The organism is Deltaproteobacteria bacterium, assembly GCA_016709225.1.
Classification (GTDB): Bacteria; Myxococcota_A; Polyangia; order Nannocystales; family Nannocystaceae; genus Xiheibacterium; species Xiheibacterium phototrophicum.
This window is the reverse complement of record JADJEE010000001.1, coordinates 1,557,131-1,787,816: the sequence shown is the minus strand read 5'-3', so window position 1 is coordinate 1,787,816 and position 230,686 is coordinate 1,557,131. Positions and strand designations below refer to the sequence as shown.

Genomic DNA, 230,686 nt, shown 5'->3' with positions numbered 1-230,686 from the left:
CACCTTCACGTGGAGATGGATGCGACCGTCCTCGCCGCGGCTCCATCGCGGGTACGAGCCGACGTCGATCTCGGGGAACTCCGCGACCACCGCGTCGAGATGGGCGGCGAGCTTGCTCTCGTCGAGATCGGTGTAGACCACCGCGAGGTACCAACCATCACCCGAGGGGAGCTCGCCCGCGAGTGCCTCGAGGTGCTCCAGCTTCGCGCGCAGCAGGCTGGGGACGCCCGGCAGGATGTACGCGCGTGCGCCCTCGACATCGAGGCGCATCACCGGCCAGCCGGTCGGCGCCCGCAGCAGCGTGCCGGCGGGCAGGTCGGCCATGCGCAGCGCGGCGTCGGTGATGCGCTCACCGTAGTGCGCGCGCAGCTGGGCCTCCATCGCGGCGTTGCGGACCAGCGGCCGGCCGGTCGCCGCCGCGATCGAGGCCAGCGTGCGGTCGTCGTGGGTCGGACCGACGCCGCCCGAGGTGAACACCAGCTGCGCCCGCGCGACGAGCCGCAGGAATGCGGCGCCGATCTCCTCCGCGGTGTCACCGACGGTGCAGATCTCGAGGAGTCGGATGCCGCGGCGTCGCATGACGCACGCCAACGCGTGGCCGTTCTCGTCGCGGATCTTCCCGCTCAGCAGCTCGTCGCCGATGAGCAACACGGCAGCGGTCGGGGCTTCGCGGTGGGTCATTGCCGGGCGCGATGGGGCGAGGCGGTCGAGAGCGGGCGTGGGCGAAGGTGGCCCACGGGGGTCGAAGCCACCCGCGCCGCGCATCGTAGCAGCATCGCGCCCATGGCGGCGCCCCGACGGCCACCCGAGGCCGCGGGCGCTGCCTTGACGCCGGCTCACCACGTGCGCGACAAACCCGACCGTGCTCGACGCGCGAGGTCACGACGCCACCGCCCCCGACGCCGTGCTCGTGCTCGCCGATGGCCGCGTCTTCCGTGGCGTGGGCTTCGGCGCGCGTGGCCACGTGGTCGGCGAGGTGGTCTTCAACACCGCGATGACGGGCTACCAGGAGATCGTCAGCGATCCCTCGTATCGCGGGCAGCTGGTGTGCCTGACCGTACCCGAGGTCGGCAACGTCGGCTGCAACGACGACGATCTCGAGTCGGCGCACGCCGGCGCCGGCGGTCTCATCGTGCGCTCGTTGTCGCCGACGGTGTCGAACTGGCGCGCGCGCTCGGATCTCGCGGGCACGCTCGCGAGCCGCGGCGTGATCGGCATCGCCGAGGTCGACACGCGGGCGTTGACCCGGCACCTGCGGCGCTTCGGCGCGACCATGGGCGCGCTCGCCAACGACGGCACCGCGCTCGAGGTGTTGCAGCAGGCCGCACGGGCGGCCGGCACGATGCAGGGCCGCGGCCTCGCCCACGAGGTCTCGACGCGCGACAGCTACACCTGGCGCGAGCCGACGCTGTGGCACGCACCGGGCGACGGCCTCCGCGGGCACGTGGTGGTGATCGACTTCGGCGTGAAGCGCAACATCCTGCGCAACCTCGTCGATCGCGGGCTCGCGGTCACGGTGATGCCGTCGACCACCACCGCGCAGGAGCTGCTCGCGGCGGCGCCCGACGGTGTGCTGCTGTCGAACGGCCCCGGCGACCCCGACGCGCTGCCCGACGTGGTCGCGCAGGTGCGTGCGCTCATCGAGCGCGCGCCCACGCTGCCGGTGTTCGGCATCTGCCTCGGGCACCAGCTGCTGAGCCTGGCGCTGGGCGGCCGCACCTACAAGCTGCCGTTCGGCCACCACGGCGGCAACCACCCCGTGCGGGTCGACGCCGCGGCGATGGTCGACGTCGACGACGGTGGCGCGCGGCCGTTCGCGGTGCAGATCACCTCGCAGAACCACGGCTTCGCGGTCGACGCCGGATCGCTCGCGGCCGCCGGTGACGTCGCGGTCACCCACGTGAACCTCTTCGACGACACCGTCGCGGGCCTGCGGCTGAAGGGCCGCCCGCTGCTGGGCGTGCAGTACCACCCCGAGGCCGCGCCCGGCCCCCACGACGCGTCGCCATGGTTCGATGGCTTCGCGACGATGGTCGCGCACCACCGCGACGACGCGCGCGCGCACGCACGGTGACGCGATGCTGCGCGCGGTGAGCCCGTGATCGACCGACGGCTCGAGCACGCCCTCGACGCGTGGGCAGCGGCCGCGTTCGGCGACGACGACGGCGCCGCACGCCTGCAACCATGGCTCTCGCGCTGGGCCGAGGAGGTCGGGGCGCCGCGCGGCGACGACGACGACGCGGAGGCATGGGTGCGCACGCGCTGCGACTGGGCGTTGGTCGAGATGGGCGCCGGCCAGGGCTGCCCGCGCGACGACCACGACGACGCGCTTCGGCGCCGACTCGGCGGCTCGCACGTGGGGCTGTTCGAGGTGTGGCCCACCGAGCAAGGCAAGGCGTGGCTGCGCGACCGCGTGGCTGGCATCGCGATGCAGCTCGACGCCGTCGTCGATCTGCGACCCGAGGCCCGCGGTCCCGCGGCGCTGTGGGAGCTCCGGGTCGTGGTCGAGGGCGCACGGCTGCTCGCCGTGCGGCCACCGCTGTCGTACCCGCTCGAGCTGGTCGCCGTGCTCGACGAGCTGCGTCCGCCAGCCGAGACGCCGCCACCGGCCGACGGTGGCGCCGCGCTGCTGCAGGCGCTACGTCACGCACGGCTGTGGCACGGCCGCGCGGGCCGCATCGATCCGCGACCGGGCTTCGCCGCGGCGATTCGACGCGTCGCGCCCTGACGTCAAACGCACGCGCCGGCGCATTGCGGGGCTTCGCAGGCGGCTGCTAGTGTGGCCGCCGCTTTCGCCATGATCACCGCCAACAAAGTCGTCACGATCCACTACACCTTGCGCAACGATGCCGGCGAGGTGCTCGACAGCTCCGACGGCGGCGATCCGCTGGCGTACCTGCACGGCGCCGACAACATCGTGCCGGGCCTCGAGCGTCAGCTCGAGGGCCGCAAGGTCGGCGACAAGCTGCAGGCCAAGGTCGCGCCCGCCGATGGCTACGGCGAGAAGACCCCCGGTGGCCCCAAGGCGATCCCCAAGAGCGCGTTCGCGGGCATGGAAGTCGCGCCCGGCATGACCTTCATGGTCGAGGACGACGACGGTGATCACATGCCGCTGCGCGTGGTCGGCGTCGCCGGCGACGAGGTCCTGGTCGACATGGATCACCCGCTGGCCGGCGAGACGCTGCACTTCGACGTCGAGGTCCTCGAGGTCCGCGACGCCACCGCGGAGGAGCTGACCCACGGGCACGTGCACGATGGTTCGCACCACCACGGGCACGATCACGACCACGACCACTGAGCACTCCGGCGGCGCACCCGGCCACCTGCGACGACGCGCGACGGCGAGGTTGACCGCCGCCGCGTCCGTGGCCCAAGCTCTTGCTGTTGTGATGTCCGCCGTCCGCTCGCCCCGATCGCTGCAGCTGCTCGCGCCGCTGTGCCTGTGGACCGCGTGCGCGCAGGGCAGCCTCGACAACGGCGGCTTCGGCTTCTCCGCCAGCGGACCCGGTCCGGTCTCGACCACCGCGACCGCGACCGCCGGTGACAGCGACGGCGGCTCGAGCTCGAGTGGCGCCGCCGAGGCCAGCGGTGACGAGGCCTCGACGGCGGCGGCCACCACCACCGGCGATGCGACGGCGTCGAGCTCTGGCGGCGCGGCCGATACCAGCAGCGGCGGCGCGGCCAGCAGTAGCGACGCGAGCGCATCGATGACCGACGCGTCGATGACCGGCGCATCGATGACCGGTGGCGATCCGCCGCCCGAGGTCGGCGAGTACGAGGACTGCGCGGCCGCGACCTGCGTCGATGGCAGCGACTGCATCGAGCTGACCGACCTGCCGGCCAACGACGCCTTCTGTTCGCCGCAGTGTACCGTCGACGCCGATTGTCCCGCGGGCCCCGGCGGCGACGCGTTGCCGGTGTGCGCGCTGTCGGACGCGATGGCGGTCGATCCGACCAACTGCGTGCTGCTGTGCGAGTACGACGGCCTCGACTACGGCACCTGCCCGGGCGGCATGTCGTGCACGTCGATCCCCGGACAGACGACCTCGATCTCCGTCTGCATGTGGTAGCGGACGCGTCGCGACGCCGCTCTCCGACCCGCCGTGCGCTCGCGCCCATCCGCCGCTGTCGCCGCCCGCTGCGCGACGGCGAGTGACGGCGTCGAGGGGAAATCCGCCGTGACGCGGTGGCAAGTTTGGCGACCTGCTTCAAACACTCCGCGTTCGGTTCTTTCCAGGCCGGACGGGAAGCATGAACCATGAAGGACACTCGACTGCATCTGCTGATCTCGTTGACCCTGCTCGCGCCCGCCTGTGGCGGTGACGACGGCGACGGCGCCACGGTCGCCGACGACTCCTCGAGTACGGGCGGCTCGTCGGAGACCAACAGCACCACCGCGAGCACGACGACCGCCTCGACCACGGCGACGGACACGACGACCGCGACCGACACGGCGACGACCGACACCGGCACGACCGACGACACCATGTCGACGACGATGGCCGACTCGAGCACCGGCGGCGAGCCGGCGGCGGTCCGCGTCATGCACCTGGGCGTCGGCGCGCCTGCGGTCGACGTGTTCGCGAACGGCGAAGGCCCGGTCTTCGAGGGGCTGGAGTTCCGCAACAGCACCGACTACGCCAGCGTGCCGGGCGGCGACTACACCTTCGAGGTCTCGGTGTCGGGCAGCCCCGCGTCGGAGGCGGTGCTGATGCCCGCGCTCACGCTCGACGCCGGCGTCTCGTACACGGCGGTCGCGATCGGTGACCTCGCGATGACCGATGGCGCGCCGGGACTGCAGGCGATCGCGCTGGTCGACGACGCCGAGGGCATCGACGCCGCCAACGTCCGCATCACGGTCATCCACGCTGCACCCGCGGTCGGCCAGGTCGACATCTGGGAAATCACCGGAACCCCGGTCGCGCTGCTCGAGAACGTCGACTTCGGCGTCTCGGCGACGCTGCCCGACGTCCCGGCCGGTCCGCTCGAGATCGGCGTCGACGTCGACGACGACGCGACCCCCGACGTCACGTTCACGGTCGACACCACGCCGCTGGCGGGTGGCCAGGTCAACGTGTACGCGAACAACGACGCCGACGGCAACGTCGCGCTGGTGGCCCAGCTCGCCGACGGCACGGTGCTGACCATCCCCGCCAACGGCTGACGGCCCGCGGTGTGCTCGTCGTCCGCCGCACGCTCGCGACGGACGACGACGCCCCGCCGGCAGCGCCTCGCGATCGCGCGCGAGCACGGGGCCGCCGCTCGTTCATGGCCGGCGATCAGCCGCCGTCGGGCTCGCCCTCGATGACCCGGGCATCGAGGCGCAGCACCGCCGATTGCAGCAGCGCGGGCGGGGCCTTGCTGTTGAGCAACGAGTCGCGCAGCATCGCCTTGCCGCGGAACAGCCGGCTCTTCACGGTCCCGAGCGCCACGCCGAGCTCGTCGGCGATCTCGGCGATCGGCCGGTCCTCCCAGTAGAAGCGCTCGAGCACCGCTCGGAACTCCGCGGGCAGCACCTCGAGCGCCTTGAGGAACAGCTTCTGCTCGTCGAGTCGCGCGACCGCCACCGACGGTGAAGTCCGCACGTCGCGGATGTCGGCGACCGACGGCGAGACCACGTCGCCGACGCCCTTGCGGCGCTTCCACTCGAGGTAGAGCAGGCGCCGCGCAACCCCGAAGACGTACGCGCGGAAGTCGGTCTGCACCGCGTCGCGGCGCGTGATGCAGGCCTCGAAGGTGCGCTGCGTCAGATCCTCGGGGTCGACGTCGCGTCCGGCCTGCGAGAGGTTGGCCGAGAAGAAGCGGTACACCGCCACGAAGTGCCGTCGCAGCAGCTCGTTGCCGGCGTGGGCATCGCCCTCGCGCCAGGCCGAGAGCAGTGTGCTGTCGTCACGGCTGTCGGCGGCCACGTTCGCCCGACACGGTATCACCTTCTGCGTGGCCCGTGCGATCGGACGCACGCTCGCGGGCGGGCGGCGGCGGGTTGCCGGGCAAGGCCCGCTCGAAGCCCGCGGGGCCGCTCGAAGCCCGCGGGGCCGCTCGAAGCCCGCGGGGGCGGGGCGGGCCCGCGCGCGTTTCGGTTGGGGGTGGCCGCGGTGGCCGCGGCCGTCCAAGCGGGTGGCGGGTCGACGGCGATCAGGCTGGGACGCCGCAGTACCCGACGCCTTGAAGGTTCGGCGGCGGGTCGTCGAGCGCCTGGATGCAGTCCTCGGCGGGATCGGTGCATTGGTCGTCGGCGAGGTCGCACACCGGCGTGCAACAGCCGCTGTCGCTCACGCAGCCGTTGGTGCCGGTGCGACAGATGAGGCCGGGGCTGCAGCCCTGGATCGTCGCGCAGGGATCGCCATCGCCGCCCATGCCGTCGGGTGCACCGGGTACCGCGCACACGAAGTTGTTGAACGCCGCGTAGCAGCCCTGGCCCGGCGTGCAGTCCTGCACGAGCGGATCGCAGGTGACCTCGCACAACGGCAGCGCGCCGTCGTTGAACGGGAAACACTCGCCGCCGTTCTCGCAGGGCTGGTTCACCACGCAGAACTCGAGGCAGATGCCCATGCCGGTGTGGCCGCTGACGTCGGTCATGCAGAAGAAGCCTGCCGCGCAGTCGTCGTCACCCTCGACGCGGGTGCACTCCTCGCCGAAGACGTGGTCACCCGAGACATCGACGCAGTGCGTCGAGTCGACCGTGCGACCGCCCGGTGTCGACACGAACGAGGTGCACTTCTGGCCCTTGGGGCAGTCCTGCAGGCCCGGATCGCACATCGCCTCGACGTTGCCGTCGTCGGGCTGGCCGATGAAGCTCATCGTGTCCGCGGCGGTGTCGTCGGTGGTCGACATCGAGGTGCCCGCGCTCGTCCCCACCGTGGTCGACGCACTGCTGCCGGTGCCCGAGTTGCTCGCGCTGCCGCCTCCACCGCTGCTGCCGCTCGAGCTGCCGCCGTCGCCGTCGCCGTCGCCGTACTCGGCGTTGGTCTCGCCCGCATCGACCTTCGAGCCGCAGCCGCCGACGGCGACCATCGCCGACCACGCCCACAGGGCTGGCGCGAGGAGGGAGGGGTGGAACGCGGCAGGTCGAGGCAGGGGGAATCTGCGCATGGCGCGATCACCCTACGGTGAATTCCGGCGTGCGCGCAACTGGCGGACCTCGGAAAGCCGCCATTCCTGCCCTCGGCCGGCGACCCCCGGGCCGGTGGGTCCCCGGCGCGGCGGTCGGCCCGCGGAGGCTGCGGACGCGGGGCCCGGTGCCGTTGTAAAAACGCGCCCACGATGGCGGCGGCAGGCGACGCGGGCGGGCAGGGGTCGAAGGGGCGCGTGGCCGTGCTCGGCGCGGGCAGCTGGGGCACTGCGCTGGCGATCCACCTCGCGCGTCGCGGCTACGACACGCAGCTGTGGGCGCGCTCGGCCGAGCACGTCGAGCAGATGCAGGACCAACGCAGGAACACGCGCTACCTGCCCGATGCTCCGTTCCCCGCGTCGCTGCACGCGACCGCGTCGATGCGCGACGCCGTCGCGGGCGCCGAGCTGGTGGTGTGCGCGATCCCTTCCCATGCGATGCGCGACGCGATCCGAGCGCTCGCGACGGTGGTCGGTGATCCGCCGCCCTACTATTTGATCGCCGCCAAGGGCATCGAGGTCGACTCGCTCGCGAGCATGCACGAGGTGCTGCATGACGAGCTCCCGCCGGTGCATCGCGAGCGCGTCGCGGCACTGGGCGGGCCCAGCTTCGCGGCCGAGGTCGCTGCCGGGCTGCCGACCACGGTGGTGGTCGCGGCCCACTCCGAGGACGTGCGCCTGGCCGTGCAGCGCATGCTCTCGGGTGACGGCATCCGGGCCTACGTCACCGACGATGTCGTCGGCGTCGAGCTCGGTGGCGTGCTCAAGAACGTCATCGCGTTGGCCGCGGGCATCGGCGACGGTGCGGGTCTCGGACAGAACGCGCGCGCGGGCCTCATCACCCGCGGGCTCGCGGAGATCAGCCGCCTGGCGACCAAGCTCGGTGCCCACCCGGCCACGTTGTCGGGCCTCGCAGGCATGGGAGATCTGGTGTTGACCTGCACCGGCGGACTCTCTCGCAACCGCCGTGTCGGCATCGCGCTGGGGCAGGGTCGCACGCTCGACGAGATCCTCACCGAGATGGGCATGGTCGCCGAGGGCGTGAAGAACACGCTGTCGGCCCACCGACTGGCCGCGCGCGAGCAGGTCGAGATGCCGCTCGTCGCGACCATGCACGCCATCCTCTACGGCGGACTCGCAGTGCGCGATGCGGTCGATGCCCTCATGGGCCGGGCGCTCCGCGCGGAGCGAGAGTGGTGAGCACCCCGTTCGCGAGGATGGCCTCGCGTCGGCCGATCCGATAGGCTAAGGATGCGACGTTGAGCAACATCGAGCCCACGCCCTTCGGTGACAAGTACGTCCTGGTCGAGCACATCGCGACCGGCGGCATGGCCGAGATCTATCGCGCGCAGTATGCCGGCATCGAGGGCTTCGCGAAGGAGCTCGTGGTCAAGACGCTGCGGCAGGAGTTCGCGGCGCGGCCCGAGGTCGTGGGCATGTTCCTCGACGAGGCCCGGGTCGCGGCGACGCTGACCCACAACAACGTCGTCCACACCTACGACCTCGGCGAGCTCGGCGGCGAGTACTTCATCGCGATGGAGCTGCTCAAGGGCGAGGAGCTCGTCAACGTGATGCGCCGCGCGGCGGCGGCCGGGCGCGGCATCCCGCTGGAGCTGTCGATCGGCATCATCATGCAGTCGTGCGAGGGGCTGCACTACGTGCACAGCCGCACCACCGAGGACGGCACGCCGCTCGGCCTGGTCCACCGCGACATCAACCCCACCAACATCCACGTCGGCTACGACGGCGTGTGCAAGATCCTCGACTTCGGCATCGCTGCCACCCGCGCGTCGGCGGTCGCCAAGAAGGGACAGGTCGCCGGCAAGCTGTCGTACATGGCGCCCGAGCAGCTGCTCGGCCACCCCATCGATCAGCGCGCCGACATCTTCCCGCTCGGGGTCGTGCTCTACGAGCTATGCCTCGGCCGTCGACTCTTCCGCGGCGCCCGCGAAGAGGTCACGCGCCGCGTGCTCGAGGGCGACATCCCGGCACCGACCTTCGTCGATCCGAAGTTCCCGCCCGCGCTCGAGGCGATCATCATGCGGGCGCTCGAGGTCGATCCCGCCGATCGCTACCAGAACTGCGATCACTTCTTCCGCGACCTCGAGGCCTTCCTCACCGAGGCGGGGCTGTCGTGGACACCGCGGCGATTGAGCGCCGTGATGTCGGAGCTGTTCGGCGAGGGCGCACCCGCCAACGTCGACTACGACGACGAGTACAGCGACCTCGATCAGGCACTCGACTTCGCCGCCTTCGATGCCGTGCCGGAGGCCGGCGACGACGACGTGCCCGAGTGGGCCCGCACGGTCGAGGCCGGCAATCCCCAGCCACGCAAGCGGCCGATGACGATCGGCAACATCGAGGCACTGGTCAGCCAGGCCCGCTTCGACGAATCGGCACCGCACCCGGTGGCGCGCGACGTGCCGCCGCCGACCGCATCGCCGCCGGCGCGTCCGCCCAAGCCCACGGGCGCGAGCGAGGACGCGCGCGAGGGCGCTGACCCGACCCGGTCGGGGGTCCACCGCGCGGTGCAGGCACCGGAGGGCGATCGTTCGCGCCGACGCCCGGGCACCGGCTCGCGGCCCGTGGTCCGGCCCGCGCGCAACCCGACCCCGGGCTCGGGACGGCACCCGGTGGCGACCACCGGACCGTTGGCCGCAATCGCACCCGATGCCGCCAGTGGGCGCACCTTCGGACACTCGGTGGTGAGTGACGAGTCCAAGCGCGGCGGCAGCTGGGTGTGGATCCTCGGCCTCCTGGCCGTGTCGGGACTGGGCTACGTCGCCTATGCCCTGTTCACCACCAAGTGACGCGCGAGTAGTGGTACAAGGGTCGGCGCAGTTCGAATGAAGAACGGCAGCCACAACCCCGGCGCGTGGAGTCTACCCGCGTGGTCACGGATCGGCGCCTTCCAGGTCTTCGGCGACTACGCCGCGATGCCCGGCTTTCGCGTCGTCGTGGCGCTGGGTCCGAGCTCGCAGGCGCTGACCGAGTTGCTCGAGGCGCGCGCGACCGCGTCGGCGTGGCTCGACCCCGAGCTGGCGCGGGCGAACCTGCGGGCGGGCCTCGGCCTGATGCGCGGTGGCGTCGGTGACTTCGTCTACGCCAACGCCGAGCAGACCATGGTGCTGGTGCGGCGCGAGCTGTCGGCGCGGGCCGGCGCCGCGGTCGCGCTGCAGTCGCAGCTGGTGAGCCAGTACGCGGCGCGGCTGTCGTTGCTGTGCGGTCGCGAGCTGTCGGTCCAGGCCCGCATCTTCGAGTTCCCCGATCTCACCGTCGTGCGCCGCGCGATGGCGACGGTCGTGGAGGAGACCGAGGAAACCACGCCGCTGCGCAGCTCGATCTGGCTCGGGGCGCAGCTGCGCGGCCGCGGCCAGCCGTTCCACCCCTCGATGGTCGAGACCATCGAGGAGCAGACCAGCCTGCTGCGCGGGCACGGCATCGACATGGACTCGTTGCCGGCGTGGTGGTGGCGCGGGGTGGCGGCGCAGCGCGTCGAGGGCGGCGCGCCGCGGCTGTTCGACGATCTGCCCCACGGCGAAGCCTTCGGCGAGCTCGTCCCGGAATGACCGCCGCGCCGGCGGACGGCGACGCGCGGCGCGAACCGAGCCTCGACGAGGACCGAGGCTGGGGCCTGTACGTGCACGTGCCGTTCTGCGCGCGGCACTGCCCGTACTGCGACTTCGACTTCGTGGTCGGACGGCGCCCCGACTGGCGCTCGTTCGTCGATGGCCTCCAGCGCGAGCTCGATGCGCGCGCCGACCGGCTGCCGACCACGCCGCCGCGCACGGTCTACCTCGGCGGTGGCACACCGAGCCTGGTGGGGCGCGAGGGGCTCGCGGCCGTCGTGGGCCGCGTGCGCGCCGCGACGCCGTGGCGTGCACTCGACGAGTTCACCGTCGAGCTCAACCCCGAGCACGTCGACGACGCGCTCGTCGACGGCCTGCGTTCGCTCGGCGTCGATCGGGTCTCGCTCGGCGTGCAGAGCTTCGAGCCCGGGGCGCTCGCACAGCTCGGTCGCGTCCACGATGCCGCGGCAGCGCGGCACGCCGTGGCGGCGGCGATCGCTGCCGACCTGCGCGTGAGCATCGATCTGATCGTCGGCTACCCCGGGCAGTCGGCCGACGCGTTGGCCCGCGACCTCGAGACCACGGTCGCGCTCGGGGTCGGCCACGTGTCGATCTACGCGCTCGACATCCCGGCCGAGGTGCCGTGGACCAAGCTCGTGCGCCGCGGTCTGCGGGTGCTGCCCGACGACGACGCGCAGGCCGACGCGCTGCTGGCCTGCGAGGCCGCGCTGGTCGGGGCCGGGCTACGGCACTACGAGGTCGCCAGCTACGCACGGCCCGGGCAGCACGCGCAGCACAACGCCAGCTACTGGCGCGCGATCGACTACGTCGGCCTCGGTCCCTCGGCGGCGTCGGCCCGCTACGATCGCGACGGTGCGGTCCATCGCCGCACCAATGCGCGCACGCTGGCGGCGTGGTCGAGCGGTGCGCCGCCGAGCTGCGAGTCGCTGTCGCCGGCCGCGACCGCCCGCGAGGCGCTGTGGCTGGGGCTGCGCCGACTCGACGGCTTCGACGAGGCCGCCTGGCGCCGGCGCTGGCCCGACGCCGCCGCCTGCGACGGCGCGATCGAGCTCGCGCTCGCGCGGGGCGATCTCGTGCGCGATGGCAGGGGCCTGCGGGTCGCGGCGGCGCGATGGCTGCAGCACGACCGCATCGCCGTCGATCTGTTGTGACGTGCGGCGGCGGCCCCGACCCAGACGGCTCGGATCACGTCGGGGTCGCGGTCACCACGTGCGCGCCGCAGACCGGGCAGATCGGCTTCTCCCGCACCAGCGTGAGCACGGGCCCGATGCCCAACATGTACGCCATCATCAGCGGCAGCATCACGACGTAGTCCGAGCCGATGATGGGGAACAGCGGCACGAACGGGATCGGGATCAACAGGTAGTACCGCGCGAGCCGCCGCAGGCGCGGGTGCTCGTACTGCGCGTCGACGTCGGTGCGGCAGCGTTCGCAGTGCATGGCGGGGCGACGCAACAGCATAGCGCCCCGGTTACGCGGGTGGCGGCAGCCGTGAGTTTTGCGCCCGCTGGCGTCCGCCCCGCGGGCCGTGGCCCGCGCGGACCGGCCCGCCCCCAAACCGCCGCGGACCCGAGCGTCGCTCGATCCACGGGCCCGACGGGCTGGGGCTTGCCTGCTATCATCGCGGACGTGGACGGCGAACGTCTCACGCCGCGACAGACCGAGCTGCTGCGCGCGGTATGCCGCGAGTACCTGCTCGGGGGCGAAGACGTCGGCAGTCAGGCGCTGTCGCGGGACTGCGGGTGGTCGTCGGCGACGATCCGCAACGAGCTCGCCGCGCTCGAGCGCATCGGTCTGGTCGAGCGCATGCATCGCTCGGCCGGCTGTCGGCCGACCCGTGGCGGCCTCGAGTACTACGTGCTGTCGATGCCGCGCGAGGCCGAGCCCCGCTCGAGCCATGCCCGCGTGGTCGATCGATCGCTGCGCCCGGCCGGCAGCGTCGAGCAGGGCGTGCGCGCAGCGGTTCGGGTGCTGGCCGAGCTCGGCGGCTGCGTCGCGATCACATTCATCGCCGACCCGGGCTCGCGCCGCGTGAGCGCGCTCGAGCTGGTGCCGCTGTCGAGCGCCCGCGCGCTCGCGGTGGTCGGCTTCGACGACGGTGCCAGCATCGTGCAGCCGGTCGGGCTCGACGGCCACGCCACCGTCGAGTCGCTCGCCGACGAGGCGCTCGAGCTGCAGACGCGCCTGCGCGCGCTGTGCATCGGTCGCGCGCTCGAGCAGGCCCACGACGAACTCACGCGGCTGCAACACGAGCTGCGCTCCCATGTCGACCGACGCCTCGCGGAGGTCGTGCGCGTGGGCCTGTCGGTGTGCGCGGGTGCCGGGCTGGATCCGCTGTGGCTGTCGGTTGCCGGTCACGCGAACCTCGCGATCGATTTCGCGATCGCCGGCAGTGGGGGCGGGGTGCCGCCGGGCGCGGCCGCCATGCGCGAGCGGCTCGCCGAGGTGCTCGCGCGGCTCGAGGACGAGCGTCGGCTGGCCGACATCCTGTGGCAGCTGTTGCCGGCCTCGGCGTCCCCGGGGCAGCCCCACGCCGCGGTGCGGCTCGGTGGCGCGACGCTGTTCGATCCGAGCGCCGATCCCGATCGCGACGATTCGGGCCTGCGACTGGCGCTGGTGGGGGCACGACTCGCCACGCCGCATGGCCACGAGGTCGACGTCGAGTCGTCCGCGCCACCGACCGGCCGCTTGGGTGCGGTCGCGGTGATCGGGCCCGACCGGATGGACTACGCCGCGGTGATTCCTCTGATAGAATACGCCGCCAGAGCGCTGGCGGTTCGGCCCTGACGCATCGCGTCCTCGGCGACTTCTCCTGGCGGTGGCGCGAGGGCTTCGTTTGGGCCCCGCACGAGGAAGCGATGACGAACCCTAAGGACCCATCCTCTCCGGACGACCTCAACGACGAGATCAACCGCGCCATGGCCGAGGCCGAGGCAGCGGTGACCGCGATGGAGGGCGATGCCGACAACGACGACCCCGCGGCCGACACCGCGACCGGGCTCGCGGCCGCGGTGGTCGAGCTCGAGACCGAGCTGCAGGCGACCAAGGACCGCTGGCTGCGCGCGGTCGCCGACCTCGAGAACTACAAGAAGCGTGTGCGCCGCGAGGTCGACGACGCGCAGGTGCAGGCGGTGCAGAAGCTGCTGCCGTCGTTCCTGCCGACGATGGACAACCTCGAGCGCGCGCTCGAGGCCGCCGGCCCCGGCGCCAGCATCGACCAGCTCGTGCGTGGGATCCAGATGGTCCGCGACGAGTTCATGGGCGCGCTGCGCAAGCACAACATCGAGCCGGTGATCTCGGTCGGGGTCGCGTTCGATCCCGCGGTCCACGACGCGCTGCAGCAGGTCGACTCGCCCGATCACGCACCGGGCGTGGTCGTGCGGGAGTTCGAGCGCGGCTATCGCATGGGCGAGCGGCTGCTGCGACCCGCACGGGTGGTGATCGCCGGCCCGGGCTCGACCGGCGCACCGCCGGCGGGGACGACGGACTCGGAGGCCTGACGCAGATGGGCGGCAAGTCGCGGATCGTCGGCATCGACCTCGGCACCACCAACTCCTGCGTGGCCGTCATGGACGGCGATGAGGTCAAGATCATCCCCAATGCCGAGGGCAGCCGCACGACCCCCAGCGTGGTCGCGTTCACCGAGGACGGCGAGCGCATGGTCGGTCAGATCGCCAAGCGTCAGGCGATCACCAACCCGACCAACACGGTGTTCGCGGCCAAGCGTCTGATCGGGCGCAAGTTCGCCGAGCCCGCGCTGCAGGAGCTCATCAAACTCATCCCGTACAAGATCGTCGCGTCCGCCAACGACGACGCGTGGGTCAACGTGTGGGGCCGCGATCACTCGCCCGCCGAGGTCGGCGCCGCCGTGCTCGCGAAGATGAAGGAATCGGCCGAGGCGTTCCTCGGCGAGCCGGTCACGCGGGCCATCGTCACGGTGCCGGCGTACTTCAACGACGCGCAGCGGCAGGCCACCAAGGACGCCGGTCGCATCGCCGGGCTCGAGGTCGAGCGCATCATCAACGAGCCCACCGCGGCGACGCTCGCCTACGGCCTGCATCGCCGCAGCGACAATCGCATCGTCGCGGTCTACGACCTCGGCGGCGGCACCTTCGACATCTCGCTGCTCGAGCTGCGCGGCGGCGTGTTCGAGGTGCTGGCCACCGCCGGCGACACCTTCCTGGGCGGCGAGGACTTCGACAACGTCATCGTCAACTGGTGCGCGCAGCAGTTCCTGGCCGCCAACGGCATCGACCTGCGCACCGAGAAGCTCGCGACCCAGCGGCTCAAGGAAGCCGCGGAGAAGGCCAAGCAGGAGCTCAGCTTCTCGCTCGAGACCGAGATCAATCTGCCGTTCCTCGCCGCCAAGGGCGGCGCGCCGCTGCACCTGCAGTGCACGCTCTCGCGGCGAGCGCTCGAGGAGCTGACCAAGACCCTGGTCGAGCGCACGCTCGAGCCGTGCCGGCAGGTGCTGGCCGACGCCGGCCTCGCGGTCGGCGAAATCGACGACGTGCTGCTGGTCGGTGGCCAGACCCGCATGCCCATGGTGCAGGCGCGGGTGAAGGAGTTCTTCGGGCGCGACCCCAACAAGGGCGTCAACCCCGACGAGGTGGTCGCGGCCGGGGCCGCGATCCAGGGCGCGGTGCTCGAGGGCTCGGTCGAGGGCGTGCTGCTGCTCGACGTCGTGCCGCTCAACATCGGCGTCGAGACCCAGGGCGGGGTGTTCTCGGTGCTGATCCCGAAGAACACCACCATCCCGACCCGCAAGTCCGAGGTCTTCAGCACCACGGTCGACAACCAGCCCATCGTCAACGTGCACGTGCTGCAGGGCCTGCGCGAGATGGCCGACGACAACCAGAGCCTGGCGCGCTTCCAGCTGGCCGACATCCCGCCGGCGCCGCGCGGCGTGCCGCAGATCCAAGTGACCTTCGACATCGACGCCGACGGCATCCTCGGCGTGTCGGCCAAGGACCTCGGCACCAACCGCGAGTCCAAGGTCCGCGTGACGCCATCGTCGGGCCTCACCGAGGAGCAGCTGCTGAACATCGCGCGCGAGGCCGAGGTCAAGCGCGCCGACGACGTTGCCAAGCGCGACCTCGCCGACCTGCGCAATCGGGCCGAGACCCTCATCTACACCTGCAAGCGCTCGCTCGAGGCCTACGGCCACGCGCTGCGCGACGTCGATCGGCACGACATCGAGAACGACACCGCGCGCCTCGAGGCACTGCTGGCCGGGAGCGCCTCGGCGGTGGCGCTACGCGACGCACTGGCCGCGCTCGAGAACTCGTCGCACATGATCTACGAGGCGATGCTGGCGGGCTCCGGCTCCGGCTCGGAGTGATCCGCGAGGGACTGCGTGGCCGAACCCGATTACTACGCAGTGCTCGGAGTCGATGCGACGGCCAACGCCGACGACATCAAGAAGGCGTTTCGTCGCCTCACGCTGGAGTTCCACCCCGATCGCCACGCCGGTGATCCGCTCGCGGAGGATCGCTACCGGCAGATCAACGCCGCCTACGACACCCTGTCGGACCCGGCGCTGCGCGCCAAGTACGACGCACAGCGCCGCTTCGGTCAGCTCGATCTCAGCAAGGGCTTCGACGGCCAGAGCGCACGCGACCTGCTCGGCAACGTGTTCGGCGATGTGTTCGGCAACCGTCGCGCGCAGCGACGCAAGGGTCGCGACCTCCGCTACACCCTGAGCGTGGACCTCGCGGAGGCGGTGCTCGGCACCACGCAGGCGATCGGCTTCGAGGCCCCGGGCGTGTGCACGACCTGCAGCGGCAGCGGCACCAAGGCCGGCGGTCGGCCTGCGCAGACCTGTCCGAACTGCGGCGGCCGCGGCGAGGTGAAGGGTGAGGGCTTGTTTGCGCGGCGCACCCGCTGTGGCCGCTGTGATGGCACCGGAATGGTCCAGATCGATCCCTGCAGCGACTGTCGCGGCAGCGGCTCGCGCCGACAGGCCCGCGCGTTCGACGTGAAGCTGCCACCGGGCACCGCGGCTGGCACCGAGCGCGTGCTCACCGGGCTCGGCGAGCCGGGCCGCTTCGGCGGCGAGCCCGGCGACCTGCGCATCACCGTCAACGTGCGTCCGCACCCGCGGCTGGTCCGCGATGGTGACGACCTTCGCTGCGATGCCACCATCAGCATCGCCGAGGCCGCTCTGGGCACGCGGCTGTCGGTGCCGACGGTCGACGGCGACGCGTGGCTCGAGGTCCCCGCGGGCATCAAGAGCGGCACCAAGCTGCGGCTGCGGGGCAAGGGCGTGCCCACGGCCGCCGGCGGCAAGAGCTCGCGGCGGGGCGATCAGCTGGTGTTGGTGACCGTCGAGACGCCGGCGGTGCCCTCGGGTGCAGCGGGCGAGCGAGTCCGCGCTGCGCTGGCGGCCCTCGAGGAGGCCTGCAATGACACTGGCGCGCTGCCGCGACGCAGCGCCGAGCGTGCGACCCCGACGCGCGAGCGCAGCTGAAGACGCGCCCCTGGGCGCGGTCCTGCTAGACTCGCACGGGCGAAGCACGTTCGATGGTCTTCATCGACATCCAGCACCGCGAGGTGACGCTCAAGCTCGTCTACTACGGGCCTGCGCTCAGCGGCAAGACCACGAACCTTCAGCAGCTGCACGCGATGATGGGCGATCACACCGGCACCGGTTTGATGACGCTCAACACCCGCGACGACCGCACGCTGTTCTTCGACCTCTTGCCGCTGACGATGGCGACCGCCGCCGGCATGTCGATCAAGCTCAAGCTGTTCACCGTGCCGGGGCAGGTGTTCCACGCCGCGACCCGTCGCATCGTGCTGCAGGGCGCCGACGGCGTGGTCTTCGTGGCCGACAGTCGCATCAGCGAGACCCGCGCGAACAACGAGAGTTTCGCCGACCTGCGCAACAACCTCGCCGACAACGGCATCGGCTTCGACGACGTCGCGGTCGTGATCCAGTTCAACAAGCGTGATCTGCCGGGCATCCGCAGCGACGAGGATGTGCGGCGCATCGCCGCCAAGGGCAGCGAACCCGTCTACAGCGCGATCGCGATCGAGGGGCAGGGGGTCGCCGAGACCTTCACCGGCCTCGCGGCCTCGACGTGGCAGAAGCTCGAGCGCCGCTTCGAGCTCGAGCGCCGCTTCGGCGTGACATGTGACGAGTTCATGGCCCAGGTCGCGGGCCTGCTGCGACCAGGTGGCACATGAGCGAGTCGCCGGTGGCCGCCACCGATCGTGCGCCGCCGCTGGGCGAGCTGATCGATGCCGCCCTGCTGGCCCGCTGCCTGGCGCCGTGGCGCATCCACGGCGTCGAGGCGCTGGCGGTGTTCGACGCCGCCGGCCAGGTCCACGCCAAGGTCGGCGACGAAGCAGGCGTCGCGGCGAGCTGGGAGCAGCTGCCGCCCGAGGCTGCGGCCGCGCTGCGTCGCGCCGGTCCGCCGCGCTTCGGCGTCGGTGACCACGTGTGCGAGGTGAGCCCGCTGTTCGCCGGCAGCGACCGCGTGGGCGCGCTGGTGCTCGTGCGTCGCGCCCACGCCCAGCACGACGACGGCCTGCAGCCGGCGATCCTCACCGCGGTGGGGCAGATCCTGCAGTCGGCGTACGCGGCGTGGGTGACCTCCGAGCTCCACCTGCAGACCAGCGCGAGCGCGTGGCGGGCGATGGCGCAGCAGAACGCGGAGCTGCAGCGGGCCGTCGAGCACCTGCGCCAGCTCGACGAGCTCAAGGGCAATTTCCTCGCCACGGTCTCCCACGAGCTGCGCACGCCGTTGACGTCGGTGATCAGCTTCTCCAAGATGCTGCTCGAGGGCATCGCGGGCGAGCTCAATGCCGAGCAGACCGACTACGTCCGCACGATCCTGAGCCGCGGCGAGGAGCTGCTCGCGCTCATCACCCACGTGCTCGAGATGTCGCAGCTCGAGGCCGGCGCCGTGCGCCTGGCGCTGCGGCCCCACGCCGTCGCCGAGCTGGTCGGCAAGGCCATCGAAGCGGTCACGCTGCCGGCCTCCGCCGCCGAGGTGCAGGTGCGCGCCGAGCTGCCGCCGCTGCCCGCGGTGCTGGTCGATGCCGAGAAGCTCCATCGCGTGCTGGTGAACCTGCTGGGCAACGCCATCAAGTTCTCGCCGCGCGGCACCACGGTGGTCGTGCGGGCCGCGACCGCGCCGATTCGGCGCCCGTTCGAGGAGGAGACGCTCTTCGGCGAGGAGGCCCACGACGCGGTGCGACTGAGCGTGGTGGACCGCGGCGTCGGGATCGCCCCGGATCAGCTCTCGCGGGTGTTCGAGGCCTTCTACCAGGTCGACTCGGGGCCCACGCGTCGCCATGGCGGTGCCGGGCTCGGGTTGTCGATCGTGCGCAACCTCGTCCGCGCCCACGGCGGCGAGGCGTGGGCCTGCAGCGGCGAGGGTGGCGGCACGATCATGCACTTCACGGTGCCGCTCGCGTCGCCACAGGCTGCGCCCGGCGAGTGAACGATCGCGATCCCGGGATCTGCGGGGTGCGATCTTCGAACCTCGCTCCGCGGCGCTGAATTCGTGCCGCGAGCCCACCATTGGCCCTCGCTTCGAACTTGCGCGGTGCGGTCGGCATGGGACACATTGCGCAGGCGTCGAAGCGACGCGGTGGATGAGCGCGGAGCAACAGCTGCAGGAATTGGAACGCGTCGCGGAACAGCTGCGCGTGAAGGTCTGCTACGAACCGATGGCGGGCCTCGTGCAAGGCACCGGCGGCCTCGTGAAGCTGCGCGGTGAGTACCGCATCATCGTCGACCGCCGGCTCCGCGCGCCCGAGCGGGTCAACATCCTGGCCGACGCGCTGCGCCGCTTCGATCTCGCGGGGGTCGATCTCGGCGCCGCGCTGCGTCGGCTGCTCGAGCCCAAGGCGAAGCGGCGCGACGCGATGCCGGCCGCCGAGCCGTCCTGACGCGACGCGCGGACAAACGCGCCCCGACGGCGCTCGCCGGGGCCCGCGGCTAGGCGCGAAGCAGGCTCGCGAGCGTGGGATCCTCGGCCACCAGCGCCGCCACCTCGGCGCGGATCTCTGCGGCGAGCGCTGGATCGGCGCCCGGCCCCAGCGCCGTGGTGACCGCGTCTGCGACCAGCATCGAGGTCGCCGCGTCGACATCCAGGGCGCCCGCGGCCAGCCCCGCCGTCACCTGCTCCACCGCGGTGGCCTGGGCGGCTTCGACCGATCCCGCCGCGAGCGTGGCTTCGACCGCCTCTGCGCCCTCGGCCGCGCCCGTGGGCTCGGCGCGCGCGACACTGGGAATGCGCAGGGGATCGTCTTCGTTGGTCGGCATCGTCCCGGTCTCCTCGCGCCCCCGGTTCGGCGACGGGGCGGCTTGAAGCCTAGCATCGGCCGCACGTGGCCTGTGCTTGCATGCGGCCCGCGCTCGCACGTGACCCGGCGCAAAGGCGCTCGTGGGGGCGCCCGTCGGCGCAGCACCCGGCCGAGGTGGCCCCGCAGGGCGCGGGCTCGCCCGCGGCCGCGCGACGCGACCGCGCGTGCGCTCGAGACCGTGCGACCGGCCTCGCGCGTCGACGTCATTCGAGCCATCGGCGGGCAAATCCCGCTATACTGTCGCCCGACTCACGCGGGGTGCGCGCTCCGTGGGGTCATCGCGCGCAAGCCCCTTGGAGTCCGGCGTTGAACGTCCCCACGCAGTTCGGTCCGTACCTGCTGCTCGAACGCATCAGCGTCGGCGGCATGGCGGAGGTCTACAAGGCCAAGGAGTACGGCGTCGAAGGCTTCGAACGCACCGTGGCCGTGAAGCGCATCCTCCCGCACGTCGCGGAGGATGACGAGTTCATCGCGATGTTCAAGGACGAGGCGAAGATCGCCGTCCAGCTGAACCACGGCAACATCGCGCAGATCTACAACCTCGGTAACGAGCAAGACAGCTTTTACATCGCGCTCGAATACATCAACGGGCGAGACCTCCGCGCCATCTTCCAGAAGTGCCAGCAGCAAGCGCGACCCATGCCGGTCGCGCAGGCCTGCTACGTCATCATGAAGATCTGCGAGGGCCTCGACTACGCGCACAACAAGAAGGACAAGTACAACCGCGAGCTCAACATCGTGCACCGCGATGTGAGCCCGCCGAACATCCTGGTCTCGTTCGAGGGCGAGGTGAAGCTCATCGACTTCGGCGTGGCCAAGGCCGCCGGTCGGGCCTCGCGGACGCAGGCGGGCATCCTCAAGGGCAAGTTCGGCTACATGTCGCCCGAGCAGGTGCGCGGCATGCCGCTCGATCGCCGCAGCGACGTGTTCTCGGTCGGCGTGGTGTTGTTCGAGGTGCTCACGGGCAACCGGCTGTTCCAGGCCGAGACCGACTTCGCGACCCTCGAGAAGGTTCGCGCGGTCGATGTGCCGCGACCGAGCTCGCTCAACCCCGAGATCCCCAAGCCGCTCGAGAACATCATCTACAAGGCGCTCGCGCGCGAGCCGGAGCAGCGCTACCAGTCGGCGATCGAGCTGCACGACGAGCTCCAGGCCTTCATGTTCGCGCAGGGCCTCTTCTACAGCCGCAAGGACCTCGCGGCGTGGATGCGCCAGCAGTACGCCCGCGAGATCGAGCTCGAGAAGGAGAAGGCGGCTGCGCCCACGCCTCCGCCGGTCGAGTCGGGTGGCCGCCGCAAGACGATGATGATGGGCCCGAGCGCCGGCGCGACCCCGCCGCCGCCGCCGCCCGCCGGTGGCCGCAAAGGGCCGCCGCCGCCGCCCGGCGCGACCCCGTCGCCGCCACCACCACCGCGTGGTGGCACCCCGGCAGCGCCCCCACGTCCGCCCGGCGCCACCGGCCCCACGCCGACGGTCGAGGCCGCCGACGAGGACGGTCGTCCGCGCAAGGCGGTCAAGCGCAAGACGATGGTCATGACCACCGCGCGGCCGAACCTCCCGCCGCCGCCCGGTGGTGGTGGGCCGCCGAAGCCGAGGCCACGCCCGGCACCCGCCGCGGTCGCAGCCCCCGGCGGTGCCGCGCCGGCCCCCGCCGTGCCGCCGCCGCAGGCTGCCCGTGACGGTGGCGATCCGCCGACGGTGCCGATGACGCCGCCCAAGCCGCGGCCCAACGGCGCACCGCGGCCGAACAAGGCCACGCAGAGCTACGCCGCGACCGCGGCGGCCCCCTCGGGCGACTTCGACTGGGACGACGAGGAGCTCGAGACCCGGCTGTTCGGCGACAACGATCCGGCCGCACCACCGCTGCCCGACGGCATGCCGATGCCGCCGCGCGAGAACGATCGACCGGGCCAGGTCGGTGGTGAGCTCGATGCGGCGATCGACATCGATCTGTCGGAGCCGCCGACGCTGGCCAGCCCGAGCGTCACGGTGGTGCCTTCGGCCGCGCCAATCGGGCCGATGCCGGGGCGCACCATGGCCCCGATGCCGGTGTCGGCACCGACGATGCCGATGGGCGCGGCGCCGCAGATGGTCCCGCCGCCGACCCACAATCCGTTCCCGCAGGCGCCGGGTCAGCCGATGGCGTTCGCGCCATCGACCGCGACCATGCCGATGCCGGCGATGCAGATGCCACCGCCGATGCAGCAGCAGGGCATGGGTCCGACCGGCACCCAGCACATGCCGCAGTTCGCTCCGCCGCCCACGGCGATGCGGCCGATGCCGCCGCAAGGCTTCGACGACGACATGCCGCGCAAGAGCAGCGCGGGCCTGTTCGTCGGCATCGCCCTCGGTGCGGTGGCGTTGATCGGCGCCGGCTTCGGCGGCGTGTACCTCTACTCCAAGTACCGCACGTCGAGCTCCGCCGCCGCCGGGGCGAGCACCGCCACCGCCGGCACCAGCCCGGATGCACCGGTGACGACCATCGCCGCGGCCCGCTCGGGCATGACGATCCAGACCACGCCGTCGGACGCCAAGCTCGAGGTCGACGGCAAGGTCATCGACGGCACCTCGCCGTTCGTGGTGTCGGACCTGACCGCGGGCGCCCACACCGTGAAGGTCAGCCGCGACGGCTTCCTCCCATTCGAGCGCCAGGTGGACCTCGGCGCGGGTGGGCTCAGCCTGCCGGTCTCGCTGCAGCACCGCGACGTGACGCTGCTGCTCGAGGTCGACCCGCCGGGCGCCACGATGAGCCTCATCGTCGGCGGCAAGGCCTACGTGATGGGGCAGAGCGGCGCGCAGTACAAGATCCTGCGCGACGGCGCCGCGACCTACCAGATCGAGGCGATCGCGAAGGGCTACCTCAGCGAGCGACGTGACCTCGAGTTCACGGGCGAGCCTTCGCAGAAGATCAAGGTCGCGCTCGCGCGCGACACCGCGGTCGCCGTGGTCACGCCGCCGCCGGTCGCCGACCCGGGTACGCCGGTCGCGGACCCCGGCAGTGGGACGCCGGTGCCGGCGACGCCGAGCAAGCCACCGACCGCGCGGCCCAAGCCGCCGACCTCGAAGCCGCCCAAGCCCCGCGAGACGCCGACCGCACCGACGGCGGCGAAGACCTCGACGTTGGTCATCGGTACCAACGCCGGCGTGGTCTCGGCGCAGGTGTTCGTCGACGGCAAGCTGGTCGGCAACACGCCGGTCGGCGGCCTCAAGGTCACGCCGGGCGTCCACAAGGTGAAGTGGAAGTGGCCCGACCGCGAGTACTCCGAGAGCGTGCAGGCGGTCGACGGGCAGACCCACCGCGTGCGCGGCGGCTGACCGCGGGCACCGCCGTCGCGCCGCGTCGGTGGCGTGGGGACGCCGGTCAGGGCTCGGCGATGTGGCGTTGCTCGTCGCGCACGACCGCCCACAGCCCGTCGTCGAGGTAGGGCGCGCGCTCGCGGTGCTCTTGCACGAACGCGCGGCGCACCGCCAGCACGCGCTCTGCCGCCTGCGCGCCGCCGAGCTGCGAGAGCTTGCTACGCAGCATCCGGCGGTGATCCTCGTCTTCGGCCTGGGCGAGCTGCCGCTCGAGGAACGCGACCGCGAGGTCGCGCTCGCCGTGCTCGGACACCAGCGAGGCCGCGTACTGTCGCACCAGCGGGTCGGCACCGAACGCCGCCGCACGGCGGATGCAGTCGATGCCCTCGGCCCGCAGTGCCGCGCGCTCGTTGGGGTCGTAGCCCGGTGTCGACGGCACCTGCGTCAGCAGCAACATGCCGAGGGGATACAGGAGCTCGTGGCTCTCGGGGAACTGCGCCAGCCCCCGCCGATAGATCGCGATGGCGCCGTCGACCATCGCGCGGTCGATCTCGGACTGACCGGAGTAGACCGCCGTGATGCCGCCCCACACGTACGGCCGGCGAAAGCGCGGGGCGAGCCCGCTGATGGCGTCGACGTAGCGGAAGGTCGCGTCGACCTGCGAGCGGCCGAGGTTCTCGCCGGAGTAGATGAGCGCGCGCACCCAGATCAGATCGGCCAGGGCTTCACGGTAGCCGACCGCCATCGGCACCAGCTGGGCGGCCGGCGGCACGTACAGCACGTCGAGCTCGGGCGGCGCGGCCTGCTGACGGGCGAGCACGCGCTCGTGGGCAAAGTGGCTCGCACTCCCAGCCACGGCGACGACGAGCGCTGCGATCCAGTTCCGCAAGGGGGCCTGCGGCGGTCATGGTATCGCGGCCGCGGGACAACCAACGAAAAACGGCGGCCCCCTTCGCGAGGGGACCGCCGCCGTCATGCGCAACCGGGTGAGCCACCAGGTGAGCGACCAGGGCGGCGCGACGGTGCCGAGGGCACCGTCACCGCCGTTGGATCACTCGACCTCTTGGTCGATGTAGAGGCCGGCCGCGCCGTTGACACCCTGCTGGTCGGCGGCGCCGGAGCGCTCGTAGGTCGAGTACACCGCGACGTCGCCGTCGAGGTCACCGAAGGCCTGCGCGGTGAACTGACAGGTGCCGAAGCCGGTGTTGTCGTTGACCGCGATGAAGTTGTAGTGGAAGTAGTGCGCCTGCTCCATCTGGAAGTTCAGGCCGTTCCACACCGCGTTGTTGTTCCAGTCCGACATTTCGTAGTAGCCGGTGCCGGGGCTGCCGACCGACGGCACGCAGCGGCCGCCGGGGCCGGTGTTGCAGTCGAGCGTGATGGCCGGCGTGATGGTCGCTTCGCCACCGACCGGCGAGTCCTGCGGGTGGGGGCAGCGGTGGGGCGCCATGTCCGAGATGGCTCCGCCGGCGCCGATGACCTGCACCTGGCCACGCTCGACGTGCTCTTCGTTGAAGAACGCCGAGGCCGCGTCGAACATCTTCGACAGCTGCACGCGCGCCTCGCTGGTCTTGCTGCGGCGCATGTACTTGGTGAGTGCCGGAATCGCGATGGCGGCGAGGATGCCGAGGATCGCGACGACGATCATGATCTCGATGAGGGTGAAGCCCCTCTGCTTCTTCAGGCGCTGGATGTCGAGGAACATGGTGGGTAGGTCCTTTCTTGGATGCTTCGAGGCGGGTGCAGCGGGCACGCTGCGGTTGCGGATGACTGCATGACGCCGGGCCGTGGCCGCGGCTACTCGTTCTCTTGGTAGACGCCGGTGGCGTCCGTGGACATGTTGATGGCGGCGTTGCGGTGGGTGGTCGTGAAGGCCCAGTACACGCCGTCGAAGTCGAAGTCGCACAGGGCGTAGCTGAAGAACCAATCGCGGGCCGCGAACTGATCGGCGGTCGCGGCCGGGAACTCTTGGGTGATGAGCGCGCTGCCGAGGTCGGTCGGGGTGTCGGCGTCGCCACCCGCGGTCGATCCCCAGCCGGAGATCGTCGCGTAGCCGCACCACGAGTCGCCGCCCTCGGGCATGAACTGCAGCGCATCGAAGCCGTGCACGTCACCGCCGCCGCCGCGGAAGAAGGCACCGTCGGCGGCGCCCGCCGAGGTGTAGCCGGCGTCGGTGGTGTTCCAGCGGATCGGGGCCCGCTGCACCGCGATCGCCGTCGCCAGCGGGTAGGTGCAGCCGTCGCCCTCGCAGTCGGTCGAGCTGGCGTAGTGCCCGTTCTTGGCGAAGAGCGTCTTCTGGCGCAGCGTCAGGTTCGACAGATCCGCGACGACCTCGGTCTTGTGTGCGTTGCGGATGTAGCGGGAGTAGGCCCCGATCGCGACCACCGCGAGCACGCCGAGCACGACCACCACCATCATCAGCTCGATGAGGGTGAAGCCGGCCTGACGCGGCGACGGGGCTCTGACGGTTCGGGGCAAGCGGGCGGACCTGAGAGCACGCACCGTGCCAATGCGCTCGGGCGCTCGAATGCCCTGGCGTGGGCCCTGGCCGGGTCCCGCGATCACCGCGACGTCCCAGAAGGGGGCGGCCGCGTGGACAATTCTCGGCGCGCCCGAGGCCGAAAAATGTCACCGCGCCGCCGGCATCCTGACGCCGATGCGGCCGCGAACGGGCTCACTCGTCGTCGCCGCGACCGACTTCGATGCCGAGCTTCTCGAGCCGGTAGCGTAGCGAACGAAAGGTGATGCCGAGCAGCTTCGCGGCCTCCTTGCGCACACCGCCGGTGCGGCGCAGCGCGGCGCCGATGAGGCGACGCTCGAGATCGGCGACCTCCTGCTCGAGGTCGATGGTGCCCTCGAAGTCGGCCGCCGGCGCAGCGTCGCCGCTGATGCCCCGCTCGCGCCGGACCGGGAGGTGGTGCGCGGTGAGCAAGTCACCGGTCTCGAGCGCGACCGCGCGCTCGACCAGGTTCTCCAGCTCGCGCACGTTGCCGGGGTAGTCGTAGCCGAGGAACCAGTCCATCGCGTCGGGGGCGATGCCCCGCAGTGGCCGCTCGAGCTCCCGGGTGATGCGCTCGAAGAAGCGCTCGACCAGCAGCGGGATGTCCTCGGCACGGTGACGCAGGGGCGGCAGCACCACCTGCACCACGTCGAGCCGGAAGTAGAGGTCGTTGCGGAACTCGCCCGCCGCGATCGCAGCCTCGAGATCGCGGTTGGTCGCAGCCACCACGCGAACGTCGACCTCGACCTCGCGATCGCCACCGATCGGTCGCACTCGGCGCTCCTGCAGCGCGCGCAGCAGCTTGACCTGCATCGCCAGCGAGAGCTCGCCGATCTCGTCGAGGAAGAGCGTGCCGCCGTGCGCGGCCAGGAACACGCCCTCGCGCCCCGCGGTGGCGCCGGTGAACGAGCCCTTCACGTGCCCGAACAGCTCCGACTCCATCAGCGTCTCGGGGATCGCACCGCAGTTGACCGCCACGAACGCCTTGGTCGCGCGATCGGAGAGGTTGTGCAGCGCGCGGGCGACCAGCTCCTTGCCGGTGCCCGACTCGCCGCGGATGAGCACGTTGGTCCGCGTGGGCGCGACCTTGCGCACCAGCTCGAAGACCCGCTGCATGGCGCTGCTGCGGCCGATCATGCGGTCGAGCGAGCCAACCCCGCGCAGCTGGTCGCGCAGCCGCCGGTTGTCGGCCGCCAGGCGCGCGCGCTCGAGCGCCCGCGTCACGACGACCTGGATCTCGTCGACCTTGAAGGGCTTGTTCAGGTAGTCGTAGGCGCCGAGCTTGAGCGCCTCGATGGCGGTCTCCGCGGTGGCGAACGCGGTGATCATGAGCACCAACGGCGCAGGGTCGCGACGCTGTGCGTGACGCAGCACCTCCATGCCGCCGATGCCCGGCATCGTGAGGTCGGTGATCACCAGGTCGAATCCGCCGCGGTCGATCGCCGCGATGGCCTCCGCGCCGCTTGCCACCGCGACGACCTCGTGGCCGGCGCGGCCCAGGCAGATCGTCAGGAACTCGCGCATGCTGCGTTCGTCGTCGACGACCAGGATGCGCGCGCGCTGGGGCTCGGATTCCACGTGGGCGGGCTCGTCCGGCAGTGTCGCGCACGCGCATGGGCGAGGCAAACCCAGGTCGCCCCGAGGTGTCAGCGCGCGCGCTGCAGCACCAGCAGCAGGTGGGCACCGAAGCTGCGCAGCGGCGCGCGGTCGCGCGCGAACCACTCGAGCCGCGCGACGACGCGACCGACGATGGGCAGCTGCAGCACCCGCGGCGCTGCGGCGAACACCCGCAGGCCGTGGACGTCGGTCAGCACCAGCGATGGCGGCAGTGCCCGGACCACGCCGGGCACGGTGTCGAAGCGCGTCACGCCGCGCTCCGATTCGACCACCAACGGCCCGCGCTCGATCATCTTCGCGGCGCGACGGATGCCGTGATAGGCGCCCCACAGGCTGCGTGGGTTGTCGATCTGGCACAGCGCGGTGCCGCCGGGCACGAGCACCCGCGCAATCTCGGCCAGCATCGCCCCCAGCGCCTGCTCGGAGCTCGCGGCGTCGTGGCCGAGGTGGGGGAGGGTTCGCAGGCTGTACACCAACTCGTAGCTGGCATCGCGCAGCCCCAGCTTGGGCGTGGCGCCGCGGCCCAGGTCGATCGCGTCGACCACCGCGAGGCTGGCCGCCCGGGGCCGGACCCACTGCGTGACGTCGGGTGCACCGTGGCCCAGATCGAGCACACAGCGGCCGACCGCGTGACGCAGCACGATCTCGCCGGCCAGTCGATCACACAGCTCGAACATTCGCGCGACCCCGGCGCTGTGGTGGCGCAGTGCCGGCTCGGCGATGCGGGTGGCCCACTTGCCGCCATCGGGCGCTTCGGCGACACCGGCGGGTTCGGTGCGCGGCGAACTCTCGGCCGCCGGCTTCGTTGACCCGCTCACACGCCCCATGGTACGCCTTTGACCTGCCTGGAGCGCGCGATGCCGACCAAGATCCTCGCGATCGACGATAGCAAGACCATGCGGCTGGCCATCAAGATCACCTTTGCGGCCGAGGACGCAGAGGTGACCGCGGTGAGCAAGGGCAGCGAAGCCATTGCCCGCGCCAAGCAGCTCGGTGCCGACATCGTGCTCGTCGACGCGGCGCTCGCCGCCGGCGAGCCAAGCGGCTACGACGTCTGCCAGCAGCTGAAGGCCGACGGTGAGACCGCGAAGATTCCGGTGATCGTGTTGGTGTCGAACCAAGGCGGCGTGGACGCGGCGCGGCTCAAGACCTGCGGCGCCGACGGCTTCCTCGCCAAGCCCTTCGAGACGCAGGAGCTGATCGACAAGGTGTCGGAGCTGACCGGCAAGGGCATGTCGAAGGCGGTCCCGCCGACCACCGGGGTGACGGTGCCCGCGGCCGCAGTGGCGTCACCCGTCGCGGCGGCGCCTGCCCCCGCGCCGGCGCCCGCTCCCGCACCGGTCGCGGCCCGTGCACCTGCACCGTCGGCGGCACCCGTGGCAGCGCCGCGAGCCGCCGCACCGGCGGCCGCGTCGCCCGTCGCCGCTGCGCCGCCGGTCGCTCGACCCGGCCCGGCCTCGGCGCCCGCGCCCGCCGTGCGTCTGCAGCCCGCCGCGCCAGCGCCGGCCGCCGCGCGTCCGACCGCGGACACGCCGATCCCGATCGCGGTTCCGATTCCGTTCACCGCCGCCGCCGAGGCCACGCCCGGCATGCTCGCGCGCCTCAAGGCCGCGCAGGGTGGGGGTGCCACCGCCGGGCTCGATCCCAAGGTCGCCGCGGCGATCGTCGCGCTCAGCCGCGAGGTGCTCGAGGCGGTCGCGTGGGAGGTCGTGCCCGAGCTGGCCGAGCAGATCGTCCGCGCGCGCGCCGAGGCCAAGACCGCCTGACGTGCACGAGCCGCCCGCCGGCGGGCTGCTCGAGCACACGAAACCACGGTCGTCGCCACCGGGTCCTGGGAGCGCTCCAGGTGACGGTGATGAACGACGACGTGCGCGTGCTCATGATGAACTCCCTGCGCGGTGCGCCGCGCGTCGATGCCGCGCTGTGGCAGCCTGGTCGCGCCATGCGTCGATCGGTCGTTGCGCTCGCCCTCGTGTCCCTGGTCGCCTGTGAGAAGCGCGGCACCACCGTGCCGCCCACGACCGCGAGCCCCGAGACCTCGGCCGAGGTGCTGGGCAGCCTCGACCGTCAGACCGACCCCTGCAACGACTTCTATCGCTTCGCGTGCGGTGGCTGGATCGACGCCACGCCGCTGCCGGCCGACCAGCCCCGCTACGGCCGCTTCCACGTGCTGCGCGACCGCAACGCCGAGGCCATGCGCGCCATCCTCGAGCGCGCGGCGAGCAAGCCCGGCGACAAGGCGGGCGCGTTCTGGACCGCGTGCATGGACGAGGCCGCCATCGAGCAGGCCGGCACGCAGCCGCTTGCGCCGCTGCTGGCGGCGATCGATCGCGTCGACGATCCGACCTCGCTGATGACCGCGATCGGCACCCTGCACCGCGCGGGGGTGCCGGTGTTGTTCGACGTCGGCATCGATGCCGACTACAAGCAGCCCACCGTCAATCTCGCGTTCCTCGGCCAGGCCGGGCTCGGTCTGCCCGACCGCGAGTTCTACCGCAGCACCGACGCGCGCATGCTGCAGCTGCGCGAGGGCTACGTCGCCCACGTCGCCACGATGCTCGAGCTCGGCGGCGTCGCCGAGCCAGCCGCGCGCGCGGCCGACATCGTCACCTTCGAGACCGCGCTGGCCGAGATCTCGGTGCCGCGCGAGGCCCTGCGCGAGCCCGAGGCGCGCTACGCCCGGGTCGAGCGCGCCGCGCTCGAGCGCGAGGCGCCGCTGCCGTGGGCGGCCTACTTCGCCGCGGTCGGGCGCGATGACCTCGTCGCGGTCAGCCTGGCGCCGCCGACCTACTTCGCGGCGCTGCCGGGGTTGGTCGGTCGCACCTCGATGCCGACGCTGCAGGCCTATCTGCGCTGGCACGTGCTGCACAGCTTCGCCGACCACCTGCCGAGCAGCTTCGTCGACGCCTCGTTCGCGTTCTACGGCAAGAGCGTGCGCGGCCAGCAGCAGCTCGAGCCCCGCTGGAAGCGCTGTGTCGACACCACCGACCATGCGATGGGTGAGCTGGTCGGACGCGACTTCGTCGCCGAGCGCTTCTCGCCCCGCAGCCGCGAGGTCGCGCTCGAGATGATCCGCGAGATCGAAGATGCCTTCGAGGCCGGGCTGCCCAAGCTGGCGTGGATGGACGCGGCGACCCGCAAGGCTGCGGTCGGCAAGATGGAGGCGATCGTCAACAAGATCGGCTACCCGTCGAAGTGGCGCAGCTACGACGCGCTCGCGGTCACGCCCGCCCACGCCGGCAACGTCGTCGCCGCCGCCAGCTTCGAGTTCGACCGTCGGTTGCGCGAGGCCGATCGTCCGGTCGATCGCGAGCGCTGGGAGATGACGCCGTCGACGGTGAACGCGTACTACAACGCGACCGGCAATGAGATGGTGTTCCCGGCCGGGATCCTGCAGCCGCCGTTTTTCCACCACGAGTGGCCGATGGCGATGAACTTCGGCGGCATCGGCACGGTGATGGGCCACGAGCTCACCCACGGCTTCGACGACCAGGGCCGCAAGTTCGACGGTGCCGGCACGCTGCGGCAGTGGTGGGCGCCCGAGGCCGGTGAGCGCTTCGAGGAGCGCGCCGCATGCGTCGAGCAGCTGTACTCCGGCTACGAGGTGCAGCCCGGCGTGCACCTGTCCGGCAAGCTGACGCTGGGCGAGAACATCGCCGACTTCGGCGGTATCAAGGACGCCCACCGCGCCTACCTGCAGTGGGCCAGCGAGCACGGCGTCGACCCGCACAGCGAGGCGATGGACGGGCTCACCCACGAGCAGCTGTTCTTCGTGTCGTTCGGCCAGATCTGGTGCAGCAAGAGCACGCCGGAGACCGATCAGGTCATGGCCCTGACCGATCCCCACAGCCACCCGCGCTATCGCGTGAACGGGCCGCTCGCCAACCTGCCCGAGTTCTCGCAGGCGTTCGCCTGCGAGCCGGGCGAGCCGATGCGCCCGCAGAACACCTGCGAGGTCTGGTGACTCACTCGTCGACCAGCAGCAGGCGGAACTCCTGCTGGTCGGCGTGGATGTCCTCGTCGCGGTAGAGGATCGGGCGCCACTGCTTCTCGGAGAAGCGCTTGGTCTGGTCGCTGTAGTGCTCGGAGTCGGGGTTGCTCGACTCGGAGTAGGTCAGGAAAGCGGTGCCCTCGGGTCCGTCATCGGTGAACTTCATCGTCATGATGAAGCTGGTGCCGTAGTTGACGACGTAGCCCTCGCTGGTGAGGCCGGTGAGGTCGTTGATGACCTCGCCGCGTGACATCGGCGCCTCGCGCAGCGTCATGAGGACGTCGTAGTCGATGAGGTTGGTGATGCCCTCCGGCCGACCGCCGCCATGGATCGGGATGCGGGTGTCACCCTTCTTGGTGTACTGGGCGTCGCGCAGGGTCGCGCGAGGTGACAGGCCCGCCTTGCGCAGGCGCAGCGCGCCGCCGGCGAGGGCCGTGAGCGCGAAGTCGACCTCGCCCTCGGCCGCGCTCGCGAGCGTGTTCGGGGTCTCGATCGGGTCGTCGGCATCGAACGGTGTCGCGAACGTGAGGCCGGCGTCGAACAGCGAGCTGTAGGGGTACTCGCCGACGAACTCGCGGAATGCGACCGCGCCGACGCTGTCGAGGTCGAGCCGCAGGTCCCAGCCGGCGATGGCGTCGCACATGGGCCCGATCGCGACGTGCTCGACGGCGCCGGTGTCGGGGTTGTCGTAGGCGACGGTTTCGACGCCCTGGCAGCGCGCGACGACGTCGTCGCGCAGCAGCTCGGCGATCATGCCGCGGTTGGACAGCGCGGCGTTCTGCAGCTCGGTGAGATCGAAGCGGCCGTCGCCGCCCGAGGCGGTGCCGTCGCCCATCTCGGTCAGCACCCGCATGTTCATGCGCGTGCGCGGGGTCCTGGGCGTGCGCTCGAAGCCGTGCATCGGCGAGTAGCCGACCAGCGGCGCCGACGGGTTCGACAGCCAGTGGCTGTCGTTCGAGTTGAACACGAAGTCGTCGCGCTCGATCTGCGGCACGTTGGCGAATGCGACCAGGCCAGGGCTGCGGGCGTCCGGGTCGTCGACCCACTCGTAGGTCGAGTCGCCGCCGTCGAGCAGCACCACGTCGTTGTCGGCCAGCGCACCGGTGAGGAAGTCGCTCTCCCGGGCCGCGAGCCAGCCGTCGATCGCGGTCTGCGAGAGGTTGGGGGTCGGCGTGGTGTCGGCGTACCACGCGATGCCCTCGGCGCTGGTCGAGATGGTGTTGACCCACGGGATGCCCTGCTCGCGCGCGTGGACCTCCTGGAATTCGGCCATGCTCTGCGCGGCGTTCATGCCTTGGAACTGCGCGATGAGCTTGATGTTGTCGATGTTCGCGTCGCGGTAGCTGATCACCAGCTCGTTGGTCCAGCCGAAGGGCGCCACGTTCAGGATCGGCCCGTAGTGGCTGTGCCACATCGTGCGCGAGGCCGTGCCCGTGGTGCCGTCATCCTGCAGCACGTCGATCGTGAACGGCTTGGCGATCATGTCGCGGTAGCCGCCGTCGTACTGGTAGCGGGTGGGGTTGGTCGGGTCGAGCGTGAGCTTGTAGAACGTGAAGCGATGGCCGTCGGAGACGGTGTGGGTCCACGCGACGTGCTCGTTGAAGCCGATGAGCACGCCGACCACGCCCATCAGGCCCACGCCGTAGACGTCGAGCTTGCCGGGAACCTTGAGGTGGCTCTCCCACAGCTTGAGCTCGCCCTGCCACGGGAAGTGGGGGTTGGCCAGCAGCATGCCGTTGGCGCCGTCGCTGCGGGTGGGGCCCAGCGCCCAGCCGTTGCTGCCGGGCTTCGCACGGCCGATCGACGACAGCGGCGGGGGCTCCTCGCCGACCACCGCCATGCTCCCCGGGGGCTGTGCGCCGGCGATGTAGCCGGACAGCGCGCGGGCGCTCGCGAGCGTGCCGAGCTCGACGTAGTGCGCGAAGAGATCGATCTCGTCGATCGGGCGCAGCCACGGCTCGGCGCCGCAGGGGAGGCGCTCGCGGTGCTCGGCGATCGAGGCGTTGTAGCCGGCGACGTAGGCGACGATGAGGTCCTTGATCTCCTGCGGCTGGGCTTCGAAGCCGGCCCGCGCGCGCTCGTAGATGTCGAGCGTGAGCATCGTGAAGTCGCTGTCGAGGTTCTCACCCGAATCGCCGGGCCCGAAGAACGCCGAGCGCTCGCTGCGAACCTTGACGATCTGATCGGCGAGGATGCAGCCGGCATCGCGGGCGAACGCGAAGCCCTGCCCGTAGGCGACGCTCGGCACGTCCTTGCCCTCGATGTGCGGGATCCCGAACGAGGTCCAGCGGATGCGCGCCTCGTACAGCGAGTCGTCGGCGCTGCAGCCCAGCGCGAGCAGCAGCAACGAGGGGAGGAGGTGAGTCGGACGCGGCAGCATGGGCACGGATGGCCCCAAGCCTAGCGCACCCGCACAGCCCCCCACCATCGATGGCGGGTGGCATCGCTCACGGCCGCGACGTGATCGATCGTGCGCGACGCGAAGCACTCACGAGCGGACGAGTGCGCGGTCGTCGAACGCTGCCGGCAGCAGCTCCGCCATGCGCAGCTCTTGCCGCGCGCCGTCGCGGGCCACCATCACGATCACGGCGTCGCGGGCAAACTCCCACAGGATCTGCCGGCACGCGCCACACGGCGAGGTCGGCGTCGCCGTGTCGGTCGCGACCACGACGTGGGTGAATGCCCGCGCCCCATGGGTGAGTGCGTGGAAGATCGCCACACGCTCCGCGCACAGGCCCAGGGTGTAGCTGGCGTTCTCGACGTTGGCGCCGGTCCACACCTTGCCGTCGGTGTCGCGCAGCGCGGCGCCGACCTGGAACCCCGAGTAGGGGCAGTGCGCGTGGGGCAACATGGACCACGCGGCCTGCTCGAGGGCCGCCACGCCGTCGTCGCGGCCGTCGTCGTCGGTGCTCATGGGGCGAACGGATCCTCGTGAGGGGGCTCGTCGGGCTCGAACTCGGGCGCCCGCGCGTGGGTGAGCTCGGCGGTGGTGGTCCGCAGGCGCTCGGCCAGCACGCGCACGAAGCTCCACAGCAGCTTGACCGCGAGCGCCGGCTCCTTGCGGAGGATCTCGAAGAAGTCGTGGCGCGCGATGCCCAGCACCTTGCTGGGCTCGCTGGCGGTCGCGGTCACGGTGTGTGGGCTGGCGTCGATCAGCGCCATCTCGCCCAGGTGGGTGCCGGCGGGCAGCTCGGCGATGCGCACGCCGCCGCGCGAGAGCTCGACCTTGCCCCGCAGCAGCACGTGCAGCTCCGAGCCATCGTCGCCCTCGCGGAAGATGGCCTGCCCGACGTCGAGCGTGCGCGAGCGCGCGATGTTCATGATGCGCACCAGCTGCTGATAGCTGAGCTGCCGGAACAGCGGCACGCCCTTGAGGCGATCGAGGGTGAAGTTGACCTCGCTGGCGCGGTCCTTGTCGCTGGCCTCGCCGGCGATCTGCACCGCGACCGCGGTGATGTTGTCCTTGCCGCCGCGGGTGTTGGCGAGCTCGATGAGCCGCCCCGGCACCTCGCGGATCTCCGGCAGCGACAGCGCGCGCACGAGGTCGTTGTCGTCGAGGTACTCGTACAGCCCGTCGCTGCACAGCACGAACGCGTCGCCGGGGATGACGTCGAAGTCCAGCGTGTCGACCTCGACCATGGGGTAGACCCCGACCGCACGGGTCATCGCGTTCTTGAGGCCGGCGTAGGGGCTCTCCTCGAACTCGTCGGCGCGGATCTTCCCCAGGCGGATCAGCTCGTTCTTGAGGCTGTGGTCCTCGGTGAGCTGGTAGATGATGCCGCCGCGCGCGAGGTAGATGCGGCTGTCGCCGACGTAGGCGATGAAGCCGCGGGCGCCGATCAGCAGCAGCACCACGATGGTGGTGCCCATGCCGCGCTTCTCGGGCTCCTTCTGCGCGCGCTCGTGGATGCGCTCGCCGGCGCAGTGCACCGCGTACTCGAGCAGCGTGCACACCTCGACGTGGCTGCGGGGGTCCTCGTCGTCGTACTCGCCCAGCAGCACGCGCTCGCGGAACACGACGTCGCGCACCGCGTGCACCGCGATGGCGCTGGCGATCTCGCCCGAGGCGTGGCCGCCCATGCCGTCGGCGACGACGAACAGGCGCAGATCGTGGTCGACGAGGAAGTTGTCCTCGTTGGCGGCACGTTTGCGACCGATGTCGGTCGCGGCGAAGTAGCGCACCTCCATGGTCGCTCGGGGCGGCGCGATGATAACAGCTTACGCGTGGGCACCAGTGCCGGCGTTGCCCCGCGCGACGGTCGATCGCCCGCGTCGCGTCATCACGCGGTCAGGGGGCTTCGCCGGCGGGGATCGCCGTCCACAGCGACAGCGGACGACGCGCGCGCTGCCCCTGACGCACCAGGCTCGCGAGGTCGTCGAGCTCGGCGGCGGAGCGCGGGATCCCATCGAGCCACGCCCCCTCGGCGAGGCCGGTGGCGGGCGGCTCGTCGGCGTCGTCGCAGTCCTGGTCGGCGATGGCGTCGAGCGCCCGTAGCAGCTCGACCAGCGCCTCATCGGGCTCGCGACGAACGTCGGGGGCGGCCGCCAGCGCGCGCAGGTAGTCGAGCTCGCGCCCGCCCAGCCGCGCGGCACACAGCCGCTGCCGCAGCTGGGTCGCCACGAACGAGCGACCGAGGGCCCGCACGTGCACGGACAGGACGCCGGGGTGGGCGGCGCGGAACTGCAGCGCGCGCGGCAGCGTCAGGAACAGGTTGGGGTCGTCCTCGCCCTGGGCGACCACCACGAGCCGGTGCGGCAGGCCGACGCCGCCGAGGTCGGCCCCGCCCGGGGGCGGCACCCGCATCGTCTCGGACGTGCCGCGGATCGGTGGCGCGATGGCGGGCTCGGCCTCGATGCGCCACCGCAGCGCGCTGCGGACCGGCTCTCGGGCGAGCTCGGCCCGCACGCGGTCGAGGCCGGGGCCGTCGTCGAACACGAACGTGCCGACCACGAACGCGGGCAGTCGCAGCGCGCCAAGGGTGGAGCGGCGCGCGAGCTCGGCGGCCATCGCCGATGCATCGTCGACGCGCGCGGCGTCGCAGCGACCGGCGAGCGCGTCGTCGAGGGCGCGGCGCTCCACCGCCAGCGCGCGCGCGAGGCCGTCGTGGCGGGACTCGTCGGCCAGCGCGACCGCCACGAACTCGGGTCCGCGGCGTGCGACCAGCGCGAGCGCCTCACGGACGCGTCCGAGGCGGACCGCCGCGAGCGCGAGTCGGCGCACCCGCTCGATGCGCGGGTCGTAGGCCTGCGGCGGTCGCACGAACCACACCGCGATGGTGAGGCCGTCGCCGTGCTCGGCCACGATCCGCGTGAGCTCCGTCCAGGTCGTGGCCGCCGAGGTGCTCGCCGGATCGACGTACGCCGACAGTCGCAGCGGCGCGTCGGCATTGCCCAGCTCGACCGCGGCGGCCTCGTGGGTGGGGCAGCGGACCGGCGACGGCGCGGCGGCAAGCGCCGCCCAGAGCAAGGAGGTCAGCAGCACCGCCACCGATGATAGCCGAGCGCACGGGTGCGGGTGCCCTCGGGTTGCGAAGCGCCGGGCCGGGCTGCTAGCGTGCGGCCCCGGACGGCCCAGGTTTGTCGATGCGCGCCCAGTTCGCTCCGATCGCGATCCTCGTCGCCGCGAGCCTCGTCGGCGCGCCGCGATCGGCCGATGCCGCGCCACGCACCTACGAGGGACCGCAGCGCCCGCCGAGCCCGCCGGTCGACGGCACTGGGGTCACGCAGCCGCGCGCGGGCTTGGACGAGCTCGAGCCCGCGGGCCCCGAGCCCACGCCGCCGCCGTCCTTGGCCGCCGACGATCCCGACGTGCCCGAGGGCGCGTCGCCGGCGGCCGGCGATGACCTCGCGTCCGACGACGACGCGCTCGAGGCCGACTACGATCCGCGCCGCGACAGCCCCGAGGGGCAGCTGGCCGGTCGCCGGATCCGCGGCGGCATCATCTTCCTCGCGGTGGGCACGGTGATGGGCGTGGGTTCGTTGGCGCTGGCCGCCAGCGATCCCTGCCGACCGGCGGGGGGCAACGGCTGCCAGGTCAGCGCGCGCCGCCGCGGTGCGCTGACCCTCGGCATCCCGGCCCTCGCGGTGCTGGCCGCTGGTGCGGCGCTGCTCGGCATCGGCGTGCGGGCGCGTCGACGCATCGGCGCCGACCTGGCGCTCTCGCGCGAGGGCGCCTTGCTGACGCTCGGCGGCCGCTTCTAGCAGCCCCGGTTTCACCACCGGCGGCGAGCCCACAGCGGGCGCCACCCGACCGCGGGCGCGCTACGGTTCGGTCGGTGCGTCGCCGCAGTGCAAGACCGCGGGGGCCGCGGGATTGCGCGTGTCGTGGGCGAGGCGCACGGCGGCGGCGATCACCGCAACCGCACCACCGACCGCGGCCGCGCCCGCGAGCCCCTGCGCGACCGGACGCTCGGCGAGCACGGCTCCCGCGATGCCACCGCCGACCGCCACCACGCCGCCGCCGATCGTGAGTCCGGCCCACGCGCGTCGCCGATCCCGACGCGTCCGCGGTGCGCTGGCGTCGACGTGCACGCGCTGTCCCGCCGCGAGCGCGAGGTTGTCGTCGCTGCGCATCGTCGTCACGCGATGCACCCCGGGCGCGAGCACGCGGCGGCGTTGATCCTCGACGATGACGAGCGCGACGCCGTCGATGCATGCCCGCGAGCCCACCGGACCGCCCAGCTCGACGGTCGCGAGCAACGGCAACAAGGCGTCGCGCTCGCGGGCGGCCTCGGTGCGCTCGCCGTCGGTGGTGGCCGCGTGGCTGAGCGCGTCGAAGCTGTGGAACGCCGCCAACGCATCGCCGCTGCGCGACTGCGAGAGTGCGAGGTTGTAGAGCGTCCAGGGGTGCGGCGAGAGGGCCTGCGCCCGGGCGAAGCGCACCGACGCGGTGGCGTAGTCCCCCCGCTCGAACGCCGCCTCGCCATCGGCGAAGGCGGCCTCGGCCTCCCGTCGCACCGCGAGGTCGGTGTCGTCGCGCTCCGGTGCGCTCGGCCGCAGGCTCGGGGCGGCGCGCTCCGCCAGCGGCCCGCGCACCGACCATGGGGAGGCTGCGCTGATGCGCGGTGCGGCCAGCGACGCGAGCACCAGCGCGATGGTCCACGCTCGCCGTCGCCGTCGCGCGCTCACTCGGGATCGGATCACGCCGGCGGGGATCCTACGATCGATCAGGGTGCGTACGGGTTGGGCTTGAGCGCGCGGGCGCGTCGTCGGGCGCGCCGCTGGCCCGCGCCGCTGGGCTCGGGGGCGGCCACCGCCGCGGGCACGATCGCGGAGGTCGTGGGCATCGGCACCGGCACCGTGAGCGTGGCCGGTGCGGGGGCGGCCGGCGGTGGGGGCGGGCTGGCCGGCACCACGCGATCGCTGCCGCGGCTCGGCGCCGCGTCGGCGGCCAGCGCCGGCGGTTCGCGCTCGGCGGCCTCCATCGTGGCGTCGCGCTGCATCGTGCGCCAGCCGTACGCGGCGGTCGTCAGCAACGCGGCGACGCCGGCGGCCGCCAACCACCGCGTCGCGCGGCCGCGGGGGTTGCCGCTCGCGCCCGCCGGCAGCACCGCGGGCGGCAGCGCCGACACGCCACCGGCGCTGGCGGCCGCGACCTCGGCCAGCTCGCGCTGCAGCGCCACCACGTCGACGCCGGACATCGCCAGCTGCTGCTCGATCGCGTCGGCGAGCGTGGCCGCCGAGCCGAAGCGATCGCTCGGCTCGCGCTGCAGGCACGTCAAGACGATCTCCGCCAGACCCTTGCCGAGCGTGTCGGAGGGGTTGTTGCCGGCGAAGCGTTGGTGGAGCAGCGTCGCGATCGCGGCGGTGTCGCAGGCCAACAGGCGCTCGTGGGTCTGTCGCGAGTCATCGTCGCCGAAGGGCAGGCGACCGGTCAGCAGCTCGAACAGCACCGAGCCCAGCGAGAACACGTCGCTGCGGGCGTCGAGCGCCTGCAGCTGGGCCTGCTCCGGGCTCATGTACTGCAGGCGTCCGCACAGCACGCCGACCTCGGTGTGCTCGCTGCGCGCGTGCAGCTTGGCGAGCCCGAAGTCGATCAGCACCACGCGACCGTTGCGGTCGATCATCAGGTTGTGCGGCGAGAGATCGCGGTGCACTGCCTGCATCGGTTGGCCGTGCTCGTCGACGGCCGTGTGCAGCGCATGCAGCCCGCGCGCGACCGTGGCGACCAACAGCGCCGCCTGGCTCGGACGTAGCGGTACGCTGCGCGAGAGCATGAGGCGACGCAGATCGACGCCGTCGACGTACTCGAGCACCAGGTAGTCGAGCCCGCGATCGACCCCGAGCTCGATGACGTTGACGATGTTGGGGTGGCGTACCCGCGAGGTCAGACGCGCCTCGTCGAGGAAGCGACTGCGCAGCGACGGGTCGAGGTGCGGATGCAGCACCTTGACCGCGAACTCCCGTGCGAACCCGCCTTCGCCGAGCGCCCGCGCGAGATAGACGGTGGAGGTGGCGCCGCTGGCCAGCCGCCCCACGAGCAGGTAGCGGCCCAGCTGGACCGCTCGTGCGCCGCGCGTGATGATGGCTGGGGGGGCCATGGGAGTGATGGCGCGGAGGCGAGGCCCCGCATAGGATGGCGCCCGCGAACGGATGCCAGGCTCCACCATACCGCACGATCGGGCCGCCGAGGAACAGCTTTTGTTTGCGGTGTGTGCCAAAACACTTCGTCGTCTCGGAGCGGAAGTTCGGATCCACGCGGGGGCCGAGAACTCGGTGCGCGCACTGGCGCCGACGGATCCGTTCGCCGACCCGGTGCGGGGTGATCCCGCCGGCTGGACCACACCAGCGGCCTGGTTTCGGCCGCCGGAGCCCGCGCTCGCGGGCGATCCCCCGCGGGTCCGCATCGAGGTCGAGGGCCTGCCCAACCTGCTGCACGAGCTGGTCCACGTGGCCCTCGCGGGGCGCCTCGCCGACGACCATGGCTTCGACTACGGCGCGATCCCCTACGACACCGACACCATCGACGGACGTGCCGTGTTGTGGGACGAACTGTCCGCCGCCGTGATCAGCTGCGCCTACCTCATGCCCGAGCGCGAGCCCACGGCCGATGCGTGGACCCGCGCGTCGGCGTGGTTCGACGAGCAGCTCGGGATCCAGCCGGTGTTCTATGGCCTCGAGCACGAGCCTGCGAGGTTCTGGGATCGCGTCCCCACGCTCGCACGCACCCACGCGTCCGAGCTCGCAGCGATGACCGCATGTGGCTACGCCCGCGTCGATGCACTGCTGCGCTGGGGCGGCGGCGAGCCGTGCCCGCGACCGGCGGCGCTCGATTTCTGGCAGCTGTGGCAGCGCCGGGGCGGGCAGGGGGAGCGCGCGTGAGCGCGACGCAACCGTGGCCGCGGCGCATCGCGGCGTGGCTCGTGCGCGAGCGCTGGACGCTCGCGATCTTCGTTGCCGCGCTGGTCGTGCGCGTGCACTGGAACCTCTTCGTTCACCCGCCGGCCGACTACGTGTACTCGGACATGAACGGCTACGTCGGCCGCGCCGAGGGGCTGTTCGTGCAGCCGTGGTCGAAGCGCGAGTACGCGGCGTTCTACCCGTGGGGCACGCACGTGCTCATGTTCGCGGTCGAGCGCGTGTTCGGGAAGGGCCAGCTCGGCCCCGTCGGTGTGGCGTTCGCGGTGATCGGGGCCGCGAACGCGATGTTCGGGTATCTGCTCGCCCGTCGCGCCAGTCGCTTCGCCTGGGTTGCGCCCGTGGTCGGCACGTTCTTGGTGCTCGACTATCCGATGATCTCGCTGTCGGGCTACTTCCTCAGCGAGACCCCGTTCGCGCTCGGCATGCTCGCCGGCACGTGGTTGCTGCTGCGCGTGGTCGACCACGGGCGGCGACGCGACGCGTGGTTGGCCGGCTTCGCGCTGGCCTTCGCGACCGTCATGCGGCCGCAGATCCTGGTCGCGGTCGCGTTGCTCGGGCCGCTGTGGTTCTTCGGCCGGCGGCTGTGGCCGCGGCTGACCCTGCGGCTGTTGCTGCACGCGGCCGCACCGCTGCTGCTGGTGCTGGCGTTCTCCGCCTGGCGGCTCCACTACCACACCGGTCGCTACGGCTTGATCTCCGAGAACGGCAGCTTCAACCAGGTCTTCGGTCGCTGCCACGTCACCAAGATCATCGCGCTGCCGGATCAGCCGTCGCGCTCGCGCACCGTGTTCGGGCCGCCGCCGCTGCTGCAGCTGGCCAAGCGTGCCAGCCTCGCGCCCGGCGAGTGGCCGCAGCTCGATCCCGTGATCGACAAGTACTTCTACTACTACGGCTACATCGGCGACGCCGAGAAGCACGGCGAGTACATGCGCCAGTGCGTGGCGCAGGGCGGCCTCGCCAAGCAGGCCGAGTTCGCGCTGGTCCACGTGCTGATGCTGTGGCGGTACAACGTGCTCTGGCCCGACTCCGGCAAGGGCAAGTGGGCCGCGGTCGCGACCACCTGGGGCGTGGTGCACGCCAGCGTGTTCGCGATTCCGGCCGTGCTCGCCGCGCTGCTGGTGTTCTGGCCGGCACGGCATCCCAAGCTCGCGCTGGTCGCGGTCCACCTGTGGTCTGCCTTCATCGTCGCCGCCATCTACTTCGGCGACGTGCGCCTGCGCACGCCCTATGACCCCATCATCGTGCTCCTGGCGGTGGAGCTGTGCGCGATGCTGGGGACCGCGGCATGGCGACGTTGGACGCGAAACCGGGGGCGGCAGGGCGGGGTCGAAGCGGTTGGCAGCGATCCTGCGCGATGACCCGACGTACGCCCTCCACGCCCGTTGAGATCTCGCGCCGGGTCGCGCCGGTTCTGCCGGCGGTCGGCGTGCTGGTGGGCGCGCTGGTGTTCGGGGTCGCGACCGATGCCCACGCCGCCGAGCCGACCATGGCAATGGACGTGTGGCAGCGGGCCTTCGACGTCGTCGACTTCGGCATCGGCTGCGCCGAGCAGGTCCACGCCGCGGGCGCCTGGCTCGAGCTGCAGGTCGGCGTCGACGGGCCGAGCGCGAGTCCGCTGCGTGGCTTCGGTGTGGTGTTCCTCGCGCTGGCGGCGTTGGTCGTCATCGCGCTGGGGCGCATGCGGCTGTCGGCCGAGCACAAGCGCCTCGAGCTGGCCCGGCGGCTGGTCGAGCAAGGCCATGAGCCGCCGCCGGGTCTGCTGTCGGCGCCCGCGCGCAACGACCTGCGCCGCGGCATCGTGTTGGGCTTCGCTGGATTGGGTTTGGTCGTGGCGGGGTTGCTGACCGGCGATCGCGGGTTGTGTGCCGGGGGCCTGGTGCCCGCCTTCATCGGTGCCGGCTATCTGTTGAGCTTTCGGCTCGCGATGCGGAACTGAGGATCTTCGATGGCCATCGCGATCACGAACCTACGCGCACCCGAGCTGGTCGGCACCGTCGACGCGAGCACGACCGGCCCCCGCGAGGACGCGGCGCTCGTCCGCGCGGCGGCCGAGGGTGACCGTCCCGCCTTCGCCGAGCTCGTGCGCCGGCACCAGGGCAAGGTCCGCGGGCTGTTGTTGCGGCTGTGCGGCGATCGGACGCTCGCCGACGATCTCGCGCAAGAGGTGTTCCTGCGGGCCTATCGCGGGCTGTGCGGGTTCGAGGGCCGCGCCAGCTTCGGCACCTGGCTGTACCGCATCAGCTACAACGCGTACCTCAACCACGCGACCCGGGCGAAGACGTTCGCCGTGCTGCCGCTCGGCTACGACAGCGCTGCGGTCGCGCCCGAGGACGCCCACAGCGCTCCGCGTGCGGACCTGCGTCGCGATCTCGCGGCCGCGGTGGCCGAGCTCCCGCAGCGCTACCGCGGCGTGGTGGTGCTCTACTACCTGCAGGATCTCTCGTACCCCGAGATCGCCGAGATCCTCGAGCTCCCGCTGGGCACCGTGAAGACCCACCTGCACCGCGCCAAGCGATTGCTGCGCGGCAAGCTGCACGGCTGGGACGCGCGACTGGACGACGGCGACGACGACGTCGGTGAGGACGAGCCATGAGCACGCACGTCCGTGCCCACCTCGAGGCGAGCGACGATGCGGTGGGGGAGGACCTCGGCATCGATCCGTTCTTCACGGCGCGGGTGCTGTCCTCGCTGCCGTCGGCGCCACTGGGCGCGGGCCTGTCGCCGCGACGGCGTCTGAGCGTACTGGTCGGCGCTTACCTGCTGGCGACCGCGGTCGGCTATGGCGCGCTGCGCGGGCTCGACTCCGCCGTGGTCGACACCGTCACGACCACCGCGGGCGCGTGGTTCGAGCCGCTCGATCCCGCGATGCCGTGGCTGGTTGCGGTCGCGCTGCCGCTGGCGCTGCTCGCGATCGCAATCGCGGCGCGCAACGGCCATACTGAAACCGCATGATCGACGATCGCGTCGGCGACTCGCCGCGTCACCCGGCGTGGGCCGATGTGCCCGCAGCATCGTGGAACGACTGGCGCTGGCAGCTGCGCAACCGTGTCACCACGCTCGCACAGCTCGAGACCCGACTGGCGCTGACCCCGTCGGAGCGGCGCGGCATCTCCGAACGGCGCGACTTCTCGTTCGCCGTGACGCCGTACTACCTCTCGCTGTGTGGCGGCCCCGAGTGCCCGGTGCGTCGCCAAGCCATCCCGTGCGAGGACGAGCTGCGCATCACGCCGTCGGAGCTCCGCGATCCGCTGGGCGAGGACGCCCACAGCCCGGTCGAGCACCTCACGCACCGGTATCCCGATCGCGCGCTGCTGTACGTCACGCACAACTGTCCGGTGTACTGCCGGCACTGCACGCGCTCGCGCAAGGTCGGTGACGAGACGAGTGCACCGCGACGCGAGGAGCTCGCGGAGGCGTTCGCGTACCTGCGACGCACGCCCGAGGTGCGCGACGTGCTCGTGTCCGGCGGCGATCCGCTGAGCCTGTCGGATGCTCGGCTCGCTGCCATCGTCGCCGAGCTGCGGACCATCGACAGCGTCGAGGTCGTACGGCTGTGCACGCGCAACCCCGTCACGCTGCCGCAGCGCATCACCCCCGAGCTGGTCGCGGCCCTGCGCCCCTTCGGGCCGCTGTTCGTGCACACCCACTTCAACCATCCGCGCGAGTGCACGCCGGAGGCCGCCCGCGCGCTGGCGATCCTCGCCGACGCCGGCTTCGTGCTCGGCAACCAGATGGTGCTGCTGCGCGGCATCAACGACGACGCGGCGTGCGTCGAGCAGCTCAATCGCTGGCTCCTGCGGCAGCGCTGCCGGCCGTACTACATGTTCCAGTGCGATCCCGCCCCGGGCACCGCGCACCTGCGGACCCCGATCGAGACTGGCATCGAGATCCTCGACCGCTTGCGGGGGCGCGTGAGCGGGTTGGCGATCCCGCAGTTCGCCGTCGACCTGCCCGGCGGCGGCGGCAAGATCACCCTCGTTCCGGAGCGCGAGGTCGCCCGCGGCGCCGGCCACCGGCGCTTCCGGGACGCCTTCGGCCGCGAGTTCACCTATGTGGAAGAGGACTGAGCATCGATCCAGGTGTGACCTGTGTCCGACCCGGTCCGACCCTCGTGCATACTCTCGGCGACCCTGCCGTCTCACGCAGGCTCAGCGCCCCATGACGATTGCACGAACGTTCGCGGCCGCCACCCTCGCTCTGACCCTCGCAGCCCCGGCCGCGGCCGCACAGGGGGACGTCCACTTCCTGGTCCTGCGCGAGAACGGGGCCGGCTCCCCCGCCACCGCGCAGACCTACCTCGACAGCCTGATGGTCCACGTCGCGAAGGCCAACGGCTGGACCGCGGCGAGCGGGAGCTACCAGACCAAGCGGGCCGCGGCGAAGACGTACGTCGAGGCCAACAAGCCGGAGTTCGGGATCCTCTCGCTGGGCGCCTATCTCGCGCTGCGCGACACGTACAAGCTCGCGGTCGTCGGTCAGGCCGAGATCGAGGGCGGTGGCGGGGCGCAGTACTACGTCATCAGCAAGCACCACACCGACCTGGCCGGCTGCAAGGGCAAGACCCTCGCGAGCAACCACGCCGGTGATGTGCCGTTCATCGAGAAGGTGGTCGCGGCGGGCGCGTTCTCCCTGTCGGACTTCACGATCGTGACGACGACGCGACCGGTGCAGACGCTCAAGAAGGTGCTCAAGGACGAGGCCGAGTGCGCGCTGGTCGACGACGCGCAGATGGCCGAGCTGCGCAACCTCGTGGGTGAGGCCGAGGTGCATCCAGTGTGGTTCTCGGCCGCGTTGCCGCCCATGCCGGTGGTGGCGTTCGGCGTGGCGTCGGCCGACGCCGTGACCACGTTCAAGGGCTCGTTGGGCTCGATCTGCGCGGGTGAAGGCGAGAAGGCCTGTGCCGCGGCGGGGCTCAAGTCGCTGCGCGCCGTCGAGGCGTCGGCCTACGAATCGGTGACCAGCGCGTACGCGAAGAAGAAGTAGGCCGGCAAGGCTCGGCGACGCCGCACGGACGGCAATCGTGGTAAGCCTGTCGCCGTGCGCTGGTTCGCGACGATCCTGCTGTGCATCGCCTGTACTCCCAAGCCGAGCGCCGATCTCGACCACCCCGGCGACGCCCCCACCGACCCGGTGGCGGTCTACGAGGCGCTCGAGCGCGACATCGGTGACGGCCGCGACGGCGAGCAGGCGCGCGTGGACGCACTCGCCCGCGTCGAGCGGAGCCCCGACGACGGCACCGCGGCCTACGCCTTCGTGCGAGCGGCCCTGCTGGGACGCGTCGCAGAGCTGCGCGGCGCCGACGCGGGCAAGCTCGTGACCTCGGCCGAGCAGTGGGCGCGCACGAGCCTCGAGCGCGATCCGGCCTACCGCGATCAGGCAGCGACCGCGATGCTCGGCTCGCTCTACGTGATGGCGCCGGGGCGCCTGCTCGAGCACGGCGACTCCGAGCGCGGGCTCGAGATGCTCGAACAGTTGGTCGCGGCCGCACCCGGCCGCATCGATCTCCACCTGCGCCTGGCCCAGGCGTACCTGCACCTCGGTGACGACGACGGTGCGCGGCCGGAGCTGTGCGCGAGCCTGGCTGGACGCGAGCAGCTGCGAGGCGACGAGCGCAAGCTACTCGACGCGCTGGTCGGCGACGCTGGCGGTGCGGCAGCGCTCGCCTGCGCGGCGTCGTAGCGGAACCGGAGGGCACGCCCTTGTCGCGTCGCATCGCACTGGGACTCTCGCTCTGGCTGCTGGGCTGCAACGCGAAGCTGGTGCGGCTCGAGCATCGCGGCGACCACGACGCGGTGATCGACGCCGCCGATCACATGCGCTGGCGCCCCGCGAGGGCGGGCGCCCGCGCCTATGCCCGTGCGCTCGAGGCCGAGGGGCAGCACCAGCACGCGCGCGCGGTGCTGCTCGGCGACTTCCGTCGACATGCACAGCTCGGCTCGTTGCTCGAGCTCGCGGCGCTCGAGCAACGCATGGGACGCGACGGCATGGCTGCCGCCCACTACACGCGCGTGGCGACCATCGATCGCACGTTGCTGCGGGGGCGTGACGATGTGTGCGCGCTGCTGCGCGCCCGTGCAGATGGGTGGATCCGCATCGGGGAGGGCGACGCAGCCCTCGACGATCTCGACCGCGTCCGCGCGGCCTGTGGGGAGCAGGAGTCGCGCCCGCGCCGGGCGGCGACTGCGATCGCAGCGGCGCAGGTCGATGCGCGGGTGCAGGCGTCGTTGCCATGTCGCGATTGCGACGTGGCCACCGACCGCGATCTCGAGCGCGACGACGCGGCCGCGATGGCGCGCGCGACCGAGCAGGGTCCGCTTGCGTTGCGTCGACTCGCGGCCGAGCACGGGCGCGAGCTGCCGGCCGCGACGATCGTCGAGCTGCTGCTGGCGGACATCCGTGGCGAGCTCGGCTTCGCGCTGGTCGACGACGACGAGCTACGCGGGTGGATCGGCGAGCTACCCGACGACGCGTTCGTGCCGCTGTTGACGACGCGCAGCGCCCCCGAGGCGGCGTGGCTGCGCCTGCAGCTCGAGCGCGTCTTGGGACGCAGCCCCGACGGTGGCGCCGTGTCGAGCGCGCAGCGCATGCTGTGGGCCGATCGCGCGGCGATGATCGACGGCATCGTCGACTGGCGACGACTGGCGTACGTGGACGATGGCACCGGCGTCGAGCAGGACCTGGTCGCGCGCTGGCGACCACAGGCGCGCCGGGACGCGCCGAGCGGACCCGTCGATCGCGACGTCATTGCGCCGACCTCCGGCCACTGGTCGCAGCGGGTCGAGCCGACCGCGCGCAGCGTGCCCGAGCTGCTGCTCTACGCGCGGCTGCGCGACGCCGCCGGTGACCGCGAGCTGTCGCTCGCCACCGCGATCGCGGTGCTGCGGGGCGCCATCGCAGCGGGGCTGCCCGATGCGACGACGTGGCTGCAGGACGAGGTCGCGCGCGCGCTGGCGTGGGGGCGACCCTGGCGGGCGCTCGCGCTGGCCAGCGCCAGCGAGCAGGCCGACCTCGAGCCGCTGCGCGCCGCCGCGGCGACGGCCGTGCTCGTCGAAGAGCTGCTCTGCGAGGGCCCGTGCGCGGATGGGGCCGCCGATCGCACCGCGATCGAGGTCGTGCTGGGCGGTGAGTGGCTTGGCGCGACGCGATCGAAGCTGCGTGAGCTGGCGTTTGCGCGGGCCCACGCCCGCGCAGCGGCCGGTGCGTGCCCGGGACTCGATGAGGCGCTGGTGCCGGGCGCCCGCTCGCCGCTCGGTGACGCGTTGGCGGCGGCGCGCGAGCCTGCCGCGGTCGATGCGGCCGAGCGGATCGCGGCCGGCATCGAGGCGGACCCCACGTTGGTGTGCAACGCCCGGCTGCTGCTGCCGCTGCTCGCGGCCCGCGGTGCCGGTCCGACCGCTGCGCGGCTGTCGGAGCTGCTCTCGCACGCGCCCGAGCTGCGGGTTGCACCGCTGCTGCTGGTCGGCGCCGAGCTGGCGCTACAGAGCGGTGACGGCATGCGTGCCGCCCAGCTCGGCACCGCGGCGGCGGCCGCCGCCCGTGACGCAGCCGCCGCGTGGCGCGAGCTGGCGCGCATGGCCGCCGGCCACGATGCACGCGACGTGCTCCGACTCGCGCTGCGCGAGCTGGTACTGCACGCGCGCGGCGCGGAGGCCGAGGCGGCACGGCACGCGATGTTGATCGGCGCGGTCGAGGACGGCTGGCTGGCGTGGGGGCCCCGCGACACGCCGGCGGGGCGCGAGGCGGTGCGTCGCCACGTCGTCGAGGCCGCCGCCGGGCTGCCGCAGGCTCGACGCGCCGCGTGGCGCGAGCGCCTGGTGGCCTCGCTCGCGCCACGCATCCACGACGACACCGCGATCGAGGTGACGATCGCGGCGGTGCTGCCCGGCGAGCTGCTCGCGAGGCATCCGGTCGCAGCCACGCGACTCGGCCGCCGCGAGCTACCGCGCGCGCCCGCGTTCGCGAGCGACCAGCTGCTCGCGCTCCAGGTTGCGGCCCGACGGGTGCCCGAGCTGCCGTCGTGGGTGTCGAGCTTCGGCGCGCCGAACTCGTGGACACACACACGCTTGGCGCTGGCAACCCACGCGCGCGAGTGGACCGTGCGTCGTCGGCTCGCGATTGGTGCGTTGGTGCTCGGCGACGCGCGCACGCGCGCGAGTGCGGCGGCGCAGGTGGTCACGATGGCACCGCCCGGCTCGCGGGTCGCGCTCGAGCGCGTGCTGCTCGAGCGACCGGCGGCGCTGCGGCCCGATCGCGACGGTGGCTGGCGCCCGACGGCGGTCGTCGACGACGACGTGTGGCTGCTGCGGGTGCTGTTCGCCCTGCCGCTCGCGCCTGCACTGTGGCTGCCGGAGCCGGAGACGCCGTGAGCGGGGCGCCCTCGACGTCGGGCGCCGGCCGTGCGCGTGCGCGGATCGGGCTCATGACCGCCTGGGCGCTGCTGGGCTTCGCGCTGGCGAGCATCGATCGTGAGCAGGTCGCCGCGGCGTTGCTGCCGACGATGGCCGACGACGAGCTGCGCGCGCTCGAGCAGACCGCGGGCCTGGTGCGCGGCGACGCCACGCAGGGTGGGACGCCGGCGAAGGTGCCGGTCTTGCTCGGCATCGATGGTCCGGCGTGGGTCGATGCGCCGCTGCGCGCCGCGATCGAGCGCCGCGGGATCTTCGAGCTCGATCGTGGGCCCCATGGGCTGCGCGCCGAGATGATCGTGCAGGACGACGCGGCGGTGCTGTCGCTCCGACTCGAGCGGCGCGGGTGGGCGGTGCGGGCCCCGACGCCGACCCGCCGGCGACTCGCGCCGGCACTCGCGATCGGCCCAGCACTGCTGGCGGGCGCGGTGTGGCTCCGCACCCGCCGGGGCGCGCCGTCGCTGGTGTTGGCGGGGCTGCTGGCGCAGCTGCTCGCGTGCATGTGGCCGTGGCCGGCGGCGCTGCCGAGCCTGGCGCTGGCCGACGAGCTGGCTGCATCGCCGCTGCTGCGCCCGGTGGTCGCGCTCGCGCAGGGCCTGGGCGACGGCGCGGTCGTGCTCGGTGCCGGTGTGATCGCGGCGTGCCTCGTGCTGGCCTGGTTCGATCATCGGCGCAGCCGCGAACGACCGTGGGCGCCGCAGCTGCTGGGCATCGCGGCGGTGATCGGCGCGTGCGCGTGGATCGAGGCCGCGGTGCGCGTCGGCGTGCTGGGCTGGTGGTCCGCGCCATTGCCCGCGATCGCCACCGTCATCGCGACCACGGCGCACGTGGTCGTGCGTCGACAGGACCGCACGACATGACGCGCCGAACCACGCGGTGGGGGGCATGGATGTGGCTGGCGCTGCTGGGTTGCCCCGAGCCGCACGCGCGCGAGGACCCGTCGGCGTCGCTGCCGGAGATCGGCCGGGTCTCGGAGCCCGCACCCGCGGCTCCGACCCCGCGGCTCGAGAGCAAGGACGGCTGGCTCGATCTGCTGGCGCAGCGGCCCAACGCGGTGCTGCTCCGCGACGGCGCGATGGTGGTCGACCTCGGCCTGCAGTCGTCGACCAAGCACCTCGCGCTCACGCGGCAGTCGGCGTGGCGGGTCGCCGAGTCCGTCGATGGTCGGCGCGCGGGGCTGGTCGTGGGCAAGACCGCGGCGCTGGATCTGCCGATCGACGGCGAGCTCTCGCCCGCGCTGCACCCCGAGACCGACGGCCACCCCGGTCTCGCGATGGCGATCACGTTGCGGGCGCTGGCGCCGGAGCAGGCCGTGACGGTGCTGTGGAACGACCGCCCGCTGGCGAACCTGATGGTGTCGAGCGCGTGGGAGCGTCGGACCTTCTCGCTGCCGCCGGATCTCACCCACCACGGCGACAATCGCCTGCGGCTGCACTTCCGCCGCACTCTGGGCGAGCACGGTGCCGAGCTCGCGGCCGCGGTCGCGAGCGTCGAGATCGGTACGCACGAGCGCATCACGGCCGTGCCCCACGGCGAGCCGCCGCCACCGTTTCGCGTCGATCACGACGACGCCGGTCGGCCGTCGCTGACGCTCGCGGCCGGCACTGCGCTGGCGTACTACGTGCGACCGCCCCGGCGGGCGCGACTGGAGCTCGACGTCCACGGCAAGGGCGTGTTCGAGGTGCTGGTGTCGAGCAGTGACGATCATCGGCAGGGGCACGCACCGACCATGGCCGCGCAGGATCCGTTGCGCGAGACCGGCAACCACCGCGTGATCGATCTGAGCGCGTGGGGTGACACGCCGATCCGCATCGAGCTGCGCACGCGCAGCGATCGCGACGCCGAAGCCGGCGCCCGCATCACCGCGGCGCGGGTGGTCGCCAAACGCGACACGCCGCTCGACCGGCGCACCCGCAAGCTCCGCGACCTGATCGTGCTCGCGGTGGAGGGCGCCCGTGCGGACGAGCTCGAGCTGGGCCGACGCCCGCCGCTTCCGGAGCTCGAGGCGTTGATGAACGAGGCGCTGGTGTTCGACCGCGCCTACGCCAACTCGCCGCTGGCGATCCCGAGCCACGCCAGCTGGCTCAGCTCGGTGCCGCCGCCGGTGCACATGACCGTGCGCGGCACCTACGTCGCCGATGGACAGACGATGCTGCCCGAGGTGCTCGCGCGCGCGGGCCACTACCGCGAGCTGGTCGCGGCCAACGAAGACATCACCGCCGACCGCGGGCTCACCCAGGGGCTCGACGAGCTGCGCATCGTCGGCGGCGGGCACGGTCAGGACGACCACGGTACCGCGGTGGTGAACGAGGCCGTGAGCCGCACGCAGGCCCGCATGGGGCGGTTGTTCCTGATGCTCGACCTCGCCGATCCGCTGGCGCCCTACGAGCCCACGCGCGACAAGCTCGACGACGCCGTGATGCCGCCGCGCGGCCCCATGGCCCACCTCACACACGTGTGGGTCGGCCGTGTGAAGCTCGGCAAGGTCGTGCCCGACGAGAAGGAGCTGGCGTGGGTGCGTCGGCTGTACCGCGGCGAGCTGCAGATGGTGTCGCAGGCCACCGGCGAGCTGCTCGCGTTCCTGCGCGAGAGCCATCGCCTCGACGACGCGATCGTGGTGTTCATGGGCGTGCACGGCGAGGAGTTCCTCGAGCACGGCAGCGCCGGTCACGGCCTCACGCTCTACGAGGAGAGCCTGCGGGTGCCGCTGGCGATCCGCGCGCCCGAGCTCGTGGCGTCGGGGCGCATCGACGCGCCGGTCGATCTGCTCGACCTGGCGCCGACCTTGGTCGACCTGCTGGGCCTACCGCCGGCCCAGGCCTGGCAGGGCGAGAGCCTGGTGCGGATCATCGACGACCCGGTGCCGCCGCCACGACTGCTCGTGGCGTACCTCGGCGACGGCAGCAAGGCCGGCATCGTCGACCAGGCCAAGCTGTGGCTCGGGCCCGGTCTGAGCGAGCGCTTCTACGATCTGTCGCGTGACCCCGGCGAGACCCAGGATCTGCTCGCGGATGGCGGCGTGGCGCTGCGGATCGTGCGCGCGGCGATGGCCTGGCAGCTGGCGTACGCGGACCGCTGGCGGCGTGCTCGCTGGGGCACTGGGGCCGAGCTGCGGCCGGCGTTTGCGCAGGATCTGGGGATGTAGTAAGCCCGGCGCCCGATGACCGAAGCGGCTGCGCTCATCCAGTCGATCCCGAACCTCCTCGCCGCGCGCGACGCTGCGCGCCTGGATGCCCTGCGCGACCATCCCGACAAGGACGTCCGCAAGGCCGCTCGCAAGGCACTGCACACGCTCAAGAGCAAGGGCGTCGATGTGCCCGATGGCGAGCGCAAGAGCTGGTCGCTGGGCCAGGGGCTGCAGTCCATGCGCGGCAACCTGCACCCGCAGGCGACCCTCGACGCGCGCTCGATGCCGGGTGCGCTGCGGTTCGTGATCAGCATCCCGGACACCGAGGGCGCGCGGCTGTTCGCCGGCACCATCGGCCCCGACGATCGCGTGCTCGACTTCAACGCCTATCACCAGACCGATGGCCAGCGCGCACGCATGCTGCGGGACTGGGAGAAGAACCACGGCGATCGCGAGCTGCCGGTGTCGTGGCTGGGCGCGCGGGTCCGTTGGGCCCGCGACAACACCATCGCCGCCGGCTTCAGCGTGCCGCGGGCGCTCGACGAGGCGCTCGCGCTGCTCGGCGATGCGCCGTCCGAGCGCCCGGCGGCGTTCGTGCACGAGCGCGTGGCCGAGGCGCCTGCCTTCGAGCCGAGTGAAGTCGAGGCCGTCATGGCGGGCGCCCGCGTCGACCTGTGGCCGCCGTTGGTCAACCTCGACGGCATGCTGCAGAAGGCCGCCGAGTTGCACGGCGACGCGCCGCAGCCGACCGACGACGACGCTCGCGTGGCGCTGATCGCCAAGGCCGCGGCGGGTGACGAGGAAATCCGCAAGGGCCTGAAGGGGCCGATCGCCAACGCGCTCGAGGACGCGGCGAGCCACGCATGGCTGATGGGCTCGCCAGTGCCGGCGCGCGCGCTGTCGGACATGGCGAAGGCGCTGCGCGACAGCGACGAGCCCGAGTCGATGGTGTGGGCGCACCGTGTGCTCGGCTACCAGGTCGCGAGCCTGCTTCGCGTGGTCACCCGTGGCGGTCGTGTGCCGGTACCCGGTGCGCCCGCGGTCCAGAGCCACGATCACGATCACGCTCACCACGATCACGACCACCACGATCACGATCACGATCACGATCACGATCACGATCACGATCACGATCACGATCACGGCTAGAGCCGCACGCGGTCGTGGCCGGCGCCGCCGCTCGCGAGCGTCACAGCACGCCGAGACGGGTCGCGACCGCGAGCATCTCGTCGGTCATGAGCTGCGTGAGCAGCTCCTGGGCGGTGCGCGAGCGATTGATCCGCTGCTTGAGGCTGCCGCCGATGACGCCATCGAGCGCACACGCAGCCGCGATGACGGCCGCCGGATCGGCGCTGATGAGGGTCGCGAAGCGCAGGTCACTCGCCCGCGTCGCGCGGGCGGTCGCGCCGGGGTCGAACGCGTAGCCGGCCAGCGCGCGGCAGGTGTCCTCGACGGTCTTGAGATGGCGTCGCGGCAGCAGGTTGCGCAGCTGCGTGACCAGCTCGCCGAGCGCACGGGGATCGGGGTCGGCGGTCAGCGGGTTGAACACGCCGGCGATCTCGAACGACGCCGCCAGCAGCAGATCGATGCTGGCCGGCGGCAGCGCGCGCACCCGTGGCGCCCCGAAGGCCATCCGCGCAAACGCGACCGCGACCAGGCCCCGCAGCGCGAGCTCGTCGCCGAGGTTCCACAGGTTGATGCCCAGGCGCACCGTGGCCAGAGGGTCCTGCAGGAACACCACGGTGTTGTGGGTGGCCGAGGCCTGCAGTCGCGGAGGGCGGGCGCCGAGCAGATCGGCGAGCCGGCGCCCGAGGTCCTGCATGCCGGTCGGCGTCTCGCTGCGCGGCATCGCGGCGATGTCGGCGGCACCGACGATGGGGAAGTCGTGCGACAGCCGGCCGGTGGCGCCGTCGAGTGCGGTCAGCAGCGTGTGCAGGGGCTGGGGCTCGTTCTCGGCCAGCACCTCGTGACGTTGATCGCCGGCGTCGAGGAAGCTGCGCAGCGCGGTCGGGCTCGGGGGCTTGAGCGTCGCCGGGCTGTCGCCGCCGGGCTCGATCGCGGCCGCGAGCGCGTCGGCCATGCGTGACAGCTCGGCGTTGGCCCGGCGCGCGACCTTCCCGAGCAGCGCGAAGTCCCGCAGGCTCACCGCGCCGCGGGCGATGTTGGCGGTCACGGCGTTGCGGATCGGGCCGAGGAAGCTCGCGATGCGCTCGGTCTGGCCGGTGCGCTCGAGCTGATCGACGAACATCGCCACGGTCTCGCGGTTGCCGGGGTTGAGCGTGGCTGCACGCTCGATGGCATCGAGCGCGGCGTCGTCCTGACCGGGCTGCGCAGCCAGCAGCTTGGCGCGGCGCAGCAGGATGTCGTGCAGCTTGTCGCGGTTGCGCTCACGCGAGGCCAGGCGATCGAGCATGTCGGCGGCCGCCAGCGGCTGCGCGGCCCGCTCGAGCAGGTCGGCCATGAGCTGCAGCGCGCGCGGATCGTCGGGGCGGGCGTCGAGCACGATGCGGGCGTGGTCGAGCGCGCGCGGCAGGGTCTCGGCGGCGGTCGAGAGGAACGTCGCGATGCCCATGCGCAGGTCGATCGCCGACGGCTCGGTGGGATCGAACTGCTCGAGCAGACGCTCGGTGGCCGCGGCGGCGCGGCGATCGTCGCCCATCTGGCGGTACGCGTGGACCAGACCCCGCAGCGCGCGACGACCGGTGGGCTTCGCTGCGGTCGCGGCCTCGTAGTAGTGCACCGCGCGCTCGAGCGCGAGCGCGTGCTCGGCGAGGAACAGCGCCAGCTCGTAGCGCAGTGCCGGCTCGTCGACGCGTTGCCACGCGTGCTCGAGCAGCTCGACCACCGGAGCGGGCTCGGCGAGCTGCCCGGCGAGTGTGCGGGCGAGCGCGATGGCGTCGCGGTGCTTCGGATCGCGGCCGAGGATCTCGCCGATCAGCGCCAGCGCTCGCGCCCGCGCCGGCACGTCGCCGCGGGTCGCTCGCACCGCGGCGTCGCGGGCCTCGGCGACCAGCACGTGGATCGACTGTCGCCCTTGCGCCGCCGTGACGGTGCGCCGCGAGTCGTTGGCCAGGCGCGCGAGGCCGAGATCGGCGGGCGCGAGCTGGGGCAGGGCGCCCTTGGCCGCGAGGTAGGCCCGGCGCGCCTGCCCCCACGCGCCGACCTTCTCGAGCAGCTCGGCGCTCTCGACGTAGAAGATTGCCCGCTCGGCGTCGGACTGCGCCCGCACGGCACGGGCACTCACGGCGTCCTTGATCACGAACGGCGAGTCGGGCTCGGTGAGCAGGCGCTCGAGGTGGCGCACCGCGTAGGGGTTGCCGGGGTCGACGCGCAGCGCGTCGAGGATCGCGTTGCCGGCGAGGTCGTGATCCTCCTGCTCGCCGGTCGACAGCAGCAGCTCCGCGGCCTCGACCAGCAGCGTGGCCTGCAGGTGCTTGTCGGAGGTGTCCCGCGCGGCCCGCAGGCACAGCGCCGGCAGCGAGCGACGATCGCCCTGCAAGCGCAGCAGCACCTCGAGCTCGTGCCGCACGATTGGATCCTCCGGCGCGGCCTCGAAGGCCTGCTCGTAGGCCCGACGCGCGGTCTCGAGGCTGCCGGTGTCGGCCAGGTGCAGCCGCGCCAGCGCAACCCAGGCCAGCGCGCGCGCCGGCCCCGAGGCCGCCTGTGCGGTGGCCTCGAACATGCGCACGAGGTTGGGCAGATCGTTGTGCGCCACCAGCAGCCTGCGCGAGCGCTCGAACGCCAGACCGTGATCGGACTGGTGCACCAGCGCGGCGCGGTAGTGCTGCAGCGCCGCGTCCTCGCGGCGCAGCTTGGCGACGGCATCGAGGTCGCCCTGGCGCGCGCAGGCCTCGGCGAGCAGGCCCAGGCGATAGTGATGATCGGCCGCGGCTGCCGGGCTGCGGGGCGGGTCCTGGGCGCGCAGCAGATCGTAGGCGGCGATCAGCTTGCCGCCGGCGGTCAGCAGCTGCAGGAGCAGCTCGCGCGCCGATGCGAGATCGGGGTTGCTGGCGTAGGCCGCCTCGAGCCGCGCGACCGCGCTGTCGAGGTCGCCGATCTCGTCCATGAACACGCGCGCGGCCTTGAGCGCGAGCACGGCGGGGTCGGTGATCGGATCGACGTCGGGCGAGAGCAGGCCGACGACGTCGTGCAGGTCGCCCTCGTCGCGGTAGAGCCGACCGAGGGCCCGCAGCGCGGGCGTGTAGCCGGGCGACAGCGCCAGCGCGCGCTCGTAGCAGGTGCGGGCGACCGCGCGCTGCTTGAGGTGCAGCTCCTGGACCTCGCCGAGCTCGACCAGCAGGCCGGTGCGGGCGATGTCGTCGTCGATGCGCTCGGCGAGCTGCTCGAGTGCGGACACCAGCACCGTCGGGCGGCGGGCGTTGCGGCTGGTGCGGGCCAGCTCGTACATCGCCAGCAGCTCGCCGGGCGCGAGGCGGATGATGTCCTGCAGCGCCGCGATCGCGAGGTCGGTGTCGGCGAGCTCGTGCTCGGCCATCGCCGCCAGTCGCCGCAGCCCCGTGAGCTTGTCCTGCTCGTCCTGGCCGTTGTCGATCTGCCGGCGCAGGCACTGCGCGGCCTGGGCCCACCTGCGCATGCGCTCGTAGACCGAGCCGAGCGCGCGTTGGGCGTTGGGGTTGTCGGGATCCTCGGCGGCGGCGAGCTCGTAGACCTCGGCGGCGCGCGGCAGATCGCGGCGCTGCTGCTCGTGCAGCTGACCCAGCCGCAGCAGGATCGCGGCGCGATCGGGGCCGTCGGCCTGCGTGCGCGCCCACTCCTGCAGGTGCAGCACCAGGCCCGGCAGGTTGCCCTGCAGGCGCAGCACCTCGGCGAGCGCCTCGCGGACCCAGCGGTGCTCCGGCAGGTGGACCAGGCAGAAGCGCAGGTCGGCCGCGATCGCGTCGGCCAGGGCGGCGCGGGCGGGGTCGGCCCGCAGCGCGTCGGCGCTGGCGTGCTCGCCGAGCATGCGTCGCAGCTCGGCCAGTCGCAGTCGTGCGAGCTGCTCCCGCACCAGCGCCTGCTCGCGGGGATCGTCGAGGCATCGCCACAGCCGTGCGAGCACGTCGAGGTTGTGCGGCAGGTCGCGGCCGTCGTCGCCGGCGGCGATGCGCTGCTCGACGTAGAGCGCGACCTCGGAGAGCGGCGCGAGGATGTCGGTGGCGTCGGCGCGCTCCGGATCGCGGGCCGCGAGCTCGAGCACGAGGTCCTGCACGGGCTGGCCGGCCTCGGTCAGCGCGAGGAAGGCGAGGTGCAGGGCGGTGCTGGCGGAGATGGGATCCTGCGCGACCTGGGCGAGCTCGCGGTACAGCCCGCCCAGGCGATCGCCGGCGCCGATCGAAGGGATCGCGCGGATGTAGCGACGCAGCACGCTCTCGTCGCCGGGATCGGCGACGTGGGCCGCCTGCAGGTGGGTGAGCCGGCCGCTGTCGTCGTCGGGCAACGACTCGGCGAGGTCGACCAGGGTCGCGGCCCGCTGCCGCGGCGAGCCCAGGTGCGGCAGCATCGCGGCGAAGTGGTTGGCCGCGGCTGCGTCGTCGCCGAGCTGCGCGGCCGCCTCTGCGGCGAGCATGAGCGCGGTGACGTCGGTGGGGCGCAGCTCGAGCGCGCGCCCGTAGGCCTCGTAGGCGCGGCGACGGCTGGGGGTTCGCTCTTCGCACGCGAGCCCGAACTCGATCCACGCGGCCGCGCGCGCGTCCTCGTCGAGGTGCTCGTCGCGGGCGGTGGCCTCGAGCGCCGCCAGCTCGGCGGCGAGGCCCCGGGTGTTGTTGCGGTTGCCCTCGCGCAGGCGCTCGGCCAGCGGGCTGGCGCTGCGCCGCAGCAGCAGCTCGCCCTCCTCCTGGCGGCCGAGCCGCTCGATGAGGATGCGCCCGGCCTCGCACAGCATCGCCGCGCGCAGCTCGGGATCGTCCGACAAGCGGCTCTCCTCCGCGAGCTCCTCGACCAACGCCTGCCACGACTCGGCGGTCCCGGTCTGGGTCGAGACCGACACCAAGCTGGCGTGGATGCCCGAGCTCGCCGGCCACAGCAGCGACGGGTCCTCGACCAGCTCGGGGGGCTTGCTGCGATCGACGACCTCCTCGAGCACGAGCTCGTCGAGCTCGATCGGGCCGGTACCGTCGTCGTAGGCGATGCTGCTGGGCGCGCCGGGCCGGAACATCGCGCCGGTGAGCTCGAGCTCCTCGCTCATCGCGAGACCTCCTGCGCGCGACGACGCGGCACGTTGAGCTCGAGCACGTAGCCGAGCGTACGGCGCAGCCCGATGTGATCGTCGGACAGCAGGTAGCCCACCAGCATCGCACCGCGGGTCTGCACCAGCTCGCCGGTGCGACGCAGGTGCTCGAGCGCGGGCCGGGGATCGGCCGAGGCCAGCACGCCGGCACGATCCTCCGCCATCGCGAGCGTCGCCCGCAGCACCAGCGGGTCGAGCCCTTCGCTGGCGTCGCGGAACGCGAGCGCGGTCTCTTGCAGGTGGGTCATCGCGTCCCGAGTCGGCAGCTGCTCGGCGACCTGCTGTGCAAAGGCGCGATCATAGGGATGGGTGACGTCGAGCGTCACGCCGCAGGCCTGGCACAGCGCCACGCACAGCGCCAGGATGCGCGTCGGCTCGGTGTGGCGGTGCAGGCCGTCGCCGCCGGTCGACAGCCGTAGCAGCGCGCGCCCGATGCGGTCGCGGGCGGCGGCGCCGAACGGCGCGGCCGCGAGTCGACGACCGACCACCAGCGCCGGCGCGCCACCGAGCCGCGCCTCGATCTCGTGCTCCTGCGCGGCATCGACGAACACCAGCGGCTGCGGCACGCCCATCGCGTTGGCGATCGCCCGCACCGCGATCACCACGGGTGCGTTGGCTGGCATGCTGCGGCTGGGCGTGAGATCGACGGTGGGCTGCGGGGTCTCGGGCAGCTCGCCGAGGTAGAACACGCCCTCGCGCAGCAGGTCGAACGCACTGGCGTGGGGGAGGTCGCCGACGAAGGCGTCGAACGGTCGGCCCTCCTGCGGCTTGGGCAGCGGCCACGGCTCGGTCGCGAGCTCGTCGCAGCTGCGGCCGGCGGGGATGAGCTGCGGCGCGAGCACCTCGAGCGCGGCGGCGCAGAGGTACACGCCGTCGTTCTCGATCGCGGCGTCGAACAGCCGCAGCAGCCCCAGCACCGGCTGTGCGGTGGTCTCCGGGCGGTGCTCGCGGGTGGTCGCGGCCGCCCGCAGCCACGCGCGCTGGTGGGCCACGGCCGCCAGCGCGGCGGCGGCGGCCTCTTCGTGGCGACCGAGCCGCAGCAGCAGCCGTCGCAGCTCGAGCGCGACGTCGACGTCGGTCGGGCGCAGCAGCAGCAGCTCGCGCATGAGATCGACGGCGACCTCGGGCTGGCCGAGCTGTGCGCGGTGGACCTCGGCGAGCGCGTGCAGGCTGTGCGCACGCTCGGAGCCGTCGGCGATGTTGACCAGCCCCTGCAGTGCCGAGACCCGCCGCTGCACGTCGCCGTGCACGGCGGCGATGCGCTCGGCGTTGCGGTAGGCGTGCTTGGGGTAGTACCCGCCCTCGGCCGCGGCGAGGAAGTGCTCGACCGCGGCGGCGGCCGCACCGGCGCGCTCGCGGGCATCGGCGGCGAAGTAGTGCAGCGCCGCGCGACGCTCCGGCGAGTGCTCGCGGGCCAGCGCGAGGTCGAGCTCACCGACCGCGTCGGCCCAGCGATCGCGACGCGCGTGGGCGTGGGCGAGGTCGACGTGCAGCCCCGCGTCGTCCTCGACGTGGGGTAGCCCGGTCTGCAGCATGCTCGCGGCCAGCTCTGGCCCCGCGATCGCCAGCGCCGTGCGGGCCAGCTCGCGCAGGCTCGCGGCCCGCAGCGAACCGTCGGCGATCGACGCCATCATGCGCGCCTGCAGGGCCTGACCGAGCGCGGGGTCCTCGAGGGGCGGTCCGCTGGTGCGCAGTCGCGCGCGCCGCAGGCCCACGAACGCGCGATCGCAGCCGGGGTCGACGGTGAGCGCCTCGGCGAACAGCGTCCACGCCCGCGAGCCGACCACGTCGTCCTCGGCGGTGCGCAGCGCGAGCGCGCCTGCGCGGCACAGCGTGCGTGCGCGGTGGCTGCGATCCTTCTGCATGGTCGCGAGTCGCTCGAGCGTGGCGATGGCCTCGTCGCGCGACGGTGCGTCGCCCATGCGCTCGAGGATCCGCGCGCGGGCGTGCCACGCCGGCTGGTAGCCCTCGCAGGCTTCGATCGCCATGTCGATGGCGGCCAGCGCCGCGCGGAGATCGATGCGGTGTTCGTGCTGCTCGGCCGCGATCGTGAGCAGTGCGGCGCGCTGGGCCGGCGCGGCCGCGGCGGTCGCGGCGGCCTGCAGCTCGCTGGTCGAGCGTGCGACCGAGGCCTCGCGGCGACGCTCCTTGAGTCGCAGACGACCGCGCCGCGCGAGCGTGTGGGCCGGCGCGACGTCGTGGATCGCGGCGTAGCCGGCGTCGGCGGCGTCGAGGTTGCCGGCGCCCTCCTGCGCGCGCGCGGCCCGGTAGCGCAGCGCCAGCAAGCCCGCGTCACCGGGCTCGACACCGCCCTCGAAGCGCGACAGCGCGGCGGTCAACGCCCCTGCCTGTCGCGACGGCCGGCCGGCCTGTCCGCACGCCCGCGCCAGTCGCAGCTGGGTGACGTAGTCGTCGGGGCGCGCCTCGGCGACCGCACCGAGGTACTGGATCGCGACCACCGGCTTGGGCGTGAGCTCGGCCAGCTGCAGCGCCATCGCGCGTCGATCGTCGGCGCCGCGCTCGGCGGTGAGGCCGGCCTCGGCGAAGGCCTGTAGCTCCCGGCTGTTGCCGAGCTTCTCGTACAGTCGCAGCAGTCGCGCGCGCGCGACCCCCAGCTGTGGCCACAGCTCGAGCGCGCGCACCAGATCGCGGACCGCTCCGTCGTCGTCGCCGCCGGCGCTGCGCAGCGAGGCGGCACGGTGCAGCAGCAACGCGCGCGTGCGCGGACCGCTGACGGCGGCGATGTGCTGCTCGAGCAGCGACAACAACACGTCGGCGCGACCGAGCCGCGCGGCCAGCCCCTCGGCGGCGTGCAGCGCCGGCAGGTGCCGGGGCCAGCGCGCCAGCAAGGCCTCGAGCTCGGTGAGCGCCTCGTCGGCGCGATCGAGTCGACCCGCGAGCACCGCGGCGATCTCGAGCTGCAGCGCGGCCTGCCGACCGCGGTCGTTGGCGTACAACGACTCCTTGCGCAGCAGCGCGACCAGGGCCTCCCAGTCGCCGTCCTCGCGCAGCAGTCGACCGAGCGCCTCCATCGCGGGCTTGTGATCGTCGACGGCTTCGAGCGCGCGCGTGAACTCGGCCCGCGCGCGTCCGCGATCGCCGAGCGTCAACGCCAGCTCACCGCAGCGATGGAGCAGCTTGGCTGCGCGCGGGGGGCTGCGGGTCAGCGTGATCTCGCGTTCGGTGACCTCGAGCAGCTCGGCGTGTCGTTGACCGCGGGCCAACAGCCGCGCCTGCAGCTGCAGCGCGCCGAGCGAGTCGGGGCGCTCGCGGAGCAGGCGCCCGAGGTAGCCGATCGCTGGCTCGACGGCGTCGTCGGTGGCGTGCAGCTGCGCCAGCACCGAGAGCAGGAACGCCCGTCGCGCGGGCGTGCGTGCGGCGGCCAGCTCGGCGGCGTAGAACCCCTGCAGCGCCGCGCGGTCACCCATGTGGTGGAGCAGGCGCTCGAGCCTGTCGCGGGCCGGGCGGTAGTTGGGCGCGGTCGCCATCGCCGACTCGTAGTGCCGGCGCGCGCCCTCGAGCTCGCCGAGCCGCTCCTCGAGCAGCTGGCCCGCGCGCAGGTGCAGCAGCGCCAGCTCTTCGCTCGAGATGCCGGTGTTCTTGGCGCCGCCGATCTCGACGCGCACCAGCTCGAGCAGCTGCGCCCACATGCCACCGGCGCCGAGAAAGCGACCGGTGTCCTCGAGCGCGGGCACGTGCGCGGGGTTCAGCTTGAGCGCGCGTCGCATGGCCGCGAGCCCCTCGGGCGCGCGATCGAGGCGGAACAGCGCCAGCCGTCCGATGCGATAGAAGAGCTCGGCCCGCAGCGGCGCGTCGTCGGCGGGTGTCAACGCGCGCACCTGTCCGGCGAGCGCGTCGAAGGCGACCTCGTAGCGGCTCATGCCCATCGCCAGCTCTTCGAGGCTGCGCCACAGGCTGAAGCAGTGCGGTTGCTCGTGCGCGGCGGCCTGCAGCAGCTGGAGCGCGGCCTGGCGTTCTCGTGCGTCGCGCAGCGCGAGGCTGGCCCGCGCCAACGGCATCGCGCGACCGCCGACCGGCCGCGCGTCGGCCTCGAGCTCGAGCGCGTGCAGCATCAGCTCGGTGTCGCCCGCGACCTCGGCGATGCGGAACAGATCGCCGGCCAACACCGCGTGCCCGGGCACCAGCTCGAGCGCGCCCAGCAGCAGATCACCGGCCAGCCCGAGGTCGCCGCGGTGGCGGGCCTCGAGCATCGCGAGGTCGTGCAGCAGGCCCGCGGAGAGTCCCGGGTCCTGCAAGACCTCGAGCTGCGACTCGAGGTTGGCGATCAGCCAGAACACGTCGCCGCGGGCGAGCGACACCCGCTCGACCGCACGCAGCACCGCGAGGTCGCGGGGCGTCGCCTTGAGCGCGGCCTGGTAGCACTGCTGTGCGGCGCTCAGGTCGTGGAAGTAGGCCTCGACCAGCACGCCGCGCTCGCGGTACAGCGCGGCGGCCTCGCGGGGGTGGCGGGTCGCGCGGATCTCTTGATCGAGGTACATCACGGCGGAGCGCACGTCGCCGCGATCGAGGTAGATGCGGTGCAGCAGTCGCATGGCCGGCCGCAGGTCGGGCACCATGTCGAGCGCGTGGCCGAGGTGACGGATCGCGTCGTTGGTCTCGCCGCGGACGATGTGCCACCTCGCGCAGGTGGTCGCGAGCGCAGCGCGTAGCTGCGGCTCGCCCATCGGTGTGCGCGAGAGAGCCTGCAGCACCTCCTGCAGAGGCATCTCCTCGACGCCGTTCACGCCCGCGAGTCTACACGAGCCGGCGCCCGGCGATCACCGGCTTTGCGCGACCGCGGGGCCCGGACCACGGGGCCCGCTCGGTCGCGTCACGCCACCCCTCGTGGACCTGCTGCGGGTGTCGCCACGGTGGGCGCGCGTGGGTGCACGCGGATCGCACACGATGCGCCGCGAGCTCGGGCCGCGGCGCGAGTCGACCGCGCGGGCGCAAGCGTGACCGCGGGGCCGCGGACGCCGACGTCAGCTGCGTCCGGAGATCACGTCGACGTAGTCGTCGACCGTGTAGAGTCGAGGCTCGCGGCCCTCGCCGAGGTGCTTGGTCGCGAGCAACTCGAGCACCAGCTGCAGCGTCTCGAAGCGGCAGGTCATCGTGTAGTACTCGGCGGCGCCGACCTCGGGCAGGCTCGCGAGTCGCTCGACCAGCCAGCTCGAGTCGTCGGGCGGCGGTGCTTCGTCCGCGAGCGGCGGCATCGGGGTCGGCCGCGCGTGGAAAGTGGTGTCGAGCGGGGGTGCGTCGTCGTCGTCGTCGTCCGGCGTGGCGTCGCCCCGTAGCACCTCGCGCGCCTGATCCACCGGGGCGAAGTGGAGGAACTGGTGCGCCATCAACAGGCGCAGGGTCGCGGGATCGCGGCCGTCACCGATCCAGGTCGCGCCGAGCAGGACCCGCACCAGCTCACCATAGTAAGCGCCAGCCTCGGCCGCGATGAGCTCCGCGACCGGGCCCTTGGCGGTGCCGCGGGCGGTGCGTAGATAGTGATCGACGAACGCCAGCGAAGTCTCGGTGTCGTCGAGCGCGAACCCCAGCGCACGTCGCACGTGATCGCGGAAGGCCTCGGCGAGCGAGGTCGCGAGCGCCTGCGCCGACGCGGACGACACCGGTGCGACCGCGCCGGCGGTGACGCTGTCGTCGTCATGCCCGAGCGAGCGTGGCGTGACGGCGCGTGATGGCGCGCGACCGAGCGCGGGCTCGTCGTCGTCGGGCGCGGGCTCGTCGCGATCTCGGGGCGGTCGGCTCATCGCCCACTCTCGGGTGCGCAAGGCATGGGTGGCGCGCATGCTCTCACGAATCGCCGCGGGTGCGTCGTGGCCGGCTCGCGCCGGTCTGGGCCGGACCGCTTTACAGGGCCCGAGCCCCACGGCTATCGTGCCAGACGCTGGTGGACTCGCCCGACGCCTCGCGGACCACGACCCGACTGTTCGCCTGCGCCTGCGGGTCGACGTTCCCGGCGCTGCGTCGCGTGTGCCTCGATCTGCCCGAGGAGGCGGCGGTGGCCGAGCGACTGCGCCGGCTGGGTCCGTTCGAGGGCCACTGCCCGTCGTGCGGCCGCGCGGCGATCGCCTCGGGTGCGTGGCTCGAGCTCGACGCGCTCGCCCGACTCGCCACGCTGGTGATTCCCGACGATCGTCGCGGTGACGTGCTCGAGGTGCTGGCCGATCATCTCGCGTGGCTGCGCGCGCACGTCGAGCGCGCCGAGCCGTGGCTGCTGCAGCCGAGCCTCTCGCTGCTGCCACCGGGCGAGTCGAGCGAGCGTCGCGAGATCATCGCCGAGAGCGAGACCACCGCCCATCGTGCGCGTCGCCGATCCCAGGTGTTGAGCGAGCGGCCCGCGGCGGCGGCCCCCGTCGCGGCGCCGACCGGCAGCGGCGTGCCGCAGGCGATCGCCAACGACGGCGTGGCCGCTGCGGCGCCGCCCCGGCGCGACATCGGGGCGCTGGTCGGCGCGCTGGTGATCGAAGACGGCGTGCCGACGGTGCGGGTCGAGCTCGACGACGAGCGGCTCACGAAGTGGCGCGACGCCAAGCTCGACGTGCGCCCCGTGCTGCTGCGCGGCCGCGGCTACCCGCTGCTGGGCGTCCGCGTTGTGGTGGCGTGGATGGGGCAGCAGGGCTGCGTCGACGCCTTCGTCGACGTCGGTCGCCCCGACGCCATCGAGGTGTTCCGCCTGCTGTCGCAGCGCTTCGCGGTGCGCGTGCGCGCGTGGGCGCCGGGGGGCGAGCTCACCCGCGACGCCGGCGCGCTCGGGCTCGAGTCCAACGCGGCGCTGTGCCTGGAGTCGGCGCGGGGTCTGCTCGCGCAGGGCGATCATCCGCCCGAGCGCTTCCGCGAGGCCTGCGAGCGCGTCGCCGCCGAGGGTGTCGAGGAGCGGCTCGCGCAGACCAAGGTCACCATCTCGCCCGGGGCTTACCAGCACATCGTCGGCGCACAGGAGGCCACGCGCGCGCTCGAGCACCTCGACCGGGTGTCGCGCAAGGAGACGCTCGCGCGCTTGCTCGAGGTCGAGGGGCTCCCCATGACCGAGTACGACGCGATCCGACGCCGCGTGCTGGCCGGTGCGCTCGAGCACGGCATCGTCGCGCCGCGTCGCTTCTGGCGGCGCGTGGTCGCCTCGGGGCTCGCCGATGATCTCGGCGACTACATCGCCAAGCTGGCCCGCAACCGCGAGCTGCGCGAGGGTGAGGAGGGCGATCTCGACGGCGAGGCCGCGCGCGCGGCATGGCAGGCCATGCTGGAGGTCTGCGAGCGCAAGGACCTCGAGCCGCCCGAGGCGCTGCGACGCGCGCTCGATCTGCCCGAGTGGGACGCGCGGCCGCAGTCGCGCGCGCAGGCCCCGACCGCGGGCGTGATCGACGTGGTCGACGGCGACGCCGCACCCAACCTGCAGGCGCAGCTTTCGGACGTGCGCACGCGCCTGCGGGCGGCGACCGAGTTGCTGCAGAGCAACCGCGCCACGCCCCAGCAGCTCGAGCACCTCTTCGGCGCGCTCGAGCGCTTCGACAACGACGAGCTGCTCGCAATCCTCCCGGATCTGTCCGACCTCGGACCGCGCGCGGTCTCGGGCCTGGTCGGCAAGCTCCGCTCCGATCGTCGCGAGCTGCGGCAGGCCGCCGCGATCCTGCTGGGGATGTCGCTCGATCCCGACGCGCTCGGCCCGTTGTCGGACGCATTGGTCGCGGAGCCGACCAACGTGTGGTTGGATGTCGCCCGCGCGCTCGGGGGCTTCGGGCCGATCGCGCTGCGCCGCCTGTGTCAGCTGCTGCGCCGCGAGGCCGGGTCCCCGCGCGAGAACCTGGCGATCGAGCGTGTGGCTCGGGCCTTGGCCGAGATCGCGTTGTCCGACGGCCCGGCCGACCGGGACGGCGCGCAGCCCGGGCACGACGCGGTCGCGGCCCTCGCCGATGCCCCGGACCCGCGGGTTTCGACCGCGGCCCGTCGCGCGCTTGCTACACTGCGGGACGTGAGCGAGTCGGGCGCAGCGTTCCGCGGTGAGCTGCCGCTGTCCGAGGTCACCGAGATCCGCGGCTTCTCGCGGCGGGCCTATGAGGCGATCATGGTGCCCGAGCTCGAGGTCGAGGCAGACGTCTGATGCGCTACGGCATCTTCAGCGACTCGCACGCGAACATCGACGCGCTGCAGACCGTGCTCCGCGAGTTCGACCGCGCCAAGGTCGACACGCTGGTGTGCATCGGCGACACCGTCGGCTACGGCGCGCAGCCCAACCCGTGCTGCGATCTGGTCCGCGCCAACGCCCGTCACACCATCCTCGGCAACCATGACGCCGCGGTCGGCGGGCGCATGGACTACAGCTACTACTACGACGCTGCTCGGCAGGCGCTCGATCACCACGCCAACCAGCTGTCCGACGCCAACATGGAGTGGTTGCGCGGGCTGCCGTACAACGTGACCGAGGGCGACACCCACTTCTGCCACGGCTCGCCGGTCGACCTCGAGCAGTTCGAGTACATCTTCACGATCGATCAGGCCGCGACCTGCCTGCCGATCTGGCAGCGGCTCGGACAGGTCACGTTCATCGGGCACTCGCACCTGTGCAAGGCCTACGCGCTCGGGCGCGAGCGGGTCTACGAGGTGATCACGAAGCGCTTCGAGATCCACCCGGAGTTCCGCTACATCATCTCGGTGGGCTCGGTCGGGCAGCCGCGCGACCACGACCCGCGCGCGAGCTTCACGGTCTACGACGACGTCGAGCGCACCTTCGAGTTCCTCCGTGTCGAGTACGACGTCGCGACCGCGGCGCAACGCATCTTCGACGACAAGCGGCTGTCGGACAGCTTCGGCGCGCGACTCTTCGCCGGCGTCTAGTACCGTCGCCGACGCGGCGTGTCAGCCGTCGCGATCGTGCCGCACGAGGCCCAGCTCGGCGTGCAGGCCCCGCGCGAGCTCGGCGGCGGAGATCATCCGCTTGCGGTGCATGCGTCGCAGGTGGTGGCGCAGGCCGTCGAGCCACGCGTCGTCGACCTCGCCGCTCGCGAAGCGGCGGCTGAGCCCGTTGGGCGCCGGCGCGAGCGAGGCCAGGTGCACCGCCTGCAGCGGGTTCAGCTCGTCGGCGGCGACGCCGAAGTGATGGCGCGCGGCGGCGTCGATGCCATACACGCCCGGGCCGAGCTCGATGAGGTTGAGGTAGAGCTCGAGGATGCGGGCCTTGCCGACCGCGGACTCGAGGCGCGCAGTGAGGTAGGCCTCCTGGAGCTTGCGGGCCAGCGATCGATCGACGCCGAGCCAGAGGTTGCGCGCGGTCTGCTGGCTGATCGTGCTCGCGCCGCGCCGCACGCGGCCGCTCACGACGTTGTGCCAGAACGCGCGCTCGATCTGCTCGCGATCGAAGCCATCGTGGTACCAGAACCCGGTGTCCTCGAGCGCGATGAAGGCGGCGGCGATCCGCGGCACCCGCGACAGCGGCACATAGCCCGGCGCGCCTGCAGCCAGCACGCGGTCGATCGTGCGGCCCTCGTCGGTCGCAAAGCGGTGGCGGTAGGGCCCGCGCAGCGCCTGGAGATCGACACCCGAGGGATCGGTGGTGGTGCGGCAGCGCTCGAGGAATGGGAACGCCAGCGACAACGTGCCGGGCGGCGGCGCCGACACGTCGTCGGTGTCGGTCGCGGCCAGGGCATCGAGCGAGAGCGAGAAGTCGAGGCGCGCGTCGATGTTGCCCGACAGCTGCGCACCGACCAGCGCGTCGCCGAGTCCGCGCGGCAGGGAGTCGAGCAGCGCCTGACACGGCAGCTCGGCCAGGTCGACATCGACCTCGACGTTGCGCCCCTCGAGGCTGGCCGCAGTCGCCAGGCGAGCGTCGCCGTGGGCGAGCCACAGCTGCGCCGAGCCGCCGCCCTCGCCGTCGAGTGCGAGATCACCGTCGATCGTGACCGGACCGAGTCTCACCGCGCTCGGCGCGAGGCGGCGATCGTCGATGCCGACGCCGGCGATCACGAGGGCCTCGGCGTGGGCCCGGATCGGCGCCTGGGTCGTGAGCTCGAGTGCGCCGTCGAGGGTCGCGTCCGCGAGCGCGAGCTGCAGGCGGTGGCCCGCCTGCAGCCGCGCGAGCCGGGGCGCCAGCCCGAGCGCGGCCAGCGGGAACGACTGCGCCGCCAGCTCGACGTCGCCATTGTCGCGATGCAGCGTGATCGTCAGGCGCTGCTGCGCGCTCGGGTCCCGCAGCGTGACCGCGAGCCGTTCGTCGTCGACGCGCCCGCTGGCGCTCAGCGCGTTGCCGCCGTCGGGGGTGAAGGCGGCCTCGAGCAGCCAGGCGCCGTCGCTGCGGCGCACGTCGAGGTGATCGAGGGTCGCGGTGAGCTCGGCGGGCCCCTCGATCTGCCCGCTCGCGCGCAGCGACGGCCAGCCGGCGCGATCGACCGTGAGCACGGTGTCGTTCAGCCGGAGCTCGGCGCCGCGCGGGAGCTCGAGCGCGAGCGGGTCGACCACGCGGATCTCGAGCGGCACGCCGCCGTTGCGCACGCGCCAGGGGTCGACGGCCGCCGCGGCCGCGGCCGCGGTCGGATCCTCGCCGGGGGTTGCGGCGGTGGTTGCCGGGGTGTCGTGGTCGTCGCGCCCGCGGACCTCGAGCGCGTGGACGGCCACGGCGATCGTGCGCCCGTCGCTGCCGATGTCGATGCGATCGGCCGCGAGTGCGCGCGTGCCCACCACGGCCTCGACCCCGATCAGGTGGAGCCCGCCCACGTCGACATCCCACGCCGCCACGGTGGCGCCGCGGGCTGCGAGCTGCGACGCGGCGGCATCGAGCGCGCCCGCCTCGCACCACGGCGTGGCGGCGGCCAGCAGCAGCAGGCCCGCCTGTGCGCCCCGCTGCAGGCGAGGTGTCACTGCAGCATCACCGCCGCCGAGCTCGCGCGGGTCTCCGGCACGCGCAGGATGAGGCGATCGATCGTCTCGGCGACGAGCGCGGGGTAGGGCATGCCCGCCGCGAGCGCGACGCGGGCGACCACGCCGTCCTTGGCGAGGCTCGGCAGCGGCTCGACCTCGAGCACGACCTCGTTGTGGCGGTCGTGGACGATCATGTCGACGCGCGAGATGCCCTCGTGCAGGCCGAGCGCCGCGGCGGCCCGCCGGGCGATGTTGTGGATGCCGTCGAGGCGACCCCGCGACAGTCGCGGCGGGCAGGTGAGCTCGCGCCCGCCGTCCTCGTACTCGACGCGCTCGGCCGAGCCGAGCACACGGTCGCCCAGCAGCACCACCTGGATCTCGCGGCCGGCGGCGGCGCGCTCGAGCAGCAGCTCGTGGTCGAGCGCGAGCGCGCGCTCGATGGCCTCGCGCACGTGCTCGACGTCCTGCAGCACCGTCACGCCCAGGCCGTGGGCCCCGCGGCGGGGCTTCACGACGCAGGGCCAGCCGAGCAGCGCCAGGGCCCGCTCGCTCGCCCGCATGTCGCGACCCAGGGCCACCGCCGGGAGCACCGGGACGTTGTGGTAGGCCAGCATCTGTCGCGCGCGGACCTTGTCGAAGGCCAGCGCGACCGAGCCGGCGCCGGGTCCGAAGAAGGGGATGCCGCGTACCGCCAGCAGCGACTGGACGTCGCCGTGGCCGCCGCGGCGCCCGTGCAGGGCCAGCAGGCAGGCGTCGACGTCGGTGCTGCGGAGGGTCAGGTCGAGGTCCTCGTCCGCCGCCAGGACCTTCGCGCCGTGTCCCAGCTCGCGCAGGGCGTAGGCGAGATCGCCGGCGCTGCGGAGATCGACCGCGGCCTCGATCTCACGGTCGTAGCGGGCCAACATCGCGTCGTCGGCCTCGTAGGGCTCCGCCGCGGCGTCATCGTGGTCCGCTGTGCCGGTCTGGGGTGCACGGCGGGGGCCGGCCCCGCGGGTGGGTCCGACGGACAACAGGACGCCGAAGGTGAGCGGACGCATTGCTCCGGCCGCTAGCAGGGCTTGCCAACTGCACGCAAGTTTTCGGATAGTCGGGGCCGAAACGAGCGCCGACGCCTCGACTCCGCCCGTTCCCTCAAGGGGCTCGTCGAGCGACGGTAGGACAATCGGATGACCTTCCTCGAGGCCGCGATCGAGATCCTTCGCAACGCCGCCGAACCGCTGCACTTCGCCGAAGTCGCCAAGCGGGCGGTGGCCGAAAACCTTCTTTCGCACGTCGGGCGAGACCCCGAAGCTGCGATGCGGAGTTGTCTCAACTCCGCGTCGCGCATGGGCAACGACGACGAGCCGCCGCTGATCATGCGCGACAAGCCCGGCTTCTACGTCGTGCGTGCCGGCGCTGCGCTGCCGCCGTCACCCCCGCGGCCGGCACCACCCATCGTGGTGGCGCCGACCCGTGCCGTGCCGTCGCGCGCCCCGACGCCGGCCGTCCCCGCGGGCCGTGACGGCGGTCGTCGACACAGTGAAAATCCCAGGAGTTCCCAAGGTATGGACGGAAAGTCTAAAGTGAGATCGCGACGCCGTGGTGCGGCCGCCGAGGGTGAGCCCGAGCAGGCCGCGGCGGTCGAGACCGCCGAGTCGGCGAGCGACGCTTCGATGCCGCGCACGTCGCGATCGGTGGAGTTCGTGGCGCCCGAGGGCTCCGGCCTCGACGGTGTCACCGACGTGGCGTTGGTGATGGCGAACGCGATGTCGCGGCTGGTCGAAGAGCGGCCGGAGCTGCGCCACGAGCTCGACGCGATGCAGCAGCAGGCCGAGCCGACGCGGGCCCGCGACGCCGAGCGCGAGCCGCCGCGGGATCGCGATCGCGATCGTGATCGCGATCGTGATCGCGATCGGGCCGCGACCCGCGACGATCGTGGGCTCGACGATCGTGGCGGCCGCCGCCGCCGTCGTCGTCGTCGTCGCGGCAAGCGGGTCGAGTGGACCGGCGGCGCCGAAGCCCGCCCGGCGACCGCCGCCGACCGTCTCCTCGACGAGGTCGCTGGCGTGCTCGAGGCCGCCGGCGCCCGCTCCCTGCACGTGCGGCAGATCGCGGAGCAGCTCGCCGCCAAGGGGGTGCTCGGCGGCGAGATCTCCGAGATCGAGCGGGCCGCCACGGCCATGCTGCTGATCGACGTGAAGACCCACGGCCGCGCCTCCCGCTTCGCGGCCCGCGGCGACGCCCGCTACCAGCTCCAGGGCACGCGCGTGCCCGACCGCGCGGCCAAGGCCGAGGCCGCCCTGCGCGAAGCGTTGCGCGAGGTGGAGCAGGAAACGCAGGCGCAATTCGTTCAATGGTTGCAGTCTCTTGGCGCCCGAGCCCTCGAGTCCCTCGTGAGGATCTGGCTCCGCACCGAGGGCTACCCACTGCAGGCCTCGCTGCCGCCGGGTCGCGGGGTGGGGCGCCTGGTGGTCGAGGACGCGGAGGCCGAGGACGAGGACCAGCGCCTGCTCGCGGTGATCGTCCCGCGGCGCACCGCGCTCGACCCCAAGGCGTGGGAGGGTGAGCCCGAGCGCCACGGCTGCGCGGGCGTGCTGCTCTTCGCGATGGCCGACGGCGGCGAGGAGGTCGTCCCCGACGCGCGCGTGATCGGGGCCGGCGAGCTGGCCAGCTGGCTGCGCGAGCACGGCATCGGCGTGCAGAAGCTCCGCTTCGACGTGACGGTGCTCGACCCCACGGTCATCGAGTCGGTGGCCGGACTGGACAGCTAGGCGCGGGCGGGCGCATGGCGCAGGAGTCCGACGCCGCGCCCCTGCGGGCCGCCTGGCTGGGGCGGATGCCCTTCGCGCCGGCGCTCGAGCTGCAGCTCGCGCTGCGCGAGGCGGTCGCCGACGGGCGGGTCGCGCCGACCCTGCTGCTGGTCGAGCACCCGCCGGTCGTGACGCTGGGGCGGCGCGGGGCCCGGAGCGACGTCCTGTTCAGCGACGCCCAGCTCGCGGCGTTCGGCGTCGAGGTCTGCGAGACCCCGAGGGGCGGGCAGGTGACCCTGCACGCGCCCGGGCAGCTGGTCGCGTACCCGATCGTCCCGATCGGCTTCCAGGTCCGACGCCATGTGACGCGGCTCGGGCAGGCCGCGGTCGAGCTGCTCGCCGAGCTCGGGGTCGCCGACGTCGAGCTGCGCACCGACCCCTTGGGGGTGTGGTATCGGCCCGGCATGCCGGAGCGGGCCAAGCTCGCCTCGATCGGGGTCCACGTCAGCCGCGGCGTCACCGTGCAAGGGATCGCCGTCAACCTCGCGGTCGACCGGCGGCTGTTCGCCGGCCTGGTGTCGTGCGGGATGCCAGGGGTGTCGATGTCGAGTGCGGTCGACGTCGGCGGCGCCGAGATCGCGATCGAGACGGCGGCGTGGGCCTACGCGGGGCGCTTCGCGGCGCTGGGGGGGGCCACGCTCGCGCCCGTCGCTCGCGACGCGTTGTTGCCGTGACGCCGCGGTCGCGATCACGCGTCGGCGCCCCGGGTCTGCTAGCATCCCGCCGCGACGGTCGACCCCGGATGCGCACGGCGAACCCACGCTCGCGGGCCCTGCTGACGGGGCTGGTCGCGGCCCTCGCGGCCTGCCGCGAGCCCGCGCCGGTGGTCGACGAGGCCACGCGGAGCTTCCGCCTGCAGGTCGAGAACGTGATCGCGCGCCCGATCGACGGCGCCGTGCCGAGCGCGGCTGCGGTGCGGGACGGGTTGGCCACGGCCGCGGCGCGACGCGCCTCCTTCCAGGCCGACGCCGCGGCGGCGACGCTGGTGACCGACGTCGCGGTCGGCGAGGTCGAGAGCGCCGCCGGCGGTCGAATCCTCCGCGTGGAGTTCACGGCCGCGGTGCCCGACGGCCTGCAGGCCCTGCTCGGCGCCGAGCTCGATGCCACCATCGAGCTCGAGCGCAACGACGGCACGCTGAGCGCGGCCGAGGACCTGCCCGTCGCCCTCGCGCGCGGGGTCGGCGTGCTGGATGCCAAGCTGCAGCTGGCGACCGGGGCGATGGCCCAGGCCAAGGCCCTGCTGGACGACGAGGACCCCGAGATCGTGGTGCTCGCGCTCGAGCACATCGCGCGCAAGCGTTGGCGCAGCCTCGCCGCCGACGTCGCAGCGCGGTTGCCAGCGGCCGACGAACGGGTGGCTGCCGCCGCCATCGAGGCCCTCGGTGCGGTCGGCGGGCCCGAGCACACCGCAACCTTGTTGCGGAACACGCGGCTGGCCGATCGGGACCAGGCCGAGCGCCTCTACGAGGCACTGGCGACCCTGGGTGGCGACCAGGCCCGCGGCTTCCTTGAGTTCGCCGCGCGCAACGAGGACGATCCGAGCCTGGCGGAGGTGGCCCAGCGTGCGCTGCGCCGGCTCCAGGGGGCCGGAGAGCCGCTGGGCGAGGTCGTGGCCGAGAGCGCCGCGGAGGAGCCCGAGGGCCGCGGTCTGCGGGGGCACCGACCATGAGCATTGGGTTGGCGCTCGCCGCCGCGGTCGCGTCGGTCCCCGTGGGCGTTGCGCCAACTTCGGTGGCAGCCGGGGAGCCGACGGCGGCGCTGACGACGACCCCGGCGCCGGGCGGCGTTGCCGAGCCGCCCGCGGCGACGGCTCCACCGGCCGCCACGCCGGCCCCAGATTCCGCGGCGGCACCCGAGGTGCCCGCCACGGTCGCGCCGGTGGCGGTCGAGTCACCGCCCGCGACCGCGGCACCGGCCCCATCCACGCCCGGGCCGACCCCGGATGCCGTGCCCGCGGCCGCCGACGCGACGCCGTCCACCGGGGAGGCACCCGCCGGGCCACCCGAGGCGGTGGGCAGCGACGAGCCGCCGCTGCCACCGGCGCCGCCGCGGGCCACGGGCCGGATCCGCAGCGGTGGCTACACCGGGGTGGGCTGGTTCGCCCTCCGCTTCGCGCTCGAGGGCGGGCTGCTGCCGGCGGGTCGCCGCACGTTGTCGGCGGGGATCGGCTTCGAGGGCGGCTGGCGGCCCCATCGCGTGTTCGGCGTGCTCACCCGCTTCGCGAGCTGGGGGTCCACCGTCGAGCAGCGGGTGGTGCAGGACGATGCCGGCGACCCGATCGCGGTCCGTGACGCCGGGATCCTCAACGGCTGGGACGTGCTGGGGATGCGCCTGTTCGTGCCGCTGCGCGGCCGCATCGAGCCCAGTGCCGACGTCAGCTCGGGCTTCGCGGTCGAGCGCCGGCCCTTCGACCCACGCCGGACGTGGGCCACGGTCCGCATCGGCGCGGGGGTCGGGGTCTGGCTCGCCCGCACGGTGACCCTGCGCCTCGAAGCGAGCTGGCGGCTGCTCGCCCGCCGCTCCGAGCTCCGCCACTACGTTGGCGGCACCCTGGGCTTCTCGGTCCACTTCTGAGCCCGGGCGCTCCGCCCCGGTGACCTGCGTTGGCGACATTCGCCGACGAATCGGGCCGCGCTGCGGATCTGCGCCAACAAAAGTGCCATCATGCGGTGTCGAAGCTCCGGCCCCGCCATGACGACCGTCCCCGCCGCCAACATCGATGCCGACGCGCTGCGCTCGCGCTATGTCGAGGTGCAACGGCTGGCGGACGGCGCCGAGGGCGGCAGCTTCCTCGCGCGGGAGCCCGGGGGCGCCAAGGTGGTGTGCAAGCCGGTCCCTGCGGCCTCGCTCCCGGCGGTCCGCTTCGCGTTCGACCTGCTGCGTGCGGCCGCATCGCCCCACCTGCCCGCGCCGCGGGAGCTGTGGACGGGCCCCAGCGGGCACCCATGGATGATCACGGACTGGATCGAGGGCGCGCCGATGGCCCCCGCGCGACAGCCCGCCGATGTTGCGTTGGCCGAGGTGCTGGCGGTCGCGCGGGCGTTGGCCGTCATCCACCGCGCTGGCACCCACCACGGCGACGTCAGCCTCGGCAACGTCGTGGTGACGCCGACCCGGGGCTGCGTGCTGGTCGACCTCGCCCAGCTCGGACGGCTCGGCAGCGGCACGCCTGGGTTCCTCGCCCCCGAGGTCCTCGCCGGCGGTGGTGGACCGGCCGCCGATCGCTTCGCCTTGGGCTCGCTGGCCTGCGCGCGGTTGTTCGGTGAGGTGCCGTGGCGACGCCCGGAGGCACTGGTCGGGCTGACCGCCGCCGCGGTGCGAGCCCGGCTCGACGCGCTCGGTGCCAACGGGCTGCAACCCGCCGTCGTCGAGCTGCTCGCGGGCCTGCTCGACCCCGATCCGACGCGGCGGCCGGCCGACGCGGCCGCACTGGTCCATCGTCTCGAGCAGCTGCAGTGGCTTGCCCGCGCCGATCGGCCGGCGCTGCCGGTCGCCCGCTGGCACCTCCCCACGCGGGCGCCCTACCGCGGGGTCGACCCGGCGCCGTGCGTCGCGCGGGTGATCGCGGGGCCGGCCGCCGATCCACTGCGGCTGGTGGTGGTGGCGGGCCCCGACCACAGCGGTCGACGTCGGCTGGTCGAGGAGATCGTGCAGGGCGTGCAGCTCGCCAGCACCCGCGACGCGCGGCTCGCCGAGCCGGTGCATGACGACGATCCGAGCGCGTGGCTCGAGCGGTGGTTGACGGCGCCCCCGGGCGCCGTGATCGGCTGGCGGCTGCCGCTCGACGCCGCGACGCTGCCGCGACAGGCTGCGACCGCGGTCGCAGCCGCCTCGCTGACCCACGCGATCGCCGTGGTCGCGGCCCCGCCCGCCTGGGCCGACGCGCTGGCGTCGTTGGCGAGCCCGGCGGTGATGCTCGTGCACACGCGGCCATGGCAGCGCGACGAGCTGGATGCCGCGCTCGCGGAATCCTACGACGGCGAGTCCCAGGCGGTGCGCGAGGCCGTCCTCGCGCACACCGGTGGCTGGTCCGGTCGCGTGGTGCGGGCATTCGCCGCCTGCGCGCGGGCCCGCGACCCGCTGTTCGATCGCACCGCGATCGAGCGGGCGCTCGCCGCCACCTCCGAGGCGGAGCCGATGGTGCCCGCGATCGCCCGCGCGGTGCTGCGCGCCCACTGGCGTGTCGCCACGGGGGACGAGGCGCGCGCGCTGCCGGGGCACCTGCACGACGGCGAGCAGCCGCTCGGATCGGCGGTGATGGCTGCCCGCGTCGGGCTCGGCGATGACGCGGTCGAGTCGCTGGCGCGTACCGAGCTGGCCGGCCACGACGATGCGAGTCTCTCGCTCGCACTCGATGCCGACGCCGCCGCAGCGGTGCAGTCACGGGTCCAGCGCCAGCCGCCTCGCCCGGGCAGCGCCGACGCGGCGGCGCTGGTCCGGTGGGTGCAACGTCGCCGCGGCGGCGTGCCGCCGTCGGTGCTGGCGATCACCGCGCGGGTGCTGCTGGCCGAGGGGGCCTCGAGCGCCGCGCTGGCGCTGGTCGATGCTCGCCGCGAGCCCGAGCTCTCGCTCGAGGCGGCGCGTGCGTTGCAGCGGCTCGGTCGGGCCGAGGATGCGTTGGCCCGCCTGCCGCGTGCACCGGCCGGCACCCGGGGCGACCTCGCCTTGCAGATCGAAGGGCTCGCGCTGCGGCTGTTGGTCGATCTCGGTCGGGCCGAGGAGGCCGTGCGCGGGATCGACGATGGTGCGCTCGCCGGCCACGGCATCGGCTGCGCCACCTTCGGCCTGTGGGCCGGCTATGCCCGGCTCGCGATCGACGATCGCGAGGGCGCCGAGCGAACCCTGGCGGCGGTCGACGCCGCGGTCGCAGGGCTCGACGATCCGCGCGCGGCCGGGCTCCGTGCGCGCGCACTGCAGCTGCAGGGCAACCTCGCGCTCGCACGCGGCGAGCTGGCCCGCGCCGCCAGCGTGTGGGCAGCGGCGGCGGCGGCATTCGTCGAGGGTGGTGAGCCTGTCGGCGAGCTCGCGCTGCGGGGATCGCTGTGTGGCCTCTGCGTGCAGAGCTTCGCCGCCGAGGGCCTCGTGCACGGACGCGTCGCACTGCGCGGCTTGCTGGTGCGGGGCGATCACGATGCGCTCGCGACCGCGGCGGTGAACCTCGCCCAGCTGCTCGCGCGCACCGGCGCGCGCGACGAGCTGGCGGTGCTGTGTCAGGGGCTCGCGACCGCGCTCGGGGCCTGGGCCCCAGCGGCGGCCCAGGCCCGCCGCGAGCGCGCGCAGGCCGAGCTGGCATGGTGCGACGCGGTCGCGCGCAGCGATCGCGACGGCTGGCAGCAGGCTCGCAATGCCTTCGACCACGCCGCCCGGCGGCTGGCGCGGTGTGAGCTCCACGCCGAGGCCAGCGAGTCGTGGGCACGTGCGTGCGCGTGTGCCCGCGCGGCCGCGCGGCTCGACGTCGCCGCCGGCGACCTCGCGAGCGCGCGCCTCGAGGCCCGTCGCGCGGGCGACGATGACCCGTGGCGGATCGTGGTCGAGGAGTGTGCGCTGGCGGCCGCCCGCGGCGTGAACGAGCGCAGTGCGGCGGCCCTGTCGTCGCTCGGCAGCGATCAGCTCGACGGTTGGCTCGCGCGCGGCCAGCTCGATCGCGCGTGGGCCGTGACGCGCACTGCCTGGGCCGCGACCCGGGTCGGGCTGCCGCTCGGCCATCCCCAACGCGAGCGCATGGCCCGTCGGGTCCTGCACATCCAGGAGAGCATCATGGACAAGACAGCTGCGGCCGATCGTGCCGCCGTGCGGACCGCGTTGTGGGCGGAGAGCGAGCGAGAGGCGCTGCGCGACCTCGTCGACGCGACCGCGCCCAGCGAGCCCAGCCCCGCCGTGGGCGCAGCCTCGCCCGCCGGCCTGCCGCCGGTCGGGCCGCGCGCCGCCGATCACCTCGAACGGTTGCTGCGGATCCATCGCCGGCTCGCCCGCGAGGATCGCCTCGAGCCCCTGCTCGAGCAGGTCATCGATGCGGTGATGGAGCTGACCGACGCCGAGCGCGGCGCCATCGTGGTGCTCGCGGGCGACGGCACCCGTCGCGAGCTGACCCGCGAGCTGGGGAGCAGTGGCCAGGCGGTGCAGTTCTCGCGCTCGATCATCGATCGCGTGATCGAGGGTGGCGAGCCGGTGCTCAGTGTCGACGCCGCCGCCGACGATCGCTTCGACGGCTCGCGCAGCATCAGCCACCTCAACCTGCGATCGGTGCTCGCGGTGCCGCTGTCGTTCCGCGGGGAGCGACTGGGGGCGATCTATGTCGACCATCGGCTGCGACGCGGCAACTTCGTCGAGCACGACCTCGAGCGGGTCGAGGAGTTCGCCGAGCTCGCCGCCTTCGCGATCGCCCATGCCCGCGCGCTCGCGGCGGTGCGGGACCAGGCCGCGCGGCTGGCCGAGCAGCACGAGCGCCTCGCGACCCTGCTCGAGGCCCGCGACGTCGAGGTCGTGGGCCTGCGTGCGCGCGTGGCCGAGGTCGAGACCGGTGGCGAGCGCCACGGTCTGGTCGGCAGTGCGCCGCCGATGCAGCGCGTCTATCGGCTGGTCGAGCGGCTCGCCGACACCGACGTGCCGGTGGTGGTCTATGGCGAGAGCGGCACCGGCAAGGAGCTGGTCGCCCGCGCGATCCATCGCGCCGGCTCGCGGCGCGACAAGCCGTTCGTGGCCGAGAACTGCGGTGCGATCCCCGAGACCTTGCTCGAGAGCGTGCTGTTCGGCCACGCCAAGGGCGCCTTCACCGGCGCCGATCGGGCCAAGCCGGGGCTGTTCGAGGCCGCCCATGGCGGCACCATCTTCCTCGACGAGGTCGGAGAGACCAGCGCCGCGATGCAGACCAAGCTGCTGCGCGTGCTGCAGGAGGGCGAGGTCCGTCGGGTCGGCGAGAACGCCTCGCGGCCGGTCGACGTGCGGGTGATCGCGGCCTCCAACCGCGACCTCGATGCGATGGTGGAGCAGGGCCGCTTCCGCCGCGACCTCTACTATCGCATCCACGTGGTGCGGGTCGAGCTGCCGCCACTGCGCGCTCGCACCGAGGACATCGGCGCGCTGGTGCAGCACTTCTTGGTACGCCGCGGCGGCCAACGCTTGACGGTGCTGCCCGCGACGCTGCGGGTCCTCGCCAGCTACGCGTGGCCGGGCAACGTGCGCGAGCTCGAGAACGAAGTGCAGCGTTGGATCGCGCTGTGCGACGACGAGGTCGGACCCGAAGACCTCTCACCCGCGCTGTCGGGCGGCGAGCCGGCGCTCGACCCCGACGACCTGCGGATCCGCCCGCGGGTCGAGCGACTCGAGCGCGACCTGATCGATCGCGCACTCGATCGCGCGCGCGGCAACCAGACCAAGGCGGCCGAGCTGCTGGGCCTGTCCCGCTTCGGTCTGCAGAAGAAGCTGCGCAAGCGCAGTGATCCCCACGCCGACGACGCCGACGGCTCCGAGCCGTGAGCACGCGGCGCGACCCGCCCCAGCGCGACAGGGCGCTGCGCCGCGCGGCGGCGTCGACGACGGCGCCGATCACTGCCGCCGCCACCCGGGCTCGCGCCCGGCGGCCCGGTTGGGTCGGGCGCCGCGCGCCGACGCCGGCGTTGGCGACGACGCCAACCTGGTTGGCCGCTCGGCGGGGTGGGGCCCGCGTCGCCACGGGGTTCGTCGCGCGGCGCGCTTCCTGCAGTCGTGGAGACCCCGAGACTTCGAGACTTCGAGACTTGGAGTAGACTGGTCATGGTCGTGCCCACCACCCGCAGCTCCCTCGGTCTCATCGCGTTGGTCGCGATGCTGGCGTCGGCCTGTGCCACCCACGAGGCGGGCCCGGCCTTCCGCCGCGCGGTGTTGTTCGGCGACCGCGGCATCTCGCTGCCGTTGCCGCCTCCGAGCCTCGTCGACGCGCCCGAGCAGGACGTCGATCTCGAGGGCACGGTCGAGGGCGACGACCTGCTGCCCGCCGACGCCCGGGTCCACGTCGAGGACCTCGAAGGGGACGCGTCCGCGATCGTCACGATCGGCCCTGACGACCGCTTCACGGTCGAAGGCCTGCGGATCGACGTCACCCGCCACTGCTTCGAGGTCTGGGTGGCGAGCGCGAGCGGCGAGAGCGAACACGTGTTCGTGCAGGCGGCGATCGAAGGCGCGAACGGCCTGCGCACCCACGTCGGCTGCGACTAGCGGGAGGCTCGCCCGAATTGCGAAGCGGGCGTGGACGCTGTTGTCGCGTCGGCACGCCCGCTCGGCGGGAGCCCGAGCCGCGGTCACCCGCGGCGAGCCGGCGTCACTTGGTGCGCTTGGCCTTGAACGGCATGTAGAAGGTCGCGCCCAGCTGGAAGGTGACGTTGTGGAACACGTCCTTGTCGGCCTTCGTGAGCTGCGGCGGGATGTCGGTGACCGTGGTGTTGAGGCCCGCGATGTTGTTGCGGGTCACGATGTCCTGGAACTCGAGGTTGAGCGAGACCCAGTCGGCGAGGAACAGGTTGAGGCCTGCACCGAAGCTGCCGCCGATCTTCACGCCGGTGTCGGCCTTCACCGGGTGCAGCAGGCACTCCTGGTTCTGGCCACCGCCGGCATCCTGACAGAAGGTCGGCGAGTTCGGGTTGGTGTCGAGGTTCAGCAGGTCGGTCGTGCTCTTCGCGTTCTTGTAGTGCTTGTTCCAGCCGACCAGGCCGAGACCGCCGAAGAGGTAGATGTCGTACTCGGTGAAGATCGCCGAGAAAATCCCGAGCTTGCCGGAGAACGGGGTGAACACGACGTCGAGGCTCGACTGCCACTGTGCGCGCGTGAGGCCGGCACGGAAGTCGTGCTGCAGCGGCGCCGGGTTGTCGTCCTCGCCGGCGGGGCGGCACGGGGCCGCGGAGTCGGCTGGGCAGGCCGCCGCGCCGGGCAGCGACGTGTCCGGATCACCCGGCGCGATGCCGTCGGGCAGACCGCCGTTGTTGATCGCCTTGAGCAGCTTCGAGTCGAGCTTCACCACGCCGTAGCCGAAGCCGGCACGGATCCCGACCCAGTCGGTGAAGTGGACGCCGACGCGCGCGCCGACGTAGCCCATGTGCACGAACGGCTGCGACAGGCTCATGCCGACGTACGGCGTCAGCTGGAAGCGGAACTTCCGCAGCTGCAGCTTCTTGCGGACGATCGGCTCGCCCTCGAGGACGCCCTTCTTGCGTGCGTGGGCCTGATTGGGCGCCCACAGACCAAAGGCCGAGAAGGCCGCGACAACGGTGAGGATGGTACGAGTCTTCATGGTCGTCGGATGCCTCAGCGCGGTTTGACGTACTCGAACTTGGGCGGCAGGTAGAAGCTCACCCCGAGATAGAAGACCACGTTGAAGGCGGCCTTGAAGTCGGCGCCCTTCTTGGCGGCATCGGGATCACGGAAGTTGGGGTTGTCGACGCCGCCGGCGCTGTCGTCGGGACCGCGATTGATGGGCTCCTGTTTGTCGGCGTAGACCCACGTCCGCACGCCGGCGTTGACCGACAGCCAGTCGATGCGACGGGTGTAGAAGCGGCCGTTGACACCGAACTGACCGCCACCGGTCACGGTGCGGAAGGGCTCGTGCAGTGCGGCGTAGCGCGGCAGCACCTGCGTCTGCGTGGCACCACCGCCGATCGTGACGCTGCCTTCCCAGTGCAGCAGCGCGCGATTGAAGATCGCGATCTTGCCGTAGAAGGGGTTGTACGTGAAGTTCACGCTGGCCTGCCACAGCACCTTGTTGGCGGTGAGCAGCAAACCTTCCTGCTTGCGGATGTTCTCGTAGCGCGGCGTCTTGGCGCCGACGAGACCAGTGCCGGTGAGGCCGACCGCCATGCGGTTGTGGAACCAGTAGTTGAGGTCGAGCCCGAAGCTGTAGTGGCGAACGTAGGGGTCGTTCACCGAGATGCCGATCTGCGGCATCAGCTCGAAGCGCTTCTTCTTCAGCATCCGCTGGCGCTGGACGACGTTGATCTGGCCCATCTCGGCCTTGATCTGCTTGGCTTCGGAGTCCTTGTCCTCCTTGCCGGCTTCGCCGTCGGCGGGGACGGTCTTGTCGTCGCCGCCGAGGACATCACCGAGGTCACCGCCGTCGCCAGCGTCACCGGTCGGCGTCTCGCCGGTCGGCGTCTCGCCGGCCGGCGTCTCGCCTTCCATTTCGTCGTCGACCACCACGACTTCGTCGTCGCCGCCAGCCGGACCAGCGTTGCCCGCTGTTCCGACTGCACGTGCGTCCGCAGAGGCGGAAGCGGGAAGGGTCCAGAGGACCGCGAGGGCCACCGTCGGGCCCGTCAGGATGCGTCGCATGCTCACCTCAGACACGGGTCGAGAACTCGGAGGAAGGAACGTGTGCAGTCGCGAATGCCTGGGAGATAGGCCCGTGGACATGGTTTCTCGGCACGAGGGCGACGGGACCGTACCACAGCGCTCTATAGGTCACAACGGGGGAAGACGGCCGTGCGCTCGCATCTTCTTCTCCGGCTTCGGCCTTGGCTTCGGCTTCGGCGAAGCGCTGGCGGGACGTCGCGGGGGCGTCGCAGGATGGCCGCGAGCGGGATGTCACCCGCGTGCGCGATGGCGCGGTCGCGCGGCGCAGCCGTGGCGACGGTGCATGGATGCGTGGCCTCGAATCCATCACCGCATCCATGGTTCGAGCGGGGATTCGAGCGGGGATTGGATCGGGCTGCATCGGTCCCGACGTGCACGGCTGCGGACACGGTTTCGCGTCGACGCACGTCGCGGTGCCCGTTCGTTGCGCAGTGCCGTGGATCCCATGCTGTCGCACGCCCGCGGGGTGAAACGCCGCAACGCTGACCGGTCCGCCGTGCAAGCCGATGCGCAGCGTGCCTGTGCACGCTCCCCCCGGGGCGTGGCACGGCCGGGAGTGCCCGTGGGTTCCGGGGCAGTACGCTCGTTCAGTCATCCGCACCCACGGCGCGATCGCGGTCGGCGAAGAGTGCCGCCACGTAATCTTCGGGATCGAAGGGGCGCAGGTCGTCGACGCCCTCGCCGACGCCGACGTAGCGGATCGGCACCTGCAGCTCGTCGCAGACCCCGAGCACGACGCCGCCCTTGGCGGTGCCGTCGAGCTTGGTCACCACGAGGCCGGTGAAGTCCGTGGTCTCCTTGAAGAGCTTGGCCTGCGCGAGGGCGTTCTGGCCGATGGTCGCGTCGAGGACGAGGAAGGTGTCGTGCGGCCCGGCGACCGCGTCACGGGCCGTCGGCGGCAGATCCTGGGCGATGGCCTTGGCGACCGCGCGGCGGACCTTGCCGAGCTCGTCCATCAGCTCCTTGCGCGTGTGCAGTCGACCGGCGGTGTCGCACAGCACCACGTCGTGGCCCTCGCGTCGACCCCGACGGATGCCGTCGTAGACGACTGAAGAAGGATCGGCTCGCTCGTCGCCGGTGTGGATGTCGCAGCCGACGCGGCGCGCCCACACGTCGAGCTGATCCACGGCGCCCGCACGGAACGTGTCGCCGGCCACCAGCAATACCTTGCGCCCCTCGCGGAGGTGGGCCGCGGCGAGCTTGCCCAGCGTGGTGGTCTTGCCGACCCCGTTGACACCGATCATCAGCAGCACGTAGGGCGCGTGCTCGGGCGTGAAATTCGACGGCGCCGCCGGGATCTTCACCACCTCGAGCGCGGCCTGCTCGAGCGCGCGCCAGACCGCCTGCGCGTCGGCGGTGTCGCTGCGGTCGAGTACCTCGCCGACACGATCCATCAGCTTCTGCGCGACCCCGGTGCCGATGTCGGCGGTGAACAAGACCTCTTCGATCTGATCGCGCAGCGCCGTGGTGACCTTGGGCTTGCCGAGCACCAGGCGTGCGAGCTTGGCGACGAAACCACCGCGCGTCTTCTCGAGACCGCGACGGATGCGTTCGCGATCATCCTCGCGATCGCCGTGGCGGCGCTGCTCGACGCTGGGCCGATCGAGCCCCGGACGCTCGACCGGCAGCGGTGCGCGTGCAGCCTCGTCGCGCGCTGCCGTGGGTACGGTGCGTGGGAGCTTCGGTGCGGTGTCGGCCACCGGCGCGCGCGGTGACGTCGACGCGGGCGCGGCGTCGGGATCGCGGGCGCTCGCGGCATCATCGTCACGCGCACGCGAGACGGCCGGCGACGGTACGACGGGCGGTGTGCCGACGGCGTCGCGATCGCGCGTCGATGCAGCGTCGTCACGCGCGCGGCCGCGCAGCCACGCCACGCCGACGATCGCGATCACCACGATCGCGACGACCAGCACCACGGCGAGCTCGGGTCCCATCGGCGTGGGCGCAAGCTTCGCCAGCGGACGCCCACCGGCGCAAGTCCCCGCGTCTCGCGCGAGCGGCCGCGGTGGGTGGGAGATCTCGCGCCGCCGGGCGGTTACCCACGCTCGGGCCCCCCGGCGCGCGGGTAACCGTCGGGCGAGGCGGCGGACGCCGTCCGCGGGGCGCTCGGCCACGCCACGGGTGGGCCCGCACGCCCGCGGTGGCGCCCTGGCGTGCGGCCGGGCCGGGCTTTCCGCGGCTCGGGCGTTGGTGTATCCGGTCGGTGGCGTCGGGTTTCCGCGACGGACGAACGAAGCGCATGCGGCTGAAGAAGATCGAGGTCCTGGGGTTCAAGTCGTTCGCCGATCGCCAGGTCGTGGTCGTCGACGATCACATCACGGGCGTCATCGGACCCAACGGCTGCGGCAAGTCCAACATCGTCGACGCGATCCGTTGGTGCATGGGTGAGCAGAGCGCCAAGCACCTGCGCGGCAGCGGCATGGCCGACGTGATCTTCGCCGGCTGCAGCTCGCGTGGCCCCGCCGGGCTCGCCGAGGTCACGCTCACGTTCGCCAACACCGGCGACGCACCGCCGCCGTACGGTGATCTCTCCGAGATCGCGCTGACGCGGCGCCTGTTCGCCGACGGCACCAGCGAGTACCTCATCAACAAGGTGCCCGCGCGTCTGCGCGACATCACCGACCTGCTGGCGGGCACCGGCGTCGGCACCAAGGGCTACTCGATCATCGAGCAGGGCCAGGTCGGCAAGATCGTCAGCAGCAAGCCCGAGGATCGCCGCTCGATCATCGACGAGGCCGCCGGCATCACCCGCTTCAAGGCGCAGAAGGCCGCCGCGAGCCGGAAGATCGAGGCCACGCGGCAGAACCTCCTGCGCGTGCGCGACGTGGTCGCCGAGCTCGACGACCGCCTGGGGACCCTGCGGCGTCAGGCGCAGAAGGCCGAGCGCTACAAGAAGTACCGCGAGGAGCTGCGCGACCTCGAGCTGTGGCACGGCGCGCACCGCTGGCTCGAGCTGGGCGCGGCCCGGAGCGTGCTCGATGCCCGCCGCTCGCTGCTGCTGCAGCAGATCGACGACGTGCGCGCCTCGCTGGCTGCGCGCGACGCCCAGACCGCCGCGCTGCGGGTGAGCGCGACCGAGACCGAGCAGCAGCTCATCGAGCTGCAGCAGCAGGTGTTCGACGTCGACAACCGCATCCGACTGCGCGAGGCCGAGGACGACTATCGTCGCCGCGAGCGCGACGCATCGATGGCCAGCGGCACCCAGGCGCGGGCCGAGGCCGACACCGTCGCGCGCGCGGTCGAGCAGGTCCGCGGTGAGCTCGAGCTGCTCGACGCGGAGCGCCGCGAGCTCGGCCACGAGCGGGGTGAGGGCGGCGAGCAGGGCGTGGTCGAGGAGCTCGGCGCACGCCTCGAGCGGGTCGAGGGCGAGCTCTCGCTCGAGCGTTCGCGCCGCGACGCGGCCGCCCGCGAGCTCGGCGAGCGCGGCAGCGCGTTGTCGGCCGCCCGCGCGCGCACCGACGCCATCGCCGAGGCGATCGTCGGCGCCCAGGGGCGCGCCAGCGCGTTGTCCGAGGGGCTCACCGCGACCGCGCAGCACGAGCGCGAGCTGTCGCGTCGCAGCGAGGAGGCGCTCGTGGCCCGCGATGCCGCGAGCGCCCGCGCCGAGGCGCTGCGGGCGGAGCGGGTCGCGCTGGAGCGCCGCCGTGCCGAGCTCAAGGAGCACCTCGCGGCGGTCGAGGTCGAGCTCGACACCGGGCGTGCGGAGGTCCATCGCGCGCGCTCGCGGCTGCAATCCCTCGAGGAGATCCAGTCGCGCTACCGCGGCTGCGCCTCGGGTGTGCAGGTCGTGATGGAGCACCGCGACGAGCTGCGGGCGCCGACCCAGCTCGAGGCCGGCGCGGGTGGGGGCGTCGCCGCGGCGGCGCCGGCCATCGGCATCGTCGCCGATCACCTCGAGGTGCCGCAGCACCTCGAGGCCGCGCTGTCGGCCGTGCTCGGCGATCGGCTCGAGGGCATCGTGGTCGACGCGCCCGACGAGGCCGCCCGCGGCGTCGAGCTGCTCAAGCGCGCGCAGGAGGGGCGACTGTCGTTCCTGCCCCGCAGCTGCCGTGTGCCCGGCCCCGCGTCGACCCGCGCGACGCAGGCCGAGGGCGCGATGCTGGGCTGGCGCGATCCGACCGCGGCGCGCAGCGGCGGTGCGATCGATCTCGTCGACCTGTCGCAGGACCGCTCGCCCGACGAGCTGCCGCCCGACGACGTGGGCGCGGCGGGCCGCGACGTGACCGACGGCCCCGCGCCGTCGGTGGCGGCCGCCTCCGTGCCGACGAGCGCCGCACCCGAGCCCGGCGTGCTGGGCCGGCTGCGCGACCTCGTCGGTTGTGGCCCCGCGCTGGGTGAGCTGCCGGCAGTGCTGTTCGGCGAGACCGTGGTCGTCGAGGGGCTCACGCGGGCGCTCGAGCTGTGGCACGCCCGCCGTGTGCGCGCGCCGATGGTCACGCTCGACGGCGATCGCGTCGACGAGAGTGGTGTCGTCACGGGCGGCTCGCCGACCGCCCTCAACGCGGCCCTGCTGCAGCAGAAGCGAGAGATCCGCGAGCTGCAGGAGATCCTCGCGTCGCTGCAGGAGGCCTTCGAGCAGACCCGCGGTCGCCACCTCGCGATCGCCGGGAGCCTCGCCGACGTCGAGGCCGAGCGCGAGCGCAACGAGGCCGATCACCTCGCGGTGCAGACCCAGGCCGCCGCCGCCGAGGCCGAGTGCGGCGCGATCGCGGCCGAGCTGCAGCGCGTCCAGCAGGACCTCGCCGCGCGCCGCGAGCAGCTGTCGGCGACCGAGCGCGACATCGAGGCCCGCATGCGCGAGTCGGCCTCGCTGCAGCACACCATCGGTGAGCTGCAAGCGCGCAACGAAGAACTCACCCGCGACGTCGATCAGGGTGGCGGTCGCATCGAGTCACTGGCCCACGAGCGCGACCTCGTCGCCGCCGAGCTGACCGAGGCCAAGGTCGCGTTGGCACGCTGGCAGCAGAAGAGCGACGCACTGGCCGGCACCGCCGAGCGACTGCACCGGCAGATCGAGAGCGAGCGGGTGCGGCTCGATCGCCTCGAGGAGACCGCCAGCCGCGCCAGCGCGCGCGCCGAGGAGCTCGCGGCCGCGTTGGCGGCGTCGGCGATCGAGCGCGAGGCCCTGGTCGAGCACAGTCGCGAGGCCACCGCCAAGGTCCACGACGTCCGCGAGCGTCACGACGGCATCCGCCTCGAGCTCGAGGAGATCGAGAACTCGATGCGGACCCTCCGCAGCGAGCTCGACGGCCACCGCGAGCAGCAGCAAGAGGTCGAGCTGGGGCTGCGCGAGAACCAGCTCGAGCTGTCGCACCTCCATGTCGACGTGCGTGAGCGGCTCGACGTCGAGCTCGTCGAGGTGCTCAGCGACTATCACGATCGTCGCCAGTGCGGTGAGGTCGAGCGCGAGCGGGCGGCCGAGCTCAAGCGCGTCATCTCGCGCATGGGCGAGGTCAACCTCACCGCCATCGAGGAGTTCGAGGAGGTCTCGGTGCGCTACGAGTACCTCACGCGGCAGCGCGACGACCTCGAGAACTCCGTCACGCAGCTGCAAGAAGCCATCGATCGCATCGACAAGACCACGCGTCAGATGTTCCGCGAGACCTTCGCAGCGGTCGACGAGAAGTTCCGACAGATCTTCCCGCGGCTGTTCGCGGGCGGTCGCGCGGAGCTCAAGCTCACCGACCCCGACGACATGCTCAACACCGGCATCGAGATCGTTGCGCAACCGCCCGGCAAGCAGCTGCGCAGCCTCGACCTGCTCTCGGGCGGCGAGAAGGCGCTCACCGCCACCAGCCTGATCTTCGCGATCTTCCTCATCAAGCCGAGCCCGTTCTGCCTGCTCGACGAGGTCGATGCGCCGCTCGACGAGGTGAACGTCGGTCGCTTCAACGGCCTCGTGCGCGAGCTGGCCGCGAACACGCAGTTCGTGATCATCACCCACAACAAGGTCACCATGGAGATCGCCGATCGGCTCTACGGCGTCACCATGGAGCAGCGCGGGGTCTCGAAGCTGGTGTCGGTGAACATTCGCCGCGCGGTCGAGATGGCCTACAACTGAGGCGCCGGCCCCGGGCCCGCGCGACGTAGTAGGCTTGTCGGGCGATGAGCGGTTCGACGAGCACCACCCCGAGCTGGTCGCCAACCCGTCGCGACGCCGTGTTCCTGCTGCTCGCGGGGGTCTTCATCGCGCACGCGCTGCTCGGCGAGATCCTGGGCGGCAAGCTGGTGCGCGTCTCGGGCTACGTGATGAGCGTCGGCGTGGTCCCGTGGCCGTTCGTGTTCGTCACCACCGACCTCGTCAACGAGTATTTCGGGCCCCGTCGGTGCGTCGACTGACGCTCTTCACGATCGGGCTCATCGTCTACGCGTTCATCATCATCTTCGCGTGCATTGCGGTGCCGACCGCCGACATCTCGCCGGTCTCGCAGGACGCGTTCGATCAGGTGCTCGGCCAGTCGATGTGGATCATCGTCGGCTCGCTGGTGGCGTTCGCGACCAGCCAGCTGCTCGACGTGGTGGTGTTCATGTTGGTGCGCACGCGGACTGCGGGGCGCATGCTGTGGCTGCGCGCCGTCGGCTCCACCGTGGTCTCGCAGCTGGTCGACACCTTCGTCATCAACACCATCGCGTTCGGGCTGTCGGGCAAGCTCGGCGCGGGCGACGTGCTGGCGCTGTCGGTGACCAACTACACCTACAAGTTCGGCATCGCGATCGCGACCCTGCCGCTGGTCTACCTCGGCCACAGCGTGGTCGACCGATTCTTGGCCGCCGACGGGCGCGGGCAGGGGCCGGCCTAGCGGCCCGCGGCGTCGACCGGCGCTGCGGCGGCCGCCGGTGGCACGCGCCAGCGCCAGCTCAGCACCGTGATGAGCGCGAAGTTGACGATGATGGTGCCGCGGGTGGCGATCACGAACACCGCGATGTCGGCCGGTGCGACCCCGAGCACCGTGAGCGCGCCGGCCCAACCGCCCTCCTGCAGGCCGAGTGCGCCGGGGGTGATGCCGATGAGGCCGGCGAGCTGGGCCAGCGGCGCCGACGACAGCAGCACCATCGCCGAGAGCGTGACCCCGAGGCCCGCGCCGCCGCCCCAGTACTGCAGCATGATGGTCGCGTAGCGGGCCAGCGACAGCATCGTCACCCGCAGCGCGAGCGGACGATCGACCGCCGGCACCTCGATCGCGTCACGCTCGCGTCGGATCCACCGGCGCACGCGCAACGCAACCACGACCATCAGCCGCAGCGACGCGATCGAGACCAGCGAGAACACCACCACCAGCGCCACCAGCGAGCTCCACGCCGCGGCCTCGTCGAGCCCGCCGGCACGCCAGGCCAGCGCCCAGCCCAGCAATACCGCCGGCAGCACCAGATCGAGCACGCGTTCGAGCACCAGCGGCGCGAGCAGTCGACCCATGCTCTCGCTGCTGCCGGCCGCGCGCAGGCTCGCACTGCGCCCGACCAGGTCGACCACCAGCGAGGGCAGGAACTGACTCAGCACGCGGGTGTACGCGAGGTGGTGAAAGTACACGCCGTAGGGCAGGAGGGTGGAGGTCATGGTCTCGCTCAGCAGCTGCCAACGCCGCGAAGTGACCGCGTTCGCGAGCACGCTGCCGACCATGCCCACGCCCCACGCCCACGCCACGAAGCGCAGGTGCGGCGTGCCGCCGGCCTCGAGCAGGAACCACAGCACCGCGCCGAGCAGCGACAGGCCGAGCACGAGTCGGACGATGATGCGGAGCCATCCGAGGTTGCCCAGCTTGCCGAGCGTGGCTTGCGTGCCTTGCTGGCCCGGCGGCACCGCGTCGTCGCTCATGTCGACCCCTGCTGCGGTGGCCGAGCGCGCCACAACGACGCGATCGACACGCCGGTGCTGCGTTGGGCGAGCAGCCCGACCGCGACGATCGAGCCCAGCTGGCCCGCGTACAACCAAAATGCCAACACGCTGCCGCGATCGTGCACCAATGCCCGCGAGGCGACCAGCAGCAGCCCCACCGCAATGCCGCCCTGGAACACGCCCATCTGCGCGGGGCCGCCGGGCAGCGCGAGCGCGAGGTTCATCACCGCCGTCACCAGCGCGGCCTCCTGCAGCGACAGCGGCAGGCCGCAGCCGCCCGCCAGCCACCACAGCGCAGCGACGTTGGTGGCCCAGTAGGCCAGCGTCGTGAGCACGAAGCCGGGCCACGCCCGCGGCCCCGACAGCGCCGCGAAGCCCTCGCCGATCTGCGCCAGCAGGCCGTCGATGCGATCGAGCGGCGCGACCGCGCGACCGCGCCGCAGCGGCGACGACAGCCGCCGCCACAGCCGCGGCCAGCGGGCGAGCACCACCAGCCCCGACAGCACCATCGCGAACAATGCGGTCGAGATCATCGCGGCCAGCTCGACGCGCGCGGCGAGGGCGTCACCATCGTCGGCGAGTCCGACACCGACCGGGGCGGTCGCGAAGAACAACGCCGCCACCACGAAGCCGTCGGCGATGCGCTCGACCGCGACCACCGCGAGCGTGCGACCGACCGCGATGCCGTGGCGCTGCGCGACCATGAGCGGCCGCGCGAGCTCGCCGAGCCGCAGTGGTAGCACCGCGATCCACAGGTAGCCCGCCAGGCCGATCGCGACCGCGCTGCGCCACGAGACCTCGCCGAGTCGCCGCAGCAAGAACCACCACCGCAGCGCCCGCAGGCCGTGGTAGGGCACCAACGCCAGCGCGAAGCCCAGCAGCACCCGCGGCGCGATCGCAGGGTCGGCGGGCACTGCCGCCATCAGCGGCCACACCACCCACAGCAACGCGCCGCCCAACACCGACGACACCGCGAGGCGCAGCCAAAGGACCCGCGCTGCGCTGGGTTCGACCATCGTCGGGGTGGCGCGAGTCTACGTCAAACCGCGCGCGGGGGCGCGGCCTGGCGCGGCCGCGACGGACTCACTTGCTCTTGCGGAAGCGCGACTGGCCCGGCGGCAGATCGGCGATCGACGGCCAGGTCTTGTCGGGGTGGATCTTCTGCGCGCGGTCGTACAGATCGTCTTCGCTCTCGCGCCGACCGGGGTCGGGGATGCAGCACTCGACCGGACACACCGCCTGGCACGCCTCGTAGTCGTGGAAGCCCACGCACTCGGTGCAGAGGTTGGGATCGATCACGTACTTGTCGTCGCCCTCGGAGATGGCCTCGTTCGGGCACTCTGGCTCGCAAGCGCCGCAGTTGATGCACTCGTCGGTGATATGCGTGGCCATGGTGTTGGGGTCACGAGCATATGCGACCGGGGCAGTGGGTCAAGCACGAAGACGGTGCGTAAACGCTCGGGTCGTGCGTCCCGCGAGCGATCGGGCATCCGCACCCGGATGCGTCACGCGAGCATGCGTTCGAGCTCGTCGCAGGCGCGCTCGAACTCCCGCAACGCGAGCCCGAGGTGGGCGCGGGCACGCAGCACCAGCACCAGCGTGAGATCGTCGGTGCGCGGCAGCGTTGCACCGAGCAGACACCCCTGCGAGGCCTCGACCAGCACCGTGTTGCGATCGAAGCCGCGCCGGCGTGCAACCACCTCGATCGCCAGCAGCGTGCGCGCGCACTGGGCCCCGGCGATCTGCAGGTCGAGCTCGTCGATTGCAGTGGCGTCGTGGGCGTAGTCGATCGCATGGCCGTCGCGATCGGTGAGCACCGCGCCACGGGCCCCTGCGACCCGCCCGACCACCTGCGCCATCACCACGCCGAACTCGGTCTCGAGGTGCGGCGTGATCGTGCCGGTGGCGCGCGGCTTGGTGGTCACGGCGCCCCGCCGCCGTCGCTGGCGATCAACGCGACGTGGCGCGTGCGCAGCTGCTCGAGCCAGCGCCCGAACGCCTCGGTGCGCCACGGCAGCAGCACCGCCTCGCGGACCTCGGCGTCGAAGCCGGGGTCGTCGGGGCCGCGCGCCGGCAGCACCTCGAGCACGAGCGCGAGGTGGACGCCGAAGCGCGTGGTGAACGGTCCGCGCACGCCGGGCGTGGGCCCGTCGCCGATCACCGCGGTCCACTCGGGGGCGAAGCGGGGCTCGCTGCAGCTGCCGTCGGCGGCGGGGGCCACCGCACAGGCTGTGAGGTCGAAGCCGCCACCGCCCTCGCCGCGCAGCACCACGTCGTCGTCGGGGTCGTCGTGCTCGAGCCGCAGCATCGACAACATCAGCGCGCACGCCTGTGGATCGCCCAGCGGCACCGTCGCCTCGACGTGGCGGCGCAGAGTCGCGATCACCTCGGTCGCGCGGGCCTCCCAGCCGGGTGCGGCGAGGGCGGCCGCGAGCGCGTCGCCCTCGAGCTTGCCCGGCGGCGTGGCGATCACCTGACAGACCCGATGCAGGCGCGGGTGCACGAAGCGGCCGTCGGCGCGCGCGCGTTGCAGCATCGGGTCGTCGTCGGGGATGTCCTCGGCGCCGTGGCTGGCCTCGAACAGGTCCGCCAGCGCGACGCGGGCGGCGGCGGTGCGCGCCAGGTGGGCGCGGCGGGACGGCGAGAGCAGGGCCTCGGGGAGGTCGGCGCCGGCGAGCGCATCGGCGGCGATGCGTCGACGCGCCTCCACGCGCTGCCGCGCGGCCTCGGCGTCGAGGCCGTCGCGGGCGGCGACCATCGCGACCACCCGCGCATCGTCGCTGCGCGCGACCGCCTGTGTGAGGCTCGGGCCCTGCGCGCGCTCGCAGCCGCCGTGCGCGAGCGCGACGGCCAGCAGCGCGCCCGCCGGCTCAGAACGCCAGCGACAGCGCGAGGTTGCCGATGCGGGCGTTGCCATAGCGGTTGTTCTGGAACGCGTGGTTGTAGGTGGCCTCGAGGTAGCCGCCCTCGAGCCAGTGCAGGCCCTTGTGCCGGGCGATGCCGTCGAACTCCCAGGTCAGCTGCAGGCCCGGCGTGTGCGAGTCCCACGGCATCACCTTCACGTCGGCGGTGGCGCAGTTCTGCGGCGCGTCGCGGGTGCACTGCGCGTCGCCGTCGACGTACTGCCCGTCGGCGCGCCAGAAGAACGCGGCGGTCTGCTTGTAGTAGCGATAGCGGGCGCGCAGCACCAGGTGCCGGGCGACCCGTGCGTGCACGCGGAGCTCGGGGCTGTGCGCGCGCATGCCCCAGTCGTCGGTGTAGAAGGCGTAGAACGGCTCGATCACCAGGCGCGCCTGCGGGATCATCCATCGCACGCTCGGGGTCAGCACGACGCGGTTGCGCACGTGCGGATGGGTCTCCTCGATGCCGCCCAGGAAGCCCTCGCGGTAGGGGTTGTCCTGCGGCCCGACCTGGTGCGCGACGTTCACGTGGAAGCCCGCGAGCACGGTCTTGTGCAGGGTGTGCGAGTAGTCGACGCCGAACAGGTGCACCTGCAGGAAGTTGCTGCCGATGCCGGTGCCCTTGGCGCGGCAGTCCTGCGGCGCGATCGCACCGCCGCACCACGGCTGTCGCACGTCGATGTTGTTGACGATGCGGTAGACGCGGTCGATGTTGACGGCGTACGAGGCGGTGAGGTTGATGTTGCGCTGCAGGAAGTCGCGTCCGACCGACACGCCGGCGGCACGGCTGGCGTAGTCGGTCTCGGTGGAGTAGCGGAAGAAGCCGCCCAGCTGCCACTCGCCGAGCTTGGAGCCGACCGTGGTGGTGAGCTCGTGGCGGATCTCGTGGAAGACCTTGTCGCCGCCGGTCACCTGCGATGCGCCCGAGCCGATCGAGGCCGAGCTGATCGCGTCGAGCAGGTAGCCGGCGCCGAGCGTGAAGCGTTCGTCGGGCGCGTCGGCGCTGAGCTGCACCATCGGCTGCAGCACGCGGGTCGACTTCTCGCGGTAGTACTGCCCGCGCATGGTCGCGCGGTTCTCGGCCTGTGCCGCGCCCGGGCGCGCCAGCCACAGCGTGACGAGCCACAGCGCCCACGTCAGCGCGCGCAGCCAGCGGGGAGTCGTGCTTCGAGCCCGCACGCGCGCGTTCATCCGCAACCGCAGCCGCCGCCCGCACCACCGTGACCGCCCATCGCGCCGTGGCGCGCGGCCTCGATGTGGGAGTGCCACACGTCCTCGTGCGCATCGGCGGCGGGCGTCATCTCGGGCTTGCTGAGGTACTCACGCTGCGAAGCCTTCACGCTCACGCAGCCCGCCAGACCCCACGTCAACACCGCCAACGCCACGCGCGTGCGTGCGCGTCGACCGGCACGCGCGCGCTCGCGACGTGCGCCCATGGCTTGCAAAGGACACATGCCCGAACGCTACGTCACGCACCTGGGCACCGACAAGCGGCGCTTGTCGCCACGCTCGGGCGATGGCAGGCTTGCCGCCGGCCTCGCCCCCCGATGACGCAGCCCGACGACGCCGGACGCTTGGTGGTGATCGATGGCCCCGCGGGTGCCGGGAAGACCTCGGTCGCGCAGCGGGTGGCCCGTGCGCTGGGGCTGCCCCTGCTCGACACCGGCGCGATCTACCGCACCCTCGCGCTGGTCGCCCGTCGCCGCGGCGTGTCGTGGGACGACGCGCAATCGCTGGCCGCGCTCGCGCAGGGCTTGCCGATCCGCTTCGGCGAGCTACCGCCGCCGGGGCAGCCGCAGCCGGTCGCGTGGGGCGACGAAGACGTCACCGCCGCGATCCGAGCGCCCGACATCTCGCAGGGCGCATCGAAGGTCTCGGCGCACGCGCCGGTGCGCGCGGCGTTGCTCGAGATCCAGCGCGAGCTCGGCCGTCGCGGCTGCGTCGCCGAGGGGCGCGACATGGGCACCGTGGTGTTCCCGTACGCACGGCACAAGTTCTTCCTCACCGCCGACCTCGGCACGCGGGCGCGTCGTCGCCACGCCGAGCTCGTCGCCAAGGGCGGCGAGGTGCCGGCACTCGCGGAGGTCGAGCGCGAGGTTGCCGAGCGCGACGCGCGGGACAGCGAGCGCGCCGCGGCGCCGCTCAAGCAGGCCGACGACGCGGTGCTGCTCGACAGTTCGCGCCTGGGCGTCGACGCGGTGGTCGAGACCATCCTCGCTGCGGTCCGCCGCGGCGGCTGAAGCGTCGCGCCCGGCCGCGCGTGCGCGGCTCCGGCCCCGGCCCGCGGGCGCGCCCGAGCCCGACCCGCCGCGTCCGGCCCCGAGCCGCCCGCGTGGGCCACGAATGCTGCGGGTGCGGTTGACCGCCCCGGGCAAACGACCTACCGTCCGCACCTCGCGCGTTCGCCCGGCCGAGCGTCGCCCACACCAGTGGACGGCGAAACGGTACGGGCGCGTGGACCCGCCCCCTCGGAGCGTCTCCCCACGACCGGCCGCGTGAAATCAAATCCGAGCGCGAAGCCAAATGACCGAACTGATGATGGAAGAAAATTTTGCCGAGCTCTTCGCCGCCCATACCGAGGCGGGCGGGGACATCCGCGAGGGCTCGATCGTCAAGGGTGTGGTGGTGGACATCATCGGCGACTTCGCCGTGGTGGACGTCGGCCTCAAGGCCGAAGGTCAGATCCCACTGCGCGAGTTCCGTGAGGAGGACGATCCCGAAGACGCACCACCGCGCGTGAAGGTGGGCGACGAGGTCGAGGTCCTGCTCGAGACCGCGGAAGATCAAAACGGGCTGGTGGTGCTCTCGAAGGAGAAGGCCCGCAAGCGCAAGGTCTGGGACGAGATCAGCAAGGCCGTCGACATGGACGGCCTGGTGGCGGGCTCGATCCAGGCGCGCGTCAAGGGTGGCCTGGCCGTCATGCTGCAGGGCGGCGTGAAGGCGTTCCTGCCGGGTTCGCAGGTCGATCTGCGACCGGTGCGGAACCTCGATGCCTTCATCGGGCAGGAGTACCAATTCAAGATCATCAAGTTCAACAAGAAGCGCGGCAACATCGTGCTGTCGCGTCGTGTGCTGCTCGAGGCCGAGCGCGCCGAGTTGAAGGAAGAGACCCTCAACCGCCTGCAGGAGGGCCAGATCGTCGAGGGCGTGGTCAAGAACCTCACCGACTACGGTGCGTTCATCGACCTCGGCGGCATCGACGGCCTGCTGCACATCACCGACATGAGCTGGGGCCGGGTCAACCACCCGAGCGAGCTCTTCCAGGTCGGTGACAAGGTCCAGGTCAAGGTCCTCAAGTTCAACACCGACAGCGAGCGCGTCAGCTTGGGCCTCAAGCAGATCACGCCCGACCCGTGGATCAACGCCGAGGACAAGTACATCCCGGGCACCGTCGTGCAGGGCAAGGTGGTCTCCATCAAGGACTACGGCGCCTTCATCGAGCTCGAGGAGGGCATCGAGGGCCTCGTGCACGTCTCCGAGATGTCGTGGACGCGTCAGGTCAAGAACCCGAAGCAGTTCCTCAAGATCGGCGACGAGGTCAAGGCCGTGGTGCTCGACATCGACGTGTCGCAGAACCGCATCAGCCTCGGCATGAAGCAGCTCGAGGAGAACCCGTACGAGAAGGTCGTCGAGACCTACCCGCCGGGCACCGTGGTGCAGGGCGTCATCCGCAACATCGCCGACTTCGGCGTGTTCGTGGAACTCGAGCCCGGCATCGATGGCCTCGTGCACATCACCGACCTCTCGTGGACGCAGCGCGTCCGTCACCCCAGCGAGCTCTACAAGAAGGGTGACGAGGTCAAGGCGATGGTGCTCAACATCGACAACAGCGGTGAGAAGCCGAAGATCAGCCTCGGCATCAAGCAGCTGCAGCAGGACCCGTGGGACCGCATCCCGTACGACTACCCGATCGGCAAGATCATCGAGGTCAAGATCCTCAAGCTCGCCGAGTTCGGTGCGTTCGCGGAGCTCGAGCCCGGTATCGAGGGTCTGATCCACATCAGCGAGATCACCGATGAGCGCATCGAGGATCCCGGTCAGGTGCTGGAGCCCAACCAGACCTACCGTGCCGAGGTGATCCAGATGGACGCGCAGGAGCGTCGCATCGGCCTGTCGATCAAGAGCGCCAAGCGCCAGGACGAGCTGGCCGACGCGCAGGGCTTCGCCAACGCCTCGCAGGCGGGTGCGACGCTCGGCGACGTCATGGCGAAGAAGCTCGGCGGCAAGGAAGAAGACGGCCGCCCCTCGCGCCGCCGGTAGCAGCCGCGGGCGCCCATCCAACCGGGCTGGGCAACCGGCCCCGACAGCGCGTCGACCTCGGTCGGCGCGCTTTTTTCATGTCACAACCCCGCCGGGGCGGCCACGTCTCCGGGTGAAGGCCGACGCGAACACCCTGGACCGTTGCTGTCTCCCTGCATGCGTGGCGTTCGCGCTGCTGACGGGGGGGGCCGCGGCCGCCGCTCCGGCGGTGACGCCGAGCGGGCCGCAGCTGCCGGGCACCATCGCCACGGGGCGACTGCCAGCGTTGTCGATGACGCGCGAGCGCGTCGAGGCCACGCAGAACGCCTCGCCGGAGTTCCAAGCGTGGCAGCACGCGCTGACGGTCGACTTCACGCACAACGGGGGCTTCGCGTTCCGGGCCAGCTCGAGCAACCCGGCGGCGAAGGGGCTGCGCTGGGAGCTGCGCAGCAAGCCATTCCTCGGTGGCGAGGGCAGCTTGCTCGACCACGGCACGGTGGCGACGACCGGCGCGCTGACGAAGTGGCAGCGCTTCGAGGTCGCGTTCGGGGCCCTGGCACCGCCGCCGGTGGTGATGCCCTCGGCGGCGTCGAAGATGGCCGGCAAGCCGGCGGTCGCCAAGACCTCGGCGCTGCGCAGTGCACCGCGCCGCTACGAGCTGCGCGTGTTCGCGGTCGACGGGGCCGGCAAGGTGCTGGGGCCGGCGTCGAAGCCGGTGCAGATCGTCCACGGGCCCAAGGCGCGCACCGAGGTGACGTTGTTCCCCGACGGCCTCGCGCCACCGAAGCCGCCCAAGCCGGCCAAGGGCCTGCACGCGCACATCGATCGCTACGAGCCGATCCAGTTCGCCACCAGCGACGCATGGAAGCGCTGGGTGGTGACCACCTGCGCCGCGCGCCCCGGCACCCCAACGAAGTTTCCGTACCCTTCGACGGCTTCGGAGGGACCGCCGTGCAGCGTCATGCCGATCGGCAAGGCGTTCGTGTGGGATCCGACCACGAAATCGAGCAAGGATCCGGTCGCCGCGGTGGGCGAGGCGATCACCGACGCGCTGGCGTTCGCCGCCGATGCGATCGACTGGGCCAGCGCAGCCTATGCCGACATCAAGAAGGCCGTCGTCTCGACCGTTGCCGGCGTCATCCCGTACTGCGACTCGACCTGCAGCACGCTGCTGGCCGGCGCGCTCGACACCGGCCTCGCGGCGCTCGGCGTGCCGCCGTCGCTGCCGAACTTCGAGCAGCTCACCGAGATGGGCGAGGACTACCTCGTGCAGCTGGTGGCCGAGGAGGTCGCCGCCGGGGTCGGTCCGCTGACCGCCGAACTCGCGGCCGCCGGCACGCGCAAGCTCATCGACGGGGTCCGCAAGGGCATCGCGGACGCGCAGGCGCACGGGCCCGGCGGCAACCGCTGGTTCAAGCCCGATCCCGCCTACCAGCACCGCGATGCGTACATCGTCGTGACCGTCACCAACGACGACACCGTCGCGCGCGAGGACACGATGCTGGTGCGGGCGTGGGGCACCTACGAGAGCGTCTACGTGCCGGTGCCGCGGATGAAGCCGGGCGCGACGCTGAAGGTCCCGGTCATGCTGCAGCCCGACCTGCAGTACTGGTTCGAGCGCGGCCTGCGGGAGAGCGGTGGGGTCGATCGCAACGACGAGCTCGCGCGGTGGCGCGCCGCCTATGACAGCGGCAACGCCGAGCTCAGCACCAGCTTGGCCAGCGCCCCCGGTGGTGGCGATGCGCTGACGTGCAAGGCCCGCACGCGCTGCACGCACTGACCCGTGGGGCGTCCTGACGTACGCCGACACGTGCCGATCGTGGCCACCGACATGCCACGCCGAGCAGCCGTGCCCGCGAGCTCGGGACCCAATCGGTGGACGCGGGGGCCCGCCATGGGTGACCCTGGCGATGAGCGAGGGATGTCCGAGATCTCGAGCACGCGGCCCGTGGCGGATGCGCCGGGCGATCGCATCACCACGGACTCGTTGGTGCGCGCGCTGGCAGCCGCCCCGAGTGCTCGCGCGCTGCCGCTTGCGCCGGGCAGCGTCATCGACGAGGTCTACGAGGTCCGCGGCGAGATCGGTCGCGGCGGCATGGGCGTGGTCTACGAGGCCTACGACCGCGACCTCGAGCGCGTGGTCGCGGTGAAGCTGCACCTGGGCGAGGGCCATCCCGGCGTGCTCGCCCGCATGCGCGCCGAGGCGCGGGCGATGGCGCGGGTGGTCCACCCCAACGTGCTCGCGGTCCACGGCGTCGGGCTGTGGCAGGGGCGGCTGTACATCGCGATGGAGTTCGCGCCCGGTGGTTCGCTGCGCCGCTGGCTGGGCCATCGCCGCGATCGCGACGCGGTGCTCGAGGTGATGCTCGCGGCGGCGCGAGGGCTGGCGGCGGCCCACGACGCCGGCGTGGTGCACCGCGACTTCAAGCCCGACAACGTGCTGCTCGATGGGAGCGGCCAGGCCAAGGTCGCGGACTTCGGGCTCGCGCGCGCCGGTGATCGCGAGCTGCAGGGCGAGCGCGTCCGCGGCGAGATCACGCAGGCCGGCGCAGGCACGCCGGCGTACATGGCCCCGGAGCAGGTGCAGGGCGGCGTGGCCGATGCGCGCACCGATCAGTTCGCGTACTGCGTGGCGCTGCACGAGGCGCTGGTCGGCGTGCGGCCGTTCGAGCCTCACCCGCGCGAGCGCTTCGTGGCGCGCGTCGAAGCCTGGTCGCGCGGCGAAGCGGGGCCGACGCGAACGCTCGGCGCCGAGCTGCTGGCGGTGCTGCGTCGCGGCCTGGCGGTGCGGCCCGAGCAGCGCTTCGACGACATGCACGCGCTCGTGCACGCGCTCGTGCACGCCGCGCGGGCGCCCGCGCGACGCCGCGCGCGACGTCGCACCGCGGTCGTGGGGCTCGCTGGTACTGCGGTGGCCGCGGTGTCGTGGTCGTGGTGGCCCGCGCCGGACCACGACGACCCTTGCGCGACCGCGGGCGACGCGTTCACGCGCAGCTGGAGCGGCGATCGCAGCGCGCAGCAGGAGCAGGCCTTCGACGGGCTCGGCCTGCCGTACGGGCGCGAGACCTGGGATCGCGTCCGTGCCGGGCTCGATGCCTACGCCGAGGCCGGGGAGGCCGCGTCGCGCGAGGTGTGTGCGAGCGACGACGTCGCGTCGTCGGCCGCGGCCGCGGCCTGCCTGGCGTCGGGGCAGCGCGCGCTGTCGCGACTGCTCGCGCGCTTCGACGCGCCCGACGACGACGTCGTTCGGCACGCGGTCGCGTGGGTCCACGGCCTGCCGTCGCTGCGGGCGTGTCGCGATCCCGCGTTGTTGTTGCTGTGGACACCGCCGCCCGACGATCCTGCGTCGCGGGCGGAGCTCGAGTCGATCGAGGAGGCCATCCACGACGTGCAGGCCCGCGTGGGCGCGAGCGAGCCCGTGACCGACGCGGAGATCGACGCACTGGTCGCACGGGCGACCGCGCTCGGCCACGGCGCGACCACGGCATGGGCCCTGCGCACGCAGGCCGACGTGCGCGAGCGCCAGGGCGACATCCCCGGATCGATTGCCACGCTGCGGCGGGCGTTCGACGTCGCGATCGCCGGGCGTGCGCGACGGGAGGCGACCCTCGCCGCGCTCGCGATCGTAGCGATGCATGCCCGCTACGACGTCGACAGCGCGCGGGTGCACGAGTGGCTCGCGACCGCACGCGAACTCGAGGTCGCGCTCGACGACGCCAAGATCCGCGCTGCGCTGGCGGCCAACGAGGCCATCGACGCCGCGAGTCGCGGCGATCAGAAAGGCGCGCGCGAAGGCTTCGAGCGCGCACTGACGCAGCTGCGGCTCGCCGATCCCGACGAGCCCAAGCTCGGCGCGATGTCGTCCAACCTCGGACGGCTTCTCCTGCGCCAGGGCGACGTCGCAGGCGCGCGCACGGCCTTCGGCGACGCCGATCGACAGCTACGTCGGGTGCTCGGCGATCATCACCCGGAGGTCGCGCGCGTGATGATCGCCTACGCCGAGGCCGATCTCTTCGCTTCGGAGCCCGCGCCCGCGCGCGAGAAGCTGCGGGCGGCCGAGCGCATGTTGGCGGGCGCCGCGATCGACAAGGTCGAGCGCTGGAACCTGGTCGATCGCCTCGCCAACGCCGAGGGCCAGCTCGGTGATGCCGCGCGCGCGCTCGAGTATGGTCGCGAGGCCGCCGAGCTCGCACGCGCGATCTACCCGGCTGGCCACGATCTGCGCGTCGGCGCCACCGCGAATCTCGCGGTGCACCTGCGCGACGCTGGCGCGGTGGACGAGGCCGAGCGGCTGCTGCGGGCCGAGCTCGAGGGGGTCGCCGACGACGATGCTGCGTACGCTCACCTTCGCAGCATCCTCGCGGACGTGTTGATCACACGCGGCGATTTCGACGACGCGATCCGAGAGGCCGAGCTCGCGGTCGCGGCCAACCGCGACGCCGAGTGGGCCAGCCGCGCGCGCTACATCCTCGGCGATGCCCAGCGCGCGGCCGGCCGCGACCGCGACGCGATCGCGAGCTATGAGCAGGGCTTCGCGGTGCACGTGCCCGGCCAGTGGCGGCAGGCCTACTGGGGGAAGCGCATCGATCACGCGGCGCTGCTGCTCGCGACCGGCTCGCGCCGCGACGAGGCGATCGCGACCCTGCGCGAGGCATACGGGTTCTTCGGTGCGCCCGAGCGCGCCGACGACACCCGCGAAGCCCAGGTGCTCGCGTTACTGCGTGCCGAGGGCGTGTCGCTGCCCGCGGTCGACGATGGGCGCGCGGCCGTGCCATGATGCTCGCGCGTGTCGGCTGCAACCCTCGAGACGCGGGTGGCCGCGGCGCTCGGCGCTGGCGACATCGATCGCGCCGCGACCCTGACGATCCGCGAACTCGGTCCCGAGGTGCTGGGGTTCCTGCGGGTCGCGGCGGGCGACGCGGGCGTCGCCAACGAGGCCTTCTCGCAGTTCTCGATCAACGTCTGGCGGGGCTTGCCGGGCCTCGGTGAAGCAGCTGCGCTGCGGGCGTGGTGCTACGTGATCGCGCGTCGGTCGCTGTCCCAGCTGCGACGCAAGGAACGACACGCGGTGCGGATGAGCACCGCGGGGCTGGCCGCGGTGGTGGAGGAGGTCCGCACGGCCACGCCCGCCTTCCTGCAGACGGCGGTGCGGGCCGAGGTTGCAGCGCTGCGCGCCGAGCTCGACGAAGACGATCGCATGCTGCTGACGCTGCGGGTCGATCGCGGGCTGCCGTGGCGCGAGCTGGCGCAGGTCTTCGCCGAGGACGACGAGGCGATCGGCTCGTCGTCGGCGCTCGATCGCCAGGCGGCGGCGTTGCGCAAGCGCTACGAGCGGATCAAACGACGCATCCGTGCACTCGCCGAGGCCCGCGGCATCGTCGACGTCGACGCGTGAGGCAAGGGGGAAGGGCGGCGTCAGCCCTTCGGACGGCCGAAGGGGTTGCGCAGGTCCGGCGAGATGCGCGGGTCTCGACCATCGTCGGAGGTGCTCGTGCGCGGCGTGGTGGTCGTCGCGGGCACGGTGGTCGTGGTGCTTGGCGTGGTCGTGGTCGTGGTCGTGGTCGCCGGCGTGGTGGTCGTGACCTCGCTGCCGCGCGGACGCTTGCGGCCCTTCGCGTCGACGCCCGGCACCGGGTCGGCGGCGACCACCGGCGGCGGCGGCGTGCCGGCGTCGGTGGTGCCCGGCAGCGTCGCGGGCGACGGCGTGGCGATCGGCACGAAGACCGTGGTCGGTGGCGCGGGCACCGGGCTCGGCGCGGTGGTCGGCTCGGTGGCCGGCGCGATCGTGGCGGGCACGGTCTCCGCGTCGGTGCGGCCGCGCCCGTGCAGTGCCCACCACGTCGCGGTGCCGCCGAGCGCGAGCATGCCGACGCCACCGACGACCACGCCCAGCCACGCGGTGCTGCGGCCGGGGATCGTCATGGTCGTGCTCGAGCCTGCGGCGGCGCGGGTGCTGCCCGGGCGCGAGACCGCGGCGACGTTGGGCACCGAGGCCGGACGCGCGGCGGCAGCGACGGGCACCGGCGAGGGCCGGCTGCCGGGCGCAGATACCAGTGCGGTGTCGTTCGGGCCCGAGGCGCGGGCGGTCGCCGGGGTCGCCGACGACGGCGCATCGGTGCGCGCGGCCGGGGCCCCGCGCATCGGCGTCTTCGCCAGCGGCACCGTCGGAGCCGGCCGCGGTGGTGGCGGATCGGTCTTGGGCGGCAGCGACAGCGGCGCGCTCGGCTTCATGGTCGCGCTGCGCAGCAGGCCGCTGGGCAGCCGCACCTTCGCGGTGCCGACCACGACGTCGTCGCGATCGCAGCTGGCCAGCGCGGCCCCCAGCGCATCCATGCTCTGGAAGCGCGCGTTGGGGTCCTTCTCGAGGCATGTCATCACGATGGCCTCGAGCTCGGTCGAGAGGTCGGGCCGGTGCATCCGCAGCGGCACCGGGGTCTCGCCCAGCAGGCGCCCGATCACCACGAACGGGTTCTTGTCGGGGAAGGGCACGCAGCCGGCGAGCAGCTCGTAGAGCATCGTGCCGAGGGCGTAGACGTCGGTGCGCGCGTCGACCGTGCCGCTGCGGGCCTGCTCGGGGGCCATGTACGCCACCGTGCCGACGATGCCGTGGGTCGCGGTGACGTTGGCGGTGAACTCCTGCGACTCCTCGAGCACCTTGGCGATGCCGAAGTCGAGCACCTTGATGCGCTCGTAGCCGTCGGGGTCGCGCACGAGGAAGCAGTTGGCCGGCTTCACGTCGCGGTGCACGATGCCCATCTGGTGCGCGGCCGACAGCGCCGAGACCACCTGTTGCGCGAGGTCGTGGGTGCGGGGCCAGTCGAAGCGACCCACCCGGCGCAGCTCGTGCCGCAGGTCGACGCCGTCGAGGTACTCCATCACGAAGTACACCGGACGCGACTGCCCGCCGACGTCCTCGATGCTCACGATGTTGGGGTGCTGGATCGACGACGCGGCCTTGGCCTCGCGCAGGAACCGACGCACGTTCGACTCGTTCTCGGCCAGCTCCGGGCGCAGGATCTTGATCGCGACCCGCCGCTCGAGCCCCAGGCGGCGACCCTCGTAGACCGCGGCCATGCCACCGGCCCCGACGCGCTGCCCGATCTGATAGCGCCCGTCGAGCACCAGACCGTCGAGGTCGAGCCCGAGCGCGTGCGAGACATGGGCTGCACGTTCGTCCATGGACGGATGCCGGCTCCCAGGCGTGGACGCGAAGGGCCGCCGTTTCGCTCCGATGGTAGCGCGGTTTCCGGTCGGGACGCGCGGGCGGCCTCGCGAAACCCCGAGGGCACCGCCGGCGGTGCGCGCGGTCGCGAGCGCCGGCGCGGCCTTGGGGCCAAGGGGGCCCGCGTCCGCGCCGATCGTCCGCGCCGATCGCCCGCGCCGACCGCCGCCGGCCGCCCTTGATTCGGACGCGCGGGTCGGGGTAAGCCGGGCCCGTGTCCGCGTCCGGAGCTCCAGGTGGTGTGCGTGTGATCGAGGGCGAGCTCGATGCGAAGGGGCTGCGCTTCGGCGTGGTCGTGAGCCGGTTCAACGGCTTCATCACCGAGCCGCTGATGGTCGCCGCCGTCGACACGCTGCTGCGCCACGGCGCCGCGAGCGACGACATCGTGGTGGTTCGCGTGCCGGGTGCGTGGGAGATCCCGCAGGCCGCCGCGCGGCTGTGCGAGCGGCCCGACATCGACGCCGTCATCGCCCTGGGGTGCCTGATGCGCGGCGACACGATCCACTTCGATCTGATTGCCGGCGAGGTCACCAAGGGCCTGGGCGCGCTGTCGCGCGGCCGGGTGCCGGTGGCGTTCGGGGTCCTCACCACCGACGGCCTCGAGCAGTCGATCCATCGCGCGGGTGCCAAGCACGGCAACAAGGGCGGCGAGGCGGCCATGGCCGCCATCGAACAGGCTCGGGTCTGCGCCGCGCTGCGGCGCGGTGGCGAGGGTGCGGCCGCGACGACGACCGGCGGCGCGCGGCCCCGCGGAAAACGCCGATGAGCGCCACCCCCGAGCGCGACGCCAGGCGACTGGGGCGGGAGCTGGCGCTCTCGGTGCTCTGCCACCTCGAGTCGTACCCCGCGTCCGAGCACGCCGCCGCGATCCCGCTGGTGCTCGATGCACCGCCATCGGGCGACGGTGACGACGAGGATGCGTTCGCGCAGCTGGCCCGCAGCACCGACGTGCGCGCGCGCGCCGAGGAGCTGGTCGCGCTGTGGTCGACGCGGCGCGACGAGATCGACGCGCTCATCGAGTCGACCTCGCGCAGCTGGCGACTGTCGCGGATGGACCGCGTCGATCGCAACATCGTGCGGCTGGCCGCGACCGAGCTGCTCGCGCGCGCAGACGTGCCGCGGGCCGCGGTGCTGTCCGAGGCGGTGCGCCTCGCCAGTCGCTACGGCAGCGAGCGCAGCGCGGCCTTCGTCAACGGCCTGGTCGAGGACCTCGCCAAGCGCGTGCGACCGGAGCCGGGGGCAGGGGCTTGAGCCGAGCGTGGCTGCGCATCGAGGCCCTCGGACGCGCGCTGTTCGACGGCGTCGACGTCGGTGAGGGCGTGCGGCGGCGGGTCGACCTCGGGGTCCTGCTGCACTGCGAGGACGAGCGACCGCTGCGGGGCCTGGCCGCGCTGGTCGACTGGCGCTGCAGCGGCGCGCTGTCGGGCCTGCTGCGCAGCGGCTTCTGCACCGGTGAGCCCGGCGAGAGCGTGCTGCTGCCGGGCCGTCGCGATCTGCCGGCGGAGCGCTGGCTGCTGTTCGGCATGGGGCGGCAGGACGCCCTCGATCCCGCGCGCGCGAAGGCCTTGGCCGAGCGCGCGGTCGCGTGCGCGCTGCGGCTGCGGCCGCGCGACGTGCTGCTGGCGCTGCCGGGCGGCAACGAGGAGCGCGAGCTGGCCGAGGCGATGCTGTCGGCGATCGTCGCGGCCCACGAGGCGGCGCTGCGCGAGCTCGAGGTCGAGCCGCACGAAGCCGTGGCCCCCGACGAAGCGGACCCCGGCGACGCCCACGACGACGACGCCCACGACGACGACGCCCACGACGACGACGCCCACGACGACGACGCCCACGACGATGAGGCCGCGTCCGATCCGCACGCGTCGGCCGACGCGTCCGCCTCGGTCGACTCGGCCTTCGCGGCGGCGCTGCGCGACGAGGGGCCGCACGACGACGACGACGACCGTCCCGAACCCGACCGCCGTGGCGTCGCGGCGGCCCACGACGCGCCGCCCGAGGGCGGTCCAACGGTCGCGCACGCGGGGGCCGACGAGGGCGCCTCGACCCCGGCGTCGGCGGACGACGGGGCCCCGCACGCGGGCAGCTCCTCGGCCGATGCCCGCTCGCACGCGGCCGCAAGCCCACGCCCGTGCCCGCTGTGGCTGGTCGCCGACGGCCGCCACGCGGGCCGCCTGCGGCGGTTCATCGAGGGCCCCCCGCGCGCCGCCGAGGAGTAGTCGGCGGCCCCCGCGAACACGAACGGCGCGTTCGCTATACTCTCGGCGCGCCATGTCTGCACGCGTGCTGCTGGTCGAGGACTCCCGAGCGATGCGCGCCTACGTCAGCGCGATCCTCGAGGCCCACGCGTTCGAGGTCGAGGAGGCCGAGAACGGCTTCGAGGCGCTGCGTCGACTGCCGCGCGAGCAGTTCGACGTGGTCGTGGCCGACGTCAACATGCCGGACGTCAACGGCATCGAGCTCACGCGCTTCGTGCGACGCGGGCCGCACCACGCCAACGTCGCGGTGCTCGTGATCAGCACCGATGCCGCCAGCCACGACGTCGAGCGGGCGATGGCCGCCGGCGCCAACGGCTTCCTCGCCAAGCCCTTCACCGAACAACAGCTGCTGGACGCGATCGCCAGCGCGCGCAGCCACATCGAGGCCGGCGCGTGAGCCCCCTTCGGCGCGTGGGGCCGACCGCGCGCCAGTTGCCCGAGATGGCCGCCCGCCCCCGCGCCCGATGAGCACCACGCGATCCAACACCGAGTTCGTGCCCGAGGCCCAGGAGGTCGTCGAGGAGTTCTCGCGACGCCTGCTCGAGCTCGAGGCAGCCCAGCGCGCGGGCGACGAGGACCCCGAGGCGCTCAACGCCGCGTTCCGGGCCATCCACAGCCTCAAGGGCCTGGCCGGCCTGTTCGCGGCCGGGCCGATCGCGACGCTCAGCCACAGCCTGGAGAACGCGCTCGACGGGCTCCGCCTGGGGCGCGTGCCGCTGACGCCCGCGACGCTCGACGTGTTGTTCGAGGCGGTCGAGACCTTCGCGAGCCTGCTGGCCGCGTTCGAGCACGGCGAACCCGGCCTCGAGATCGAGCCGTTGCTCGGGCGCATCGCGGCGCTGCTCGGCCACGCCGAGCCCGAGCGCGCCGCCACCGAGCTGCCCGGCATCGACGAGTCGATCCTCGGCGTGCTCACCGAGTACGAGGAGCACCGCCTGCGCGAGAACGTGCGGCTCGGTCGCAGCCTGTTCCGCGTGCACGCGTCGTTCGACCTGCTGGCGATCGATGTCGGCATCGAGGGCCTGAAGGCACGGCTCAAGGAATTCGGCGAGGTCATCACCTACCTGCCGAGCGCCGACGCCAGCGGCGAGGACCGCATCGACCTCGACATCCTGCTCGGCAGCAATGCCGAGCTGGCCCAGGTCAACGAGGCGCTCGCCGGCGACGGGGTCTCGGTGCACCCGCTGGTCCGCGAGAGCGCCGAGTCCGGCCATCGCCCCGCGCCCGCGCCGGCCGGCGGCATGGTCGTGGAGGAGGTCACCGTCGAGCACGCCGACGAGCTCGACCACGCCGGGCCCGAGGTCTCGCTGCGCAGCCTCAGCCGCACCGTGCGGGTCGACCTCGCGCGGCTCGATCACCTGATGAACCTCATCGGTGAGCTCAGCATCGTGCACGCGACCCTCGGCGGCAGCGCCGAGGCGCTGCGTCGCCGCGGCAACGCCACCGACATCGCGCGCTCGCTGTCGGGCGAGCTGCGCACCATGTCGCGACAGATCGCGCTGCTGCAGCAGGCCATCCTCGACGTGCGCATGGTGCCGCTGGGCCAGGTGTTCGACAAGCTGGCCCGTGTGGTCCGCAAGCTCGGCCGCGACGCTGGCAAGGACATCCGGCTCAACATCACCGGCGAGGAGACCGAGCTCGACAAGCTCATCGTCGAGGAACTCAGCGATCCGCTGATGCACATGATCCGCAACTGCATCGACCACGGCATCGAGACCCGCAGCGAGCGGCTCGCGGCCGGCAAGCCGCCGGTCGGTCGCATCGACCTGCGTGCGTTCCAGCGCGGCTCGCGGGTCGTCATCGAGGTCGAGGACGACGGTCGCGGCATGGACCTGCGACAGATCCGCGAGAGCGCGCTGCGGCGGGGCCTGCTGGCCGAGGACGCGCTGCGCGACATGACGCCGCAGCAGGTCATCGAGCTGGTGTTCATGCCCGGCTTCACCACCCGTCGCGAGGCCGGCGCGCTGTCGGGCCGCGGCGTCGGCATGGACGTGGTCAAGACGAACATCTCGCGGCTGTCGGGCCTCATCGACGTGACCACCGGGGTCGGACGGGGCACCACGTTCTCGATCACGCTGCCGGTGACGCTGGCGATCATCCAGGCGCTGGTGGTGCAGACCGCCGGCCAGACCTTCTGCATCCCGCTCAACTCCGTGATCGAGTCGTTGATGGTGTCGCCCTCGGAGATCCGCACGGTCGAGGGTGCCGAGGTCATCACGCTGCACGGCAAGACCCTGCCGCTGGCCCACCTCGCGCGCATGTTCGGCCTGGCGCCCACGGCCCGCGCGACGCTGCCGCGCAACTACGTCATCGTGGTCGGGCTCGCGCAGCACCGCATCGGCCTGGTGGTCGACGACCTGCTGGGGCAGCACGACGTCGTCATCAAGTCGCTGGGCGCCGCGTTGCGGCAGGTGCCCGGCATCGCCGGCGCGACCGAACTCGGCGGTGGACGGACGGTGCTGCTCATCGACGTGGCGGCGCTGGTCGAAGAGGCGGTCGGTCGCGACGCCTCGATCGTGGCGGAGGCCAGTCATGGCGCGTGAGAGCGAGGATCTGTGGCAGTCGCTGGCGCGCAGCGGCGAGTCGCTCGCGTCCGAGGAGGACTACGAGCACGGCTACTCCCGCGAGGTCCGGCAGGACCTGCGCCGCTGCATCGCGTTCCGCTGCGGTGACGAGCTGTACGGGCTGTCGATCAGCGAGCTGGCCGAGATCACCAAGCCGTTCGTGACGACCCCGGTGCCGCGCACCGCCGAGTTCGTGATCGGGGTCGGCAACATCCGCGGCAACGTGTTGCCGGTCATCGACCTCGCCCGGCGCCTGCGGCTGCCCGCGCGCGCCGCCACGGCGTCGACCCGCGTGCTGATCGTGCGCCACGGCGACGAGCTGCACGGTATCGTGGTCGATGAAGTCCGCGACGTGGTGTCGATTCCCCCCGAAGCCTTCGAGCCGCCACCGGGCGCGCTGCCGGGCACGCGCGCCGGGTTCATCGCCGCGCTGGCGCGACACGGCGGCGAGATCCTCATCCTGCTCGACCTCGCGGTGTTGCTGGCGCCCGGCGACTTCGTGCGCTTCGAGGCCGGCACGAGGCGCCCATGAGCACGCCGCCGCGGCGCCGTGCGGCGCGCATCGAGCTCGAGAGCGAGGAGGCCGCCGCCCACCTCAAGCTGGCCGGCTTCCGTGTCGGCCGCGACGCCTACGCGATCGACATCATGCGCATCAAAGAGGTCATCGACGCCCGGCCCCACCACGTGCGGCCGGTGCCGCACGCGCCCGCGCTGGTCGAGGGCGTGATCCAGCTGCGCGGCGTCGTGATCCCGGTCGTGGACCTTCGGCGTCGCTTCGGCGTCGCCATCGATCCCGAGCTCGCGCGGCTCAACAAGCTCATCATCGTGAGCGTGCGCGGTCGCATCGTGGGGCTGCGGGTCGATCGCATCATCGGTGAGCTCGGCGTCTCGGCCGACGCGGTGCGGCCGGCGCCCTCGCTACTGCGCAGCACCGACGGCGGGACCCCGGCGGAGTTCTTCTCGGGGGTCTGCCGGCGCGGCGACGAGATGGTGTTCGTGGTCAACCTCGACGCGCTGCTCGATCCCGCGATCGGTGACGGCGGTGCCCGTGGCGGTGCCACATGAGCACGCCGCGGGTGTTGGTGGCACACGAGCGCGGCGCGGTGCGCCAGGTGATCGCGCGCGTGCTCGAGCTCGAGGGCTTCGACGCCGTCGCGGTGGCCTCCGCCGCCGATCTCGAGGCGCAGCTGGCGAGCGCGCGCTTCGACGCGCTGGTGCTCGACGTCGCGCTGTCCGGGCTGGCGCCGTGGGAGGCCTGCGCGCGCGCGCGGGCGCTGGCGAGCGGCGGCCGCGGGGCCGCGGCGATCGTGCTGGTGGCCTCGGTCTATCGCTCCACCAGCTACAAGCGACGGCCGACCAGTCTGTACGGCGCCGACGACTACGTCGAGCTGCACCACATCGGCGACGCGCTGCCCGGCAAGCTGCGCCGCGTGCTGGGCCTGCCGAGCCCCGCCGGCGACCCGCACCTCGACGCCGGTGAGGCGCTGCGGATCGAGGGCGACCGTCGGCTGAGCGAGCAGGCGCGCGCCGCCGACCTCGCGCGCCTGATCGTCGCCGACATGGTGCTCTACAACGGCGACCGCATCGTCGGCGCCGTCGACTTCGAGGCCGCCGAGGCTGCGGTCGCGGGTGACCTCGCGGGCGCACGCGAGCTGTTCTCGCAGCTGTTCGACGCCCGCACGGGGGCCCGCACCGCCGCGCCCACGGCGGTCGACGACGCAATCGCCCACGCGTTCGTCGAGCTCATGGCCGCGCTCGGACGGCGGAGGCGCGCGTGAGCGACACCGGCACGACCGCCGAGGTGCACGCTGCCCTGGCGGCGCTCGGCGGGCCGACCTGGCGCGATCGCAAGCAGGCCGCCGACGCGCTCGTGCAGGCGCTCGCCAACAGCGAAACCGCGCTGCTGCTACGCACCATCGAGAGCCTGCTCGATCTGTTCCTCGGGCCCGACGTCGAGCCGCGGGCAGGGGCCCGTGAGGTGTTGCTGGCCCACCCGCACGCGCTACGTCCGGCGCTGCGCGCCCGCCTCGATCGCCACCCGGGGGAGCGCGCGTTGGTCGAGCTGCTCGGCGAGGTCGCGGACGCCGACGACGTCACGCGCCTGGTCGGCTACCTCGACGCGCTGCGCCACGGCCCCAACGTGCGGGCCGCCGCCGCCGCAGGGCTGGGGCGGGTCGCCGATCCACTCGGCGTCGCGGCGCTCGTCGAGTTGCTCGCCGATCCCAGCGACGCGCTGCGGGTCGCGGCGCTCGACGCCCTGCGCGAGGCCGACGCGGTGGTCGAGCCGGCGGTGGTGCTGCCGCTGCTGACATCGGCGGTGTGTCGCAAGTCGGCCGCCGGCGTGCTCGGGGCCGCCAAGACCCCCGAGGCCGTGGGGCCGCTGGTCGGGCTGCTGGCCGACGGCATGGCCGCGGTGCGGGCCGCCGCTGCGCTGGCGCTCGCGCGCCTCGACGAGGCGCTCGATGCCGGTGGACAGACCTACGAGGTCGGGGCCGCGCTCGCGCGCGCACCGCTCGAGGTCAAGACGCGACTGCGCCCGCTGCTCGAGCATCGCGACGCCGCGGTGCGGCAGGCGGCGATCCGGCTGTGTGCACTGGCCGGCGACGTCGACAGCATCACGACGCTGCTCGAGGTGATGGACGATCCGGTCGCGCAGGATCGCGGGGTCGCGATGGTCGCAGCGTTCGGCGCGTCGGCCAACGCGGTGCTGCGCGCGGCGGCCGAGCGCATCGTGCCGTCGCAGCGCGAGCACCTCTACCGACTCATCGGCGCACTGCCGCTGGGGCGCGTCGATCCGCTGCTGCTCGAGTGCCTGACCGCAGGCCTGCGCGACGACGGTGAAGACGCCGCGGTCGCGGCCGCCGAGTCGCTCGCGCAGCTCGGCGATCGCCGCTCGCTGGCACCGCTGTACCGCGCGATGGCACACGATGGCCGGCTCGGCGAGGCGGCCGCGGACGCGACCGCGGCGGTGCTCGGGCGCTCGACCACGGCGGCCGACGACCTCGCGCTCATCGTGGGCTCTCCGTGGCCGGCCGAGGGCTCGCTCGCCCGCAACCTGTGTCGCGTGGTCGGCTCGCTCGGATCGGCCCGCTGGGCGCCCGAGCTGGTGGGGCTGCTGGGCTCCGCCGACGCTTCGGTGCGTTGTGCGGCCGCGATCGCGTTGGGCCACCTGCCCGGCGATCACGAAGGCGCCGACGCGCTGGCGTTCGCGCTCGCCGACGAGGAGCCCTTGGTACGCGCGGCGGCCTGTCGCGCGCTCGCCTTGCTCGCGCCGCCGCAGGCCCCCCATGCGCTGTTGTCGGCGACCCACGATCGATCGCCGCAGGTGCGCGCGGCCGCGGTGCAGGCCCTGGTCGCGCTCGACAACCCGGTCGCGCTGCCGCGGCTGCGCGCCATCGTGGTCGAGGACGCCGCGCCCGCGGTGGTCGTCCATGCGATCGCCGGCCTGGGCCGCTCGGGCCGCGATCAAGATCTGACGATGCTGATGAGCCTCAGCCTCTCGGCCGATCACGAGGTCGTGAAGGCGGCCGCGCGGGCGCTGTCCGCCTTCGGGCCGCATCGTGCGACCGCGGCGCTCATCGGGCTGTGCGCCCACGCCCGCTGGGATGTGCGCTGGTCGGCCGCGCAGGCGCTCGGCAAGCGACGCGATCCCACCGCGCTCGCGGCGATGCAGCGCGCGCTCGCCGACGAGGTCGATCCGCTGGTGCGTCAGGCGTTGACCGAGGCGATCGCAGAGGTCGACGGCCCGCGCGCGTGGGAGCGCCGCGGGTGACGTTCAAGCCACCGCCCTCGCCACGGCCGGACTACGGCGGCGTGCCGATCTCGAACGAGGAGGCGCGGCTGCTGCAGGAGGTCGTGGAGGAGTACTGCGGCCTGCTGCACGGCATCAGCTCGACGTTCCTGCTGCAACGGCGGCTGGGCCCGCGGCTGGCGGCGCTGGGGCTGTCGACGTTCTACGACTACTACCACTACCTGCGCTACGACCCCGGTGGGCCGCGCGAGCTCGAAGACGCGGTCGAGCGACTCACCACCCACGAGACCTATCTCTTCCGCGAGCAGTACCAGCTCGATGGTTTCGTCAACGAACTCTTGCCGGAGATCATCGCGCGGCAGGCCCCGTCGCGCCGGATCTCGGTGTGGAGCGCGGGCTGCTCGACGGGCGAAGAGGTCTACACGATCGCGATCCTGCTGCGCGAATGCGAGCGACTGCGCGGGTGGTCGCTACGCGTGGTGGGCTCCGACATCAGCCGCAAGGTCGTCGCGCGGGCCCGCCGCGGCAGCTATGGCCCGTCCAGCTTCCGCACCACCCCGGCGATCTACCAGCGCGCGTACTTCCGCGACAACGAGGGCAGCTTCGACGTGCGCGAGGATCTGCGCGCGATGTGTTCGTTCGGCCAGCTGAACCTGCTCGCGACCGACCGTTATCACGTGCTCGGCAGCTGCGACGTGATCTTCTGCCGCAACGTGCTGATGTACCTGGCGACGCCCGCGCGCGTTCGCATCGTCGAGGCGTTCTACGATACCCTGAACCCGGGCGGCTACCTGCTGCTCGGACACTCCGAGAGTCTGCTCAACCTCAGCACCCGCTTCGATCTCGTGCACCTGCGCAACGACCTGGTGTACCGCAAGCCGCTCGCCCCATGAATCCGCCATGACCGTGTCCGGTATGCAACGCCTGCGCGTGCTGGTGGTGGACGACTCGGCCTACAACCGGCAGACCATCGCGACCATGCTCGAGAGCCTGCCGGGCGTGGATGTGGTCGGTCGCGCGACCAACGGCAAGGAGGCGCTGCGCTTGGTGTTCGACGTGCAGCCCGACGTCATCACCCTCGATCTCGAGATGCCCGAGATGGACGGCTTCGCGTTCCTGCGGCTGCTGATGCATCGCCGGCCCACGCCCGTGATCGTCATCTCGAGCCACGCCGCCCGCGAGCACGTGTTCCGTGCGCTCGAGCTGGGTGCGTTGGACTTCGTGCCCAAGCCCGGCGGCGACGTCTCGCCCGAGCTGCGCAGCATCGAGCAGGAGCTGCTCGGCAAGGTGACGATGGTGCGTCGTCTGCAGAGCGTGCGGCTCAGCGAGCGCGCGCGGGCGCTGCAGCGGCCACCCGCGGGTGTCCCTCGCCCGGTCACATCGGTGGGCTCGGCGCGGCTGTCGGGCGCGCCACAGGGCGTCATCGCGATCGCGGCCTCGACCGGCGGCCCGCCGGCGCTGCAGCAGCTGTTGTCGCAGCTGCCGCGCGAGCTACCGGTCGCCATCGTGATCGCGCAGCACATGCCGCCGCGCTTCACCCGTGCGTTCGCCGAACGCCTCGATCGGCTGGTGCCGCCGCAGGTCGTCGAGGCCGAGGACGGCATGGCGCTGGTGTCGGGCACCGTCTACATCGCGCCCGGCGGTGCCCACCTCGAGCTCGCGCTGGGGGCCCACGGCCCGCTGGCGCGCGTGAGTCCAGCGGCCGCGGGCGCGGGGGTCATCACACCCAGCGCCGATCGGCTGTTCCGATCGGCGGCCACGCTGTTCGGGCCGCGCATGTGCGCGGTCGTGATGACCGGCATGGGCAGCGACGGCACCGACGGGGCGGCGGCCGCCAGGGCCGCGGGGGCGCGGGTGTTGGCCGAGGATCCGAGCCTCGCGGTGATGTCGGGGATGCCGCGCTCGGCGGTCGACGCCGGCGTGGTGCAGCAGGTCGCGTCGATCGATGGCCTCGCCCGCGCGGTGCTCGAGTTCGCCGCCGCGCTGACGGGCGTCGGCACGACGACCCGCTCCCCGTGACTGAACATCTTGGCGGCGGTCGCCGCGTCGGTAGAAAGCTGCGGGTCTGGGCGCGGCCGTGATACGCTCGCACTCCGCGATGACGCACGACGGCTCCGGGCACACGCTCGAGGCGCAGACGCAGGCCTTCTTGCGCGAGTTCTTCGCCAAGGGTGAGCAGCTGGTCCGCGAGCTCATCGAGGAGAATGATCGCCTGCGTCTCACGCTGGCGGCCGGCGGCGCGCCCGGGACCGACAGCGCCGTCACGATCGAGCGACTCGCGCGACAGATCGAGGTGCTCGAAGCCGAGTGTGCGGAGTTGCGACGCGTGGCCGCGGGCGTGCAGGATCGCGGCGGTGGTTTCCGCGATCGGCTCGACGAACTCGAGCGCGAGCACTACCGGCTGGCCTCGATGTACGTGGCCGGCAGCCAGTTCCACCTCGCGACGACCATCGAAGACGTGCTGCGAACCCTCACCGAGATCCTGCTGAACTTCGTGGGCGTCGGCCGCTTCACCGTCTACGTGGTCGACGAGGAGCGGCAGACGCTGTTCCCGCTGATGCGCGAGGGCGAGGGGCTCGCCGAGCTCGAAGAGCTGGCGCTGCCGGGCGACGGGCCGCTGGCCGCGGTCACCAACCTCGGGCGCCCGTGGCATCCCGGTGCGCCGCGGGGCGACGCCCCCGGCCTGCTCATGCAGCTGCCACTGTGCAGCGGCACGCGACTGGTGGGCCTGGTTCGCATCGAGCGGCTGCTGCCGCAGAAGCCCGAGCTGGTCGATGCCGACGGCGGGCTGTTGGAGCTGGTCTCGGAGCACGCCGGCGTGGGCATCGAGACCGCTTGGATCCGTGCGCACGCGCGCGAGGTGCCGCTGCAGCGTGCCGCGCTCGAACGGCTGGTGGGTACATGACACAAGGCAGTGACGGCGGCGCCAAGCTCAGCGCGCTGGTGGTCGAGGACAGCCCGCCGATGCGGAAGATGATCGTGTTCGCGCTCTCGCGCGTGCGCGGTCTCGAGGTGGTCGAGGCCGACGACGGCGTCGACGCGCTGCGGCGCATCGCATCGACCAAGTTCGACATCATCATCACCGACATCAACATGCCCATCCTCGACGGGCTGAAGCTGGTGAAGCGGCTGCGTGCGGACGAGGCCTATCGCGACGTGCCGATCATCATCATCACGACTGAGGGCGCCGAAGAAGACCGCCAGCGGGCGCTGGCGCTGGGTGCCACCGCGTACATCACCAAGCCCATCCAGGCGCCACAGGTGATCGAGCTGGTGCGCGAGGTCCTCGGCCTGTCCGAGGGCCGCCGGTGACCGACGAGGGCGCCGAGGTCGAGTACCTCCGGCACCTCGAGGTCGAGCGCGGGCTCTCGCGCCACAGCATCGCGGCCTATGGCCGCGACCTCGCGACCCTCACCGCGTATCTCACGGCCCACGGCAGCACCGTGCAGGACGCCGACGCCGGGCTGCTCATCGCCTACCTCGGCGAGCTCGGCGGCTCGGGGTTGTCGGCGCGGTCGCAGGCGCGGCGCTTCGTCGCCGTGCGGGGGCTCTACAAGTGGTTGCGGGCGCAGGGGCTGCTCGCGCGCGACCCCACCCACGGCATCCCGCTGCCGCGCTTCGCCAAGCGCTTGCCGGGTCTGCTCGGACACGACGAGATCGCGGCGCTGCTGGCCGCGCCGCGCCAGGGCGTGGTGGCGCTGCGCGGCCGCGACGATCGCCGCGGTCGCGTCGAGCGGGCGCTGGGCCTGCGCGACGTCGCGTTGCTCGAGTTCATGTACGGCAGCGGCTGCCGCGTGAGCGAGACGCTGGCACTCGGGCTCGATCGGCCGCACCTCGATCAGGGCCATGCGGTCGTGCTCGGCAAGGGTGACAAGCACCGCCTGGTGCCGATCTCGCGGTGGGCCTCGATCGCGCTGCAGGAGTACATCGCCAGCGGTCGTCCGGAGCTGCTGCCGGCACGCGCCTCGGCGGCCACGCGGCAGGCCGTGTTCCTCAATGCCCGCGGCGGTCGCCTGAGCCGCCAGGGTTGGTTCCAGCGCCTGCGCGAGCACGCGCTGGCCGCCGGCATCACGCGTCCGATCTCGCCGCACAAGCTCCGGCACAGCTTCGCGACGCACCTGCTCGAGGGGGGCGCCGATCTGCGGGTGGTGCAGGCGCTGCTCGGGCACGCCGACATCTCGACGACGCAGATCTACACCCACGTCGGCGACGCCCACGTGCGCGCGGCCTACGACCGCCATCACCCACGCGCTTGAACGTGAGCGCTCGCTCGGCCACGACGCGCCGATCGACTGCCGAAACGGGCGCCGATCGGGCGGCGATGGGCACCCACTGGGCGAGTGCTGCGCCGCATCGGTTGGCGCCACGACGCATCGCGCACGACCGTGCGACGGCTTGCGCGCGAGTCTACGCACGGCGGTCGGTCGGGCGCCTGCGACAGCCCGGGCGCGCGCGGCGGCTGATCTGGGCCTTGCACCGTCGCTTCGGTTCGAACTACTTTGTCGCCCAGCAAACCCAACGACGTTGGGCAGGAGGGCACTTTGACTTTGCAATCGTTCTCGATCCCCGGCCGCACCCGCGGCGCGCTCGTCGCCCTCGCGACGCTGACGATGACTGCCTGTGTCGTGTCCGACGACGGCACGACCTCCGTCGCGAGCGACACCGATACCGACCCGACGACGGCGAGCGCGTCGATGTCGGACACCATGTCGAGCGCGGACAGCTCCGGCTCGACGGGTGGCGCAACCGACGGCACCGACACCACCGACACCCAAGACACCGCGACCACGGGCGAGCAGCGCGTGGTCGAGTGCATGGCCCCCGGCACCATGGCCTGGGAAGGTGACGTCTACATCTTCCGCACCGAGGACATGACGTTGCTCGACGGCTACAACACCGTCAGCGGCGATGTGAAGATCTCCGAGGACGTCATCGACACGCTCGACTTCATGGCGTGCGTGACCTCGATCGGCGGCAACCTGCAGGTCTTCGGCACCACCGCCACCGACGTGGCCGGTCTCGCCAACATCGAGACCATCGGCGGCTCGCTCTCGATCTCCGAGAACCCCAACCTGACCGAGATCTACGGCTTCGACGCGCTCACCGACATCGGCGGTGCGTTCATCGTGACCAAGAACCCGGTGCTGACCTCGGTCTCGGGCGTTGCTGCCGTGCAGCAGGTCCACCTCGGCCTCAACATCGACGAGAACCCGGTGCTCACCTCGATCACCGCGCTGTCGAACGCGGTCGCGATCGGCAGCACCTGCATGGCCGGCAACTGCCCCGACCTGTCGGTCAGCTACAACCCCGAGCTGACCAACATCGACGGGCTCATCGGCCTCGCGGCGCTCGGCGGCCAGCTGCTGGTGACCGGCAACCCGAAGCTCTGCATCTCGAAGGTGCAGTCGCTCGCCGACATGCTGCAGCAGTGGGTCGAGATGGGCGAGGGCGACACGACCGGCAACAAAGAGGACTGCTGACGTCGCGACGGGTGGTCGCGTGGGCGGTGGTCCCCCCGCCGTCCCCGCCGACCGTCCCGCCCGCGCCGGCTCGGTCCCCGCGCGCGTGCGCGGGGCCGTTGCGGTGGGCCGCTTGCGGGCCCGACCGCCGAGCCCTTGGCGTGCAGTGGCCGGCGCGACTTGCCCCGGGACGCGGGGCTTCCCACACTTGTCGGGCCAGGGGCGCCGCTGCCATCGCGGCGCCACCGGCCATCGCCCACCATCATGCTGCGCAACGCCAACGCCCTGGTCGCCTCCCACGTCCTGCTTGCCGTCGGAGCCGGTGACCTGCGGCGGACGATGCTCTACGTGGTGTGCCTGATCCTCGCGATCACGGTGCACGAGTTCTCCCACGCGCTCGCGGCCCACAAGCTCGGCGACCCCACGCCCGAGGGCCAGGGCCGGCTCACACTCAACCCCGTGGCGCACGCCGATCCGATCGGCACGCTGGTGCTGCCGGTGACCCTGGGGTTGTTCAGCCCGGGCATGCTGTTCGGCTGGGGCCGTCCGGTGATGACGCAGCCGCGACTGTTCACGCGCAAGGTCACCATGCGCGGCGGCATGGCCCTGGTGGCGTTCGCGGGGCCGCTGTCGAACCTCTTGATGGCCGCGGCGGTGCTGGTGGTCGTGTGGGTGGCGGGCCTGGCGGGTGGCGGACCAGCATGGATGTACGATCCCGAGCAGCCGCTGTGGTTGTTCTTCCAGCTCAACTTGGTGCTGTTCGCGTTCAACCTGCTGCCGATCCACCCGCTCGATGGCGGCAAGGTGTTGGGCTGGCTGCTCGGTGCGCGCTACCAGCACGTCGATGACTTCCTCACGCGGTACGGCGGGTTCATCCTGCTGGCGCTCGTGCTGGGCGCGCCACGGGTGCTCTCGTACGTCCTCGGCCCGATCGTGCAGCTCGGCGCGTGGGCGTGGGTTCACGCAGCGGGCGCGGGTCTCTAAGGTCGTCGACGGCCCGCACCGACGTTGTACTCTCGCCCGCCGTGGAATCGACGCCGGACAGCGAGGGCCCCGAGGCCCGCGCGAGCGATGCTCCGCCCGAGCGCGCGTCGACCCTGCGCGACGGTGAGCGCGACGATGGTCGCTGTGCCGTCGAGCTGCCGCAGTTCGAGGGCCCGCTCGATCTCCTGCTGCACTTGGTTCGGCGGCACGAGCTCGACATTCTCGACATCCCGATCTCGTTCGTCTGCGAGAAGTACCTCGAGTACCTCGACGTGATGCAGGCGCTCGATCTCGAGACCGCCGGCGAGTACCTCGTGATGGCCGCCACGCTGGCGTACCTGAAGAGCCGCGAGCTGGTGCCGAGCGACCCCGAGCCGCTCGAGGAGGGCGGGGTGCGTGGGGACGCGGGCAGCGATCCGCGGGCCGAGCTCATCGCGCGCCTGCTCGAGTACCAGCGGTATCGAGCGGCGGCGGCCGAGCTCGATCAGATGCCGATCTCGGGCCGCGACGTGTTCGACCGCGGCGGCACCGTCGACATCCCGCCGATGGATCAGGGGTTGGCGCCGATCACCCTGTATCGCCTCGCGGAGGCCTACCAGCGGGTGCTCGAGCGGGCCCGGGTCATGCGCAGCCACGAGGTCGTGCTCGAGCGCGTCTCGGTCGCCACGCGCATGCGCCAGCTGACCCAGCTACTGCTCGACGGCACCCGCTTCGAGTTCGAGCAGATCTTCCTCGACCGCACCTGGGAGAGCGAGCACGAGCTGCGGGCCATGCTCATCGTCACGCTCATGAGCGTGCTGGAGCTCGTGCGCCTCGGCATCGCGCGGGTGCACCAACCCGAGGGGAGCGACACGCTGGTGGTCGAGCGCGCCTCGACCGGCGAGGAGGCCGAGCGCGCGCTCGCGGGCTACGACGAGCACGCCAGCTTCGGCGCGCCGGCCCCGTCGGCGACGGCCGGGGACGACGACGACGACGACGACGAGCCACCGCCCGAGCGCTTCGACGATCCGGACACGGTCACCGACGACGCATCGCGGGACGACGTCGCCGCGCGCGACCCCTCCGCGGCAGGCGCGTTCGCGCAGGCCATCACCGATGCGGGCGACGTGCCCGCGGCGGTCGCCGACGATCCCGCGGGCATCGAGGACCAGCACCCCGCTGCTCCGAGCCCCAGCGATCCGCTTGCACATGACGCCGCGGAATCGGAGAACCCCGCAGCCGGCGCTCGCCCGCGGGCGGCGAACGAGCCCACCGCGGCGAACGAGCCCACCGCGGCGAACGAGCCCACCGCGGCGAACGAGCCCACCGCGGCGAACGAGCCGGCAGCGCCCGAGACCCGACCGGACGACGACGACGATGGAGGATAGCGCCCCGACCACGCACAAGCGCTCGCGCAAGCGCTCGCAGCCCACGCCGGCCGCGACGGTCGAGGCCAGCCTCGACGAGCTGGTCGCGGGCCTCGATGCGCCGACCGCCGAGACCGGCGAGGCGGGCTCGCCGGCGGTCGTCGACGAGCCCGGTGCTGCGCCGGGCGAGGAGCCCAAGCGGCGCAAGCGGGGGCGCAAGGGCGAGGCCGACGACAAGGACCGGGCCGACGCGCAGCTGCCCGGCGTGCAGCTATCCGACAGCCTGCCGATCGCCGTCGACGACGATCTCTCGAGCGTCGAGGGCGAGGCGGCGCCGCGCCTGGTATGGATCATCGAGAGCCTGCTCTTCGCCGCCAACAAGCCGCTGGGCGTGCGGGAGATCCGACAGATCCTCAAGGAGGCCACGCTGCGTCAGGTGCAGCTGGCGCTCAAGCAGCTCGGTCGCGATCTCGAGGGGCGCGGCATCGTGCTGGCCCAGGTCGCCGGCGGCTTCCGGCTACGCACGCACCCCGAGAACGGGCGCTGGGTGCAGGCGCTGCTGGCGGAGCGGCCCGCCCGGCTGTCGCGCTCGCAGCTCGAGACCCTCGCGGTCGTCGCGTATCGCCAGCCGATCACCAAGCCCGAGCTCGATCACATCCGCGGAGTCGACTGCGCGGCGGTGCTCAAGGTGCTGCTCGACCACGACCTCGCGCGCATCGTGGGCCGCAAGGAGGAGCCGGGCCGGCCGCACCTGTACGGCACGACCCTCAAGTTCCTCGAGTTCTTCAACCTCCGCAGCCTGCGGGACATGCCGGATCTGCACGAGTTCCGCGAGCTCACCGAGGAGAGCCGCGCGGTCGTGCGCGAGCAACTCGGCGAGGCGGCGCTGTTCGACGAGCGCGAGGCGATGGGGCAGGAGGTGCTGCACTGGGACGAGGGCGACGCCGCCGGACGAGCCGCGCACGACGACGACCGCGGACTCGGGCCACTGCCGTTCCCCGACGACGGTGCGACCGAGGGCGAGCTGGCGGCGAACGACGAGGCGGACCTCCGCGCCGATGACGACGCGGACGCTGCGGGCGACGACGAGGACGCTGCGGACGACGACGACGCGGACGGCGACGCTGCGGACGACGACGACACCGACGACGCTGCGGACGACGACGACGACGACGACGCGGACGACGACGACGCGGACGGCGACGCTACGGACGACGTCGCCGCGGACGACGTCGCCGCGGACGGCGACGCTGCGGACGACGACGCTGCGGACGACGACGCTGCGGACGGCGACGCTGCGGACGACGACGCTGCGGACGGCGACGCTGCGGACGACGACGAGGAGACGCCATGAGCGAGTCGACGCGCAGACCCGGCGGTCGTGCCCCTGCCAAGGTCCGGCGCCCCAGCGGCGACGTGCGGCGGCCGAGTGCCGAGTCCGTCGGCGGCAAGCACGGTGGTGGCAAGTCGGGCGGCGGCAAGTCGGGCAGCAAGCCCGGCGGCAGCAAGCCCGGCGGCAGCAAGCCCGGCGGCAGCAAGCCCGGCGGCAGCAAGCCCGGCGGCAGCAAGCCCGGCGGCAGCAAGCCCGGCGTCCGCAGGCCGAACGAAGGCAAATCCGCCGTCGCGGCCGCGGCGGGGCCGGTCGGCGCCGGGGCCGAGCGGCTGCAGAAGTTGCTCGCCCAGGCCGGCATCGCCTCGCGCCGTGCCGCCGAGGAGCTGATCGCGGCCGGGCGCGTGCGCGTCGATGGCCGCGTCGTCACCACGCTCGGCACGCGGGTCGACCCCGAGCTGGCGTCGGTCGAGGTCGACGGTCAACGCATCGCGGCGCAGCAGAAGATCGTCGTGGTGATGAACAAGCCCGACGAGACCGTGAGCTCGGCGGAGACCAAGACCGACCCGCGGGGCCGCGCGACCGTGGTGAGTCTGCTGGGCGGGCTCGGCACGCGCGTGGTGCCGGTCGGGCGGCTCGACTACCACACCCGCGGCGTGCTGCTGCTGACCAACGACGGCACGCTCGCGGCCGCGCTCACGCACCCCACCAGCGGCGTGCCGAAGACCTACCACGTGAAGTTCCAGGGCCGGCTCGACGAGAACGCGCTCGCCCACCTCCACGCCGGCGTGCAGCTCGAGGACGGCACGCGCACGCGGCCATCGCTCGAGGTCGAGCTCGTCAAGGCCACCACCACCAACACGTGGGTGCAGATGACGATCGCCCAGGGCCTCAACCGGCAGATCCGCCGGATGGGCGAAGCCATCGGACATAGCGTGCTCAAGCTGATCCGCGTCGCGTTCGCAGGCATCACCGCCGACGGCCTGCGCGAGGGGCAGTGGCGGGTGCTGCGGGAGGACGAAGTCGGTGCGCTGCGCAAGCTCGCGGGCCTGACCCGACGCGCCAAGGCCACCGCGGTGCTCAAGGCCCTCGCCGACGCACTCGACGACGCGCCGCGTCGCCGTCCGCGACTGCTGGCGCAGGGCCAGGCGGTGCCGGCCCGCCGTCGTGCGAGCGTCGCCGGGCCGGCGGCCGAAGCGATGGCCCAGGGCGCGCCGCGACCCACCGACGGCGACGGCCAGGCGACGTCGCCGGCCCGGGATCGTGCCCGCGGCGACGCGGCCCCATCGACCCGCGGCCGTGCCCCGGCGGCCCCCGGCCGGCGCAGTTCCGCCGCAAACGGGGCCCGATCCACACGTGCGGGCACGTCCACGTCTTCGCGCAAGGGCGGCCGAAAGCGGCTTGCATCGCGCCCGCGCTGAGGCTAGGGTCCCGGCCCGCGCCGAGGCTTTACCGGCGCGCCCACGAAGAGCCATGGCGAAGCTGTCCCAAGTCCTGCGCGACGAAAAGCGCGATGCACTGATCGAAAAGTACGCTGCTCGACGCGAGGAGCTCCGTCGCAAGCTGAAGGACTTCGACGTGCCGCCCGAGGAGAAGCAGGCGATCAGCGCGCAGCTGAACAAGCTGCCGCGCAACTCCTGTGTGACCCGCAAGACCCGGCGCTGCATGCTGACCGGCCGCAGCAAGGCGGTCTACCGCAAGTTCGGTCTATGCCGCGTCGCGCTGCGCGACCTGGCCCTGCGTGGCGACCTCCCCGGCGTCACCAAGTCGAGCTGGTGAGGACAGTCGTCATGAAGAAGGGCGTCCATCCCGATTATCACACGGTGTTGTTCGTCGACTCGTCGACGGGCGACGAGTGGGTCTCGTTCTCGACGATGAAGGGCACCGGCGACAGCCGTGAGGTGGCCGGCGACACGCTGCCGGTCATCCGCCTCGACGTCAGCGCGTTCAGCCACCCGTTCTGGACCGGCCACGCGCGCGAGCTCGACACCGAGGGCCGCATCGACCGCTTCCGCCGTCGCTACGCCGGCAAGTCCAAGAAGGCGTGATGGCAGCGCGGCGCGGCCCCAGCCAGCCAGCTTCTCGCCGGCGGGGCGGCTCCGCGTCGCAGGCCCCGGTCGCACCGCCGATCGAGGCCCCATTCGCGCCTGGGCGCGGGCTCGTCGACGCGGCGCTGCTCTCGAAGCTGATCGCGACCGCGCTCTCCCAGGGCGGAGATTTCGCGGACCTCTTCTTCGAGTACCGCCGCTCGAGCGGCATCTCGATGGAGGACGGCCACGTGCGCAACGTGTCCGGCGGCATCGACATGGGCGTCGGCGTGCGCGTGGTGCAGGGCGAGGCGGTCGGCTACGCGTTCGCCGAGTCGCTGCAGCCCGAGGAGATGCTGCGTGCGGCGCAGACCGCCAGTCGCATCGCCCAGGGCGGGGGTCGCCGGCGTGCGCAGAAGGTCGCGCTGCGGGGGCTGCCCGACCGCTATCCCGTGCACCACGAGGTCGTCGACGTCGCCGGTGCCGACAAGGTCGCGTTGCTGCGCCGCGCCGACGCGGCCGCCCGTGCGGCGAGCGCTTCGGTGGTCCGCGTCGATGCCTCGATCGTGTCGGTCCACAAGGAGATCCTGGTGGTCGACAGCGCCGGCGGCATGGCCTACGACCAGCAGCCGATGGTGCGCTTCGGCACCGCCGTCATCGCGCGCAAGGGCACCCGCACCGAGAGCGGCAGCTCCGGCGGTGGTGGGCGGCTGGGCCTGGCCTACTTCGATCGCGTGAGTCCCGAGGACCACGGCCGCGAGGCTGCCCGCGTCGCACTCGTCAACCTCGACAGCCGCCCGGCGCCGGCCGGCGCGATGCCGGTGGTGTTGGCCGCGGGCGACTCCGGCATCCTGCTGCACGAGGCCGTCGGCCACGGGCTCGAGGCCGACTTCAACCGCAAGCGGACCTCGAACTACACCGACCGCATCGGCGAGCGTGTCGCGGCCCCGGGGGTCACCGTGGTCGACGATCCGACGCTGCCCGGCAGTCGCGGCAGCATCAACGTCGACGACGAAGGTCAGACCGGCGAGTCGATCATGCTGATCGAGGACGGCATCCTGCGCGGCTACATGCAGGACCGCATCAGCGCCCGCTTCTTCGCGCTCGATCATGCCGGCAGCGGTCGTCGCGAGAGCTTCCGCGATGTCCCGATGCCGCGCATGACCAACACGCTCATGCGCGCCGGCACCGACGACCCGGAGGACATCGTGCGATCGGTGCAGCGGGGCATCTTCGCCAGCAAGTTCTCGGGCGGCCAGGTCAACATCTCGAACGGCGACTTCGTGTTCAGCCTGACCGAGGGCTACCTCATCGAGGACGGCAGGCTCACCGCCCCGCTCAAGGGGGTGAACCTCATCGGCAACGGCCCCGAGGCCCTGACCACCGTGAGCATGATCGGACACGACTTCCAGCTCTCCGACGGCATGTGGACCTGCGGCAAGGACGGCCAGAGCGTGCCCGTCGGCGTCGGCATGCCGACCGTGAAGCTCGACAGCCTGACCGTCGGAGGCACGCAGACGTGAGTGCGACGCGCAAGCCGGGCAAGCGGCCCACGGCGATGAAGGCGAAGCCGGTCGCGAAGAAGGCGTCGGCGAAGGCCAAGGCCGTCGCGAAGAAGCCGGTCGCGAAGAAGCCGGTGGCGAAGAAGCCGGTCGCGAAGAAGCCGGTCGCGAAGAAGGCCACCGCGAAGAAGCCGGTGGCGAAGAAGCCGGTCGCGAAGAAGCCGGTCGCGAAGAAGCCGGTGGCGAAGAAGCCGGTGGCGAAGAAGCCGGTCGCGAAGAAGCCGGTCGCGAAGAAGGCCACCGCGAAGACGCCGGTCGCGAAGACGCCGGTCGCGAAGAAGCCCACCGCAACCAAGCCGGTCGCGAAGACCAAGTCCGCCGGCGGGGCATCGTCGGCGAGTCCGCGCTCGGGCCATGCGGTGCACGAGCGCCTGCGTGCCATCGCCGAGCACGCGATCGCGTGCGCGAAGCGCCTCGGGGTCGACACCGCCGAGGTCAGCGTCGCGACCGGGCACGAACTCGAGGTGTCGGTGCGCCAGGGCCAGGTCGAGCTGGTCAAAGAAGCCGGCAGCAGCGGCCTGTCGGTGCGCATCATCTGTGCGGGCCGGGTGGCGACCAGCTCCACCACCGATCTGCAGCCCGACGCGGTCGAGTCGTTCCTGGCCCGCGCGGTCGAGATGGCCAGCGTGAGCGAGCCCGACGAGATGGCCGCGCCGCCGTCGCGACGGGAGCTCGCGCGCACGTGGCCGGTCCTCGACCTGTTCGACCCGGTCACCGACGGCATCGACGCCGCGGCTGCGATCGAGATGGCCACGCGGGCCGAGGCGGCGGCGCTGGCCTACGACCCCCGCATCTCCGCCAGCGAGGGCGCCTCGTTCGGGCGCTCGAGCGGGCACTCGGTGCTGGCGACCACCAGCGGCTTCATGGGCGAGCGTGGCGGCACCTACCAGTCGCTGGTGGTGCAGGCGGTCGCCGATGACGTCGGCGGCAAGAAGCGCAACGGCGTGCACTGGAGCGGTGGCCGCTTCTTCGCCGAGCTCGACGATGCCGAGGCGGTCGGGCGCGAGGCGGCCCGCCGCGCGGTGCGTCACCTCGGCGCGCAGAAGATCGCGACCGCAGTGCTGCCGGTGGTGTTCGACAAGGACGCCGCCCGGGGCATCATCGGCCTGCTGGCGGGCTGCGTGCTCGGCGATGCGATCTACCGCGAGCGCAGCTACCTCGCGCAGCGACTCGGCACGCGCGTGGCCAGCGAGCTGGTGACGATCGTCGACGACCCACTGGTCCCGCGGGGCCCCGGTTCGCGGGCGTTCGACGGCGAGGGGCGGCCGGTGCAGCGCCGCACCGTGGTCGCCGGCGGCAAGCTCGAGACATTCCTGCTCGACACCTACTCGGCGCGCAAGCTCGACATGGCGCCGACCGGCTCGGCCTCGGGCGGCGGCGGCATCCCGCACGCGAGCACCAGCAACCTGTTCCTGCTCGCCGGCGAGCACACCCCCGCGCAGTTGCTCGAGGGCATCACGCGCGGGCTCTACGTCGAGCGCATGATGGGCTTCGGCTTCGATCCCACGACCGGCAACTTCAGCCGTGGTGCCGAGGGCTTCCTCATCGAGGACGGCAAGCTGACCACGCCGATCAGCGAGATCACGATCTCACGCAACCTCGACGATCTGTTGCAGGGCATCGATCGTGTCGCCGATGACCTCGATCACCGCACCGCGACCGCGTCGCCCAGCTTCCGCGTCGACCAGATGACGGTCGCCGGCAGCTGACCGCCGCCGCCTCGGCTGCGTGGCGCGGCGCGCCGGCTAGAACGCGACGCCGAGCCCGTGCGGGCGCACGCGTGCGTGCGCCTGCGACTGGCGTCGATGGCGGCGGACGTCGACCGCAGCGATCGCGATGAAGGCCACCAGTGCCGCGCCGGCCACCGCGAAGCCGATGTCGGCGCCGAGCGCCAGGCGGCGGCTCGCGACCGCGTCGGGCCCGACGGCGGCGGAGCACAGCGGTGCGTCGCGGGGGCCCACGCAGCCCTCGCGCGCGGCCCGGCTGCGCCCCAGCGAGGTGCTGCCGAGCGCGGTCGCGACGATGCCGAGGGCCCCGGCGGCGCCCAGCAGGCTCCACGCCCACGGCCGCACCGTGCGGTCCGCGGCGCCGTGCTCCTGCGGCGGCGGTGCGGGCGGTGGGTTCGCGTCGTCGTCGTCGGTGTCGCCGGGATACATCGGCTCGTCGTCGACCGCGTCGGGGCTGCGCGCCGCGGCGGCCTCGCGCTGCTTGTCGAGCCGCGCCTGCAGGCTGCGCTTGCGCTCGTCGAGGGCGGCGCGCTCCGATGCTGGCGCGAGCGCACGGTAGCGATCGAGCGCATCGATCGCGGCCTCGAACTCGCCGGCGCGATCGTGGGCCAGCGCGGCGTTGTAGAGCATGTCGAGGTTGCCCGACAGCTCGAACGCGCGCTCGAAGGCGGTCGCCGCCGCCGCGTAGGAGCCCTCGGCGAACAGCGTGCGGCCGTTGTCGAACAGCTCCTCGGCGCGCGCGAGGTCCTGCGCGCTCGGCTTGGCCTCGGCGCGCAGCGGCGCGGCGAGCAGCGCCAGGGCCAGGCCCGCGGTCGCGAAGCGGGTGAACGCCGGCGATCGTGGCTGGGGCGCGCGGGGCATCGTCGTCGGCCTCGGGCGGTCAGTATACCGGCGACGCGCGGGCCGTCTACACTGGCGGGCGCGCCGGTTCGGGGGCGCTTGCGCGATGCAACACGGGGATCCACGACGCTCGTCGGCTCGCACGTGGCGTGTCCGCGTCGGCACCATCGTGGCGAGTGCCTCGCTGAGCGTGGCCTGCTCGTTGACCGCGATCGATCCGCAGCCCTGCAACGACGACGGTGACTGCCGGCACGCCTTCGGCGTGGGCTCGGTGTGCCAGGACGACGGCTACTGCAGCGCGCGGCAGATCCATCCCCGCTGCAACCAGAGCTGGCCGCCCGAGCTGCTGGTTGCGCCCGACACCTACGGCGACGCGATCGTCATCGGCTCGCTGTTCTCGTTCGTCGATCACCTCGACACCCGCAACGCCGCCGAGCTGGCGATCCGCGAGCTCGAGCTGCAGCAGGGCCTCGCGGGGCAGCGCATCGTGATGCTGCATTGCGACACCACCGCGATGGTCGGCGACGGCAAGGACGATCTCGAGGGCTCGGCCGACGCCGCGCGCTTCCTGGCGGAGGTGATCGGGGTGCCGGCGATCGTGGGTCCGCGCGGCTCGTCGCGCACCCAGGCGGTGTTCGAAGCGGTGCGCGACGACGACGTGCTGGTCATCTCGCCCTCGGCCACCAGCGCCGCGCTCACCGGTATCGACGCGATCGACCCCAGCTTCGAGCAACCGGGCCTGCTGTGGCGCACGGTCCCGCCCGACACGCTGCAGAGCGAGGTCATTGCGGCCGACATGCGCGATCGCGGTGTCACCAGGGTCGCCGTCGCGTACCAGACCGGGGCCTACGGCGAAGGCCTGGCCTCGCTGTTCGAGACCCGCTTCATGGCCACCGGCGGGGTGTCGGTCGAGCGCCAGCCCTTCAGCGACGGCCAGTTCGCCGGCATCGTCGCCCAGGTCGGCGACGCGCTGGCTGCGGGCAGCATCGACGAGATCCTGTTCGTGTCGTCGGACCTCGCCGACTACGTCGGGTTCTTCGCGGCCGCGACCGCGACCACTTCGATGCAGGATGCCTACGCGACCGAGGGCACCGGCATCTTCCTCGCCGACGCCGCGTACAACACCGGACTGCTCGAGATGACCGCCGCGAAGGCGGGGCCGCTGTTCGCCCATGTGCGGGGCACCCGACCGGCGCCGGCCGCCGGCACGCTGTTCAACACCTTCGCGGCCGCGTACGCCGCGGCCAAGTACGGCGACGCCGATGCCTCAGGCTTCACGCCCCACGCCTACGACGCGACCTGGCTGGTGCTGTACGGCCTGGCGCGTGCGAGCTTCGACGAGCCGGCGATCGACGGCATCGGCATCGCCCGCGGCTTGCGTCGCATCAGCGGCGGTGACGCGATCGACATCGCCGCGACCAGCTGGCCCAGCGTGGTCGAGCACTTCCGCAGCGGCGCGTCGATCGATGTCACCGGCGCCTCGGGACCGCTCGACTACGATCCGGACACCGAGGAGACGACCGCACCGATCTCGTTGTGGGCGATCGAGCCCGACGCCGTCGCACCCAGCGGGTTCGCGTTCGTCGAGCTGGCGCGCATCGATCCCGGCGCGTGAGCCCGGCCGCCGCGGCGGTCCGGCGTCCGCGGTCACTTGCGGAACGGTCGCAGCTCGTCGTCGAGCTTCGCGTCGCGCGGCCCGGCGTCGTCACTGCGATGCGCCGAGGGCTTGGCGTCCGCGTCGGGCTTGGACTTGGGCGCGGGCTTGGCACGGGGCTGCGGCCGCGGCGTGGGTTCGCCCGGCGGCATCGCGGCTGCGTTGCGTGGGGCGGCGGTGGGGTTGGTGTCGGCGCTGGGTGTGGCGGTGACGTCGGGCGGTGTGCCGACCCCCGCCGCGCGCCGCAGCATGTCGAGTCGCGCGGCGAGCCCACCACAGCCGGTCGGCATCGGCTCGCCGACCGCCAGCGCCGGCAGCCGTGCCCGCGCCAGCACCTCGGCGTAGGCGTCGGGCGTGACCGCGATGGTGTCGAGCGTGGTCGTGAACGCGGCGCAGGGCCACGGTGCGTCGTCGACCTGCAGCAGGTCGAGCTCGAGCTGCTGCTTGGCGTCGATGCGCGCGCCACCCCCGGCGGCACGCAGGCGCTCGATGAGCTCGTGGCGAGGGCCCCACGGCAGCGCGCGCGCGGGGTCACGCTCGCGCAGTGCCGCGGCCCAGCCGTCGAGCTCAGCCACACCCACGGCGGCCGTCGTCGTCGCAGGGGTCGCGGTGGCCACCGGTGCCGATGTGGCGGTGGGGGCGGGCGCGTCGTCGGGCCGCAGCGCCACCCACGTCAGGAGGCCGATGACGACCGCCACCGCGGACCCGGTGGCGATTGCCTTGGGCCACGCCGAGGTCGACGCCGACGCGCCGGTCCCGGTGACGGGGTACTCGCCCGAGTCCGCCGGCACCGTGGGCGCGCTGCGACTCGGACTGCTGGGGGCACTGCCGCTGGCCGACGCCCGGGCCTGCGGCGCGCTCGCGGTCGATCGATAGGGGGCGGTGACGCGATCGACGATCGCGGTCTGGGCCTGCGGCGGCGCGCTCGTGCCGAGGTCGCGCGTGGAGTCGGAGGCCGAGCCGCTGGCGGGGAACGGCGTGCCACCCTCGAGCTCGATCGAGCTGGTGACCGGGGCGACGACTTGGCTCGCACTGGCGCTACCGACCTGTGTCCATGGTGGCGGTGGCGAGCCGAACAGCTCGCGCACGAACTCGCCCAGCCGCACCGACGACGGGCGCAGGCCCAGCGCGTGGGCGCAGCCCTCGAGGTCGCGGTGCAGCGCGTCGGCGGTGGCGTAGCGGGTCGCGGGATCACGCTGCAGGCAGCGCATGACGATCGCGTCGAGCACCGCGGGGATCTCGGGCACCACGCTCGAGGGCGGGGCCAGCTCGACGGCGGTGATGCGATGCATCACGGCGAGATCGTTGTCGGCGCGGAACAGCCGCGCCATCGTCAGCATCTCGTAGAGCACCACGCCGAGCGACCACACGTCGGTACGGCGATCGAGCACGTCGCCGCGGCACTGCTCGGGCGACATGTACGCGGCCTTGCCCTTGCGCACGCCGACCCGCGTGATGTTGGCCTGCGCGGCGGCCTTCGCGATGCCGAAGTCGACCAGCTTCACGCCGCCGTCGAAGGTGACGATCGCGTTGGCGGGTGACACGTCGCGGTGCACGATCGCGAGCGGCTGGCCATCGAAGCCGTGCTGCTCGTGCGCGTGGTGCAGGCCCGCCGCGACGCCGATGGCGATTGCGATCGCGTGCTCGAACGGCAACGCGCGTCCGCGGCGGCTGAGCTCGCGCAGGATCGCCAGCAGATCCTTGCCGTGCAGGTACGCCATCGCGAAGTAGTAGTCGCCACCGGACTTGCCGATGTCGAACACCTGCACGATGTTGGGGTGCTCGAGGGTCGCGGCCAGCCGTGCCTCGGCCAGGAACATCTCGACGAACTCGGGGCTGCCTGCGTACTGCGGCAGGATCCGCTTGAGCACGACCAGCTTCTGGAAGCCCTCGATGCCGATGCGACGGGCCAGCAACAGCTCCGCCATGCCCCCGACGGCGAGCTTGCTCAGCACCTCGTAGGGGCCGATGCGCGTCGACGAGACCAGCTCGCCGGCGCCCTCGGGCTGGGTGTACGCCTGCGACACTTTGGTGCGAAGAGCCTACTCTGGCGTCAAGCGAGCCGCCAGATCGGCGCGGCCGCCCCTACGCAGTGCGACGTCGAGTTGGCCCTCGACGTCGCCCCAGGCGTGGGCGAGATCGGCGGCGAACGGTGAGTGCACCGCCGCCGGCGGGCCCATCAGTCGTGCCCGCGCCCGCAGGTGCCGCTCCAGCACCAACTCGGGCGTCGTCGCCAGCGCCTGCGGCGGCAGCACCCGCCACAACACGCCCTCGGGCACGCGGGGCAGGGTCGTCGACGGCGTGGAGAAGTCGTTGGCGAGGTACACCGGCGTCGCGGCGCCGGCGGGTTCCTGCCACAACGCGGTCAACATCCGCACCGGCTTGTCGACGTCGGGCAGCGCTGGCATCGCCGCGCGCAGCCGTGCGCGATACCACGGATGCGCCAGCAGTGAGGCATCGACGTAGATCACCTCGGGACCCTCGCCGAGGATCTCATGGGCGAACAGCACCGGGAACGTGCGGTGGTCGTCGGTGCCGAGCACCAGCGCGGGGGTGCCGGGCTCGGGCGTGCGCAGCAGATCGACCGCGTAGCGCTGCACGCCGTCGTCGTCGGCTGGCACGCCGCGCTCGAGCGTGCCGAGCAGCTGCCGCGTCACCAACGTCGCGAGCGTGATCGCGGCCAGTCGTCGTGGCCAGCCCACCGGCACGCGGGCCGCGACCGCGCCGAGGGCAACCGCCAGCGGTGGCGTCGCGAGCACCAGCGGCAGGACATCGAAGCGCTCGAGGATCCACGCGGCGAACGGCGAGCTGGGATCGATGTCCTGCAGCAGCACGAAGCCCGGACCCGCCAGCAGCCACGCGACGGCCAGCGCGATGGCAGTGCCTCGCTCGGCGCGGGGCCACGCGCGCGCGGCCCCGAGCGCGATCGCCACCACCGCGATCGCGGCCAGCCACGGCGACGTCGACGTGCCCGCCGACCATGCGTCGATCCACGAGCTGCCCGCGCGGCCGAGCGACGCGCTCGCCGACGGCGCGGCGTCGTGCAGACTGAGGCTGAAGGTGCCGTAGTCGCGTCGCGTGACGTGGGCGAGCAGGCCCCCGAGGCTGCGGGTCTCGCCCCAGCACCACGGCCCGTCGCCGACTGCGAGCGTGACGAAGCTGCCGAGGCCGATCGCGCTGCCGAGCAGGCCCCACGCGCCGTGCCGCAGCAGCGCCGGCACGCCGGGTTCTCGCGGCCACGCGGCGGCGACCGCCAGCGGCACCAACCACACCGCCGTGAGGTGATGCGAGACCGCCACGCCGATCGCGAGGCCGACCACGAGCGCGTGGCGACGGCGATCGAGCGCGAGCTCGATGAGTATCGCGGCCACCAGCACCAGCGGTCCGAACACCTCGCTGTCGTCGGTGTGCACGACCACCACGTGGGCGCCTGCGACCAACGCCACCGTGCCGCACGCGAGCGCCGGCGCGACCAGGCGCATGCAGCTACGCGCGAGCAGCAGCCAGCCGGCCATCGCCGCCAGCGCGCACGGCAACGCAGCCGCGCTCGCCGGTGGCAGCCCCAGCGCCCACAGCGGGCGGGCGAGCAGGCCCAGCGCGCGCATCCACGGGTAGCCCGAGGGGTGGGGTACGCCGCCGCGCAGCATCACGGTCGCGAACTCGCCGGCGTCGCCGGCCTGGATCGTCCGCGGCAGCGACCACCATGTCAGCAGCAACAGCAGCGCCGCGAGCCCGAGCAGCCATCGTCGCGCGTGCACGTGCGCGTCGTCGTCGGTCATGGTGAAGGCTCGTCCGCGGCCGGCCGATCGCGGCGCAGCAGGTCGTCGAGCGCGAGCATCCACTGGCCCGCGGCGTTGACCACCCACGCGCCCGCGTGCAGACGTGCGCCGAGCGCTGCGGCGAGCTCGGGGTGCTCGGTCGCCAGCGCGGCCTCGGGCACCAGCTCGCGCCAGTGGGCCAGCTCGTCGGTCACGCTGCGACAGCCAGGGGGCCACGCCGCCAGCACCAGCGTGCGACCGTCGCGATCGAGCACCGGCTGCCACCACGGATTGCCCACGGCGCACAGCGCATCGAGCTCGGCGTCGGACCAGCTCGCCGCGACCTCGAGCGTGATGCCGCCGGCGTGCTCGGCGGTCATCACCGGCAGCGAGGCGGACTCGAACGCAGGCGCGCGCGCCTCGAGCTCGCGCACGTGGCTGACCACGTGGGACAGTCGTGCCAGCGCGGCGGTCGCATCGGGGCGCGCGGCCGGATCGAGCGCGGTCAGCTCGAGTGCGAGCCGCAGCTCGGGCGCGTCCGACTCGAGCGCGGCGAGCCCCTCGCGACCCCGCAGCTCGCCGGTCACCAGCGCCGCCAGCAGCACGCCGGTCGCGAACATGTCGGCGGCCTGGGTCGGTGCCGCGCCGGCCCGCACCTCGGGCGCGGTGCAGGCCAGCAGCTCGTCGAACGCCCCGGTGTGCGTGGCCGCGAGTCCCTGCAGGTGATGGGCGCCGAAGGGCCCCAGCAGCGGGCGGCCCAGCGCGTCGGTGACGAGGCTGCTGGGGAGCACTGCGCCGTGCACGAGGCCGCGGGCGTGGGCCGCCTGCAGGCCCTCGAGCAGGAACGCGATCGAGGCCCGCGCGCGCGAGCGCAGCGTGCCCAGGCCCGGCGGTCGGATGAGCGTGCGCAGGGTCGGTCCGCCGGCCCGCGGCAGCACCAGCAGGCCGGCGTCCTCGCGCAGCTCGAGCACCGGTCGGATCGCCGGATGTCCGGTGGCGGCGGCGGCCCGGGCCGCGGTCGCGAAGCGCTGGATCGCGGCCGCGATGCCGGCATCGATCGCACCGGTCTCGGGCAGGTCCGCCAGCAGCAGGTGGATCTCGACCTCCTGCAGCGTGGTTCGATCGACGCCGACGTAGGCCGCGCCGACCAACGCGCTCCCGCAGGTGCCGGTCACCCGGAAGCGCCCTGGCAACGCCGCCGCCACGTGGTCCTGCCGCGGCAGCACGATCTCGGCCGCGAGCCCGTGGCCGAGGGTCGTGAGCGCGCGGGCCAGCAGCGTGCGCGAGCTGGCATCGTCGCTGCGGTGGCGCAGTGCCGCCTGGGCGTGACGCGCCGCCGCCTCGGCGTCGCCGAGGTCCCACGACAACGCGGCCGCCAGCGCGTGCGCCGGCGCGTCGCCTTCGCCGTCGCCGAGCTCACCGAGCACCCGCAGGCCCTCGAGCGGCGCCCCGGCGTCGGCCAGCACCTTCGCCGCCGCCACGCGATCGCCGGCCTCGCCGAGCGCGGCGGCCTGCCGCCGTGGATCGCTGGCGGCGCGGGCCAGCAGGCGTGCGGCGTCGTGGTGCCGCTTGCGACGCGTGAGCGTCGCGGCCGCGGCCTCGAGCACCACGGCGTCATCGCAGCGATCGAACCACGCCAGCACGCGATCGATCGCGGCGGTGCCTTCGCTGCGCAGCGCGGCTGCGAGCGCGCGCGGCGGATCACCGGCCCGCAGCCACGCGTCGGCCGCGGCGGCGAAGTCCCAGATCTGCTCGTGCACCCACGCCGCGGCGGTGAGCTCACCGGCGGCGGCGAGCTCGATCGCGACGCGCTCGTGCTCACCCGCGGCCAGCCGCGCGCGCAGCTCGGGCGACAGCGAAGGCGCCACGCTCAAGGGCGGAGCTCCTCGGTCTTGCTGTCGACCGGCGCCGCACCGCCATGTGCCGCGTCGGCGGGCCGAGCGGTCTCGACCACCAGGCCGTAGGGCAGCCACCAGAAGTTCTCCAGTGCGACCACATCGGCGGGCCCCAGCGCGAGCAGGGTCAGGCCCATCGCGCCCAGGGCCGCGCGTGGGTCGGCCTGCGCCGTCGCGATCAAGCTATCGATGGTGGTGTCGCCGCAGCGCGGCGAGGCGGGCGCGCCGGGGGCCGCGGCGACCGGTGCGAACAGCTCGCCGCGCAGCGTCGCATCGTCGCCGAGCTCACCGTGGATCCACAGCGCCGCCAGCGACACGCACACGGCATCGCGGGCGCGCGCGACCACCAGCGCACGCGCGTCGGCGTCCCGCAGGCCCGAGGTCACCGCGATCGCCAGCGCGTCGCGGTGGGAGCGGGGCGCGATGCGGCCCCGCACCAGCCCGAGCGTGGGCGTGACCGCGGCGCGACGGGCCCGCTCGACCGGCGTGACGATGCCGGCCTCGACGAGGGCGAGCGTCAGCTCGGCGTCGGAGTGCACGCCGAGGTCGTCCACGAAGCTCGCGCAGTCGAGCGCGGCGCCCTGCAGGGTCGGCTGGCCCGCGATGTAGCGCTGCAGCTCGACCCAGCGCGACTCGCAGCGACCGCGGTCGACCGCCGTGGCCACCGGGGTCGTGACCGGATGCTTGGCCAGCATCGCGGACAGCTGCGTGAGCGCGCGCGACAGCGCCGCGTAGCTGGCCCTTGCGTCTTGCACGTGGGCCTCCTCGGTGTCGAGTCGGCGGCGCAGCTCGCTCGCGCCGAGTCGATCGGGCAGGCGTCGCACCTCGCTCGGTGCCGCGGCGGCCGCCAGCGGGTCACCCCACGCGGCGGGGGCCGCTTGCGGCAGCGCGGCGGCGATCGCCGAGAGTCGCCCGCGGGCGTCGTCGATCGCGAGGCCCAGCGCGCGCGTACCCGCGGTGGGCGTCGCGGTCGCGAGCGCGGTGGCGTGGGCGTCGAGTCGCGTGCGCGCGTGGGCCAGGCTCGCGCTCGAGCACGCACCCAGGGCAGCGATGCCGTCGCGCAGGGCGGCGGCCGCACGCTCGCGGGCCGCGTCGCACGCGGTGCATTCGGTACCGCGGGCCGCGAGGATCGTCAGCGCCTCGTCGAGCTCGGTCACGATGACGTTGGGATCCGTGCGTGCGGGCGGTCGGCGGGACAGGCCGTCGCGTGCCCGCGACAGCGCGAAGCGGATCGCCCGCAGCAGCGCGCGAGCCTCGGGCTCGAGCAGCGCGGCATCGAGGTCCTTCGCCTCGCGCCACGCCGAGTCGAGCACTCGGCGGGCATCGATGATCGCGCCCGCACCATGGGGCGGCAGGTCGACCGGCGCGTCGTCGTCGAGCTGCGCCCGCGCGAGCGGATCGCTGGCCACGAGCGCGGCCTCGGCCAGCGCTGGCAGCCGCGCCCAGGCCTCGCGATGGGCCTGCGCGCGGAACTGCGGCGGCTCTGGGGTCGGCGGCGGCGGCTCGGCGCTCGCCGGCTCCCCGCCACACGCCGCCAGCAAGGACAGCGCCACGAGTGCGCGCCCCACCATCGCCGTCACAGCCCCGGGGCCGGATGCGGCGCGAGGAACTCGCGCACGCGATCGCGCATGCGCGTGCAGAACTCCGCGCTCGGCTCACCGTTGGTGCGGGCCGCCTCGGCCACGCCGTCGTGGATCAGGGTCGCGACGCCGTCCATGTGCGCGACCGTCAGGCCGCGCGAAGTGAGCGCGGCGAGCCCGATGCGGATGCCCGAGGGATCGAACGGCTTGCGGGGGTCGAAGGGAATCGCGTTGCCGTTGAGCTCGATGCCGCAACGGTTGAGCGCGATGCCGGCGACGCGCCCCGAGATGCCGGTTGCGGTCAGATCCACGAGCATGAGGTGGTTGTCGGTGCCGCCCGACACCAGCGCGTAGCCCCGCGCCATCAGGGCCTCGGCGAGCGCACGCGCGTTGTCGACGATCTGTCGCGCGTAGGCGGCGAAGGCTGGCGTCGCGGCCTCGGCCAACGCGACCGCCTTCGCGGCGGTGGTGTGGTTGTGCGGGCCGCCTTGCAGGCCGGGGAACACCGCGCGATCGATGGCGGCGGCGTGGGCCGACTTGCAGAGGATGAGCCCACCGCGGGGGCCTCGCAGGGTCTTGTGGGTGGTGGTCGTGACCGCCGCGCAGTGCGGGATCGGGCTCGGGTGCACGCCGCCGGCGACCAGGCCCGCGATGTGGGCGATGTCCGCGACCAGGTGCGCACCGACCTCGCCGGCGATCTCGGCGAACGCGGCGAAGTCGAGCTGGCGCGGGTACGCCGAGTGCCCGACCCAGATCAACTTGGGGCGGTGCTCCTTGGCGAGCGCACGCACCTCGTCGAGGTCGATGCGGTGGTCGTCCTTGCGCACGCCATACTGCACCGATCGGTAGTAGATGCCGGTCGCCGAGACCTTCCAGCCGTGGGTGAGGTGGCCGCCGGCGGGCAGCGCGAGGCCCATCGTGACGTCGCCGGGTTGGATGAGCCCGAGCAGCACCGCGAGGTTCGCCGGCGAGCCGCTGTACGGCTGCACGTTGGCGTGCTCGGCCCCGAACAACGACTTGGCGCGCTCGATTGCCAGGCTCTCGAGCGGATCGATGAAGTCCATGCCCTCGTAGTAGCGACGGCCCGGGTAGCCCTCGGCGTACTTGTTGGTGAGCGCGGCGGCGCTGGCCTCCAGCACCGCCTTGGACACGTAGTTCTCGCTGGCGATGAGGCGCAGGCTCTCGCGCTGCCTGGCGTCCTCGCCTTGGACGAGGCGCCACACCTGCGGATCGGCGTCTCGCAGCGAGGGATCACGGAGGGGCTCGGTCATGGCGTGCAGTGTAGACTATGCTAGCGCGCCCATGCGGGTGCAGCCCGAACCCGAACGCTTCGCCGAGCTGGCCGCGCGCGCGCCGGTGGTGCCGGTGTGGTGCGAGTGGCTGGCCGACGGCGCGACGCCGCTGTCGCTCTTCGCTTCTGCGCGCCGCATCGATCCCACCGCGTTCCTGCTCGAGAGCGTGACCGGCGGTGAACGCTGGGCGCGCTACAGCTTCGTCGGGCTCGGCGCGCGCGCGCGCCTGCGCGGGCACGTCGACGCGTCCGGCGAGGTGGTGATCGAGGCCAGCGGTCGCGCGCCGCTGCCGGGGCCGGCAGGGGGCCCCGCGATCCCGTGTGTGCGCGCGTGGCTGCAGGCGCTGCGCGCCGAGCTCGTGCCCGAGCTGCCGCCGTTCTGGGGCGGACTGGTCGGGGTGTGGGGCCACGAGATCGTGCGGGCGATCGAGCGCCTGCCGCGGCCGCCCCACCACGGCGAGCCGCGGCTGCCGTGCCTCGACCTGGTGCTGCCCGAGGTCGTGCTCGCGTTCGATGCCCTGGCCCAGCGCATGTTCGTGGTGGTCGCGACGCTGCCCGCGGGTGAGGGTGGGCCGCACGCCGCGCGCGAGGCCGCGATCGTGCGCATCCGCGACGCCGTCGCGCGTCTGACCGCCGCGTTCGCGCCGCTGCCCGCGGCCGCGCTGCCGACGATCGCCGAGCCGGCCGGTCAGGTCGCACCGCCATGGTCGCGGGCGCATCACCTCGAGGCGGTCGCACAGGCGCAGCGCCACATCGTCGCCGGCGACGTGTTCCAGGTGGTGCTCTCGCAGGTGTTCGAGGCGCCACAGGCCGGGCTCGATCCGCTCGATGTCTACCGCGTGCTGCGGGCGACCAACCCGGCGCCGTACATGTACATGCTGCAGGCGCCCGAGGCCACGCTGGTCGGGGCCTCGCCCGAGGTGTTGGTGCGGGTCGATCGCGATCGCACGATGACCTTGCGACCGATCGCGGGCACGCGTCCGCGCGGCCGTGACGACACCGAGGATCGCCGGCTCGAGCGCGAGCTCTGCGAGGACCCCAAGGAGCGCGCCGAGCACGTCATGCTGATCGACCTCGGTCGCAACGACGTCGGTCGGGTCGCGCAGGGCGGCAGTGTGCGCGTGGTCGAGTCGTTCGTCGTCGAGCGCTACTCGCGGGTGATGCACCTGGTGTCGCAGGTGCAGGGCCGCCTGCGCGACGGCTGCGACGCCCTCGACGCGCTGCTGGCCGCGTTCCCGGCCGGCACGCTGTCGGGTGCGCCCAAGCTGCGCGCGCTCGAGCTGATCGACGCGATCGAGCCGGTCGGGCGCGAGTGGTACGGCGGCGCTGTCGGCTACCTCGGCCACGACGGCGGGGCCGACTTCGCGATCGCGATTCGTTCGGTCACCGTCGCCGACGATCGCCTGCGCGTACAGGCCGGCAGCGGCATCGTGTTCGACTCCGACGCCGGGGCCGAGGACGCCGAGTGCCACGCCAAGGCGGCGGCGGTGCTGCGCGCGATCGCGATGGCGCGACGCATCGGCGAGGAGGGGCAGGGGCCATGAGTGCGCAGGTCGTGATGATCGACAACTACGACTCGTTCACGTGGAACCTCGTGCAGTACCTGCTCGAGCTGGGCGCCGAGGTCGAGGTGCTGCGCAACGACGCGATCGACGTCGACGGCGTGCTGGCGCGGCGGCCGACCCACGTGGTGCTGTCGCCGGGGCCCGGTACGCCGGCGGATGCCGGGGTCTGCCGCGGGCTGTGCGAGAGCCTGGCGCGCACCGGCGCAGTGCCGCTGCTCGGGGTCTGCCTCGGGCATCAGACCCTGTGCGAGGTGCTGGGCGCGACGGTCGGCGGCGCGCCGCGGATCATGCACGGCAAGACCTCGCCCATCGTGCACGATGGCAGCGGCGTGTTCGCGGGTCTACCGTCGCCGTTCGCGGCCACCCGCTACCACAGCCTGGTCGCGTTCGAGCCCACGCTGCCGCCCGCGCTGGTCGCCAACGCGCGCACGCCCGAGGGCGAGCTGATGGGCGTGCGCCACGTGCACGCGCCCTGCCATGGCGTGCAGTTCCACCCCGAGTCGATCCTCAGCGAGCACGGCCACGCGATGCTGGCGAACTTCCTCGCTCTGACGCCGACGCCGGGCGGGTCGGGTGCATCGTGAGCGGCGACGCTTCGATGCGCGGGGCGCTGGTGCGGCTGCAGCAGCGCGAGGACCTCGGCGGCGAGCTGGTGGCCGCGTGCATGCGCGAGCTCATGGCCGGCGAGTGCGAGCCGGCACAGATCGGCGCATGGCTGATGGGCCTGGCATGCAAGCGCGAGCGCGACGACGAGATCGTCGGCGCCGCGATCGCGATGCGTGAGCAGCTGGTGCCGGTGTCGTGTACCCGTCGCGATCTGCTCGACACCTGTGGCACCGGCGGCAGCGGCATCGCGCGGCGCAACGTCTCGACCGCGGTCGCGCTGGCGGTGTCGGCCTGCGGCGTGCCGGTGGCCAAGCACGGCAACCGCGGCGCGTCGGGGCCGTGCGGCAGCGCCGACGTGCTCGAGCTGCTCGGGCTCGATCTCGCGGCGCCGACGTCGGTGGTCGCGGCCGGCATCGACGCGTTCGGGCTCGGCTTCGCGTTCGCGCCTGCGCTGCACCCCGCGATGCGCCACGCCGCGCCGGTGCGCAAGGCACTCGGCATCCGCACGCTCTTCAACCTGCTGGGGCCGCTGTGCAACCCGGCCGGCGCCACGCGGCAGCTGCTGGGGGTCTACGATCCCACGCGTTGCCGCGATCTCGCGGTCGCGCTGGCGCGTCTGGGCAGCACGCGCGCGCTGGTCGTGCACGGCTTCGCAGCTGGCGTCGCGGCCGACGAGGGCGCGCCCTGGGGCCTCGACGACGCCAGCTGCGAGGGCGAGACGTTGGTGTGGGAGCTGGCCGCCGGCGAGCTGTCGCGGCGGGTCGTGGCCCCCGAGGACGCCGAGCTGCCGCGCGTGGCGTGGGCGGAGATCGCCGGCGGCTCGCCGTTCGAGAACGCCGAGGCGCTGCTGCGGCTGCTCGACGGCGAGCCCGGCCCCTACCGCACGGCGGTGCAGCTATCGGGCGCGTTGGCCCTGTTGGCGGCCGGCGACGGGCCTTGGAGCGATCTCCCGCGCCATGCGGCGCGCATCGCCGCCGCGCTCGACGACGGCAGCGCCCGCACACGGTTGGCGCAGCTGGTCGCGCGAAGCCATGATAGAGACCTCGGGTGACCGCGACATGACCGAGGCCACGACCTACCTCGACCGCATCCTCGCCGCCAAGCGCACGCAGCTCGCGAGCGCGCGGCACGATCGTGGCAACTGGACCCACGCCGCGCTGCAGGCCGAGCTCGACGCGTTGCCGCCGTGCCGCGATTTCCAGGCCGCACTGCATCGCCCCGGCGGGCCGCGCATCATCGCGGAGTTCAAGCGCGCGTCGCCGTCGCTGGGGCCGATCCGCGAGGGCGCCGACGTGGTCGCGATCACCCGTGCCTACGAGCAGGCCGGTGCGGTCGCGCTGTCGGTGCTCGCCGATGCGCACTTCGGCGGCAGCCTCGACGACGTGCGCCGGGCCAGCGAGTCCGCCGGCGTGCCGGTGCTGTGCAAGGACTTCATCCTGGACAAGCGACAGATCCTCGACGCGCGGCGGGCGGGCGCCGACGCGGTGCTGCTGATCGTCGCGGCCCTGCCACCGCCGACGCTCGAGCCGCTGGTGGAGTTCGCCCATCGTGTCGGGCTGGCGGTGCTGTGCGAGGCCCACGATCCCCACGAGGTCGATCGCGCGCTGTCGGCGGGCGCGAAGATCATCGGTGGCAATGCCCGTGACCTGCGAACCTTCGCCGTCGATCTGCAGCGCGCGATCGAGCTACGCCGCCGCGTGCCGGCCTCGTTCACCTACGTGGCCGAGAGCGGCGTGCACGGCCCCGACGACCTGCGTCGGCTCACCGAGGCCGGCGTCGACGCGGTGTTGGTGGGCTCGGCGCTGATGTCCGCCGAGGATCCCGGCGCCACGCTGGCGCAGTGGCTCGCGCCGTAGCGGCCGGTCGGAGCGGGCAGGGACCAGTGGTCGCGCTCAAGATCTGCGGGCTCGTGCGCAGCGACGACGTCGTCGCCTGCCGCGAGTTCGGGGTCGACGCGATCGGCATCAACCTGTGGTCGGGCTCGCCGCGCGGGCTGAGCATCGACGCCGCCGCGCACATGCTCGCGCAGGCCGGCGAGACGCCGATGCGGATCGGCGTGTTCGTCGATGCCGACGCGGCATTCGTCGTCGACGCGGTCGCGCGGCTGTCGTTGGCGGCGGTGCAGCTGCACGGCGATCATGTCGATCCCGACGTGCTTGCGCTCGGCGTGCCGTGGGTGTGGGTCTTGCGTGGCACCCCCGAGCTCGCGACGCTCTCGTCGCCCGCGCCCGCGCCTCGCTTCGCGCTACTCGACGCCCACGTGCCCGGCTATGGCGGACAGGGCGTGACCACCGACTGGACGTGGGCCGCCACCGCCGTGGCTGCGCTCGCGCCGATGCCGGTGTGGCTGGCCGGCGGCATCACGCCCGACAACGTCGCGGCCGCGATCGCGATGGTGCGACCGGCCGGCCTCGACGTCGCGTCGGGGGCCGAGGACGGCGTGCCGGGGGTGAAGTCGCGGGCGAAGATCGCCGCGCTCGTGCAGGCGTGCCGCGGATAGCTTCGGCAACGCGGTGACGAGCGCGGCGCTCACCCTTCGCTCGAGTCGTACATGACGATCTCGAACCACGCCTTGGGCGTGTCGGCGCAGGTTGGCTCGCCGACCTGCGAGTACGCATCGCCGACCACCACGGTGTAGCCCGTCGGTGCGCCCACGATGTCGGCGTTGCCGTCGTAGATCGCGACCGGCTCGCCGTCGTCGAGCGCCACGCCGATCGCGTCGCGGCGGATGGGGCCACAGGACTGGTCGCAGTCCGGCTCGGCGTCGCAGACGTCGTCGAGCAGCGTGACGCCGAGCGGCGCGAAGAAGTCCGGCGCGTCGGCGGGGAGCACTGCGCTCGCCTGCACGCCGCCGAGGATGAGCCGGCCCTCCGGGGTGCTGAGGTTGAACCACTGCTCGCGCCAGAACGGCATCTGGGCGTGATGGGAGAGGCGGACGAGGGTGCCGATCCCGAGGTTCAGCGGCGTCACGTCGTTGCGTGGCGCGGTGATCGTGTGCTGCGAGAGCTCCTGCTCGTCGCACTCGAGCGTGATGGTCATGGTCGTGTCGTCGTCGGCGAACTCGGCCACGCTGCACGCCACGTCGACGACATCGACGGCGCCGAACGCGTCGCCGTCGAGGGTCCACGCCGCGGCCGCGGGACCGAGCTGCTCCTGCGGATCGCAGGTCGAGCCGTCGAACGGTGGGCACGAGCCATCGTCGCCCGCGCTCGAGCTGCCCCCGCTGCTGGTGTCGTCGGTCGTCGCGACCGCGGTGGTGCTCGACGCCGACGCAGAGGCGTCACTGCTGCCGGCGGAGCCCGACGAGCCATCGCCGGAGCCATCGCCGGAGCCGCCATCGGTGTCGTCGAGGTCGCCGACGGTCTTCACGCCGCATGCGACGGCAGCGGGCGCGAGCGCGAGGGCAACGAGGAGGCGGTGCAAGGTCATCATCGTCATGATCGAGAGGTGCCCGGCAGCAGCGGTGATCCGTCACGGATTCTCATCACCGCCGCACGGGTTGGCGGCGAGGCGCCGGGCGAGCGACGAGTCGGCGTGCGCGCGCAAGAAGGCCGCCGCGGCTGCGCGCGCCGCCGCTGGATCCCGGCGCGCACACTGCAGGCGCACCGCCAGCGCCATGCGCTCCGGGGCCATGCTCCCGCGGGGGAACTCGCGCCCGTGGCGTTCGATCGCCGCGGCTGCGTCGTCGAGTGCACCGCGACCGAGGGCCGCGCGTCCGCTGGCGATGAGCTGCGCCTCGCGTTCCAGCGGATCGTCGGCGGGCCCATCGGCAGGCCCGTCGGCAGGCCCGTCGGCAGGCCCGTCGGCAGGCTGGTCGGGCGGCGCGTCGCGCGACGGCGGTACCATCGGCGTCGCGTCGACGGCCGCCGCGGTCGTCGACGCGGCGGGCCGCTGCGGATCGACGATGGGCGACCTGGCCGGTGCCTGCGTCGATGCTTCGCGGTGCGAGGACGGCGGCGTCGCCGGAGTCGGCTGCGCTCGGCCAGCGACCGCGACGGGCCGCGTCGCGTCGATCGCTTGCTCGACGCCCTGGCGATCGGCGAGGACCGATGCGTCCGACCACCCACGGGCGCCCCACCACACCGCCGCGGCCGCGGCCGCGAGCGCGACGCCCATCACCACCCACGTCCGCGTCGCGGATCGCCCGCGGTACAGCGTTGGAACGACGCGTGGGTCGTCGTCGACGTCGGCGCCTCCGACGTCGTCCACGCCGGCGGCGACCCGTGCCTGCACGGCGGCCCAGTTGGCGTCGCGCAGCGTCGGGGCGCACGTGGTCGCCCGGCGAAAGGCTTCGATCGCGGACACTGCGGGATCACGTGGCATGGCGGACCTCGCGGCGCGTGCGGGCGTGTTGCCGCGCGAGCGCCTGTTCGAACCGGGCCCGCGCGAGGCGGAGCCGCGAGTACACGGTGTTGAGCTTGCCCTCGACGACGCCCGCGATCTCGGGCGCCGAGAGCCCCTCGATCTCCGCGAGGACGAACACTTCGCGCTGATCGGGATCGAGACTGTCGAGGAACTCGTGCATGAAGGCGATCGCCTCGCGTCGCTCGAGCTCGCGCTCCGGCGAGCGACCATCGTCGGCCGGCGGCTCGACCGCGGCGTGCTTGCGGGCGATGCGACCCGCGGTGCGATGGTGCCGCCACGCGACCCGCCGTGCGATGCCATACATCCAGCCGCGCACGCCCTCGATGCGCGCCGGATCGTCCATGCGTCGATGCACCACGACGAACACCTCCTGCACCGCGTCGTCGAGCGCGGCGGTCGGCACGCCGAGGCAGCCCAGCGTCCGGCGGATGCCGTCGTGGAAGCGCAGGTAGAGCGCCGCGAACTCGGCCTCGACCCCTTCGGCGCTGCGGGCAGACCCCATCGCTTCGGGGTGCCCGGCGTGGGGCCGATCCGTCACGGAAACCGCACCTCGATCGTCGCGGCCAGGCGCACGCCGACCACCGGGGCCGGCGGCAGCGGCCGGACGCCCTCGGTTGCGGCGACGCCGAAGCGCGGGCGCGCGATCGCGAGGGCGAGCGTGGGATCGAGGCGCAGCGCGAAGCGGGGCACCGGCGCCCACGCGATGCCGGCACCGACGAGCGCGGCCACCCACGCGCCGTGACGCCGCCGCGGGTTCGTCACCCCGACCCCGAGCGCCGTCATGTCGCCGACCTCGAGGCCCGCGAGCAAGGGGAACGAGACGGTGCGCACCGTCGGCACGAAGCCCGCGCGCAGCGCTGCGGTGACGAGGCCGACGCGCGCGCCGGCCTCGGTGTCGGGCGCGGGCAGGCGCGCCGTACGGCCGGGCACCCACGTCGCGTCGAGCTCGACGCGGGCGCGACGCAGCAGCAGCGCGCCACCTACCGTCACCGCGGGCGACGGCGCGGGCACCTGGCGGAACGATCCGCCGCCGCCCACGATCACCGCGCCGCGCAGCCGTCGGGCGCGACGTGGCGGCGGTGCCGGGGTCGCCGTGGGCGGACGCACCGGCGCGGGCAGGGCCGCGCGATCGGGCTCGCGCAGCGGTGGCGGCGGCAACGGGCGGGTCTCGACCGCGGCCGTGGCCTCGACCGCGAGCGCGTCGATCTGCACCGCGAGCACGAGCGCCGCGGCATCGGCCACGCTCTCGCACATCGGCCCGCGGACCTCGCGGATCGTCTCGTCGCCGCCGGCCGAGCACCGCACCTGCGCGACGAAGCCACCCTCGGGATCGGGCTCGACCGTCACCACCGCCTGCGCGTCGTATGCGGCGGCATCACCGAGCAGCGCGCCGAGCCGGGCCTCGAACGCCGACGCGTCGGGGCACTGCGGCGGCGCGTGCCACTGCACGGTCGGCGCATCCACGAACACGGAGATGACGAGCGGGAGCAGCATGGCACGGGCGCCATCCGGTCGCGAGGGCGACCTCGATGCGGCGACGTCGACGCGATGGTAGCCGGTCGCAGGGATCCGAGGCGACGTGACCGCGAGCCCCGTGCACGTCCGTCGCGCGCCCGGCGACCGGGCGGCGATCACGACGATCGTGCTCGTCCCGTTTGCGGTCGTTGCACGCGGCGGGGCGACATGGTGGCGGTTCCTGGGCGTGACCTTTGCCGCTCGCGGTCGCTCGAGCGCGCTGGCGAGCGGCGTACACGCGCCTCGCATGCCGGCGAACCTTTCGAGCCCGCCGACGATGACGCCGTGGGTTGGAAGTGGCTGGCTATCGTCCACGCGTCTTCAACGACCGAGTGATCAAGCGACCTTCGTCCCCAGTCTTCTCGTGGCCGACCCCTCCAGGCTGGTTCCACATGCCGCACATCCACGACCTACCGCTCCTCGTCATCCTCTGCATCGCGACCTCTGCCTGCGACCAGCAAAGCGAGCACGACGCTCTGCTCGGCGAACGGTGCTTTCCCGTCCCGTCGGACGCAGAGTTTCGTGCCGCGCGGGCCGGTGAAAGGGATCAAGGCACGTCGTTGCAGGGCGCAGTCCGTCCGGACCGGGAGAACAACGGTCGCTCGCAACAGGGCGGGCCGGTCCCCGGCGAGAAGGATCAGGGCCGCTTCCTCGGGATCGGCGACCTCGCAGGCGTGGCCCTCGTGCTCGCCGAGAGCGACGTGCCGGTGACGCTCGAGCAGGGCCAGCTGCGCGCCACGGGGCATCCGACGACCGCGTCCCTCATCGGGGTCGCCTTGCGGGCGACCACCACGGACGGGCGGGAACTCGGGGTGCAGATCGTGGAGCGCAACGCCGTCGGACTCGGTGACCGCATCGCACTGACCGTCGAGGGCGAGCAGGTGTGCAACGACGGCGATCTCGGTGTCTTCGTCGCGGGCTCGTGGAATGACGCAGGTGATCACATCGACGACGCGAAGCTGCTGACCTTCGCCTGCGATGACGGCGTGATCGCCAAGTGTGTGTCGTGGGGCTACGCTCCGTGGTCGGTCGGCGCGGACGTGCACCAGGCGTGCACGCGTCTCGCTCGCGCCGACTATTGTGGCGACGGCACGCCGTGGACGCTCGACGGTACGATCATCAATGTCTACGACGCACTCGGAGTGCAGGAGATGGTGCCTGATCCCGAGCTGCACTTCGAAGCGGCCTGGGGGCCCGACGGGGCCGTGTGCGTGGCTCAGACCCGCTACGACGTCAGCGACCAGGACGGCCGACGTGCTCTGCCCAGCTGCTTCGATCGGCTGCCGGCATGCGACCGATTGGAGCACCCCGCGGCGTCGTCGGCGTTGCTTGCAGATCGCTCGGCGCACACGCCCATCGCAGCGTGCGACTGACTCCGGCTCGGGGCTGACCGGGCGACGCACAGGCGCGCGGACTCGTCGGCGTCGCGGTCGAGCGTCCCCGTCAGCGCCCGCGCGTCGGCTACGTCGCGCACGCCCAGCACAGGTCGCTCCCGACGCAACCGCGACCGAACTCGGTGTGGTCGCCTCCGACGCCAGCGCCATCGCCGCGGCGGATCTCGACGGCGACGGCGTCGATGATCTTCGTCGACGTCGACGGCGACCGACGAGGCCACCGGCCTGGCGGCGTGTCGCGCGATCGGGTTCACCGCCTGCGCGGACTGAACCACGCCGCCGCTGCAGTGGTGCCACTCCATGCTAGCCTGCAGGCCGCGAACGCCGTGACCACGACCCCCGATGATGCGCTGCCGCGTGAGGGCAACTTCGGTCGCTTCGGCGGCCGCTGGGTCGCCGAGACCCTGATGCCGGCGGTGGTCGAGCTCGAGCGCGCGTGGGACGAGGCGCGCGCCGACCCGAGCTTCGTCGCGGCGATCGACACCACCTTGCGGCAGTGGGCGGGGCGGCCGAGCGCGCTGTCGCCGGCGCTGCGGCTGGCGGCGAAGCTGGGCACGCGCGCGCGGCTGTGGCTCAAGCGCGAGGACTGCAACCACACCGGTTCGCACAAGATCAACAACTGCGTCGGTCAGGTGCTGCTCGCGCAGCGCATGGGCAAGACCCGCATCATCGCGGAGACCGGCGCCGGCCAGCACGGGGTCGCGACCGCGACGGTCTGCGCCTACGTCGGGCTGCCGTGCGTGGTGTACATGGGCGCCGTCGACGTCGAGCGCCAGCAGCTGAACGTGCTGCGCATGCGCATGCTGGGCGCCGAGGTCGTTCCGGTCACCGCCGGCTCGGCGACGCTGAAGGACGCGATCAACGAGGCGCTGCGCGACTGGGTCGCGCACCCGGTCGACACCCACTATGTCATCGGCTCGGTGATGGGGCCGCACCCGTACCCCACGATGGTGCGCGAGCTGCAGCGCGTGATCGGCCGCGAGGCCAAGGCCCAGCTCCACGCCGCGGTCGGCAAGCTGCCCGACGCGGTGGTCGCATGTGTCGGCGGGGGCAGCAACGCGATGGGCATCTTCGCGGACTTCGTGGCCGACCCCGAGGTCGCGCTGTTCGGGGTCGAGGCCGCCGGTGCGGGCCTCGATGGTCTGCATGCCGCGACCATGGCCCGCGGCAGCGAGGGCGTCTACCACGGCATGCGCTCGCGGGTGCTGCAGGACGACGACGGCCAGCTGCAAGAAGCCCACTCGATCTCCGCCGGGCTCGACTACCCCGGCGTCGGCCCCGAACACGCGTGGCTGCACGAGACCGGTCGCGCGCGCTACCTCAGCGTCGACGACGACGGTGCGCTCGCGGCCGTGACCACGCTCGCGCGGACCGAGGGCATCCTGCCCGCACTCGAGAGTGCCCACGCGATCGCGGCGCTGCCGGAGGTGCTGGCGCTGCTCGGCTACGACCGCGATCGTGGTGAGGGCCGCGACGTGCTGATCAACGTCTCGGGGCGCGGCGACAAGGACATGCACACGATCGCGGCCCGGATGCAGGAGCCCACGCCATGAGCGACGACCGCGTGGCGGCGGCGTTCGCCCGCGCGCGCAGCGAGGAGCGCGCGGCCCTGGTCGCGTACCTCACCGCCTACGACGGCGGGCCCGAGCACTCGCTGGCGTGCGTGCGCGCAGCGATCGACGCGGGCGCCGATGTCATCGAGCTCGGCATCCCGTTCTCGGATCCCTCCGCCGATGGGCCGGCGATCTGCGCGGCGATGGTGCGCGCGCGGGCCCACGGAGCCACGGTCGATCGCGTGCTCGAGCTGCTCGCGACCCTGCGCCGCAGTCACGACGCGGCGGTGGTGTTGTTCGGCTATGCCAACCCCATGCTGCACAAGGGCGGCGAGGCGTTTGCGGCCGCGGCCGCGCAGGCCGGCGCCGACGGGGTGCTGGTGGTCGACGCGCCGCCGGAGTCGGCCGGGCCGCTGCGCGAGCCGGCGCGGGCCCACGGGCTGCACTGGATTCCCTTGGTCGCACCGACCACGACCGCCGAGCGGCGCACGCTGATCACCGCCGGGGGCAGCGGCTTCGTGTACGCAATCACGCTGGCCGGCGTCACCGGTGCCGCGCTGCAGGAGCAGGGCAGCGCCGCCGATGCGACCCTGCGCGCGCAGCTCGAGGCCACCCGCGCGGTGACCTCGCTGCCCGTCGCGGCCGGCTTCGGTGTGCGCCGACGAACCCAGGTGGTGCGCTTGGCCGCGCTCGCCGACGGCGTGGTCGTCGGCACCGCGCTGGTCGAGGCCGCCCAACGCGGGCCGCGGGCGGTCACCGAGCTCGTGCACGAGCTGCGAGAGGGATGTCTTCGATGAACGGACGCGACGCGCGGCGACTAGCCACGACCGATGCGGGTCAGCGATTGCCGCGCGGTCGCGATCGCGGAGCGCAGCGAGAGGTCCTCGACCGCCGCGATGGCGTCGAGCGTCTCGGCGGCGGGCTGCAGCGTGAGCACCGGGGCCAGCTCGCGCTCGGGCACCGGCTCGCTGCGGGGCAGCTGGGGCACCGGGCCGACCCGCAGCCGCAGCCGCGTGATGCCCTGCGCGACCTCGTGGTTCCGCAGTCGCGCGAGTACGTCGGCGCGCAGGTAGGTCAGCTCGTGCAGCCACTGGTTGTCGGCGACGTGCACCACCAAGGTCTCGCCATCGATCGCGACCGGGGCGGTGACCCGCAGCAATCGCGTCGGCAGTGCCTGCTCCCACGCGAGCGACAGCCGCACCAACCGCAGGCGCTCGCCGGGCACGATCTGCGTCAGCAGCCGCTCGGCGAGGTTCGCAGCGGGCACCGCCGCGCCGTGGTTGCGACGCCGTCGCTTCATCGCGGCTCAGTCTGCCACGGGCCGGCCCGCCGGTCCGCCGCGCTCGCGCTGGCGTGGCTCGGCCTGGCCTGCGCGCCCACCCAGGGCTGGCAGCGCGACGACAGCCGCGTCTGCGCCGCGGACGCGCCAGCCACCGTGTGTGTGGACGCCGAGCCCGATCGCGCCGTCGAGTTCGAGCTCGGCGGTGCGGTGTTGTTGCCGGGCGAGTGCGCGCGCGCGCCGGCGAAGGGGGGGCGCCTGCGCGTGCACTGGACCGACGAGCACGGCGACATCCACGACGACCGCGTTCGCGCGCCCGCGCATCGGCGGACCCACGTGGTGCTCCGCGGCGACGAGCTCGAGGTCACCGCTCGCCCGCGCTGCGATCGCGCGCTCGGAGCTACTGCTCGACCAGACGACGAATGACCTCGCGCAGGCGGTGCACGCCGCCCATGTCGCGCGCGAGGAACTCGAGTCCGACGCCGTCGGGGTTGCTGGTGTTGCGCACCACCGCCAGCACCTCGAGCGCGCGCTCGCTGCCCGGCGGCGTGATCTCGACGATGATGTCTTCGCCCTGGGTCGGGGGCGTGCGCGTCAGCAGCAGCGCGCCGCCCTCGCTGATCTCGGACAACGCCGCGATCGCGTAGTCGGTGCTGCTCTGTCGTCGCCAGCGGACCTCGACCATCACCGGCAGTCGCACGTGCCGACGCCGCGCCGTGAGATCGATGGCGCCCGAGCCGACGTCGCGCAGGAACTCGAGCTTGCGCCACTCGGTGCCGGTGCAGCGCAGCACGCCGCCGGCGCGCACGCGCAAGCGCGGCCGCGCCGAGTGCCACTCCTTGCCGATCGCGCGCACCATCATCTTGCCGGGCAGGCCGGCGAAGTAGACCTCGAGCAACACCTCTTCACCCGGCTCGAACGCATCGGTGGAGAAGGCCTGCAGCGACTGGGGCTCACCGCCCGGCTCGAGCGCTGCGGTGTAGGCTTCGGGGGAGGGATAATGACAGCGAATTTTCCGCAAGGTCGACTACCGGTCTGGGGGCGCGCGTAGCGGACACTAGCACACTCCCGCCGAAACGCGCGGGGGTGGATGCCATGAAATCGCGCGTTGGTGCCGGGGCCTCCCGCGGCGATCCGGCCGCTCGGCCTCAGGCCCGCCGCCGCCGCCGCCGCGCCACCAGGAGCAGCCCCGCCAGCGCCGGGAGGCCCGGCGTCCCCGCGTCGCGCAGCTGACAGGCGCAGCCGCCGGGGCCGAGGTCCTGCTCGCCGAAGGTATCGGGGAGCGCGTCGTCGTCGGGGGCGCCGTCGCCCGGGCTGCCGGTGCCGTCGGCCTGGCCGTCGTCGCCGCTGCCCGAGAGGCCGGTGCCGCCGTCGGTGGGATCGGACGAGGTCGCGTCGCCGCCCGAGCTCTCGCCCGCGGTCGGGTCCGGGGCCGCGGTCGATGGCAGCCGCACGACCACGCGCGTGCCCGGATAGCCCGCGTGATCGATCGCGACCTGGGTGGCGGCGTGATCGATCGCCTCGGCGTCGAGCGTGTGCATGCCCGCGCCGACGCCCGCGATGCTGAAGCCACCGTCGGGCCCCACCGCAATCGGCTCGCCGCCGTCGAGTCGCAGGGTCGCCTCGGGCACCGCGAGCGACTCGGGCGCGCACCAGCCCTCGAAGTGATCGAGCGCGGCGAAGGCCTCCTCGCCGAGCACGGAGCCCGCGCACGGACCATCGTCGTCCATGATGAGTCGACGGTGCCCGGCCATGTCGTCGCTGGCGTGCAGGTAGGGCAGTGCCGTGCCGGCGGCGACGAAGCACTTGCCGTCGTCCGGCAGCGACGCGGCGTCCTCGAGGGTGGTCTTGAGCCAGGTGTCGACGCTCGCCGTCAGTGTGCACGCGAGCGCGGGGTCGACCACGGTGCCCTCGATCACGTCGGCCGCGACGACGTCCTTCACCAGCGCCATGTACAGCGCCCAGTTCCAGTTGGGTCCGGGATCGGTGTGGGTCTGGTTGGGCAGCTCGACGTGGCCGACGATGTGCTCGCGGTCGAGCGGGAGATCGTAGTGATCGGCGAGCCAGCGCGCGAGCTTGGCCGACTCGCGATACATCGCCCAGGTGTACCAGCTGGCATCGTCGACGTAGCCCTCGTGCTCGATGCCCACGGAGATCGGGTTCTCGCTGCCGACGTGCCAGGCCTTGTCGACCAGCTGCACCGTCTGCGTGATCTCGCCGTCGCTGCTGCGCACGCAGAACTGCGCCGAGACGTCGGACACCGGGTTCTGGAACCAGTTGATGCTGCCCGCGTAGGAGCCCTGCATCGTGTGCACGACGACGTAGCGCACCGTGCCCATGCCGTTGGCGGTGTAGTTGCTGCTGTCGGCGGGGATGAAGGCCGCCGCGAGCGGGTACTCGGGCGCGATCTCCGAGGCCGGCGGCAGCGACCAACCCGGCGCGGCGTACTCGGGCGGCATCTGGTGGTGGTCTTCGTGCTCGATCACCAGCGGCGGGGCGGCAGTGGTCGGCGCGACCACGCCGAGCACCGCGAACACCGCGATCGAGGGACCGAGGACGCGACGAGGACCGTACGTGCCGTGCTTCGCTGAACCCATGACGATGACCACCCCACGCGAAGGGTCGCAGGCGCCACGCATCGCCACGATGTAGGCCTGTGCTGGTTTACGTAGACCTGCGTACGCGCTCTGGCAGACTCCCGTGGCCGTGTACGGGGGGAACCACGCGGGAGCAGCCGGAGACGGGCCGCGCGTGGTCGCGGTGGTGCCGACCTATGACGAGCGCGAAAACCTGCCGCGCATCGTCGATGCGATCCTGCGCGACTCGTCGGCGCACGTGCTGGTGGTCGACGACGCCAGCCCCGATGGCACCGGTGCGATCGCCGACGCGATCGCGGCCGAGCAACCACGGGTCGACGTGCTGCACCGCGCCGGCAAGCAGGGGCTCGGTCGCGCGTACCTCGACGGCTTCGCGCACGCGCTCGCCGACGCCCGCGACTTCACCCACGTGGTGCAGCTGGACGCCGATCTCTCGCACGACCCCGCCGCGATCGCGTCGCTGCTGCAGGCCTGCCGCGACGGGGCCGACGTCGCGCTCGGCTCGCGCTGGACCGAAGGCGGCGGCACCGTGAACTGGCCGCTGTCGCGACGGCTGCTCAGCCGCGGCGGCAGTCGCTATGCCGGCGCGGTGCTGGGCCTGCCGATCCGCGACCTCACCGGTGGCTTCAAGTGCTGGCGCCGCGAGGCCCTCGCGGCGGTGCTGCGCGGGCCGGTCCGCACCGCCGGCTACGGCTTTCAGATCGAGATGACCGCGCGGGCTGTCGCGTTGGGCCTGCGCGCGGTCGAGGTGCCGATCATCTTTCGCGAGCGCGAGTACGGCAGCTCGAAGATGTCGGGCCGCATCGTCCGCGAGGCGTTGGTGGGGGTTTGGCGCCTGCGCAGAGAGCTGCGCCGTGGCCACTGACGGGCGCGATCACAGGCAGGAGAGGGCATGAGCTCGACCAAGGTCTATCTCTCGACCACCGGGGCGCCGGTCGATCCGGAGCACGCGCGCATCAGCGTGTTCGATCGCGGCTTCCTCTACGGCGACAGCGTCTACGAGACCATGCGCACCGCCGGCGGCCGTGCCGTCGAGCTGGTGCGGCACCTCGCGCGACTGCATCGCAGCGCCGACGGCATCGGCCTGACGATCCCGTGGGACGACGCCGCGCTGGCGGACGCGATCACGCGCACCCACCTCGCCAGCGGCAACGACGAGAGCTACGTCCGCGTCGTCGTCACGCGCGGGGTCGGCCCGCTCATGCTCGACCCGCGGCGCTCGGAGGACCCGACGCTGGTGGTGATCGTGCAGCCGCTGACGGTGCCCACCGCCGAGGCCTACCGCACCGGCCTCTCGGCGGTCATCGTCAGCCAGACCAAGACCGGCGGCAGCCTGCTCGATCCGGCGATCAAGAGCGGCAACTACCTCGGCAGCATCCTCGCGCTGCGGCAGGCGATCGCATCGGGTGGCGAGGACGCAATCCTCTGCACGCCCGACGGCGAGATCGCCGAGGGGGCCACCAGCAACGTGTTCTTCGCGGCGAAGGGCGAGCTGTTCACGCCCGATCTGCAGGCCGGGCTGCTGGCCGGCATCACCCGCGAGGTGGTCTGCGAGCTCGCCGCGGCCGCCGGCCTGCCGCTCCACCAGACCCGCGTGCTGCCCGAGCAGCTGCGCGCCGCCGACGAGGTGTTCTTGACCTCGTCGGTGCGCGGCATCATGGCGGTGACGCGGCTCGACGGCGTGACGATCGGCGATGGCACCGCGGGTCCGATCACGCAGCGGCTCTCGCAGGACTACGCGCGCTACCTCGCTGCCGCCGCCGCGGCCCCGAGCCGGTCGTAGCCGAGCGAGCGCCAGCGCTCGGGTGGCATCGATCGCCGCGCTCGCACGCGGTTCGCACGTCCGCGCCCCCGGCAACGCTTGCGGTTGCGACGGCCGCGGGGCGCGGGACACTCTACCGCCGATGACGCTCGACGATCCGATCTCGTCCATCATGACCGCCGGCCCCGAGACCGTGACGTCGACGATGCCGTTGGTGCGCGTGCAGGACATCCTGTTCCGCGCCCACGTGCACCACGTGCCGGTGACCCACGAGCGCAGGCTGCTCGGCATCGTGTCGACCAACGATCTGCTGCGGGTCATCGGCGGTGATCTCTACGCTCCCGCCCATGAGGTGATGGCCGCGCTCGAGCGACTGACCGCCGGCGAGGCCATGAGCACCGAGGTCGTCACGGTCGGCCCCGACGAGCCGATCCGTCGCGCGGTCGAGATCCTCCGCGTGGGCTCGTTCCACGCGCTGCCGGTGGTCGACGACGGCGAGTTGGTCGGCATCGTCACGACCGGCGACTTGCTGGGCCTGTTGCTGACCCGCGACGGCGACTGACGCGGCGCGCGTGCGTGGCGGTCAGCGGCAGGCGTCGAAGGCCTTGGCCGCGCGCGAGCCGGTCCAGCGGGTCGATAGCCGCAGGCAGCCCAGCTTGCACCGCGCGCGCTCGTGGTCCACGTCGCGTGGATCGCATTCGCGTTGGCAGCTCGCGATGCCGAACCAGTCGTCGCGGGCAGCGCTGCCCGTCGTGGCCGCGCGCGCCGGCGACGTCGCACGGCTCGCGGAGCGGGCGTTGGCCGTGGTCGTCGACGGCGTCGGTGTCGAGGGTCGCGGGCCCGCGGCGGTGGTGCCATGGGCGGTCGCGTCGCCGCGCGTGGTGACGTTGCCGCGCGCATCGGTGGTCTGCTCGCGCGTCGTCGTGTTCGACTCGCCCTCGTGGGCGCTGCCGGGCGGCGCGCCCCCGAGTCGGTCCTCGCGATGCCACGTGGTGACGCCGCTGTCCGACGGGCGCTCGTGTTGCTCGCAGGTGAGCAGGCAGGTCTGGCGATCGGTGCCGGCCAACGCGTCACACTCGTGCGCGCACGCCGGCGCCTGCAGCAGCGCGCGCACGAACGACAGCAGGGCGAGGGCCGGCATCGGCATGGACAGGGCGAGCATAGCCCCCTTGGCCCGCGGCAATTCGCGTTGGTGCTTGCCCGCGGCGGCCGCCAGGCGCTAGCCTCCCGCGGTTTCCCCAGGTCCGCGGGCGCGGGCGGGGCAACACCTTGGAACGTCATCATGAAGCCTCTCGAGATCTGCAAGCACCTCGGCCCCGAGCGGGTCGACGGGTTCTACGGTGAGCTCTCCGGCAAGGAGGTCCGCCAGGTCCTCAAGGCCGGCGGTGTCGGCTCGAACGTACCGGAGACCGCGTTCACCCGCGCCGCACGCCTCAAGGCGTGGCGCAAGCGCTTCGACGCCGAGTTCGGCGCCGGCAACGAGCAGCTCGCGCTCGCGCTGCTCATCGAGTGGCTCATGCGGCACCATCGCTCGATGTTGGTCGACTACCTCGACTCGCTGGGCGTGACCCATCGCCAGGGCGAGACCGACGAGGACTTCTGCGAGACCCGCACGCCCGAGCAGCTGCGCGAGGCCGCCGACAAGCTCTTCGACAAGTACGAGCACTACCACGTCGCGGTGTACCTGCTGCTGGTCGGCCACCTGCAGGAGACCCCGGTCTTCGATCGCACGCCTCGGCTGCTCCACGCGCTCGGCATGGCCGACGGCGACGCCAAGGCCTACATCGCCGATCACGAGAGGACCTGGCAGCCGTCGAAGAAGGGCGCCGCCTGACCATGGACCGCCTGGCGATGCTGCAGCAGCTGGCTGAGCGCGCGCCGGAGGATCCATTTCCGCAGTACGGCGTGGCGATGGAGCTGCGCAAGCAAGGCCGCGTCGACGAAGCCGTCGCGGCCTTCGGTGCGCTGTGCGAGCGCCATCCCGCGTACGTGCCCTGCTACCTGATGTACGGCGAGCTGCTGGCCAAGCACGGCCGCACCGCCGAGGCCGCGGCGATCTTCGATCGCGGCATCGCAGCCGCCCGCGACGCCGGCGACGGGCACGCCCTGGGCGAGCTCGAGTCGGCACGGGCGGCGCTGCCGTGAGCGTCGCGCTGCCGACGTTGGTGTTCGCGAGCCCCCGCAAGCTGCCCAAGCCGGCGGACTGCCCCGGCCGGGTGGTGGTGCTCGACATCGCGTTCGCAGCGGTCGCGATGGGCCGCGGCTTCGACAAGACCACCGGGGCCTTCATCGCCAAGCTCGGGCCGCGGCTGGCCCGTTGGGTCGATCACCACGACCACCCGATGCACGCCGAGTACCGCAAGGACCCGCGCTTCGTGCTCGCGACCAAGGCCGAGCACGGCGCGTGCCCGGAGATGATCACGCCGAGCCTCGTCGCGGACACCGGGCCGGTCGACTCCATCGTGTGCCACTTCGATCTCGACGGTTTGTACGCCGCGGCGAAGTGGATCCGCGGCGGCACCGAGCCCTACGCCGGTGCCGACGACGACGCGCGGGCGGTCGACACCCGCATCGGCGAGCCCTCGCCGGAGGCCACCCGCATCGACCACGCGCTGCGGGCCCACTGGACCGACGAGACCCTCAAGCTGCGGGTCGTGCACTACCTCGTGACCGGGCTGACCGCGGGCATCGATCGCGACAGCATCACCGCCGCGGCGGCCGACTTCTCGCGCATGGCGCAGACGGCGGGCAGTCTCGCGGATCGCTTCGTGGTCGACGGCGGCATCGCGCGGCTCGACGTGCCCGCCGGCGCGCCGCCGTTCGACAAGACCGAGCTGCTGCTGCTCGGACAGCAGCGCGCGGTGGTGTCCATCGTCGTCGAGGCCGGCAACGCCACCATCGCGGCCGACTTCGAGAGCGGGCTCGACTTCGTCGCGCTGCTCGAGCTCGGCGGTGGCATGCCCACGCGCGTGAACGTGCCGGAGAAGCGGGTCCCCGACGCCATGCGTCGCATCCGCGACGCGCTCGCCAAGCGCGGCTAGCAGAGCGAGCCGGTCGCGGCGCGAGCCGCTCGGCTATCGCAGGCTCGCGAAGCCGATGGTGCCGTGGTCGCGCTGCAGCGCCATGATGAGCTCGGCTTGGCCGTCGGCGTGGTAGCTCGAGCGCACCAGCGGGCCCGACTCGACGTGGCGGATGCCGCGGGACAGCGCGTACTGCTTGTGCGCGGCGAACTCGTCGGGGTGCACGTAGCGCTCGATCGGCAGGTGCTTGCGGCTGGGCTGCAGGTACTGCCCGAGCGTGAGGATGTCGAGTCCGAACGCGCCGAGCTGATCGATGACCTCGTGCAGCTCGGACTCGGTCTCGCCCAGCCCCAGCATGAGCCCGGTCTTGGTCAGCGCGCCGCGCTCACGCGCGTGCTGCAGCACCGCGTAGCTGCGCTCGTAGCGGGCCTGCACACGCACCTGTCGCGACAGTCGCGGCACGCACTCGAGGTTGTGCGCGAACACGTCGGGGCCGGCGTCGAGCACGGTGTCGACGTCGGCGAGGTTGCCCTTGAAGTCGCCGACCAGGGTCTCGATCGTCATGTCGGGCGCCGCTTCGTGGCACGCGTGCAGCGTCTGCGCCCAGATGCGCGCGCCGCCGTCGTCGAGGTCGTCGCGGTCGACGCTGGTGATGACGGTGTGGCGCAGCGACAGCGCCGCGAGCATGTGCGCCACGCGGCGCGGCTCGTCCTCGTCGACTGGCAGCGGCCGCCCGGTCGCGACGTCGCAGAAGCGACACGAGCGGGTGCAGATGTCGCCGAGGATCATGATCGTGAGCGCGCGGTGGTTCCAGCACTCGCCGATGTTGGGGCAGCTAGCGCTCTGGCAGACCGTGTGCAGCCCGAGCTCGCGCACCATGCGGTTCAGCTCGGTGTAGCCCTCGCCGCCGGGCATCTTCACGCGCAGCCACTCGGGGTGACGGCGTCGCGGCGTCTCGGCGGCCAGGGGCAATCGCACCGTCATCGTGCCGGCACCATAGCGCAGCTTCGTGCGGGGCGCCGCTTGGGCGGCCCGATGCGCGCGCAGCACCGCCGCCCTCGCGCGGCCATGACGGACGAAGGGAAACTAGAAGCTCGCGTTGGCGCGCGGATCCTGGCCCGCCTGCAGATCCGCGAGGGCGTCGAGCAGCTTCTGATCGCCGGCCGGCGGCATGCGCACGTCGAGCGTCACCAGCAGGTCGCCGGCGGGCTTGCCCGGCGGTCGCACGCCGTGGCTGCGCAGCCGCAGGGTCTGCCCGTTCTGCGCGCCGGCGGGCAGCTTCACGGTGACCTGGCCCCACGGCGTCCGCACGTCGATCGGCCCGCCGCGGTAGGCCTCGAAGGCGGTGACGGGCACGTCCATGCGCAGGTCGTTGCCCTCGCGTTGCAGTCGCGGGTGGCCGTCGACGTGGACGGTCAGCAAGAGGTCGCCGGCCGGCGAGCCGCCGCCGCCCTGACCGCGCAGGCGCAGCTTGCCGCCGTCGGCGATGCCCGCGGGCACCTTCACGTCGAGCGTGCGGCTCTCGCCGTCCTCGCCCTCGATGCGCACCGGCACCGTCACGCCGTGGAGCGCATCGAGCAGCGGTACGCGAATCTCACCGCTGATGTCGATGCCGCGCCGGCTGGCGGGGCGGCGGCCCTGCTGGCCGTCGGTGCGCACCCGGGTGCCGCCGAACAGCCGCGAGAGGAAGTCGTCGAACTGGGTCTGTCGGGGATCGCCGAAGTCCTCGAAGACGTCGGCGTCGTGATCGACGAAGCGCGAGTTCGTCGCCGCGCGGGCCTGCGCCTGCTTGTAGGCGCGCGCGCGCTCGGGATCGAAGCCCTGCGTGAGGCTCATCTCCCCGAACTCGTCGTACAGCGCGCGGCGCTTGGCGTCCGACAGCACGTCGTAGGCACCGCTCACCTCCTTGAAGCGCTCCTCGGCCTGCTTGTTGCCGGGGTTGCGATCGGGGTGGAATTGCTTCGTGAGCGAGCGATACGCCTTCTTGATGTCGTCGGCGGTGGCGCTGCGCGGCACGCCCAGGCTGGCGTAGAGGTCCTTCACGGGGCTTCGGTCGAGGATAAGGCCGGGCGGGGGCACCGCAAGCCGCAGGCGGCGGGGGCGTCGTGCGGGCGTCAGCATAGCCGCGAAAGCGGCGCCCGTGCGGGCCATGGATCGCCGACGAGACGTTCTCGCCACACCCCGCGGGCGTGCCGGCGGGCGTGCCGAACGCGGGTCCTTGAGGCAGACTGCGCCCGACATGACGATCTCGACGCCACGCGATCCCGCCGCGCCCGCTCGCGAGCACCCGTGGGCCGCGATCCTCCCGCGGGTCACCAAGCCCGCACGCTACCTCGGCGGCGAGGAGCAGCAGATCGTCAAGCCCGACGACGGCCTGGCCTGTCGCTTCGTGCTGGCGTTCCCCGACGTGTACGAGATCGGCATGAGCCACCTCGGCACGCGGATCCTCTACGAGCTGGTCAACCGCGCGCCCGACCTGGCGTGCGAGCGCGCCTTCACGCCGTGGCGGGACCTCGAGGCCGAGCTGCGCACCGCGGGCCTGCCGCTGGTGAGCCTCGAGCGCTGGGCACCGCTGTCGAGCTTCGACGTGGTCGGCGTCAGCCTGCAGTACGAACTCTGCTACTCCAACGTGCTCACCAACCTCGACCTCGGCGGCATCCCCCTGCGCTCGGCGGATCGCGACGATGCCTGCCCGATCGTGATCGCCGGCGGCCCGACCGCGACGCACCCCGAGCCGCTGGCGCCCTTCATCGATGCGTTCCTGGTCGGGGAGGCCGAGGAGGTGCTGCCGTCGCTGCTGCGCACGGTCGGGACGATGCGGCGCGCCGGCAGCCCGCGGGCGGCCGTGCTCGCCGCGCTCGCGCGGATGCCCGGGGTCTACGTGCCGTCGTTCTACGAGGTCGCGCTCGATCCCCGCACCGGCATGCAGGTCGTGGTCGGCCGCACCGAGGCCGGACGCAGCGCCGGCGCACCGACGCAGGTCGCCCGCGCGTGGGTCCGCAAGCTCGACGACTTCCCGTTCCCGACCCGCTTCCCGATCCCCCGCGCGGAGGCGATCTTCGATCGCGCAGCGGTCGAGATCACCCGCGGCTGCACCGAGGGCTGTCGCTTCTGCCAGGCCGGCATCATCTACCGGCCGGTGCGCGAGCGATCGCCCGAGGCGATCGTGCAGGCGGTGCTCGACGGGGTCGACAACGCCGGCTACGCCGAGACCAGCCTGACCGCGCTGTCGACCGCCGATGTCTCGTGCATCGACCCGCTCATCAAGACGCTGGTGCCCGAGCTGGTCGCGCGCAAGGTCGGCCTCGGCGTGTCGAGCCTGCGGGCGTACGGCCTGTCGGGCGAGCTACTCGACGAGATCAAGCGGGTCGGGCTGTCGGGCCTGACCTTCGCGCCCGAAGCCGGCAGCCAGCGCATGCGCGACGTCATCAACAAGAACGTCAGCGACGACGACATCCTCGAGTCGGCGCGACGGATCTTCGAGCGCGGCTACGACCGGATGAAGATGTACTTCATCATCGGGCTGCCGACCGAGACCGATGCCGACGTGATGGGCATCGTCGAGACCGGCGCGAAGGTGAAGGCGCTGGCCAAGAGCCTGGGCCTGCGACGCATGCCGACCATCACGTTGTCGGTCAGCCAGCACGTGCCCAAGCCGCACACGCCGTTCCAGTGGGCCGCGATGGACACCATGGAGGACCTCGTCGGCAAGGTCGAGCAGCTGCGCAGCGCGAGCAAGCGCCAGGGCCTGGCACTCAAGACCCACGATGTGCGCGAGAGCTGGCTCGAGTGCCTGTTCGCGCGCGGCGACCGACGCATGGGCGACGTGCTCGAGCACGCCTGGCGGGCCGGAGCGCGCTTCGACGGCTGGAAGGAATGCTTCGATCTACCGCGCTGGCTCGACGCACTGGCGGCCTGCGAGATCGAGCCCGATGTCTTCACGCGCACGCTGCCGGTCGGCGCGCGGCTGCCGTGGGATCACATCGACATCGGGCTCGAGCCCGACTTCCTCGAGGGCGAGTGGCGCAAGGCCATCAAGGGCCGCGCGAGCCCGCCGTGCGGCAAGCCCAACGGCGCAAAGGTCCACCACGGTCGGCTCGGCGCCGCGCAGGCCGATCACCGCCGGCTGGTCTGCTACGACTGCGGCATCGCCTGCGACATGACGCAGATGCGCGACGAACGGATCGTCGCGCTGCGCGACCTCGACACCCGCGCGCGCGCGACCGCCGGGGGTGACGACGACGCGCCCGACGAGGTCGCCGCGCCGACGCTCGAGGAGCCCGCGATCGTGCCGCTGGCGCGCCTGCGCGGTCGCCTGCCCAAGAGTCAGCTGGGCCCCAGCAGCGCCTACACGGCCAACGCCGAGGCGCCGCACTCGCGGCTGCGGGTGTTCTTCGCCAAGTCGGGTCCGCTGCGCTTCATCGGCCACCTCGACTTCCTGCGCAACCTCCCGCGCCTGTTCCGACGCGCGCGCATCGAGGTCGGCTTCTCGCGCGGGTTCAACCCGGTGCCGCGCCTGTGGCTGGGGCCTGCGCTCGCGCTCGGCATCGCCAGCGACAACGACGTGCTCGACGTCGACGTCATCCTCGACGAGTCGGTGCGCGACATGGACGGCGAGCTCGACGACGCGACCCGTGCGGCGCTGGCCGACGACCTGCTCGCGCGACTGCGGGCGGTCGCGCCCGAAGGCATGGTGTTGCACGCCGCGACGCTGCTGCCCAACGAGGCCCCGCGGCTGGGCCAGCTGGTCGCCGCCGCCGAGTTCGTGGTCGCGGTCCCCGGCAACGATGACGAGCTGGCGCGGCTGCGGGCGCGCCTGCAGGCGGCGATGGCCGCCGAGCACCTGCCGGTGGTGCGACGCAAGCACGATCGCCGCCGCGACGTGAAGGGCGCCGTCGATCGCGGCAGTGAGCTCGACGTGCGGCCGCACCTGCTGTCGGCGGAGCTCGACGAACGCGATCGCGAGCTCCGCTTCGCGCTGCGCATGGATCCCACCGGCACCGCGCGCCCGCGCGAGGTCGTGCAGGCGCTGCTCGGCCTCGAGCTCGGTGAGCACCAGATGCGACGCCATCGCCTGCTGGCCCGCGACGGCGACGGCTTCGCGGCGCTGGTCGCCGGCTGAGCGCCGCCGGAGCGCCGCCGGAGCGACGCCTGATCCAGGCCTGATCCAGGCCTAGTCCGCGGCTGAGCCGCGGCCGATCCGCGGCTCGTCGGTGGCGGCTCGATGGCGTCGGTTGCGTCGGCGCGCCGTCACGGCTCGACCAGCGTGCAGGTCACCGGATCGAGCGAGGTCCCCAGCGGGACCTCGAGGTCGTCGACCGGCAGCGTGGCCTCGTGCTCGATGAGCGGGCTGTTGCGCGCCTCGGTGCGACGCGCCGAGATCACCGCCAGCACGTCGCGGATGCGCTCGTCGTCGGGGCGCGCGTTGCAGGCCGCGAAGAACTCCGCGACCCGCTGCGGGTGGGTCTGCGTGCCGCCGTCGCTCTGCAGGTTCGCCAGCAGCTGGCCGGCGGCCGACTCGGGCGCCGGCGCGGCGGCCTTCAGGTTGGCGATGAAGCCGGCGCGGATGCGCTCGGGCAGCGACGCAACCAGATCCACCTCGGGGTTGGCGAACTCGCCCTCGCGACCCGGGCACGCCGCACAGCCGCGCTCGCTGACGAGGTTCACGCACAGTCCGTCCCACTCGTCGGTGCAGCAGAATTCGTCCTGCGCGCACACGCAGGCCTGCACGGCCTCGCCACTGCAGCCGCCGCCGTCGTGGGGCATGCAGCAGTCGCCGATGAGCTCCGCGAACTTCTGCTTCACGGCCGCGGCGCCGTCGGGCTGGCCGGTCGCGAGCTTGGGCAGCGCGGGCACGAACTCGAGCAGGGCGCAGCGCTCGGCGGAGAACACCGGTCGCGTGAAGTCGATCGCCAGCACGTCCATCGCGAACTCTCGATCGATCACGCCGACCTGCTGCAGGCGCTCGACGAACTGCTGATCGGCGCGGGCGCGCTGCACGAACGCGAGCTTGAAGTGGGTGTCGATCGCGGCGCTGCCATCGGGCCGTCGCAGCGCCTTGCCGCCCCGCTGGACCCGCTGGCCGCTCGCGGCGATCGCCGCGTCGTACGACGCCGGCGTCACGTTGATCTGCAGCGGGAACGCACCGGCGTCGAAGACGTCGTCCACCAGCGCCTCGGCCGGCACGAAGCGCACCGGATCGTCGACCGCCTTGGCCGCGGTGCCGAGGTTGAACTCGTGGGTGCAGAACAGCGGCGCGAGCACCCGCTCGAGGTCACCCTCCAGCAGCAGATTCTTGAGCCAGATCTCCGTCCACTCGCGGTTGGCCGCCAGCACCGTCTGCTCGAGATCCGAGCCGGTACGGCGGGTGCCGAGATCGTCGATGGCGTCGATCAGCGTGGCCGCACCCGGCGTGGTCGCGTCGCCCTCCCAGTGCACCCACGGCGTGTCGAGCTCCTTCATGATCATGCCGCCGTCGGCGTGGCACTGCGCGCAGCGGGACTGGGTGCCCGGCGTGACGAGATCCTGCGAGGTGCCGTGGAAGGTCCACACGCCGCCCTGCAGCGTGTAGAAGGAGAAGCTGCCGAGCGTGGGATCGAAGGCCATGAACTCGGCATCGTCGGGCACCCGCGTGCTGTCGCCGTGGAGGTTCGCCATCGAGATCGCCAGGCCGTGCTCGGGGCGGCCGCCGCAATCGCGGATCGTGATCGCCCGGAAGCCGTCGGCGACGCCAGTGACCTGAGCCGTCTCGGAGACCACCGCGGTGCCGGTGCCGGTTGGCACCGCACAATCGACGCCGTCGCGCATCGCCAGCACCTCCATGACGTCCGCGGCGGTGCGTGGGCAGCTGCCCTCGGCGCGCAGCACGAACTGCGCGATCGGATCCTTCAGCATCGTGGGATCGACGAGCTTGCGCGAGAAGCCCTGGCGACCGTCGAACACCTCGGCGCACGCCCCCGGGGGCGCGACGTCGTCGGCCTTGCCACCCGCGCCGCGACCGGTGTCGTCGGCCTCGCCTCCGCGGTCGGGGGCGCAGGCGGCGAGGCCGAGGAGGAGGCAACGGACGAGCGGACGGCGCATGCGGGGACGCTCCATGGCGACCATGTAGGCGCCTGGGTGACAGGGTAGGCACCGAAGCGGGCGCGGTGCAACCCCCTCGGCGGTGCGTGGGGGCCGTTGCACCGCGGAATCACGGACGATACCGACCGCGGGCGAGCTCGCGCGCCGCCGGCCTTCAGCCGATCGGATCGGCGAACACTGGCGGCTTGCCCCGCAGCATCGCGGTCACGCCGACCTTCGCGGCCGGTGCCGCGAGGCTCTGCGCGGCGCGCTGCGACTCGATCGCCGCGCCCTCGGCCAGCGTGGCCCCGTTGGCATCGCGGATCGTCGCGACCAGCAGCTCACGCAGCGCCGCCGACAGCTTCACGCCGGCCTCGTTGGTGCCGGGCACGTCGGTGGCGACCTCGTGGGCCGCACCCTCGGCGCGGAAGCTCGGCATCGCGGTGCTGCCATCGGCGAGTGCACGTGCGAAGGCCATGCTCTTGCCCGGCAGCTCGGCGACCGGCACGACGTCGTGGACGAAGCCCCACGACGCGGCGGTCTCGGCCGCAATCGTCGCGCCGGTGAGCAGCGCGCGATCGATCGCCGCGGCGGCGTCGGTCCGGCTGGCGCGGTGGACCATGTGGCAGCCGCCGAGCCCCGGGATCACACCGACGGTGGTCTCGGGGAAGGCCAGCTTGGTGCCGCTGGCGGCGATGCGGGCGTGGCAGGCCGCGGCCAGCTCGAGGCTGCCCCCGAGCGCGCGACCGACCAACGCCGCGACGGTCGGCTTGCCGCTGCGCAGCTTGGTGCAGGTCCGCTTCCAGCGGTCGATGAGCGCGGCGGCGGCCGCTTCGTCGCCGAGCACCGGCACGAACGCCTGGAGGTCGGCACCGTGGCCGAACTCGCGGCTGTGTCGGCCATCGGGTGCCAGCACGATCGCCTTCACGTTCGGGTCAGCCGACAGCTGTTGGTAGGCATCGTCGATCTCGGCCAGGAACGTGTCCGACAACGTCGTGCGGCGCAGCGACAGCAGACCCACGCCATCGTGCACGGCGGTGTCGACGTAGATGCGGTTCCACGCCGCCGCGCCCGGCTGCAGCGCCGACGCCGGCGCCACGCGATCGGCGTGGGTGATGCCGAGCTCGTCGACGAACGCAGCCAGCAGCTCGCGTGCCTGCGGCAGGCCCAGGCGCGCGATGAGGGCCGGCACGCCCTCGCGGAACGCCAGCGCCTGCTCGCTGAGGAAGTTGATCGCCGGCAGCGACGCGACCTTGCCCTCCACCATGCCGGCGACCAAGGCGATGAGCATGCCGAACATGCGCGCGCGGACCTCGGGCACGCGATCGGGCGGGCAGCTCTGCCCGCGCTCGTAGGGCCACTGCTTCTTGGGGTCCTCGATGTACGGGCGCCAGCACTCGGGGATCGCGAACAGCGTCGAGTCGACCTCGGCGGCCATCAGCTGCATGCAGTGCGCCGAGAGGTAGTTGGCGCCGGGGATCATGTTGTGCACGTAGAACGGCGACGTGCCGAGCAGGTGTCGGCAGGCGTCGTCGATCTGCGCCGGCGAGAGGCCCAGCGCGTCGTGGATCCGCACCGCCTCGAGCATCATGCCGCAGAAGAGCCGATCGGCCGCGAACGCCGGCACGTCGCGCACCTCGATCAGGTTCATGCCCAGCGACGACAACAGCTTGCGCATCACGCCGAGCTCGGCCTTGCCGGTCACCGCACCCTCGACCGGTAGCTCGAAGAGCTTGTTGGTGAGGTGGGGGAAGAACGGGTGCAGCACGGTGCAGCGAGCCTTGCCCGCCAGCTCGCCGAAGAGCTGCGTGGTCGGGAACCCGCTGGTCGCCGACGTGATGTACGCGTCGGGTTGGCGCGCGTGCACGGCCTGGTAGAAGGCGTGCTTGAGCGGCAGTCGCTCGGGGATCGCCTCGAACACCAGGCCGATGCCGAGCTGTGCCGGCAGCTGCTCCGGGCCGCCCTGCACGATCGTGATGCCGGCAATGATGCGATCGATCTCGTCGGCCTTGAAGCGATCGCCGAACGCCGCGCGCAGCTTGCTCGGCAGCTCGTGCACGGCAGGGGAGGGATCGAGCGCCACCACGGGGATCCCGTGCGGGGTCAACAGCCGCGCGAACTGCCCGAGCTTGCCGAGGCCGACGTTGCCGCATGCGCCCGCGACGACCAGCGCGCGTGGGCTGGCCTCCTCGTTCGGTTGGAACACGGAGCGCAGCGCGGGATCGGAGATCGTTGCCATGGCGGGCGGAGCATACGCCCAGTGCTCGGCCCCGGAGCGCCCCGAAGGTCAGGTCCAAGGGTTGAGAATTCCCACGGTTTTCGGGCCGAGCAGGGCGGCAGGGGCGGGCCTCGATGCCCCCGCGCCGCCGGGTGCACAGGCCTGGCGGTGCACGCTGGAGCCGGCCGAGCCGAGGCCTCGATCCCTACGTTTTCGTGACACAGCCCTGATGGATCCGTGCCTCGGCCCCGCCGTATGGTCGCCACGGCTCGATCCGGCCACCCACCAACCCACTCACGGGAGTCTCAAGAAGTCATGAAGATCACCTCCACCCTCCTCCTCGGCGTGTTCGCAACCTTCGCTCTGTCCGCGGTCCCCGCCTGCGACGACAAGAAGGACGACAAGAAGGCCGAGGACAAGAAGGACGGCAAGGCCAAGGCCGACGACAAGAAGGGCGAAGAGAAGAAGGCGGAAGACAAGAAGGACGCCGCCCCCGAGGAGAAGAAGGAAGAGGCCAAGGCCGATGAAGGCGGCGGCGGCGGTGGCGACAAGATCGGCATCCCCGAGTGCGACGAGTACATCGAGAAGTACACCAAGTGCATCAGCGACAAGGTGCCCGAGGCGGCGCGTGGCTCGATGAAGGACGCGATGGACGCGTCGGCCAAGGCTTGGAAGGAAGCCGCTGCGGGCCCGGGCAAGGACGGCCTCGCCGCTGCTTGCAAGGGTGCGCTCGACGCCGCCAAGCAGGCGACCGCGGCCATGGGCTGCGAGTGGTAGTGCTTCCGGGGTCCTGACGCGGAACCTCCTGCGCCCGTGACCCGGGTGAACGGCCGGCGTGCGAGAGCACGACCGGCCGTTTCCAATTCTGCTTCACGTTTTCGCCGCGACCGGGTCAGCGCGGGCGGCAGGCGATCATGGGCCGGCAGATTTCTCGCTTGGGTCTCCGGATCGCGTATTCTTGCAACCCTGTTTGGTCGGCGCGTGGCGCCCCAACACCCAGGGAGAGAAACCACCATGAAGTTCGTCAAGAGCCTCCTCGTTGTCGCGTCGCTGTCGGCGTTCGCGCTTTCCACCACCGCCTGCGACAAGAAGGAAGAGCCCAAGAAGGAAGAGAAGAAGGAAGAGAAGAAGGAAGAGAAGAAGTAGCCCTTCTTCCCTGCCTGGAGCCCTTCGACGTTCGAGGGCTCGTGAAGGGGCGCTCGCGCGGCTGCGGGGGCGCCCCTTCGTACGTGGTTGCAAGCGCGCGCGCGGACGCATAGCGTTCGCGACGTCATGCGACACGACGGTCGAGCACCCCATCAGCTGCGTCCGTGCACGATCGAGCCCGGCTTCATCGGACAGGCGCTCGGCTCTGCCCTCATCGCCACCGGCCGCACGCGGGTGATCTGCACCGCGAGCGTCGAGGAGCGGGCGCCGTCGTGGCTCCAAGGCGGTGGCTGGGTCACCGCCCAGTACGCGATGTTGCCCGGCGCGACGGCGCCGCGGGGCTCGCGGGACCCGGGCGGTCGCGGCAAGGAGATCCAGCGCATCATCGGCCGTGGCCTGCGGGCGGCGGTCGACCTCTCGCAGCTGGTCGGGCCGACCGGACCGCTGTCGATCGTCTGCGACTGCGACGTGATCGAGGCCGACGGTGGCACCCGCACGGCGTCGATCACCGGCGCGTTCGTGGCGCTGTCGATCGCGCTGTCGAAGCTGCGCGCGCAGGGGCGGCTCGCCACCGACCCGATCGTCGCGCCCGTCGCGGCCGTGAGCGTTGGGCTGGTCGGTGAGGCCCAGACCGCGATGCTCGATCTCGCCTACGAGGAGGACGCGAGCGCGGTCGTCGACCTCAACGTCGTCGCGCTCGCCGGTCGTGGCTTGGTCGAGGTGCAGGGCACCGGCGAGCACGGCACGTTCTCCCGTGCGCAGCTCGACGCGCTGCTCGATCTGGCCGAGTCGGGCATCGCCAGCTTGGTCGACGCCCAGCGGCAGGCGCTGGAGGGCGTGCGGTGAGCCGCCGCCTGTTGGTGGTGGCGACCGGCAACCGCCACAAGCTCGCCGAGCTCGACGCGATGCTGCGTGGGGCTGTCGAGGTGGCGCCGGCGTCGGCCTTCGGCGAGCCGCCGACGATCGAGGAGACCGGCGAGCGCTTCGTCGCCAATGCCGTGCTCAAGGCCGAGGGCATCGCGGTGTGGCTGCGCGGGCGCGACGTGCCGGGCGATGCGTGCGTGCTGGCCGACGACTCGGGCATCAGCATCGATGCGTTGGCTGGCGCGCCGGGGGTGATCAGCGCCCGCTGGGCCGGCGAGCCCAGCGACGACGCGGCCAACAATCGCAAGCTCGTGGCCGAGCTCCGCGCCCGCGGGCTCGAGGCCAGCGCCGCCCACTACACGTGTGTGCTCGCGCTGGTGCGGGTCGACGGTCGTCGGCTGCCCGGTGGCGAGGCGCTCGAGTGCTTCGAGGGGCGTTGGGACGTCGAGGTCCGAACCGCAGCGCGGGGGGCCGGTGGGTTCGGCTACGATCCCCACGCGTGGCTCGACGGCGGCGCGTGCACGGTCGCGGAGCTCGGCGCCGACGACAAGGCCGCGCGCTCCCACCGGGGCATCGCGCTGCGCCGTCTGCTCGAGTGGTGGCAGGTCCACGGCCTGTGATGCGGGCCGATGCGAGGGCGCGCGCAGGCGATTCCGCCGCGCCGAGCTTTCGGCTATCATCGGCCGCAATCGGGGCGTGGCGCAGTCTGGTAGCGCGCCTGTTTTGGGTGCAGGAAGCCGGAGGTTCGAATCCTCTCGCCCCGACCACCCGTGATCCCGCAAGCTGCGGGATCACGGATCGCGTGCGCCCGTAGCTCAGTTGGATAGAGCGTCGGCCTTCTAAGCCGAATGTCCCAGGTTCGATTCCTGGCGGGCGCGCCGTCCTGCGACCTTGCGATCGGGCTGCGCCGGCCGCCACCGTCCACGCCGTGCGGCTTGTCGACGTGCACGCGCGCGCATAGGCTGGCCGACGCAGCATCGGGATGACGCGGGCGGGCGAAGGGACGGGCGCGTGACGGGGGCTGGCTCGGGCGGTCCGGCGGCGCCGCGGCCGGGGTTCGATGTGCGGGTCGACGTGCGGGTGCAGCCGAACGGGTCGATCGCGCCGCAGTCGCTCGAGGAGGGCAAGCGCCACGAGTTCGTGGCGGCGATTCCGAAGCCGGAGCCGGGCGGGGCGATGCTGCCGGATCGATCGCGGGCCGAGGGTGGCTTTGCGATCGCGAAGCAGGGCGAGGCGTGGAGCACGAGCGCGCCGACGGGGGTGGGCGCGGTGGCGATCGGGCTGCCGCTGCCGCGGGCGCGGGCGCTGACGCCGGGGTTGTCGCTGGGCTACGCGAGCACGGGTGGCAACGGGCCATTCGGGTGGGGCTGGCGGCTGTCGGTGCCGTCGATCCGACGCGTGAGCACGAAGGCGATCGTGCGCGCGCACGGGCGCGGGGTGCCGGAGTACGACGACGAGCTCGACGTGTTCGCGTTCGGCGATGGCGAGGCGCTGGTGAAGATCGAGGGCGGCCGCCATCGGCCGCGGGTCGAGTCGAGCTTCGCTCGCATCGAGCGCAAGGGCAGCGGTGCAGCTGCGCACTGGATCGTGCGCGACCGCAACGACGTGGTGTCGATCTTCGGGCGCACCACAGAGGGGCAGATCGCGGACCCCGAGGACCCGTCGCACGTGTTCGAGTGGCTGCTGCAGGAGCAGCGCGATGCCTTCGGCAACGTGGTGCTGTACCGCTGGCAGGCCGAGGATCTCCGTGGGGTCGAGACCGGTGGCGCTCGTGAGCGCGGCGCGAGCGGGCCGCAGCCGCAGCGGTACCTGCGACGGGTGCTGTACGGCAATCGCACCCTGCTGCCGGCCGCACCGCTCGAGCCGACGGCGTTCGACGACCCGGGCGCGCGGGCCCCGTTCGCGTTCGAGGTGGTGTTCGACCACGGACAGCACGACGCCGAAGATCCGCGCATCGACGAGGACCAGCCGTGGCCGCTGCGCCCCGATGCGTTCTCGAGCGCACGGGCGGGCTTCGAGGTGCGCACGCGTCGACGCTGCGCGCGGGTGCTGGTGTTCCATCGCTTCGCGGAGTGCAACGCGGGCAAGCCGACGTTGGTGCGCGCGCTCGAGCTGGGCTACGAGGCCGATCGCTTCGCGTCGCGGCTGGTGAGCGCGACGATCCGCGGTTACGACGGTGATGATCGCGAGGCGCTGCCGCCGCGACGCTTCACGTACAGCCCGCGCACCATCGCGGCCAAGACCCGCACGCTCGGGACCGCCGAGCTCGGCGGCGTCGCGCTCGATCTGTCGGGCAAGTACACCGACGCCGAGCTCATCGACCTCGACGGCGACGGCCTCGCGGGGCTCGTGGTGCGCGACACCGGGCACTTCGACCACCGCGCCGCCGGCGATGTGCCGGGCAGCTTCCGCGCACCCGCGCGGGTCGGCTTCGGCGCATCGCCGTCGACCGACCCTGCACTGCATGCGCAGCGCTTCCTCGACGTCGCGCCGCAGGGGCGGCCAGCGCTGGTCGAGTTCGGCCCCAGCGACGCGACGGTGTTCGAGCGCGAGCCCGAGGACCTCGCCGGCGCTGGCGCGGCCTGGAAGGACGGCGTGCAGATCGCGGCCGCGCACACGCCACCGGTGGGCAAGGATCCGATCGAGGCGCAGCATCGGATCTACGTCGCCGATCTCGACGGCGACGGCATCGCCGACGTGTTGGTCGCGAAGGACGGCAGCTACACGTGGTGGCGGCGCTTGGGCGAGCGCAGCGAAGACGGCTGGACGCTGCAGCCCGCGGTCACGCACGACGGCGACGAGGATGCGGGCCCGGGCCCGGTGCTGTACGACGCGCGTCGCGATCGTCCGCCCGCGGAGGGTGGCACCGCCGACGTGCGCACCGAGGCGATCGTGCTCGCCGACATGACCGGCGACGGCCTGCCCGATGTCGTGCGGCTGCGCGCCGACGAGGTCGCGTACTGGCCCAACCTCGGCCACGGACGCTTCGGTCGCAAGGTCGTGATGGACGCGCCGGGCCTGGGCGAGCCGGTCGACATCGATCGCGTGCGACTGTGCGATGTCGACGGGCTCGGTCCGGTCGACGTGCTGTACCTGGGCCAGCGCGGCGCGACGCTGTGGGCCAATGCCAGCGGCAACGCGCTGCAGCGGTCGGCGAGCTTCGCCGTGCCGCCGCTCGAGCAGCTGCGGTGCTCGAGCCTGTGCTGCGTCGACGGCAACACCACCGCATCGTTCGCGTTCGCGAAGGCCGAGCCCGAGGCGACGCTCACGATCGTCGACTTCATGGCCGCGCCACCGTACCTGCTCGTGCAGGACGACTCGGGCTTCGGTGCGCGCACGAGCGTCGCGTATGCGTCGAGCGCGACGTTCCAACTCGCCGATCGCGTGCGCGGGCAGCCGTGGCGCACGCGGCTGCCGCGACCGCTGTCGGTGGTGACGCAGGTCGAGTCGCGCGACCTCGTGGCGGGCACGCGGCACGTATCGCGATTCTCGTACCACCACGGGCACTGGGACCCCCGCGAGCGCGAGTTCCGAGGCTTCGCCAGGGTCGAGCAGCGCGACAGCGCCGAGGTGGAGCAGCTCGGGCCCTCGAGCGCGTTGCAGAGCATGGACGCGACCGACGTGGTCGCGCCGCTGCGCACGGTGACGTGGTTCCACGTCGGCGCGCCGCTCGACCTGCGCGACGAGTACAGCGATGCCGACCCGCAGGCCGCCGTGCTCGAGCCGGTGAGCTTCGATGGGTGCGCGGGTGATGCCGACGGACTGCGGGCGGTGCGGGGCGCGACGCTGCGGGTCGAGAGCTACAGCGAGGATGCCGCGGCCCCGACGACGCCGCTGGTGGTCGTGCAGCACGCCCACGTCGTGCGTGCGCTGGCGGCCGTCTGTCCCCACGGCACGCCGTGCCACCACGTGCACACGCAGCAGTCGCTGACGTACACCTACGAGCTCGCGGGTGAGCCGGCGTTCGATCCGGCGCAGGCGGAGGTGCCGGCGAGCACGGCGGCGCTGGCCGATCCGCGGCTGTCGCAGTCGGCGGTGCTCGAGCTCGATGACTTCGGCAACGCGCTGCGGACGATCAGCGTCGCGTATCCTCGACGTCGGGCGGTACCGGAACCGAAGTGGGTGGTGCCGGTCGAGCCACCCACGCCGACCCCCGAGCACCCGGTCGACGCCGTCGTGCAGGTGCGGCTCGATGGGATCCTCTTCGACGAGGCCAAGAGCTTCGTGCTGCCGCAGGCGCGACCGGGCCTGGGCGTACTCGCGGCGATGCACCGCGACGAGGCGCGCGGCGAGGTGCTGGTGGTCGGTCACACCGATCGCGAGGGCAAGCTCGCCGACAACGATGCGCTGTCGCTGCAGCGCGCCCACGCGGTCGCGGCGTTCCTGCGCGGCGACGCCGACGCGTGGTTGCCGCTGTTCGACAAGAGCGTCCCCAAGGATCGACGGCTGGGTGCCCACGAAGAGGCGCTGATGCTCGCCGACGTCGGCTTCGCGGGTGACCTGGCGGGGTTCCAGCGCAGCGCCGGGCTCGACGATGACGGCGACATGGGCCCGCTGACGCGGCGGGCGCTCATCGCCCGCTACATGCGTCGCGATGGTGGCACGGGCGGTGCGGCCGAGCCCGGCTCGCCCGCCGCACCGCAACCCGGCGACGAGCCCCGCGAGGCGCTGTTGCCCGAGGGCACCACGATCGGTGTGGCCGCCGGCGGTGAGCACTACCCCGTGGTCGCGACCGACGACGACGTCGCGCAGGCCGAGAACCGCCGCACCGAGGTGTTCATGTTCGCCGCGGCGATCGAGCCGCCGGTGCCGACGGCCGATGGCGTGCTCGGCCCCGATGCGCCGGCGTATGCGACGTGGACCAGCCGCGGCGGCGGCGTCGTGCGCATCGACGCGACCACCGGCGACGTCCTGCGACCCGATGGCCCGGGCGGGCGCGAGCCGCCGTTCTTCGAGCCCGTCGACGACGACGCGGTGCTGCGCGACGGCGACATGGTCGATGCGCAGCTGCAGCCGGTGATCGTCGCGACGGTGTCGAAGATCGCCAACCGCGACACGCACGGGAGCGTGCGGATCGGCGTGGTGTTCGAGACCGCGAGCTTCGAGGTCACCGGCGTGGCGGTCGACCCGAGCGCGCCGCTGTCGTTTGCGGCGCTGGTGTCGGCGGCGAGCGGGGGCAGCGAGATCGGCTTCCATGCGGCCCCCAGCGGCGGGCCTGCCCGGCGGCTGCTGTCATGCTCGCGCGTGCTGTACTGCGACGGCGGTGATGGGAAGGCCGCGCTGCCGCTGGGCGTGATCGGTGCGTTCGCGCTGCCCCATCACACGCTCGCGCAGCTCGACACCACGCGCGCCGCGGCGCTGTTCGACACGCCGCTGGCGATCGCGGGCCTGCAGCCGCTGCCCGAGCTGCTGGGCGCGGCCGGCTACGTCCACGACGACGGCAGCTGGTGGGCGCCCTCGGGGCGCACGGTGTTCGACCCGGCGCAGTTCTACCTGCCGGTCGCGCAGTACGATCCGTTCGGCACCAAGGTCGGCGAGACCGAGTACGACGCGCATCGCCTGTGCGTGACGGCCACGCAGACGCTCGTTGCCGGCGGCCCGCCGCTGCGCAGCGACGCGATCCACGACTACCGCGTGCTCGCGCCGTGGGCGACGAGCGACCCCAACGACACCACCGTGGTCGTCGCGTACGACGCGCTGGGTCGGGTGATCCGCGAGGTCACGCGCGGGCGCCAGGCGGTCAAGCGCGCGGCGAAGGACTTCGGCAGCGACGCCGCGGCGCTCGCGAAGCTCGGCGAAGAAGGCGACAGCCACCAGCATCCGACCCGCCGCTACCACCACGACGCGCACGCCTTCGCGCGCAACGGCAGGCCGACCTCGACGACCGCGTACGTGCGCCTGCAGCACGGCGAGCACACCGAGCGCGTCGCGCTCTCGGTCACGTACTTCGACGGCGGCGGCGGCGTGCTGCAGAGCCGCGCACGCACCCAGGGCGGCAAGTTCCGCGTCAGCGGACGCACGATCGTCAACAACAAGGGCCTGCCGGTGCGCACGGAGGCACCGACCATCGCAAGCTCGCAGCACTACGGCGACGCGCCCGGCAAGACCATGGCGCGGATGCACTACGACGCGCTCGGACGCTGCGTGCGGGTCGACCACGCCGACGGCACCCACGAGCGCACGCAGTACGGCGCGTGGGCACAGATCGTGTTCGATCGCGGCGACACGGCGCACGACAGCGAGTGGCTGGCGCGGCAGACGAAGAATGATGGCAGTGGTGCCGCGAGCGCTGCGGTGGTGCAGCAGGCGCAGGTCTACGCGCACACGCCGACGATCGTGCGCTACGACGTGCTCGGTCGGCCGTGCGCGACGTTCTCGAGCCTGCGCGAGCAGGACGCGTCATCGCAGGGTGCCGCGAGCGGCGAGTTTCGGATGCACGCGACGCGACAGCGGCAGGACGTCTCGGGTAACGTGGTTGCGGTGGTCGACGCGCGCGGCAACCTTGCGGAGCGACGGGAGGCCGACATGCTCGGGCGGACGCTGCGCGTGGTGTCGGCGGACGCGGGCGAGTCGTTGGCGCTGGTGGATGCGATCGGCGCGCCGGTGGTGTCCGTCGATGCGCAGGGTCGGGTGTTCACGTGGCGCTTCGACGCGCTGCGGCGACCGATCGAGGACTGGGTGCACGAGGGTGGCCGCGGTGTGCTGCTGGGCAAGCGTGTGTACGGCGACGGCACCAACGATGCCGCCCACGGCGAGGGCGGTGCGCCGGCCGGCGGGCGGCACCGCGGTCGATTGCTGCGGGTCTACGACGGCGCCGGCGAGACGCGGTTCGAGTCGTACGACATGGACGGCAACGCGACGGCGACCACGCGTCGCCTCGTCGACTTACCGCGTTGGCTCGCCGAGCACGACGAGCGCCCGCGCGTCGACTGGAGCATGATCGCGGGCTGCGAGCGCGTCGCGGAGATCGACGACGTGCTCGCGTCGGTCGGCGTGCTCGAGGACGGTGCATGGGCCACGAGCGCCGAGCACGACGCGCTTGGCCGCGCGACGCTCGTGCATCCGCCGCTGGGCGCATCGCAGCGGCGGCACTACACCGACGACGGCCTGCTCGAGCGCATCGAGCGGGACGATCGGCTCGCGGGTGGCGAGCTCGCGACCGTGTACCAGGTCGATGCGTTCGATCATCTCGGTCGACCGTTGCTGGTCCAGCACGGCGGCGCCGCGACCACGCGGCTGAGCTACGACGGGCAGACCGAGCGGCTGGTGTCGTGCTCGAGCGTGGCGGCCAACGGCACGCCGCTGCAGGGGCTGAGCTACACCCACGATGCGCTCGGCAACATCGTGCGGATCGCCGATGCGTCGCGTCCTGCGGTGTACGCGGGCAACGCGAAGCACGCGGCCGTGAACGACTACCGCTACGACGCGCTGTACCGCTTGGTCGAGGCGACCGGTCGCGAGCACATCGGTCAGATCGACGGCAAGACGCCGCGCGCGAGCGCACCAGTCGTGGCCGCCGAGCCGAACGACGCCGGCGCGCTGCGGCAGTACGTGCAGCGCTACCGCTACGACGCGGCGGGGAACCTGCTGCGGCTCGAGCACGCCGCGGGCGCCGGCTCGTACACCCGGGTGTACGCGTATGGCGATCGCGGCAACCGCCTGCGCGCGACCGGTCGGCATGAAGCGGAGCTGTTCGAGCGGTACCGGCACGACGCGGGTGGGCACATGCTCGCGATGCCGCACGTGGACGATCTGCGGTGGAACGAGGTCGGTGAGCTCGACCGCGTCCGCATCGGCACGATGACGGCGTACTTCCAGTACGCCGGTGGCGTGCGCGTGCGCAAGTACGTGGTCAAGGGCGGCAGCGTCGTCGAAGACCGCCGCGTGGTCGACGGCGTGGAGGTCTTCATCAAGGGCAAGCGCGGTGCGTACGGGGCCGTGCAGGTCATCGAGCGCACCGAGACCGAGGTGTTCGGCGACGCGGGGCTGCGCATCGATCGCAAGACCAAGCGCGAGGGGGCCGCGTGCGACGTCGTGCACTGGCGGTACGCGCTGCACGATCACCTCGGGTCGGTGGCGGTGGAGGTGGATCGAGCGGGGAAGGTGATCTCGCGGGAGGAGTACCACCCATGGGGCACGACGGCCGTGCGCGCGGTGACGAGCGAGCTCGGGGTGAGTCCGCGGCGGCATCGGTACCTCGCGCGCGAGCGGGATGACGAGACTGGGCTGGCGCTGCATGGGGCGCGGTACTACGCGCCGTGGCTGGGGAGGTGGACGGCGGCGGATCCGATCGGGCTCGCGGGGGGATTCAACCGGTACGCGTACTGCCGCGGGAGTCCCGTGACGTTGCGCGACGTGGACGGCCGCGCGCCGGAGGGGAGCGAGTGGGACGACACGATGGCGGCCGCGCCACACCGTCGCGACCGTGCAGCGGAGCGCGCGGAGGCGAAGCGCGCGGCTCAACGTGCAGCCGAAGACGCACTGATCGCGGCCTTTCGCAAGACACTCGCGCTCGAGTACGAAGCCAATCTCCGCGTCGCTGACCGCTCGCGCATGAAGTGGATCGAGGGGGCACGAGCCACATGGCTCTACCCAGGCGGGCGTACCGTCGACAACTTCGATCCCAACGATCACGCTGGCACGGGCGCCGCGCGGGTCAGCGAGTACGCGTCGGAGCTCTGGCGGGTCTCCGATGCACAGCTGAAGAACGCCGGGCTCGAGGCTCGCATCGCCGGTCTAGTGAGCGCCCACCGCAAGAAGCTCAGCGGGATCAACTGGCGGAGCGACCTTGCGGAGGACCTGCAGCTACTGGACGCGGCCTACTCAGCCGGCGCCGGCGTTGCCGGTCAGGGGCTCGGGGTTCGTCCGGTGAAGGTTGCTGCGTCCCCGCCTCGCGCCAGACCCCCCGCGACGGCTCCACCTCACACCGTCGACCTGCCGCCTGCAGACCTTGCGGCAGCGCCGGGAGCTGGTGGCGACATCGTCTATCGCGCACTCACTGCCGCTGATGCAGAGGCGCTGGCTGCAGGTCGCGGGCTAACTGCTAAGGCACCAAGCGGTACGTGGACGGCGGCGGAGCACGTGGCCAACGCGGGTCCCGGTGCGGGCGGTGCGGTAGCGAACAGCCCGTGGATCTCTACGACCCGCAGTCTCGACGTCGCTCGGGCGTATGACAGCGGACACGGCATCGTGACAATCGACCTCAGCAAGGTACCATCGATGCAGGTAGAGGTCTGGCAGCATGCGCCGCGGGCTAACGGCATGCGAGGCCTGCCGTATCATCGTTCGATCTGGGCTCAAGAAGTCACGATCTTTCATTCCATTCCGTTCGACGCAATTGTCGGAGGCTCCAGATGAACGCTCTCTCTAACGACATCACCGAACTCAAGCGCGAGATCTCGGAATTCGCCGTCCCGTTACAAACCGCCCGTCAAGTCCGTTCCGAGCGTTTTGACGCCGTGATTGCCCGCATCGGGAGCATTGCCCGACGCCTTCAAGGTTCCGATAGTCTCCCGCGAGACCTTCTGAACGAGATCTACTTCTTCGCTCAACTGCTTCGGAACGAAGCTAGACAAAGCGATGCACTTTCTCCACTTGCGGATAGAGTTGAGTTCCTGTTCGGCCTATTGCTGAAAGGAGAGTTGCCCGAAGACCGCGTTCCTGGGCGTCCCCGGATCATCTAGCGAGCCGCCCTTCATTCATCGGCGCCGAAACCGACGACGAGCTGGGTCTGACTCCAGAGGCGATGCATACCATGACACCGTGATCGCCAGCGATGTCACGCTGCTCGCAACGAACGAACGATGCGCTCGATGCCATGGCGCGCGCCGCCCGCGACTGCCACGGTGAGCGTGAGCGGGCCAGCGAGGCGAGTGAGCGAGCCCGCTTGGCGCGGGAGCCAGGAGGCGGTCCTGCGCGAGCAGGACGCGTCATCGCAGGGTGCCGCGAGCGGCGAGTTTCGGATGCACGCGACGCGACAGCGGCAGGACGTCTCGGGTAACGTGGTTGCGGTGGTCGACGCGCGCGGCAACCTTGCGGAGCGACGGGAGGCCGACATGCTCGGCCGGACGCTGCGCGTGGTGTCGGCGGACGCGGGCGAGTCGCTGGCGCTGGTCGACGTGGTCGGCGCGCCGGTGGTGTCCGTCGATGCGCAGGGTCGGGTGTTCACGTGGCGCTTCGACGCGCTGCGGCGACCGATCGAGGACTGGGTGCACGAGGGTGGCCGCGGCGTGCTGCTGGGCAAGCGGGTGTACGGCGACGGTACCAACGATGCCGCCCACGGCGAGGGCGGTGCGCCGGCCGGCGGGCGGCACCGCGGGCGATTGCTGCGGGTCTACGACGGCGCCGGTGAGACGCGGTTCGAGTCGTACGACATGGACGGCAACGCGACGGCGACCACGCGTCGCCTCGTCGACCTGCCGCGCTGGCTCGCCGAGCACGACGAGCGACCGCGGGTCGACTGGAGCATGATCGCGGGCTGCGAGCGCGTCGCGGAGATCGACGACGTGCTCGCGTCGGTCGGCGTGCTCGAGGACGGTGCATGGGTCACGATCGCCGAGCACGACGCGCTCGGCCGGGCGACGCTCGTGCATCCGCCGCTGGGCGGATCGCAGCGGCGGTACTACACCGACGATGGCCTGCTCGAGCGCATCGAGCGGGACGATCGGCTCGCGGGTGGCGAGCTCGCGACCGTGTACCAGGTCGATGCGTTCGATCACCTCGGTCGACCCTTGGTGGTCCAGCACGGTGGCGCCGCGACCACGCGGCTGAGCTACGACGCGCAGACCGAGCGGCTGGTGTCGTGCTCGAGCGTGGCGGCCAACGGCACGCCGCTGCAGGGGCTGAGCTACACCCACGATGCGCTCGGCAACATCGTGCGGATCTCCGATGCGTCGCGTCCTGCGGTCTACGCGGGCAACGCGAAGCACGCGGCCGTGAACGACTACCGCTACGACGCGCTGTACCGCTTGGTCGAGGCGACCGGCCGCGAGCACATCGGTCAGATCGACGGCAAGACGCCGCGCGCGAGCGCACCGGTCGTGGCCGCGGAGCCGAACGACGCCGGTGCGCTGCGGCAGTACGTGCAGCGCTACCGCTACGACGCGGCGGGGAACCTGCTGCGGCTCGAGCACGCCGCGGGCGCCGGCTCGTACACCCGGGTGTACGCGTATGGCGATCGCGGCAACCGCCTGCGCGCGACCGGTCGGCATGAAGCGGAGCTGTTCGAGCGGTACCGGCACGACGCGGGTGGGCACATGCTCGCGATGCCGCACGTGGACGATCTGCGGTGGAACGAGGTCGGTGAGCTCGATCGCGTCCGCATCGGCACGATGACCGCGTACTTCCAGTACGCCGGCGGCGTGCGCGTGCGCAAGTACGTGGTCAAGGGCGGCAGCGTCGTCGAAGACCGCCGCGTCGTCGACGGCGTGGAGGTCTTCATCAAGGGCAAGCGGGGCGCCTACGGGGCCGTGCAGGTCACCGAGCGCACCGAGACCGAGGTGTTCGGCGACGCGGGGCTGCGCATCGATCGCAAGACCAAGCGCGAGGGTGTCACGTGCGACGTCGTGCACTGGCGCTACGCGCTGCAGGATCACCTCGGGTCGGTGGCGGTGGAGGTGGAGCGAACGGGGAAGGTGATCTCGCGGGAGGAGTACCACCCATGGGGCACGACGGCCGTGCGCGCGGTGACGAGCGAGCTCGGGGTGAGTCCGCGGCGGCATCGGTACCTCGCGCGCGAGCGGGATGACGAGACGGGGCTGGCGCTGCATGGGGCGCGGTACTACGCGCCGTGGCTCGGGAGGTGGACGGCGGCGGATCCGATCGGGCTTGCGGGGGGGTTCAACCGGTACGCGTACTGCCGCGGGAGTCCGGTCACCTTCAGCGACGTGGACGGACACAAGCCGCGCTCGGCAAGCGCGGTCAACGTCGAGAAGGCGGAGTTCCAGCAGCAGCGGATGCAGGAGCTGTGTGGCAACGGCTGCGACCGCACCGAGTACGACGCGGCGCTCGAGGTTCTTGCGAAGGAGCTGCGTCAGCGCTTCCCGTCCGACCAGCCAGCGCAGCAGCGCATGCGCCACGAGAGGTATTCGCCGGACACGAGTGGCGAAGAACGAGCGCGTCGCGAACGCGCGGCGCATCAGGCCCAGCTCGGGCGACGCTACGACGCTCACAAGGCGGTCGCCGATGCCGTGCGCGAGCGTGACGGCGGTGCCGCCGGCGTCTTGGCCGAGGTTGGGCTCGGCTTCACCTGGGCCGGCCTGGCCATGGATGCCATCAACTTCCAGCGCACGTGGAGCGACTTCAAGCGAGGCAAGGCCGGCGTTGGATCTCTCGCGATCGCCGGCTTTGCGGTCGTTCCCCTCCTCGGCGATATCGCGAAGTTCGGGCGCCGCGCGGACAACATTGCTGCACTTGGGAAGGGGCTCGATGACGCGCCGGTGCTGCGCATCTCGGACGACATGCCGAGCAGCGGCGGCGGCGGGGCAGAGGCTCGGCAGACCCTAGAGAGCGCGTCATCCACGCCCGCGAAGGGGATGGATACTACGCCGTCGCCGGCGCTGAAGGGCTCTCCGTACGATCCCGCTCGCGCCGCGATACCGCGTACATTGCGTCAGCAGCTTGCCGATGATATTGGGCACGCGACGGCTGGCTTGGGAGGGGCGGCGAAACGAGAGGCAGGCAAGGCGATCTTCGGGCTGGTCGAGAAGATCGGCGCCAGCGGGGCGAAGACGGTGTAGGAACTTCAGCGCCTTCTTCCGGCTCACGACGTGCATTTGCTGTCAAGAAAACTCAAGGGCTGGATCTCAATCGATCCGGTTGCCGGCAACCGGCACGCATTCGGTGGGATTCGCCTCCTCGTGCGAGGGGAACCTGACGGAATTCGATTCATGGTAGAGAATACGCACTGACGCATATGAAAGTACTCATATCAGGTTACCAGGCTCGCGATTTTGCGTCGTTCTGCGATGCAGTTGCGACCGGAATTGCGCAGAACGATCCATTGTCGACCTCTCGATACTTTGGCTTTGATTTGGACTCATTTATCGACTGCTTGCACGGCGGATTCCTCGGCGCACCTCCCTACGACATCGAGGTCGAAGACGGCCAAGTCATGGTCGATGCGCTTGGGTACGCTGCCCTTGAACAGTACTGTCGCCAGATGCTTGCCATCATCGATGCGGGCGGAAGAGGGCTCGTCAAGGCGGACTATAGGTCCTGGTACGAGGACGTCCTCCGCGACGCGCTGGAGGGGAATGGGCCCACTCTGCTCGACCTCATTGGTGAGGCCATCGAGGTCTCCCCCGCGTCCCTCACGCTGCGGGGCAAGGACCAGGCGGTCCTGGCTCAGTGGATTGGTCTCCCGCGCCCCGCTTCATGAGGCCCGTGGTGAAGCGCCGTGAACCAGAGAGGCGCTTCCGAGAAGCCGAGCGGCGAGTTTCGGATGCACGCGACGCGACAGCGGCAGGACGTCTCGGGTAACGTTGTTGCGGTGGTCGACGGTCGACGCGCGCGGCAACCTTGCGGAGCGACGGGAGGCCGACATGCTCGGACGGACGCTGCGCGTGGTGTCGGCGGATGCGGGCGAGTCGCTGGCGTTGGTGGGTGTGATCGGGGCGCCGGTGGTGTCCGTCGAATTAGTTGATCACGATGCACATGTTGTCGCTTGCGGTGATGACTCGGCCGGGATCGCACGTGACTGGGTCGCCGTAGACCACGACCTCGAGCACGTCGTCTTCCGAGTAGGGGAGGCCGACGATCTCCCCGTCTCCCCCCTCGACATCGGAGCAGCTGTTCCCGACGACGGCGGGCGGCCCGTCGTAGCGTTCCCCGCCGATCTCCTCGCACGGGTCCTCTCCGAGCGGCGGAACGCGACTCTCCAGCAGGAGCGCGAGCGATCGGGGGTCGTTGTGGGTAGCGGGCGCGAGGACGGGCTCTTCGCAGAGCGCTTCGCCGATCGCGGACCACAGCGAATCCGCGAGCTGGCAGGACACTGCGCCTGCAGTCAGTGCCAGACCTGCGACGCTGGCATAGGTGCCCGTCGAGCCTGGTGGCCCGAAGGCGCCAATCACCGCCGTGTTCGCCAGTGACCCGAGTGTAGCACCTGCCAGCCCAACGAGGCACACGCTGGACGCCGTGTCGCCGTAGGCTTCCCCTTGTTCCTCGCAGGACACCGTACCGCTGCTCGACGCGATGCTCACGAGCGGGCCACAGCCGGGGACCGGATCTCCGTAGAAGTCGTAACAATGGTCCGTGCCCCACGTGTACTTGTTGCTGAAGCGGCGCGCGGTATGCTCCCACCAAACTGTCGCGTAGGTGGGGTCCGGTTGGTCGATCGTCGTGATGACGTGCTCGTAGCCGTCGTCGTCGATCCAGCCGGTCACCGTGAACTCGCTCAGGACTTCATAACCGTCCATGTACTTCTGCGTGACGAGGATGGCCTGGTGCTTCGCGGAGTCCACCGAGCGCACTCGCACCGTCCTCGCGTTCGGAGCCTCGACGACAATCACCCCTGCGTCGGCCAGCGACGAGCGGCTTCCCTCGACGCTGACCATCGTGCTTCCGGGCGTGACGAACCGGTTGCGGAAGAACTGCTCGGTGCGGCACTTGCCATCGAAGAAGAGCGTGCCGTTGGTGCACATCACGGACGGCGTCGGTGTTGCGGGCGGATTGCTCGGTGGATTTGGCCCAGGCGTGGACGCGCGTGTCGACGACGCGGTCGTGAGCATCGCGCCCAGCGTCAACATGCAGTATCGCGCGAATGTGTATTTCGTCATTGCGTTCGTCTCCCGAAGGGTCATCCCCGTTCAGAAGGCCCCTTGGCGGGACGCTCGCTCCGGATGACGCTGGCCCGAGGAGCTGTCGACGTGAGAATGGCGGGCGACGACGCCTCGGTGACGATTTCACCGGTGCGCAAGCGTCGCGGCGAGCTTGGCCTCCCCCGCCGCTCGCGCGCCTGAGTGGGTCGAAGGGGCCGCTGACGTGCGACGAGCGTGACGAGCTTCGGCGGACGCGCTCCCGCGTGATCACGCCGTCGAGCGAGGCCGCGCCTAGCCGTCGGCGAGGGCGGCGAGGAGGCGGCGATAGACCGCCACCAGTGGCTCGAGTTCGGCGCGTTTGCTCGCGAAGCCTTCGTCGCCGCGGCCGACCGCCGTGACGTGCTGACGCACCGCGTCGATGGTGCTGGCGACGTCGGCGTCGCCGGCGAGGCGGGCGATCGCGATGGCGGTGCGGCCGGCGAGGTCGGCGAGCTTGCCCTCGAGGCGGGCCTTGGCGAGCAGGAGCCGCTGCTCGAGGCGAGTCGCGAGCGGCTCGCCGGTGTGCAGGCAGGAGAACAGCGTCGCGACGGCGGCACCGCTGACCGCTCGACGTTGTTGCCACGCCTCGGTCCAGGCATCGAGCTGCGCACTCAGCCGGGCGAATTCCTGCAGCAGCGGATCGGATTCGGACGACGCGGCCATGTCCCGCGATCGTGCCACGAACCGCCGGGCGCCTAAAAGCGCAGCGAGACGCTGCCGGCGCCCAGGTGCAGCGCCGCGGTGCTGGGGCGCACCTGCTTGGAGCGCTTCTCGCCGATCGCCAGCGGAATCGCGAAGCCCACCGCCAAGGCGGCGCCGCCAGCGAGCACGCCGGCGCCCATCCCCTTGGTCTGGTTCACCTTGGGGCACAGCTCCTTGGCCGGATCGCCACCGCCGACACACTGGCCGTCGATGCCCAGCAGCACACCGCCGGCGATCATCGCGACCACGCCGAGCGAGACGCCGACGATGCCGGCCCAGCGCGGGAGCTTCCGGTTCGGATCGCGCGGGGGCTTCGACTTGGTGCCCTTGCCGGCGCCGGCGTTCGGCGCCGTCGCCTGCGGCGCGAGCTCGAAGCGCGCGCGATCGATGTCGCCCAGCGTCAACGTGGCCGCGCGCGTGATCGACGGCTTGTCGGCGTCGACCAGCACCACGCGCCAGCTGCCCGGCGCGAGCCGGAGCTCGGCGCTCTTGCCCGCGCTCGCACACGCCAGCGGCGCGGCCTCGACCACGACCAGGCAGTGGGCGCACGTCACGGTCAGCGCGGTGCTGGCCCGCTCCTTGGCGATCGCCAGCCTGCGCTCGTGCAGCGCCATCACGGCGGGGCCGAACAGCTTCACCGGCAGCGCGCGGCCACCCGAGGTGGCGATTGCGAGGTCCATGGCCTCGGTCGCGCGCTCCTGCTTGCCGGTGGTGAGGCGGGCCCGCGCGAGCGCCAGCAGGGCGTACAGCCGCGCGTCCTGGGCCGCGGTGTCGCGGGCCACGAGCGCGCCGGCGTCGGCGGCAGCGTCGAGCGCTGCGACCAAGACCTCGTCGCCGGCCTCGGGATCCTCGGTGGCCTTGGTCTCGGCGTCCCGCAACGCCTTGGTGATCGCGGCAACCGTGCTGCGATCGGCCTCGAGCAAGGCCGGTGTGCAGCCACTGGGCTCGACGAGCGCGGCGGCGCGGGGCGCCGACGCTTGCGCGTGCAGGTTCGGCACCGCGACCTGCAGGGACACGAGCAGCGCGAGGGACGGGGAGATGGTCGCGATCATGGCGAAGCCTCCAGTGCGAGCTGGCCGCACGCGGCGGCGATGTCGTCACCCCGGGGCGTGCGCACGTGGACCTGCAGGCCGTGGGCACGGCACTGCGCGACGAAGCGCTGCACCGCCATCGGACTGGGTCGCCGCAGCTCGGTGCCGGGGTGGGGATTGAACGGGATCACGTTGATGTGGGCGTCGAACTCGCCAACCAGCCGGAACAGTCGCGCAGCATCGTCGTCGCCGTCGTTGACGTCGGCCAGCAGCACGTACTCGAACGTGACGCGACGGCGGCCCTCGCTGGGCATGCCCCGCACCGCGTCCAACAGGGTTGCGATGTTCCACTTGGTGTTGATCGGCATGATCCGATCGCGCACCGCGTCGGTGGTGGCGTTGAGCGAGATCGCCAGGCCCACCTCGGTGCCCAGCGGGTCCCGGGCGAAGCGCTCGATGGCCGGCACCAGACCCGCGCTCGACACGGTGATGCGGCGCGCCGCCAGGCCCGCGCCCTGCGGATCGATGAGCAGTCGGATCGCGGCGGTGACCTGGCCGTAGTTGTGCAGCGGCTCACCCATCCCCATGAACACGAGGTTGGTGATGCGATCGGACCAGCGCGCGCCGGCGGCCTGGGCCTCGCGCGCGAGCAGGTCCTGGGCCTGGTAGACCTGATCGACGATCTCCCAGGTCGCGAGGTTGCGGACGAAGCCGAGCTGAGCTGTCGCGCAGAAGCGGCAGGTCAGCGAGCAACCAACCATCGAGCTGACGCACTGCGTCCAGCCGCGGCCGGGGTTGGGGATCAACACCGACTCGAACGGCTCGTCCAGTGCGCCGCGCAGGCGCAGCTTGCGGGTGCCGTCGACGGCCTGCTGGGCGGCGTCGATGCGCAGGCGCGTCCACGTGGCCTTGCTCGCCAGCGTCGCGCGATCGGCCTGGGCGAGGTTGGTCATCGACTGCGGATCGTCGACCCGGCTGCGGTGCAGCCAGCCGAAGATCTGCCCCGCGCGGAAGCCGGGCCCACCCAGCTCGCGCGCAACCCACTCCTCGAGCTCCGCGCGGGTGAAGCCGCGCAGGTTGGGCGCCGCTGGGCGCGGGAGCCCGCGGGCGGGTGGGCGCATGGCCACGGGCAGGGACACGGTGGGCATGGTAGCGAAAGTCGGCGTCGCCGACAGTCGACGGCGGCGCAGGCTGGTCGTCCGCGACCGCACCGGCCGTGCGCGCTCGAGCCGGCGCGCAGCGGGTGGCCGATCGGTCGCGGTGACAGCCGCCGCGGCGTGCGGGGCGTCAGACCAGCTCGAGGCCGGCGAAGAAGTAGCCGATCTCGAAGGCGGCGGTCTCGGTGGCGTCGGAGCCGTGCGTCGCGTTGCGCTCGACGTTGGTGCCGAACTGACCGCGGATGGTGTCCTTGGGCGCCTTGGTGGCGTCGGTCGGACCCATGAGTCCGCGCCAGCGCGCGATGGCGTCGTCACCCTCGAGCACGAGCGCGAGGATCTTGCCCTCGGTCATGAACTTGCACAGGTCGCCGAAGAACGGGCGGGCGCTGTGCACGTGGTAGAAGCCCTCGGCCTGGGCGCGCGAGAGCTGTAGGGTCTTCATCGCGACGATGCGCAGACCGGTCTCCTGGATCTTGGCTGCGATGGCGCCGTGGTGACCAGCGGCGTAGGCATCGGGCTTGACGAGTGCGAGCGTGCGTTGCATGGGAACGTGACCTCTTCGAAGTGACGGCGCCGTTGGGCTGCCGCGTGGGTGATGCACAGCGCGTCGACCCCTTGGTCGGTGGTCGCCGCGCGTGACGCTGGTGACGCCTCGCGGGGCCTTCGCGCGGGCGGACGCTAGCAGGAGGTGATCTCCCCCGCAATCGTGCGAACGCGGTTCCAACGCGCGCTGCGCCGGTCCAGCCCCGCGCCAAAGTTCGCTAGGCTCCCCGATCTGCCATGCAGACCGGCACCGACAGCGTCGACCTCGCAGACTTCGCGCATCTGCACCTGCACACCCAGTACTCGCTGCTCGACGGTGCGATCCGCACCAAGGATCTCTGCAAGGCCGTGCTCGAGCGCGGCATGAAGACCGTGGCGGTCACCGACCACGGCAACATGTTCGGCACGATCCAGTTCTACGAGGAAGCCAAGAAGCACGGGGTCAAGCCGATCCTCGGCTGCGAGGCCTACGTGTCCGACGGGCCGATGGGCGCGCGCACCGATCGCAAGAACTACCACCTGGTGCTGCTGGCCAAGAACCAGGTCGGGTTCAAGAACCTGCAGAAGCTCATCAGCATGGGCTACCTCGAGGGCTTCTACTACAGCCCGCGCATCGATCGCACGATCCTGCGCGCGCACTCCGAGGGACTCATCGGACTGTCGGCGTGCATGTCGGGCCATGTCTCGCGGCTCATCCTCGACGACAAGATGGACGAGGCCCGCGAGCGCGTGCTCGAGTACAAGGACATCTTCGAGCCCGGCAGCTACTTCCTCGAGCTGCAGCCCAACCGGCTGCCCAAGCAGGAGCAGCTGAACCCCATCCTCGCGCAGCTGGCCAAGGACTGCGGCGTGCCGATCGTCGCCACCAACGATTGCCACTACGTCAACCGCAGCGAGGCCCACGCGCACGAGGTGCTGATGTGCATGGGGCAGGGGCGGACCCTCGACGACCCCAAGCGGATGAAGCACGACTGCGACGAGTTCTTCATCAAGCGGCCCGACGAGATGGCGCCGTACTTCTCGCAGTACCCCGAGGCGCTCGAGAACGCCTGCCGCATCGCCAGGCTCTGCAATGTCGAGCTCGACCTCGGCCACCCCGAGCTGCCCGACTTCCAGCTGCCACCGGAGGTCGACGACGACCTGCCGGGCTACCTGCGGCGGGTCGCCCACGACGGCCTCTCGCAGCGCCTCGCCGAGCTGCGTGCCCGCGGCATGCGACCCCACGAGGACGAGTACCGCGCGCGGCTCGACTACGAGCTCGACGTCATCGTGCAGATGAAGTTCCCTGGCTACTTCCTCATCGTCTGGGACTTCATCCGCCACGCCAAGCACATCGGCGTGCCGGTCGGGCCCGGCCGGGGCTCGGGCGCGGGCTCGCTGGTGGCGTACTCGTTGCGCATCACCGATCTCGACCCGATCCGCTACGCATTGCTGTTCGAGCGCTTCTTGAACCCCGAGCGCATCAGCATGCCGGACTTCGACGTCGACTTCTGCATGGACCGGCGCGACGAGGTCATCCGCTACGTGATGGACCGCTACGGCGACGACCACGTAGGTCAGATCGCGACCTTCCACTCGCTCAAGGCCCGCGGGCTGGTGCGCGACGTGTGCCGCGTGATGGGCTGGAGCGTGGCCGACAGCAACGAGCTGGCCAAGCTGATCCCCGAGGGCCCCAAGGTCACGCTGTCGGCGACGGTGGCCGAGCCCGACGAACTCAAGGCCAAGATCAAGAAGGACCCCGGCGCGGCCGCCAAGCTCAAGGACGTGCTGCAGGTCGCCGAGGGCTCCGCGCGTCTGCGCGAGCGGCTGGCCGGTGACGCCCGCGCCAAGGAGGTGCTCGACGTCGGCTGCTCGCTCGAGGGCCTGAACCGCCACGCAGGCATGCACGCCGCCGGGGTGGTGATCGGCAACCGCCCGCTGTGGGAGCACGTGCCGTGCTTCCGCGCCGACGGCAAGCTGGTCACGCAGTACACCATGACCGACGTCGAGAAGGCCGGGCTGGTCAAGTTCGACTTCCTGGGCCTCAAGACCCTCACGGTGATCGCGATCGCGACCAAGCTGGTCGATCGCTCGTATGGACCCGCGGCCGGCGAGCCCAAGGTCGGTGACCCCGCGTGGGTGAGTGGTCGCTTCGACATCGATGCGATCGCGCTCGACGACGCCGGGGTCTACGAACTCATCGCGCGCGGCGACACCACGGGCGTGTTCCAGCTCGAATCCTCGGGCTTCCGCGAGCTGCTCATCCGCCTCAAGCCCGACTGCATCGAGGACATCATCGCCGCGGTCGCGCTCTACCGACCGGGTCCGCTCGAGGGCGGCATGGTCGATCAGTTCATCGAGTGCAAGCACGGCAAGCGGCAGATCGAGTACCCCCATGCGCTGCTGCAGGGGATCCTCGAGGAGACCTACGGCGTGTTCGTGTACCAGGAGCAGGTGATGCAGGCCGCGCAGATCCTCGCCGGCTTCTCGCTCGGTGGCGCCGATCTGATGCGCCGCGCGATGGGCAAGAAGAAGAAGGAGGAGATGGACCGCCAGCGCGATCTGTTCGTCAAGGGCTGCGCCGAGCACAGCCAGATCGACGCCAAGAAGGCCGGCGAGATCTTCGACTTGATCGACAAGTTCGCCGGCTACGGCTTCAACAAGTCGCACTCGGCCGCGTACGGGCTCATCACCTACCAGACGGCGTACCTCAAGCACCACTTCCGCGTCGCGTTCATGGCCGCGCTCATGACGTGCGACAAGGACAAGAACGAGAATGTCGTGAAGTTCATCGCCGAGGCGCGCGGCAGCGGCATCCACGTGCTGCCGCCGGATGTGAACGGCTCGGACCGCGACTTCAGCGTCGAGCTGATCCGGCGCGGCAGTGACGACGACGGCAGCGAGCGGGCGATCCGCTTCGGGATGGGCGCGGTGCGCAACGTCGGCGAGAACGCGGTCGAGTCGATCCTCGCGGCCCGCGGTGCCGACGGCGGCTTCGTGAGCCTGTTCGAGCTGTGTCGTCGCGTCGATCCGCGCAAGGTCAACAAGCGCACCCTGGAAGGCTTGGTGCGGGCCGGCGCGCTCGACTCGGTGGCGTGCGGCCACGCGCGCGCGCAGCTGTTCGCGGCCATCGACCGCGCGCTCACCCAGGGCCAGGACGCCGCGCGCGACCGCGAGAGCGGCCAGCGTGGGCTGTTCGAGATGGTCGAGGCGGTCGCGCCGGTCCACGTCGAGGAGTACCCCGACGTGCCCGAGTGGACCGCGAAGGAGCGCTTGGTCGGCGAGCGCGAGGCGCTGGGCTTCTACCTCACCGGCCATCCGCTCGACCGCTTCAGCCAGGATGTCGATCGCTTCGCAACCGTGAACATCGGCAACCTGCGCCGCGATCAGCACGGCTCGGAGATCATCGTCGGCGGTGTCATCTGCGACTTCCGCGAGGTGCAGACCAAGAGCGGCCGCGGCCCGATGGGGTTCTTCCAGCTCGAGGATCAGTACGGCCGCGTCGAGGTGGTCGCGTTCCCGAAGACCTACGCGAAGGTGGACGAGCAGACCGGGCTGTCGGTCGCGCAGCAGCTCGAGCGCTGCGGCGACGAGCCGGTGCTGGTCGGCGGCAAGGTCGAGGTCGAGGTGGTCGAGAGCGAGGAGGGCGGCACCGCCAAGTACAAGCTGCTGCTCGACACCATCCGGCCGATCGCCGAGGTCCGCGCGGCGCGGACCCGCAGCGTGCTGCTGCGCCTGCGCGCGGATCAGCTCGACGACCGCCGGCTGCTCGGGCTCAAGCAGGTCGTGAGCGACAACCAGGGGCCCTGCAAGATGGAGCTGCAGCTCACCGTCGACGACCGGTTCCAGTCGAAGGTGGTGTTCGGCGATCGCTTCGGCGTGAGCGCCGACGAGGGCCTCATGACCGCGCTCGAGCGGCTGTTCGGCCCTGGCTGCGCGCAGATGCTGTAGCCGCGCCAGCCGCCCGCAGCGGGCCTACGCCGGCACGCACGCCCAGCCGTCGCCCGCGGGCGGCTGCGCGCCGAAGCGGCTGGCGCAGTCGTTCTCGCTCGTGCACGTGAACACGCGGCACAGGCCCTCGCTGCACTCGAGCTGGGTGTTGCCGCAGTCGACGTCGGTGTTGCAGACCTGCCAGCACGCCCCCGCGTCGCAGGCGTGGGTCGGCAGGCACTCCGCGTCGCTGCTACACCCGGCGGTGCTGCAGTAGCCGCCCTCGCAGGTCTGGCCTGGCAGGCAGCCCTGCAGCGGACAGGGGTAGGCGCAGCTGGGCGCGCCGATCGAGGGATCATCGCGACACACGCCGCCGTCGCAGTCGGCGTCGGTGCTGCAGAGCGCGTAGCGGCAGGCGCCCACGCTGCAGGTCCAGCCGGTGGCATCTTGGCCGGCGGCCACACAGTCGGCCGAGACGCTGCAGCCGGGCTGGCACACACCCGGGGTCGGGGTGGCGTCGCCGACCTCGGCACCGCCGCTGTCGGCGTCGGGGTCGAGCGGGCTGAAGGTGAAGCAGCCCACCAGCACCAGCGGGCCGAGCAGCGTGACGCGTCCCTGCGGCATCTCCACCAGCATAGCAAGCGACGCCGCGAGTGCCCGGCTCACCACGACGTGAGGGATTAAGCGTCGGGACTGCGGCGGCGCGCTGTCGGCCCCGCGCGCCGTGGCGTATCCTCGAAATCCGTGGGCCACACGCTGCGCAGCTGGACCGCGAGGACGTTCCACCACGTGGTGGAGATCGAGCTGCTGGCGGGCGCGCGCGCAATCGATGGGGTCGCGCAGTCGCGGGCGCTGCTCGACGAGCTGCTCGCCGAGGCCTACGGCGGCGACGATCACGGTGTCCGCGACGTCATCGAGCGGGTCTATCGCGCGGTCGCACGCACGGAGCCGCCGGATCCCGCGCAGGGGCGCGCCGAGTCGATCGTGCGCGACGGGCTCGAGCATCACCTGCGCAACGGCCAGCTGCACCTCACCGCGCAGGAGCGCCCGCGGCTGTGGTCGCCACGGCTCGGCGATGGGCTCATCAGCCCGTTCGACGACGACCCGCCGCCGGAGCCGCCGCCGCCGACGACGACATGGTTCGAGCTGCGGGTGGTCGATGAGGTCGGCGATGCGATCGACGGCGTCGAGATCGAGTTCGAGGTGCTGGGCGAGACCCAGACCGTCACCACCGACGGCGACGGCGTGGCCCGACTCGACGGCATGGAGGGCGGGCAGGCGCTCGCGCGGGTCAAGAACCCCTCGCGCTTGCGCGACAAGCTGAAGCCGCGCTGGCAGCAGCCGCGCGAGCCAGTGCTGCCCGAGTCGACCGCGGAGGCACCCGCCGAGTTCGAGGTGCTCGACGATCACTTCGATCCGGTGCGCTGCAAGCGGGAGCTGCGGACCACGCTGGTGATCCTGCCGCGATTCTCGTGTCGCGAGATCGCAGCGGTGACCTTCGACTTCGGACGCAGCTTCGTGCGGCGCGAGGGCATCGTGCCGATGGCGGCGATCGCCCAGGAGCTCCACCAAGACGACGGCCAGCTGGCGTGGATCTTCGGCCACACCGACATCTCGGGCTCCGACAAGCTCAACAAGCGCCTCAGTGAACGGCGCGCCGAGGCGATCTTCGCGGTCTTCACCCACGACTTCGCGCGCTGGGACGCGCTGTGGAAGGGCGAACCCAAGGGCTCGCCGTGGTCGGAGTCGTGGGGCACGCGCGAGGTGCAGCACATGCTGAACGCACTCGGTTGCACCGACGACGCCGGCAACACCCTGGGCGAGGACGGCGACAACGGCAGCAAGACCAAGCAGGCGGTGCGCCGGTTCAAGCGCAAGGACTACCCGAGCGTGCCGGCCGAGCAGGCCGATCTGCCCGACGACAGCACGATCGACGCGGCCACGCGCGAGCAGCTGTTCTTCGCCTACGCCAAGCTCATCGGGCGTGAACCGGTCGATGTCGCGCGGATCGCCAAGGTCGGTGACGCGCCGTTCATGGGCTGCGGCGAGTACAACCCACTGTCGCTGTCGGTGAAGGACCGCGAGAGCCGGCGCGCAGTGGTGTTCGTGTTCGACCCCGCCGCACAGCCGCAGGCGCCGCCGTGCGTGCTCGGCAGCATCGACGCCTGCAAGGGCACGCTCGACCCGCCGCCGGCGGCCGACGCCGAGCCGCCGTTTTACCGCTGCTCGTTCTATCGCGAGGTCGCGTCGTGCTGTCAGTCGGCGGGCGGTGCCGACCTGGCCCACGACGTCATCGTGCGCTTCTTCTTCGATCTGAAAACCGCCGATGGGCTCGGCCACAGCTTCGTGCTCGAGGCGCAGGACATGCCCGACGACGATACCCCCGCGGTCGCGTTCTCGCAGACCCAGGCGCTCGCCGGCGACGCCCGCGAGGTCGTCGCCGAGGGCACTCCCAGCGACGATCCCGAGCAACCCGACACGCCGCCCGATCCCGCCGCGCCGGCGATGGTCGAGCTGCACTTCACCCACGTGCCCGACGCCGCCAAGTACCGCCTGCGCGTCGAGGGCGTGGCCGAGCCCTACGCGATCTTCGAGCACACCCCGTTCCACCTCATCTCGGAGCTGTCGCGTCCGCTCGACCTGCTCCGCATGCCGCGGCTGTGGGCGATCCTCCACGCACCACCGCCGGCGGCGCCCGATCCGAGCGATCCGGGTGCCACCCGATAGCGCACGCGATGGCCGACGACGTCTTCTCCGCGTTTCCCACCGAGCTCGGCGAGCGTGCGCCCGGCAGTGCCGAGCTCATCTACCTGCGCCGGGCATTGTTCGTGCTGGCCGGCAAGTTCTTCGATCCGATCGCGGGCAAGGACGCGCCGCTGCCCCCGCATCGCTTCGCGATCGCCCACGACGGCACGGTCTTCGCCGAGGGCACCAACGCCGACGCCGACGGCATCTCGACCATCTTCGAGCCCGACCTCACCGGTGTCGCGCCCGACGCGACCTGGGAGCTGTTCCTCATCCCGATCTTCGACGGCCTGCCGGACTCGGACAGCTACGCGCTGCGGGGCGAGGCGTGGATCGATCTCGAGACCAAGGCATGGGTGACGACCGACGCGGTCGAGCAGGACCACAGCTTGATGTTGGTGACGCCACGCAAGCTGTTGCGCATCCCGCTGTGGTCGAGCGTCCGCAAGGCCGCCACCGGTGGGTTCGCGCAGAGCCCACCGGCGGCCGCCGACTTCGCCTCGACCGGCCTGCTGAAGACCAGCGAGCTGCAGCCCCACGGCAGTCGCAGCAGCCCGTGGACGGTGCAGATCGATCACCAGTGGCTGCGCTCGTACGTGCAGCTGCACTGCTACGACCCGGTCGCGAAGGCCGACCGATGTGTGCCGCAGGGGCTGCTGCTGACCTCGCATCCCCGCTACGGCGAGCGCTGCGGCGGCAGCTCGGTGACGCTGGAGGGCGGCGCGATCTATGTCGTGCACGCCGGCCGCAAGGAAGACCTGCCTGAGCTCACCTTCGCGTTCGCGAGCCCCGAGACCACGCTGTTCGCCTACGCCGACGGCAAGCTCCGCACCGAGACCACGCTCGACACCGTGCTGCTCGCGAGTCACTACCCACTGCCGTCCACGTGGTCGTCGCTGGGGCACGATGCGTGGGTGGGGCCGGGCGAGGCGAGCGCCAAGACGCGCAAGACGTTCGCCGATCTTCGCCACGAAGGCGGCACCGCCGACAAGCCGCTGTGCTTCCATCTCGACGACCTCGTGGTGACCGGCAACGGCCTGCATGCCCTGGGGGTGGGCGCCGACGGCAAGTGGACGTTGACCTCCAAGCGCATGTGTGTGCTCGACTCGTTGCTGGCGGTCCGTTCGCCGGCGACGGTCGGCGGCGCGACGATGCCGTACTCGACCATCCCGTTCGAGCGTCAGCCGCTGCGCGCCGAGGAGGCGTTTCATGTCGCGGGCAAGGGCTTCGAGCAGCTCACGCGGGCGATCGAGTACGGCGGTCGCATCTTCAGCGTCGACCACCAGCGCATGCATGGGCTGCAGGGCCTGCAGCCGTTGGTTGGCGCTCGCGCGGCACGCGTGCAGATCGGCATCTCGAAGTGGCGCTGCGAGGTCCACGTGCTCGATACGCGCTGGCTCACCCACGCCTTTGGCGGCGTGACGGCGCGGCTGGCCCACGTGCTGTGCTACGTGCCCACCTTCGTGACGGCGGTCGACGCCGACGACGACAAGTCCGGCAGCAACCCCGCCAAGACGGTCGGCGTGCCCCGCACCGAGGGTCTGATGAGCGCGGCGGCAGCGGTCTGGAGTCAGGGCCATCCGGGCAACCCCGCGATGCCGAGCCCGCACAAGGACTACGCGATCGTGCCGGACGCCGGCCTCACCGCGGATACCACGGTGCTGCGGGTGCGCGCCCACTTCGGCACCCGTGAACAAGCCGACCGCGTCGAGCACGGCGGCGGCACCGACACCAAGATCGGCATCCACGTGCATCCCCAGCCCGGGCGCGCCACCGGCGGAGATCCGATGGAGCTGTTCATGCACAGCGGCCATGAGCTGCACGCCAAGCCGGTCGACCCCAATCCGCCGGCACCTGCGGTCATGGAGTTCGCGCCCCGCGGTGGGGCCACGAAGGACCGCTACGACAACGTCGAGGGCCAGCACTTCACGCTCGCGCACGAGCTCGGCCACTCGATGGACCTGCCCGACGAGTACATCGAGCACCTCACGCCGCCCGATGGCGTGTTCGGCCAGGTCGGCGCGTTCTCTGGCCGCGAGCGGCCGTTCGAGCTCGACCAGACCGCGATGATGAACTCCAACAAGGTGCCGCGGCTGCGGTACCTCTGGCCCCACGTGAACGATCTCGTGTCGCTCGCGGCGACCACTGCGTTCAAGTGGGTCAAGGCTCAGCTGCCGTTGCGGGCCGAGGCGGTGGTCGGTGGCACGCGGTTCAAGTACACGCTGCCCAGCGGCGCGACCGGCTTCGGCGATCACCCCACGCCGTGGACCTCGCTGGGCGGCAGCGTCGGTCGCGTGAGTACGTTCCTGTTCCTCGCGGGTGACGACGAGGACACCCGCGGCATGATCGTCACGCCGCCGGGTACCGCCATGCGAACGGCGCCCTTCGATGGCGTCTTGGTGGTGACCAGCAAGTACTGGTTCTCGTTCGACGACTCGATCGACGACGAGAAGGACCGCTGGGAGCTGATGTTCGACGAGTTCGCCGGCCCCTACGTCGATCGCGAGACCTGCCCGCACTTCATGATCGAGTCGAGCGGCCCGTGGCTGCAGCGGGTCGTGATCATCGTGCAGCCGCGCTGCGAGATCGAGTCGCGACCGACCAAGCTCGACAACGGCAAGGACGAGGTCATCGGCAACGCCGACATCGTCGTGCGGGTCCGCAAGGGCAACCGCGTCCGTGATGCCAGCAAGACGCCGCATGCGCTGACGATCCGCAAGGGCGATGTCGGGCACTTCTTGACCCGCTACGCGCTGTCACCGACGCAGGCGGTGTTCGACGCCCGCGACAACGGCAAGCTGAAGGCCGGCGACTTCGCGCCGGTGAACCAATGGTTCGCCAACACCTTCGGTCGCACCAGCAAGGTGGTGCCGCTGTGACGCTGCCGCCCTGCTCGAGCGAGCCGCTGGCGGGCGCCGGTCGGGCCTCGCAGGTCGCAGTGCTGCCCGCGCGCTACCAACACGTCGAGCCGCTGGTGCCGCCCGATCTGGCGCCGCTGCCGGTCGGCCCCGACGCGGTGGTGATCGCCGCGGGGCCGCGCTGGGGGCTGTGCTTCGGCGATGCGCTGACGCTGGTCGATGCCACCGGCACGCTCACGTTGCGGGCGCAGGGCGTCGCGTCGGCGGCGTTGCACGACGGCGACGGCGTGCGGCTGGGCAATCGCCTGCGCGCGCACCCACGCGACGAGCCGGAGATTCTGCGGCCGCTGGGCGCGTTCGGGCTGCACGCCGAGCAGCGCCTGGGCGCGCTCGAGGACGACCTGTGGATCTGCGCGGTGCAGCTGTCCACCTGGCAGCGCGGTCTCACCACCGCGGTGGTGGTGCGCCCGAATCGCTCGCGCAGCGACGACGAGCAAGCCCCACGGTGGAGCTTCGAGCGGCGTGGGCGGGCCAGCGTGGCGCGCTCGGGCCGGCGCATCCTGATGGCCGGCGACGATGGCCACGCGTTCGTGCTGGCGGACCCAAGCGATCCGCGTTCACGCACTCCGCAGATCATCGCGTCGCTCGAGCTGCCCCACACGCCCTACGCCGCAGCCGCGCTCGGCGATGGCTTCGTGCTGTGCAGCGCAATCGATCGCGTCGTGCCGTCGGGTGCGGCCGTGCAGGGGCGACTCGCGGGGCTGGGGGCGCGGGCGTTCGAGGCGACGTGGCACACCGAGGTGCGTGCGCTCGATGCCGACGGCGGGCTGCGCTGGTGCGTGGTGGTGGAGCTCGCGGTGCTGCAGCCACCGGTGTCGTGTGGCGTCGACCGCGTCGCGCTGCTGGGGCAGGGCATCGTGTGCGTCGAGGGTGGCCGCGTGCGCTGGCAGCGAGCGCCGACGCAGCAGGCGTACGGCACCGCGTTCGCCGACGGCACGCTCGCGCTCGGGCTCGGGCCGCACCTGGGCCTCGTCGATGCCGACGGTGCGATGCTGCAGCGGTTCGATCTGCCCGAGTCGGTCGTGACACCCCCGGCGATCGGACCCGATGGCGCGATGTGCCTGGCGACCGCGAGTCGCACGTGGATCGTGCCGGTGAGCCATGCGTGATCCGGGCCTGACATCGCGCCGCGTGGTGCTGCTGGCAGGCCTCGCGACGTTGCTGTCGTGTCGCCGCGGTGCGACGTCGCGGGCCTCGCCGTCGCTCGGTGCGCGCGCGTCGGCGCGGCGCATCGCGTTGCCCGCGGGCCTCGGCGTGCCGCAGCAGATCGTGCCGTCGGGCCCTGGCCGTGCGTGGGTGGTCGGCTCGGGCTTCGCGGTCGCCGTCGACGGCGACGACGTGCACACCCTCGGCGCCGACGTGCACGGCACCGCCCTCGGTGCGCGCCGCGATCACGCGTTGCTGCTGGGCGGTGGCCTCTACGATCGCGCCGGTCGGCTGCAGCGCAAGCTCGCCGGCGGTGGCCTCTACCACGACGCCGGCGTCGACGAGCAGGTGCTGCACGTCGACGACCACGGTTGGACCACGGTCGCCGCACTTGCGGGTCGAGCCCGACCGGCGACCATGTTCGTGCAGCGCCGCGCGTGGCGGGGTGACGGCGCCGCGGCCCGCCAGAGCGTCGCGGTCGACGGTCGCGGCGTCGGGGCCCGCCGCGACGACGGCGAGGTGGTGCTCGCGTTCGATGAAGGGCGCGTGGTCGGTTTGGCGTCGGCGCGTGCCGGCGTCGATCCGATTCCGGTGTCGTTCGAGACCACCGTCGCGCCGCGGCCCTACGCGATCACCGGCGACGACGAAGGCGTCACGCTGCTGTGCGCCGACGCGGGCCGCGGCCGCTGGGCGCGTGGCTACGACGATGGTCTGCCGACGCCGGCGTGGACGACGACGGTGGTGCAGCTCGATCGCCGCGGTCGCGAGCGAGCGAGGGTGGTGGTGCCGTTCGCCGCCGAGCACGTGCTCGTGTGGCCGCCCGGTGCGGTGCTCGTGGTCGGCCGCGGGCTGGCGTGCGTGGCCGCGGGCGCGTTGGCGTGGGTGCACGACGACGGCCGCGATCGCATGGCGGCGATCGCAGGCGACGCAGCCGCGATCGCGGCCGCCGATGCGCTCGAGCGCGTCGATCGCCGCGGCCGCACACTCGGGCGGGTCGCGCTGGCGCAGGCGCCGAGCTGTCCGCCGGCGCTCGACGGCCCGCGGGTGTGGCTCGCGGGCCCCGGCGCGCTGTGGTGCAGCTCGTGAGCGGCGCGCGTCAGATCGGCGGACCCGCGACGATCGCAACCGTGCGTCCGCCCGCGAGCTCGAGCGTGACGCGCTGGCCCTCGGGGATCCCGACGAGGGCAGGGTAGCGATAACCCTCGACGCCGCGCACGTCGTGGCCGTCGACCGCGACGATCTCGTCGCCGACGGCGAGCCCCGCCACCGCCGCCGGCCCACGCGGCCGCACCACCGCGACGGTCTTCGTGACCGCTTCGTCGACCTGATCGGGCGGCGACTCGGCCAGCTCGAAGCCGAGGTCGCCTGGGCGTTGGCCCCGCTTGGTCCGGCGCTTCGCGACCCGCAACGGGGGCAGCTCGTAGGACGCGGCGTCGCCGGGGATCTGCGCGGCGATGCGGGTCCAGCCGTACGGCGTGTCGCCGCCGAAGCTGCGCGGCACCACCATGATCGTGACCTTGCCCGACGGCGCGTGCTCGACCGTGAACGCGCCGCCGTCGTCGGTGACGTTCTCACGCTCGCCGTCTTGGCCGAACGAGAACGAGAACCCGCCCGCGCGGGCCGAGATGAGCACCTGGAGACCCGCGACGGGCTCGCCGGTCTCGAGGTCGACGACCGTGCCGCGGACGTCCACCAAGGGCGTGAGCTCGAGCTTCACGCCGGACTTCACCTCGCCAGCGGCGAGCGCAACCTCGGTCTGCGCCGAGCCATCGTCCGACTCGGCGCGGACCTGATACTTGCCCGGCGGTAGGTCGTCGATGCTCCAGGTGCCGCCGGCGTGGAAGAAGGTCTCGCTGCGGGCGATGCCCTGGGCATCGTCGCTGGCGTGGATGGTGAATCGCGTCGGGCTGGCGCCGCTGCTCGAGCCGACGGTGCCCGCAATGCGGCCACCCGCCGCGATCGTCACGACCACGCCGGTGCTGCCGACCTCGACGTGCTCGACGACACCTTCGCCGCCGCCTTTGCGCATCGCGACGATGGTGTGCTTGCCCGCCGCCAGCTGCTCGAGCGTGAACTCGCCATCGGCGTCGGTCAGCACCGGCGGTCGATCCCAGCCACCCCAGCGCGCGCGCTCGCGGTTGCCCGCAGCCGCAGTGGCGGCGCTGTCGCTCTCGCGTGTCGAGGTCAAGAACGCATCGTCGACGGGGCCGCCGGTGTCATCGACGACGCGTCCGCGGATGCGACCCGATTGCGACTCGACGCGGAGCTCGACGCGCGCGACCTCGCCATCGCGCACCGTCACACGCTCGCCCTGGACGTCGTCGTCGCTGCTGCCCGGCGCCCGCATCTGCGCCTGCCAGTCCTCGGTCGCGAACACCCGGTGTTCACCGGCCTCGACCGCGTCGATGCGGAAGTGGCCGTCGTCGCCGGTGCTGGCGCTGTTGCGCCACCGCAGACCCGATACCCGCACGGTCGCTCCCGCGACCGCTTGGCCGTGCTCGTCGACCACCCGGCCCTCGATCACGCCGCCGCGCTGCAGCGTGAGGGTGATGTCGCCGTCGCCGGTCTCGGGGATCGTCGCCTGCGGCGGCGGCACCGATTCGACGAAGCCATCCGCGCTGACGTGCAGGTCGTAGCGCCCCGGCAGCAGCCCGGCGAGCTCGAAGCTCCCGTCGGACGGATCGCTCACGGCCGCGGCGAAGGCCTGCTGGCCACGGCCGGCGTTGTCGGCCGGCGCGGCCCACAGCGAGGCGCCCGGGACCGCCGCGCCGCTGGCGTCCTGCACACGACCCCGCAGCGCCGCGCCGGCGTCGACCTCCCACACGTGGCCCTCGCTGTCGGCGTCGGCGAGCACGATGGGTTCGTACTTGGGTCGCGCGAGCTTGCCCTCGCAGCGCACCTGCACGCGGTAGGTGTCGGGCAACAGGCCGGGGATCTCGACCTCGCCGTCCGCGGTCGTGGCGGCGTCGCCGGCGTTGCCGGCGTGCTCACCCTGCAGCGACACCGACGCGAGGTCGCACGGCGTCGGCTGCTCGCCCGCGATGACGACGCGGCCGCGGACGCTGGCGGCCGGATGCACGGTGATCGCGAGCCCCTCGCGGGTCTCGCCGACGCCGAGGCGCACGCTGTTGCCGACCTGTCCGACGCCACGGGCGTGGCGGGCCATGGGCTTGTAGCGCCCGGGCTCGAGCCGCGTGAGGCGAAAGCGGCCCTCGGCGTCGGTGAGCGTGCGTGCGTCGCCCCAGACGTCCTCGCCCCCGGGCGTCACCTCGGCATCGGCGACGGCGGTGCCGTCGACGTCGATCACACGCCCGGCGAGCACCGACTCGGGCGACAGCCGCAGCTCGAACGTGAAGCCGGGTGCGACGCCGCCTTGATGGGCGTCGGCGTAGCCTTCGGCGGTTGCCCATAGCCGCTGCTCTCCCGGGGCCAGCCACAGCGAGAAGCGGCCCTCGTCATCGCTGCGGGCCCACGCCGCACCGCGGCTGCCACCGTTGCCCCACCACGCGCCGCGCGACGACACCAGTGCGCCTTCGATGACACCACCGGCGAGATCCTTCACGACGCCGTGGACCTCCACGCCGCCGCTGCGAAGCACGATGTCGATGCCACCGCGGGCCTGGCCGGGCGTGAGCTCGACGAAGTCCCGGCGTCGATCGGCGGGTTGATGTTGGCCCGGCTGGTAGGTCGGTGCCGATGCGCTGACCTCGACGCGCACCGGCGGCAGTGCGTCGAGGAGGTACGCGCCGGTCGAGCCCGAGCTCGTGCAGCGCGGCTCCGCGGTGACCTCCGAGGGCAGGCGTGGGCCCGAGGCCTTCGCGCAGACCTGCGCGCCGGCGATGCCGTGGCCGGCCTCGTCGCGCACGAAGCCCGCGATGCTGGCGGCCGTGCGCAGCCACGGGGGCGCACGCAGATCGATCGGCGCCGGTGCTTCGGTGGCGCCGGCCGGGCGCCATCCCGCCCGCCCGTCGCGCTCGGCGATCGCGGGTTCGCTGCCGTCGCCATCGTCCGGGGTTGCGATGCGCCCTCGCTGCCACCACCACAGCAGGGCGCCGACGATGGCGATCGCCAGCACGATCGCGGGTCCACGGTTTCGTCTCGGAGTGCTCGTCACGTCGCGGTCTCGTTCCTCGCCCCGCGGCGTTGCTCGCTCCCGCGGGCCAATGGTTCCCGCATTCCGCCGTCGAAGCTGCTAGTCCCTCGACACAGGGATAGTGATGGGTCAGAACGCCGTCATGGCCGCGACTCCGCAAGGCGCCGTGCCGCCGGAATACCGGGCGTATTTCAAGGTGCGGCAACGCAGCGAGGCGCGGTCAGGGCGGTGTCATGGCCCGTCACAATCCCTGTGTCGAGGGACTAGTCCTTGCGCTTGCGGGGCCCCTTGCGGCGCGGGGGCTTGCTCTCCACGAGCGTGTCGTCGGCGCGATCGGGCAGCGCGCGCATCGGCGCCTCGATGGGATCGAGGCCGAGGTTGCGCCGCGCACGGGTCGGCAGCGCGAAGAAGCCAGCCAGCTCCTCGAGCACGCACAGCCGCAGCTCGTCGTCGAACGCTTCGGTGTCGCGCACGAGGCGGGCGATGTTCTTGCGATACACCGCCAGCCCGGTGAGCTCGGGCGGCTCGGCCCCGGGACCGTCGGCGCCGCGCGAGGCGGTCGCGATGACGGTGACCCGCGGGCTCACGCCCTCGAGCACGAGCTCCGACGGCGGCAGGTCGCGCACGAGGATCGCCGGCGCGCCCGGGCCGTCCATCAGGCTCGCCAGCAGGGGATCGCCGCAGCTGCTGATGGTGCCGACCACGCGTCGGTGCACGACCGCGGTCGACGGGGTCCAGTCGGGCAGCGGCACCTCGGCGTCGAGCTCGACCGTGCGCAGCCCGGCGCGGGCGGCCTCGAGCGGCGCGCCGGTGCGGAACTCGACCTCGGCCAGCAGGCTCCACGCCTCGGCATCGCGCGGGAACCATCCGACGACGCGGCGCAGCAGCGTCCGCGCGGGCTCGACCAAGTCGGCGTCGATCCACAGCTGCGCGGCGCGCAGCGCCAGCGCGATGGCCCGCTGGCCCCGCTCGGCCCGCTCCTCGTCCTCGAGCGGCTCGCCCTCGGGATCAAAGGCGAGGAACTCCCACGCCGCGGCGCGGGTGGTGGCGTCGCCGAGCTTCGAGGCCGCGTCGTCGCCACCCGGCTCGGCGCCGCTGCTGCGCAGCTCGAGCGCCAGGTGCAGCACGTCCATGCCACCCAGCTCGCGCAGGCGATCGCGGGCGCCGATCACGTCGTCGCTGGCGAGCTCGCACTCGGCCGCCAGCAGGTTGAGGTCGAGCGCCTCGAGCGGCGCGAGCTCCTCGAGCTCGAGCGCGTCGCTGACGTAACGCAGGCCACGCAGTGGCTCGTCGAGGTCGTAGAGGCACACCGCGGCCGCCGCGGCGTACGGCTCGAGGTACTCGGGGTCGAGCTCGATGGCCCGCTCGTAGCAGCGCAGGGCCTCGTTGGCGTTGCCCTCACCCAGGGCGATCGCGCCGAGCAGGAGCGCGGCGTCGGGCTCGTCGGGTCGTACGTCCTGCGCGTGGGCGACGCTGGTGCGCGCGGCCGAGAGCTCGCCCTTGTCGAGCAGCGCCCAACCACGGTCGATGTGCGCCGCGTAGCGGCTCGCCTCGCCGAATCCTGCGTCGGGTGCGTCCTGCTCGTCGGGTGCGCTCATCGTCGTGCTTCATATACCATGGCGACGGGGTCGACCCCGGGGGCCCACGCTGACGCGCCGTTCTTTTCGTGCTCCGAGCCCGCACCGCCTAAACTGGCTGGCCATGCGGGTGTTGGTTGTTCTTCGCCGCCGCCGACTGCGACGCCTCGTCGCTGCGTGGGGCACCGCTGCGCTCGTGCTCGCCTGCCGACCGGGGCACGGCCAGGGCAGCACCACCACGCCGGTGTACCTGGGCGACTTCCGCGGCAACGGGCCCACCGAGGTCGCGCCGGCCTACGCGGACGACTGGCGCGCGCTGCAGGACGCGCTCGCGCGCGATCCCGCGGCCGACGAGGTCCGCGCGGCGGCCGACCGACTGCTCGCCGCCGGTCCGCCGCTCGAGCTGCGGATGTGGGCGATCCAAGCCCGTGCACGCCACGCCTACGCGCTCGGCCACGACACCGAAGCGATCCAGATGACCGATCAGATCCTCGCGGCCGCGGCCGCGGCCGGCGACGGCTCGCCCGACGCGATCTCGGCGCTGTCGCTGTCGCGCGTGCGCTCGATGATCCGCAGCGGTGATCCGGCGCGCGGGCTGGTGCTGCTCGAGGAGCCGGCGCTGGCCCGCGAGGGCGTCGTGGTGCCGCTCGAGCGCGCGGCATTGCAGGCGATCGGGCTCGACCGCGCCGGACGACACCCCGAGGCGCTGGTCCAGTACGCGCAGTGGCGCGCGATGATCGAGACCGAGGACGCGGCGGCGGCGTTCGCCGAGCGTCGCCTCGGGGCGCTCGCGACCTCGATCGGCCGCGCCGCGGTGGCCGAGCGCGCGGGCAGCCAGCGCGGTGCGGCGCGGCAGTGCCTCGATGCGCTCGCCGGCACCGCGCCCGCCGGCGAGGTCCCGCCGTGGGTGGAGCGCTGCCGGGCCGAGCCGCTGCGCATCGGCATGCTGCTGCCGCGCACCGGCCCGCTCGCGGCGCTCGCCGACACCCAGCTGGCCGCGGCCGAGGTCGCGCTCGATCAACTCTCGGCGCGTGCACCCGGGCTGGTCGACGTGCTGTGGCAGGACTCCGGCAGCGATGCCGATGGCGCCGCCGCGGGCGCGGCCGCGCTGGTGGCTGCGGGGGCCAACGTGATCGTCGGGCCGTTGGGGGCCGCCAACGTGCGCGCGGCCAAGGCCCGCATCGGCGATGCCGCCCGCCTGGTCACCCCAGGCGAGCCGGTCGCCGAGGTCGGCGGCGCGGCGCCGTCGCTCGAGCGTCGCGTGGCCGCGCTGATCGACGTCGCGCGCAGCCACGGGGCCCAGCGCGTGGTGGTGCTGGTGCCCGACAACGGCTACGGCCGACGGGTCACCGCGGCGGCGGCCGACCGCGCCACGCAGGTCGGCTTCGCGAAGCCGAAGTCGTTCACCTACGCCGAGACGACCACCAGCTTCGCGCCGACCACCGACCCTCTGCTCGGGTCGCTGTCGCCCAAGGTCGCGATCGTCATCGGCGATCAGATCGCGCGCACCGAGCTGCTGCTGCGGCAGCTCGCCCGCGACGGCAAGGGCCCGGGGGCCAAGGGCGGGCCGCTCGTGCTCGCCACCGCCGAGGGCATCAGCGAGTCGGCGGCCAGCGTCGGCCACGAGGTGCTGGGTGGGCTGTTCGTGGCCCCGACCGCGACCGCCAGCGGTGAGGGGCAGGCGTTCGCCGAGGCCTACGCCCGGCGACAGGGCGAGCCGGCGCCGGACCACGCGCTGCTCGTGTTCCGCGCGCTCGCGCTGGCGCTCGACGGCGGCGCGCAGGCCAGCGCGCAGCCGGTCGTCATCGTACGCGTGCAGGGGGGCAAGCTCGTTGTCGAAGACGCGCCGACCGGGTGATCGCGCGGGCGCAGGCGCGGGCACGCACGTGGTCGCGGGCGAGCGCGCGATCGCGGAGCTGCTCGCGATGGCGCCCGCGCGCGTGCGTCGACTGTTGGTCGCGCCCGCGCGCGCGGAGCTGGCCGTGGTCGCGCAGGCGCGCGCGGCCGGCATCGCGATCGAGCTGGCCGATCCCCAGCGACTCGCACGGCTGGCCGACGACGGCCCTGCCAAGGGCATGGTCGCGCTCGCCGATCCGCCGCCCGTGGTCGCGCTCGACGAGCTCGTGGCCGCCGCCCTGGCGCGGCCGCGCCCGCGCCTGGTCGCGCTCGACGGTGTGGTCGACCCCCACAACAAGGGCGCGATCCTCCGCAGCGCGGAGTTCTTCGGGGTCGCGGGTGCGCTGTGGTCGAAGGATGGCAGCGCGCCGCTCTCGCCCGCCGCCGTGCGTGCGTCGGCCGGCGCGACCGAGCGCCTCGCGATGGCCGAGGTCGGCAACCTCGCCCGGGCGCTGCGGGATTGCAAGGACGAAGGCCTGTGGATCGTCGGCACGGTCGCCGAGGGCGGGCAGCCGCTGGCCGAGGCCGCACGCCCTGGGGTCCTGCCAGAGGCCCTCGTGCTCGTCTTCGGTGGCGAACACGACGGCATGCGTCGGCTGACGCGCGAGCTCTGCGACTTCCAGGTGACGATCGAGCGCAGTGGCGCGATCGCTTCGCTCAACGTCTCGGCCGCGGCCGCGGTCGTGCTCGCGGCGCTGCGGTAGCGAGGTTCGCCCCGGTGCGACCCGAGCACCAAAGCCGTTGAACCGAAACACCGCCGCCATTACGCTTTCGACCCCTACCCGAAGGCCCGCACGGTCGACGGGGCAGGGATTCGAATCCCCATGAACCACGCCGGTGCGGCGGACCGCCCAGGTCCGCGACCCGCCCGGCCCAGGATCGACGAGCCATGGCCGACGCGCGCGCTGCCCTGCTGGATCACCTCCGTGCCGATGACGACACCACCCGCGAGGCGCTCGCGGCCGCGGTCGCCGATCACGACCTCGCCGCCGCCCGCATCGCGATGAAGGACGAGCCCGCGTCGGGGCTCGCGGCCGCGCGACTGCTCGGTCGCATGATCGTCGACGGCGTCGACACCACCGAGCTGCAGGACACCGCCAAGGCGATCGCGGCCCGAGCCCCCCGCGACGACGCGGGCAACGACGTCGCGCTGGTCGCCGGCGCGTTGCTGTGGCGACGCTCCGGGCAGCCCGCGCTCGCCGAGCCGTACTTCCGTCGCGTGCGTCGCTCTGAGCCGGCCCACACCGAGGTGTTGGCGTTCTATCGCGAGCAGTTCGCCGGCGAGTCGGGCGTGGCACAGCTGATCCAGGTGCTCGTGCAGGCCCGGCGGGCCAGCAAGGACCCCGAGGCCCGCTTCGCGCTGGCGCAGGAGGTCTCGGCGCTGGCCGAGTCGCAGCCGGGCGGGATCGATCGCGCGATCGAGACCTGGCGCTCGGTGCTGCGCGAGGACGGCTACGATCCGCGGGCCTCGGCCGCGCTCGAGCGGCTCTACCGTGACAGCGGCAAGTGGACCGCGTTGGTCGAGCTGCTCAAGGAAGAGAGCGAGCGCCTCGGCGAGGGTGCCACCGCCGACGCCGCGCGCATCGACAAGCTGCTCGAGATCGCCGCGCAGTACCGCGACCGCCTCAAGCTCGACACCATGGCGCTGGCGACCCTGCAGCGCATTCTCGACGTCGATCCGTGGCATGAGGCCAGCCTCGATGCGCTCGCGCAGACCTACGCGAAGGCGGGTCGCAACAATGACCTGCTCGGGGTCTACCAGCGGCGCATCGCGGCGGCCAAGGACGCCGGCGACGAGCCGCGGCAGATCGAGCTGCTGCGCAAGGTCGCCGAGATCTGGCTCGAGCAGCTGGGCAATCCCCAGCGCGCCCTCGAGCCGCTGCAGACGCTGCTGCAGCTGTCGCCGCGCGACCAGGGCGCGCGCGGCCTGCTGGCGCGCATCCACGAGCAGCGGCGCGATTTCCGGGCCCTCATCGCGCTGCGTCGGCAGGAACTCGACGAGCGCGAGGGTGAGGCCGCGCTCGCGCTGCGCCTCGAGCTCGCACACCTCGCCGAGGAGCGACTCGGTGACCGCCGCGAGGCGATCGCCGCGTGGGGCGAGGTGCTCGAGCACCACGGCGATGAGCCGACCGCGCTGGCGGGTCTGCTGCGACTGTACGAACGCGAGTCGCGCTGGAACGACGCCGCCGAGGTGTTGCATCGCCAGCTCGCGGGTGCGCCGGTCGAGGCCGCGCCCGCGCTCTTGGCCACGCTCGGCAGCATCTACAGCGACCGTCTGCAGAGCCGCGTCGACGCGGTGCCGGTGTGGTCCGAGCTGCTGCGCCTCGAGCCCGGACACGAGCGGGCGCTGCGGCGGCTCCGCGATGCGTTCGTGGCCGACGGCGCGTGGGATCGATTGCACGAGCTGTACGAAGCGCAGGGCCGGCTGGACGATCTGGTCGAGGTGCTGCAGAGCGCCGCCGATCGCCTGGCCGCGACCGAGCCCCGCGTCGCGCTGTACCGTCGCGTGGCCAAGCTGTGCCAGGGTCCGCTCGGCCAGCCCGAGCGGGCGGTCCGGGCGCTCGAGCGCACGCTCGCAATCCAGCCCGACAACATCGAGGTCGCGCGCGAGCTGGTGCCGATCTACCGCGAGCAACGCAACTGGGCCCGCCTGCTGGGGACCTACGAGGTGCTGCTGGGCGCCGCGTCCGACGACGACGAGCGGCTTGCACTGGTCGAGTCGCTGCGGCAGGTCGCGCACGACAAGCTGGCCTCGCCGACCCTCACGCTGCAGTGGGCCGCCGAGGCCTACCGCCTGCGGCCGACCGACGCCACGCTGCGCAGCGGGCTCGAGGCGGCGGCCGAGCGCGCCGACGGCTGGGACGAGCTGAGCCGCATCTTCGAGCAGCGCATCGCCGATGCGGCGGTCGCCGATGACGAGCGCCTGGTGCTGCTCGACAAGCTGGCGGTGATCGCCCGCGACAAGCTGTCCAAGCCCGACGACGCGCAGCGCTACTACCGTCGCATCATCGCGCTCGATCCCCACGACACCGCTGCGATCGGGGCGCTCGAGTCGATCTATACGGCGACCCACCGCTGGGACGACCTCGCCGAGGTCTACCGCCGCCGACTCGAGGTCGAGCCCGCGGGCGAGGGTCGCCTGCCGACCCTGCGTCAGCTCGCGCGGCTGCAGGAGGAACAGCTCGGTGACCTCGACGCGGCGGTCTCGACCTACCGCGACATCCTCGCGATCGCGGCGCAGGACGCCGCCGCGCTCGAGTCGCTCGCCCGCATCCACCGCAACCGTGGACAGTGGTCGTCGCTGGCCGAGGTGCTGCAGCAGCAGCTCGCCCACGAGGGCGGCCGCGCGGTGCCGCTGATGTTCGAGCTGGCCGAGATCCACGCCACCCGACTGGCCGATCCCGCGGCCGCGACCGCCGGCTTCCTGGCGGTGCTCGAGCTCGAGCCCGAGCACCGCGGCGCGGTCGCAGCGCTCGAGCAGCTGCGCACCGCCGACCCGACCAGCGCGCTGGCGATCATGCGCGGGCTGCTGCCGTACTACCGCCGCGTCGAGGATCGACCGCGCGAGGCCGAGGCGATGGAGATCATCGTCGCGGCCGAGACCGATCCCGAGGTCCGTCACGGCCTGCTCGAGCAGCTCGCGGGCATCTACGAGAAGATGCCCGAGCGCCGCGTCGACGCGCTGCGGATCCGCGGCGAGCTGTTCCGCATCGATCCCCGCGAGTGGAACACGCGTCAGGTGCTCGCGCGCCTGGGCAACGACCTCGGGCGCCCACAGGACGTCGCGGCCGCCTACGCCGACGTGCTGGCCGCACTGGCCGCCGAGGCCGAGGCCGCCGAGTCCGAGGGCCGCACGCTCCCACGCGAGCGCGCGACGCTGCGCCGCGACATGCTGCTCGAGTACGCCGCGATGCTGCGCGACAAGCTGCAGCGCCCGGCCGATGCCGAGGCCGCCTACGGCGAGGTGCTCGACGCCGACGAGACCCACCAGGGCGCCTACGAGGCCAAGGAGACGCTGCTGCGCGCGCGTGGGGCCGATGCCGAGCTGCGCGAGCTGTACCGCCGCCGCGCCGACGTCTCGTTCAACCCCCGCGAACAGAAGGATCTGCTGTCGCGCATCATCGACCTCTCGCGCCATCGGCTGGCCGATCCTGCACGCGCCATCGCGACCGCCGAGGAGCTGCTCGATCTGATCCCCGACGACGTTCCGACCATCGAGCTGCTCGCCGAGATGTACGAGCACAGCACCGAGCGCGGCGATCGCATCAAGCTCGAGGAGACCCTCGGGCGCTGGGCCGAGCTCGAGCGCGACTCGGCCCGCGCGCGCGCGCTGCAGGTGCGCCGCGCGACGCTGCGGATGCAGGACCTCGGCGATGCCTTCGGCGCCACCGATCTGCTGGGTCAGGTGCTGGGCGAGGATCCCGACGACGAGCGCGCACGCGGCCTGCTCGAGGAGCTGCTCGGGGTCGCCGAGGTGCAGCTGCAGGCGGCCGCGTTGCTCGAGCCGGTCTACGTGCGACGGCGCGATCACGCCGGCCGCATCCGCGTGCTCTCGGTGCGCCGCGAACATGCCGAGCAGCAGGGCAGCCTCGACCAAGCCATCACGCAGCTGGTCGAGATCGCCCGCGTGCGCGAGCACGACCTCGCCGACGCCGGCGGTGCGTTCGCGACGCTGCGCGAGGCCTACGCGATGGACGTGCGCCGCGCGGACACCCGCGCCGAGGTCGAACGCTTGGGGCTGTCGCTGTCGCGCCCACTCGAGCTGGTCGAGACCTGGCGGCAGGCGCTCGCCCAGGCCGGCGGCGACCGTGCGCTCGCCATCGATCTGACCCGACGGCTCGCCGAGCTCGCCGACGGCAAGCTCCACGACGCCGAGGCGGCCCGTGCCGCGTGGTCCGACCTGCTCGCCCTCGAGCCCGACGACGTTGCGCTGGCCAAGCGCGCCGTCGAGGCGTTGTGCCGGCTGCACCTCGAGGCCGGCGACGGCCCGGCGTTGGTCGAGGCCAAGCGCGCGCTCCTGCGGTTCTCGTCCGACACGGCGACCCACGTGGCGGTGCGACTCGAAATCGCCGAGATCCAGGAGCAGCTGGGCGACCGCGTCGGCGCGGCCATCACCTACTCCGAGGTGCTCGATCTGCAGCCCGGCAATCTCCCTGGCCTCGACGCACTCGAGCGGCTGTTCCTCGAGGAGCAGGAGTGGGAGCGACTGTGCGAGGTGCTCGAGCATCGCGTCGGCGTCATCACCGAGGTGAAGACCCGCGCGCAGATCTTCCGCCAGATCGGCGAGATCCAGCGCGACCAGCTGCAGGACCAGCAGCGCGCCCTGTGGGCATTCCAGTCGATCCTCGATCTGAAGCCCGGCCGCGAGGAGAACATCTTCGCGCTGTCGGCCCTGGTCGCGATCAACGAGCGGCTCGAGCGGTGGGCCGACGTCGACGACGGCCTGCGGCGGCTCATCACGCTGGCCGACAGCGATCCGGTGCGCGTCGAGCTGTTGACGCGCACGGCGGTGGTGGTGGGGCAGCGGCTCGGTCGCGGGCAGGACGCGCTCGATCTGCTCAAGCGCGTGCTCGATCTCTCGCCGACCCACGCGGCCGCCCGCCGCGAGGTCACGCGCTACCTCGAGGTCGACGACACCCGCGAACGCGCCATCCGCATCCTGCTGCCGCTGTACGAGGCCGAGCAGAACTGGCCGGAGCTGCTCGCGCTCGAGGAGCTGCAGGCCCGCAAGCAGCCCTCGGGCCGGCGGCGCCTGGCGGCGCTGCTGCGCGTGGCCAAGACCCAGCAGGAGCGCATCGGCGATCCCGATCGCGCGTTCGCGGTGCTGTGCGAGGCCATGGCGGAGGCCGCCGACCAGCCCGAGCTCACCGAGATCCTCGCCAAGGTCGAGGCGCTGGGGGCCGAGGCCGCACGCGCGCAAGGGCTGCTCGACGCCTACGCGGCGACGGTCGACCACATCCTCGAGGCCGAGCTGCAGCAGCGCGTGCTGCGGTCGATGGGGCAGGTCGCGCTCGATCGGCTCGGCAAGCTCGACGAGGCCCGCAGCGCCTACGAGCGCGTGCTCGCGCTGGCGCCGGGCGACGCCGAGGCCGCCGATGCGCTCGAGCGCATCTACCTGCATCAAGGCGAGCACGAGTCGCTCGCGAACCTGTTGGCCGCGCGGGCCGACCGCGCCAGCGACGTCGAGCTGCGCGACCGCTACCTCGTGCGCGCCGCCGAGCTCACCCGCGTGCAGCTCGAGCGCCCGGAGGACGCGATCGCCCTCTACGAGCGACTGTCGGCGGGTGGCCTCGCCGCGCCCGAGGTGCAGGCCGCCCTCGAGCCGTTGTACGAGGCCGCCGGTCGCTGGCGCGAGCTCGCCGCCCACCTCGGTCGCAAGCTCGCCGGCCAGAGCGGCCGCGCGGCGGTCGACACCCACCTGCGGTTGGGCCGCCTGCTCGGCGAGAAGCTCGACGACGCCGAGGCCGGCATCCGGCACCTGAGCACGGCCCTGCGACTCGACCCCGAGCACGCGCGCGCGACCGCGGAGCTCGGCCGCTACCTCGAAGACCCGAGCATGCGTGGGCGCGTGGCCGAGATGCTCGAGCCGGTGTTCGCCGCCGTCGCCGACTGGCCGCGGCTCATCCAGGTGCAGGAGATCCGACTGGCGGAGGCCCAGGACGACGCCGCGCGAAGCAAGCTGTTGCTGCGCATCGCGCAGATCGAAGAGGAGCAGCTCGAGGATCTCGATCGCGCGTTCGAGAGCTACACGCGGCTGTTCCGCGAGCAGCCCGAGAACCGCTACGTCCGTGATCAGCTGGCGCGCCTCGCCGGCGTGCTCGGCGAGACGCCCCGCTACGCCGAGCTGCTGACCGGGCACGTCGACGAGCACCGTGACGACGACGGTGACGACACCCTCGCGATCGTGCGCGAGGCCGCCGAGCTGTGGGCCGGGACCCTGCGCCAGCCGCTGCGCGCGGTGCCGCTGCTGCAGCGGCTGTTCGACGCGCGCCCCGAGCAGGGCCACGTGTTCGGCCAGCTCGAGGTCGCGCTCACCCAGGGCGAGGCCTGGCGTGATCTCGCCGACCTCTACTGGCGCGAGGTCGATCGCAACCCGCTCGAGGAGCGGCAGCTCGAGCTGCTGCGCAAGCTCGCGACCCTGGCCCAGGAGCTGCTCGAGGACCCCGCCGAGGCCGCGCGCGCGTACCAGCGCATGCTCGAGATCCGGCCCGACTACGAGCTCGGGCGCAGTCGCCTCGAGCAGATCCTCGGCGACACCGGCCGCCATGCCGAGCTGCTCGACGCCCTGAGGGACCGCATCGCGCGGACACCCGACGCCGAGGACCGCAACCGCGTCGCGCTGCGCATCGCGCAGCTGCAGGACGGACCGCTCGATGACGGCGACGGCGCGGTCGATACCCTGGAGAACATGCTCGCCGAGGTGCCGGGCGATCGCGACGCGGTCGCGATGCTCGAGCGCGTGGCCCAGGTCCGCAGTGCCACGCGCCCACGCGTGCTGGCGATCCTGCGCCCGATCTACGAGCAGGCCGGCAACACCCGTCGGCTGGTCGAGATCGACGAGTGGCAGCTGGCCCATACCGCCGATCCGCACGCGCGGCACGAGCTCTACTTCGAGCTCGCGGCGCTGCAGCAGCGCTCGCAGGACACCCACGACGCGGCGCTCGGGGCCCTGCTGCGCGCGCTCGCGGAGCCCGGTCCCAGCGAGTCGCTGGTGCGGCTCGATGCCGAGGCGCGTCGCCTGGCGGCCGCGCTCGAGCAGGAGTCGCGCCTTGCCGATGCGTTGGTCGCTGCGGCCGGGGCCGAGGCACTCGCGGCCGATCCCGACCGGCGGGTCTCGCTGCTGGTGTGGGCGGCACGGCTGCGCAATGGCCTCGCCGAGCCGGCCGCGGCGATCGAGCAGCTGCGCGCGGCGCTGGAGCTCGATCCCGAGGAGCCCGAGGCGCTCGCGCTGCTCGACGTCACCTCGACCCAGACCGGCGATCACGTCGGGTTGGTCGACGTGCTGGCGCGTCGCGTCGCGCTGGCGACCGACGATCACGAGCGCATCTCGCTGCTGCGCCGTCGCGCGCTGCTGCAGGACGACACCCTCGAGCGCAGCGACGACGCGCTGGCGAGCTGGGTGTCGTTGCTCGAGCTGGCGCCAGGCGACCGCGAGGCGCTCGGTCGACTCGCGCGGACCTACGCCCGCAGTGGTCGCACCGCCGAGCTGATCGACGTCATCGAGCGTCAGGTCGAGGTCGCCGACGTCGGCGTCGAGCGTCGCGCGCTGCGCCTCGAGCTGGCCGCGCTGCACCGCGGTCGCGGCGATCGCAGCGCGGAGATCGACGTGTTGCAGGCCCTGCTGGGGGAGACCGGCGACGACGTCGAGGCGCTGGCCCTGCTGGGCGAGGCGTTGCTCGCCGAGTCGCGACACGGCGAGGCGGTCGATGTGCTCGAGCGTCGCGCCGAGCTGGCCCGCAGCGAGGCCGAGCGGGCCGCGCTGCTGCTCGACGTCGCGCGCCTGCAGGCCGGCCCCATCGGCGACGTGCCGGCGGCGCTCTCCGCCTACGAGCAGGTCTTCGCGCTGCTGCCGGCCTCGAACGGTGCGCTGGTGGACGTCGCTGCGATCGCGGCCACGGAGGCCCACCACGACGCCGCCGCGGCGCTGGTGATCCCGAGGCTGGAGGCCGCGGCGCGGTGGACCGAGCTCGCGGTGGTGCGGACCCACCGCGTCGAGTTCGCCCACGACCCCGCCGAGAAGGCCGAGGCCCTGCGCGCGCTGGCGCGGCTGCGGCTCGAGCGGCTCGAGGACCCCCACGGTGCGCTGGCCGCCACGGTCGCGCAGCTCGACGTCGTCGACGACGACGCGCTGCCCGAGGTGCTCGAGCATGGCGGTCGCCTCGCGGTGCAGCTCGGGGCCGGCTCCGAGCACGTCGACATGCTGCAGGCCAAGGCCGCCGAGGCCGGGCGCTCGGCGTCGGTGGTGGCGGCGATGTCGATCTACGCCGCGCAGCTGTGCGAGGAGATCCTCGGCGAGGCCGGCCGCGCGTTGACGCTGCTGATGCCGCTGGTGGAGCAGGGCGCGGCCAGCTCGGCGGTGTGCGCCCGCACCGAGCGGTTGGCCCGCAAGGTCGGCGATGGCGACGCGCTGCGGCGCGTGCTCGTGGAGACCGCCCGTCAGGCCGCCGCCGATGGTGACCGTGCGGCGGCGTTGGTGCGGCTGGGCGACGTGCTGGTGGGCCAGGGCGATCGCGCCGGCGCGCTCGAGGCCTTCGGCGACGCGTTCGAGCTGCAGCGCGGCCGCGATGCGCTGGGTGGGCTCGAGCAGCTGTTCGCGAGCAGCGAGACCCCGGAGCCGGCGCTGCTGGACGCGCTCGAGGCGGCGTACACCGCCAACGCCGACACCGTCGGCATCACCCGCGTGGTGCAGTCACGCCTGCGCGGCGCCGAGGGCAGCGAGCGGGCGCGGCTGCTCGAGCAGCTGGCGACCGCCCACGAGCAGGCCGGCGACGGCGCCGGAGCGCTGGCCACGTGGGGCGAGCTGCTCGCGATCGATCCCGACTCGCAGACCGTCGCCGATCGGGTCTTCGCGCTCGGCCGCGGCGCGTTGGCGTCCCACGCCGGTGCGATGTTGGTGCAGGCGATCGCGGCCGGTCGTGGCCGTGGCGCGCTGCCGCTGCAGCTCGCGCTGCGCACGGCCGCGTTCCAGCTCGAGACCCTGCACGAGCCCGGGGTTGCACTGCAGCTCGCCGACGACCTCATCGCCGCGGATCCCGATCGCGGCGACGCGATCGAGCTGGGCCTCCAGGCCGCGCGGGGGGCCGGCCGCGCCGATGCGCTGCACCGCTGGCTATGCCGCGCCGCCGAGCTCGAGGCCGACCCCCAGCGCCAGGCGGCGTTGTGGCACGAGGCCTCCAACGTGGCCCAGAGCCAGCTGCACGACGTGCCGCTGGCGCTCGAGGCCCTGCAACGGGCGCTCGACGCCGACGAGCACGACGCGCGGGGCTGGCAGCGCCTGCTCGGGTTGCTCGGCGAGCAGGACGACGTGCGCGCGCTGGTCGACGCACTCGGACGTCGCATCGTGATCAGCCCCGACGGCGACGAGCGTCGCGCGCTGCGGCTGCGGCTCGCACGCGTGCACGTCGATCGCCTCGATGCGCCCGACGACGCCGTCGCCGTGCTCGAGGAGGCCATCGCCGACGACCCCGACGATCGCGAGGCACTCGAGGAACTCGACGTGCTGCTGCGCCGGCTCGGCCGCTGGAACGACGTGCGCGACAACCTCGAGCGCAAGCTGGTCGCCGCCGAGGGTGGCGACCGTGTGCTCGTGCTCGAGCAGCTCGCGCGCATCGCCGAGGACCGCCTGGGCGATCCGATCGACGCGATCGAGCGCCTGCAGCAGCTGCTCACCGAGCAGCCGGGGCACGCGGGGGCCGAGGTCGCGCTCGAGCGGCTGCTCGAGAAGGAGGAGCGCTTTGCGGAGCTCTCGCATCTGTTGAGCGACCGCATGGACCGCGCGAAGTCCCGTGGCGACCTCGACGGCTACCGCGCCAACGCCTCGCGGCTGGCGGAGCTGCTGGCCGAGCACCTCGGCGATGCCGAGCGTGCGCAGGAGATCCTCGACGAGATGCTCGAGCTCGATCCGGGCTATGTGCCGGGCCTGCTGGCGCTCGCGGCGGTCTACGAGGCCCGCGGCGACGAAGGGGCCATGCGCATCACGCTGCAGCGCGCCGTCGACTGCAAGCCGCAGGGCTCCATCGGGGCCCAGCTGCACCTGCGGCTGGCCAAGGCCGCGGGCAGTGATGCCGACGCGCGGCGCGAGCACCTGCGCTCGGCTTGGGCGCTCGACCCCGACAACCGCGTGGTCGCCGACGAGCTGTTGGCGTTGGCGCGCAAGGAGCAGCGCTGGTCCGACGTGGTCGAGCTGCTCGCCCAGATCGAGCGCGGCGCCACCGACGACGCCGCGCGTCGCGAGCTCGCGCTGGAGCGCATCGACCTGTTGCTCGAGCGGCTCGATGCGCCCGACGCCGCGCTCAAGGCCCTGGCGCCGATCTACCAGCAGGTCCAGGACGACCCCGAGATCAACCGTCGCATCGCGGGCTCGTTGTTCGCGGCGGAGCGCTTCGACGAGGCCGAGGGCATGTACAACTGGCTGCTCGAGATGGGCCGTCGTGGCAAGCGCAGCAAGATCATCGCCGGCTATCTGACGCGTCTGGCGCAGATCGAGCTGCGACGCGAGAACCGCGAGCGCGCGCGCGAGTACCTGCAGGAGGCCTACCGCGTCGACACCACCAACGTCGAGACGCTGATGACGCTGGGCGCGGTGCACGAGAGCGAGCGCGAGTGGCGAGAGGCGCTCAAGATCTACCGCACCATGCTGCTGCAGAACGCCGACCAGTCGGGGCTGCTGCGCCGCGGCGACATCTACATCGGGCTCGCGCGCGCCCACGTGATGCTGTCCGAGACGCCCAAGGCCAAGGCGATGCTGCGGCGCGGCCTCGAGGAGGACGCCGAGCACCCCGAGCTCAGCCGCGAGCTGGCGGCGCTCGGTGACTAGCGGCTGACGCACCGGGCGGCAGGGCAGGGCCGCGCGGACGCGCTACTGGATCGCGCGGAAGCTCTCGGGTCGCAGGGCGAAGCGCTCGAGCCAGCGCTGGATCTGCTGCGGCGTGCGGTTCATGTCGCGGGCGATGCGATCGGAGTCGCCGCCGGCGCGTGACAGCTGCCGCACGAGCTCGTCGCGCAGCGCACGGACCTCGTCGGGGTTCTCCGGCAGGCCGTCGTCCTGCTCGAGCACCTCGGCCAGGGCGTCGGCCGTGAGCGTGCCGTCGCCGGAGGCCAACAGCGCCGCCGTCGACAGCGTCTGCCGCAGCTGTCGCACGTTGAACGGCCACGCGCACCGCAGCAGGCGGCGAAACGCGTTGGAGGTGATGCGGGTCGGCCGACCTTCGCGCTGCAGGTCCTGCACGAACGCCCGCACCAGCAGCCCGAGGTCCTCGCGGCGCGATCGCAGCGGCGGCAGCTCGGCGACGAAGCCGGCGATGCGCGAGTAGAGCTCGGGCCGAAAGCGACCCTCCTCGACCATGCGCGAGAGGTCCTGCAGCGTGCTCGCGATGATGCGCACGTCGAAGCTGCGCTGGGTGAGTTCGTCGCCGACGCGGCCGGCGCGGCCCTCGGTCAGCGCCACCAGCAGCTTGGCCTGCACCCGCGGCGACAACTCGGCCAGCTCGTCGAGGAACAGCGTGCCGCCGTTGGCCTCTTCGAACAAGCCCGGGCGGCCGTGCTCGCCGAACAGCACCTGCTCGAGTCGGGCCTCGGACAGCGCGCCGAGGTTGGCGATCACCAGCGGGCCCGCGCGGCCGCTGACGTTGTGGATCGCGCGGGCGAGGAACTCCTTGCCGGTGCCGGTCTCACCGCGGAGCACGATCGGGATCGAGCTCTTGGCCAGCCGGTGCAGCGTACGCAGGATGTGGTGCAGGTGCGGGCTCGCGGTCCCGGTCGCATCGATCTCGGTGAGTCGGGCGCTGCCGAGCTTGCGTAGGCCCATCTCGCGAACCATCCAGAACGATCGCCCGATCTCGAACACCTCGCCGGGTCGCAGGCGGACCGCGCCGGTGATGCGCTCCGGTCCGACCATGGTGCCGTTGCGACTGCCGAGGTCGCGCAGCGTGAAGCGACCGTCGTCCGAGACCAGCAGCTCGGCGTGCTCACCGCTGACCCAGCCGAACGGGATGCCCACCCGCAGGGTGGTGCCCGACTCTTCGAGCGAGAGGCCGTCGGCGCCCTCGTCGCGACCGAAGCGGACGATGTTGAACCCGTCGAGCTGGCAGATCCGGCCGGCCGACGCGAAGTTGTCCTCGGGCGAGCCGATGCCGATGAGCCAGGCCCGGGGTCGGGCGGCCTCCTCGTCCCGTGGCTCGTCTTCGACGAGGGTGTCGTTCATGGGCGTGCGCGTCATCGATGTGGGGGGCGTGCCGGCGCGTGCACCCCACCTCGGGGCAAGGCGGGTGCGAACGGCAGAGCGCGCACCGCAGCATCGTAGAGAAGCGGCCGCGGGAAGTCCACCCTCGTGCGTTGCCGACAGCGCACGCGCGCACGCGTGTGGGCAAGTGTGCCGCGTCGTCGCTGCGATCGCTTGGCCACGCGAACGCCCTCGCCGAGGCGCGAGCGCGTGAGCCCCCCATCCGCTACATGCCGCCCTGCTTGCGCGCAGCCGACTCCGACACGCAGTCGTTGTCGATGCGCCCGTCGCAGTCGTCGTCCTGCTTGTTGCAGATCTCGGCGCCGGGCTGGATGTTCTGCACGCAGCGGGTCTGACCGTTGACGCACTTGTTGGTGCCCGCCTGGCACACGCCCGACTTGCCGGTGGTGCACGCCTGGGCGTCGACGGGAACGCTGTCCTCGTCGGTCTCGCCGTCGCAGTCGTCGTCGATCGCGTTGCAGGTCTCGGCCTGGGGCCGGACCACCTTGGCGTCGCAGGTCGATTCCTTGCCGTCGGCGCTGCAGTGCCACACGCCCTGGGTGCGGCACGCCCCCTTGGCCCCCTTGAAGAAGCACAGCGCACCGTCGCGCTCGAAGCCGTTGTCGACGATGCCGTCGCAGTCGTCATCGTTGCGGTTGCAGCTCTCGGTCGCCGGCAACACCTGGCCGCTGCACTCGCCCCACTGGCCCGCGCCGTCGCAGGTGCGGGTGCCGGCCTTGCAGGCGCCGCGCCCCGACGTGCCCTTGGGCCCGGTGTAGCAGGCCTCGCTGACACGCTCGTGGCAGGTCGGCCCGCCCTCGGCGAGCTCCTGCTCGCGCAGACGCTTCTCCAGCACTTGATCCGAGGTCGCGCAGCCCAACGCGGTCACGAACCCCGCGACGAGCCCACAGGCGATCGAGGCGGCGAGCGAGAGCCCACGCGCCCGGATCCCACGGCCGGGCCCGTCCGCCTGCACTCGCGCTGGGATGGGGTGGTGGCCGCAGTTGCGGTCGGTCACGAGCATGGCGCGAGGATACACCGCTTTGCTATGTTGGACGCCGCTCATGTCGCTGCTCGGCAAGGTCTATCTGGGCGTGAGCCTGGTGTTGCTGTTGATCGGCGTGGCGTGGGCGAGCAACACCCTGCAGGCCAACGCTGCGTGGGTCGAGATCGTGCTCGCGGTGCCGCGGCTCGATCTGCTCGAGCCGCTGGCGCGGATCCGCTACGAGGTGAACCTCGCGGTGCTGCTCGCGGGCTGGGTGATCGCGGTCGCGTTGGTCGGTGTGCTGGCGATCCGGGCGCCGTTTCGCATCCGCGGTGCTGCGGTGACCCAGCGGCGCATCCGCGAGCTCGAGCGCGAGGTGCTCGAGCTGCGCACGCTGCCGCTTCGACAGCACGAGGAGGACGAGATCCTCGCCGCCGAAGCCCACGTCGACGCGGGCACGCGCAAGGTGATGACCGAGCAGCTGCGCAACCCCGAGGATGAGCGCGAGGAGGGCGGTCGATGATCACGCTGCTGGTCGCGTTGCTGACCGCACTCGCGGGCTTTGCCGGGGGCTGGGTGCTGGCCGCGCCCAAGCGCCGTGCGCTCGACAGTCTCGCCAAGCGTTCGCGCGTGCTCTACGAGCTCGCCGAGGGCGATCTCGAGAACGTCGCGCTCGAGCTCGAGCAGGTCGCGGAGACCGAACCCGGCGACGCGACCGTGTTCCTGGCGCTGGCCGCCCTCGACCGCCGACGCGGTCGCATCGAGCGCGCCAAGGCCATCCACCGCACCGTGCTGGCCTCGGCGACGCTGCCGCCCGAGCAGCGCGTGGCGGCACTGGTCGGTCTCGGTCGCGATCTGCTCGCGCAGGGCAACGAGCGCAGCGCGGTCGGAGCGTTGGTGCGGGCGATCAGTCTCGCGCCGCGCTCGGTCGCGACCCTCGAGTCGCTGGCGGTCGCGCTCGAGCACGCCGGCGCGTGGGAGCGGGCGGCCGCCGCGTGGGAGCGTCACGAGAAGCTGGTCGAAGGTCGACGTCGTCGCGACAGTCGCATCGGCCGCGGCCACGCGCTGGCGGGGCAGGCCGCGGTCGCGCTCGCCGAGGGCGACGACCGCAAGGCCCGCAAGCTCGCCGAGCGTGCCGTCGAGCTGGCCGGCGATAGCGGCCACGTGTGGGTCACCCGCGCGCGCATCGAGTCGGCCGCCGGTGATCGCCAGCTCGCACTCGAGGCGTGGCAGCGCGCGTGGGAGGCCAGCCCCGCGGGGGCCCACACCATCGTGCCCGAGGCCTGGCGTTGGGCCACGGAGCACGGCCCGGTCGAGGATCTGCTCGAGCGCATGCTCGCGACCCTGCGAGCCACCGCGTCGACCGAGCTGGTGTGCGCGCTGGCCGAGTACGTCGCGCGCCAGCACCCCGAGCACGCCGCCGCGGCGCTCGAGCGCGTCGCCGCCAGCAGTGCCGCCGCGACGCTCGCGTTGGTGCGGCAGCGGCTCGCCCGCGGCCAGCGTGATGCGGCCCGCGACGCCGCCATGCGCGACGTTGATGCACCCGCGCTGGTTTGCGGCCGCTGCGGCGCCCATGCGCCGCGCTTTCGCTACCGCTGCGATCACTGCGGCGCGTGGGACAGCTTCTCGATCCAGGGCACCACCCGCGCAGGCCTGCAGACCCAGGTCGCGCCCCGGGCCGGCCTGCGGGCCCCCGATGCCCGCGCCTGACCACCTCCGACACCGACCTTCGCCAAACCGGAAAGCAGCACACACCCGTGGACGAGACGCCAGTCGCCGCACCCAAGCGGTCGGAGACCCTGTGGACCACCGCGCGCCGGTTCTGGCGCCTGTGGGGCTACCTGTTGTTCGTGCTCGCGGTGCTGGTGTTGTTCCGCGGCATCCTGCTGCCGTTCGTGTTCGCGTTCCTCATCGTGTACCTGCTGGCCCCGATCGTCGCGCGCCTGCAGCCGCGAGTCGGCCGCGTGCTGGCGGTGGTGTGCTGCTACGTCGTGATCCTCAGCCTGCTGGCGGGGTTCTTCGGCCTGTTGCTGCCGGCGGTGGTCAAGGATCTCGCGCGCCTGCGCGACAGCCTGCCGGCGACGATCGCCGAGATCAACGAGGTCTACCTGCCGCGCGCGTCGGCGTGGATCGAAGCCACCTTCGGCGCCGTGCTGCCGCCGGTCGATGGCGCCCCGGCGGTCCATCCCGCGACCGAGATCGTCGCGCACCCGCTGCCCGACGGCGGCTGGACCATCGACCTCGAGGGGGTGCAGCTGCAGGCCCGCGGCAGCGACGACGGCAGCTGGGTCATCGGCGCGCCGTCGACCGCGGTCGAGCCGCGCGCCGACATCAGCAAGGAGGTCCGCGAGCTGCTGGCGGCCCGCGCCGAGGATCTCACCGGCTTCATCGGCCCCGCGATCCAGGCGCTGGTGAAGGGCGTGGCCGGCTTCCTCACCAGCTTCGTCATCACCTTCATGATCGGTGGCTTCGCGCTGGTCGACCTCGCCCGCGTGACCCGCTTCGTGCGCTCGTTGGTGCCGGCCGAGTTCCGCCCCGGCTTCGACGAGCTGTGGCGCGGCATGGACAAGGGCCTGGGTGGGGTCGTGCGCGGGCAGCTGCTCATCTGCCTGGTCAACGGCGCGCTGACCTTCATCGGCCTCATCATCTTCGGCATCAAGTACAGCTTCTTGCTCGGGGTCATGGCCGGGATGTTCAGCCTGATCCCGATCTTCGGCACCATTCTGTCGTCGATCCCCATCATCGTCATCGCGATGGTCTCGGGGGAGTCCGGGCCGCAGCTCGGCCCTGCGCTGGGCATCCTGGCGTGGATCGTCGGCATCCACCTGCTCGAGGCCAACGTGCTCAATCCCAAGATCATCGGCGACTCCGCCGAGATCCATCCCGTCATCGTGGTGTTCGCGCTCATCGCGGGCGAGCACGTGTTCGGCCTGGTCGGCGCGTTGCTGGCGATCCCGGTCATGAGCATCGTGCAGACCATGTTCCTGCAGGCGCGGCGCCACTCGCCGGTGTTCAGCGGTGAGCACGACCTGGTGCCGGCACCGGCGCTGCGGGAGCCGCCGCGATGAGCGACGCGCCGCTGCGTCCCGAGGGTGGCCCCGGCAGCCTCTTCATCTTCGACAGCTACAACTTCGCGTTCCGGGCCTACCACGCGCTGCCGATGCTGAACGCGCCGGACGGGCGTCCGGTCAACGCGGTGCACGGCTTCTGCCGCATGGTGCAGGCGGTGCGCCGCGAGTTCGCGCCGCAGTACGTCGTCGCGATCTTCGACGCCGGTGGCGATGGCCACCGCCGCGAGATGTACGCCGAGTACAAGGCCACGCGCGCGCCGACGCCGGAGGATCTGCGGCCGCAGTTTCCGCTGATCCGCGAGGCCACCGACGCGCTCGGCATCCCGCGCGTGGAGGATCGCGGCTACGAGGCCGATGATCTCATCGCCAGCTACACCAAGGCTGCGCGCGCCCAGGGCCTGCGCGTCGTGATCGTCTCGGGCGACAAGGACCTCATGCAGCTGGTCGACGACGCCGCGCCGGCGTGTCTGCTCTACGACACCATGAAGTCGCTGACGGTCGGCCCGCAGCAGGTGCTGGAGAAGTTCGGCGTGCCCCCGTCGCGCCTGGGCGACCTGCTCGCGTTGGTCGGCGACAGCTCCGACAACGTGCCGGGCGTGCCCGGCATCGGGCCCAAGACCGCCGCCGCGCTGCTGCTCGAGCACGGCGATCTCGAGGGCGTGCTCGCGGCGGCACCGGCGATCCCCCAGAAGGCGCGCCGCGAGAAGCTCGTCGCCCACGCCGACGACGCGCGGATGTCCCGGCGCCTGGTCGCGCTGCACGAGGACGTGGCGCTGCCGCTGCCGATCCCGCAGCTGCAGGATCCTGGCGCCGACGAAGCTGCAGTGGTCGAGTTCTTCGAGCCGCTCGGCTTCCGGCAGATCGTCCGCGAGCTCGGCAGCACCGTGCGGCGGCCGGCCGCCAGCGCCACCGCCGGCGCCCCGGCTGCAGCCACGGTGCCGGTGGTCGACGAGGGGGCGATCGAGATCGGCCGCAGCGGCAGCTTCGAGGCCGACCCCGACGCGATCGTCGTGATCGGCGGCGACGACGAGGCCAGGCTCGCGGCGCTGGTCGAGGCCTGGGGCGCGCAGCCGCGGCTGTTCGTCCACGCGCTCGCCGAGGGCGACGATCCGCTGCGCGCGCAGCTGATCGGCCTCGCGCTCGGGGGCGGCGACGGCCCGGTGGCCTACGTGCCGCTGCAGCACCGCCAGGCCGATCTCGTGTCGGGTCCGACGCTGCCGCTTCCGCGGGTGCAGGCGCTGCTGGCTCCGTTGCTGGCGGCCGACCGGCCGCAGAAGCTGGCCCACGATCACAAGGGCCTCGGGCACCTGTTGTCGTCGGTGGGGCTGCCGCTGGGCGCGGTCGCGATGGATCCGATGCTGGTCTCCTACGCGCTCGATCCGGCCCGCAGCGCCCACGACCTCGAGGCGTTGGTGCACGACGTGCTGGGCGCGACGTTGCCGGTCGCCGACGACAGCCCGCGCAAGGGGCAGGGCCGCAGCAGACGGCGCGCGGGCGACCTCGACGTGCCCGAGGCCGCGCGGGTGACCGGCGTGCGCGTGCAGGCCCTGCGCGCGCTGGTGCGCGACTTCACCGCGCTGCTGGCGAGCGTCCCGACCAGCGCCCGCAAGCTGGTCGATGACATCGAGATGCCGCTGTCGTGGGTGCTGCGGCGTGTCGAGCCCCGCGGCATCGTGGTCGACACCGAGCAGCTCGCGCGGCAGTCGGCGGATCTGGCCACGCAGATCGCCGCCGTGCAGGCCGCGGTCGACCAGCAGGCCGGCCACGCGGTGCACATCGACTCGCCGATCCAGCTGCAGAAGCTGCTGTTCGAGGAGCGCAGCTTGCCGCCGACGCGCAAGACCAAGACCGGCTTCACCACCGACGCCAAGGCGCTCGAGGAACTCGCGCTACTCGACCCCATCGTGGTCGACATCCTGACCTACCGCAGCCTGACCAAGCTGAAGGGCACCTACCTCGATACGTTGCCGGCGTTGGTCGACCCGGCGACCTCGCGCCTGCGCACCAGCTTCCACCAGGCGGTCGCGGCCACCGGGCGGCTGTCGAGCGCCGACCCCAACCTGCAGAACATCCCCATTCGCACCGCCGAGGGCAAGCGCATCCGCGAGGCGTTCGTGGCCCCGCCAGGACGCATGCTGGTCGCGCTCGACTACTCGCAGATCGAGCTGCGGATCCTCGCCCACCTCTCGGGCGACCCCAACCTCGTGTCGGCCTTCGTCGAGGGCGTCGACGTCCACCGGCGCACCGCCGCCGAGGTCTTCGGCGTCGGCGAGCACGAGGTCTCCGACGAGCAGCGGCGGATCGCGAAGGCGGTCAACTTCGGCGTGGTCTACGGCCAGACTGCGTTCGGTCTGGCGCAGCAGCTGGGCATCCCCCGCGGCAAGGCCGGCAGCTACATCCGGGCCTACTTCGAGCGCGTGCCCGGGGTCGATCGCTACATGCGCGAGCTCATCACGATCGCGTCGGCCAAGGGCTATGCCGAGACCATCCTCGGCCGGAAGCGGCGGATCCCGGAGCTGGGCATGCGGGGGCCGTCGCGCAGCTACGGCGAGCGCATCGCTCGCAACACGCCGATCCAGGGCAGTGCGGCCGACATCCTCAAGCTCGCGATGATCGCCGTCGAGCGCCGCCTCGAGCACGAGCCGTGGGCGCAGATGCTGCTCACGGTCCACGACGAGCTCATCTTCGAGTGCGACGAGCGGCGCGTCGACGAGCTGGTCGCGCTGGCCAAGCCGCTCATGCAGGACGCCGTGACGCTGTCGGTGCCGCTGTCGGTCGAGGCCGGCTGGGGCCGCAGCTGGGCCGCCTGCAAGGGCTAGCGGGGTGCGGAAGCACGCGAAGCGTTCTTCCGGACACCCCGCTCCGTGCGCGTGCCCGTGCCCGACGCATGCACCCGGTCGGAGCGGACGCGTCGGCCCCGTGCCCGCGCGCGTCGGTCGCTACCCGTGGGGAATCGCAGGTTCACCTCGCGCTTCGACAGGCCTCGCGCGGGCGAAGCTCGCGAGATCCGTTGCGGCCGATCACCCGCCGAGGATCGCCGTCGCGGCCCTCGATCGCGTCCGCGAACCGGGTGATCGCAGCGCTCGATCGCCGCGAGCGTGGGAGCCACCACGGTCGCTGCGTTCACACGCAATGCTGCCACCCGTGCACGCGCTTGCTCGCTGCAACTGGATCGCTTGCGCGTGCGTGCATCGTCGTGTCGCGTGCGTGCGATGGGCTACGACGCGAGCGCGCGAATGCATGCGGCGATGTAGCACCGTGTCGCGCGTTCGTTCGCGATGTCACCGCGAAGTTCTTCGCGCATGGCGAAAACGCGTGCATGTATCGATGAGGGGTCTATGTTGCGCTCGGCTGGGGTGGGGTGACCAACGCTGTCACCACCAACGAAGAGGGCGCTCGACATGGCAAATCGACTTGGCAACTTGCCCAACCTGCAATCGGGTTGCGCAGCATCGAGGGGCATGCACCGATGGGTGCGTAGCGACGGCACGACGCTCGGCGTCGCTGCACTCGCGGTCGGCCTCGCGCTCGCGAGCGCGTGCACGGCCGAGGATCTCGACAACCGTGGCGAGGCGGCCTGGGACGGCGACGCGCCCGAGGGCGAGCTGCCGGGCGGCACGCCCGAAGGCGAAGAATCTCGCATCTACGGCGGCGTGCCGGTGGGTTCGTGCGGTTGGCCCACGACCGTCGAGCTGGGTGGCGCGTGCACGGGCACGCTGGTGCACCCCGAGGTCGTGATCTACGCGGCACACTGCGGCACGAACTACACCTCGGTGCGCCTGGGCGAGAAGATTTCGAGCGGGCCCGGCCGCAACGTGCCAACCTCGTTCTGCCAGACGTATCCCGGCGGCGGGCCGGGGGGCGGCAACGACTTCGCGGTGTGCAAGCTGGCGCAGGCGGTCACCGACGTGCCGATCGTGCCGATCGCGATGGGCTGCGACACCGACGAGATCACCGCGGGCAAGGCCGTCACGATGGTCGGCTTCGGCGAGGCCAACAACGGCGCCTACGGCATCAAGCGCTACGTCAACTCGACGATCGGCAGCATCAGCGCGCAGCACGAGGTCTTCGTCGGTGGTGGCGGCAAGGACACCTGTCAGGGCGACTCGGGCGGCCCGGTGTTCATGCAGATCGCCGACGGCAGCTGGCGGGTGTTCGGCATCACCTCGTATGGCGGAGCCTGTGGCGGCGGCGGCTACTACTCGCAGATGCATCGCGGCATCGCGTGGTTCGAGAGCACCACCGGCGTCGACCTCACGCCGTGCCACGACGCCGACGGCAGCTGGAACCCCACCGCGGACTGCGGCGAGTTCCCGCTGACACCCGGGGTCGGCAGCGGCACGTGGGCCAACGGCTGCAGCGGTGGGCCGCTCTCGGGCGCCAGCGATGCCTGTGGCGATCCGTTCGGCGACGACGGCGGCGGTGAGCCGCCGCCGCCGGCATGCCCGGGCTGCCAGAGCGTGACGGGCACGCTGACCGGCGCCGGCGACAGCGACGTGCAGCCCGGCGGCACGTGGTACCAGAGCCAGAGTTCGGGGAACCACCTCGCGACGCTCGATGGTCCCAACGGGGTCGACTTCGACCTCTACCTCTACCGCTGGCAAAACGGTGGCTGGGCCACGGTCGCGTCGGCCACCACCGGTGCGCCCGACGAGTCGATCACGTACCCGGGTGCACCGGGCTACTACGCCTGGATCGTCAAGTCGTACGCCGGCAGCGGCAACTACCGGCTCGACATCGATCGTCCGCAGTGACGCCGGGTTCGGAGGTCAGTCGTCGTCGTCGGGCGCCCAACGCCCGCCGACGCACTGCACCTCGAACACACACAGATCGTGGCCCTCGCGAAAGCACTGCCGCTGCGACACCACCGCGCGGCAACCGACGGTCGCGAGTGCCTCGGCGAGGATGCCCTCTTCGACGGCGCAGTGGTGCGGCGTGGTCTTCTCGAGGGTCGCGCGGGCGTCGTCGACGTCGAGCAGCATCCACCCGCCGATGTCGCGCCCGCGGTTGGCGTGGTGGTACATGCCGTCGATGCCGAACACCACGTCGCGTCCGCAGCCCAGCGCGGCGGCGGTGCGCTCGGCATGGGACAGCTGGAACAGCGTGCGCCCGACCCGGCGCAGCCCGAACGCACCGATGCGCGCGTCGAGCACGTCGGTCAACGCGAGCAGCTCTTCGATCGGATACCAACCGTCGGCGCGGATGCGCTCGAGTGCGGCGCGGCGCTCGGCGCCGAGGATCTGCTCGAGCAGGTTGCGTGGCCCGAGGCGACCCTCGCGTCCGAGGTGCTCGAGCGCCGCCGGCACCGCGAGGATGTCGGAGCCGATGGTCTCGTGGCCGGAGCCGAGGTAGCCCCGGGGTCGACGACGCGCCCCCACCTGCGTGCCATCGACCGAAGTCGCCGGAAGTGGAGTGGTGGTGCCCGGGGTGGGACGCCGCTGGGGACGATCGGCCATCTTCGTTGCCGTCAGAAATCGAAGCCGGCCTGGGCCTGGATCACCACCGCGTCGAGCAGGCCCTTGGTGCGGTCGAAATTGGGCGAGAACTCGGGGTTGTCGGTGCGCGACCGATAGAAGATGAGATCGGCCTTTGCCGAGATGACGAACGCGTCGATGAAGCGCAGGAACTGCTTGTCGCGGGCCTTGATGGTGTAGGTCGCCTTGGCGCCGTAGACCGAGTTGAACAACGCGCTCAGCTCGCGGTCGCCGGTCCAGTAGCTACCGATGGGGCCGCTCGACGCGTACAGGTTGCCGTCGCGGTAGAACAGCGCCGAGTCCTGCACGTGCCAGCGCGCGCGTGCGCGGATCGTGATCGGCCGCGCGATGTACATCTCGTAGGCGATCTCGGCGGTCAGCGCCTTCACCGACCACGAGTCGAAGTAGCCCCGCACGTCGGCCTCGATCGAGCCGCGCACGGGCTTGAGCGCGAACTTGGCCCGGGCGAACGGCGCGACGCGGTTGCGGACCCCGGGCACGTGCTCCTGCACCGCCCGCTCGCCCAGCAGCACCTGGCGGTAGGGATTGGCCTGGAAGCCGCGCAGCGACTGGCCGTTCGCGCCGAGCTGCAGCAGGAACCACGGCGTGACCACCTGCGTCCACGACATCGCGGCGGTGTCGATCGCGAGCTTGCGTGTGGTCGTGGTCGCGCTGCCCTTCTCGAAGCACTGATCGGAGCTGTCGAGCGCGCGGAGCTCGAGCAGCTCCTGGTTGGCGTCGTTGTTGGCGTCGCAGACCTGATCGAAGTTGTGCGTGTAGTCGATGGCCAGCTGCGAGTTGCGGTCGAACAGATCGGCGGTCATCCCGGCCGAGACCGTGCCAGAGCGGTAGTCGCTCTCGCCGGCGAAGCCGCCGCTCACCCGCAGCGTCGCGTACTCGCTCAGCAAGCGCAGCGCGAGGCTGCCGTTGTGGCGCACGTCGTCGAACTTGGTCGCGGCACTCACCGCGTCGACGCCGAAGATCTGCGGCGTCGCGCCCGAGACCACGTCGGCGTCGTAGCCGACCCCGAGGCCGACGTGCTCGCCGAAGTCCTGCGCATAGCTGACCTGGGGGTGGACGACGTTGAGGTTGGTGTTGGGCGCGGGCTCGGCGAAGTAGGTGACGGCTGCGCGCACCTGGTCGTCGGTGCGGGCGCGCGAGGGCGACAGGCCCGCGCCGGCGAACGCGAGCACGACCGCGAGCGGCCGCCACGGTGCCCGCGTCAGTTGCACCCGCAGCCTCCACCGGCGGTGTTGGTGCCACCGGCCGCGCCCTCGCGGTTGCTGAAGACGTGGGCGTCGGCGCTGGCCTCGAGGGCGTCGGCGTCGAAGCGCATGATGGGGTCGGCGAGGTAGGCCTTCTCGCTCGGGAGCACCGCGCGGGCGCAGCCCGACAGCGCGCCCGACAGCAGCAGCAGCGACGTCAGCACGCGGCAGCTAGAACGTGAATGCGAGTGCACCGGAGTACTCCCGTAGCGAGGTTGCGTCGTCGGCTCGGAACAGCACGTGGTTGCGGAAGTCGAAGCGGATGCCGATGCCGCGCTTGAAGATGATCCAGACCCCACCGCCGGGGCTGAGCAGGTAGCTCCAGCGTGCCTGCGACAGCGCGTCGACCTTGCCGCGGGTGAACACCGCACCGCCGCCGACGCTGAGGAACACGGTGAACGGGATCGACGGCGTCAGGTAGATGTTGGTCGCGGCGCCGAACAGCCCGCGGCTGGTCTCGTGCCCCGCCGACGGGCCGAGGAAGGCCTCGATTGCAGCGTTGGGCGAGAGGAACACCTGCGGGCGCACGAGGAACAGCCCCTCGCGGCCGAGCGCGCCGGCCGACAGCGCACCGCCGACCCGTGCGGTCAGCAGGTTCGGTGGCCCGAGCACGCGCTCGCGCAGCTTGCGACCGAAGCGGCGCATCGGGCCCGGCCGCGCCTGGTCGCCGCTGCCCGGCGACAGCAGCAGGATCTGCTCGCTGAGCATCCACCCGACCACGCCGGAGCCCAGCTGCACGCGGGTCCAGCCGCCCCGTTTGCCGCGCTCGACCATGCG

Annotated in this window: 171 protein-coding genes, 2 tRNA genes and 1 pseudogene (2 of these 174 cut by a window edge); 109 read left to right on the top strand and 65 right to left on the bottom strand. The window is 72.5% G+C overall.

Translation table 11 applies throughout. The annotated features are described in order from the left end of the window. Positions 1-681: the 5' portion of a competence/damage-inducible protein A gene (locus tag IPH07_07330; protein ID MBK6917195.1), read on the bottom strand. The gene continues 108 nt to the left of window position 1, outside the view; the window shows 681 of its 789 coding nt (coding positions 1-681); the start codon lies at positions 679-681; its stop codon lies off the left edge, out of view. A 229-nt stretch (positions 682-910) separates the two neighbouring features. Here IPH07_07330 and carA point away from each other — a divergent pair, with 229 nt between their 5' ends. The 5 genes from carA to IPH07_07305 all read left to right on the top strand — a co-directional run bounded on the left by carA (position 911) and on the right by IPH07_07305 (position 5,164). Beyond that, positions 911-2,074 carry a glutamine-hydrolyzing carbamoyl-phosphate synthase small subunit gene (gene carA / locus IPH07_07325; GenBank protein ID MBK6917194.1) on the top strand — a complete coding sequence of 388 codons (1,164 nt, stop codon included), beginning with the start codon at positions 911-913 and terminating at the stop codon, positions 2,072-2,074. Positions 2,075-2,098: 24 nt separating this feature from the next. Next, complete coding sequence (locus IPH07_07320; GenBank protein MBK6917193.1) at positions 2,099-2,728, top strand: hypothetical protein; 630 nt, start codon at positions 2,099-2,101, stop codon at positions 2,726-2,728. Between the two features lie 69 nt (positions 2,729-2,797). After that, positions 2,798-3,298, top strand: coding sequence for a peptidylprolyl isomerase (locus tag IPH07_07315; protein ID MBK6917192.1), 501 nt, complete (start codon positions 2,798-2,800; stop codon positions 3,296-3,298). A gap of 91 nt (positions 3,299-3,389) precedes the next feature. After that, a complete protein-coding gene (locus IPH07_07310; protein MBK6917191.1) occupies positions 3,390-4,070 on the top strand; it encodes a hypothetical protein in 681 nt (226 codons plus the stop codon). A 188-nt stretch (positions 4,071-4,258) separates the two neighbouring features. Continuing rightward, complete coding sequence (locus tag IPH07_07305; protein ID MBK6917190.1) at positions 4,259-5,164, top strand: DUF4397 domain-containing protein; 906 nt, start codon at positions 4,259-4,261, stop codon at positions 5,162-5,164. 115 nt (positions 5,165-5,279) lie between these two features. Here IPH07_07305 and IPH07_07300 read toward each other — a convergent pair whose 3' ends face one another. Continuing rightward, positions 5,280-5,909: a sigma-70 family RNA polymerase sigma factor gene (locus IPH07_07300; GenBank protein ID MBK6917189.1), complete on the bottom strand. Its 630-nt coding sequence runs from the start codon at positions 5,907-5,909 to the stop codon at positions 5,280-5,282. Positions 5,910-6,135: 226 nt separating this feature from the next. Further along, the gene (locus tag IPH07_07295) at positions 6,136-7,092 is read right to left on the bottom strand and encodes a hypothetical protein (GenBank protein MBK6917188.1); all 957 of its coding nucleotides are present in this window, start codon (positions 7,090-7,092) and stop codon (positions 6,136-6,138) included. Positions 7,093-7,263: 171 nt separating this feature from the next. Here IPH07_07295 and IPH07_07290 point away from each other — a divergent pair, with 171 nt between their 5' ends. The 4 genes from IPH07_07290 to IPH07_07275 are packed head-to-tail and all read left to right on the top strand — an operon-like array spanning position 7,264 to position 11,851. Continuing rightward, a complete protein-coding gene (locus IPH07_07290; protein ID MBK6917187.1) occupies positions 7,264-8,310 on the top strand; it encodes an NAD(P)-dependent glycerol-3-phosphate dehydrogenase in 1,047 nt (348 codons plus the stop codon). A 59-nt stretch (positions 8,311-8,369) separates the two neighbouring features. Then, positions 8,370-9,920, top strand: a complete 1,551-nt coding sequence (locus IPH07_07285; GenBank protein ID MBK6917186.1) for a protein kinase — start codon at positions 8,370-8,372, stop codon at positions 9,918-9,920. Between the two features lie 36 nt (positions 9,921-9,956). Continuing rightward, on the top strand, positions 9,957-10,679 hold the full coding sequence (locus tag IPH07_07280; protein ID MBK6917185.1) for a hypothetical protein: 723 nt from the start codon (positions 9,957-9,959) through the stop codon (positions 10,677-10,679). After that, positions 10,676-11,851 (top strand): coproporphyrinogen III oxidase family protein, encoded by a 1,176-nt coding sequence (locus tag IPH07_07275; protein ID MBK6917184.1) that lies wholly within the window; start codon positions 10,676-10,678, stop codon positions 11,849-11,851. Before IPH07_07280 ends, IPH07_07275 begins: the two co-directional genes overlap by 4 nt. Before the next feature lie 34 nt (positions 11,852-11,885). On the opposite strand, the gene IPH07_07270 is transcribed toward IPH07_07275, so the two are convergent. Beyond that, the gene (locus IPH07_07270) at positions 11,886-12,140 is read right to left on the bottom strand and encodes a hypothetical protein (protein MBK6917183.1); all 255 of its coding nucleotides are present in this window, start codon (positions 12,138-12,140) and stop codon (positions 11,886-11,888) included. Positions 12,141-12,329: 189 nt separating this feature from the next. Here IPH07_07270 and IPH07_07265 point away from each other — a divergent pair, with 189 nt between their 5' ends. The 7 genes from IPH07_07265 to IPH07_07235 all read left to right on the top strand — a co-directional run bounded on the left by IPH07_07265 (position 12,330) and on the right by IPH07_07235 (position 19,601). Continuing rightward, complete coding sequence (locus tag IPH07_07265) at positions 12,330-13,487, top strand: hypothetical protein (GenBank protein MBK6917182.1); 1,158 nt, start codon at positions 12,330-12,332, stop codon at positions 13,485-13,487. Positions 13,488-13,558: 71 nt separating this feature from the next. Then, entirely contained in the window at positions 13,559-14,200 is a 642-nt protein-coding gene (grpE, locus tag IPH07_07260; protein MBK6917181.1) for a nucleotide exchange factor GrpE, read from the top strand. Positions 14,201-14,205: 5 nt separating this feature from the next. Then, positions 14,206-16,041 (top strand): molecular chaperone DnaK, encoded by a 1,836-nt coding sequence (dnaK, locus tag IPH07_07255; protein MBK6917180.1) that lies wholly within the window; start codon positions 14,206-14,208, stop codon positions 16,039-16,041. Positions 16,042-16,056: 15 nt separating this feature from the next. Beyond that, on the top strand, positions 16,057-17,169 hold the full coding sequence (locus tag IPH07_07250) for a J domain-containing protein (GenBank protein ID MBK6917179.1): 1,113 nt from the start codon (positions 16,057-16,059) through the stop codon (positions 17,167-17,169). 53 nt (positions 17,170-17,222) lie between these two features. After that, on the top strand, positions 17,223-17,888 hold the full coding sequence (locus tag IPH07_07245) for a GTPase domain-containing protein (protein MBK6917178.1): 666 nt from the start codon (positions 17,223-17,225) through the stop codon (positions 17,886-17,888). Beyond that, entirely contained in the window at positions 17,885-19,150 is a 1,266-nt protein-coding gene (locus IPH07_07240; GenBank protein ID MBK6917177.1) for a HAMP domain-containing histidine kinase, read from the top strand. Before IPH07_07245 ends, IPH07_07240 begins: the two co-directional genes overlap by 4 nt. A 154-nt stretch (positions 19,151-19,304) precedes the next feature. Then, the gene (locus IPH07_07235; GenBank protein ID MBK6917176.1) at positions 19,305-19,601 is read left to right on the top strand and encodes a hypothetical protein; all 297 of its coding nucleotides are present in this window, start codon (positions 19,305-19,307) and stop codon (positions 19,599-19,601) included. Between the two features lie 49 nt (positions 19,602-19,650). Here the strand turns inward: IPH07_07235 and IPH07_07230 are convergent, their stop codons facing one another. Beyond that, positions 19,651-19,977: a hypothetical protein gene (locus tag IPH07_07230; GenBank protein MBK6917175.1), complete on the bottom strand. Its 327-nt coding sequence runs from the start codon at positions 19,975-19,977 to the stop codon at positions 19,651-19,653. Between the two features lie 80 nt (positions 19,978-20,057). On the opposite strand from IPH07_07230, the gene IPH07_07225 reads away from it, so the two are divergent. Next, positions 20,058-23,333: a protein kinase gene (locus tag IPH07_07225; protein MBK6917174.1), complete on the top strand. Its 3,276-nt coding sequence runs from the start codon at positions 20,058-20,060 to the stop codon at positions 23,331-23,333. Positions 23,334-23,379: 46 nt separating this feature from the next. Here the strand turns inward: IPH07_07225 and IPH07_07220 are convergent, their stop codons facing one another. The 5 genes from IPH07_07220 to IPH07_07200 form a co-directional block, all read right to left on the bottom strand. After that, the gene (locus IPH07_07220; protein ID MBK6917173.1) at positions 23,380-24,171 is read right to left on the bottom strand and encodes a hypothetical protein; all 792 of its coding nucleotides are present in this window, start codon (positions 24,169-24,171) and stop codon (positions 23,380-23,382) included. A gap of 195 nt (positions 24,172-24,366) precedes the next feature. Beyond that, positions 24,367-24,999, bottom strand: coding sequence for a prepilin-type N-terminal cleavage/methylation domain-containing protein (locus IPH07_07215; protein MBK6917172.1), 633 nt, complete (start codon positions 24,997-24,999; stop codon positions 24,367-24,369). Between the two features lie 113 nt (positions 25,000-25,112). Further along, complete coding sequence (locus tag IPH07_07210; protein MBK6917171.1) at positions 25,113-25,793, bottom strand: prepilin-type N-terminal cleavage/methylation domain-containing protein; 681 nt, start codon at positions 25,791-25,793, stop codon at positions 25,113-25,115. Positions 25,794-25,989: 196 nt separating this feature from the next. Beyond that, positions 25,990-27,339, bottom strand: a complete 1,350-nt coding sequence (locus IPH07_07205) for a sigma-54-dependent Fis family transcriptional regulator (GenBank protein MBK6917170.1) — start codon at positions 27,337-27,339, stop codon at positions 25,990-25,992. A gap of 122 nt (positions 27,340-27,461) precedes the next feature. Further along, positions 27,462-28,250, bottom strand: coding sequence for a class I SAM-dependent methyltransferase (locus tag IPH07_07200; GenBank protein MBK6917169.1), 789 nt, complete (start codon positions 28,248-28,250; stop codon positions 27,462-27,464). Between the two features lie 39 nt (positions 28,251-28,289). On the opposite strand from IPH07_07200, the gene IPH07_07195 reads away from it, so the two are divergent. After that, a complete protein-coding gene (locus tag IPH07_07195) occupies positions 28,290-29,198 on the top strand; it encodes a response regulator (protein ID MBK6917168.1) in 909 nt (302 codons plus the stop codon). A gap of 89 nt (positions 29,199-29,287) precedes the next feature. Beyond that, a complete protein-coding gene (locus IPH07_07190; protein ID MBK6917167.1) occupies positions 29,288-31,396 on the top strand; it encodes a M13 family metallopeptidase in 2,109 nt (702 codons plus the stop codon). Position 31,397: 1 nt separating this feature from the next. Here IPH07_07190 and IPH07_07185 read toward each other — a convergent pair whose 3' ends face one another. From IPH07_07185 to IPH07_07170, 4 genes are all read right to left on the bottom strand, one after another. Further along, positions 31,398-33,803, bottom strand: a complete 2,406-nt coding sequence (locus tag IPH07_07185; GenBank protein ID MBK6917166.1) for a penicillin acylase family protein — start codon at positions 33,801-33,803, stop codon at positions 31,398-31,400. A 108-nt stretch (positions 33,804-33,911) separates the two neighbouring features. Next, positions 33,912-34,337, bottom strand: coding sequence for a cytidine deaminase (cdd, locus tag IPH07_07180; protein MBK6917165.1), 426 nt, complete (start codon positions 34,335-34,337; stop codon positions 33,912-33,914). Beyond that, entirely contained in the window at positions 34,334-35,611 is a 1,278-nt protein-coding gene (locus tag IPH07_07175; GenBank protein MBK6917164.1) for a cyclic nucleotide-binding domain-containing protein, read from the bottom strand. Before IPH07_07175 ends, cdd begins: the two co-directional genes overlap by 4 nt. Before the next feature lie 100 nt (positions 35,612-35,711). Beyond that, a complete protein-coding gene (locus tag IPH07_07170) occupies positions 35,712-36,905 on the bottom strand; it encodes a hypothetical protein (GenBank protein MBK6917163.1) in 1,194 nt (397 codons plus the stop codon). Positions 36,906-37,006: 101 nt separating this feature from the next. Between IPH07_07170 and IPH07_07165 the strand changes: the two genes are divergently transcribed. Then, positions 37,007-37,624 (top strand): hypothetical protein, encoded by a 618-nt coding sequence (locus IPH07_07165; protein ID MBK6917162.1) that lies wholly within the window; start codon positions 37,007-37,009, stop codon positions 37,622-37,624. A 60-nt stretch (positions 37,625-37,684) separates the two neighbouring features. Here the strand turns inward: IPH07_07165 and IPH07_07160 are convergent, their stop codons facing one another. Both IPH07_07160 and IPH07_07155 read right to left on the bottom strand, forming a co-directional pair. Beyond that, positions 37,685-38,566, bottom strand: a complete 882-nt coding sequence (locus IPH07_07160; GenBank protein ID MBK6917161.1) for a hypothetical protein — start codon at positions 38,564-38,566, stop codon at positions 37,685-37,687. A gap of 23 nt (positions 38,567-38,589) precedes the next feature. Continuing rightward, on the bottom strand, positions 38,590-39,963 hold the full coding sequence (locus IPH07_07155; protein ID MBK6917160.1) for a serine/threonine protein kinase: 1,374 nt from the start codon (positions 39,961-39,963) through the stop codon (positions 38,590-38,592). A gap of 175 nt (positions 39,964-40,138) precedes the next feature. Here IPH07_07155 and IPH07_07150 point away from each other — a divergent pair, with 175 nt between their 5' ends. The 12 genes from IPH07_07150 (at position 40,139) to IPH07_07095 (ending at position 53,464) form a co-directional block, all read left to right on the top strand. Beyond that, positions 40,139-40,744, top strand: a complete 606-nt coding sequence (locus IPH07_07150) for a hypothetical protein (GenBank protein MBK6917159.1) — start codon at positions 40,139-40,141, stop codon at positions 40,742-40,744. Next, the gene (locus tag IPH07_07145; GenBank protein ID MBK6917158.1) at positions 40,741-42,141 is read left to right on the top strand and encodes a hypothetical protein; all 1,401 of its coding nucleotides are present in this window, start codon (positions 40,741-40,743) and stop codon (positions 42,139-42,141) included. The genes IPH07_07150 and IPH07_07145 overlap by 4 nt, the downstream gene beginning before the upstream one ends. Continuing rightward, a complete protein-coding gene (locus IPH07_07140; protein ID MBK6917157.1) occupies positions 42,138-42,719 on the top strand; it encodes a hypothetical protein in 582 nt (193 codons plus the stop codon). Before IPH07_07145 ends, IPH07_07140 begins: the two co-directional genes overlap by 4 nt. 9 nt (positions 42,720-42,728) lie before the next feature. Then, the gene (locus tag IPH07_07135) at positions 42,729-43,376 is read left to right on the top strand and encodes a sigma-70 family RNA polymerase sigma factor (GenBank protein MBK6917156.1); all 648 of its coding nucleotides are present in this window, start codon (positions 42,729-42,731) and stop codon (positions 43,374-43,376) included. Beyond that, positions 43,373-43,735 (top strand): hypothetical protein, encoded by a 363-nt coding sequence (locus IPH07_07130; GenBank protein ID MBK6917155.1) that lies wholly within the window; start codon positions 43,373-43,375, stop codon positions 43,733-43,735. Before IPH07_07135 ends, IPH07_07130 begins: the two co-directional genes overlap by 4 nt. After that, the gene (locus IPH07_07125; GenBank protein ID MBK6917154.1) at positions 43,732-44,850 is read left to right on the top strand and encodes a KamA family radical SAM protein; all 1,119 of its coding nucleotides are present in this window, start codon (positions 43,732-43,734) and stop codon (positions 44,848-44,850) included. Before IPH07_07130 ends, IPH07_07125 begins: the two co-directional genes overlap by 4 nt. Before the next feature lie 91 nt (positions 44,851-44,941). Further along, a complete protein-coding gene (locus tag IPH07_07120; GenBank protein ID MBK6917153.1) occupies positions 44,942-45,766 on the top strand; it encodes a hypothetical protein in 825 nt (274 codons plus the stop codon). Between the two features lie 54 nt (positions 45,767-45,820). Further along, positions 45,821-46,462, top strand: a complete 642-nt coding sequence (locus tag IPH07_07115; protein MBK6917152.1) for a tetratricopeptide repeat protein — start codon at positions 45,821-45,823, stop codon at positions 46,460-46,462. 20 nt (positions 46,463-46,482) lie between these two features. Continuing rightward, positions 46,483-49,149, top strand: a complete 2,667-nt coding sequence (locus IPH07_07110; GenBank protein MBK6917151.1) for a hypothetical protein — start codon at positions 46,483-46,485, stop codon at positions 49,147-49,149. A 53-nt stretch (positions 49,150-49,202) separates the two neighbouring features. After that, positions 49,203-50,048 (top strand): hypothetical protein, encoded by an 846-nt coding sequence (locus IPH07_07105; GenBank protein MBK6917150.1) that lies wholly within the window; start codon positions 49,203-49,205, stop codon positions 50,046-50,048. Next, a complete protein-coding gene (locus IPH07_07100) occupies positions 50,045-52,333 on the top strand; it encodes a sulfatase-like hydrolase/transferase (protein ID MBK6917149.1) in 2,289 nt (762 codons plus the stop codon). The genes IPH07_07105 and IPH07_07100 overlap by 4 nt, the downstream gene beginning before the upstream one ends. A gap of 15 nt (positions 52,334-52,348) precedes the next feature. Then, positions 52,349-53,464: a hypothetical protein gene (locus tag IPH07_07095; protein ID MBK6917148.1), complete on the top strand. Its 1,116-nt coding sequence runs from the start codon at positions 52,349-52,351 to the stop codon at positions 53,462-53,464. Positions 53,465-53,504: 40 nt separating this feature from the next. Here IPH07_07095 and IPH07_07090 read toward each other — a convergent pair whose 3' ends face one another. The 3 genes from IPH07_07090 to IPH07_07080 form a co-directional block, all read right to left on the bottom strand. Next, positions 53,505-58,499, bottom strand: coding sequence for a tetratricopeptide repeat protein (locus IPH07_07090; protein MBK6917147.1), 4,995 nt, complete (start codon positions 58,497-58,499; stop codon positions 53,505-53,507). After that, a complete protein-coding gene (locus IPH07_07085) occupies positions 58,496-63,286 on the bottom strand; it encodes a hypothetical protein (protein ID MBK6917146.1) in 4,791 nt (1,596 codons plus the stop codon). Before IPH07_07085 ends, IPH07_07090 begins: the two co-directional genes overlap by 4 nt. A 237-nt stretch (positions 63,287-63,523) precedes the next feature. Next, complete coding sequence (locus tag IPH07_07080) at positions 63,524-64,300, bottom strand: hypothetical protein (GenBank protein MBK6917145.1); 777 nt, start codon at positions 64,298-64,300, stop codon at positions 63,524-63,526. A 140-nt stretch (positions 64,301-64,440) separates the two neighbouring features. On the opposite strand from IPH07_07080, the gene IPH07_07075 reads away from it, so the two are divergent. Together IPH07_07075 and IPH07_07070 are read left to right on the top strand one after the other, a co-directional pair. Then, positions 64,441-66,648 (top strand): hypothetical protein, encoded by a 2,208-nt coding sequence (locus IPH07_07075; GenBank protein ID MBK6917144.1) that lies wholly within the window; start codon positions 64,441-64,443, stop codon positions 66,646-66,648. After that, complete coding sequence (locus tag IPH07_07070; GenBank protein MBK6917143.1) at positions 66,648-67,382, top strand: metallophosphoesterase family protein; 735 nt, start codon at positions 66,648-66,650, stop codon at positions 67,380-67,382. Before IPH07_07075 ends, IPH07_07070 begins: the two co-directional genes overlap by 1 nt. A 21-nt stretch (positions 67,383-67,403) precedes the next feature. Here IPH07_07070 and IPH07_07065 read toward each other — a convergent pair whose 3' ends face one another. Next, a complete protein-coding gene (locus tag IPH07_07065; GenBank protein MBK6917142.1) occupies positions 67,404-69,398 on the bottom strand; it encodes a transglycosylase domain-containing protein in 1,995 nt (664 codons plus the stop codon). Continuing rightward, positions 69,395-70,435: a hypothetical protein gene (locus IPH07_07060; protein ID MBK6917141.1), complete on the bottom strand. Its 1,041-nt coding sequence runs from the start codon at positions 70,433-70,435 to the stop codon at positions 69,395-69,397. The genes IPH07_07065 and IPH07_07060 overlap by 4 nt, the downstream gene beginning before the upstream one ends. A 129-nt stretch (positions 70,436-70,564) precedes the next feature. On the opposite strand from IPH07_07060, the gene IPH07_07055 reads away from it, so the two are divergent. The 6 genes from IPH07_07055 (at position 70,565) to IPH07_07030 (ending at position 80,380) form a co-directional block, all read left to right on the top strand. Continuing rightward, positions 70,565-72,148 (top strand): winged helix-turn-helix domain-containing protein, encoded by a 1,584-nt coding sequence (locus tag IPH07_07055; protein MBK6917140.1) that lies wholly within the window; start codon positions 70,565-70,567, stop codon positions 72,146-72,148. A gap of 14 nt (positions 72,149-72,162) precedes the next feature. Then, a complete protein-coding gene (gene lipB / locus IPH07_07050; protein ID MBK6917139.1) occupies positions 72,163-72,861 on the top strand; it encodes a lipoyl(octanoyl) transferase LipB in 699 nt (232 codons plus the stop codon). Positions 72,862-72,929: 68 nt separating this feature from the next. Next, on the top strand, positions 72,930-73,856 hold the full coding sequence (locus IPH07_07045) for a hypothetical protein (GenBank protein MBK6917138.1): 927 nt from the start codon (positions 72,930-72,932) through the stop codon (positions 73,854-73,856). Continuing rightward, positions 73,853-74,761 (top strand): hypothetical protein, encoded by a 909-nt coding sequence (locus IPH07_07040; protein MBK6917137.1) that lies wholly within the window; start codon positions 73,853-73,855, stop codon positions 74,759-74,761. Before IPH07_07045 ends, IPH07_07040 begins: the two co-directional genes overlap by 4 nt. A gap of 117 nt (positions 74,762-74,878) precedes the next feature. Continuing rightward, the gene (locus tag IPH07_07035; GenBank protein ID MBK6917136.1) at positions 74,879-79,663 is read left to right on the top strand and encodes a sigma 54-interacting transcriptional regulator; all 4,785 of its coding nucleotides are present in this window, start codon (positions 74,879-74,881) and stop codon (positions 79,661-79,663) included. Between the two features lie 276 nt (positions 79,664-79,939). Then, on the top strand, positions 79,940-80,380 hold the full coding sequence (locus tag IPH07_07030) for a hypothetical protein (GenBank protein MBK6917135.1): 441 nt from the start codon (positions 79,940-79,942) through the stop codon (positions 80,378-80,380). A gap of 103 nt (positions 80,381-80,483) precedes the next feature. On the opposite strand, the gene IPH07_07025 is transcribed toward IPH07_07030, so the two are convergent. The 3 genes from IPH07_07025 to ftsY all read right to left on the bottom strand — a co-directional run bounded on the left by IPH07_07025 (position 80,484) and on the right by ftsY (position 84,438). After that, on the bottom strand, positions 80,484-81,449 hold the full coding sequence (locus tag IPH07_07025; protein MBK6917134.1) for a hypothetical protein: 966 nt from the start codon (positions 81,447-81,449) through the stop codon (positions 80,484-80,486). Positions 81,450-81,463: 14 nt separating this feature from the next. After that, complete coding sequence (locus IPH07_07020; protein MBK6917133.1) at positions 81,464-82,348, bottom strand: outer membrane beta-barrel domain-containing protein; 885 nt, start codon at positions 82,346-82,348, stop codon at positions 81,464-81,466. Between the two features lie 743 nt (positions 82,349-83,091). After that, the gene (gene ftsY, locus IPH07_07015; protein ID MBK6917132.1) at positions 83,092-84,438 is read right to left on the bottom strand and encodes a signal recognition particle-docking protein FtsY; all 1,347 of its coding nucleotides are present in this window, start codon (positions 84,436-84,438) and stop codon (positions 83,092-83,094) included. 305 nt (positions 84,439-84,743) lie between these two features. On the opposite strand from ftsY, the gene IPH07_07010 reads away from it, so the two are divergent. Together IPH07_07010 and IPH07_07005 are read left to right on the top strand one after the other, a co-directional pair. Continuing rightward, complete coding sequence (locus IPH07_07010) at positions 84,744-88,565, top strand: AAA family ATPase (GenBank protein MBK6917131.1); 3,822 nt, start codon at positions 84,744-84,746, stop codon at positions 88,563-88,565. A 44-nt stretch (positions 88,566-88,609) separates the two neighbouring features. Next, positions 88,610-89,304: pseudogene (locus IPH07_07005) on the top strand (queuosine precursor transporter). On the opposite strand, the gene IPH07_07000 reads toward IPH07_07005, so the two are convergent. From IPH07_07000 to IPH07_06970, 7 genes are all read right to left on the bottom strand, one after another. Beyond that, positions 89,301-90,317 carry a flippase-like domain-containing protein gene (locus IPH07_07000; protein ID MBK6917130.1) on the bottom strand — a complete coding sequence of 339 codons (1,017 nt, stop codon included), beginning with the start codon at positions 90,315-90,317 and terminating at the stop codon, positions 89,301-89,303. The pseudogene IPH07_07005 and the gene IPH07_07000 sit on opposite strands and share 4 nt — an antisense overlap. Further along, positions 90,314-91,354 (bottom strand): flippase-like domain-containing protein, encoded by a 1,041-nt coding sequence (locus tag IPH07_06995; protein ID MBK6917129.1) that lies wholly within the window; start codon positions 91,352-91,354, stop codon positions 90,314-90,316. The genes IPH07_07000 and IPH07_06995 overlap by 4 nt, the downstream gene beginning before the upstream one ends. 67 nt (positions 91,355-91,421) lie before the next feature. Further along, the gene (locus IPH07_06990) at positions 91,422-91,730 is read right to left on the bottom strand and encodes a YfhL family 4Fe-4S dicluster ferredoxin (GenBank protein ID MBK6917128.1); all 309 of its coding nucleotides are present in this window, start codon (positions 91,728-91,730) and stop codon (positions 91,422-91,424) included. Between the two features lie 113 nt (positions 91,731-91,843). Then, a complete protein-coding gene (locus IPH07_06985) occupies positions 91,844-92,263 on the bottom strand; it encodes a hypothetical protein (protein MBK6917127.1) in 420 nt (139 codons plus the stop codon). Beyond that, the gene (locus tag IPH07_06980; GenBank protein MBK6917126.1) at positions 92,260-93,255 is read right to left on the bottom strand and encodes a hypothetical protein; all 996 of its coding nucleotides are present in this window, start codon (positions 93,253-93,255) and stop codon (positions 92,260-92,262) included. Before IPH07_06980 ends, IPH07_06985 begins: the two co-directional genes overlap by 4 nt. Then, positions 93,209-94,417: a DUF3570 domain-containing protein gene (locus IPH07_06975; protein MBK6917125.1), complete on the bottom strand. Its 1,209-nt coding sequence runs from the start codon at positions 94,415-94,417 to the stop codon at positions 93,209-93,211. Before IPH07_06975 ends, IPH07_06980 begins: the two co-directional genes overlap by 47 nt. A gap of 8 nt (positions 94,418-94,425) precedes the next feature. Continuing rightward, positions 94,426-94,674: a DUF4266 domain-containing protein gene (locus IPH07_06970; GenBank protein MBK6917124.1), complete on the bottom strand. Its 249-nt coding sequence runs from the start codon at positions 94,672-94,674 to the stop codon at positions 94,426-94,428. A gap of 111 nt (positions 94,675-94,785) precedes the next feature. Here IPH07_06970 and IPH07_06965 point away from each other — a divergent pair, with 111 nt between their 5' ends. From IPH07_06965 to IPH07_06945, 5 genes are all read left to right on the top strand, one after another. Then, positions 94,786-95,478 carry a (d)CMP kinase gene (locus tag IPH07_06965; GenBank protein ID MBK6917123.1) on the top strand — a complete coding sequence of 231 codons (693 nt, stop codon included), beginning with the start codon at positions 94,786-94,788 and terminating at the stop codon, positions 95,476-95,478. A gap of 283 nt (positions 95,479-95,761) precedes the next feature. Continuing rightward, positions 95,762-97,498, top strand: coding sequence for a 30S ribosomal protein S1 (locus IPH07_06960; GenBank protein MBK6917122.1), 1,737 nt, complete (start codon positions 95,762-95,764; stop codon positions 97,496-97,498). A gap of 160 nt (positions 97,499-97,658) precedes the next feature. Then, a complete protein-coding gene (locus IPH07_06955; protein ID MBK6917121.1) occupies positions 97,659-99,257 on the top strand; it encodes a hypothetical protein in 1,599 nt (532 codons plus the stop codon). Between the two features lie 141 nt (positions 99,258-99,398). Beyond that, positions 99,399-102,254, top strand: a complete 2,856-nt coding sequence (locus tag IPH07_06950; protein MBK6917120.1) for a protein kinase — start codon at positions 99,399-99,401, stop codon at positions 102,252-102,254. A gap of 9 nt (positions 102,255-102,263) precedes the next feature. After that, positions 102,264-102,872 (top strand): sigma-70 family RNA polymerase sigma factor, encoded by a 609-nt coding sequence (locus tag IPH07_06945; GenBank protein MBK6917119.1) that lies wholly within the window; start codon positions 102,264-102,266, stop codon positions 102,870-102,872. Between the two features lie 20 nt (positions 102,873-102,892). Here the strand turns inward: IPH07_06945 and IPH07_06940 are convergent, their stop codons facing one another. Next, positions 102,893-104,656 (bottom strand): protein kinase, encoded by a 1,764-nt coding sequence (locus IPH07_06940; protein MBK6917118.1) that lies wholly within the window; start codon positions 104,654-104,656, stop codon positions 102,893-102,895. 284 nt (positions 104,657-104,940) lie between these two features. On the opposite strand from IPH07_06940, the gene IPH07_06935 reads away from it, so the two are divergent. The 23 genes from IPH07_06935 to IPH07_06825 all read left to right on the top strand — a co-directional run bounded on the left by IPH07_06935 (position 104,941) and on the right by IPH07_06825 (position 127,683). After that, positions 104,941-105,465, top strand: coding sequence for a 6,7-dimethyl-8-ribityllumazine synthase (locus IPH07_06935; GenBank protein ID MBK6917117.1), 525 nt, complete (start codon positions 104,941-104,943; stop codon positions 105,463-105,465). Then, positions 105,462-105,950, top strand: a complete 489-nt coding sequence (gene nusB / locus IPH07_06930) for a transcription antitermination factor NusB (GenBank protein ID MBK6917116.1) — start codon at positions 105,462-105,464, stop codon at positions 105,948-105,950. Before IPH07_06935 ends, nusB begins: the two co-directional genes overlap by 4 nt. Next, a complete protein-coding gene (locus IPH07_06925; GenBank protein MBK6917115.1) occupies positions 105,947-106,912 on the top strand; it encodes a hypothetical protein in 966 nt (321 codons plus the stop codon). The genes nusB and IPH07_06925 overlap by 4 nt, the downstream gene beginning before the upstream one ends. A gap of 52 nt (positions 106,913-106,964) precedes the next feature. After that, a complete protein-coding gene (locus IPH07_06920; GenBank protein MBK6917114.1) occupies positions 106,965-107,348 on the top strand; it encodes a response regulator in 384 nt (127 codons plus the stop codon). Positions 107,349-107,415: 67 nt separating this feature from the next. Next, positions 107,416-109,494 (top strand): chemotaxis protein CheA, encoded by a 2,079-nt coding sequence (locus IPH07_06915; protein MBK6917113.1) that lies wholly within the window; start codon positions 107,416-107,418, stop codon positions 109,492-109,494. Then, positions 109,484-110,047 carry a purine-binding chemotaxis protein CheW gene (locus IPH07_06910; GenBank protein ID MBK6917112.1) on the top strand — a complete coding sequence of 188 codons (564 nt, stop codon included), beginning with the start codon at positions 109,484-109,486 and terminating at the stop codon, positions 110,045-110,047. The genes IPH07_06915 and IPH07_06910 overlap by 11 nt, the downstream gene beginning before the upstream one ends. Beyond that, positions 110,044-110,580: a chemotaxis protein CheW gene (locus IPH07_06905; protein MBK6917111.1), complete on the top strand. Its 537-nt coding sequence runs from the start codon at positions 110,044-110,046 to the stop codon at positions 110,578-110,580. The genes IPH07_06910 and IPH07_06905 overlap by 4 nt, the downstream gene beginning before the upstream one ends. Further along, entirely contained in the window at positions 110,577-111,293 is a 717-nt protein-coding gene (locus IPH07_06900; GenBank protein MBK6917110.1) for a hypothetical protein, read from the top strand. The genes IPH07_06905 and IPH07_06900 overlap by 4 nt, the downstream gene beginning before the upstream one ends. Next, entirely contained in the window at positions 111,290-113,287 is a 1,998-nt protein-coding gene (locus IPH07_06895; protein MBK6917109.1) for a HEAT repeat domain-containing protein, read from the top strand. The genes IPH07_06900 and IPH07_06895 overlap by 4 nt, the downstream gene beginning before the upstream one ends. A gap of 47 nt (positions 113,288-113,334) precedes the next feature. After that, the gene (locus IPH07_06890; GenBank protein MBK6917108.1) at positions 113,335-114,159 is read left to right on the top strand and encodes a protein-glutamate O-methyltransferase CheR; all 825 of its coding nucleotides are present in this window, start codon (positions 113,335-113,337) and stop codon (positions 114,157-114,159) included. 7 nt (positions 114,160-114,166) lie between these two features. Next, positions 114,167-115,285 carry a chemotaxis-specific protein-glutamate methyltransferase CheB gene (gene cheB / locus IPH07_06885; protein MBK6917107.1) on the top strand — a complete coding sequence of 373 codons (1,119 nt, stop codon included), beginning with the start codon at positions 114,167-114,169 and terminating at the stop codon, positions 115,283-115,285. A gap of 79 nt (positions 115,286-115,364) precedes the next feature. After that, entirely contained in the window at positions 115,365-116,171 is an 807-nt protein-coding gene (locus tag IPH07_06880) for a GAF domain-containing protein (GenBank protein ID MBK6917106.1), read from the top strand. Beyond that, on the top strand, positions 116,168-116,578 hold the full coding sequence (locus IPH07_06875; GenBank protein MBK6917105.1) for a response regulator: 411 nt from the start codon (positions 116,168-116,170) through the stop codon (positions 116,576-116,578). The genes IPH07_06880 and IPH07_06875 overlap by 4 nt, the downstream gene beginning before the upstream one ends. Then, positions 116,575-117,522, top strand: coding sequence for a tyrosine recombinase (locus IPH07_06870; protein ID MBK6917104.1), 948 nt, complete (start codon positions 116,575-116,577; stop codon positions 117,520-117,522). The genes IPH07_06875 and IPH07_06870 overlap by 4 nt, the downstream gene beginning before the upstream one ends. 354 nt (positions 117,523-117,876) lie before the next feature. Next, entirely contained in the window at positions 117,877-118,746 is an 870-nt protein-coding gene (locus tag IPH07_06865) for a hypothetical protein (protein MBK6917103.1), read from the top strand. Positions 118,747-118,989: 243 nt separating this feature from the next. Beyond that, on the top strand, positions 118,990-119,709 hold the full coding sequence (locus IPH07_06860; protein MBK6917102.1) for a site-2 protease family protein: 720 nt from the start codon (positions 118,990-118,992) through the stop codon (positions 119,707-119,709). A 41-nt stretch (positions 119,710-119,750) separates the two neighbouring features. Beyond that, positions 119,751-121,076, top strand: a complete 1,326-nt coding sequence (locus IPH07_06855; GenBank protein MBK6917101.1) for a segregation/condensation protein A — start codon at positions 119,751-119,753, stop codon at positions 121,074-121,076. After that, on the top strand, positions 121,066-122,409 hold the full coding sequence (scpB, locus tag IPH07_06850; GenBank protein MBK6917100.1) for an SMC-Scp complex subunit ScpB: 1,344 nt from the start codon (positions 121,066-121,068) through the stop codon (positions 122,407-122,409). The genes IPH07_06855 and scpB overlap by 11 nt, the downstream gene beginning before the upstream one ends. Before the next feature lie 308 nt (positions 122,410-122,717). Continuing rightward, entirely contained in the window at positions 122,718-123,806 is a 1,089-nt protein-coding gene (locus IPH07_06845) for a pseudouridine synthase (GenBank protein MBK6917099.1), read from the top strand. A gap of 52 nt (positions 123,807-123,858) precedes the next feature. After that, positions 123,859-124,164, top strand: coding sequence for a 30S ribosomal protein S14 (rpsN, locus tag IPH07_06840; GenBank protein ID MBK6917098.1), 306 nt, complete (start codon positions 123,859-123,861; stop codon positions 124,162-124,164). Positions 124,165-124,175: 11 nt separating this feature from the next. Further along, positions 124,176-124,433 carry a type B 50S ribosomal protein L31 gene (locus IPH07_06835; GenBank protein MBK6917097.1) on the top strand — a complete coding sequence of 86 codons (258 nt, stop codon included), beginning with the start codon at positions 124,176-124,178 and terminating at the stop codon, positions 124,431-124,433. Beyond that, positions 124,433-125,935, top strand: coding sequence for a metalloprotease TldD (tldD, locus tag IPH07_06830; protein MBK6917096.1), 1,503 nt, complete (start codon positions 124,433-124,435; stop codon positions 125,933-125,935). Before IPH07_06835 ends, tldD begins: the two co-directional genes overlap by 1 nt. A 35-nt stretch (positions 125,936-125,970) precedes the next feature. Next, complete coding sequence (locus tag IPH07_06825) at positions 125,971-127,683, top strand: histone H1-like repetitive region-containing protein (protein MBK6917095.1); 1,713 nt, start codon at positions 125,971-125,973, stop codon at positions 127,681-127,683. A 36-nt stretch (positions 127,684-127,719) separates the two neighbouring features. On the opposite strand, the gene IPH07_06820 is transcribed toward IPH07_06825, so the two are convergent. Then, entirely contained in the window at positions 127,720-128,562 is an 843-nt protein-coding gene (locus tag IPH07_06820) for a hypothetical protein (GenBank protein MBK6917094.1), read from the bottom strand. A 148-nt stretch (positions 128,563-128,710) separates the two neighbouring features. Between IPH07_06820 and IPH07_06815 the strand changes: the two genes are divergently transcribed. After that, a complete protein-coding gene (locus tag IPH07_06815; GenBank protein ID MBK6917093.1) occupies positions 128,711-130,156 on the top strand; it encodes an ABC transporter substrate-binding protein in 1,446 nt (481 codons plus the stop codon). A gap of 32 nt (positions 130,157-130,188) precedes the next feature. Here IPH07_06815 and IPH07_06810 read toward each other — a convergent pair whose 3' ends face one another. Genes IPH07_06810 through IPH07_06790 form a run of 5 tightly spaced genes read right to left on the bottom strand, consistent with a single transcriptional unit; the run spans position 130,189 to position 138,699 of the window. Then, positions 130,189-132,222 (bottom strand): protein kinase, encoded by a 2,034-nt coding sequence (locus IPH07_06810; GenBank protein MBK6917092.1) that lies wholly within the window; start codon positions 132,220-132,222, stop codon positions 130,189-130,191. A gap of 15 nt (positions 132,223-132,237) precedes the next feature. Then, positions 132,238-133,974, bottom strand: coding sequence for a hypothetical protein (locus tag IPH07_06805; protein ID MBK6917091.1), 1,737 nt, complete (start codon positions 133,972-133,974; stop codon positions 132,238-132,240). Further along, entirely contained in the window at positions 133,971-135,827 is a 1,857-nt protein-coding gene (locus IPH07_06800) for a hypothetical protein (GenBank protein ID MBK6917090.1), read from the bottom strand. The genes IPH07_06805 and IPH07_06800 overlap by 4 nt, the downstream gene beginning before the upstream one ends. After that, positions 135,824-137,401: a hypothetical protein gene (locus IPH07_06795; protein MBK6917089.1), complete on the bottom strand. Its 1,578-nt coding sequence runs from the start codon at positions 137,399-137,401 to the stop codon at positions 135,824-135,826. The genes IPH07_06800 and IPH07_06795 overlap by 4 nt, the downstream gene beginning before the upstream one ends. A gap of 23 nt (positions 137,402-137,424) precedes the next feature. After that, a complete protein-coding gene (locus tag IPH07_06790; GenBank protein ID MBK6917088.1) occupies positions 137,425-138,699 on the bottom strand; it encodes a serine hydroxymethyltransferase in 1,275 nt (424 codons plus the stop codon). Positions 138,700-138,730: 31 nt separating this feature from the next. Between IPH07_06790 and IPH07_06785 the strand changes: the two genes are divergently transcribed. Genes IPH07_06785 through IPH07_06765 form a run of 5 tightly spaced genes read left to right on the top strand, consistent with a single transcriptional unit; the run spans position 138,731 to position 143,390 of the window. Then, positions 138,731-140,263, top strand: coding sequence for an anthranilate synthase component I family protein (locus IPH07_06785; GenBank protein ID MBK6917087.1), 1,533 nt, complete (start codon positions 138,731-138,733; stop codon positions 140,261-140,263). After that, on the top strand, positions 140,260-140,868 hold the full coding sequence (locus IPH07_06780) for an aminodeoxychorismate/anthranilate synthase component II (GenBank protein MBK6917086.1): 609 nt from the start codon (positions 140,260-140,262) through the stop codon (positions 140,866-140,868). Before IPH07_06785 ends, IPH07_06780 begins: the two co-directional genes overlap by 4 nt. Further along, complete coding sequence (gene trpD / locus IPH07_06775) at positions 140,865-141,941, top strand: anthranilate phosphoribosyltransferase (GenBank protein ID MBK6917085.1); 1,077 nt, start codon at positions 140,865-140,867, stop codon at positions 141,939-141,941. Before IPH07_06780 ends, trpD begins: the two co-directional genes overlap by 4 nt. A 7-nt stretch (positions 141,942-141,948) precedes the next feature. Then, positions 141,949-142,746 carry an indole-3-glycerol-phosphate synthase gene (locus tag IPH07_06770; GenBank protein MBK6917084.1) on the top strand — a complete coding sequence of 266 codons (798 nt, stop codon included), beginning with the start codon at positions 141,949-141,951 and terminating at the stop codon, positions 142,744-142,746. Between the two features lie 26 nt (positions 142,747-142,772). Next, complete coding sequence (locus IPH07_06765; protein ID MBK6917083.1) at positions 142,773-143,390, top strand: phosphoribosylanthranilate isomerase; 618 nt, start codon at positions 142,773-142,775, stop codon at positions 143,388-143,390. Between the two features lie 29 nt (positions 143,391-143,419). On the opposite strand, the gene IPH07_06760 is transcribed toward IPH07_06765, so the two are convergent. Genes IPH07_06760 through IPH07_06745 form a run of 4 tightly spaced genes read right to left on the bottom strand, consistent with a single transcriptional unit; the run spans position 143,420 to position 146,749 of the window. After that, positions 143,420-144,313, bottom strand: coding sequence for a hypothetical protein (locus IPH07_06760; protein ID MBK6917082.1), 894 nt, complete (start codon positions 144,311-144,313; stop codon positions 143,420-143,422). A gap of 48 nt (positions 144,314-144,361) precedes the next feature. Beyond that, a complete protein-coding gene (locus tag IPH07_06755; protein MBK6917081.1) occupies positions 144,362-145,213 on the bottom strand; it encodes a hypothetical protein in 852 nt (283 codons plus the stop codon). Next, positions 145,203-145,757: a sigma-70 family RNA polymerase sigma factor gene (locus IPH07_06750; GenBank protein MBK6917080.1), complete on the bottom strand. Its 555-nt coding sequence runs from the start codon at positions 145,755-145,757 to the stop codon at positions 145,203-145,205. Before IPH07_06750 ends, IPH07_06755 begins: the two co-directional genes overlap by 11 nt. A gap of 32 nt (positions 145,758-145,789) precedes the next feature. After that, positions 145,790-146,749 carry a hypothetical protein gene (locus IPH07_06745; GenBank protein MBK6917079.1) on the bottom strand — a complete coding sequence of 320 codons (960 nt, stop codon included), beginning with the start codon at positions 146,747-146,749 and terminating at the stop codon, positions 145,790-145,792. A 581-nt stretch (positions 146,750-147,330) separates the two neighbouring features. Between IPH07_06745 and IPH07_06740 the strand changes: the two genes are divergently transcribed. The 3 genes from IPH07_06740 to IPH07_06730 all read left to right on the top strand — a co-directional run bounded on the left by IPH07_06740 (position 147,331) and on the right by IPH07_06730 (position 150,514). After that, positions 147,331-148,143 carry a hypothetical protein gene (locus IPH07_06740; protein MBK6917078.1) on the top strand — a complete coding sequence of 271 codons (813 nt, stop codon included), beginning with the start codon at positions 147,331-147,333 and terminating at the stop codon, positions 148,141-148,143. A 203-nt stretch (positions 148,144-148,346) separates the two neighbouring features. After that, the gene (trpB, locus tag IPH07_06735; GenBank protein ID MBK6917077.1) at positions 148,347-149,717 is read left to right on the top strand and encodes a tryptophan synthase subunit beta; all 1,371 of its coding nucleotides are present in this window, start codon (positions 148,347-148,349) and stop codon (positions 149,715-149,717) included. After that, positions 149,714-150,514 carry a tryptophan synthase subunit alpha gene (locus IPH07_06730; protein MBK6917076.1) on the top strand — a complete coding sequence of 267 codons (801 nt, stop codon included), beginning with the start codon at positions 149,714-149,716 and terminating at the stop codon, positions 150,512-150,514. Before trpB ends, IPH07_06730 begins: the two co-directional genes overlap by 4 nt. 20 nt (positions 150,515-150,534) lie before the next feature. Here the strand turns inward: IPH07_06730 and IPH07_06725 are convergent, their stop codons facing one another. After that, on the bottom strand, positions 150,535-151,017 hold the full coding sequence (locus tag IPH07_06725) for a DUF721 domain-containing protein (protein ID MBK6917075.1): 483 nt from the start codon (positions 151,015-151,017) through the stop codon (positions 150,535-150,537). A gap of 135 nt (positions 151,018-151,152) precedes the next feature. On the opposite strand from IPH07_06725, the gene IPH07_06720 reads away from it, so the two are divergent. Continuing rightward, entirely contained in the window at positions 151,153-151,422 is a 270-nt protein-coding gene (locus tag IPH07_06720; protein ID MBK6917074.1) for a hypothetical protein, read from the top strand. Here IPH07_06720 and IPH07_06715 read toward each other — a convergent pair. Continuing rightward, positions 151,397-152,017 carry a PilZ domain-containing protein gene (locus tag IPH07_06715; protein MBK6917073.1) on the bottom strand — a complete coding sequence of 207 codons (621 nt, stop codon included), beginning with the start codon at positions 152,015-152,017 and terminating at the stop codon, positions 151,397-151,399. The two genes, IPH07_06720 and IPH07_06715, sit on opposite strands and share 26 nt — an antisense overlap. 127 nt (positions 152,018-152,144) lie before the next feature. Beyond that, positions 152,145-153,593, bottom strand: coding sequence for an N-acetylmuramoyl-L-alanine amidase (locus IPH07_06710; protein MBK6917072.1), 1,449 nt, complete (start codon positions 153,591-153,593; stop codon positions 152,145-152,147). A gap of 154 nt (positions 153,594-153,747) precedes the next feature. Here IPH07_06710 and IPH07_06705 point away from each other — a divergent pair, with 154 nt between their 5' ends. From IPH07_06705 to IPH07_06695, 3 genes are all read left to right on the top strand, one after another. Continuing rightward, a complete protein-coding gene (locus tag IPH07_06705) occupies positions 153,748-154,458 on the top strand; it encodes a polyprenol monophosphomannose synthase (protein MBK6917071.1) in 711 nt (236 codons plus the stop codon). 27 nt (positions 154,459-154,485) lie between these two features. Beyond that, entirely contained in the window at positions 154,486-155,376 is an 891-nt protein-coding gene (locus tag IPH07_06700) for an aminotransferase class IV (GenBank protein MBK6917070.1), read from the top strand. 121 nt (positions 155,377-155,497) lie between these two features. Beyond that, on the top strand, positions 155,498-155,917 hold the full coding sequence (locus tag IPH07_06695; protein MBK6917069.1) for a CBS domain-containing protein: 420 nt from the start codon (positions 155,498-155,500) through the stop codon (positions 155,915-155,917). A gap of 21 nt (positions 155,918-155,938) precedes the next feature. On the opposite strand, the gene IPH07_06690 is transcribed toward IPH07_06695, so the two are convergent. Beyond that, the gene (locus IPH07_06690; GenBank protein ID MBK6917068.1) at positions 155,939-156,502 is read right to left on the bottom strand and encodes a hypothetical protein; all 564 of its coding nucleotides are present in this window, start codon (positions 156,500-156,502) and stop codon (positions 155,939-155,941) included. 135 nt (positions 156,503-156,637) lie between these two features. Between IPH07_06690 and IPH07_06685 the strand changes: the two genes are divergently transcribed. From IPH07_06685 to IPH07_06675, 3 genes are read left to right on the top strand one after another with little or no spacing between them, the layout of a single operon-like run. Beyond that, the gene (locus IPH07_06685) at positions 156,638-157,189 is read left to right on the top strand and encodes a hypothetical protein (GenBank protein ID MBK6917067.1); all 552 of its coding nucleotides are present in this window, start codon (positions 156,638-156,640) and stop codon (positions 157,187-157,189) included. A 2-nt stretch (positions 157,190-157,191) separates the two neighbouring features. Then, positions 157,192-157,500 (top strand): tetratricopeptide repeat protein, encoded by a 309-nt coding sequence (locus IPH07_06680; protein MBK6917066.1) that lies wholly within the window; start codon positions 157,192-157,194, stop codon positions 157,498-157,500. After that, entirely contained in the window at positions 157,497-158,396 is a 900-nt protein-coding gene (locus IPH07_06675) for a hypothetical protein (GenBank protein MBK6917065.1), read from the top strand. Before IPH07_06680 ends, IPH07_06675 begins: the two co-directional genes overlap by 4 nt. Before the next feature lie 33 nt (positions 158,397-158,429). Here the strand turns inward: IPH07_06675 and lipA are convergent, their stop codons facing one another. Both lipA and IPH07_06665 read right to left on the bottom strand, forming a co-directional pair. Beyond that, positions 158,430-159,359 (bottom strand): lipoyl synthase, encoded by a 930-nt coding sequence (gene lipA / locus IPH07_06670; GenBank protein ID MBK6917064.1) that lies wholly within the window; start codon positions 159,357-159,359, stop codon positions 158,430-158,432. Between the two features lie 102 nt (positions 159,360-159,461). After that, entirely contained in the window at positions 159,462-160,418 is a 957-nt protein-coding gene (locus IPH07_06665; protein ID MBK6917063.1) for a DnaJ domain-containing protein, read from the bottom strand. 196 nt (positions 160,419-160,614) lie between these two features. Between IPH07_06665 and IPH07_06660 the strand changes: the two genes are divergently transcribed. Beyond that, positions 160,615-163,497 (top strand): TIGR03960 family B12-binding radical SAM protein, encoded by a 2,883-nt coding sequence (locus tag IPH07_06660; GenBank protein ID MBK6917062.1) that lies wholly within the window; start codon positions 160,615-160,617, stop codon positions 163,495-163,497. A 128-nt stretch (positions 163,498-163,625) separates the two neighbouring features. On the opposite strand, the gene IPH07_06655 is transcribed toward IPH07_06660, so the two are convergent. Both IPH07_06655 and IPH07_06650 read right to left on the bottom strand, forming a co-directional pair. After that, the gene (locus IPH07_06655; protein ID MBK6917061.1) at positions 163,626-165,470 is read right to left on the bottom strand and encodes a hypothetical protein; all 1,845 of its coding nucleotides are present in this window, start codon (positions 165,468-165,470) and stop codon (positions 163,626-163,628) included. Between the two features lie 139 nt (positions 165,471-165,609). Next, positions 165,610-167,673, bottom strand: a complete 2,064-nt coding sequence (locus IPH07_06650; protein MBK6917060.1) for an enoyl-CoA hydratase/isomerase family protein — start codon at positions 167,671-167,673, stop codon at positions 165,610-165,612. 294 nt (positions 167,674-167,967) lie between these two features. On the opposite strand from IPH07_06650, the gene IPH07_06645 reads away from it, so the two are divergent. From IPH07_06645 to IPH07_06615, 7 genes are all read left to right on the top strand, one after another. Beyond that, positions 167,968-168,429, top strand: a complete 462-nt coding sequence (locus IPH07_06645; GenBank protein ID MBK6917059.1) for a hypothetical protein — start codon at positions 167,968-167,970, stop codon at positions 168,427-168,429. Between the two features lie 495 nt (positions 168,430-168,924). Beyond that, complete coding sequence (gene rph, locus IPH07_06640; GenBank protein ID MBK6917058.1) at positions 168,925-169,644, top strand: ribonuclease PH; 720 nt, start codon at positions 168,925-168,927, stop codon at positions 169,642-169,644. Beyond that, the gene (locus tag IPH07_06635) at positions 169,641-170,282 is read left to right on the top strand and encodes a non-canonical purine NTP pyrophosphatase (GenBank protein ID MBK6917057.1); all 642 of its coding nucleotides are present in this window, start codon (positions 169,641-169,643) and stop codon (positions 170,280-170,282) included. Before rph ends, IPH07_06635 begins: the two co-directional genes overlap by 4 nt. A gap of 70 nt (positions 170,283-170,352) precedes the next feature. After that, positions 170,353-170,429, top strand: a tRNA-Pro gene (locus IPH07_06630). A 37-nt stretch (positions 170,430-170,466) separates the two neighbouring features. Further along, positions 170,467-170,540, top strand: a tRNA-Arg gene (locus IPH07_06625). Between the two features lie 133 nt (positions 170,541-170,673). Further along, the gene (locus IPH07_06620) at positions 170,674-179,019 is read left to right on the top strand and encodes a hypothetical protein (GenBank protein ID MBK6917056.1); all 8,346 of its coding nucleotides are present in this window, start codon (positions 170,674-170,676) and stop codon (positions 179,017-179,019) included. Then, the gene (locus tag IPH07_06615) at positions 179,016-179,345 is read left to right on the top strand and encodes a hypothetical protein (protein MBK6917055.1); all 330 of its coding nucleotides are present in this window, start codon (positions 179,016-179,018) and stop codon (positions 179,343-179,345) included. The genes IPH07_06620 and IPH07_06615 overlap by 4 nt, the downstream gene beginning before the upstream one ends. Positions 179,346-179,591: 246 nt before the next feature. On the opposite strand, the gene IPH07_06610 is transcribed toward IPH07_06615, so the two are convergent. Further along, entirely contained in the window at positions 179,592-180,380 is a 789-nt protein-coding gene (locus tag IPH07_06610) for a hypothetical protein (GenBank protein ID MBK6917054.1), read from the bottom strand. 93 nt (positions 180,381-180,473) lie between these two features. On the opposite strand from IPH07_06610, the gene IPH07_06605 reads away from it, so the two are divergent. Both IPH07_06605 and IPH07_06600 read left to right on the top strand, forming a co-directional pair. Beyond that, positions 180,474-182,399, top strand: a complete 1,926-nt coding sequence (locus tag IPH07_06605; protein MBK6917053.1) for an RHS repeat-associated core domain-containing protein — start codon at positions 180,474-180,476, stop codon at positions 182,397-182,399. A 176-nt stretch (positions 182,400-182,575) separates the two neighbouring features. After that, positions 182,576-183,040 carry a hypothetical protein gene (locus tag IPH07_06600; GenBank protein ID MBK6917052.1) on the top strand — a complete coding sequence of 155 codons (465 nt, stop codon included), beginning with the start codon at positions 182,576-182,578 and terminating at the stop codon, positions 183,038-183,040. Between the two features lie 256 nt (positions 183,041-183,296). Here the strand turns inward: IPH07_06600 and IPH07_06595 are convergent, their stop codons facing one another. From IPH07_06595 to ndk, 5 genes are all read right to left on the bottom strand, one after another. Further along, positions 183,297-184,304: a hypothetical protein gene (locus IPH07_06595; protein MBK6917051.1), complete on the bottom strand. Its 1,008-nt coding sequence runs from the start codon at positions 184,302-184,304 to the stop codon at positions 183,297-183,299. 405 nt (positions 184,305-184,709) lie between these two features. Continuing rightward, positions 184,710-185,120: a hypothetical protein gene (locus tag IPH07_06590; GenBank protein MBK6917050.1), complete on the bottom strand. Its 411-nt coding sequence runs from the start codon at positions 185,118-185,120 to the stop codon at positions 184,710-184,712. 32 nt (positions 185,121-185,152) lie between these two features. Further along, a complete protein-coding gene (locus IPH07_06585) occupies positions 185,153-186,211 on the bottom strand; it encodes a hypothetical protein (GenBank protein ID MBK6917049.1) in 1,059 nt (352 codons plus the stop codon). Further along, positions 186,208-187,338 carry a 23S rRNA (adenine(2503)-C(2))-methyltransferase RlmN gene (gene rlmN / locus IPH07_06580; protein MBK6917048.1) on the bottom strand — a complete coding sequence of 377 codons (1,131 nt, stop codon included), beginning with the start codon at positions 187,336-187,338 and terminating at the stop codon, positions 186,208-186,210. The genes IPH07_06585 and rlmN overlap by 4 nt, the downstream gene beginning before the upstream one ends. A gap of 139 nt (positions 187,339-187,477) precedes the next feature. Then, positions 187,478-187,891: a nucleoside-diphosphate kinase gene (gene ndk, locus IPH07_06575; protein ID MBK6917047.1), complete on the bottom strand. Its 414-nt coding sequence runs from the start codon at positions 187,889-187,891 to the stop codon at positions 187,478-187,480. 236 nt (positions 187,892-188,127) lie between these two features. Here ndk and dnaE point away from each other — a divergent pair, with 236 nt between their 5' ends. Beyond that, positions 188,128-191,820: a DNA polymerase III subunit alpha gene (gene dnaE, locus IPH07_06570; protein MBK6917046.1), complete on the top strand. Its 3,693-nt coding sequence runs from the start codon at positions 188,128-188,130 to the stop codon at positions 191,818-191,820. Positions 191,821-191,844: 24 nt separating this feature from the next. On the opposite strand, the gene IPH07_06565 is transcribed toward dnaE, so the two are convergent. Then, positions 191,845-192,423 (bottom strand): hypothetical protein, encoded by a 579-nt coding sequence (locus IPH07_06565; protein ID MBK6917045.1) that lies wholly within the window; start codon positions 192,421-192,423, stop codon positions 191,845-191,847. Positions 192,424-192,543: 120 nt separating this feature from the next. Here IPH07_06565 and IPH07_06560 point away from each other — a divergent pair, with 120 nt between their 5' ends. Genes IPH07_06560 through IPH07_06545 form a run of 4 tightly spaced genes read left to right on the top strand, consistent with a single transcriptional unit; the run spans position 192,544 to position 199,694 of the window. Further along, complete coding sequence (locus IPH07_06560) at positions 192,544-194,526, top strand: hypothetical protein (protein ID MBK6917044.1); 1,983 nt, start codon at positions 192,544-192,546, stop codon at positions 194,524-194,526. An 8-nt stretch (positions 194,527-194,534) separates the two neighbouring features. Continuing rightward, positions 194,535-197,423 carry a hypothetical protein gene (locus IPH07_06555; GenBank protein MBK6917043.1) on the top strand — a complete coding sequence of 963 codons (2,889 nt, stop codon included), beginning with the start codon at positions 194,535-194,537 and terminating at the stop codon, positions 197,421-197,423. Next, on the top strand, positions 197,420-198,571 hold the full coding sequence (locus IPH07_06550; protein MBK6917042.1) for a hypothetical protein: 1,152 nt from the start codon (positions 197,420-197,422) through the stop codon (positions 198,569-198,571). Before IPH07_06555 ends, IPH07_06550 begins: the two co-directional genes overlap by 4 nt. Continuing rightward, positions 198,564-199,694, top strand: a complete 1,131-nt coding sequence (locus IPH07_06545) for a hypothetical protein (protein ID MBK6917041.1) — start codon at positions 198,564-198,566, stop codon at positions 199,692-199,694. Before IPH07_06550 ends, IPH07_06545 begins: the two co-directional genes overlap by 8 nt. A 10-nt stretch (positions 199,695-199,704) precedes the next feature. Here the strand turns inward: IPH07_06545 and IPH07_06540 are convergent, their stop codons facing one another. Further along, positions 199,705-202,722, bottom strand: coding sequence for a carboxypeptidase regulatory-like domain-containing protein (locus tag IPH07_06540; protein ID MBK6917040.1), 3,018 nt, complete (start codon positions 202,720-202,722; stop codon positions 199,705-199,707). 242 nt (positions 202,723-202,964) lie between these two features. Further along, a complete protein-coding gene (locus tag IPH07_06535; protein MBK6917039.1) occupies positions 202,965-204,299 on the bottom strand; it encodes a hypothetical protein in 1,335 nt (444 codons plus the stop codon). A 103-nt stretch (positions 204,300-204,402) separates the two neighbouring features. Here IPH07_06535 and IPH07_06530 point away from each other — a divergent pair, with 103 nt between their 5' ends. The 3 genes from IPH07_06530 to IPH07_06520 all read left to right on the top strand — a co-directional run bounded on the left by IPH07_06530 (position 204,403) and on the right by IPH07_06520 (position 217,710). Next, complete coding sequence (locus IPH07_06530) at positions 204,403-206,136, top strand: ABC transporter substrate-binding protein (GenBank protein ID MBK6917038.1); 1,734 nt, start codon at positions 204,403-204,405, stop codon at positions 206,134-206,136. Continuing rightward, positions 206,111-206,878 carry a 23S rRNA (guanosine(2251)-2'-O)-methyltransferase RlmB gene (rlmB, locus tag IPH07_06525; GenBank protein ID MBK6917037.1) on the top strand — a complete coding sequence of 256 codons (768 nt, stop codon included), beginning with the start codon at positions 206,111-206,113 and terminating at the stop codon, positions 206,876-206,878. The genes IPH07_06530 and rlmB overlap by 26 nt, the downstream gene beginning before the upstream one ends. Before the next feature lie 185 nt (positions 206,879-207,063). Further along, on the top strand, positions 207,064-217,710 hold the full coding sequence (locus IPH07_06520; GenBank protein MBK6917036.1) for a tetratricopeptide repeat protein: 10,647 nt from the start codon (positions 207,064-207,066) through the stop codon (positions 217,708-217,710). A 42-nt stretch (positions 217,711-217,752) separates the two neighbouring features. On the opposite strand, the gene IPH07_06515 is transcribed toward IPH07_06520, so the two are convergent. Together IPH07_06515 and IPH07_06510 are read right to left on the bottom strand one after the other, a co-directional pair. Beyond that, complete coding sequence (locus tag IPH07_06515) at positions 217,753-219,096, bottom strand: sigma 54-interacting transcriptional regulator (GenBank protein MBK6917035.1); 1,344 nt, start codon at positions 219,094-219,096, stop codon at positions 217,753-217,755. A 244-nt stretch (positions 219,097-219,340) separates the two neighbouring features. Beyond that, the gene (locus tag IPH07_06510; protein ID MBK6917034.1) at positions 219,341-220,138 is read right to left on the bottom strand and encodes a hypothetical protein; all 798 of its coding nucleotides are present in this window, start codon (positions 220,136-220,138) and stop codon (positions 219,341-219,343) included. A gap of 40 nt (positions 220,139-220,178) precedes the next feature. Here IPH07_06510 and IPH07_06505 point away from each other — a divergent pair, with 40 nt between their 5' ends. The 5 genes from IPH07_06505 (at position 220,179) to IPH07_06485 (ending at position 227,924) form a co-directional block, all read left to right on the top strand. Further along, a complete protein-coding gene (locus IPH07_06505; protein ID MBK6917033.1) occupies positions 220,179-220,622 on the top strand; it encodes a hypothetical protein in 444 nt (147 codons plus the stop codon). Next, positions 220,619-221,809, top strand: a complete 1,191-nt coding sequence (locus tag IPH07_06500) for a hypothetical protein (GenBank protein MBK6917032.1) — start codon at positions 220,619-220,621, stop codon at positions 221,807-221,809. Before IPH07_06505 ends, IPH07_06500 begins: the two co-directional genes overlap by 4 nt. 47 nt (positions 221,810-221,856) lie before the next feature. Next, complete coding sequence (locus IPH07_06495) at positions 221,857-223,167, top strand: AI-2E family transporter (protein MBK6917031.1); 1,311 nt, start codon at positions 221,857-221,859, stop codon at positions 223,165-223,167. Next, positions 223,164-225,989, top strand: a complete 2,826-nt coding sequence (gene polA / locus IPH07_06490) for a DNA polymerase I (protein ID MBK6917030.1) — start codon at positions 223,164-223,166, stop codon at positions 225,987-225,989. The genes IPH07_06495 and polA overlap by 4 nt, the downstream gene beginning before the upstream one ends. Before the next feature lie 642 nt (positions 225,990-226,631). Then, positions 226,632-227,924 carry a trypsin-like serine protease gene (locus IPH07_06485; GenBank protein ID MBK6917029.1) on the top strand — a complete coding sequence of 431 codons (1,293 nt, stop codon included), beginning with the start codon at positions 226,632-226,634 and terminating at the stop codon, positions 227,922-227,924. Positions 227,925-227,939: 15 nt separating this feature from the next. On the opposite strand, the gene IPH07_06480 is transcribed toward IPH07_06485, so the two are convergent. The 4 genes from IPH07_06480 to IPH07_06465 form a co-directional block, all read right to left on the bottom strand. Then, a complete protein-coding gene (locus IPH07_06480) occupies positions 227,940-228,548 on the bottom strand; it encodes a hypothetical protein (protein ID MBK6917028.1) in 609 nt (202 codons plus the stop codon). An 89-nt stretch (positions 228,549-228,637) separates the two neighbouring features. Further along, positions 228,638-229,876, bottom strand: coding sequence for a DUF3570 domain-containing protein (locus tag IPH07_06475; protein MBK6917027.1), 1,239 nt, complete (start codon positions 229,874-229,876; stop codon positions 228,638-228,640). After that, the gene (locus IPH07_06470; protein ID MBK6917026.1) at positions 229,867-230,073 is read right to left on the bottom strand and encodes a DUF4266 domain-containing protein; all 207 of its coding nucleotides are present in this window, start codon (positions 230,071-230,073) and stop codon (positions 229,867-229,869) included. The genes IPH07_06475 and IPH07_06470 overlap by 10 nt, the downstream gene beginning before the upstream one ends. A gap of 7 nt (positions 230,074-230,080) precedes the next feature. Beyond that, a protein-coding gene (locus tag IPH07_06465; protein MBK6917025.1) for a hypothetical protein crosses the window boundary here: on the bottom strand, positions 230,081-230,686 show its 3' portion. It continues 285 nt past the right edge of the window; only the last 606 of its 891 coding nucleotides appear in the window; the start codon falls outside the window, past its right edge; its stop codon occupies positions 230,081-230,083.

Bases quoted from the DNA above. Each gene is read 5' to 3' on its own strand.
- IPH07_07315 (MBK6917192.1), top strand. From the start codon at position 2,798: ATGATCACCGCCAACAAAGTCGTCACGATCCACTACACCTTGCGCAAC.
- IPH07_07310 (MBK6917191.1), top strand. From the start codon at position 3,390: ATGTCCGCCGTCCGCTCGCCCCGATCGCTGCAGCTGCTCGCGCCGCTG.
- IPH07_07305 (MBK6917190.1), top strand. From the start codon at position 4,259: ATGAAGGACACTCGACTGCATCTGCTGATCTCGTTGACCCTGCTCGCG.
- IPH07_07295 (MBK6917188.1), bottom strand. From the start codon at position 7,092: ATGCGCAGATTCCCCCTGCCTCGACCTGCCGCGTTCCACCCCTCCCTC.
- IPH07_07290 (MBK6917187.1), top strand. From the start codon at position 7,264: ATGGCGGCGGCAGGCGACGCGGGCGGGCAGGGGTCGAAGGGGCGCGTG.
- IPH07_07280 (MBK6917185.1), top strand. From the start codon at position 9,957: ATGAAGAACGGCAGCCACAACCCCGGCGCGTGGAGTCTACCCGCGTGG.
- IPH07_07275 (MBK6917184.1), top strand. From the start codon at position 10,676: ATGACCGCCGCGCCGGCGGACGGCGACGCGCGGCGCGAACCGAGCCTC.
- IPH07_07270 (MBK6917183.1), bottom strand. From the start codon at position 12,140: ATGCACTGCGAACGCTGCCGCACCGACGTCGACGCGCAGTACGAGCAC.
- grpE (MBK6917181.1), top strand. From the start codon at position 13,559: ATGACGAACCCTAAGGACCCATCCTCTCCGGACGACCTCAACGACGAG.
- dnaK (MBK6917180.1), top strand. From the start codon at position 14,206: ATGGGCGGCAAGTCGCGGATCGTCGGCATCGACCTCGGCACCACCAAC.
- IPH07_07245 (MBK6917178.1), top strand. From the start codon at position 17,223: ATGGTCTTCATCGACATCCAGCACCGCGAGGTGACGCTCAAGCTCGTC.
- IPH07_07240 (MBK6917177.1), top strand. From the start codon at position 17,885: ATGAGCGAGTCGCCGGTGGCCGCCACCGATCGTGCGCCGCCGCTGGGC.
- IPH07_07235 (MBK6917176.1), top strand. From the start codon at position 19,305: ATGAGCGCGGAGCAACAGCTGCAGGAATTGGAACGCGTCGCGGAACAG.
- IPH07_07230 (MBK6917175.1), bottom strand. From the start codon at position 19,977: ATGCCGACCAACGAAGACGATCCCCTGCGCATTCCCAGTGTCGCGCGC.
- IPH07_07225 (MBK6917174.1), top strand. From the start codon at position 20,058: ATGCGGCCCGCGCTCGCACGTGACCCGGCGCAAAGGCGCTCGTGGGGG.
- IPH07_07205 (MBK6917170.1), bottom strand. From the start codon at position 27,339: ATGCGCGAGTTCCTGACGATCTGCCTGGGCCGCGCCGGCCACGAGGTC.
- IPH07_07195 (MBK6917168.1), top strand. From the start codon at position 28,290: ATGCCGACCAAGATCCTCGCGATCGACGATAGCAAGACCATGCGGCTG.
- IPH07_07190 (MBK6917167.1), top strand. From the start codon at position 29,288: ATGAACGACGACGTGCGCGTGCTCATGATGAACTCCCTGCGCGGTGCG.
- IPH07_07185 (MBK6917166.1), bottom strand. From the start codon at position 33,803: ATGCTGCCGCGTCCGACTCACCTCCTCCCCTCGTTGCTGCTGCTCGCG.
- cdd (MBK6917165.1), bottom strand. From the start codon at position 34,337: ATGAGCACCGACGACGACGGCCGCGACGACGGCGTGGCGGCCCTCGAG.
- IPH07_07175 (MBK6917164.1), bottom strand. From the start codon at position 35,611: ATGGAGGTGCGCTACTTCGCCGCGACCGACATCGGTCGCAAACGTGCC.
- IPH07_07165 (MBK6917162.1), top strand. From the start codon at position 37,007: ATGCGCGCCCAGTTCGCTCCGATCGCGATCCTCGTCGCCGCGAGCCTC.
- IPH07_07155 (MBK6917160.1), bottom strand. From the start codon at position 39,963: ATGGCCCCCCCAGCCATCATCACGCGCGGCGCACGAGCGGTCCAGCTG.
- IPH07_07140 (MBK6917157.1), top strand. From the start codon at position 42,138: ATGACCCGACGTACGCCCTCCACGCCCGTTGAGATCTCGCGCCGGGTC.
- IPH07_07135 (MBK6917156.1), top strand. From the start codon at position 42,729: ATGGCCATCGCGATCACGAACCTACGCGCACCCGAGCTGGTCGGCACC.
- IPH07_07130 (MBK6917155.1), top strand. From the start codon at position 43,373: ATGAGCACGCACGTCCGTGCCCACCTCGAGGCGAGCGACGATGCGGTG.
- IPH07_07125 (MBK6917154.1), top strand. From the start codon at position 43,732: ATGATCGACGATCGCGTCGGCGACTCGCCGCGTCACCCGGCGTGGGCC.
- IPH07_07120 (MBK6917153.1), top strand. From the start codon at position 44,942: ATGACGATTGCACGAACGTTCGCGGCCGCCACCCTCGCTCTGACCCTC.
- IPH07_07105 (MBK6917150.1), top strand. From the start codon at position 49,203: ATGACCGCCTGGGCGCTGCTGGGCTTCGCGCTGGCGAGCATCGATCGT.
- IPH07_07100 (MBK6917149.1), top strand. From the start codon at position 50,045: ATGACGCGCCGAACCACGCGGTGGGGGGCATGGATGTGGCTGGCGCTG.
- IPH07_07095 (MBK6917148.1), top strand. From the start codon at position 52,349: ATGACCGAAGCGGCTGCGCTCATCCAGTCGATCCCGAACCTCCTCGCC.
- IPH07_07090 (MBK6917147.1), bottom strand. From the start codon at position 58,499: ATGAGCGAGGAGCTCGAGCTCACCGGCGCGATGTTCCGGCCCGGCGCG.
- IPH07_07080 (MBK6917145.1), bottom strand. From the start codon at position 64,300: ATGAGCCGACCGCCCCGAGATCGCGACGAGCCCGCGCCCGACGACGAC.
- IPH07_07070 (MBK6917143.1), top strand. From the start codon at position 66,648: ATGCGCTACGGCATCTTCAGCGACTCGCACGCGAACATCGACGCGCTG.
- IPH07_07060 (MBK6917141.1), bottom strand. From the start codon at position 70,435: ATGCGTCCGCTCACCTTCGGCGTCCTGTTGTCCGTCGGACCCACCCGC.
- IPH07_07055 (MBK6917140.1), top strand. From the start codon at position 70,565: ATGACCTTCCTCGAGGCCGCGATCGAGATCCTTCGCAACGCCGCCGAA.
- lipB (MBK6917139.1), top strand. From the start codon at position 72,163: ATGGCGCAGGAGTCCGACGCCGCGCCCCTGCGGGCCGCCTGGCTGGGG.
- IPH07_07045 (MBK6917138.1), top strand. From the start codon at position 72,930: ATGCGCACGGCGAACCCACGCTCGCGGGCCCTGCTGACGGGGCTGGTC.
- IPH07_07040 (MBK6917137.1), top strand. From the start codon at position 73,853: ATGAGCATTGGGTTGGCGCTCGCCGCCGCGGTCGCGTCGGTCCCCGTG.
- IPH07_07035 (MBK6917136.1), top strand. From the start codon at position 74,879: ATGACGACCGTCCCCGCCGCCAACATCGATGCCGACGCGCTGCGCTCG.
- IPH07_07030 (MBK6917135.1), top strand. From the start codon at position 79,940: ATGGTCGTGCCCACCACCCGCAGCTCCCTCGGTCTCATCGCGTTGGTC.
- IPH07_07025 (MBK6917134.1), bottom strand. From the start codon at position 81,449: ATGAAGACTCGTACCATCCTCACCGTTGTCGCGGCCTTCTCGGCCTTT.
- ftsY (MBK6917132.1), bottom strand. From the start codon at position 84,438: ATGGGACCCGAGCTCGCCGTGGTGCTGGTCGTCGCGATCGTGGTGATC.
- IPH07_07010 (MBK6917131.1), top strand. From the start codon at position 84,744: ATGCGGCTGAAGAAGATCGAGGTCCTGGGGTTCAAGTCGTTCGCCGAT.
- IPH07_07000 (MBK6917130.1), bottom strand. From the start codon at position 90,317: ATGAGCGACGACGCGGTGCCGCCGGGCCAGCAAGGCACGCAAGCCACG.
- IPH07_06995 (MBK6917129.1), bottom strand. From the start codon at position 91,354: ATGGTCGAACCCAGCGCAGCGCGGGTCCTTTGGCTGCGCCTCGCGGTG.
- IPH07_06990 (MBK6917128.1), bottom strand. From the start codon at position 91,730: ATGGCCACGCATATCACCGACGAGTGCATCAACTGCGGCGCTTGCGAG.
- IPH07_06980 (MBK6917126.1), bottom strand. From the start codon at position 93,255: ATGGCAACGCCCGCATCGGCAACCTCGCGCTGTCGCTGGCGTTCTGAG.
- IPH07_06970 (MBK6917124.1), bottom strand. From the start codon at position 94,674: ATGGGCGCACGTCGCGAGCGCGCGCGTGCCGGTCGACGCGCACGCACG.
- IPH07_06965 (MBK6917123.1), top strand. From the start codon at position 94,786: ATGACGCAGCCCGACGACGCCGGACGCTTGGTGGTGATCGATGGCCCC.
- IPH07_06960 (MBK6917122.1), top strand. From the start codon at position 95,762: ATGACCGAACTGATGATGGAAGAAAATTTTGCCGAGCTCTTCGCCGCC.
- IPH07_06950 (MBK6917120.1), top strand. From the start codon at position 99,399: ATGTCCGAGATCTCGAGCACGCGGCCCGTGGCGGATGCGCCGGGCGAT.
- IPH07_06940 (MBK6917118.1), bottom strand. From the start codon at position 104,656: ATGGACGAACGTGCAGCCCATGTCTCGCACGCGCTCGGGCTCGACCTC.
- nusB (MBK6917116.1), top strand. From the start codon at position 105,462: ATGAGCGCCACCCCCGAGCGCGACGCCAGGCGACTGGGGCGGGAGCTG.
- IPH07_06920 (MBK6917114.1), top strand. From the start codon at position 106,965: ATGTCTGCACGCGTGCTGCTGGTCGAGGACTCCCGAGCGATGCGCGCC.
- IPH07_06915 (MBK6917113.1), top strand. From the start codon at position 107,416: ATGAGCACCACGCGATCCAACACCGAGTTCGTGCCCGAGGCCCAGGAG.
- IPH07_06910 (MBK6917112.1), top strand. From the start codon at position 109,484: ATGGCGCGTGAGAGCGAGGATCTGTGGCAGTCGCTGGCGCGCAGCGGC.
- IPH07_06905 (MBK6917111.1), top strand. From the start codon at position 110,044: ATGAGCACGCCGCCGCGGCGCCGTGCGGCGCGCATCGAGCTCGAGAGC.
- IPH07_06900 (MBK6917110.1), top strand. From the start codon at position 110,577: ATGAGCACGCCGCGGGTGTTGGTGGCACACGAGCGCGGCGCGGTGCGC.
- cheB (MBK6917107.1), top strand. From the start codon at position 114,167: ATGACCGTGTCCGGTATGCAACGCCTGCGCGTGCTGGTGGTGGACGAC.
- IPH07_06880 (MBK6917106.1), top strand. From the start codon at position 115,365: ATGACGCACGACGGCTCCGGGCACACGCTCGAGGCGCAGACGCAGGCC.
- IPH07_06875 (MBK6917105.1), top strand. From the start codon at position 116,168: ATGACACAAGGCAGTGACGGCGGCGCCAAGCTCAGCGCGCTGGTGGTC.
- IPH07_06865 (MBK6917103.1), top strand. From the start codon at position 117,877: ATGACTGCCTGTGTCGTGTCCGACGACGGCACGACCTCCGTCGCGAGC.
- IPH07_06860 (MBK6917102.1), top strand. From the start codon at position 118,990: ATGCTGCGCAACGCCAACGCCCTGGTCGCCTCCCACGTCCTGCTTGCC.
- scpB (MBK6917100.1), top strand. From the start codon at position 121,066: ATGGAGGATAGCGCCCCGACCACGCACAAGCGCTCGCGCAAGCGCTCG.
- rpsN (MBK6917098.1), top strand. From the start codon at position 123,859: ATGGCGAAGCTGTCCCAAGTCCTGCGCGACGAAAAGCGCGATGCACTG.
- IPH07_06835 (MBK6917097.1), top strand. From the start codon at position 124,176: ATGAAGAAGGGCGTCCATCCCGATTATCACACGGTGTTGTTCGTCGAC.
- tldD (MBK6917096.1), top strand. From the start codon at position 124,433: ATGGCAGCGCGGCGCGGCCCCAGCCAGCCAGCTTCTCGCCGGCGGGGC.
- IPH07_06825 (MBK6917095.1), top strand. From the start codon at position 125,971: ATGAAGGCGAAGCCGGTCGCGAAGAAGGCGTCGGCGAAGGCCAAGGCC.
- IPH07_06820 (MBK6917094.1), bottom strand. From the start codon at position 128,562: ATGCCCCGCGCGCCCCAGCCACGATCGCCGGCGTTCACCCGCTTCGCG.
- IPH07_06805 (MBK6917091.1), bottom strand. From the start codon at position 133,974: ATGACCGACGACGACGCGCACGTGCACGCGCGACGATGGCTGCTCGGG.
- IPH07_06790 (MBK6917088.1), bottom strand. From the start codon at position 138,699: ATGACCGAGCCCCTCCGTGATCCCTCGCTGCGAGACGCCGATCCGCAG.
- IPH07_06785 (MBK6917087.1), top strand. From the start codon at position 138,731: ATGCGGGTGCAGCCCGAACCCGAACGCTTCGCCGAGCTGGCCGCGCGC.
- IPH07_06780 (MBK6917086.1), top strand. From the start codon at position 140,260: ATGAGTGCGCAGGTCGTGATGATCGACAACTACGACTCGTTCACGTGG.
- IPH07_06770 (MBK6917084.1), top strand. From the start codon at position 141,949: ATGACCGAGGCCACGACCTACCTCGACCGCATCCTCGCCGCCAAGCGC.
- IPH07_06755 (MBK6917081.1), bottom strand. From the start codon at position 145,213: ATGCCACGTGATCCCGCAGTGTCCGCGATCGAAGCCTTTCGCCGGGCG.
- IPH07_06750 (MBK6917080.1), bottom strand. From the start codon at position 145,757: ATGGGGTCTGCCCGCAGCGCCGAAGGGGTCGAGGCCGAGTTCGCGGCG.
- IPH07_06745 (MBK6917079.1), bottom strand. From the start codon at position 146,749: ATGCTGCTCCCGCTCGTCATCTCCGTGTTCGTGGATGCGCCGACCGTG.
- trpB (MBK6917077.1), top strand. From the start codon at position 148,347: ATGATCTTCGTCGACGTCGACGGCGACCGACGAGGCCACCGGCCTGGC.
- IPH07_06730 (MBK6917076.1), top strand. From the start codon at position 149,714: ATGAGCGACGACCGCGTGGCGGCGGCGTTCGCCCGCGCGCGCAGCGAG.
- IPH07_06725 (MBK6917075.1), bottom strand. From the start codon at position 151,017: ATGAAGCGACGGCGTCGCAACCACGGCGCGGCGGTGCCCGCTGCGAAC.
- IPH07_06710 (MBK6917072.1), bottom strand. From the start codon at position 153,593: ATGGGTTCAGCGAAGCACGGCACGTACGGTCCTCGTCGCGTCCTCGGT.
- IPH07_06700 (MBK6917070.1), top strand. From the start codon at position 154,486: ATGAGCTCGACCAAGGTCTATCTCTCGACCACCGGGGCGCCGGTCGAT.
- IPH07_06695 (MBK6917069.1), top strand. From the start codon at position 155,498: ATGACGCTCGACGATCCGATCTCGTCCATCATGACCGCCGGCCCCGAG.
- IPH07_06690 (MBK6917068.1), bottom strand. From the start codon at position 156,502: ATGCCGATGCCGGCCCTCGCCCTGCTGTCGTTCGTGCGCGCGCTGCTG.
- IPH07_06685 (MBK6917067.1), top strand. From the start codon at position 156,638: ATGAAGCCTCTCGAGATCTGCAAGCACCTCGGCCCCGAGCGGGTCGAC.
- IPH07_06680 (MBK6917066.1), top strand. From the start codon at position 157,192: ATGGACCGCCTGGCGATGCTGCAGCAGCTGGCTGAGCGCGCGCCGGAG.
- lipA (MBK6917064.1), bottom strand. From the start codon at position 159,359: ATGACGGTGCGATTGCCCCTGGCCGCCGAGACGCCGCGACGCCGTCAC.
- IPH07_06660 (MBK6917062.1), top strand. From the start codon at position 160,615: ATGACGATCTCGACGCCACGCGATCCCGCCGCGCCCGCTCGCGAGCAC.
- IPH07_06655 (MBK6917061.1), bottom strand. From the start codon at position 165,470: ATGGAGCGTCCCCGCATGCGCCGTCCGCTCGTCCGTTGCCTCCTCCTC.
- IPH07_06650 (MBK6917060.1), bottom strand. From the start codon at position 167,673: ATGGCAACGATCTCCGATCCCGCGCTGCGCTCCGTGTTCCAACCGAAC.
- IPH07_06645 (MBK6917059.1), top strand. From the start codon at position 167,968: ATGAAGATCACCTCCACCCTCCTCCTCGGCGTGTTCGCAACCTTCGCT.
- rph (MBK6917058.1), top strand. From the start codon at position 168,925: ATGCGACACGACGGTCGAGCACCCCATCAGCTGCGTCCGTGCACGATC.
- IPH07_06615 (MBK6917055.1), top strand. From the start codon at position 179,016: ATGAACGCTCTCTCTAACGACATCACCGAACTCAAGCGCGAGATCTCG.
- IPH07_06600 (MBK6917052.1), top strand. From the start codon at position 182,576: ATGAAAGTACTCATATCAGGTTACCAGGCTCGCGATTTTGCGTCGTTC.
- IPH07_06590 (MBK6917050.1), bottom strand. From the start codon at position 185,120: ATGGCCGCGTCGTCCGAATCCGATCCGCTGCTGCAGGAATTCGCCCGG.
- IPH07_06585 (MBK6917049.1), bottom strand. From the start codon at position 186,211: ATGATCGCGACCATCTCCCCGTCCCTCGCGCTGCTCGTGTCCCTGCAG.
- rlmN (MBK6917048.1), bottom strand. From the start codon at position 187,338: ATGCCCACCGTGTCCCTGCCCGTGGCCATGCGCCCACCCGCCCGCGGG.
- ndk (MBK6917047.1), bottom strand. From the start codon at position 187,891: ATGCAACGCACGCTCGCACTCGTCAAGCCCGATGCCTACGCCGCTGGT.
- dnaE (MBK6917046.1), top strand. From the start codon at position 188,128: ATGCAGACCGGCACCGACAGCGTCGACCTCGCAGACTTCGCGCATCTG.
- IPH07_06565 (MBK6917045.1), bottom strand. From the start codon at position 192,423: ATGCCGCAGGGACGCGTCACGCTGCTCGGCCCGCTGGTGCTGGTGGGC.
- IPH07_06555 (MBK6917043.1), top strand. From the start codon at position 194,535: ATGGCCGACGACGTCTTCTCCGCGTTTCCCACCGAGCTCGGCGAGCGT.
- IPH07_06545 (MBK6917041.1), top strand. From the start codon at position 198,564: ATGCGTGATCCGGGCCTGACATCGCGCCGCGTGGTGCTGCTGGCAGGC.
- IPH07_06535 (MBK6917039.1), bottom strand. From the start codon at position 204,299: ATGAGCGCACCCGACGAGCAGGACGCACCCGACGCAGGATTCGGCGAG.
- IPH07_06530 (MBK6917038.1), top strand. From the start codon at position 204,403: ATGCGGGTGTTGGTTGTTCTTCGCCGCCGCCGACTGCGACGCCTCGTC.
- IPH07_06520 (MBK6917036.1), top strand. From the start codon at position 207,064: ATGGCCGACGCGCGCGCTGCCCTGCTGGATCACCTCCGTGCCGATGAC.
- IPH07_06515 (MBK6917035.1), bottom strand. From the start codon at position 219,096: ATGAACGACACCCTCGTCGAAGACGAGCCACGGGACGAGGAGGCCGCC.
- IPH07_06510 (MBK6917034.1), bottom strand. From the start codon at position 220,138: ATGCTCGTGACCGACCGCAACTGCGGCCACCACCCCATCCCAGCGCGA.
- IPH07_06505 (MBK6917033.1), top strand. From the start codon at position 220,179: ATGTCGCTGCTCGGCAAGGTCTATCTGGGCGTGAGCCTGGTGTTGCTG.
- IPH07_06500 (MBK6917032.1), top strand. From the start codon at position 220,619: ATGATCACGCTGCTGGTCGCGTTGCTGACCGCACTCGCGGGCTTTGCC.
- polA (MBK6917030.1), top strand. From the start codon at position 223,164: ATGAGCGACGCGCCGCTGCGTCCCGAGGGTGGCCCCGGCAGCCTCTTC.
- IPH07_06485 (MBK6917029.1), top strand. From the start codon at position 226,632: ATGCACCGATGGGTGCGTAGCGACGGCACGACGCTCGGCGTCGCTGCA.